221 protein-coding genes, 2 tRNA genes and 3 pseudogenes (2 of these 226 running past the window's edge) are annotated in these 222,957 nt (G+C 65.9%); 123 read left to right on the forward strand and 103 right to left on the reverse strand.

Annotated features, from left to right (window positions below; all coding sequences use genetic code 11):
* A protein-coding gene (locus BMY29_RS07875) for a thiolase C-terminal domain-containing protein (protein WP_049988633.1) crosses the window boundary here: on the reverse strand, positions 1–390 show its start. 780 nt of this gene lie to the left of the window's left edge; only the first 390 of its 1,170 coding nucleotides appear in the window; its start codon is at positions 388–390; its stop codon lies off the left edge, out of view.
* Positions 391–554: 164 nt separating this feature from the next.
* On the opposite strand from BMY29_RS07875, the gene BMY29_RS07880 reads away from it, so the two are divergent.
* Positions 555–1,634 (forward strand): M42 family metallopeptidase, encoded by a 1,080-nt coding sequence (locus BMY29_RS07880; RefSeq protein ID WP_049988634.1) that lies wholly within the window; start codon positions 555–557, stop codon positions 1,632–1,634.
* 77 nt (positions 1,635–1,711) lie between these two features.
* Here the strand turns inward: BMY29_RS07880 and BMY29_RS07885 are convergent, their stop codons facing one another.
* A complete protein-coding gene (locus tag BMY29_RS07885; protein WP_049988635.1) occupies positions 1,712–2,881 on the reverse strand; it encodes a zinc-dependent alcohol dehydrogenase in 1,170 nt (389 codons plus the stop codon).
* A gap of 332 nt (positions 2,882–3,213) precedes the next feature.
* Here BMY29_RS07885 and BMY29_RS07890 point away from each other — a divergent pair, with 332 nt between their 5' ends.
* Together BMY29_RS07890 and BMY29_RS07895 are read left to right on the forward strand one after the other, a co-directional pair.
* Positions 3,214–3,459 carry a hypothetical protein gene (locus BMY29_RS07890; protein ID WP_049988636.1) on the forward strand — a complete coding sequence of 82 codons (246 nt, stop codon included), beginning with the start codon at positions 3,214–3,216 and terminating at the stop codon, positions 3,457–3,459.
* Positions 3,460–3,525: 66 nt separating this feature from the next.
* Positions 3,526–5,151 carry an SLC13 family permease gene (locus BMY29_RS07895; RefSeq protein ID WP_049988637.1) on the forward strand — a complete coding sequence of 542 codons (1,626 nt, stop codon included), beginning with the start codon at positions 3,526–3,528 and terminating at the stop codon, positions 5,149–5,151.
* 12 nt (positions 5,152–5,163) lie between these two features.
* On the opposite strand, the gene BMY29_RS07900 is transcribed toward BMY29_RS07895, so the two are convergent.
* The gene (locus BMY29_RS07900) at positions 5,164–6,354 is read right to left on the reverse strand and encodes a M24 family metallopeptidase (RefSeq protein ID WP_049988638.1); all 1,191 of its coding nucleotides are present in this window, start codon (positions 6,352–6,354) and stop codon (positions 5,164–5,166) included.
* A gap of 97 nt (positions 6,355–6,451) precedes the next feature.
* Here BMY29_RS07900 and BMY29_RS07905 point away from each other — a divergent pair, with 97 nt between their 5' ends.
* Complete coding sequence (locus BMY29_RS07905) at positions 6,452–7,603, forward strand: LolA family protein (RefSeq protein ID WP_049988639.1); 1,152 nt, start codon at positions 6,452–6,454, stop codon at positions 7,601–7,603.
* Between the two features lie 113 nt (positions 7,604–7,716).
* The gene (aroA, locus tag BMY29_RS07910) at positions 7,717–9,012 is read left to right on the forward strand and encodes a 3-phosphoshikimate 1-carboxyvinyltransferase (protein WP_049988640.1); all 1,296 of its coding nucleotides are present in this window, start codon (positions 7,717–7,719) and stop codon (positions 9,010–9,012) included.
* Positions 9,013–9,073: 61 nt separating this feature from the next.
* Here aroA and BMY29_RS07915 read toward each other — a convergent pair whose 3' ends face one another.
* Positions 9,074–10,090, reverse strand: a complete 1,017-nt coding sequence (locus tag BMY29_RS07915) for a hypothetical protein (protein WP_049988641.1) — start codon at positions 10,088–10,090, stop codon at positions 9,074–9,076.
* Between the two features lie 305 nt (positions 10,091–10,395).
* Between BMY29_RS07915 and BMY29_RS07920 the strand changes: the two genes are divergently transcribed.
* Positions 10,396–11,538, forward strand: coding sequence for a thiolase family protein (locus tag BMY29_RS07920; protein WP_049988642.1), 1,143 nt, complete (start codon positions 10,396–10,398; stop codon positions 11,536–11,538).
* Positions 11,539–11,591: 53 nt separating this feature from the next.
* Complete coding sequence (locus tag BMY29_RS07925; protein ID WP_049988643.1) at positions 11,592–12,908, forward strand: alkaline phosphatase family protein; 1,317 nt, start codon at positions 11,592–11,594, stop codon at positions 12,906–12,908.
* A gap of 22 nt (positions 12,909–12,930) precedes the next feature.
* On the opposite strand, the gene BMY29_RS07930 is transcribed toward BMY29_RS07925, so the two are convergent.
* Both BMY29_RS07930 and BMY29_RS07935 read right to left on the reverse strand, forming a co-directional pair.
* Positions 12,931–13,662, reverse strand: a complete 732-nt coding sequence (locus tag BMY29_RS07930; RefSeq protein ID WP_049988738.1) for a DICT sensory domain-containing protein — start codon at positions 13,660–13,662, stop codon at positions 12,931–12,933.
* 5 nt (positions 13,663–13,667) lie between these two features.
* Positions 13,668–14,039, reverse strand: a complete 372-nt coding sequence (locus BMY29_RS07935) for a DUF7344 domain-containing protein (protein ID WP_049988644.1) — start codon at positions 14,037–14,039, stop codon at positions 13,668–13,670.
* Between the two features lie 178 nt (positions 14,040–14,217).
* Here BMY29_RS07935 and aroC point away from each other — a divergent pair, with 178 nt between their 5' ends.
* Together aroC and BMY29_RS07945 are read left to right on the forward strand one after the other, a co-directional pair.
* Complete coding sequence (gene aroC, locus BMY29_RS07940) at positions 14,218–15,369, forward strand: chorismate synthase (RefSeq protein ID WP_049988645.1); 1,152 nt, start codon at positions 14,218–14,220, stop codon at positions 15,367–15,369.
* 371 nt (positions 15,370–15,740) lie between these two features.
* Entirely contained in the window at positions 15,741–17,627 is a 1,887-nt protein-coding gene (locus BMY29_RS07945; RefSeq protein WP_143067670.1) for a hypothetical protein, read from the forward strand.
* Positions 17,628–17,892: 265 nt separating this feature from the next.
* Here BMY29_RS07945 and BMY29_RS21430 read toward each other — a convergent pair.
* Positions 17,893–18,074 (reverse strand): annotated as a pseudogene (locus tag BMY29_RS21430) (lactate utilization protein); the annotation flags it as partial.
* A 257-nt stretch (positions 18,075–18,331) separates the two neighbouring features.
* On the opposite strand from BMY29_RS21430, the gene BMY29_RS07955 reads away from it, so the two are divergent.
* The 5 genes from BMY29_RS07955 (at position 18,332) to BMY29_RS07975 (ending at position 22,951) form a co-directional block, all read left to right on the forward strand.
* Complete coding sequence (locus tag BMY29_RS07955) at positions 18,332–19,111, forward strand: PHP domain-containing protein (RefSeq protein WP_049988647.1); 780 nt, start codon at positions 18,332–18,334, stop codon at positions 19,109–19,111.
* A 159-nt stretch (positions 19,112–19,270) separates the two neighbouring features.
* Positions 19,271–20,317, forward strand: a complete 1,047-nt coding sequence (locus tag BMY29_RS07960; protein ID WP_049988648.1) for a thiamine pyrophosphate-dependent dehydrogenase E1 component subunit alpha — start codon at positions 19,271–19,273, stop codon at positions 20,315–20,317.
* The gene (locus BMY29_RS07965) at positions 20,314–21,321 is read left to right on the forward strand and encodes an alpha-ketoacid dehydrogenase subunit beta (RefSeq protein WP_049988649.1); all 1,008 of its coding nucleotides are present in this window, start codon (positions 20,314–20,316) and stop codon (positions 21,319–21,321) included. Before BMY29_RS07960 ends, BMY29_RS07965 begins: the two co-directional genes overlap by 4 nt.
* Before the next feature lie 11 nt (positions 21,322–21,332).
* The gene (locus BMY29_RS07970; protein WP_049988650.1) at positions 21,333–22,364 is read left to right on the forward strand and encodes an NAD(+)/NADH kinase; all 1,032 of its coding nucleotides are present in this window, start codon (positions 21,333–21,335) and stop codon (positions 22,362–22,364) included.
* A 77-nt stretch (positions 22,365–22,441) separates the two neighbouring features.
* Entirely contained in the window at positions 22,442–22,951 is a 510-nt protein-coding gene (locus BMY29_RS07975) for a VOC family protein (RefSeq protein ID WP_049988651.1), read from the forward strand.
* A gap of 72 nt (positions 22,952–23,023) precedes the next feature.
* Here BMY29_RS07975 and BMY29_RS07980 read toward each other — a convergent pair whose 3' ends face one another.
* A complete protein-coding gene (locus tag BMY29_RS07980) occupies positions 23,024–24,961 on the reverse strand; it encodes a 2-oxo acid dehydrogenase subunit E2 (protein ID WP_049988652.1) in 1,938 nt (645 codons plus the stop codon).
* Positions 24,962–25,257: 296 nt separating this feature from the next.
* Here BMY29_RS07980 and BMY29_RS07985 point away from each other — a divergent pair, with 296 nt between their 5' ends.
* From BMY29_RS07985 to BMY29_RS07995, 3 genes are all read left to right on the forward strand, one after another.
* Positions 25,258–27,162, forward strand: a complete 1,905-nt coding sequence (locus BMY29_RS07985; protein ID WP_049988653.1) for a 2-oxoacid:acceptor oxidoreductase subunit alpha — start codon at positions 25,258–25,260, stop codon at positions 27,160–27,162.
* A 3-nt stretch (positions 27,163–27,165) separates the two neighbouring features.
* A complete protein-coding gene (locus BMY29_RS07990; RefSeq protein WP_049988654.1) occupies positions 27,166–28,101 on the forward strand; it encodes a thiamine pyrophosphate-dependent enzyme in 936 nt (311 codons plus the stop codon).
* A 396-nt stretch (positions 28,102–28,497) separates the two neighbouring features.
* Positions 28,498–28,899 carry a hypothetical protein gene (locus BMY29_RS07995; protein WP_074854670.1) on the forward strand — a complete coding sequence of 134 codons (402 nt, stop codon included), beginning with the start codon at positions 28,498–28,500 and terminating at the stop codon, positions 28,897–28,899.
* A 104-nt stretch (positions 28,900–29,003) separates the two neighbouring features.
* Here BMY29_RS07995 and BMY29_RS08000 read toward each other — a convergent pair whose 3' ends face one another.
* Entirely contained in the window at positions 29,004–30,179 is a 1,176-nt protein-coding gene (locus tag BMY29_RS08000; protein WP_049988655.1) for a LolA family protein, read from the reverse strand.
* A gap of 130 nt (positions 30,180–30,309) precedes the next feature.
* Complete coding sequence (locus BMY29_RS08005) at positions 30,310–30,624, reverse strand: hypothetical protein (protein WP_049988656.1); 315 nt, start codon at positions 30,622–30,624, stop codon at positions 30,310–30,312.
* A 142-nt stretch (positions 30,625–30,766) separates the two neighbouring features.
* Between BMY29_RS08005 and lrpA1 the strand changes: the two genes are divergently transcribed.
* The 4 genes from lrpA1 to BMY29_RS08025 all read left to right on the forward strand — a co-directional run bounded on the left by lrpA1 (position 30,767) and on the right by BMY29_RS08025 (position 33,456).
* Positions 30,767–31,195: an HTH-type transcriptional regulator LrpA1 gene (gene lrpA1 / locus BMY29_RS08010; RefSeq protein WP_049988657.1), complete on the forward strand. Its 429-nt coding sequence runs from the start codon at positions 30,767–30,769 to the stop codon at positions 31,193–31,195.
* Between the two features lie 103 nt (positions 31,196–31,298).
* Entirely contained in the window at positions 31,299–31,799 is a 501-nt protein-coding gene (locus BMY29_RS08015; protein ID WP_049988658.1) for an SRPBCC family protein, read from the forward strand.
* An 80-nt stretch (positions 31,800–31,879) separates the two neighbouring features.
* Positions 31,880–32,488, forward strand: coding sequence for a nitrous oxide reductase accessory protein NosL (locus BMY29_RS08020; protein WP_049988659.1), 609 nt, complete (start codon positions 31,880–31,882; stop codon positions 32,486–32,488).
* 62 nt (positions 32,489–32,550) lie between these two features.
* On the forward strand, positions 32,551–33,456 hold the full coding sequence (locus BMY29_RS08025) for a DMT family transporter (RefSeq protein WP_049988660.1): 906 nt from the start codon (positions 32,551–32,553) through the stop codon (positions 33,454–33,456).
* Positions 33,457–33,482: 26 nt separating this feature from the next.
* Here the strand turns inward: BMY29_RS08025 and BMY29_RS08030 are convergent, their stop codons facing one another.
* Together BMY29_RS08030 and BMY29_RS08035 are read right to left on the reverse strand one after the other, a co-directional pair.
* The gene (locus BMY29_RS08030) at positions 33,483–34,325 is read right to left on the reverse strand and encodes a beta-keto acid cleavage family enzyme (RefSeq protein ID WP_049988661.1); all 843 of its coding nucleotides are present in this window, start codon (positions 34,323–34,325) and stop codon (positions 33,483–33,485) included.
* On the reverse strand, positions 34,322–34,591 hold the full coding sequence (locus BMY29_RS08035; RefSeq protein ID WP_049988662.1) for a hypothetical protein: 270 nt from the start codon (positions 34,589–34,591) through the stop codon (positions 34,322–34,324). Before BMY29_RS08035 ends, BMY29_RS08030 begins: the two co-directional genes overlap by 4 nt.
* Positions 34,592–34,725: 134 nt before the next feature.
* Between BMY29_RS08035 and BMY29_RS08040 the strand changes: the two genes are divergently transcribed.
* The 3 genes from BMY29_RS08040 to BMY29_RS08050 all read left to right on the forward strand — a co-directional run bounded on the left by BMY29_RS08040 (position 34,726) and on the right by BMY29_RS08050 (position 38,037).
* Complete coding sequence (locus BMY29_RS08040; protein ID WP_049988739.1) at positions 34,726–35,688, forward strand: ring-cleaving dioxygenase; 963 nt, start codon at positions 34,726–34,728, stop codon at positions 35,686–35,688.
* Positions 35,689–35,750: 62 nt separating this feature from the next.
* Positions 35,751–36,674: a 2-dehydropantoate 2-reductase gene (locus tag BMY29_RS08045; RefSeq protein ID WP_049988663.1), complete on the forward strand. Its 924-nt coding sequence runs from the start codon at positions 35,751–35,753 to the stop codon at positions 36,672–36,674.
* Between the two features lie 136 nt (positions 36,675–36,810).
* Positions 36,811–38,037, forward strand: coding sequence for an iron-containing alcohol dehydrogenase family protein (locus BMY29_RS08050; RefSeq protein ID WP_049988664.1), 1,227 nt, complete (start codon positions 36,811–36,813; stop codon positions 38,035–38,037).
* 48 nt (positions 38,038–38,085) lie between these two features.
* On the opposite strand, the gene BMY29_RS08055 is transcribed toward BMY29_RS08050, so the two are convergent.
* From BMY29_RS08055 to BMY29_RS08075, 5 genes are all read right to left on the reverse strand, one after another.
* Positions 38,086–40,431 (reverse strand): MEDS domain-containing protein, encoded by a 2,346-nt coding sequence (locus BMY29_RS08055; protein WP_049988665.1) that lies wholly within the window; start codon positions 40,429–40,431, stop codon positions 38,086–38,088.
* Positions 40,432–40,504: 73 nt separating this feature from the next.
* A complete protein-coding gene (gene queC, locus BMY29_RS08060; RefSeq protein WP_049988666.1) occupies positions 40,505–41,236 on the reverse strand; it encodes a 7-cyano-7-deazaguanine synthase QueC in 732 nt (243 codons plus the stop codon).
* A gap of 30 nt (positions 41,237–41,266) precedes the next feature.
* Positions 41,267–42,061: a 7-carboxy-7-deazaguanine synthase QueE gene (locus BMY29_RS08065; RefSeq protein ID WP_049988667.1), complete on the reverse strand. Its 795-nt coding sequence runs from the start codon at positions 42,059–42,061 to the stop codon at positions 41,267–41,269.
* Between the two features lies 1 nt (position 42,062).
* Positions 42,063–42,548 (reverse strand): 6-pyruvoyl trahydropterin synthase family protein, encoded by a 486-nt coding sequence (locus tag BMY29_RS08070; protein ID WP_049988668.1) that lies wholly within the window; start codon positions 42,546–42,548, stop codon positions 42,063–42,065.
* A 231-nt stretch (positions 42,549–42,779) separates the two neighbouring features.
* A complete protein-coding gene (locus BMY29_RS08075) occupies positions 42,780–43,136 on the reverse strand; it encodes a winged helix-turn-helix domain-containing protein (RefSeq protein ID WP_049988669.1) in 357 nt (118 codons plus the stop codon).
* Between the two features lie 148 nt (positions 43,137–43,284).
* Here BMY29_RS08075 and BMY29_RS08080 point away from each other — a divergent pair, with 148 nt between their 5' ends.
* Positions 43,285–43,968 carry a competence/damage-inducible protein A gene (locus BMY29_RS08080; RefSeq protein ID WP_049988740.1) on the forward strand — a complete coding sequence of 228 codons (684 nt, stop codon included), beginning with the start codon at positions 43,285–43,287 and terminating at the stop codon, positions 43,966–43,968.
* Positions 43,969–44,008: 40 nt separating this feature from the next.
* Here BMY29_RS08080 and BMY29_RS21590 read toward each other — a convergent pair whose 3' ends face one another.
* The gene (locus BMY29_RS21590) at positions 44,009–44,137 is read right to left on the reverse strand and encodes a hypothetical protein (RefSeq protein ID WP_275041243.1); all 129 of its coding nucleotides are present in this window, start codon (positions 44,135–44,137) and stop codon (positions 44,009–44,011) included.
* A gap of 127 nt (positions 44,138–44,264) precedes the next feature.
* On the opposite strand from BMY29_RS21590, the gene BMY29_RS08085 reads away from it, so the two are divergent.
* The 6 genes from BMY29_RS08085 to BMY29_RS08110 all read left to right on the forward strand — a co-directional run bounded on the left by BMY29_RS08085 (position 44,265) and on the right by BMY29_RS08110 (position 48,934).
* Positions 44,265–45,461, forward strand: coding sequence for an ATP-NAD kinase family protein (locus BMY29_RS08085; protein ID WP_049988670.1), 1,197 nt, complete (start codon positions 44,265–44,267; stop codon positions 45,459–45,461).
* A gap of 128 nt (positions 45,462–45,589) precedes the next feature.
* Complete coding sequence (locus BMY29_RS08090) at positions 45,590–46,621, forward strand: phosphate signaling complex PhoU family protein (protein ID WP_049988671.1); 1,032 nt, start codon at positions 45,590–45,592, stop codon at positions 46,619–46,621.
* Between the two features lie 139 nt (positions 46,622–46,760).
* Positions 46,761–46,946, forward strand: coding sequence for a DUF7525 family protein (locus BMY29_RS08095; protein WP_049988672.1), 186 nt, complete (start codon positions 46,761–46,763; stop codon positions 46,944–46,946).
* 196 nt (positions 46,947–47,142) lie between these two features.
* A complete protein-coding gene (locus BMY29_RS08100) occupies positions 47,143–47,367 on the forward strand; it encodes a DUF7123 family protein (protein WP_049988673.1) in 225 nt (74 codons plus the stop codon).
* Positions 47,368–47,533: 166 nt separating this feature from the next.
* Complete coding sequence (locus tag BMY29_RS08105) at positions 47,534–47,968, forward strand: SRPBCC family protein (RefSeq protein WP_049988674.1); 435 nt, start codon at positions 47,534–47,536, stop codon at positions 47,966–47,968.
* Between the two features lie 39 nt (positions 47,969–48,007).
* On the forward strand, positions 48,008–48,934 hold the full coding sequence (locus BMY29_RS08110) for a carbon-nitrogen family hydrolase (protein ID WP_081985402.1): 927 nt from the start codon (positions 48,008–48,010) through the stop codon (positions 48,932–48,934).
* 389 nt (positions 48,935–49,323) lie between these two features.
* Here BMY29_RS08110 and glmU read toward each other — a convergent pair whose 3' ends face one another.
* From glmU to BMY29_RS08135, 5 genes are all read right to left on the reverse strand, one after another.
* A complete protein-coding gene (gene glmU, locus BMY29_RS08115) occupies positions 49,324–50,505 on the reverse strand; it encodes a bifunctional sugar-1-phosphate nucleotidylyltransferase/acetyltransferase (protein ID WP_049988742.1) in 1,182 nt (393 codons plus the stop codon).
* 104 nt (positions 50,506–50,609) lie between these two features.
* Complete coding sequence (locus BMY29_RS08120; RefSeq protein ID WP_049988675.1) at positions 50,610–52,151, reverse strand: aldehyde dehydrogenase family protein; 1,542 nt, start codon at positions 52,149–52,151, stop codon at positions 50,610–50,612.
* A 76-nt stretch (positions 52,152–52,227) separates the two neighbouring features.
* Positions 52,228–53,358, reverse strand: a complete 1,131-nt coding sequence (locus BMY29_RS08125) for an acyltransferase (protein ID WP_049988676.1) — start codon at positions 53,356–53,358, stop codon at positions 52,228–52,230.
* Positions 53,359–53,765: 407 nt separating this feature from the next.
* A complete protein-coding gene (locus BMY29_RS08130) occupies positions 53,766–54,287 on the reverse strand; it encodes a hypothetical protein (RefSeq protein ID WP_049988677.1) in 522 nt (173 codons plus the stop codon).
* A gap of 119 nt (positions 54,288–54,406) precedes the next feature.
* A complete protein-coding gene (locus BMY29_RS08135; protein WP_049988678.1) occupies positions 54,407–55,213 on the reverse strand; it encodes an RIO1 family regulatory kinase/ATPase domain-containing protein in 807 nt (268 codons plus the stop codon).
* 189 nt (positions 55,214–55,402) lie between these two features.
* Here BMY29_RS08135 and BMY29_RS08140 point away from each other — a divergent pair, with 189 nt between their 5' ends.
* Positions 55,403–56,548 carry a DUF7544 domain-containing protein gene (locus tag BMY29_RS08140; RefSeq protein ID WP_049988679.1) on the forward strand — a complete coding sequence of 382 codons (1,146 nt, stop codon included), beginning with the start codon at positions 55,403–55,405 and terminating at the stop codon, positions 56,546–56,548.
* 90 nt (positions 56,549–56,638) lie between these two features.
* On the forward strand, positions 56,639–57,781 hold the full coding sequence (locus BMY29_RS08145) for an acyl-CoA dehydrogenase family protein (protein ID WP_049988680.1): 1,143 nt from the start codon (positions 56,639–56,641) through the stop codon (positions 57,779–57,781).
* Positions 57,782–57,873: 92 nt separating this feature from the next.
* On the opposite strand, the gene BMY29_RS08150 is transcribed toward BMY29_RS08145, so the two are convergent.
* From BMY29_RS08150 to BMY29_RS08160, 3 genes are all read right to left on the reverse strand, one after another.
* The gene (locus BMY29_RS08150) at positions 57,874–58,686 is read right to left on the reverse strand and encodes a DUF6517 family protein (protein ID WP_049988681.1); all 813 of its coding nucleotides are present in this window, start codon (positions 58,684–58,686) and stop codon (positions 57,874–57,876) included.
* Between the two features lie 167 nt (positions 58,687–58,853).
* Positions 58,854–60,110 carry a Glu/Leu/Phe/Val family dehydrogenase gene (locus BMY29_RS08155; protein WP_049988682.1) on the reverse strand — a complete coding sequence of 419 codons (1,257 nt, stop codon included), beginning with the start codon at positions 60,108–60,110 and terminating at the stop codon, positions 58,854–58,856.
* Positions 60,111–60,210: 100 nt separating this feature from the next.
* Complete coding sequence (locus BMY29_RS08160) at positions 60,211–61,080, reverse strand: HpcH/HpaI aldolase/citrate lyase family protein (RefSeq protein WP_049988743.1); 870 nt, start codon at positions 61,078–61,080, stop codon at positions 60,211–60,213.
* 1,116 nt (positions 61,081–62,196) lie between these two features.
* Here BMY29_RS08160 and BMY29_RS08165 point away from each other — a divergent pair.
* Positions 62,197–63,483 (forward strand): Cdc6/Cdc18 family protein, encoded by a 1,287-nt coding sequence (locus tag BMY29_RS08165; RefSeq protein ID WP_049988683.1) that lies wholly within the window; start codon positions 62,197–62,199, stop codon positions 63,481–63,483.
* Positions 63,484–63,673: 190 nt separating this feature from the next.
* On the opposite strand, the gene gdhB is transcribed toward BMY29_RS08165, so the two are convergent.
* On the reverse strand, positions 63,674–64,951 hold the full coding sequence (gene gdhB, locus BMY29_RS08170) for a glutamate dehydrogenase GdhB (RefSeq protein WP_049988684.1): 1,278 nt from the start codon (positions 64,949–64,951) through the stop codon (positions 63,674–63,676).
* A 289-nt stretch (positions 64,952–65,240) separates the two neighbouring features.
* Here gdhB and BMY29_RS08175 point away from each other — a divergent pair, with 289 nt between their 5' ends.
* Complete coding sequence (locus BMY29_RS08175) at positions 65,241–66,641, forward strand: NAD-dependent succinate-semialdehyde dehydrogenase (RefSeq protein WP_049988744.1); 1,401 nt, start codon at positions 65,241–65,243, stop codon at positions 66,639–66,641.
* Between the two features lie 17 nt (positions 66,642–66,658).
* Here BMY29_RS08175 and BMY29_RS08180 read toward each other — a convergent pair whose 3' ends face one another.
* Complete coding sequence (locus tag BMY29_RS08180) at positions 66,659–68,026, reverse strand: erythromycin esterase family protein (protein WP_241471234.1); 1,368 nt, start codon at positions 68,024–68,026, stop codon at positions 66,659–66,661.
* A gap of 122 nt (positions 68,027–68,148) precedes the next feature.
* On the opposite strand from BMY29_RS08180, the gene BMY29_RS08185 reads away from it, so the two are divergent.
* Together BMY29_RS08185 and BMY29_RS08190 are read left to right on the forward strand one after the other, a co-directional pair.
* Entirely contained in the window at positions 68,149–68,868 is a 720-nt protein-coding gene (locus tag BMY29_RS08185; protein ID WP_074854671.1) for a PH domain-containing protein, read from the forward strand.
* Positions 68,846–69,496, forward strand: coding sequence for a PH domain-containing protein (locus tag BMY29_RS08190; protein ID WP_049988685.1), 651 nt, complete (start codon positions 68,846–68,848; stop codon positions 69,494–69,496). The genes BMY29_RS08185 and BMY29_RS08190 overlap by 23 nt, the downstream gene beginning before the upstream one ends.
* A gap of 6 nt (positions 69,497–69,502) precedes the next feature.
* On the opposite strand, the gene BMY29_RS08195 is transcribed toward BMY29_RS08190, so the two are convergent.
* Positions 69,503–69,889 (reverse strand): DUF5658 family protein, encoded by a 387-nt coding sequence (locus BMY29_RS08195; protein WP_049988686.1) that lies wholly within the window; start codon positions 69,887–69,889, stop codon positions 69,503–69,505.
* A gap of 825 nt (positions 69,890–70,714) precedes the next feature.
* Between BMY29_RS08195 and BMY29_RS08200 the strand changes: the two genes are divergently transcribed.
* Both BMY29_RS08200 and BMY29_RS08205 read left to right on the forward strand, forming a co-directional pair.
* A complete protein-coding gene (locus BMY29_RS08200) occupies positions 70,715–71,905 on the forward strand; it encodes a hypothetical protein (RefSeq protein WP_049988746.1) in 1,191 nt (396 codons plus the stop codon).
* Positions 71,906–71,908: 3 nt separating this feature from the next.
* Positions 71,909–72,208 (forward strand): DUF8119 family protein, encoded by a 300-nt coding sequence (locus BMY29_RS08205; protein ID WP_049988687.1) that lies wholly within the window; start codon positions 71,909–71,911, stop codon positions 72,206–72,208.
* 34 nt (positions 72,209–72,242) lie between these two features.
* Here the strand turns inward: BMY29_RS08205 and BMY29_RS08210 are convergent, their stop codons facing one another.
* From BMY29_RS08210 to BMY29_RS08230, 5 genes are all read right to left on the reverse strand, one after another.
* The gene (locus BMY29_RS08210; RefSeq protein WP_049988688.1) at positions 72,243–73,112 is read right to left on the reverse strand and encodes a class 1 fructose-bisphosphatase; all 870 of its coding nucleotides are present in this window, start codon (positions 73,110–73,112) and stop codon (positions 72,243–72,245) included.
* A 2-nt stretch (positions 73,113–73,114) separates the two neighbouring features.
* On the reverse strand, positions 73,115–73,909 hold the full coding sequence (locus BMY29_RS08215; protein ID WP_049988689.1) for a class I fructose-bisphosphate aldolase: 795 nt from the start codon (positions 73,907–73,909) through the stop codon (positions 73,115–73,117).
* A 127-nt stretch (positions 73,910–74,036) separates the two neighbouring features.
* Positions 74,037–74,816 (reverse strand): hypothetical protein, encoded by a 780-nt coding sequence (locus BMY29_RS08220; protein ID WP_049988690.1) that lies wholly within the window; start codon positions 74,814–74,816, stop codon positions 74,037–74,039.
* Between the two features lie 110 nt (positions 74,817–74,926).
* Positions 74,927–75,955, reverse strand: a complete 1,029-nt coding sequence (locus BMY29_RS08225) for a GDSL-type esterase/lipase family protein (protein WP_049988691.1) — start codon at positions 75,953–75,955, stop codon at positions 74,927–74,929.
* 227 nt (positions 75,956–76,182) lie between these two features.
* Positions 76,183–76,611: an ester cyclase gene (locus BMY29_RS08230; protein ID WP_049988692.1), complete on the reverse strand. Its 429-nt coding sequence runs from the start codon at positions 76,609–76,611 to the stop codon at positions 76,183–76,185.
* 176 nt (positions 76,612–76,787) lie between these two features.
* On the opposite strand from BMY29_RS08230, the gene BMY29_RS08235 reads away from it, so the two are divergent.
* From BMY29_RS08235 to BMY29_RS08245, 3 genes are all read left to right on the forward strand, one after another.
* Entirely contained in the window at positions 76,788–77,642 is an 855-nt protein-coding gene (locus BMY29_RS08235) for a 3-hydroxyacyl-CoA dehydrogenase family protein (RefSeq protein WP_049988693.1), read from the forward strand.
* A 78-nt stretch (positions 77,643–77,720) separates the two neighbouring features.
* Positions 77,721–78,947: a pyridoxal phosphate-dependent aminotransferase gene (locus tag BMY29_RS08240; RefSeq protein ID WP_049988694.1), complete on the forward strand. Its 1,227-nt coding sequence runs from the start codon at positions 77,721–77,723 to the stop codon at positions 78,945–78,947.
* A 97-nt stretch (positions 78,948–79,044) separates the two neighbouring features.
* Positions 79,045–80,334 carry a hypothetical protein gene (locus BMY29_RS08245; RefSeq protein WP_049988695.1) on the forward strand — a complete coding sequence of 430 codons (1,290 nt, stop codon included), beginning with the start codon at positions 79,045–79,047 and terminating at the stop codon, positions 80,332–80,334.
* Positions 80,335–80,366: 32 nt separating this feature from the next.
* Here BMY29_RS08245 and BMY29_RS08250 read toward each other — a convergent pair whose 3' ends face one another.
* A complete protein-coding gene (locus BMY29_RS08250; protein WP_049988696.1) occupies positions 80,367–81,413 on the reverse strand; it encodes a phytoene/squalene synthase family protein in 1,047 nt (348 codons plus the stop codon).
* Between the two features lie 162 nt (positions 81,414–81,575).
* Between BMY29_RS08250 and BMY29_RS08255 the strand changes: the two genes are divergently transcribed.
* Both BMY29_RS08255 and BMY29_RS08260 read left to right on the forward strand, forming a co-directional pair.
* Positions 81,576–82,226, forward strand: a complete 651-nt coding sequence (locus tag BMY29_RS08255) for an SDR family oxidoreductase (RefSeq protein WP_049988697.1) — start codon at positions 81,576–81,578, stop codon at positions 82,224–82,226.
* Between the two features lie 77 nt (positions 82,227–82,303).
* Entirely contained in the window at positions 82,304–83,449 is a 1,146-nt protein-coding gene (locus tag BMY29_RS08260; protein WP_049988698.1) for an acyl-CoA dehydrogenase, read from the forward strand.
* A 58-nt stretch (positions 83,450–83,507) separates the two neighbouring features.
* Here the strand turns inward: BMY29_RS08260 and BMY29_RS08265 are convergent, their stop codons facing one another.
* Together BMY29_RS08265 and BMY29_RS08270 are read right to left on the reverse strand one after the other, a co-directional pair.
* A complete protein-coding gene (locus tag BMY29_RS08265) occupies positions 83,508–83,792 on the reverse strand; it encodes a PadR family transcriptional regulator (protein WP_049988699.1) in 285 nt (94 codons plus the stop codon).
* A 32-nt stretch (positions 83,793–83,824) separates the two neighbouring features.
* Positions 83,825–84,793, reverse strand: coding sequence for a DUF3267 domain-containing protein (locus BMY29_RS08270; RefSeq protein WP_081985404.1), 969 nt, complete (start codon positions 84,791–84,793; stop codon positions 83,825–83,827).
* A gap of 170 nt (positions 84,794–84,963) precedes the next feature.
* On the opposite strand from BMY29_RS08270, the gene BMY29_RS08275 reads away from it, so the two are divergent.
* Positions 84,964–85,254 carry a DUF7111 family protein gene (locus tag BMY29_RS08275; protein ID WP_049988747.1) on the forward strand — a complete coding sequence of 97 codons (291 nt, stop codon included), beginning with the start codon at positions 84,964–84,966 and terminating at the stop codon, positions 85,252–85,254.
* Positions 85,255–85,332: 78 nt separating this feature from the next.
* Here the strand turns inward: BMY29_RS08275 and BMY29_RS08280 are convergent, their stop codons facing one another.
* Positions 85,333–85,689, reverse strand: coding sequence for a DUF7410 domain-containing protein (locus BMY29_RS08280; RefSeq protein WP_394297057.1), 357 nt, complete (start codon positions 85,687–85,689; stop codon positions 85,333–85,335).
* Positions 85,690–85,851: 162 nt separating this feature from the next.
* On the opposite strand from BMY29_RS08280, the gene BMY29_RS08285 reads away from it, so the two are divergent.
* A complete protein-coding gene (locus BMY29_RS08285; RefSeq protein WP_049988701.1) occupies positions 85,852–87,282 on the forward strand; it encodes a heme o synthase in 1,431 nt (476 codons plus the stop codon).
* Positions 87,283–87,339: 57 nt separating this feature from the next.
* Here the strand turns inward: BMY29_RS08285 and BMY29_RS08290 are convergent, their stop codons facing one another.
* The gene (locus BMY29_RS08290; protein WP_049988702.1) at positions 87,340–88,356 is read right to left on the reverse strand and encodes an aldo/keto reductase; all 1,017 of its coding nucleotides are present in this window, start codon (positions 88,354–88,356) and stop codon (positions 87,340–87,342) included.
* A 140-nt stretch (positions 88,357–88,496) separates the two neighbouring features.
* Here BMY29_RS08290 and BMY29_RS08295 point away from each other — a divergent pair, with 140 nt between their 5' ends.
* Positions 88,497–90,122: a potassium channel family protein gene (locus BMY29_RS08295; protein WP_049988703.1), complete on the forward strand. Its 1,626-nt coding sequence runs from the start codon at positions 88,497–88,499 to the stop codon at positions 90,120–90,122.
* Between the two features lie 36 nt (positions 90,123–90,158).
* On the opposite strand, the gene BMY29_RS08300 is transcribed toward BMY29_RS08295, so the two are convergent.
* Entirely contained in the window at positions 90,159–91,115 is a 957-nt protein-coding gene (locus BMY29_RS08300; RefSeq protein WP_049988704.1) for a TIGR03557 family F420-dependent LLM class oxidoreductase, read from the reverse strand.
* Between the two features lie 107 nt (positions 91,116–91,222).
* On the opposite strand from BMY29_RS08300, the gene BMY29_RS08305 reads away from it, so the two are divergent.
* From BMY29_RS08305 to BMY29_RS08325, 5 genes are all read left to right on the forward strand, one after another.
* On the forward strand, positions 91,223–92,212 hold the full coding sequence (locus tag BMY29_RS08305) for an ABC transporter ATP-binding protein (protein ID WP_049988705.1): 990 nt from the start codon (positions 91,223–91,225) through the stop codon (positions 92,210–92,212).
* A complete protein-coding gene (locus BMY29_RS08310; RefSeq protein ID WP_049988706.1) occupies positions 92,209–92,982 on the forward strand; it encodes an ABC transporter permease in 774 nt (257 codons plus the stop codon). Before BMY29_RS08305 ends, BMY29_RS08310 begins: the two co-directional genes overlap by 4 nt.
* A gap of 62 nt (positions 92,983–93,044) precedes the next feature.
* A complete protein-coding gene (gene truD / locus BMY29_RS08315) occupies positions 93,045–94,439 on the forward strand; it encodes a tRNA pseudouridine(13) synthase TruD (RefSeq protein ID WP_049988707.1) in 1,395 nt (464 codons plus the stop codon).
* 99 nt (positions 94,440–94,538) lie between these two features.
* Positions 94,539–94,880, forward strand: coding sequence for a hypothetical protein (locus BMY29_RS08320; protein WP_241471235.1), 342 nt, complete (start codon positions 94,539–94,541; stop codon positions 94,878–94,880).
* Positions 94,881–94,941: 61 nt separating this feature from the next.
* Positions 94,942–95,268, forward strand: coding sequence for a hypothetical protein (locus BMY29_RS08325; protein WP_074854672.1), 327 nt, complete (start codon positions 94,942–94,944; stop codon positions 95,266–95,268).
* Between the two features lie 20 nt (positions 95,269–95,288).
* On the opposite strand, the gene BMY29_RS08330 is transcribed toward BMY29_RS08325, so the two are convergent.
* Entirely contained in the window at positions 95,289–95,798 is a 510-nt protein-coding gene (locus BMY29_RS08330; RefSeq protein WP_049988709.1) for a DUF8173 domain-containing protein, read from the reverse strand.
* An 86-nt stretch (positions 95,799–95,884) separates the two neighbouring features.
* Between BMY29_RS08330 and BMY29_RS08335 the strand changes: the two genes are divergently transcribed.
* The 4 genes from BMY29_RS08335 to BMY29_RS08350 all read left to right on the forward strand — a co-directional run bounded on the left by BMY29_RS08335 (position 95,885) and on the right by BMY29_RS08350 (position 99,740).
* Positions 95,885–96,322, forward strand: coding sequence for a zinc ribbon domain-containing protein (locus BMY29_RS08335; protein ID WP_049988710.1), 438 nt, complete (start codon positions 95,885–95,887; stop codon positions 96,320–96,322).
* 87 nt (positions 96,323–96,409) lie between these two features.
* A complete protein-coding gene (gene surE, locus BMY29_RS08340; protein WP_081985408.1) occupies positions 96,410–97,276 on the forward strand; it encodes a 5'/3'-nucleotidase SurE in 867 nt (288 codons plus the stop codon).
* A gap of 69 nt (positions 97,277–97,345) precedes the next feature.
* Positions 97,346–98,098: a DUF2103 domain-containing protein gene (locus tag BMY29_RS08345; protein WP_049988712.1), complete on the forward strand. Its 753-nt coding sequence runs from the start codon at positions 97,346–97,348 to the stop codon at positions 98,096–98,098.
* Between the two features lie 475 nt (positions 98,099–98,573).
* Positions 98,574–99,740, forward strand: coding sequence for an MFS transporter (locus tag BMY29_RS08350; RefSeq protein ID WP_143067671.1), 1,167 nt, complete (start codon positions 98,574–98,576; stop codon positions 99,738–99,740).
* Positions 99,741–99,757: 17 nt separating this feature from the next.
* Here the strand turns inward: BMY29_RS08350 and BMY29_RS08355 are convergent, their stop codons facing one another.
* Entirely contained in the window at positions 99,758–100,861 is a 1,104-nt protein-coding gene (locus tag BMY29_RS08355) for a TrmB family transcriptional regulator (RefSeq protein ID WP_049988713.1), read from the reverse strand.
* A 145-nt stretch (positions 100,862–101,006) separates the two neighbouring features.
* Between BMY29_RS08355 and BMY29_RS08360 the strand changes: the two genes are divergently transcribed.
* The 9 genes from BMY29_RS08360 (at position 101,007) to BMY29_RS08400 (ending at position 105,295) form a co-directional block, all read left to right on the forward strand.
* Positions 101,007–101,195 (forward strand): hypothetical protein, encoded by a 189-nt coding sequence (locus tag BMY29_RS08360; RefSeq protein WP_049988714.1) that lies wholly within the window; start codon positions 101,007–101,009, stop codon positions 101,193–101,195.
* Between the two features lie 2 nt (positions 101,196–101,197).
* Entirely contained in the window at positions 101,198–102,706 is a 1,509-nt protein-coding gene (locus BMY29_RS08365; RefSeq protein ID WP_049988715.1) for a right-handed parallel beta-helix repeat-containing protein, read from the forward strand.
* 149 nt (positions 102,707–102,855) lie between these two features.
* Positions 102,856–103,089, forward strand: coding sequence for a hypothetical protein (locus tag BMY29_RS08370; RefSeq protein ID WP_049988716.1), 234 nt, complete (start codon positions 102,856–102,858; stop codon positions 103,087–103,089).
* 82 nt (positions 103,090–103,171) lie between these two features.
* A complete protein-coding gene (locus tag BMY29_RS08375; RefSeq protein WP_049988717.1) occupies positions 103,172–103,435 on the forward strand; it encodes a 50S ribosomal protein L37ae in 264 nt (87 codons plus the stop codon).
* 22 nt (positions 103,436–103,457) lie between these two features.
* On the forward strand, positions 103,458–103,592 hold the full coding sequence (locus BMY29_RS08380) for a DNA-directed RNA polymerase subunit P (protein WP_006181151.1): 135 nt from the start codon (positions 103,458–103,460) through the stop codon (positions 103,590–103,592).
* Positions 103,593–103,615: 23 nt separating this feature from the next.
* Positions 103,616–103,879, forward strand: coding sequence for a KEOPS complex subunit Pcc1 (locus BMY29_RS08385; protein ID WP_049988718.1), 264 nt, complete (start codon positions 103,616–103,618; stop codon positions 103,877–103,879).
* Between the two features lie 92 nt (positions 103,880–103,971).
* The gene (locus tag BMY29_RS08390) at positions 103,972–104,532 is read left to right on the forward strand and encodes a DUF2243 domain-containing protein (RefSeq protein ID WP_049988719.1); all 561 of its coding nucleotides are present in this window, start codon (positions 103,972–103,974) and stop codon (positions 104,530–104,532) included.
* Positions 104,533–104,644: 112 nt separating this feature from the next.
* The gene (locus tag BMY29_RS08395) at positions 104,645–105,040 is read left to right on the forward strand and encodes a prefoldin subunit beta (RefSeq protein WP_049988720.1); all 396 of its coding nucleotides are present in this window, start codon (positions 104,645–104,647) and stop codon (positions 105,038–105,040) included.
* Positions 105,041–105,295, forward strand: a complete 255-nt coding sequence (locus BMY29_RS08400; RefSeq protein ID WP_049988721.1) for a DUF3194 domain-containing protein — start codon at positions 105,041–105,043, stop codon at positions 105,293–105,295.
* 318 nt (positions 105,296–105,613) lie between these two features.
* On the opposite strand, the gene BMY29_RS08410 is transcribed toward BMY29_RS08400, so the two are convergent.
* The gene (locus tag BMY29_RS08410) at positions 105,614–106,111 is read right to left on the reverse strand and encodes a YciE/YciF ferroxidase family protein (RefSeq protein ID WP_049988723.1); all 498 of its coding nucleotides are present in this window, start codon (positions 106,109–106,111) and stop codon (positions 105,614–105,616) included.
* A gap of 110 nt (positions 106,112–106,221) precedes the next feature.
* A complete protein-coding gene (locus BMY29_RS08415) occupies positions 106,222–106,776 on the reverse strand; it encodes a GMP synthase subunit A (protein ID WP_049988724.1) in 555 nt (184 codons plus the stop codon).
* Between the two features lie 137 nt (positions 106,777–106,913).
* On the opposite strand from BMY29_RS08415, the gene BMY29_RS08420 reads away from it, so the two are divergent.
* Both BMY29_RS08420 and BMY29_RS20995 read left to right on the forward strand, forming a co-directional pair.
* Positions 106,914–107,135 (forward strand): hypothetical protein, encoded by a 222-nt coding sequence (locus BMY29_RS08420; protein WP_049988725.1) that lies wholly within the window; start codon positions 106,914–106,916, stop codon positions 107,133–107,135.
* A gap of 95 nt (positions 107,136–107,230) precedes the next feature.
* A complete protein-coding gene (locus BMY29_RS20995) occupies positions 107,231–107,368 on the forward strand; it encodes a hypothetical protein (protein ID WP_173424859.1) in 138 nt (45 codons plus the stop codon).
* A gap of 141 nt (positions 107,369–107,509) precedes the next feature.
* Here BMY29_RS20995 and pan1 read toward each other — a convergent pair whose 3' ends face one another.
* On the reverse strand, positions 107,510–108,727 hold the full coding sequence (gene pan1, locus BMY29_RS08425; protein WP_074854673.1) for a proteasome-activating nucleotidase Pan1: 1,218 nt from the start codon (positions 108,725–108,727) through the stop codon (positions 107,510–107,512).
* A 126-nt stretch (positions 108,728–108,853) separates the two neighbouring features.
* On the opposite strand from pan1, the gene BMY29_RS08430 reads away from it, so the two are divergent.
* The 3 genes from BMY29_RS08430 (at position 108,854) to rad50 (ending at position 113,316) form a co-directional block, all read left to right on the forward strand.
* Positions 108,854–109,123 (forward strand): MarR family transcriptional regulator, encoded by a 270-nt coding sequence (locus tag BMY29_RS08430; RefSeq protein ID WP_049989079.1) that lies wholly within the window; start codon positions 108,854–108,856, stop codon positions 109,121–109,123.
* 114 nt (positions 109,124–109,237) lie between these two features.
* Positions 109,238–110,635, forward strand: coding sequence for a DNA double-strand break repair protein Mre11 (gene mre11 / locus BMY29_RS08435; RefSeq protein ID WP_049989078.1), 1,398 nt, complete (start codon positions 109,238–109,240; stop codon positions 110,633–110,635).
* A complete protein-coding gene (gene rad50, locus BMY29_RS08440) occupies positions 110,632–113,316 on the forward strand; it encodes a DNA double-strand break repair ATPase Rad50 (RefSeq protein WP_049989077.1) in 2,685 nt (894 codons plus the stop codon). The genes mre11 and rad50 overlap by 4 nt, the downstream gene beginning before the upstream one ends.
* A 104-nt stretch (positions 113,317–113,420) precedes the next feature.
* On the opposite strand, the gene BMY29_RS08445 is transcribed toward rad50, so the two are convergent.
* From BMY29_RS08445 to BMY29_RS08455, 3 genes are all read right to left on the reverse strand, one after another.
* Complete coding sequence (locus BMY29_RS08445; RefSeq protein WP_049989076.1) at positions 113,421–113,903, reverse strand: DUF7346 family protein; 483 nt, start codon at positions 113,901–113,903, stop codon at positions 113,421–113,423.
* Entirely contained in the window at positions 113,900–114,475 is a 576-nt protein-coding gene (locus BMY29_RS08450; RefSeq protein WP_049989075.1) for a DUF7322 domain-containing protein, read from the reverse strand. Before BMY29_RS08450 ends, BMY29_RS08445 begins: the two co-directional genes overlap by 4 nt.
* A 66-nt stretch (positions 114,476–114,541) precedes the next feature.
* A complete protein-coding gene (locus BMY29_RS08455; protein ID WP_049989074.1) occupies positions 114,542–114,727 on the reverse strand; it encodes a DUF7331 family protein in 186 nt (61 codons plus the stop codon).
* A gap of 228 nt (positions 114,728–114,955) precedes the next feature.
* Here BMY29_RS08455 and BMY29_RS08460 point away from each other — a divergent pair, with 228 nt between their 5' ends.
* From BMY29_RS08460 to BMY29_RS08485, 6 genes are all read left to right on the forward strand, one after another.
* Positions 114,956–117,709, forward strand: a complete 2,754-nt coding sequence (locus BMY29_RS08460; RefSeq protein ID WP_049989073.1) for a DNA-directed DNA polymerase — start codon at positions 114,956–114,958, stop codon at positions 117,707–117,709.
* 203 nt (positions 117,710–117,912) lie between these two features.
* Complete coding sequence (locus BMY29_RS08465) at positions 117,913–118,818, forward strand: ABC transporter ATP-binding protein (protein ID WP_049989072.1); 906 nt, start codon at positions 117,913–117,915, stop codon at positions 118,816–118,818.
* 61 nt (positions 118,819–118,879) lie between these two features.
* Positions 118,880–120,310, forward strand: a complete 1,431-nt coding sequence (sufB, locus tag BMY29_RS08470) for a Fe-S cluster assembly protein SufB (protein ID WP_049989071.1) — start codon at positions 118,880–118,882, stop codon at positions 120,308–120,310.
* A gap of 1 nt (position 120,311) precedes the next feature.
* The gene (gene sufD, locus BMY29_RS08475; RefSeq protein WP_049989070.1) at positions 120,312–121,526 is read left to right on the forward strand and encodes a Fe-S cluster assembly protein SufD; all 1,215 of its coding nucleotides are present in this window, start codon (positions 120,312–120,314) and stop codon (positions 121,524–121,526) included.
* 177 nt (positions 121,527–121,703) lie between these two features.
* Positions 121,704–122,198, forward strand: a complete 495-nt coding sequence (locus tag BMY29_RS08480; RefSeq protein ID WP_049989069.1) for a rubrerythrin — start codon at positions 121,704–121,706, stop codon at positions 122,196–122,198.
* 169 nt (positions 122,199–122,367) lie between these two features.
* Positions 122,368–122,802 (forward strand): metal-dependent transcriptional regulator, encoded by a 435-nt coding sequence (locus BMY29_RS08485; protein WP_049989068.1) that lies wholly within the window; start codon positions 122,368–122,370, stop codon positions 122,800–122,802.
* 134 nt (positions 122,803–122,936) lie between these two features.
* Here the strand turns inward: BMY29_RS08485 and BMY29_RS08490 are convergent, their stop codons facing one another.
* The 3 genes from BMY29_RS08490 to BMY29_RS08500 form a co-directional block, all read right to left on the reverse strand.
* Positions 122,937–124,742: a phospholipase D-like domain-containing protein gene (locus BMY29_RS08490; RefSeq protein WP_049989067.1), complete on the reverse strand. Its 1,806-nt coding sequence runs from the start codon at positions 124,740–124,742 to the stop codon at positions 122,937–122,939.
* A 168-nt stretch (positions 124,743–124,910) separates the two neighbouring features.
* Positions 124,911–126,266: a HEAT repeat domain-containing protein gene (locus BMY29_RS08495; protein ID WP_049989066.1), complete on the reverse strand. Its 1,356-nt coding sequence runs from the start codon at positions 126,264–126,266 to the stop codon at positions 124,911–124,913.
* 66 nt (positions 126,267–126,332) lie between these two features.
* On the reverse strand, positions 126,333–127,061 hold the full coding sequence (locus BMY29_RS08500; RefSeq protein ID WP_049989065.1) for a protein sorting system archaetidylserine synthase: 729 nt from the start codon (positions 127,059–127,061) through the stop codon (positions 126,333–126,335).
* A gap of 109 nt (positions 127,062–127,170) precedes the next feature.
* On the opposite strand from BMY29_RS08500, the gene BMY29_RS08505 reads away from it, so the two are divergent.
* Positions 127,171–127,608: a cupredoxin domain-containing protein gene (locus BMY29_RS08505; RefSeq protein WP_049989064.1), complete on the forward strand. Its 438-nt coding sequence runs from the start codon at positions 127,171–127,173 to the stop codon at positions 127,606–127,608.
* A 143-nt stretch (positions 127,609–127,751) separates the two neighbouring features.
* On the opposite strand, the gene BMY29_RS08510 is transcribed toward BMY29_RS08505, so the two are convergent.
* The 5 genes from BMY29_RS08510 to BMY29_RS08530 form a co-directional block, all read right to left on the reverse strand.
* Complete coding sequence (locus tag BMY29_RS08510; protein WP_049989063.1) at positions 127,752–128,387, reverse strand: 30S ribosomal protein S3ae; 636 nt, start codon at positions 128,385–128,387, stop codon at positions 127,752–127,754.
* Complete coding sequence (locus BMY29_RS08515) at positions 128,384–128,719, reverse strand: KEOPS complex subunit Pcc1 (RefSeq protein WP_049989062.1); 336 nt, start codon at positions 128,717–128,719, stop codon at positions 128,384–128,386. Before BMY29_RS08515 ends, BMY29_RS08510 begins: the two co-directional genes overlap by 4 nt.
* The gene (locus BMY29_RS08520; protein ID WP_049989061.1) at positions 128,716–129,894 is read right to left on the reverse strand and encodes a hypothetical protein; all 1,179 of its coding nucleotides are present in this window, start codon (positions 129,892–129,894) and stop codon (positions 128,716–128,718) included. Before BMY29_RS08520 ends, BMY29_RS08515 begins: the two co-directional genes overlap by 4 nt.
* Positions 129,895–129,910: 16 nt before the next feature.
* Positions 129,911–130,381: a 30S ribosomal protein S15 gene (locus BMY29_RS08525; RefSeq protein WP_049989060.1), complete on the reverse strand. Its 471-nt coding sequence runs from the start codon at positions 130,379–130,381 to the stop codon at positions 129,911–129,913.
* A gap of 239 nt (positions 130,382–130,620) precedes the next feature.
* Entirely contained in the window at positions 130,621–132,261 is a 1,641-nt protein-coding gene (locus BMY29_RS08530; protein ID WP_049989059.1) for a long-chain-fatty-acid--CoA ligase, read from the reverse strand.
* A gap of 288 nt (positions 132,262–132,549) precedes the next feature.
* On the opposite strand from BMY29_RS08530, the gene BMY29_RS08535 reads away from it, so the two are divergent.
* Positions 132,550–132,621: transfer RNA gene (locus BMY29_RS08535), tRNA-Ala, on the forward strand.
* Positions 132,622–132,735: 114 nt separating this feature from the next.
* Here the strand turns inward: BMY29_RS08535 and BMY29_RS08540 are convergent.
* From BMY29_RS08540 to BMY29_RS20560, 3 genes are read right to left on the reverse strand one after another with little or no spacing between them, the layout of a single operon-like run.
* Positions 132,736–133,743, reverse strand: coding sequence for a tyrosine-type recombinase/integrase (locus tag BMY29_RS08540; protein ID WP_049989058.1), 1,008 nt, complete (start codon positions 133,741–133,743; stop codon positions 132,736–132,738).
* The gene (locus tag BMY29_RS08545) at positions 133,740–133,985 is read right to left on the reverse strand and encodes a DUF7389 domain-containing protein (RefSeq protein ID WP_049989057.1); all 246 of its coding nucleotides are present in this window, start codon (positions 133,983–133,985) and stop codon (positions 133,740–133,742) included. The genes BMY29_RS08540 and BMY29_RS08545 overlap by 4 nt, the downstream gene beginning before the upstream one ends.
* Positions 133,982–134,149: a hypothetical protein gene (locus tag BMY29_RS20560; RefSeq protein WP_241471245.1), complete on the reverse strand. Its 168-nt coding sequence runs from the start codon at positions 134,147–134,149 to the stop codon at positions 133,982–133,984. Before BMY29_RS20560 ends, BMY29_RS08545 begins: the two co-directional genes overlap by 4 nt.
* A gap of 412 nt (positions 134,150–134,561) precedes the next feature.
* Here BMY29_RS20560 and BMY29_RS08555 point away from each other — a divergent pair, with 412 nt between their 5' ends.
* The 4 genes from BMY29_RS08555 to BMY29_RS20570 all read left to right on the forward strand — a co-directional run bounded on the left by BMY29_RS08555 (position 134,562) and on the right by BMY29_RS20570 (position 137,211).
* Positions 134,562–134,873, forward strand: coding sequence for a helix-turn-helix domain-containing protein (locus BMY29_RS08555; protein ID WP_049989056.1), 312 nt, complete (start codon positions 134,562–134,564; stop codon positions 134,871–134,873).
* Between the two features lie 707 nt (positions 134,874–135,580).
* Positions 135,581–135,808 (forward strand): hypothetical protein, encoded by a 228-nt coding sequence (locus tag BMY29_RS08565; RefSeq protein ID WP_049989054.1) that lies wholly within the window; start codon positions 135,581–135,583, stop codon positions 135,806–135,808.
* Between the two features lie 8 nt (positions 135,809–135,816).
* Positions 135,817–136,815 (forward strand): hypothetical protein, encoded by a 999-nt coding sequence (locus BMY29_RS20565; RefSeq protein WP_143067673.1) that lies wholly within the window; start codon positions 135,817–135,819, stop codon positions 136,813–136,815.
* A gap of 6 nt (positions 136,816–136,821) precedes the next feature.
* Positions 136,822–137,211, forward strand: coding sequence for a hypothetical protein (locus BMY29_RS20570; RefSeq protein ID WP_143067674.1), 390 nt, complete (start codon positions 136,822–136,824; stop codon positions 137,209–137,211).
* Between the two features lie 5 nt (positions 137,212–137,216).
* Here BMY29_RS20570 and BMY29_RS08575 read toward each other — a convergent pair whose 3' ends face one another.
* The gene (locus BMY29_RS08575; RefSeq protein ID WP_049989052.1) at positions 137,217–137,804 is read right to left on the reverse strand and encodes a tyrosine-type recombinase/integrase; all 588 of its coding nucleotides are present in this window, start codon (positions 137,802–137,804) and stop codon (positions 137,217–137,219) included.
* A 1,900-nt stretch (positions 137,805–139,704) separates the two neighbouring features.
* Here BMY29_RS08575 and BMY29_RS20575 point away from each other — a divergent pair.
* Positions 139,705–140,706, forward strand: coding sequence for a hypothetical protein (locus tag BMY29_RS20575; protein ID WP_143067675.1), 1,002 nt, complete (start codon positions 139,705–139,707; stop codon positions 140,704–140,706).
* 71 nt (positions 140,707–140,777) lie between these two features.
* Here the strand turns inward: BMY29_RS20575 and BMY29_RS20580 are convergent, their stop codons facing one another.
* The gene (locus BMY29_RS20580; protein ID WP_143067676.1) at positions 140,778–141,074 is read right to left on the reverse strand and encodes a hypothetical protein; all 297 of its coding nucleotides are present in this window, start codon (positions 141,072–141,074) and stop codon (positions 140,778–140,780) included.
* Positions 141,075–141,187: 113 nt separating this feature from the next.
* Positions 141,188–142,141, reverse strand: coding sequence for a hypothetical protein (locus tag BMY29_RS20585; RefSeq protein WP_143067677.1), 954 nt, complete (start codon positions 142,139–142,141; stop codon positions 141,188–141,190).
* Positions 142,142–142,287: 146 nt separating this feature from the next.
* Here BMY29_RS20585 and BMY29_RS08590 point away from each other — a divergent pair, with 146 nt between their 5' ends.
* Both BMY29_RS08590 and BMY29_RS08595 read left to right on the forward strand, forming a co-directional pair.
* On the forward strand, positions 142,288–143,175 hold the full coding sequence (locus tag BMY29_RS08590) for a GIY-YIG nuclease family protein (RefSeq protein ID WP_241471244.1): 888 nt from the start codon (positions 142,288–142,290) through the stop codon (positions 143,173–143,175).
* Positions 143,176–143,347: 172 nt separating this feature from the next.
* Positions 143,348–144,322: a S1 family peptidase gene (locus BMY29_RS08595; protein ID WP_074854676.1), complete on the forward strand. Its 975-nt coding sequence runs from the start codon at positions 143,348–143,350 to the stop codon at positions 144,320–144,322.
* Here the strand turns inward: BMY29_RS08595 and BMY29_RS08600 are convergent.
* A pseudogene (locus tag BMY29_RS08600) lies at positions 144,319–145,052 on the reverse strand (IS6 family transposase). The gene BMY29_RS08595 and the pseudogene BMY29_RS08600 sit on opposite strands and share 4 nt — an antisense overlap.
* Before the next feature lie 273 nt (positions 145,053–145,325).
* On the opposite strand from BMY29_RS08600, the gene BMY29_RS08605 reads away from it, so the two are divergent.
* Positions 145,326–145,649: a hypothetical protein gene (locus tag BMY29_RS08605; protein ID WP_049989049.1), complete on the forward strand. Its 324-nt coding sequence runs from the start codon at positions 145,326–145,328 to the stop codon at positions 145,647–145,649.
* On the forward strand, positions 145,649–146,404 hold the full coding sequence (locus BMY29_RS08610) for a hypothetical protein (protein WP_049989048.1): 756 nt from the start codon (positions 145,649–145,651) through the stop codon (positions 146,402–146,404). Before BMY29_RS08605 ends, BMY29_RS08610 begins: the two co-directional genes overlap by 1 nt.
* Positions 146,405–146,878: 474 nt before the next feature.
* Here the strand turns inward: BMY29_RS08610 and BMY29_RS08620 are convergent, their stop codons facing one another.
* Positions 146,879–147,556 carry a hypothetical protein gene (locus BMY29_RS08620; protein WP_049989047.1) on the reverse strand — a complete coding sequence of 226 codons (678 nt, stop codon included), beginning with the start codon at positions 147,554–147,556 and terminating at the stop codon, positions 146,879–146,881.
* A 479-nt stretch (positions 147,557–148,035) separates the two neighbouring features.
* Between BMY29_RS08620 and BMY29_RS08625 the strand changes: the two genes are divergently transcribed.
* The 4 genes from BMY29_RS08625 to BMY29_RS08640 all read left to right on the forward strand — a co-directional run bounded on the left by BMY29_RS08625 (position 148,036) and on the right by BMY29_RS08640 (position 153,346).
* A complete protein-coding gene (locus tag BMY29_RS08625) occupies positions 148,036–149,958 on the forward strand; it encodes a hypothetical protein (RefSeq protein ID WP_049989046.1) in 1,923 nt (640 codons plus the stop codon).
* Positions 149,959–149,970: 12 nt separating this feature from the next.
* Positions 149,971–151,278 (forward strand): DUF7405 family protein, encoded by a 1,308-nt coding sequence (locus BMY29_RS08630; RefSeq protein WP_049989045.1) that lies wholly within the window; start codon positions 149,971–149,973, stop codon positions 151,276–151,278.
* Positions 151,279–151,547: 269 nt separating this feature from the next.
* Positions 151,548–152,939: a GntP family permease gene (locus BMY29_RS08635; RefSeq protein ID WP_049989087.1), complete on the forward strand. Its 1,392-nt coding sequence runs from the start codon at positions 151,548–151,550 to the stop codon at positions 152,937–152,939.
* Positions 152,940–153,097: 158 nt separating this feature from the next.
* A complete protein-coding gene (locus BMY29_RS08640; RefSeq protein WP_049989086.1) occupies positions 153,098–153,346 on the forward strand; it encodes a PRC-barrel domain-containing protein in 249 nt (82 codons plus the stop codon).
* A gap of 91 nt (positions 153,347–153,437) precedes the next feature.
* Here the strand turns inward: BMY29_RS08640 and BMY29_RS08645 are convergent, their stop codons facing one another.
* Positions 153,438–153,629 (reverse strand): hypothetical protein, encoded by a 192-nt coding sequence (locus BMY29_RS08645; RefSeq protein WP_049989044.1) that lies wholly within the window; start codon positions 153,627–153,629, stop codon positions 153,438–153,440.
* 105 nt (positions 153,630–153,734) lie between these two features.
* Positions 153,735–153,914 (reverse strand): hypothetical protein, encoded by a 180-nt coding sequence (locus BMY29_RS08650; RefSeq protein WP_049989043.1) that lies wholly within the window; start codon positions 153,912–153,914, stop codon positions 153,735–153,737.
* A gap of 338 nt (positions 153,915–154,252) precedes the next feature.
* On the opposite strand from BMY29_RS08650, the gene BMY29_RS08660 reads away from it, so the two are divergent.
* The gene (locus BMY29_RS08660; RefSeq protein WP_049989041.1) at positions 154,253–156,580 is read left to right on the forward strand and encodes a cation:proton antiporter domain-containing protein; all 2,328 of its coding nucleotides are present in this window, start codon (positions 154,253–154,255) and stop codon (positions 156,578–156,580) included.
* 146 nt (positions 156,581–156,726) lie between these two features.
* On the opposite strand, the gene BMY29_RS08665 is transcribed toward BMY29_RS08660, so the two are convergent.
* The 5 genes from BMY29_RS08665 to BMY29_RS08685 form a co-directional block, all read right to left on the reverse strand.
* Positions 156,727–157,119: a helix-turn-helix transcriptional regulator gene (locus tag BMY29_RS08665; protein WP_049989040.1), complete on the reverse strand. Its 393-nt coding sequence runs from the start codon at positions 157,117–157,119 to the stop codon at positions 156,727–156,729.
* Positions 157,120–157,447: 328 nt separating this feature from the next.
* Positions 157,448–158,245: a 5'/3'-nucleotidase SurE gene (gene surE / locus BMY29_RS08670; protein ID WP_049989039.1), complete on the reverse strand. Its 798-nt coding sequence runs from the start codon at positions 158,243–158,245 to the stop codon at positions 157,448–157,450.
* Between the two features lie 106 nt (positions 158,246–158,351).
* Positions 158,352–159,962 (reverse strand): small ribosomal subunit Rsm22 family protein, encoded by a 1,611-nt coding sequence (locus BMY29_RS08675; RefSeq protein WP_049989038.1) that lies wholly within the window; start codon positions 159,960–159,962, stop codon positions 158,352–158,354.
* Positions 159,959–160,780, reverse strand: coding sequence for a prephenate dehydrogenase/arogenate dehydrogenase family protein (locus BMY29_RS08680; protein WP_049989037.1), 822 nt, complete (start codon positions 160,778–160,780; stop codon positions 159,959–159,961). The genes BMY29_RS08675 and BMY29_RS08680 overlap by 4 nt, the downstream gene beginning before the upstream one ends.
* 156 nt (positions 160,781–160,936) lie before the next feature.
* Complete coding sequence (locus BMY29_RS08685) at positions 160,937–161,656, reverse strand: cupredoxin domain-containing protein (protein ID WP_074854677.1); 720 nt, start codon at positions 161,654–161,656, stop codon at positions 160,937–160,939.
* A gap of 235 nt (positions 161,657–161,891) precedes the next feature.
* Between BMY29_RS08685 and BMY29_RS08690 the strand changes: the two genes are divergently transcribed.
* The gene (locus BMY29_RS08690) at positions 161,892–163,001 is read left to right on the forward strand and encodes an NAD(P)/FAD-dependent oxidoreductase (RefSeq protein ID WP_049989035.1); all 1,110 of its coding nucleotides are present in this window, start codon (positions 161,892–161,894) and stop codon (positions 162,999–163,001) included.
* Here the strand turns inward: BMY29_RS08690 and trkA are convergent.
* On the reverse strand, positions 162,975–164,312 hold the full coding sequence (trkA, locus tag BMY29_RS08695) for a Trk system potassium transporter TrkA (protein ID WP_049989034.1): 1,338 nt from the start codon (positions 164,310–164,312) through the stop codon (positions 162,975–162,977). The genes BMY29_RS08690 and trkA overlap by 27 nt on opposite strands.
* Before the next feature lie 136 nt (positions 164,313–164,448).
* Positions 164,449–164,970, reverse strand: a complete 522-nt coding sequence (locus tag BMY29_RS08700; protein WP_049989033.1) for an SRPBCC family protein — start codon at positions 164,968–164,970, stop codon at positions 164,449–164,451.
* A gap of 123 nt (positions 164,971–165,093) precedes the next feature.
* Between BMY29_RS08700 and BMY29_RS08705 the strand changes: the two genes are divergently transcribed.
* The 5 genes from BMY29_RS08705 to hpt all read left to right on the forward strand — a co-directional run bounded on the left by BMY29_RS08705 (position 165,094) and on the right by hpt (position 171,041).
* The gene (locus BMY29_RS08705; protein WP_049989032.1) at positions 165,094–165,876 is read left to right on the forward strand and encodes an NAD(P)/FAD-dependent oxidoreductase; all 783 of its coding nucleotides are present in this window, start codon (positions 165,094–165,096) and stop codon (positions 165,874–165,876) included.
* Between the two features lie 130 nt (positions 165,877–166,006).
* On the forward strand, positions 166,007–168,196 hold the full coding sequence (locus BMY29_RS08710) for an IucA/IucC family protein (protein ID WP_049989031.1): 2,190 nt from the start codon (positions 166,007–166,009) through the stop codon (positions 168,194–168,196).
* A gap of 114 nt (positions 168,197–168,310) precedes the next feature.
* The gene (gene coaBC, locus BMY29_RS08715) at positions 168,311–169,483 is read left to right on the forward strand and encodes a bifunctional phosphopantothenoylcysteine decarboxylase/phosphopantothenate--cysteine ligase CoaBC (RefSeq protein ID WP_049989030.1); all 1,173 of its coding nucleotides are present in this window, start codon (positions 168,311–168,313) and stop codon (positions 169,481–169,483) included.
* Between the two features lie 128 nt (positions 169,484–169,611).
* Positions 169,612–170,286, forward strand: coding sequence for a DUF7344 domain-containing protein (locus BMY29_RS08720; protein ID WP_449289542.1), 675 nt, complete (start codon positions 169,612–169,614; stop codon positions 170,284–170,286).
* A 185-nt stretch (positions 170,287–170,471) separates the two neighbouring features.
* Positions 170,472–171,041, forward strand: coding sequence for a hypoxanthine/guanine phosphoribosyltransferase (hpt, locus tag BMY29_RS08725; RefSeq protein ID WP_049989028.1), 570 nt, complete (start codon positions 170,472–170,474; stop codon positions 171,039–171,041).
* A gap of 174 nt (positions 171,042–171,215) precedes the next feature.
* On the opposite strand, the gene BMY29_RS08730 is transcribed toward hpt, so the two are convergent.
* The 7 genes from BMY29_RS08730 to BMY29_RS08760 form a co-directional block, all read right to left on the reverse strand.
* Positions 171,216–171,758: a DUF7529 family protein gene (locus BMY29_RS08730; protein ID WP_049989027.1), complete on the reverse strand. Its 543-nt coding sequence runs from the start codon at positions 171,756–171,758 to the stop codon at positions 171,216–171,218.
* Between the two features lie 97 nt (positions 171,759–171,855).
* The gene (locus BMY29_RS08735) at positions 171,856–172,314 is read right to left on the reverse strand and encodes a DUF7555 family protein (RefSeq protein WP_049989026.1); all 459 of its coding nucleotides are present in this window, start codon (positions 172,312–172,314) and stop codon (positions 171,856–171,858) included.
* Positions 172,315–172,341: 27 nt separating this feature from the next.
* A complete protein-coding gene (locus tag BMY29_RS08740; RefSeq protein WP_049989025.1) occupies positions 172,342–173,748 on the reverse strand; it encodes an ABC transporter ATP-binding protein in 1,407 nt (468 codons plus the stop codon).
* Entirely contained in the window at positions 173,748–175,040 is a 1,293-nt protein-coding gene (locus BMY29_RS08745; protein WP_049989024.1) for an ABC transporter ATP-binding protein, read from the reverse strand. Before BMY29_RS08745 ends, BMY29_RS08740 begins: the two co-directional genes overlap by 1 nt.
* Positions 175,040–176,764 (reverse strand): ABC transporter permease, encoded by a 1,725-nt coding sequence (locus tag BMY29_RS08750; protein WP_049989023.1) that lies wholly within the window; start codon positions 176,762–176,764, stop codon positions 175,040–175,042. The genes BMY29_RS08745 and BMY29_RS08750 overlap by 1 nt, the downstream gene beginning before the upstream one ends.
* Positions 176,761–177,828, reverse strand: a complete 1,068-nt coding sequence (locus BMY29_RS08755; protein WP_049989022.1) for an ABC transporter permease — start codon at positions 177,826–177,828, stop codon at positions 176,761–176,763. Before BMY29_RS08755 ends, BMY29_RS08750 begins: the two co-directional genes overlap by 4 nt.
* Before the next feature lie 159 nt (positions 177,829–177,987).
* Positions 177,988–179,751, reverse strand: a complete 1,764-nt coding sequence (locus BMY29_RS08760) for an ABC transporter substrate-binding protein (RefSeq protein WP_049989021.1) — start codon at positions 179,749–179,751, stop codon at positions 177,988–177,990.
* 480 nt (positions 179,752–180,231) lie between these two features.
* On the opposite strand from BMY29_RS08760, the gene BMY29_RS08765 reads away from it, so the two are divergent.
* Genes BMY29_RS08765 through BMY29_RS08790 form a run of 6 tightly spaced genes read left to right on the forward strand, consistent with a single transcriptional unit; the run spans position 180,232 to position 187,029 of the window.
* Entirely contained in the window at positions 180,232–181,881 is a 1,650-nt protein-coding gene (locus BMY29_RS08765; RefSeq protein WP_081985415.1) for an ABC transporter substrate-binding protein, read from the forward strand.
* Between the two features lie 13 nt (positions 181,882–181,894).
* The gene (locus BMY29_RS08770) at positions 181,895–182,842 is read left to right on the forward strand and encodes an ABC transporter permease (RefSeq protein ID WP_049989019.1); all 948 of its coding nucleotides are present in this window, start codon (positions 181,895–181,897) and stop codon (positions 182,840–182,842) included.
* Between the two features lie 2 nt (positions 182,843–182,844).
* Complete coding sequence (locus BMY29_RS08775; protein ID WP_081985414.1) at positions 182,845–183,969, forward strand: ABC transporter permease; 1,125 nt, start codon at positions 182,845–182,847, stop codon at positions 183,967–183,969.
* Positions 183,969–185,102 carry an ABC transporter ATP-binding protein gene (locus BMY29_RS08780; RefSeq protein ID WP_049989018.1) on the forward strand — a complete coding sequence of 378 codons (1,134 nt, stop codon included), beginning with the start codon at positions 183,969–183,971 and terminating at the stop codon, positions 185,100–185,102. Before BMY29_RS08775 ends, BMY29_RS08780 begins: the two co-directional genes overlap by 1 nt.
* Positions 185,099–186,475 carry an ABC transporter ATP-binding protein gene (locus BMY29_RS08785; protein WP_049989017.1) on the forward strand — a complete coding sequence of 459 codons (1,377 nt, stop codon included), beginning with the start codon at positions 185,099–185,101 and terminating at the stop codon, positions 186,473–186,475. The genes BMY29_RS08780 and BMY29_RS08785 overlap by 4 nt, the downstream gene beginning before the upstream one ends.
* Positions 186,472–187,029: a DUF7974 family protein gene (locus tag BMY29_RS08790; protein ID WP_049989016.1), complete on the forward strand. Its 558-nt coding sequence runs from the start codon at positions 186,472–186,474 to the stop codon at positions 187,027–187,029. The genes BMY29_RS08785 and BMY29_RS08790 overlap by 4 nt, the downstream gene beginning before the upstream one ends.
* 264 nt (positions 187,030–187,293) lie before the next feature.
* Here the strand turns inward: BMY29_RS08790 and BMY29_RS08795 are convergent.
* The 3 genes from BMY29_RS08795 to BMY29_RS08805 all read right to left on the reverse strand — a co-directional run bounded on the left by BMY29_RS08795 (position 187,294) and on the right by BMY29_RS08805 (position 188,424).
* A tRNA-Met gene (locus BMY29_RS08795) sits at positions 187,294–187,368 on the reverse strand.
* Between the two features lie 66 nt (positions 187,369–187,434).
* On the reverse strand, positions 187,435–187,881 hold the full coding sequence (locus BMY29_RS08800) for a GtrA family protein (protein ID WP_049989015.1): 447 nt from the start codon (positions 187,879–187,881) through the stop codon (positions 187,435–187,437).
* Between the two features lie 276 nt (positions 187,882–188,157).
* Positions 188,158–188,424: an HAH_0734 family protein gene (locus BMY29_RS08805; RefSeq protein ID WP_049989014.1), complete on the reverse strand. Its 267-nt coding sequence runs from the start codon at positions 188,422–188,424 to the stop codon at positions 188,158–188,160.
* Between the two features lie 203 nt (positions 188,425–188,627).
* Here BMY29_RS08805 and BMY29_RS08810 point away from each other — a divergent pair, with 203 nt between their 5' ends.
* Genes BMY29_RS08810 through BMY29_RS08830 form a run of 5 tightly spaced genes read left to right on the forward strand, consistent with a single transcriptional unit; the run spans position 188,628 to position 190,856 of the window.
* Positions 188,628–188,909, forward strand: coding sequence for a 50S ribosomal protein L44e (locus BMY29_RS08810; protein ID WP_049922962.1), 282 nt, complete (start codon positions 188,628–188,630; stop codon positions 188,907–188,909).
* A 5-nt stretch (positions 188,910–188,914) separates the two neighbouring features.
* Positions 188,915–189,088, forward strand: a complete 174-nt coding sequence (locus BMY29_RS08815) for a 30S ribosomal protein S27e (protein WP_049989013.1) — start codon at positions 188,915–188,917, stop codon at positions 189,086–189,088.
* Complete coding sequence (locus BMY29_RS08820; protein WP_049989012.1) at positions 189,085–189,882, forward strand: translation initiation factor IF-2 subunit alpha; 798 nt, start codon at positions 189,085–189,087, stop codon at positions 189,880–189,882. The genes BMY29_RS08815 and BMY29_RS08820 overlap by 4 nt, the downstream gene beginning before the upstream one ends.
* A 20-nt stretch (positions 189,883–189,902) precedes the next feature.
* A complete protein-coding gene (locus BMY29_RS08825; protein ID WP_074854678.1) occupies positions 189,903–190,082 on the forward strand; it encodes an RNA-protein complex protein Nop10 in 180 nt (59 codons plus the stop codon).
* Between the two features lie 6 nt (positions 190,083–190,088).
* The gene (locus tag BMY29_RS08830) at positions 190,089–190,856 is read left to right on the forward strand and encodes a proteasome assembly chaperone family protein (RefSeq protein WP_049989011.1); all 768 of its coding nucleotides are present in this window, start codon (positions 190,089–190,091) and stop codon (positions 190,854–190,856) included.
* A gap of 69 nt (positions 190,857–190,925) precedes the next feature.
* Here BMY29_RS08830 and BMY29_RS08835 read toward each other — a convergent pair whose 3' ends face one another.
* Positions 190,926–191,294 (reverse strand): DUF7344 domain-containing protein, encoded by a 369-nt coding sequence (locus BMY29_RS08835; RefSeq protein ID WP_338141406.1) that lies wholly within the window; start codon positions 191,292–191,294, stop codon positions 190,926–190,928.
* A 107-nt stretch (positions 191,295–191,401) separates the two neighbouring features.
* Positions 191,402–192,181: a DUF7839 domain-containing protein gene (locus tag BMY29_RS08840; RefSeq protein WP_049989010.1), complete on the reverse strand. Its 780-nt coding sequence runs from the start codon at positions 192,179–192,181 to the stop codon at positions 191,402–191,404.
* A gap of 183 nt (positions 192,182–192,364) precedes the next feature.
* On the opposite strand from BMY29_RS08840, the gene artA reads away from it, so the two are divergent.
* Positions 192,365–193,444 (forward strand): archaeosortase A, encoded by a 1,080-nt coding sequence (artA, locus tag BMY29_RS08845; RefSeq protein ID WP_049989009.1) that lies wholly within the window; start codon positions 192,365–192,367, stop codon positions 193,442–193,444.
* On the forward strand, positions 193,437–194,156 hold the full coding sequence (locus BMY29_RS08850; protein WP_049989008.1) for a metallophosphoesterase: 720 nt from the start codon (positions 193,437–193,439) through the stop codon (positions 194,154–194,156). The genes artA and BMY29_RS08850 overlap by 8 nt, the downstream gene beginning before the upstream one ends.
* 45 nt (positions 194,157–194,201) lie before the next feature.
* Here the strand turns inward: BMY29_RS08850 and BMY29_RS08855 are convergent, their stop codons facing one another.
* The 4 genes and pseudogenes from BMY29_RS08855 to BMY29_RS08870 form a co-directional block, all read right to left on the reverse strand.
* Positions 194,202–194,426, reverse strand: a complete 225-nt coding sequence (locus tag BMY29_RS08855; protein ID WP_049989007.1) for a hypothetical protein — start codon at positions 194,424–194,426, stop codon at positions 194,202–194,204.
* A 73-nt stretch (positions 194,427–194,499) separates the two neighbouring features.
* Positions 194,500–194,673: pseudogene (locus tag BMY29_RS20590) on the reverse strand (FAD-dependent oxidoreductase); the annotation flags it as partial.
* 47 nt (positions 194,674–194,720) lie between these two features.
* On the reverse strand, positions 194,721–195,701 hold the full coding sequence (locus BMY29_RS08865; RefSeq protein ID WP_049989006.1) for a nucleoside hydrolase: 981 nt from the start codon (positions 195,699–195,701) through the stop codon (positions 194,721–194,723).
* A gap of 94 nt (positions 195,702–195,795) precedes the next feature.
* Positions 195,796–195,933: a hypothetical protein gene (locus BMY29_RS08870; protein ID WP_049989005.1), complete on the reverse strand. Its 138-nt coding sequence runs from the start codon at positions 195,931–195,933 to the stop codon at positions 195,796–195,798.
* A 167-nt stretch (positions 195,934–196,100) separates the two neighbouring features.
* On the opposite strand from BMY29_RS08870, the gene BMY29_RS08875 reads away from it, so the two are divergent.
* Positions 196,101–196,574: an acyl-CoA thioesterase gene (locus tag BMY29_RS08875; protein WP_049989004.1), complete on the forward strand. Its 474-nt coding sequence runs from the start codon at positions 196,101–196,103 to the stop codon at positions 196,572–196,574.
* Between the two features lie 604 nt (positions 196,575–197,178).
* Here BMY29_RS08875 and BMY29_RS08880 read toward each other — a convergent pair.
* The 7 genes from BMY29_RS08880 to gatB all read right to left on the reverse strand — a co-directional run bounded on the left by BMY29_RS08880 (position 197,179) and on the right by gatB (position 204,774).
* Positions 197,179–197,916 carry an ABC transporter ATP-binding protein gene (locus BMY29_RS08880; protein WP_049989003.1) on the reverse strand — a complete coding sequence of 246 codons (738 nt, stop codon included), beginning with the start codon at positions 197,914–197,916 and terminating at the stop codon, positions 197,179–197,181.
* A complete protein-coding gene (locus tag BMY29_RS08885; protein ID WP_049989002.1) occupies positions 197,916–198,644 on the reverse strand; it encodes an ABC transporter ATP-binding protein in 729 nt (242 codons plus the stop codon). Before BMY29_RS08885 ends, BMY29_RS08880 begins: the two co-directional genes overlap by 1 nt.
* The gene (locus tag BMY29_RS08890) at positions 198,641–199,759 is read right to left on the reverse strand and encodes a branched-chain amino acid ABC transporter permease (RefSeq protein ID WP_049989001.1); all 1,119 of its coding nucleotides are present in this window, start codon (positions 199,757–199,759) and stop codon (positions 198,641–198,643) included. Before BMY29_RS08890 ends, BMY29_RS08885 begins: the two co-directional genes overlap by 4 nt.
* Positions 199,752–200,633: a branched-chain amino acid ABC transporter permease gene (locus tag BMY29_RS08895; RefSeq protein ID WP_049989000.1), complete on the reverse strand. Its 882-nt coding sequence runs from the start codon at positions 200,631–200,633 to the stop codon at positions 199,752–199,754. The genes BMY29_RS08890 and BMY29_RS08895 overlap by 8 nt, the downstream gene beginning before the upstream one ends.
* A 2-nt stretch (positions 200,634–200,635) precedes the next feature.
* A complete protein-coding gene (locus tag BMY29_RS08900; protein WP_049988999.1) occupies positions 200,636–201,970 on the reverse strand; it encodes an ABC transporter substrate-binding protein in 1,335 nt (444 codons plus the stop codon).
* Between the two features lie 159 nt (positions 201,971–202,129).
* Complete coding sequence (locus tag BMY29_RS08905; protein WP_049988998.1) at positions 202,130–203,092, reverse strand: MBL fold metallo-hydrolase; 963 nt, start codon at positions 203,090–203,092, stop codon at positions 202,130–202,132.
* Positions 203,093–203,277: 185 nt separating this feature from the next.
* A complete protein-coding gene (gatB, locus tag BMY29_RS08910) occupies positions 203,278–204,774 on the reverse strand; it encodes an Asp-tRNA(Asn)/Glu-tRNA(Gln) amidotransferase subunit GatB (RefSeq protein WP_049988997.1) in 1,497 nt (498 codons plus the stop codon).
* A gap of 172 nt (positions 204,775–204,946) precedes the next feature.
* Between gatB and BMY29_RS08915 the strand changes: the two genes are divergently transcribed.
* On the forward strand, positions 204,947–205,219 hold the full coding sequence (locus BMY29_RS08915) for a hypothetical protein (protein WP_049988996.1): 273 nt from the start codon (positions 204,947–204,949) through the stop codon (positions 205,217–205,219).
* A gap of 18 nt (positions 205,220–205,237) precedes the next feature.
* Here BMY29_RS08915 and BMY29_RS08920 read toward each other — a convergent pair whose 3' ends face one another.
* The 4 genes from BMY29_RS08920 to BMY29_RS08935 are packed head-to-tail and all read right to left on the reverse strand — an operon-like array spanning position 205,238 to position 209,337.
* Positions 205,238–206,251: a beta propeller repeat protein gene (locus BMY29_RS08920; protein ID WP_049988995.1), complete on the reverse strand. Its 1,014-nt coding sequence runs from the start codon at positions 206,249–206,251 to the stop codon at positions 205,238–205,240.
* Positions 206,251–207,678: a DUF7972 family membrane protein gene (locus tag BMY29_RS08925; protein WP_241471243.1), complete on the reverse strand. Its 1,428-nt coding sequence runs from the start codon at positions 207,676–207,678 to the stop codon at positions 206,251–206,253. The genes BMY29_RS08920 and BMY29_RS08925 overlap by 1 nt, the downstream gene beginning before the upstream one ends.
* Positions 207,679–207,712: 34 nt before the next feature.
* The gene (locus BMY29_RS08930) at positions 207,713–208,723 is read right to left on the reverse strand and encodes a TIGR00341 family protein (RefSeq protein WP_049989083.1); all 1,011 of its coding nucleotides are present in this window, start codon (positions 208,721–208,723) and stop codon (positions 207,713–207,715) included.
* A gap of 47 nt (positions 208,724–208,770) precedes the next feature.
* The gene (locus tag BMY29_RS08935; RefSeq protein ID WP_049988994.1) at positions 208,771–209,337 is read right to left on the reverse strand and encodes a hypothetical protein; all 567 of its coding nucleotides are present in this window, start codon (positions 209,335–209,337) and stop codon (positions 208,771–208,773) included.
* Positions 209,338–209,547: 210 nt separating this feature from the next.
* On the opposite strand from BMY29_RS08935, the gene BMY29_RS08940 reads away from it, so the two are divergent.
* The 10 genes from BMY29_RS08940 (at position 209,548) to BMY29_RS08985 (ending at position 220,768) form a co-directional block, all read left to right on the forward strand.
* Positions 209,548–209,988, forward strand: a complete 441-nt coding sequence (locus BMY29_RS08940) for a hypothetical protein (RefSeq protein ID WP_049988993.1) — start codon at positions 209,548–209,550, stop codon at positions 209,986–209,988.
* A gap of 264 nt (positions 209,989–210,252) precedes the next feature.
* Positions 210,253–211,776, forward strand: a complete 1,524-nt coding sequence (locus BMY29_RS08945; RefSeq protein WP_049988992.1) for a permease — start codon at positions 210,253–210,255, stop codon at positions 211,774–211,776.
* 67 nt (positions 211,777–211,843) lie between these two features.
* On the forward strand, positions 211,844–213,250 hold the full coding sequence (locus BMY29_RS08950; protein WP_049988991.1) for a hypothetical protein: 1,407 nt from the start codon (positions 211,844–211,846) through the stop codon (positions 213,248–213,250).
* On the forward strand, positions 213,247–214,791 hold the full coding sequence (locus tag BMY29_RS08955) for a cytochrome c oxidase subunit I (protein ID WP_049988990.1): 1,545 nt from the start codon (positions 213,247–213,249) through the stop codon (positions 214,789–214,791). The genes BMY29_RS08950 and BMY29_RS08955 overlap by 4 nt, the downstream gene beginning before the upstream one ends.
* Before the next feature lie 201 nt (positions 214,792–214,992).
* Entirely contained in the window at positions 214,993–215,319 is a 327-nt protein-coding gene (locus BMY29_RS08960) for a hypothetical protein (protein WP_049988989.1), read from the forward strand.
* A gap of 120 nt (positions 215,320–215,439) precedes the next feature.
* Positions 215,440–215,853, forward strand: coding sequence for a helix-turn-helix transcriptional regulator (locus BMY29_RS08965; protein WP_074854679.1), 414 nt, complete (start codon positions 215,440–215,442; stop codon positions 215,851–215,853).
* Positions 215,854–215,948: 95 nt separating this feature from the next.
* Positions 215,949–217,235, forward strand: a complete 1,287-nt coding sequence (locus tag BMY29_RS08970; protein ID WP_049988988.1) for a Glu/Leu/Phe/Val family dehydrogenase — start codon at positions 215,949–215,951, stop codon at positions 217,233–217,235.
* A complete protein-coding gene (locus tag BMY29_RS08975) occupies positions 217,232–218,473 on the forward strand; it encodes a hypothetical protein (RefSeq protein WP_049988987.1) in 1,242 nt (413 codons plus the stop codon). The genes BMY29_RS08970 and BMY29_RS08975 overlap by 4 nt, the downstream gene beginning before the upstream one ends.
* A 64-nt stretch (positions 218,474–218,537) precedes the next feature.
* The gene (locus BMY29_RS08980) at positions 218,538–219,356 is read left to right on the forward strand and encodes a DUF2182 domain-containing protein (protein WP_049988986.1); all 819 of its coding nucleotides are present in this window, start codon (positions 218,538–218,540) and stop codon (positions 219,354–219,356) included.
* A gap of 86 nt (positions 219,357–219,442) precedes the next feature.
* Positions 219,443–220,768 (forward strand): dicarboxylate/amino acid:cation symporter, encoded by a 1,326-nt coding sequence (locus tag BMY29_RS08985; RefSeq protein WP_049988985.1) that lies wholly within the window; start codon positions 219,443–219,445, stop codon positions 220,766–220,768.
* Positions 220,769–220,828: 60 nt separating this feature from the next.
* On the opposite strand, the gene BMY29_RS08990 is transcribed toward BMY29_RS08985, so the two are convergent.
* The 3 genes from BMY29_RS08990 to BMY29_RS09000 all read right to left on the reverse strand — a co-directional run.
* A complete protein-coding gene (locus BMY29_RS08990; RefSeq protein ID WP_049988984.1) occupies positions 220,829–222,064 on the reverse strand; it encodes a carboxylate--amine ligase in 1,236 nt (411 codons plus the stop codon).
* Positions 222,065–222,246: 182 nt separating this feature from the next.
* A complete protein-coding gene (locus BMY29_RS08995; protein ID WP_049988983.1) occupies positions 222,247–222,738 on the reverse strand; it encodes a cupin domain-containing protein in 492 nt (163 codons plus the stop codon).
* 195 nt (positions 222,739–222,933) lie between these two features.
* Positions 222,934–222,957, reverse strand: partial view of an AMP-binding protein gene (locus BMY29_RS09000; RefSeq protein ID WP_049988982.1) — the end only. It continues 2,004 nt past the right edge of the window; the window shows 24 of its 2,028 coding nt (coding positions 2,005–2,028); its start codon lies beyond the right edge, outside the window; its stop codon occupies positions 222,934–222,936.

The raw sequence follows: 222,957 nt of genomic DNA on the forward strand, positions 1-222,957 counted from the left end.
GGCGGCGATCGCGAGCGCCTCGGTCGCGCCTGCGGTACCGAGGTTGGTCATCCGCTCGGCGCCGCCGACGAGGACGACGTCGTTCTCGCCGTTGCGGATCCGCGTGACCGCCTCGCGGACCGCGGTGCCACTCGAGGCGCACGCGGACTCGAAGCGGGTCGCGGGGGCCTGCACGCCCGCAGCTTCGGCCATCAGCGGCCCCTGGTGGCCCTGGTGTTCGGAGAGTTCACCCATGAAGTTGCCGTAGAGGACGGCCTCGACGTCGTCGCGGGGAACGCCGCCGTCCTCGAAGGCCGCGATGCTCGCCTCGGCGAACAGATCCCGGCCGGTCCGCTCGGGACTGTTCCCGAACGGGGTCAACCCTGTGCCTGTGACACGTACGTCACTCATGTGCACGGGTATACTGGGCCGATCCGTTAATACTCCCCGGTTGCGACCTTGACGGTCCGCACATCGGAACGATCACGCGAAGAGACTGGTCAGTTCGACACAATTCGTAGCGATGCGGTAGAAATTTCACGGTGTTTATAACGAATCGGGAGTCACGTGTGGGTATGTCATCCGCATCCTTCGATCTGGACCTCCTGACGGAACTGACGGAGACGAGCGGGGTCCCCGGCTACGAGGATCGCGTCCGCGATATCGTCGTCCGAGAACTCGAGGACAGCGTCGACCGCGTCCGCACCGACGCGATGGGCAACGTCGTGGGGACGCTCGAGGGCGATGGCGACTATTCGGTCGCCGTGGCGGCCCACATGGACGAGATCGGCTTCATGGTGCGCCACGTCCGCGGCGACGAGGACGGCTTCGGCTTCGTCGAACTCGACGCCCTCGGCGGCTGGGACGCCCGCGTGCTCAAGGCCCAGCGCGTGACGATCCACGCCGCAGACGAGGACATCCCCGCCGTCATCGGGTCGCCGCCGCCCCACACCTTAGACGACGAGCAGCGGGAGAAGACGCCCGAGGTCGAGGACGCCATCGTCGACCCCGGCCTCCCCTACGAGGAACTTGAAGAGCGCGTCTCGACCGGCGATCTGGTCACGATGGACCAGACGACCGAGCGCGTCGGCGAGACGATCACCGGGAAGGCCCTGGACGATCGGGTCTGCCTGTTCGCGATGCTCGAAGCGGCTCGCCGGCTGTCCGAGTCCGACGACGACCCCGCGGAGACGATCCACTTCTGTGCGACCGTCCAGGAGGAGGTCGGACTGCGGGGCGCACACGCCTTGGGCGTCGACGTCGATCCGGACCTGGCGCTGGCACTGGACGTCACCGTCGCCAACGACGTGCCCGGCTTCGAAGACGGCGAGCACGTCACCGAACTGGGTGAAGGAACCGCGATCAAGCTCAAGGACTCGAGCGTCATCACGAACCCGAAACTCCACGGGCGGCTCCAGTCGATCGCCGAGGACGAGGGCATCGATCACCAGCTCGAGATTCTGCCGGCGGGCGGTACCGATACCGCCGGCTTCCAGCACTCGGCCGGCGCGAAGCCCGTCGGCGCGATCTCGGTCCCGACGCGGTACCTCCACACCGTCACCGAGGCGGCCCACGTCGACGACGTCGCGGCGACGATCGACCTGCTCGCGGCGTTCCTGGCCAGCGAGGACGGCGAGCACGATTACACGCTGTAACCGGCGCGGCTCGTCGCTCGTCGGCACCCGTCATCGATCGGAGGGACCGAGACAGTCGCGCGTACGCGTCCCTGGACTCAAGGCGTCAATATCGTCTTAATACATCCGTCGTCCTTCTCGTTGAACGTCTCGTACATCTCCGGTCCCTTCTCCAGCGGCTCCTGGTGCGTGACGACGAACGAGGGGTCGATCTCACCCTCCTCGATGGTCTCTAGGAGCGGATCGAGGTAGCGCTGGACGTGCGTCTGTCCCGTCTTGACCGTGATCGCCTTGTTCATCAGCGGTCCGAGCGGGACGTTGTCCCCGCGTCCGAGGTAGACCCCGGGCACCGAGAGCGTCCCGCCCTTCCGGCAGGACTTGATCGCCTGGCGAAGCACGTGCGGCCGGTCCTCCTGGAGATGGGCCCGCTGTTTCGCCTGATCGGCGGCGCCGACGACGCCCGTGCCGTGAGCCTCCGTGCCGACCGCGTCGATACAGCGGTCCGGCCCGCGGTCGCCGGTCAATTCCATCAGCCGCTCGTAGACGTCTTCGCTCTCGAAGTCGATGGTCTCGGCGTCGCCGTGCTCGCGGGCCATCTCGAGGCGCTCGGAGATGCGATCGATGGCGATCACGCGGTCGGCGCCGAGCAGCCGCGCGCTCTGGATGGCGAATTGACCGACCGGCCCGCAGCCCCAGACCGCGACCGTATCCTCGTCCTCGATCTCGGCGTTTTCGGCGGCCATGTAGCCCGTCGGAAAGATGTCCGAGAGGAAGAGTACCTGCTCGTCCGGCAGGTCGGACTCGATTACGATCGGGCCGACGTCGGCGTAGGGGACCCGCAGGTACTCCGCCTGGCCGCCGGCGTAGCCGCCCAGCATGTGCGAGAAGCCAAGCAGGCCGGCCGGTGAGTGACCCATGATCTTGCGGGCCATCTCGGCGTTCGGATTCGAGTTGTCACAGAGGGAGTACAGCTCGTTCTCGCAGAACCAACAGGAGCCACAGCTGACCGTAAAGGGGACGACGACCCGGTCGCCGACCTCGAGGGTCTCGACCGCCTCGCCGACCTCGACGACTTCGCCCATCGGCTCGTGGCCCAGGACGTCGCCCTCCCGCATGCCGGGCATGTAGCCGTTGTAGAGGTGCAGATCGGACCCGCAGATGGCGGTGGCCGTGATTTCGATGATCGCGTCGGTCGGGTTAACGATCTCGGGCTCGGGAACGTCGCTGACGCGGACGTCCTGCTCGCCGTGCCAGGTGAGGGCCCTCATCGGTCGACCCCGTCCCCGTTCCCGTCACCGGTTCCGTCGCGCTCGGTTCGCTTCGGTTCGATTCGCTCGCCAACGCTGGTGCCGTCCATTGTGCAGCCCTCGTAGGCATCACACGCCCAAAATCCAACTAAAGCTGGGCCCTGCTTTTGCAGCAGTCGTTTGCAGTGACGTGGCGGGTCCGAGAACCCGCCGCGCTTCGCTCCGACGACCGCACTCGCGGGATACTGCGGTCTCTGCGGCCGTCCGCGCCCTCTTGATCTCGAGAGCCGATCGACCGGTTCGCCGAAGAGACTTTGACGAGCGACTATCATTCCTCTCGTATCCGAGTAGACATGGACGCTTTCGAGGATTGGGAACCGGATCAGATCTCTCCGCTCGCCTGGCGACTCCTGCGGGTCGCGGCCGGATACGAGCAACGGGCGGTCGAACGGGAAGTCGACGACCTCATGCAGGCGCACGTCTCGATGCTCGAAAGCGGCAGTCGGTCCCTCTCCCCGTCGCGGCGCCGGGTCCTCTTGGCCCTCTACGAGGCGGAGCTCACCGACGCTCAGATGCGGGCCATCGTCGATCACTTCTAGCGTCCACCGCGGATGTGAGGACATAGCAAGAATTAAAAACAATAATGAGTATTATCGCCTGTATCAATGATACATGCCAACCTGAGTGAGTGTCACAAGCGATTGCTGCAGTTTTGCATCGCGGTTATTGGGACGGTAGCGATCGCGGCCGCCCCGACGCCGTCGGGGCTTGAGATCTCAGGTCAGTACGCGATCGCGACGATGTTCTTCGCGGGCGTCCTCTGGGTCACCGGCGCGTTCCCGCTCGCGGTCACCGCGTTGACGATCCCGGTCTTGCTGACCGGCACGGGCATCTACGACGACATGGACACCGCGCTCGCGGGCTTCGCCGATCACCTCATCTTCCTGTTTCTGGCCGGATTCATGCTCGCGAACGCGATCCAGAAGTACAACATCGACCGCCGGATCGCGCTGTACTCGATGGTCAAGATGGGGAGTTCTCCCCGTCGACTCATCCTCGCCGTGATGCTCGTGACCGCCGGCCTCTCGATGTGGGTCTCGAACACCGCGACGACCGCGATGATGACGCCCATCGCCGTCGGCGTCCTCACGCAGGTTCTCAGCCGCGACGAGCTGGCGTCGGCCGACCAGGCGGCCGAGACTACCGACGCGGCCGGGACCGCGGCGGCGTCCGACGGCGGGACCGCCGAGGTCGCGCCCGAGTTTACGAACCTCCAGATCGGGATGCTCCTCGGGACCGCCTACGCCGCGAGCATCGGGGGTGTCGGAACGATCATCGGAACGCCGCCGAACGCGATCCTCGTCGGCCAACTCAACGCCGTTCTGGACTACGAGATCGGGTTCGCGGACTGGCTGCTCATCGGATTCCCGGTCGTCGTCGTGACGCTCCCGCTCGTCTGGGTCCTCCTCACGTACGTCCTCTACCCGCCCGAGATCACCGGCGTCGACGACGCTCGCGCGGCCGCTCGGGAGCAACTCGCGGAGGAGGGCGCGCTCAGTCCGCGCGGTAAGCGGGTCGCGATGATCTTCGCCGCGACGGCCGGCCTCTGGGTCCTCGGCGGCCTCGGAGAGTTCTTCGACCCGTACCTCCCGAGCGTCTGGATGACGACGCTCTTCGGCGGTGACGGGGCGACCGTTTTCGGCGTCGCCGGTCATCAGGGACTTCTCTACTACGTGATGGTCGGCGTCGCCGCGGTGCCCGCGCTCGTGCTCGCGGACACGATGGAGTGGGACGAACTCGTCGACATCGACTGGGGAACGCTGCTGCTGTTCGGCGGCGGCATCTCACTGGCCAACGCCCTCGCCGACACGGGCGCGACCGAGTGGATCGCGGAAACCGTCTTCAGCGGACTCGTCGGCGCACCGATCCTGCTCGTCATCGCCGCGGTCGTGTTGCTCGTCGTCTTCCTAACCGAGATGACCTCCAACGCCGCGACGACCAGTATCATCGTCCCCATCCTGATCAGCCTCGGAAGCGTCTTCTCCGCGACGCTCGGCCTCTCCGACTTCTCGACGGCGCTGTTCCTCGCAGTCGCCGGGACCATCGCCGCGAGCTTCGCGTTCGCGCTCCCGGTCGCGACCCCGCCGAACGCCATCGTGTTCGGCAGCGGCTACGTCGAGCAGCGCCACATGCTCCGGACGGGACTCATCCTGAACGCCATCATGACGGCCGTCCTGACGGGCCTCATCTGGCTGCTCTTCACCTTCGTCTGGCCCCACCTCCTGTGGTAACGGGAGGCCCCGTCAGTCGGCCGTCGGCTCGAGGGCCACGCGGTAGTCGGTCAGGTTCTCGTAGCCGTTCTCGGTGACGACCACCAGGTCCTCGATGCGGACGCCGCCGACCGCGGGATCGTAGATCCCCGGCTCGATCGAGATCACGTGACCGGGCTCGAGTTCGCCGCCGGCCGGCGCGACGCTCGGTTGCTCGTGGATGTCGAGGCCGACGCCGTGGCCGGTGCTGTGGATGAATCCCGTGTCGGTGTTCGGATCGCTCCGCAGCGTCTCGTAGCCCGCTCGCTCGATCACGTCGCAGGCCACGCCGTGGACATCCGCGCCGGTAACGCCGGCTTCGACCGCGCCGAGGGCTGCCTCGTAGGCCTCCCGGGTGACCTCGTAGCGCCGCCTGGCCTCCGCGCCGGGATCGCCGCGGGCGAAGGTGCGGGTCATGTCCGCGAAGTAGCCCGTCTCCTTGTCCCGCGGGAAGATGTCGATCACGATCAGTTCGTCGGGCTCGAGCGGCCCGCTGCCGCGATCGTGGGGGTCAGCGCCGTCGGCCCCGCAGGCGACGATGGTCTCGTCGAGGGCGCAGCCGTGGCGCAACAGGGTGACTTCGATCTCCTCTTTGACCCGCTCGCTGGTCAGCGGTTCGCCGTCGCGGACGAGGATCCCATCTTCGACGTCCGCGGTCGCGATTAGCTCCTCGGCCCTGGCCATCGCGGCCTGGTTGGCCCGCTGGCTCTCCCGAATTTGCTCGATCTCCCAGTCGGTCTTCGTCGCGCGGATGTCCGCGACGATGCCCTCGCGTTCGACCGCCACGTCGATCCCGCGCTCGCGCAGTCCGTCCGCCGTTCCGGTCGGAAAGGCGTGGGGGACCGCAATCGAGTCGACGCCGCGGTCGGCGAGAAACGCCGCGATCGTCCGGACCGTCCCCTCGTACTGCCCGTGGTCGGCGACGAGTTCCTGGTAGTCGTAGGCGGCCCGCCTGGTGACCGAGTCCGCGTCGGCGTCCGTGCTCGCCCGGCCGTACTCGAGGCCGGAGACGAGCAGGTGGACGCCGCCGTCGCGGGTCACGAGCGTCTGGTAGGGGTCGGGTGCGGTGAAGCCGGAGACGTACCGCTGGTCGGCGTCCTCGGCGTCGTCGTCGATCAGGTAGCCGTCCACGCCCGCCGATGCGAGGTACTCGCGGAGGGCGGAGAGGTCCGCGTCCACGTTCATATCGGGAGTGGGACCGGCGGCCACATAATCCCGCGGGATGGGGACGAGCCACCGCGAACCCATACTCTTATCACCCGATATGACTTTCAGCTATCGTATGCGCCGCCGACGGGTTCTGACAGCGAGCGCGGCGATGGCCCTCGCCGGCTGCGTCAGCTATCCCACGTCCGACGCCGACGCGCCCGCAAGCGACGCGCTCGTTCGGGATGCGATCGAGACGCGTCGACGCATGCACGATCTCGCGGGCCGGCGAACGATGACGGTCGAGACCCCGGACGGGACCGTCGAACGGACCGAACGGGTGACCGGGCAACCGCCGGCTAAACAGCGGATCGAGGTCGTCGAGTCGACCGATCCGGACGTTCCGGTCGGCTCGGTCACCGTGACGAACCGGGCGGTCACCTGGGAGTACAATCCGGCGACGGAGACGGTGGACAAGCGGTATCACCCGAACAAGACCGACACCGACCGGACGCGCCGCGTGCTCGAGGACTTCCTCGACGAGTATCGGCTCGAGTACGCGGGGACGGCGACCGTCGACGGCCGCGACGCGCACGTCATCGAGACGCGGCCGCCGGTCGACGACATCGGACCGACGATCGACCTCGTCGTCGGGGACACGATGTTCGTCGTCCCGCTGCAGGCGACCGCTGACGCGGCGGAGATGACGGTTTCGCGGACCGTCTGGATCGACGACGAGTACCGGTATCCGGTCAAGGAGCGCAACGCGATCACCGAGGACGGCGAGACGCGCCACAGCCTGACCGTCGCGTACGAGGATCTCTCGATCGACGAGGGGGTCGACTCGGGAACGTTCACCTACGAGCCGCCGGCCGAAGCGGCCGTCGTCACCGACGGCCCCGAGCCCGAGGGCGTTTTCGAGTCCCGGGCGGACGCCGCGGCGGTCACGCCGTACGACCTGCCGGATCCGGACGTCCCAGGCAGATTCGTACTCGATCGGGTCACCGTCGTCGAGAAGGCCGAGCGGTTCGGGACGACAACGACGTTGTGGTACAACGATCCGAACGTAGTCGCGCGCGAGTGCTACGTGGCCGTCCGGGAGGTCCAACGGTTCAGCCCCGACGCGCCGACGCTCGAGGAGATCGAAATCGACGGGCACGCGGCCTACCGCCGCGACGGCCGGAAACAGAGCATCTTCTGGACCTGCGATGAGCTGACCTACGAGGTCACGAGCCTGACGGACGACACCCCGATCGTCGAAATCGCGGCTTCGATCGGCTGTCAGTGACGATCATCGGCCGAATCCGATGCTGGAACCCGGCCGAATCGCGGGCGCGATGGAGACTCGCAGTCACTGCGGGGATCGGTATCGGTAAGACCCGGCCACCCCACAGGGCGACCATGAACGTCACTATCACGCCCTCGGCCGTCGCGGGGACGGCGCGAGCACCGCCCTCGAAGAGCTACACCCACCGGGCGATCCTCGCGGCCGGATACGCCGACGGCGCGACCGTCCGCGACGCGCTCTGGAGCGCAGACACGCGAGCGACCGCCCGCGCCGTGGAACTGTTCGGCGGCGACGTCGACCGAGCCGACGACGGCACGCTCGAGATCGACGGCTTCGACGGCCGCCCCGAGGTGCCGGCGGACGTCATCGACTGCGGAAACAGCGGCACGACGATGCGGCTCGTCACGGCCGCTGCGGCCCTCGCCGACGGCACGACCGTCCTGACCGGCGACGAATCCCTCCGCTCGCGGCCCCAAGGTCCGCTGCTCGAGGCGTTGGCCGACCTCGACGCCGAGGCGTTCAGCACGCGCGGGAACGGCCAGGCGCCCCTGGTCGTCCCCGGACCGCTCGCGGGCGGCGAGGTCTCGATCCCGGGCGACGTCTCCTCGCAGTACATCACCGCCCTGCTGCTGGCCGGCGCGGTGACCGACGAGGGGATCGCGATCGATCTCGAGACGGAACTCAAGTCCGCGCCGTACGTCGACATCACGCTTGAGATGCTCGAAGACTTCGGCGTCGAGGCCCGAAAGACCGATGCCGGGTTCGAAGCCGACGGCGGCCAGTCGTACGCGCCCGCCGGCGGCGAGTACGCGGTGCCTGGCGACTTCTCCTCGATCTCGTACCCGCTTGCCGCCGGCGCGATCGCGAGCGACGAGGGCCTCCGCATCGAGGGCGCGAATCCGAGCGCGCAGGGCGACACCGCCATCGTCGAGATCGTCGAGCGCATGGGCGCCGACGTCGACTGGGACCGCGACGCGGGCGTGATCGACGTCTCGAAGGCCCCGCTCTCCGGAATCGAGGTCTCCGTCGAGGATACCCCGGACCTGCTGCCGACGATCGCGACCCTCGGGGCGGTCGCCGACGGCGACACGCGCATTACGAACGCCGAGCACGTCCGATACAAGGAGACCGACCGCGTGAGTGCGATGGCCGAAGAGTTGGGCAAGATGGGCGTCGAGACGACCGAGCGGGAGGACTCGCTGACGATCCACGGCGGCGAGTCGACCCTCGAAGGCGCGACCGTCTCCGGCCGCGACGACCACCGGATCATCATGGCGCTGGCGCTGGCCGGCCTGGTCGCCGACGGCGAGACGACCGTCGAGGGCGCCGACCACGTCGACGTCTCGTTCCCCGGGTTCTTCGACTTGCTCGCTGATCTGGGGGTCGACCTCGAGCGCGACGACGCGTAATAACGGCGGTCCGCTGACAGCGCACCTTCGACCGACTAGTTCGCGACCGGGCCGCGACGGATCACTCGGGAATCTCGTAGCGATCTAAGATGATGTAGTGCTCTTGCTCCGGCCCTCGCCAGGCGATCCCGAGATACTCACTGGGGTCGGCGCTCGGAACCGCGACGGTGAGCCGGTCGCCGGGGGTAACCTCGCCGGAGAACTGCGCTTCGGTGAGGCCGGCTTCGAACTCGACCTGAACGTGATCACCCCGGAATGCGGGGCCGTTCTCGTGGACGATCGTAATCGTCTTCGCGTCCGGATCGTACTCGAACGAGAAATCGACCACCGGAGCCGGGTCGTCCTCGTCCGCTTCGTTATAGTCCGGCTCCGTCGGGCCGACTCGAGTGGGAGCCACGGCGGCACCGAGTATCGATTCCGCTGCTTCGAGCGCCGTCTCGTCCCACTCTCTGTTCGTGAGCATCACCCGTTTCGACCGGTCGAGGCCGTTCTCGGGCGGCGTCTCGCCGTACTCGAGGGTCGCGCGATAGACGCCGTCGTGGTGCTCGGTAAACGCCACGTCGTGTCCGCGGACCGCCTGGTCCTCGTTCGGTCCCGTGAAGAATCGTCCGATCCAGAATTGGTGTGTGTCCCTGGCCTCGTAGTATGTGTCGTCGGCGTAGGCGTGGATTGTCCAGTTCTCGGCGTCGGCGTCGTAGATCGGGGCTAAAAAGAGGTTCTCCACATCGTCGGTCGTGTCGATGACCGGATCGACGGCTAACTCGGGGGTCGATTCGGCCGATCGATTGGACTCGAGAATTCGGTCGTACACCCAGACGACTTCGGGATCCCCGTCGTAGGATATTTGCATGGAGTCCTCGATCGACGCCGCTCGGTCGCTGACGGCGCCGATATCGACCCGGTAGACGCCGTCAGCCGTGGACTCGAGGTCCGACGGAAGATCCGCGTCGTTCGAGCCCGTCGACTGATCGTCGCCGTTTTCGTTTCGTTCATCGGAGGGATCGTCGCTCACGCAGCCCGCAGTACCGGCCGCTCCGGCAGCGAGCGTCGCGAGAAGGATCTGGCGGCGTCGAACCATATCGAATAATTGTTTCGTAGTATGATAAGTTTTACCGAAGAAGAGGTAGCAAAATAATGGAGGCGTGGCGGAATTGCCAGCGTTCTCTTCTCAATATCATAGCGTTCGCGGTTGCGAACCCGGTCGACGTCGGCGAATTGACGATCGAGGACGCGGACTACGTTGGCGTCTCGTTGCCATCGCGACCCGAGCCTTTCCTTCCACTGTTCGATCGAACGGAGACTCGATTGCCCCGCGCTTCTCGCCGTCGTTGTGGCTTTCCGGCAGCGGTAAGCATTTAGGCTCTCGAAAAATTGTGGTATACAATGTCAGACAAAACCCCAGTAATAGTTAGCGCTGTTAGAACTGCTCAAGGAAAAGAGGACGGTGCACTCGCGGATATCCGCAGCGAGGACCTCTCGATTCCGCTGGTCAACGAGATGCTCGCCGAGACCGGCCTGGCGGGCGAGGACGTCGACGACCTGATGTGGGGTTGCGCCCAGCAGCGCGAGGAACAGCGGGCGAACATCGCGCGACAGATCGCGCTCTTCTCGGAACTGGGCGAGGGGGTCCCGGCGACGACCGTCGACCGGCAGTGCGCCTCCTCCGCGCAGGCGATCATCGGCGCCGCGGACTCGATCGCGGCGGGCCGGCACGACGCGGTCATCGCGGGCGGCGTCGAGAGCATGAGCCGGGTCAAGATGGGGTCCGCCGGCAGCGACGACATGTACCCCGGCTTCGACGAGCGCTACGGGATGGAGAACCTCCAGATGGGGATGACCGCCGAGAAGGTCGCCGAGGAGTTCGGTATCTCCCGCGCGGAGCAAGACGAGTACGGCGCCCGCAGCCAGCGGCGCGCGGTCGAGGCCACCGAAGAGGGGCGCTTCGACGACGAGATCGTCCCCATCAAGACCGAGGACGGCGTCCACGACGAGGACGAGGGGCTCCGTCCCGGGACGACCACGGAGAAACTCGCCGACCTCCCGACGGTCTTCAAAGAGGACGGCACGGTGACGCCGGGCAACGCCTCGCAGATCGCCGACGGCGCGGCCGGCGTCATGCTCACCAGCCGTGAACTCGCCGACGAGCGCGGACTGGAGGTCCTGGCGGAAGTCGGCACCAGCTACGTCGCCGGCGTCGACCCGACGATCATGGGCGTCGGCCCAGTCCCCGCCACCGAAGGGCTGCTCGAGCGCGCCGGGCGCGACATCGACGACTACGGCCTGGTCGAGATCAACGAGGCCTTCGCCAGCCAGACGCTGTACTCCCAGCGAGAACTCGGTATTCCGGACAACCGGCTCAACGTCAACGGCGGCGCGATCGCCATCGGCCACCCGCTGGGCGCTTCGGGCGCTCGCCTGCCGGTGACGCTCGTCCACGAGATGAACCGCCGCGGCGTCGAGCGGGGCATCGCGACCGAGTGCGTCGGCTTCGGCCAGGGCGCGGCGATCGAGTTCGAACTGCCGTAATCCGCGCCGTCCGCCCCGGTGATGCTTTTTCGCTCGGCGACGTGGGACGTCGCATGCGCACCGACCTCGAGTCCGAACTCCGCGAGCGGCTGTGCGCGGACGGGTACCTCTTCCCCGACTACGACGGCTACTGCTTCGCGAACGTACCCGAGACGGTGCTGTCGGCCCTCGACGCGAACGTCGAGACGGACGACGTCCCGCCGTCCGGCGATCACCGACCGCTTCCCGCCGACGTGCTCGACGGGGTCGGGAGCGGGAACGGATACGACCGCGTTCTGGTCGTCCTCGTCGACGGCTTCGGGCTCGAATTCTGGAAGCGCCACGATCACCCGCTGCTCGATCGATTCGAGGCCGCGGGGACCGTCTCGCCGCTGACGACGATCTACCCCTCCGAGACTGCTGCGGCGCTGACCACCTTCCACACCGGGCGGTTGCCCGCCGCCCACGGCGTCCTGGGCTGGGACGTCTACGACCCGGCGGACGACGCCTCCTACGAGGCCTTCACCGTCGACGTCAAGGCCGGCGACGAGCCGGTCGACCGCGACATGCAGGACGTCTTCGAGGGCCAGGCGATCTATCCGGCCCTCACCGACGCGGGGATCGACTGCCGCCACGTCGTCCCGTTCCCGGAGACCTACGACGGCGCAACTGCACACACCTACGGCGGGGACGTCGACGCGCCGGCGTACGCCCTCGACGGGTTCGAGTCGGCGCTCCGGGAGGCGTTCACCGCGGCCGACGAACCCGCCTTCCTCTACGCGTACCTCCCGCAGATCGACGCCGCCGCGCACGCCGCCGGCACCGACAGCGACGCGTACCGGGAGGCGGTCGCGGACACCTTCGATGCGATCGAGCGCGCGCTCTCGGGGCTCCCGGGGGGCGACGCGACGGACGCGGCGGGATCGGCCCTCGACGAGACGCTCGTCCTCCTGACGGCCGATCACGGTCACGTCGACACCGACACCGCTCGCAGCGTCGACCTCGAATCGTTCGAGTCGGTAATGGACGGTCTCGACCGACACGCGAACGGCGAGCCGGTCCGCTACGCCGGCAGTCCGCGCAACGTCCACCTCCACCTGCGGGGCGGCGACGGCGTGTGCGACCGAGTTCGCTCGGACCTCGCCGACGCCCTCGACGCCCGGATCTTCTCCCGCCAGGCGGCCCGCGACCGCGACCTCTTCGGCGCCGGCCCGGAGAGCGACACCTTCCGTCGTCGGCTCGGCGACCTGGTCGTCTGTCACCGTGACCAGGCGGTCTGGTACGGCAGCGATTCCGCGAAGTTCGAGCTGGTCGGGATGCACGGCGGGCTCCACCCCGACGAGATGCTCGTGCCTGTCGCGGCGGCCGAGCTCGGTCGGCTTCGCGGCTGAATCCGGTGGCCGACGCCGGTGCCTACGAGACGTCGTAGGTCGTCTCGAGGTACGAGATCAGCTCGTCGACCGTCGCCGGATCGTACGTCCAGAATCCGTAGTACTGGCCCTCGTCGCGCTCTTCGGCGAGTAACGCGCAGGCGTCCAGTTCGTTGCCGCCGCCGTCGAACGCCACGATCCAGAACGTGCCGAGTTCACCGCCGGCCTCGGACGCGACCATCACGTCGTCGGCGAGCGAGGTGTCCCACGCGTCGTCGACGAACACCGCTACCGCGAGCGAATCGCGGCTCGCTAACTGGTCGTAGACCTCGGTCTGTTCGGCGAGCGCGGTCGCGCGCTGGAACCCCGCGTACAGCGTGCCGGCGCCGACGCGCCAGGCCCGTTCTTCGATCTCGCGGGCGGTCGCCAGCATCTGGCGCCGGCTGTAGGACGTAAACAGGGTGTTCTCGAGGAAGTCGAACAGCTCCGCCCGGTCGTAATCGTCGTCGGCGAGTTTCCACGGCGGGTGGATCTCCGGCGAGAGGATCGATTGGAACTGCTCGAGCCCCACCGCGCCGCGGAACTCGCCGTCGGCGCTCCGAACGATCACGAACCCCGACTCGCCGAGCGAGCCGAGCGAACGGCGGGTCACGTCGACGTTTCGCGTGTCGAACTGGCGGCGAAGCGCCGTGACGGCCGCGTCGTCGTCCGTGTGGACCTCGAGGGCCTTGCGCCGGCGTTCGATCGCCTCGATGAAGTCCCGAAGCGAGTTCACGGCGTTCATGGCGATGAGTCGGTCACCCCCAGGGCGTCGGTGACCGCGTCCGGAATGTCGGCGTCGGTAACGGCCTTCGCGTCGGCGTCGAACGCGGCGAACCCCAGCGTATCGAGCCGAGGAAGGATCACGTGATACAACCGGATCCGAACCCGATCGCGGTCCGCCGGGGTAGCGATCATCCCTTCGACGCTGGCCGTCTTGCCCGTGACAACGTCGGCGAGCTCCTCGAGCGTCCGCGTCGGCTCGTCGTGGAGCAAGACGATCGCGTAGCGGGCGGCGGGATCGGCGAGCAGGCGGACCACTCGGTCGACCGGAAGCTCGTCAGCGGCCGCTTGCAGGGTCACCAGGTCGGGTTCGATCCGTTTCTTGCCCATTCGTGAACCGTACGCGATCGACGCCGAAATAGCTGTGCCCAGCCCACCGACGGTATCCCGTCCGAGACGGCCGATCGCTCGATCGCGTCGCGTCGAGAGCGACCGCGTCGCGCCCGACGTCCGTGCGGTGTGCGCGAATCCTGCAGGGCTAAGTGGCCGCGTCACAGAGGACGGGGTAATGAACGGCAACCGCTTCGGTCGCCTCTTTCAGGTGACCACGTTCGGCGAGAGCCACGGGGAGGCGATGGGTTGTACCATCTCGGGCTGCCCTGCCGGCCTCGAACTCTCCGAAGAGGACATCCAGGAGGACCTCGATCGCCGGAAACCAGGCCAGTCGATGATCACGACCAGCCGCGGCGAACCCGACGCCGTCTCGATCAAGTCCGGCGTTCAGGACGGCTACACCACCGGAACGCCGATCGGCCTGGTCATCCAGAACAAGGACGCCCGATCGGGCAAGTACGAGCCATTCATCACCGCGCCCCGTCCCAGCCACGGCGACTTCACCTACTCGGCGAAGTTCGGCACGCGCAACTGGGGTGGCGGCGGCCGCTCGTCGGCCCGAGAGACCGTCAACTGGGTCGCGGCGGGCGCGATCGCAAAGCAACTCCTCGAGCGCGAGGGAATCGAACTCAAGGCCCACGTCAACCAGATCGGCGACATCGAGGCCCCCGAGGTGAGCTTCGAGGAGATCAAAGAGCACTCCGAAGAGAACGACGTGCGGTGTGCCCACCCCGAGACCGCCGACGCGATGCAGGACCTGATCGCCGACTATCAGGACGAAGGCGACTCCATCGGCGGGAGCATCTACTTCGAGGCCCAGGGCGTCCCCCGCGGGCTCGGCGCGCCGCGGTTCGACTCGCTGTCCGCGCGGCTCGGCCAGGCGATGATGGCGATCCCGGCCACGACGGCCTTCGAGTTCGGCCTCGGCCGCGAGGCGCGCGAGTGGACCGGCAAGGAGCGCAATGACGACTGGGAGTTCGACGACGAGGGCGACCCGACGCCCGTCGAGAACGACCACGGCGGCATTCAGGGCGGCATCTCCTCCGGCGAGCCGATCTACGGCGAGGTGACGCTGCACGCGCCGACGTCCATCCCGAAGCCCCAGCAGACGGCCGACTGGGAGACCGGCGAACTAAAAGAGGAGAAGGTCATCGGCCGCCACGACCCCGTGTTGCCGCCTCGCGGCGTCCCCGTCGTCGAGGCGATGCTCGCGCTGACGCTGGTCGACTTCATGCTGCTGTCGGGCCGGCTCAACCCCGACCGCGTTGACGACCAGCCCGGCGAGTATGACACGGATTACCACCCGAGCAACCCGCGGAACGAGTAGCTCGTCGATCCGTAAGCGATCTCTCAATTCTGTTTCGCAGACGTATATAGCATACTGAGCCGAGAGTAGTCAGAAGCGAAATAATCGACTCTGTCTCCCTAATCATTCAGATGATTCTCTGAAGGCGCACACTACGCGTGCGAACTGAACGGCTGAATATTGACCGTCACTAAGTGGATTTATAATCATATATGACCAATTTCTTAAACCCCCTCAGCTACGCCCCATCCACTTCGTTCAACATTTATAGCCTAACCCCACTACTATTTAAATAGTAAAGCGCATATTTTACGTGTTTCCCCATTTCTTGTACGTCTATTATAACATGTGTGTACAACCATTAAATTGCTTGAGAGGGTACAGAATAGTCCATGCCAGACGATAGCATGAGACACGGGTCGGAGTGGTATCGACGGGGGGTTATGAAGGCGGCCGGAGGGGCCACGGTACTCGGGCTCCAGACCGGCGTCGCCGGCGCACAGGAAAGCGAAACCGAATCAAGTCAGGAAGCACCAGACGCAACAGACCGAATCTCTGGAGCTGAACGCCTGTCAGTGCGGGATTTCCACGAGGAGAACTACGAAATCACCCACATCCATCGTCGGAAGGAGGCGGTTGAAACCCTTCTGAAGGATCCAGAGGCCAATAGTGTTGCACGAGAGTGGATTGCAAATTTCGTTGGGTACGAACCGCTCTCGAATCACCTTGACGCGATTAGCATTCAGGGACCAACGGATTACACCGTCGAAGGCGGACTCGACCAAGGTGGCTGGGAGATCACAGCGAGGAATCGACAGACGATATTCGGCCTCGTCGATCGCCAGCATAACGAGCTAGTTGCACTCCACATCAGCGACCCGATAGATGTGTCATGGCAGGAGGAGTATTCGCAAGAGGAACTCCAGCGGGTACGGGTTATGCGCGAGCACCCGGATGTACAAGACTTCGCACAGGATAGAGACACATGGGCGGTGTTCAAGGTCGCTGAGGAGATTTTCGCTTGGAAGGACAGACCACACGGTGAAGTTTCATCGCTTATCTTCTACGGGGTTGGTGACGACGAGGTTTCGGTAGCGGTTGGCTATCTCGACGTGACCGACTCGGAAAACCCCGAGTTGGTTGATCTGCATTTCGTCGAGGACTTCGTCCGATATCCGGTTCAGAAGATGGCCCGGCAGATCTCACCGGCTGATCAAACAGTCCTCGGGGAAGTGCCGGCTGTTCCACTCGAGCAGCGCCCGCTCAAGACGGCCGAAGATGGGTTCCATCGATTCGATCTATTGCCTGAAGAATCGTTCGAGCAGGACAACTGGCAGATCGAGTGGGAACCGCCCGAAACAATGGGGGTGACGTTCTACGGTGACTACAACGGGACGCCGGTCTTCCGGACGATGAATGCAATGGCCACTCCAACGGGCTATAACTTACCGCCGCGAGAGGGGCGAAACACGGTCGACTGGTTCTTCCCAGATCATGAACCCGTCTTCAACGGACATCACCTATACTGGGACATTCACAGTATTCCGTTCGGCGGGCCAGGTCAGCTTGGAAAGATCGACTATCCCGAACGCAGAGGGCATCCATCCGGGTTCCAGTTCCGAACCCATTACCATACCGGGGCCCAGGGACGGGGGAGTATCGACTTCCACTCAGGAGCACAGTTCGGTCCGTACAACTACAATATCTCATACGAATTTTTCAGCGACGGACGAATCGTCCCAATCTGGCGCCGACACGGACCAGGGCACGAAGTGGAGTCACTGAGGAACTATGGAGCTACAGAGAACTGGGATGGGGAAGACAATGTGACAATGCAGTACCTCCACTACACGGCGCTTGAGGTGACTCCTGGGACGACAGAAGGTGTTGAAACCCACGTCTTCGACGGAGACCAGTGGATTACCCCTGATGAAGAGTTCTACCTTGAGGGTGAACCCGGACAGAAGGTTCGATTCTCGAACCCAGACGGAAGTGAACAAATTGACATTCCGATGGATCGGAGCTTGGAACTCGTCGTAGTCCCAGTCAACTCTGACGAGATCGGGCCAGCGGACTCTCAGAAAACGCGGGTCGAAGACTTAGAGACTGAACTCGAGTTCTACCATCCGGCGCAGTATGTCGATGGAGACTCTATCCAAAATCAACGAGTGATCACCTGGCTCATCATGGAAGGCACAGTGGCTGAGGTCCCCCATCCTGCTGCTGTGAGTGGATACGTAGCTCAATCCGAATTGCAGATTAACGGCTATGACGACTGAATAGTAACTCTCCCCTCTTGTTATTTTATCTTTTCTGCCAAGGGATTCTTGCTACCGTTAGAACCATCAACGCGGAAATTCACGCTAAAAAGACTGTCTCTTTGGATTCACTCGCTTCGGCAGCGAACCACTTGCTCTGATCACGGATCCTCGTGGGATAAGTCTTCACTTGTACTGATCGTTGGGGAATTCAATAGAGAGAAAGTACCGTATCAGGTGGCGTCTCTCCACTGCGGAGCCCACTTACCCGAGCGCGACCGACTCGCTAGTATCCCAGTTGATCGCGGATCAACACGACGGTTGTGCGATCCTCCTCGAGTTCCTGTCGGAAGATGAGTTGCTTGGCGATAGCGGAATCGACGCCGTAGGCCTCTTCGCTCGTTCGTTCTCGAGGGGGTAGGCCACCGACTCGAGGCGATCGAGCGCGTCGTCGAGCGTCGCGTCGATCTCGGTGTCGCCTACGTAATCTGATTTCTACGTAATCTGATTTTTGCTGTGATATTTGCTGTATCTGTACGTTCGTTTGGAGCCGAGACGACTTAAGCGCTCGCGGATACCAGTGTTAGTGATTACACCGGTGTTATCCCGTCCGTACTAGTCGTTCCGTCACCGGAACGAAAACCAGCAACTCATCGCTCGCGAAACCCCGACGAACCGTGTTCCGCGAGCAAAACGACTAACACGTCGCTCGTGGTCGACGACGTATGCGGGATTTTCACGTCCACTCGAACTACTCGGACGGCGACTTTCTCCGGTCGATGGTTCGGGCCGCCGAGTCGGCCGGCCTCGAGGGCATCGGCTTCGCCGACCACTGTAACGTGGCCGCGCGCGAGGGTCCCGAATTGATGCGGGGTCTCTACGGGTTCAACCTGGACCGGACTTACGAGCGCCGTCGCCGGGGGATCGAGCGCCTGCGGGAGAACTTCGATATCGAGGTCTACGACGCGGTCGAGATGGACTACGACCCGCGCGACGAGGCGGCCATCGACGAATTCCTCGCGGAGGCGGGGTTCGACTACGCGATCGGAAGCGTCCACGAGGTCGACGGAAAGAACGTCCAGATCGCCTCGCACTTCGCGGAGTTGGACGAGGCCGAGCGCGACGCGGTCGTCGACGAGTACTTCGATCGGCTCGTCGCGCTCGTCGAGTCGGAACTGTTCGAGATCGCGGCCCACGCGGACCTGATCGAGCGTACGCCGCCGCTGCGGGGTCGAGCGACCACCGACCACTACCGGCGCGTGGCGCAGGCGTTCGCCGACTCACGGACGGTCCCCGAGATCAATGCCGGGCGGGCGCTGACCGACGCCGAGATCGTCCACCCGGCTTCGGAGTTCCTCCGGGTCCTGCGCGAGCACGACGTCTCGGTGACCGTGGGCACCGACTCCCACCACCCCGACGAGATCCCCGCTCGCGCCGACTTCCTTGCCGACTTCGCCGACGAGTACGGGCTCGAACCGGTTACGGCCAGCGTGCTCGACCGGTAACCGCGAGCCCGCTCGGGTGGGATCGTCCGCGTTCGACCGACGGCCGAACGCATTCGCGAACTCGCAAGATTCACGCTATATAGTTCTTTTATCGGGTGATCTCGGCTGAGCCCGGATGCTAGATATATGTGTAGTGATGTCGTACCTCACAGCTGTCTCATGGCAGAGTTTACTCTCGAGAGCGCGGACGGCCGACGGGAGGCGATGCGACGAATGGTAACAATACGGGCGTTCGACGAGGAAGCAGGGGAACGGTTCGCGGACGGCGAGATACCCGGCTTCGTCCACCTCTACATCGGCGAGGAGGCGGTCGGCGTCGGGGCCTGTGCGGCGCTCGATCCGGACGACTACATCGCGAGTACCCACCGCGGCCACGGCCACTGCATCGCGAAGGGACTGGATCCGAAGTACATGATGGCCGAACTCTACGGCAAGGCCGAGGGCTACTGCAACGGCAAGGGCGGCTCGATGCACATCGCCGACGTCGACGCCGGCATGCTCGGCGCGAACGGCATCGTGGGGGCCGGGCCACCGCTCGCGACCGGCGCGGCGCTGTCGATCGACTACCAGGACCGCGACCAGGTCGCGGTCGGCTTCCTCGGCGACGGGGCCGTGGCCCAGGGCCAGATTCACGAGGCAATCAACCTGGCTGCCACGTGGGACCTGCCGGCGATCTTCGTCGTCGAGAACAACCACTACGGCGAGGGGACGCCGGTCGAGAACCAGCACAACCTCGACAACCTGAGCGACACGGCCCAGGCCTACGATATCCCCGGCGTGACCGTCGACGGGATGGACGTCACCGCCGTCGCAGAGGCGGTCGCCGAGGCCCGGTCGCGGGCCCGCGCCGGCGACGGGCCGTCGCTGATCGAGGCGGAGACGTACCGCTACCGCGGCCACTACGAGGGCGACGAGGAGCCCTACCGCGACGAGGACGAACTCGAGCGCTGGAAGGACCGCGACCCGATCACGTCGTTCAGGGACCGACTGATCGAGCGCGGCGAACTGACCGAGGCGGAGTTCGAGGACCTCCGCGCCGAGGTCGAATCGACGATCGACGACGCCGTCGAGTACGCGCAGGCGGCGGACCCACCGGAACCCGCCGACGCCTACGAGGACGTGTTCGCCGAGCGGCCGCCCGAAATCGAGCGGTTCGCCGACATCGCGCGTGCCGACGGCGGCCCGAACGGAGGTGATCGACGATGACCGCACAGGCCGATCTCGAAGCGCAGACCGAGACCGAGACGCTGACCGTCCGCGAGGCGATCCGCCAGGCGCTCCGCGAGGAACTCGAGCGCGACGAGGACGTCTACGTTATGGGCGAGGACGTCGGCCTGTTCGGCGGCGTCCTCGAGGTGACCAGCGGCCTCTACGAGGAGTTCGGCGAGGAGCGAATCCGGGACACGCCGATCAGCGAGGCCGGGTTCATGGGGGCCGCGACCGGCGCGGCGGCGACCGGGACGCGGCCGGTCGTCGAGCTCATGTTCTCGGACTTCGCGGGCGTCTCGATGGAACAGATCATGAACCAGATGGCGAAGATGCGCTACATGTTCGGCGGGAAGGCCGACATGCCGGTCACCGTCCGGACGACCGAGGGCGGCGGCATGGGCGCCGCCAGCCAGCACTCGGGGACGATCCACTCGTGGATCGGCCACTTCCCCGGGCTGAAGGCCGTCGCGCCGGGGACCCCGGCGAGCGCGAAGGGCCTGACGAAGGCGGCCATCCGCTCGGACGACCCCGTGTTCGTCTTCGAGAACAAGATGATCTACGAGCAGTCCGGCGCGGTGCCGGCCGACGAGGACTACACGATCCCGCTCGGCGAGGCGGCCGTCGAGCGCGAGGGCGAGGACGTCACCGTCGTCGCCACCCAGCGCCTGGTCGGCGAATCGCTCGACGTCGCCGAGGACCTCGACGGCGACGTCAGCGTCGAGGTGATCGACCCCCGCTCGCTGTACCCGCTCGACACGGACACGATCGTCGAGAGCGTCGAGAAGACCGGCCGGCTCGTCGTCGCCGACGAGAGCCCGCTGTCGTACGGGACCCACGCCGAGATCATCGCGCGCGTCCAGGAGGACGCGTTCTTCAGCCTCGACGCGCCGATCCAGCGGGTCGGCACGCCCGACACCCACGTCCCGTTCAGCCCGCCCCTCGAGCAGGAGGTCCTGCCCGACGGCGACGAGGTGACGGCGGCGATCGAGCGGCTCGCGTAGCGGGGCCGCACGTGACCACCATCGGTCTGCTCGTCAACCCCGCCGCGGGACGGGATATCCGCCGGCTCACCGGCGGTGCGAGCGTCGTCGACAACTACGCGAAACGGCGGGTCGCCGAGTGCGTCGTCGACGGCCTGGCCGTCGCGGGCGACCGCCCCGAGGTTCTGGTCATGCCCGACCGGGCCGGGATCGCCGAGCACGCGGTCGCGGAGGCCCCCGCGGACGTCGAGGCCGCGACCCTCGAAATGCCCGTCGAGGAGACCGCGGCTGACACCCGGCGAGCGGCGGCCGAGTTCCGCGACGCGGTCGATGTCGCGGTCGTACTGGGCGGCGACGGCACGACCCGCGACGCCGCGCTCGAACTCGGCGACGTGCCGCTCGTGGCCGTCTCGACCGGGACGAACAACGTCGTCCCCGCGGCCGTCGACGGCACCGTCGCGGGCGCGGCCGCGGCCCTGGTCGCGACGGACGCGGCGTCCCCCGACGCGGTGACGACCCGCCACGAGATGATCGAGGCCCGCGCCGAGACCCCGACCGGCGAGCGCGGGCTGACCGGCCTGGCCGCCGTCGAAGTCTCCTCGAAGTCGTTCATCGGGACCCGAGCGCTGCTCGATCCCGACGACCTCCGCGGTGGCCTGGTCTCGCGGGCCCACCCTGGGGACGTCGGCCTGCCAGCCGTCGCGGGCGCGCTCGAGTCGGTCGCGCCGGCCGATCCGGGCGGCGTCGCGCTCCGGCTCGCCGATCCGGACGCGACGCCCCGGTCGGTTCGAGCGATCGTCGCGCCAGGCGTCACCGCGGAGATCGGTATCGGATCGGTCGAGCGAGTCGCTCCTGACGAGCCCGTCCGGTTCGACGTGCCGGACGGCGTCGTCGGCGCCGACGGCGAGCGCGAACTCGAACTCACGGACGCGATGGTCGAACTGACGACCGTCCCGGACGGGCCGCGCCTGGTCGACGTCGACGCCGCGCTCGCGGCGGGCGCGCGAAACGGCGGCTTCGACGCCGCCGAGGTCGCCGCCGTCGACGAGATGAGCGGGGAGTGAGGGCGGTAGCCCGTTCCGACCCGCCCCCGGCGCGGCCAAAGAATTACTTCGACTCTCGTGGTACCGTTCGCCCCGATATGTCAATCGGTGACGCCCCACAACTAGACGTCGAGATCCCCGAACTGTCCCAGGTCGCGTTCGTCGTCGAGGACATCGAGGACGGGATGGACCGCTTCGGCTCGATCCTCGGGATCGGTCCCTGGCAAGTCCACCGCTTCGAGCCGCCGGCCCTGTCCGATCGTACCTTCTGCGGCGAGTCCGCCGAGTACTCGATGGTGCTCGCGCTCGCCCAGCTCGGGGACACGATGATCGAACTGATCGAACCCCTCGAGGGACCGAGCCTCTACACGGAACACCTCGAGGAACACGGCGAGGGGCTCCACCACGTCGCCTGTTTCGCCTTCGACGACCCCCACGCGGTCGTCGACGCGTTCGAGGACGCGGGAATGCCGGTCGTCCAGAGCGGCGACTACGCGGGCACCGAGTTCTGGTACTTCGACACCGCCGCGGAGCTCAACGGCGCGATCTTCGAGACCGCAGCGAACGTCGACGCGATGCCGGAGCCCGACCGGACGTACCCGGAATAGCGGCCGGCAGACTGTGGGCGGGCGGCCACGACCGCTCGCACGGATTCGGGCTCCGGTCGCGGGACCGCGGGCTCAGAGCTGATCCCAGGTGAGGTTCAGGTCCAGATCCGCCCGAAGTAACTGCGAGACGTGACAGCCGCGCTCCGCGAGGTCGACGATCCGCTCGAGAGTCTCGTCGTCCTCGTCCGAATCGATCTGGATCGTCGCCTCGATGCGCTCGACCGAGCCCTCTTCGGGCGCCGCATCGACGTCGACCCGGATTTCGTCGACCGCAGCGTCGCGCTTGCTCGCCTGGTACCGCGCGCTCAGCGAGAGACACGACGCGAGCCCGCCGAGGAAGACGTCGACCGGGGTCGGACCGGTCTCGGTGCCGCCGCTTGACTCGGGTTCGTCGTAGGACCACTCGAAGGAGCCGGCTTCGATGCGACCGCGCATACCCTCGGGGTTCGCCGCGGAGACGCTGCGGCCGGGCATCTCCGTTTCCGCGTCGGCTCCGGCGGGACCGCCGTCGACCTCGGCCGCCTCGGATTCGCTCTCGGCTGCGACTCCGCCGGCCCCGTCCGCCGCGTCGGCGGCCTCGGCGACGGCGTCGGGCAGGAGCGGCCACGGCTCGGCGACGTGACCGACGAGGGTCTCGAGGAACCTGGCGGCGTCCGCGCCGTCGACGACCCGGTGGTCGAACGTAAGATCGAACGGGAGGTGGCGCCGCCACTCGACGCCGTCGTCGTCGCCGCGGGTCGGCCGCTCCGCGACGGCGTCGACGCCGAGGATGGCGACCTGCGGGGGGTTGATGATCGGATCGAACGACTCCACGCCGAGGACGCCGAGGTTCGTCACGGTGAACGTCCCGCCCTGGAGGTCGTCCATCGTGTAGTCGCCGCTGACCGCGCGGTCGACCAGGTCCCGGCGCTCGTCGGCGATTTCGGCCAGCGACTTCTCCCCGACGTCGGGGAGGACCGGTGCGATGAGCCCCTGTTCGACGTCGACGGCGATCCCGAGGTTGCGTTCCGACCAGTGCTTGTGGACGTCGTCCTCGAACGTCGCGTTGAAACCGGGATGCTCCGCGAGCGTCGCCGAGACGGCCCGAAGGAGAACGTCCTGAACCGAGACGTCCGTCTCGAGGACGTCGGACGCAACGTCGGCGGCCGCGAACAGCGCCTCGGCGTCGGCCTCGCGGTGGACCGTGACGTGGACGGCTTCGCGGTAGCTCTCGCTGAGCCGCGAGGCGATCGTCCGGCGCATCCCGTCGAACGGGCGCTCCTCGTCGAGGGTTCGGGGTGCGGCTCCGCCCGCCGTCGCGTCAACCGCTGCGGGTTCGCTCTCCGCGGCGGCTTCGACGTCCGACGCGGAGATCGCGCCCTGGTACCCCGTTCCCTCGACGGTCGAGAGATCGACGCCCAGTTCCTCCGCGCGTTTGCGCGCCCGCGGGGACGCGTCCGGCTCGCTACCGTCTTCGTCCCCGGTGTCGGCCTCTTTTGCCGCCCGCTCGACGTCCGCTTCGCTGATCGACCCCTGGTAGCCGGTCCCCTCGACGGTCGTCAGATCGACGCCCAGCGCCGCCGCCCGCTCCCGTGCGCGGGGCGAGGCCTTGATCTCGTCGGCCGACGCGCCGTCGCCGTCCGTTGTCTCCGCGTCGGCTCCGCCGGCAGCCGACGGCTCGGCGGCCTGGTCGTCCGCCGCGGGTTCGATCTCGGTTTTCGGGCCGTCCTCGAGTTCGACGTTCGCCTCGAGATCCGCCGTCGCCTCGCTCTCGAGCCCCGAGATGTCGCTCTCGGGCGGCGCGACGATGCCGATCGGCGTCCCCGGCGGGACCGACTCGCCGGCCTCGAGGTACGTCCGCCGGAGCGCGCCGTCCTCGCGCGCCTCGACGTCTGCGACGCTCTTTTCGGACTCTACCTCGGCGATCAGATCCCCCTCGGACACCGAGTCGCCCTCGTCGGCGGCCCAGTCGAGGAGCGTCCCCCGTTCCATCTCGAGACCCAGCTTCGGCATCCGGACGATGTATCCCATGGGTGAACACACCATGAAACGAGTGTAAAAGCTATCGTCCGTCGAGCTGCCGAACGGACCGCGAGCGCCGCTCGCGTCCGGAGTAGCGGGATATCGGAAAGAATTCAGATTCAGGTTCTCTGTACAAATGAGGACAATCATGAACGGGTTACTCACCTACAATAATGATTTTTAATACATATTTTTGAATGTACGTCAATTCTTCACGAAAGATCCTTGGTAATCTATAGCAAAGGCTTTAGGTTCGGTCGAACGAAAATCTTGCCACGGTTGGCCAATCGGCCACTGATCCACCTATGAGCAGCGACGAACTTATCTGGCGAATTGCGGGGGGTTCCGGCGACGGAATCGACTCGACGAGCCAGAATTTCGCAAAAGCGCTGATGCGCTCGGGGCTCGACGTATTCACCCATCGACACTATCCGTCGCGGATCCGCGGCGGCCACACCTACGTCGAGATTCGGGCCGCAGACCACGAGGTACAGTCACGTGGTGACGGCTACAACTTCCTGCTCGCGCTGGGCGACTCGTTCGCCCGCAACCCGCAAGAAGAAGCCTACTACGGCAACGAAGAGGTCAAACCCCTCTCGGAGAATCTCGATGATCTCCGCGAGGGCGGGGTCATCATCTACGACGAGGGCCTCGTCAGCGAGGAGGACGTCGAGGCGCTGGACCTCGAGGCCCGTGCCGAGGAGAACGACTGGCACGTCTACCCGATGGACCTCCGGTCGCTCGCGCGAGACCACGGCCGCGAGGTCATGCGCAACACTGCCGGCGTCGGCGCGACCGCCGCGCTGCTGGATATGGACCTCGAGCACATCGAGGACCTGATGGAAGACGCCATGGGCGGGGAGATCCTCGAGTCGAATCTCGATATCCTCCACGAGGCCTACGAGATCGTCGAGGAGGAGTACGACTTCGAGCACGACCTGCGCGTGCCCGAGGGCTCCCACGAGACCGAACAGGCGCTGCTGTCGGGCTCGAACGCGATCGCCTACGGCGCGATCGACGCCGGCTGTCGGTTCATCTCCGGCTACCCGATGACGCCGTGGACCGACGTGTTCACCATCCTCAGCCAGAACTTCCCCGACATGGGCGGGATCTCCGAGCAGGTCGAAGACGAGATCGCCGCCGCGGCGCTGGCCGTCGGCGCGAGCCACGCCGGCGTCAAGGCCATGTCCGGGTCCTCCGGCGGCGGCTTCGCACTAATGTCCGAGCCGCTCGGCCTCGCCGAGATGACCGAGACGCCGCTCGTCCTCATCGAGGCGATGCGCGCCGGTCCCTCGACCGGGATGCCGACCAAGCCCGAACAGGGCGACCTCGAACACGTCCTGTACACGAGTCAGGGCGACTCCCAGCGCGTCGTCTTCGCGCCGGGTAATATCGAGGAGGCCTACGAGCAGACCCGCCTGGCCTTCGACATCGCGTGGGACTACCAGATTCCGGTCATGCTCATCTATGACCAGAAGCTCTCCGGCGAGAACACCAACGTCGACGTCGAGTTCTTCGACCGCGAACCTTCGCCGGACCTGGGCTCGACGCTGACCGAGGAAGAGCTTCGCGAGGCCGCCCACGACAACTCCGGGAAATTCAAGCGCTTCGACTACGAGAACGCCGAGGATGGCGTCGCGCCGCGCTCGCTGCCCGGTCAGAAGGGCGGCCGGTACCTCGCGACGGGCAACGAGCACAGCCCCGTCGGCCACATCAGCGAGGACCCCGACAACCGCGTCTACCAGATGGACCGGCGCCTCGAGAAGCTCGAGTCGATCCGCGAGGAACTCGACGAGGAACGCGAGTCCAACCAGACCTACTTCGGCGACGACGACGCCGAGTACGGGATCATCACGTGGGGCTCGAGCCAGGGCGCGGTCGAAGAGGCCATCGCCCGGCTCAACGACAACGGCCACTCGGTCAAGGGGCTGAGCGTCTCCGACATGATGCCGTTCGCCGAGCAGGAGGTGACGGAGTTCTTAGAGAGCGTCGACGAGGCGATGGTCGTCGAGATGAACGCCACCGCGCAGTTCCGCGGACTCCTGCAGAAGGAACTGGGCCAGTTTGGCGAGAAGCTGACCAGCCTCCTGAAGTACAACGGCAACCCCTTCGAGCCCGCCGAGATCGTCGAGGGCTACGAGGTCAACCTCGCTGAGGAGGACCGCGAACCGACCGCACAGGTACGAATCGAACCCGCTGCAGGTGACTAACCCATGAGTGCATTCAACGCAATCGGTGAGGAACGGGAGATCGACCGGGACGAGTTCACCCCCGGCGTCGAACCGCAGCCGACCTGGTGTCCGGGATGCGGTGACTTCGGCGTCCTGAAGTCGCTCAAGCAGGCCCTGCCGGAAGTCGGCAAGACGCCCGAAGAGGTGCTGACCGTCACCGGGATCGGCTGTTCCGGCAAGCTGAACAGCTACCTGGATACCTACGGCTTCCACACGATCCACGGGCGCTCGCTGCCCGTGGCCCGCGCCGCGAAGCTCGCCAACCCCGACCTCGAAGTCATCGCCGCCGGCGGTGACGGCGACGGCTACGGGATCGGCGGCAACCACTTCATCCACACGGCCCGGGAGAACCACGATATGACCTATATCGTGTTCAACAACGAGATCTTCGGCCTGACGAAGGGCCAGACTTCGCCCACGAGCCCGAAGGGTCACAAGTCCAAGACCCAGCCCTCGGGCAGCGCGAAGACGCCGATCCGGCCGCTGTCGCAGTCGCTGACCGCCGGCGCGAGCTACATCGCTCGCACCGCCGCGGTCAACCCGAACCAGGCCAAGGAGATCATCAAGGAGGCCATCGAGCACGACGGCTTCGCACACGTCGACTTCCTGACCCAGTGTCCGACCTGGAACAAGGACGCCCGACAGTACGTCCCCTACGTCGACGTTCAGGAGTCCGACGATTACGACTTCGACGTGACCAACCGGACTGAGGCCGCCGAGATGATGCGCGAGACTGAGGACGTCCTCAACGAGGGGACCGTTCTGACCGGCCGCTACTACGTCGACGAGGACCGGCCGTCCTACACCCAGGAGAAGAAGGCCGTCGGCGAGATGCCCGACGAGCCCCTGGCCGAGCGGTACTTCGACGACGACGCCGAGTGGGAGCGTAGCTACGACCTGATCGACCGTCACAAGTAACGAGCGCCGAGTAGCGACGACGCGGCGGAAGTCGCGTCGATACAGCCACCTGCCGTCCGTTCTTTGACGCCGTCTATCGCCGTCGAGCGGTAAGTCCGGGGGCCGTCGATCGCTGCAGAGCGGCTCGCGCCTGATCCGGTCCCTACCGCCGACGGTGACGGACCGCGGATATCAGCGTCGCCGGCCAGGCGACGGAACCGATCGTCGACACCCATTCGGTTACGGCGCTCAGAGCCGGTACTAGTAGCATGGGGTGTTTTCTTCCCCCAGAATGGAAATTAAATATTCTATTTCTATAGGTGAAGGGGAGCGAGTTTGTATATAAGTATGAGAGAATTGTTAGTGATTTCTGCTGGTAGGTCGTCTATTTATACCGGATAGGGTGCGGTTTCTGGTATGGGTGAACTGGAGGTGCGGGCTGAGAATGGACAGCGGGTCATCGAGGGATGGGATACCGTTTTCAAGGCCCTTGCAGCAGAACCGCGCCGCCAACTCATCGTTTCGCTAGTAGATGCGCCAGCAGACCAACCAGTTCCATTACCGGAAAGTGCGATAAACCCTAACGTTCCTGCCGATCCCGAAAGACTTCGACAGGAGTTACGGCATCAACATCTGCCGCTGTTGGGTGATCAGGGATTCATCAACTGGGAGACTGACCCGTTGATAGCATCGCGTGGCCCACAGTTCGATCACGTTTCTGTCGTATTTAAGGCACTACACGAAACCTCGACTGACATTCCAGATTCATTAGTGATCGGTTGTCAACGGCTTGAACGGGAACGACAGGAAAATCTATAGGCGGATCCCATTTCGATCGCGGTCCATTCGCACACGTACGTACCGAACTAGCCGCTCCCGCCTCGCTACGTACTGTGAATAAGAGACCATGCTACCGACAACTGTTAACAGCCCGTCGGCAGCGACTCGCCGACCGTCACGGCCGTCTCGGTCCCGTCGTCGACGGCCCGATCGACGAACACCGAATAGTACCTATCGCCACAGGACCACTGCAGTTCCGTCCCTTCGTCGGTCTCGGCGATCGTTCCCGTCGCGGAGCCGATCGCGATCGCGTCGCCGCCGGTCGCGAACCGCCGCGGCCCGTCGCTCGTCGTGACCGCCACCGTCCCGCCGTCGTCGGTCCGGTACTGCAGGGACACCTGCGTCCGGTTCTCGTCGGGGAACTCGTAGCCCGTCACCGAGTCGAGTTCGACCCCGGCGGGCAGCACGTCCGCCGGCGGCTCGGCGACCGCGAACGGGACGGCTTCGGCGGCCTCGTCGACGGCCTCGTAGGACTCGATCGACGGGAACGAGACGTCCTCGACATCGCCCTCGTCGGCGCCCACTGCCGCCGGATCGAACGCGAACCGCTCGTCGTCGATCCCCTCGTCGATCGCGAGGTCCCGATACGTCGTCTCGAACTCGATGCCGTCGCCTTCGATCGCGTGCTTGACCGGGAACAACGTCGCCTGGTCGTACCAGACCTCGACGCGATCGGCCCCTCGCTCGACGGGAGCGCCCTCGCTGGTCGTCAGGGGCACGACGTACTCGGTGTCCTCGATCAGCACGCTGATCGAGCGGTCGATCGTCTCGTTGTCCGGGGGATCGAACGCGACGCGGTAGGTCTCCCGTCCGTCGAGGGTCGTCTCTTCGATTTCCGCGACGTCGTAGGCGTCGAAGTACCGCTCCTGCTGGGCGTAGAGGCCCTCGAGAAACGGCGTTGCCGACGGGTCGGTCTCGAGGCGGGTCGCCCAGTTGGCCGACGCGTCGTAGTGCCACCGCCGCTCACCCTCGTCGACGATGATCACCTCGGATCCGGTCGTGCCGGTTTCGATCCGGGCCGCGCCGTCGGCGCGGAGCCAGACGTCCTCGGTAGAGGCCGTCGTCTCGCCGTCGATCGTCCGCTGAACGGTGACCGTTGCGGCGACGTCGGCCGGCGGTTCGGCGGCGCTCAATTGCTCCTCGAGATCGTCCGTCGTCGGACCGTCGTTCGGCAAGGCCACGCAGCCCGCCGTCAGGAGGACGAACGTCAGCGCCAGCGCGGGGAGGGCAGCTGGAACGCCGGTATCGCCGGATAACATGTTACATTTCACGCTAGTGCGCCGTTATCAATTCATCGATCCGGTCGAGAAACGAAGGACACGGAAGAACGATTGCACGGGCAACGGCCGACGACAGCAGATGGGCGAACCTACGGCGGCCACGAGAGGCTCACTCTCCGGCACCGAACCCGCCGGCGAACAGCTTCGAGAGGTAGCTCAGGACGAGCAGAGCGACGACCAGGCCGGCGAGCAACTGGGGCTGGAAGCCGTGGCGGAGCTCGCGAATCCCGTAGGCGACGACGAGCAGCCCCATGACCAGGGCCGTTCCTCCGGCCCACCGCGCGGCGTATGCGGGGTCGACCGACTCGTCGTAGTTCGCGTGGAGATCGACGCGGCCGCGAAACGCGATGAGCGAGGCCAGGCCCAGGATCGCGAGCCCGCAGACGATCCAGACGGCGCCGCTGATGAGGTTCGGATCGACCATTCCGATGGTGACCCTGGGTGCAGCGACCGAATAAGTCCGGCGGTCGCCCCGCCGCAACCGCCGGCTCGCGGGTGCTTCCGATTGGATATCCGTCGTTTTCGTATACAAAAGATATTTTTCTGCCGGAGCAAAAGGTACGTCCATGAGTACCCAGGCGACGGAAGATCGCATCCTCGAGGTTCTCGAGGAGGACGCCCAGGCGTCCTACGCCGAGATCGCCGAGCGGGCGAACGTCTCGAAACCGACGGTGCGCAAGTACATCAACCAGCTCGAAGAGGATGGCGTCATCGTCGGCTACTCGGCCGATATCGACCCGAAGAAGCTCTCGAGCCAAACGATCGCGATGGTCGGAATCGACGTCGCGAGCGAACGCTACGTCGAGGCGACGAAGGCGCTCAAGGATCTGGATCAGGTCGAAGCGCTGTACAGCTCCAGCGGCGACCACATGCTGATGGCCGAGGTGCGCGCCGAGGACGGCGACGCACTCGGTGAGATTATCTCCGGGGACCTGCTCGAGATCGACGGCGTCACGGCGGCCCACCCGTCGTTCCTCCAGGAGCGACTGAAGTAACGCGCTCGGTGCTCAGTACCCGATCCGCCGTCGCCGGCGACCGGACTCGAACCGGAACTGGGACCCACGTTTTCACGCTGGCCGCTGTAGATACGGCCGATTCATGCCGACGTACAAACGCGAAACGACCCTTCGGGCGCCGCTCGACGACGTCTGGGCGTTTCACTCCCGCATCGCCGGTCTCGAGGCGGTGACCCCCGACTGGCTGGCGCTGCGCGTCGAACGCGTGCTCGGTCCGGACGGCGAGACCGATCCCGACGCGCTCGAACCCGGATCGGAGGTCGCGCTGTCCGTCCGGCCGTTCGGCGTCGGACCCCGCCAGCACTGGACCTCCGTGATCACGGACCGCGAGCGCGACGCCGGAACCGCGTACTTCCGCGACGAGATGGTCCACGGCCCGTTCGACCGCTGGGAGCACACCCACGCGTTCTACGCCGACGGGGACGACACGCTGCTCCGCGACCGCGTCGTCTACGAACTTCCGCTTGGCCGCCTCGGTGACGCGGCCGCACCGCTCTCCCAGCTCGGCTTCGAAGCCATGTTCCGAGAACGACATCGCTTAGCGAAATCGGAACTCGAGTCCGGAGGACGGAGCGACGGGTGAGCCGACGGCGGCCCGCACGAACCCGTCGGGGTCGATACTCGAACCACGCTGGTTTTGCTCGCTGATGCAGTAGGAGTGGTATGACCGGACGCGACGGACTCGAGCGGCGACGGCTGCTCGGGCTCCTCGGGGCGAGCGCGACCGCGGCGGTCGCGGGCTGTCTCGTCGACTACTCCGAGGGCGAAGACGGGAGCGAGGACGACGGCGACGACCAGGCTCAGGTGTACGAACCGACCCACGAGGACGTCGAAGCGGGACCGATCGAGTTCGTCGACACGCAAGGCTGTGCGGTCTGTAGCATGACCCCGACCAACTATCCCCGCCGGCAGAGCCAACTCGTCCACGAGAACGGCCAGGCGGCGGTCTTCGACTCGCCCGGCTGTCTGTTCGCGTACATCGCCTCGTCGACGCCCGACTCGCCGATCGCGGACGCCTGGACGACCGACTTCGGGACGCGGGAACTCATCGATGCGACCGAGGCGCACTTCGTGCTCATCACCGACGAGGACGCGGCCGACGACCCGATGGGGATCGATCCGCGGCCGTTCGCCGACCGCGAGGACGCCATGGCGTTTCTCGACGAGTGGGAGGCCGAGGAGCTGACGGAAGACGACGTCATGGTCGGGATAGACGACGTCGACCTCGAGACGGCGTCGATCTACCGCGGGAAGCGCCTGCCCGACGAGTAGGATCGAACTCGACGGCGGTCCCTTTCGGAATCGGTTTGGTTCTCCGAGCGAGTCCGACTGACGTGTCCGTCGATCGCGAGGTCAGCGAAGTCACGCCGGCGGCCGCCCTCGCCGTCGCGGTGTTCGCGGCGAGCACCAGCGCGATTCTGGTCCGCTGGAGCGCGGCTCCGAGTTCCGTCGCGGCCTTCTACCGGGTGTGCTTCACCACGGCGCTGGTCGCACCCCTCGCCCTGGCTCGCCACCGCAGGGCCTTCGCGCGGCTCTCGCGACGCGACCTCGCCGGGGCCGTCGTCGCCGGCGTCGCGCTGGCCGTCCACTTCGCCGCCTGGTTCGAGAGCCTCGACCACACCAGCGTCGCGGCCAGCGTCACCATCGTCCAGAGCCAACCCATCTTCGTGGCGCTCGGCGCCGCCCTCCTGCTCGGCGAACGGGTCGGGCGCGCCACGGTGGCGGGCATCGCGGTCGCGGTCGTCGGCGGCGCCGCGATGTCGCTCGGCGACGCTGGACGAGCGCCCCTCTCCGACGCGACGCTGTACGGCAACGCGCTCGCGCTGCTGGGCGCGGTGACCGTCGCCGGCTACGTGCTCGCCGGACGGTCGATCCGTCAGCGAGTTCCGCTATTTCCGTACGTGACCGTCGTCTACGGCGTCTGTACGGCCGTCTTACTGCTCGTCGTCGGCGCGCAGGGCCACGCCTACGTCGGCTACCCCGCCCGCGAGTGGCTGCTCTTCCTCGGCCTGGCCGTCGGCCCCGGCATCGTCGGCCACACGGTGAGCAACTGGGTGCTCGAACACCTCGAGTCGGTCGTCGTCAGCGTCGCCTGGCTGGGCGAGCCCGTGGGCGCGACGCTGCTCGCGCTGGCGCTGCTCGGCGAGGTGCCAGATGCGATCACCGTGGTCGGCGGGGTCGTCGTACTCGCGGGGATCGCGGTGACGACGCTGGATCGCGAGCGACGGGGCGGCGTGTGATCGCGCAGGAGCCGCTCGGTCCTCGGTCAGAGCCCGAGAATCTCCCGCGCCTGGCCGGGCGTCGCGACCTCCCGCCCCAGTTCTTCAGCGACGCGGCCGACGCGCTCGACTAGCTGCGCGTTGCTCTCGGCGAGTTCGCCTCGGCGGTAGTAGACGTTGTCCTCGAGGCCGACGCGGACGTGGCCCCCGAACAGCAGCCCCATCGTCGCGAACGGCAGCTGGTGGCGGCCGAAGCCGAGGGTATTGAACAGCGCTCCCTCGGGGAGGTTGTCGATCTGGTTCAGGAAATTTCGGGGCCGGGGCGGGGTTAACGTCCCGGGGCCGAAGATCAGCGTCGCGTAGACCGGCTCGGCCAGGTCCCGGCGCTCGAGCAGCCCGTGGACCTCGTTCAGGTGGCCGTCGTTGAACACCTCGAGTTCGGGTTTGATCCCGCGGTCGACCATCGCCGCGTGCAGCGAGTCGACCAGGCCGCGCGTGTTCTCGCTGGTGAGGTGCTCGTAGCGGTTCAGCGGGCCCATGTCGAGTGAGGCCATCTCCGGCGGCGGATCGGTGCGCAGCGGGAGGTGGCGATCGCCGTCCGGCGCGCCCGTGCCGCCGGTGGAGTGCTGGATGATTACGTCGTTGGCGTACCGGCGGATCGCGTCGTCGATCTCCTGGAACCGCTCGGTCGCGAAGGTGCGCTCGCCGTTCGGCCGACGCGCGTGGACGTGGACGACCGACGCGCCGGCGGCCTCGGCGTCGGCCGCGGCCATCCCGATCTCCTCCGGCGTCTCCGGGAGGTGCGGCGTCGTCTCCTTCCCGTGGACGCCGCCAGTCAGCGCCGCCGTAACGATGACCGGCTCGTCGGCGAGGAACTCTTGGTAGGTCACGCGTCGTCGCCCTCCGTTTCCGCCGTTCCGTTCGGTTTCACGGATGGAACGTCCGCGCCCGCCGGCGAGGCGTCGTCGGCGTGCTCGCGGTAGATCTCGCAGTCACGGTCGTGAGTCAGGTCGTAGCGGTCGTTGCAGATGTCGGCCCGCATCGGCTGGACGAACCGGTCGGCCGCCGTGCAGTAGGCCCGCGGCTCGTCGAACGAATCGTGGTCCCGGTCGGGATCGTCGGACCCGTCGCGGTACGCCAGGTATGGACAGCCCATACGCCCCGTTACGGCTGCGGGATGTTAACGGTCCTTGCCGACCGAGCGTCGCGGTCTATCGGGCGGTAACATCCGCGTCACCCGGTGACGCGGCCGCGAGCAAACGATTCAAGGCGAGAGCGACTATGGACGGTATGTCACTGAACACGCCCGGACTCCACCACGTCACGGCGATCGCCGGCGACCCGCAGCGCAACGCCGACTTCTACGTCGGCACCCTCGGCCTGCGGTTCGTCAAGAAAACGGTCAACCACGACGATACGGGAACCTACCACTTCTACTTCGGCGACGAAGAGGGCACCCCAGGCACGAACATCACCTTCTTCCCCTGGACCGATCGGGGCCGCCAGGGTCGGTTCGGCGCCGGCCAAACGCGGACGACCGCCTACGGAATCCCCGCGGACGCCGTCGACTACTGGCGCGACCGCCTGGCGTCCGCGGACGTCGAGTTCGAGGAAGCCGAGCGGTTCGACGAGACCGTCCTCCGATTCGCGGATCCGGACGGGATCGAACTGGAACTCGTCGCGACCGACGCCGAGTTCGACGCGACGCCCTGGGAGGGCGGTCCGGTTCCCGAAGAACGCCAACTGCGGGGCTTCTACAACGTCACGCTCGCCGTCGACGAGTTCGGCCCCACCGAGCAGATTCTGACCGAGGTGCTCGGTTACGAACTCGAAGCCGAGGACGAAAGCGAGGGACGGCGGTGCTACCGCAGCGCGACCGGCGGGCCGGGCTCGCTCGTCGACCTGATCGAGACCGACGCCGGCCGCGGGCGGATGGGCGTCGGAACGGTCCACCACGTCGCATTCGAGGCCGAGAGCGTCGAGGAACAGGAGCGCTGGCGCAAGGCCTTCGCCGATCAGGGGCTCGCGCCCTCGGAGGTCATCGACCGGAAGTACTTCCAGTCGATCTACGTCCGCGAGCCGGGTGGCGTCCTCTTCGAGATGGCGACGACCGGCCCGGGCTTCACCGAAGACGAGGATCGCGACGAACTGGGCTCGCGGCTCGCGCTGCCCGAGTGGCTCGAGGATGAACGCGAGCAGATCGAGGCCCAACTGCCGGCGTTCGACGGGCCGACCGTCGAGTCCGAGGACTGAGTTCGAATCGGTGCGGGAACGAGTCCCACAATCTCTTTGACCGACCCGTTCGAACGGCCGGTATGAAATTCGCTGTCTTCGGCGCCGGCGGCGTCGGCGGCTACCTCGGCGCCCGCCTGGCCGACGCAGGGCACGACGTCCACCTCGTCACGCGGGGCGAGCACCTCGATGCGCTCCAGGCCGACGGGCTTCGAGTCGAGAGCATCGCGGGCGACACAGCGGTCGAACTGCCGGCGACCGACGACCCGGCCGACATCGGCCCGTGCGACTCCGTCCTCTTCTGCGTGAAAGCGCACGATACGAAGACGGCCGCTGCAGACCTCGAGCCGCTGCTCGAGGAGGAGACGGCCGTCGTCTCCGTCCAGAACGGCGTCGACAACGAGCGCTGGCTCGCCGACGAGATCGGCGACGAGCACGTCGTCGGCGGCGTGGCCTACATCTTCTCGACGATCGGGGCGCCAGGCGTCGTCGAACACACCGGCGGGCCGGCGCGGTTCGTCTACGGCGAACTCGACGGCCGGCGGACGGACCGGATCGAGGCGCTCGACGGCGCGCTGTCGGCAAGCGAGGGGATCGACGCGGTGCTCGCGGACGACATCCGCGTCGAACTCTGGCGGAAGTTCGCGTTCATCTGCGCGCAGGCGGGGATGACGGCGACGACGCGGCTCCCGGTGGGCGAACTCCGCGAGACCGACGCGTCCTGGGAGATGTACCGCCGCATCATGGCGGAGGTCTGCGCCGTCGCGCGTGCGGAGGGCGTCGACCTCTCCGAGGACACCGTCGACGAGTGGCTCGACTTCGCGCACGACCTCGACCCGGAAATGTACTCCTCGCTGCACTACGACCTGACCCACGACAAGCGGCTGGAACTCGACGCGCTGCACGGCTCCGTCGTCCGCCACGCGAGCGACGTCGGCGTCGACGTCCCGATGAACGAAGCCGTAAACGCGATCCTGCGGCCCTGGGCCGAACGAAACGAGCGATAGCGCGGAATCGATCCCGGACCGGCGGACGCCCGCGATACCGGGGTGTCGATCGCGGACGCCGTCGCGACGCGAACCCGACGAAACGTCAGTCGCCGGCTCGCTCCCTTTTAACACCGCGTCCCTCGTACCGAACGGCATGTCGCTGTCCTACTCGAACGACCGCGTCGCGTCGTTCCGATTCGAGTACGAGCCCACGGCGATCAGGTTCGGCGCCGGTAGCGCCGATGAACTCGAGGCGGAACTCGAGCGCCAGGGCCTCAACCGCGCCCTGGTCGTCTGCGGCGAGACCGTCGGCAGCACGCCAGAAGTGATCGATCCGGTCCGCCGTGGCCTGGGCGATCGCCTGGCCGGCGTGTTCGACGAGACGACGCCCGCGAAGCGGCTCGGAACCGCGATAGAGGGCCGCGAGCGGCTGCGCGAAGCGGACGCCGACGTCCTCGTGAGCCTCGGCGGCGGCAGCAGCTTAGACGTCGCGAAGGTGACCAGCACTCTGGCGGCGAGCGACCGGTCTGCCGAGGACGTCTACGGTGAGTTCGCCGAGCGAGGAACGATCACCGTCCCCGACGACGGCCTGGTGCCGATCGTGGCGATCCCGACGACGCTGGCCGGGGCCGACCTCTCGACGGTGGCCGGCGTCACCGCCGGTCCCGATACCGGTCCGGTCGACGAGGAGATCGGCGGCGGCATCGGCGATCCGGGGCTGATGCCGGCCGCGGCGGTCTACGATCCGGAACTGGTCGCGACCACGCCCGAGTCGGTGCTCGCGGGCTCGGCCATGAACGGCTTCGACAAGGGGATCGAGACGCTGTACGCGAGCAACGCGACGCCGGTCACCGACGCGACGGCCGGACACGGACTCGAGAAGCTCGAAGACGGGCTCCGAGCGTTCGGCGAGGGGAATCGCGAACTCGAGGTCTTCGAGACGATCTTAGAGGGAATCGTCCTCGTCCAGTACGGCATCTCGCGGCCCGAGGAGACGACGCTCTCGATCATCCACGCCTTCGGCCACGGACTCACGCGCACTTACGACGTCCAGCAGGGGGCAGCCCACGCCGTCGTCGTCCCGCACGTCCTCGAGTACCTCTTCGAGCAGGCGGACGTGGACGCGCGGTCGGGGATGCTCGCGAGCGCGCTCGGCGTCGACAACGCCGCGGACCACGAGGCCGCGGTCGTCGACGCGGTCGCGGAAATTCGGGACGCGCTCGATCTCCCCTCGCGGCTGCGAGACGTCGACGGCCCCCGACCCGAGGAATTCACCGCCGTCGCGGAGGCGATCCTCGCGGATAGCTTCATGGCGAACGCGCCGCCGGGGCTCGATCCCGCCGTCGACGAGATCGAAGCCGTGCTCGAGGCGGCCTGGTAGTCCAGTTCAGGACCGCCCCGGAATAGCGATCGATAGCGAGAAATCAGCTCACGCCGACGAAGGGGGAAGCCGAACGTAGAACGTCGAGCCCTCGCCCGGTTCCGATTCGACCCGGATCTCCCCGTCGTGGCGTTCGACGATCCGCTTGCAGAGCGCCAGGCCGATGCCGGCGCCGTCGTACTCCCTGCGGCTGTGGAGGCGCCCGAACACCTCGAAGATTCGCTCTTGCTGGTCCGTCTCGATGCCGATGCCCTCGTCGCGAACGGCGACGATCCAGTCCGCGCCGTCTCGCTCGGCCGAGAGCTCCACGCGCGGCGGTTCGTCGCCGCTGTACTCGAGCGCGTTCGAGATCAGGCTCCGGAACAGTCGGTGCAGTTGGTTCGGGTCGCCGGTGACCCGCGGGAGAGCGCCGGCTTCGACGTCCGCGTCGCGCTCCTCGATTCGGAACTGGAGGTCGGTCAGAACGTCGTCGAGCACGTCGTCGAGGTCGACCGGTTCGAAGGGCTCGCCCTGCGTCTCGATCCGCGAATAGGCCAAGAGGCCGTCGATCATCTCGCGCATCCGCTCGGCGCCGTCGATCGCGTACCCGAAGAACTCCTGCCCGTCCTCGTCTAGGGCCGACTCGTACCTGCTCTCGATCAGCTGGAGGTAGCTCGAGACCATCCGCAAGGGCTCCTGGAGGTCGTGGGAGGCCGCGTACGCGAACCGCTCCAAGCGCTCGTTCGACCGTTCCAGCCGCTCGATCGCCTCCTCGAGTCGGCGCTCTCGCTGGCGTCGCTCGAGCTCGTACTGCACCCACTGGCCCATCAGGTGGTGGAACGTCCGGTCGTCGTCCGAGAATCCGTTCTCGCGGGGGTCGCTCGAGACGAAGAAGAACGTCCTGTCGAGGGCGTCCTCGATCTCGAGGCGCGTCCCGAGGTACGACTCCACGCCGAACTCCTCGTAGGCCATCGTCCCCTCGAAGCCGCTGCGTTCCGGGTCCGTGATACACGCCGTGGTCTCGTCGTCTTCGCCGGCGAACACGCGGCAGTACGTCTCCGAGAGGGCGACCTGCGCGCCCGGTCGCAGGTGCTCGTGGTCGCCGCTGACCGCCTCGACGACGAACCGATCGGTCTCGGGATCGATCCGGGCCAGGCCGCCCAGTTCGAGGTCGAACCGCTCGCAGCCGAGGTCGAAGACCGCCTGGAGCTTGTCGTCGAACGAGCGGTCGGGATCGGCCGCGATCTCGTACAGGCGGCGCTGTGCGCGCTCGCGTTCCTTCCGCTCGCTGACGTCGCGGACGATCGCGAGCATGCAAGGACGGCCGTCGACCGTGATACGGGAGGCCGATATCTCCGCCGGAATCGGGTCGCCGCGCTTGGGGCGACAGGTGAGGTCGTCGGTCCAGCCGGAGCTCTCCTCGAACACGGTGTCGACGAACTCGCGGAACTCGTCTAGCTCGTCGGGGTGGCAGTCGGAGGGACCGAGCGATAGCAGTTCCTCGCGGGTATATCCGAGCATCTCGCAGCCGGCCGGGTTGGCTTCGAGGATCTCGTCCGCGTAGGGATCGTTGATGAAGATCGCGTCTTGACTGTTCTCGAAGATCCCCTCGAAGTGGTCTTTCAGCCGCTTGAGCTCCGCCTTGCCGGTCGTTCGCTCGCGCAGCGTATGCGTCATTCGCTCGACCTCGCGGGCGGTATCCTCCGGGCCGAAGAACTCCTCGGGCGGCGTGTAGTAGACGTTCTCGGAGACGACGCCGTCGTGGACGAGGAGCGGATGCGTGCGGATCACGTCGTAGATGACCGCGTCCGGGAACCGCTCGCGGTTGTACTGACAGAGGACGGCGTAGTCCTCGTCCCGGTACACGTCGTTGAGGACCGACTCGTACTCGGTCAGCAGATCGAAATCGGCGTTGACGTCGGCGGCGGCGTCATCGTCGCCGGAAAGCGCCCACGTCATCTCCGCGGCCGCCCTGATCCCCGCGTAGTCGCCCTCGCTGGTGGCGTCTTCGAGCGACTCCTCCCAGAACCGGACCATCGCGTCCCGATCGAACTCGCCGGTCCGCCGGTACGTGTCCGACGGCGTGACCACCGAGAGCGCCCCGGAGTCGAGGGCCGCGTCCACGTCGATGCCGCGCTCGGCCATCGCGTTCAGGACCGCGTCCCTGGGGTTCTCGTCGGCGACGTACAGACACCGCTCGTCCCGTTCGAGTCCCTCCTCGATGAACGGGATCGCGGCCGCGAACTGCTCGTCGCGGTCCTCGTAGAGGAGTGCGTAGTGATCGGTCGAATGGTCCGCGTGTCCGTGGGGCGGCTCGGGCGGCCCGCGAAGCGCCGCGTTTTCGCGAACGGCGTCGAAACCGGGGTTGTGGCCGAACCCACTGTGTCGATCACCGTAGTCCACCCGCTGATTCATTACTGGCCGTTCCTCGGGCAGCCCATTAAATGTGAAGGGCGCGTGAATCAGTCGGTCCGGAGAACGATACGAACTACGCCTGGTCGACGTACGACGGCCGCTCGGCGTACTCGATCGGGTCGCGGACGCCGACGTTCTGGAACGCCTGGAGGCGGAACGCGCAGGCGTCGCAGGTACCGCAGGCGGGCTCGTTCTCGCGGTAGCAGCTCCAGGTGTGCTCGTAGGGAACGTCGAGGTCGACGCCGCGCTCGGCGATATCGGTCTTCGACCATTCGACGAACGGCGCTTCGATGGCGATCTCGGTCTCGGGTTTCGTCCCGACGTCGACCACGTTTTCGAAGGCCTCGAAGAACGCGGGTCGACAGTCGGGATACCCTGAGAAGTCCTCGCTGTGGGCGCCGATGAAGACCGCGTCGCAGTCGTTGGCCTCGGCGTAGGAGACGGCCATCGCGAGCAGGTTCGCGTTCCGGAAGGGGACGTACGACGTGGGGATCTCGTCGCTCTCCATGTCGGCGTCTTCGACAGCCATTTCGTCGTCGGTCAGGCTCGAAGCACCGATGGCCGAGAGGTGGCCGGTCTCGATCTGCAGGAAGTCGGCCGCATCGAGTTCGTCGGCGAGCCGGCGAGCGCACTCGAGTTCGCGGTCCTCGGTGCGCTGGCCGTAGGAGGTGTGCAGCGCGTAGATCTCGTAGCCCCGCTTGCGGGCCTCGTAGGCGGCCGTGGCGCTGTCCATGCCCCCGGAAAGGAGGACGACGGCGCGTTTCGAAGGCGATTCGTCGGTCGCAGTACTGACGTCGTCTGACATAGCTCGGATCGTGTGCGGTTAGTTCGGCGGTTACGTTTCGGGCGCGTCGTTCCAGAGGTCGACGTGCAGCCGCGGCGTGTACCGGAACCCGTACTCCATCGCCAGGTCGGCGACGCGCGTCCGGGTCTCCGCGAGCCGGTCTCTGGTCGCCCCTTCGGGCATCAGGAGTACGTCGTCGTCCCGGATCGGGACGTCGGCGACCGCCCGGAGGTCCGCGAGCAGGTCGCAGATCTCCGGCATATCGTCTTCGTCGGTCACGACGAACTTCAGCTGGAACTCGTAGTCCTCGACCAGGCGAGCGAGCGTCTCGAGGTCGATCCGGTCTCGCTCGTGTCGGTCTTCCCACTCGCCTTCGCCTTTCGGATCGCGCTCGGGCGTGGGCGTGCTGCTCTCGAGTTTTGGGCTGATCGAGGCGAGGTCGATCGGCGCGTCCCGGTGGATCGTCCCGTTGGTCTCGACGGTAGTGTGGTACCCCCGGTCGTCGAGCGCCGCGAGCAGTTCGACGCTCTCCTCGTGGATCAGCGGCTCGCCGCCGGTGAGGACCACGTGGTCGGCGTCGTGGGATTCGATCTCCGCGAGGATTTCCTCGAGGGGCAACCAGGCGTGGGTCGGCTCCCAGGAGGTGTGGTAGGAGTCGCAGAACCAACACCGGAGGTTGCAGCCGCTCGTGCGGACGAACACGGAGGGGACGCCGGCGAGCGTGCCCTCCCCTTGCAGCGAGTAGAACAGCTCGTTGATCGGAAGTCCGTCGCCGGACGCGTCGCGCTCGGCGTCGGTGTCGGCCTCGGCCTCGCCATCGAGGTCGACGGAGTCGGAGACCGGCATCTCAGAACTCGCCGCCCCCGCCGCCGCAGAGTTCACTCGTCTCGCTGACGTCGACGGCGACGTCGGTGATGGTTTCGGGTAGCGCCGCGGCGAGTTTCCGCTCCAAGACGACGCTCATCACCTCGGCCGTCGGCGGATGGTCGAGGACGACGACCGCGTCGTCGTCGCCGGCCGCCTCGAAGGCCTCGATAAGGGGATCGCCGGCCTCGAGCAGGAACTTGTGATCCCACTTGTATATTACGTCGGTAATATCGCCTTTGTCGGCGATCCACCCCTCCTCGGTGAGCCGGCCCGCGAGCGTAACGGTGATCTCGTAGTTGTGACCGTGGGGTCGCGAGCATTTGCCGTCGTGGTGTCGGATCCGGTGGCCCGTACTGATCCTGATCGGCCGGTCGCGGCCGACGCGAAGCACGCGGCGGCTGCCGACGAGTTCATCGTCGGTCGTCCCGTCGGCCCCGCGCTCGCGGTCGTCGACTGACTCTGTCATACTTCGGTATCCTCACGAGAATACTTAAGGATGACCGACTGTCGGTGAGCGCGGGATCGACGCCTGGCCCGCAGGACGGAAGACGAGAATCGAGGTACCAACGCGGTGATCGGATCGATCGCGTCCGATCGAACCGAAAACCCGAGATCCGAACCCAAACTTGAACTCCGCTCGAGTCTCCGCTCCCCCGGTCGGCGACGACGCAGCGAGAATCGATCGGCGACCGCGACGTCAGTCTTCGAGCTTATCCTGGAGCTTGTTTTTGGCTTCGGTGCGACGTTTCCGCGAGAACGCGGGCGCGTCGTCCGAGAAGTCGATCTCGATCTCGTCGAGCGTTCGCCGGTAGATGTTCGTCCGGCGCCCTTGTTCGGAGAGTTGTCGTCCCTCGCAGGTTAACAACCCCGCGTCGACGAGTTCCTCGATCCGGCGATAACAGGTCGCGATCGGGATCTCGATATCCTCGCTGAGTGCCTGTGCCGACTTCGGCGTCCCCGCCGCACAGAGGATCTCCGCGCTGTATTTACTCCCCAGCGCAGAGAGGACCGCAGCGGAATCCGCGTCGTCTTGTGTCGTCCGACTCCGAGACATCGTTCCCCCGTTACTAAGTATCAAAATTGAATCTTATGGTTACCGAGAATACCGCTTTATATGAGTGTTGCTGTTAGTGACCGGTCCGATCGCTGACTGTCGCGATCGCGGCGAGACGCATTTGGGCACCCGGAGCGAAGGACTCGACATGAACGTCGCGGTCGTGACGGTCGGGGACGAACTGCTCGCCGGACGAACGACGGACACGAACGCCACTTGGCTCTGCGAACGGCTCGCCGATCGCGGCGTCGACGTCGAGCGCGTCACCACCGTTCCAGACCGGGTCGCCGACATCGCCCGCGTCGTCAACGAGTACCGCGCCGAGTACGACGCCGTCATCGTCACCGGCGGCCTCGGTCCGACCCACGACGACGTCACCATGGACGGCGTCGCGGCCGCCCTCGGCCGCTCGCTCGAGGACCACGAGGAAGCCCTCGCCTGGCTCGCGGAGGACGGCTACACTCGCGACGACCTCGCGGCGGGCACTGCCGAACTGCCGCGGGGCGCTCGCGCGTTGCACAACGAGGCTGGCGTTGCCCCCGGCGTGGCCGTAGACGGCGTCTACGTGCTGCCGGGCGTCCCGTCGGAGATGAAGGCGATGTTCGAGACGATCGCCGACGAGTTCGAGGGGACGCCGACGTACCGGGAGGCGGTCGTCGCCGACGAACCCGAGAGCGCCCTCCTCGATCGGATCGCCGACCTCCGCGAACGGTTCGACGTCTCCGTCGGGAGCTATCCCGGCGAGTCCGTCCGGATCGAACTCACCGGCACCGACGAAGCGACCGTCGCGGACGCGGCCGCCTGGCTTCGCGAGCGGGTCGACTCGCCGTAATCGTCGGTTCTCTCTGTGCCGTACTCGACTCGCGGGCCCGTCAGCGGTAGAAGTACGCGACCCAGGCGATCGTGACGAGCAGGCTCAGGGCAAGCGCGCCCCAGCCGACCGCGGTCATCGGGAGCTCCGTTTCCGTCGCGAGGACGGTGGCGTCGTACAGCGTGTTCATGGGTAGCGATCGGTCCCCGCCCCTCTTAATCTTTCAGAAACCGAGCCAGTCGCCGCGACGTCGGCGATCCGGACGCCTCGTCGGCGGACGCGACACGGCTTTCAGACTGGCGTCGCCATACACCGGTATGGAGTCCATCGGCGTCGTCGTCAACCCGATCGCGGGGATGGGCGGTCGGGTCGGACTGAAGGGCACTGACGGGAAACTCGACGAGGCGCGCCGCCGCGGAGCCGAACCCCGAGCGCCCGAGCGAGCGCGCCAGGCGCTGCGATCGCTTCACCGCCGCGAACCAGCCCTCACCGTCTACACGGCCGCCGGCGTGCTGGGCGAGCGAGCGGTGCGGGACGCCGGGTACGAGCCCGTGGTGGTCTACGATCCGGCGGGCGCGGAGGCAGATGTGGATGCGGGGGCGGGGGCGGAGATCGACGGCGCGACCGATCGCGGACCGGCCGATCCGGCGCGACCGGACGACCCCGGCGACGCCGAGACGACGGCGGACGATACCCGTGCGGCCGTCCGGGCGATGCTCGATCGAGGCGTCGACCTCCTGCTCTTCGTCGGCGGCGACGGGACCGCGGTCGACGTCGCCGAGGTGCTCGAAGACGCGGACGCCGCCGAAACGCCGATGCTCGGCGTGCCGGCCGGGGTCAAGATCTACTCGTCGGCGTTCGGCGTGACGCCGGCCGACGCCGGGCGGATCGCCGCCGAGTTCGACCGCGTCGAGGACCGCGAGGTCAACGACATCGACGAGGACGCCTATCGCGACGGGGAAGTCCGAACGGAGCTGAAAGCCGTCGTCCCGGTTCCCGTCGCGCCGGACGTCCAGGCGAGCAAACAGGTTTCGAGCGGCAGCGTCGACGCCCTGGCTTCGGGAGTCGCTCGCGAGGTCGAGCCGGGTCGCACCTACGTCTTCGGCCCCGGTAGTACGGTCGGTGCGATCGAGGCGGAACTCGGGATCGACCCGTCGCCACTGGGAGTCGACGTGTGGCGCGCCGCCGAAGCCGAGTCGAACGGACGGCGAGGCGACGTCCTCGCCGCGGATGCCGCCGAATCCGAGATCCTCGCCGTCCTCGAAGACCCGGTGACGATCGTCGTTTCCCCGATCGGCGGGCAGGGCTTTCTCTTCGGCCGGGGGAACCACCAGATCTCGCCGTCGGTGATCCGCCGAGCCGACGAGATCGAGGTCGTCGCCGCGGCGGAGAAACTCGACGGGATCGACGCGCTGCGCGTCGACACCGACGACGAGGACCTCGACGAGGACCTCCGCGGCTGGACGCGGGTTCGGACCGGCCGGTTCACGACGCGCCTGGTCACCGTCGTCTGAGCGGTGCCGGCCGCCAACGTGTTTAAGGGACGTGCCGAAATGCCCTCTCGACCTAACCATATAACCATTCATCCCCAGATAATGAGCATATAGTCAAGATTAAGGTCGAGACCGGTGTATGGGATGCCATGGAAACGCGGAAAGTGCAGCGACTCGGTCCGTCGACGCTCGCGATGACCCTCCCCGCGGAGTGGGCGTCCGAACACGATGTCGAGAAGGGCGACGAGGTGTCGCTGCGGACCAGCGGCAAGGGCACCCTGACCGTGATGCCCGAATCCGCGAGCTCGGAGGAGACGGAGGCGATCATCCACACCGACGACCTCGACGCCGATGCCGTCGAACGCGCGATCGTCGCCCAGTACGTTCTCGGTCGACGCATCATCCGCATCGAGCGCGAGGACGGCGCCCTCGAGTCGGCCCACATCAACGCGGTCTACCAGGCCGAGACCCAGTTGATGGGGCTGGGCGTCATCGAGGAGACCCCCGAAAGCATCTCGATCCGTTGTTCCGTCGACCCCGAGGACTTCACGCTCGACAACCTTCTCGAACGGCTCGAGCGGACCGGCCAGACCATGCGCGGCGAGGGGATCAAGGCCCTGGCCCACGGGAACCCCGACTTAGCCCAACGAGCGCTGAACCGGGAGCGCCAGGCGAACAAGATCTTCGTCCTGCTGCTGCGATTGATTTTCACGGCCTACCAGAACCCGAACCTCGCGCGGGCGGTCGGTCTGAACAGCGGCTTCCCGCTGATCGGCTACCGGTCGATCGCGAAGAACCTCGAGCTGACCGCCGACAACGCCGAGGATATCGCCGAAATCGTCATCGAGACCGAGGGCCACGCCTTGAACGTCGAGGGATCGGTGATGCGGGACATCCGCGAGCTAAACGACATCGTCGACGAGATCATGTCCAAGGCGGTCGAGGCAGCCGTCGAGCGCGATTACGACAAGTGGACGGAAGTCCAGCGGCTGTTCCACGACATCTCCGAGCGCGAGCAGGAGATTCTCGCGGAGCTCCCGGAGATGTCAAACGAGGAACTGCTGCGGATCCGAGAGGTGCTCGTTAGCCTCCAGCAAACCGCCCAGTACGCCATGCGTAACGCCGAGATTGCGGCGAACCTGGCGCTCAACGAGGAGTCCGAGCACACGACGATCAAGTAGCGAGCGAGCAGGTCGTCGCAGCGCCCGATTACCCGTCCCCGTTCCGAGCAATTCCGTTCCGTTCGCGATTTTCGCGTCGTCGGCCGTCATTCGCTCAGGAAAGAGAGAAGTTAAGACACCCCACACACAACGCCCGGACATGGCTACGGAATCCGAGTCGACGGACAAGGGTGTTGGACTCGCGCTCGCGTTGAGTGCACTCGCAGTGATCGGCGCGCTGGTGATGGTAACCGGCGCACCGGAGCCGACGGCGGCCTGGGGCTTCGCCGCGGCCGTGCTCTTTAGTTCGCTGGCGGTCGTCGGCATCCACCTCTACTGGGACTGAGCGCACTGCGCGGCGACGGCCGCAATCGAACCGGACGATCGACGGTCGACGATCGGTTACCGACCGGATCGCGTCGCGCTCTCCACACACCGAGACAGCCGTGTCCGCGCATCGATCCACACCGATCCGCGTCGAACCGGCCCGTAACGGCCGTTAAGAGTTAAGACCGACGCCCCCCTAGCCGAACGTACGGACGATGACCGACTACTCCGACGAAGAGCAGCGGATCCTCTCGTACCTCCGCGAGAGCGCCGCCCGCGGCGAGCAGTACTTCCGGGCGAAGAATATCGCAAACGCGATCGGACTCTCGTCGAAACAGGTCGGCGCTCGGCTGCCGCATCTCGCGGAAAAGGCCGACGAAGTCGACATCGAGAAGTGGGGCCGCGCTCGCTCGACGACCTGGCGCGTCACGATCAGCTGAGCGACGGTCTCGATCGGCGGCTCCGCTTCTTCCATCGGACTCCGACGGTCCGAGCCGAGCGCCTGGCCCCAGCGACGGCGCTCGCGGCGACGTCGCACCGCCGCCCGATCGCGACTCCGTCGCGCGGTCCACGGTCTTTTTATCCGACAACCCCACACGTACGGGCATGACTGTACGGGTCGACCGGTCGTTCGACGTGTCGGCGCCGCCGGAGCGCGTCTGGGAGTTCATCGCCGATCCCGAGAACCGCGCCCGGGCGATCAGCGTCGTCGAGGAGTACTCCATCGACGATCCGGACGGGCGGCGAGTGACCTGGCAGGTGTCGCTGCCGATCCCCCTCGTCCGGAAGACGGTTCGCGTCGACACCGAAGACGTCACGCGCAGACCGCCGGAGTTCGTCAAGTTCGTCGGGAAATCGAAGGTGCTGAAGGTCACCGGCGAACACGAGATCGTCGAAACCGGGACCGGCTCCCGCCTCGAGAACCACTTCATCGTCGACGGCAAGCTCCCAGGCGTCGAGAAGTTCTTCAAGCGCAACCTCGACGCCGAACTAGCGAACCTCCGCCGAGACCTCGAACGGGACTTGGAGACGGGACAGTAACGGTCACGGTTACGTTCCTGGAGCGGCCATAGAGTGAGTATGTCGACCGATACGGACGCCGATCTCGAGTCCGAATCCGAGACCGGAGCCGGGCCTGGTGCCGAAACGGATCCCGGGGCTGGAACCCGCAGAACCCAAACGGAAACAGGGACCGGTAATGGACTCTCCCTCGCACTCGCGCAGATTCACGTCGAGGCCGGCGACGTCGAGGCGAACGTCGAGCGAGCGCTCGCGGCCGTCTCGCGAGCCGCCGACCGCGGCGCGGACCTGGTCGCGCTCCCGGAACTATTCAACGTCGGCTACTTTGCGTTCGACCGCTACGCGCGCAACGCCGAGCCGTTCGGAGGCGAGACGTTCACCCGCCTCCGGGAGGCCGCGGCCGACCGCGGGATCGCCGTCCTCGCGGGCAGCATCGTCGAGGACCTGGCAGCGACCGACTCCGTCGCGACCCCCGCCGACGAGGGCCTGGCCAACACCGCCGCGCTGTTCGACGCCGACGGCGAGTTACAACTGGTCTACCGGAAACACCACCTGTTCGGCTACGAGTCGGCGGAATCGGAGCTGCTCGTCCCCGGCGAGCGCCTCGAGACGGCCGCGATCGGCGACGTCACCGTCGGCGTGACGACCTGCTACGACCTGCGGTTTCCGGAGCTCTACCGCGAACTGATCGACGCCGGCGCAGAACTGCTCCTCGTCCCGAGCGCCTGGCCCTATCCGCGCATCGAACACTGGCAGACGCTCTCGCGGGCCCGCGCGATCGAGAACCAGGCCTACGTCGCGACGATCAACGGATCGGGCGAGTTCGACGACGCTACGCTGCTGGGTCGCTCGAGCGTCTACGATCCGTGGGGCGTCTCGCTGGCTTCGAGCGGCGACGAGCCGGCGCTGGTGACGACGGAGATCGAGCCGACGACGGTCGCGGACGTCCGCAAGGAGTTTCCGGCGCTGCGGGACCGGCGGCTGTAACGGTCGGTCGATCGCACCCCGCGTCGGCGGGCCTCGCGATCGGCGCGAACTCGTGGGTGCCGACCGCTGACTTTTTGGTGTGGCGGGCCTTTTGTTCGCGTGCCGGCAAAGGCGCTTTTCACGTCAGACCCGGCATTGCGCGTCGCTCCGGCCCGTCGCACGCTCGGTTCCCGGGAACCGAGCGCCACGCCCGCACCCGTCTCCTCGCCTTCATCCACGTCCCACCTTTCGGCGCTTTGGTTCTCGACCGAGCAGTAGGAACGCCGCCGGTAGGCAGACCGCTACCTGACAGAAGCAACGAGAGTAACGAGCAACAGCACCTGCGATCGGATTCGGACCCGAAGCGGCCGGACCGACGGTTCCGAAGTCCGGTCGACGGCCGGGTTCGGTTACCGGTCCCGATCGACTGTCTCGCCTGGTAGCGTCGTCGCGCCGGTATCGAGTTTCAGGCCGGGCGTGAGGCTCGCGTTGATCCCGGTCTTGACGCCGTCACCGGCGACGACGCCGAACTTCCGTCGCCCGGTCGAGACCCGCTCGCCCTTGACGGTGAATCGAATGTCGTCCTCGTCGTGTCGGAGGTTCGCGACGTTCGTTCCAGCCCCAAAATTCACGTCCCGACCGAGCACGCTGTCGCCGACGTACGAGAGGTGGCTGACCGACGCCCCGCGCGAGAGCACGCTGTTTTTGACCTCGGCCGCGTGGCCGACCTTCGCGTCTGGGCCGACCAGCGTCGTCCCGCGGACGTAGGCGTTCGGTCCGACGGTCGCACCCTCGCGGATCAGCGCCGGTCCCTCGATCACGACGCCTGGTTTCACCGTCGCGCCCGCCTCGACGACCACGTTGCCCTGGATCGTCGCACCGTCACTGACGTCACCGTCGATGCGGCGCTCGAGCTCGCCGAGCATCCACTCGTTGGCCTCGAGCAGTTCCCAGGGGCGGCCGACGTCCAGCCAGCGCTCGAGCGTGACGGGAGTGACGTCGTACGCGTCGATCACTTGCGAGACGACGTCGGTGATCTCGCGCTCGCCGCGCTCGCTCTCGGAGACCTCGAGCCACTCGCGGGCCTTGGCGGGAAACGCGTAGGCGCCGGCGTTGGCGAGGTTCGTCGGCGGATCCGCAGGCTTCTCGACGATTTTCGTCACCCGGCCGGCCGCGGTGCTGAGCACGCCGTAATTGCTCGGCTCGTCGACCTCGATCGCACAGACAGCCGGACACGTGTCGAACAGGTCGGCGATCGCGGCCGGATCGTAGAGGTTGTCGCCGTTCAGGACGGCGAACGGGCCCTCGAGGTGATCGCGCGCGGCGTTGACCGCGTCGGCCGTGCCCGCCTGGTCCTCCTGAACGGCGTAAGAAACGGGGACATCGCGGTACTCGTCGCCGAAGTAGTTCCGGATCATCTCGCCCTCGTAGCCGATCACGAGCACGATCTCGTCGGCCCCGGCGTCGATCGCCGCGTCGACGGTGTGAGCCGCGAGCGGTCGGTCGGCGACCGGCAGCATCGGCTTCGGAATCGATTCCGACAGCGGTCGCATCCGTGTTCCCTGACCCGCCGCGAGAACGACTGCTTTCATATCCGCCTCTTCCATGAATAATCGGATAAGGGATTCGCTCGCCGTCGCGCTCCGAAGCCGCGACGCGGGCCCCGATCGATGGCCCTCGGATCGTTTCGGCGAACTCAGTCCTCGGAGGTCTTGATGTCGGCTGACAGCCCCTGTGCCATCTCGATGTCTTTCGAGTTGTTCATCGTCCAGGCGGTGCGCTCGGTGACGGCCTCGATGGCTTCGCGCGCGCTGGGGTAGCCGTTGCCGGACTTCTTGACGCCGCCGAACGGCAGCTGGACCTCCGCGCCGATACACGGCAGGTTCGCGTACGCCAGGCCGAGGTCGGCGCGGTCGCGGAAGTAGTTGAGCTGGCGGTAGTCCTCCGAGATGATCGCGCCCGCCAGGCCGTAGGGAGTGTCGTTGTGGATCTCGACGGCGTCCTCGATGTCCCCGGAGTACTCGATGAGGGCGACGTGGGGGCCGAAACACTCCTCGTTGAGACAGCGCAGATCGGACTCGTAGTCGATCTCGTAGACGAACGGGCCGACCCAGTGGCCGTTCGCGTGACCCTCGGGAATCTCCTCGTCTTCGAGTTCGAACCGGTCGACCAGAACGTTCGCGCCCTCCTCGCGGGCGAGTTCGTTGTGCTGGCGGATCTTCTCGACGTGGTCGGCCTCGATGGCTGGACCCATGAAGGTGTCCTCGTCGAGCGGGTCGCCGACCGCGACGTCTTCCGCGATGTCGACGAATCGTTCCGTGAACTCGTCGTAGACGTCCTCGTGGACGATCAGGCGCTCGCTCGAAACGCAGCGCTGGCCGGTCGTCTTGAAGCTCGACATGACGGCCGAGTGGACGGCGACGTCCATGTCCGCCGCCTCGGTGACGACGATCCCGTTCTTGCCGCCCATCTCGCAGGCCGCGAGCTTCCCGGTCTCGCCGCCGACCTTGCCGGCGATTTCGTGGCCGACCTCCGCCGAGCCGGTGAACAGCACGGTATCGACGCGCTCGTCGTCGGTGATGGCCGCGCCGGCGTCGCCAAAGCCCTGAACCATATTGAACACGCCCTCCGGAATCCCGGCGTCCTCGAACATCTCGGCGATGACCTGGCCACACCAGGGCGTCTGCTCGGCGGGCTTCCAGACGACCGTGTTGCCCTCGACTAAGGCGATAGCCATGTGCCAGAAGGGGATCGCGACCGGGAAGTTCCACGGCGTGATACAGCCGACGACGCCCCGCGGTTTGCGTCGCATGTACGAATCCTTACCTGCAACCTCCGAGGGAACGACGTCGCCGTGGGGGTGGCGTGCGTTGCCAGCGGCCCACTCGACCATGTGCCAGGCCTCGGTGACGTCGGCCTTGCCCTCCGAGATCTCCTTGCCGCACTCCTTGGTGACGATCTCCCCGAGTTCCTCGTGGCGGTCTCGGAGTTCGTGGTAGATGTCCCAGAGGTACTCCGCGCGGTCGATGTAGGACAAGGAGCGCCACTCCTCCTGAGCGTCTTCGGCGGCCGCGAGGGCCGCATCGACGTCCGCCTCGGTTCCGCGTTGGAACGTCGCCAGCGTCTCCCCGGTGGCGGGGTTCTCGCTCTCGAAGGTATCGCCGCCGTCGCCGCCTCCGTCGGTCCACTCGCCGCCGATGTAGTGGCCGTGTACTTGTTCGGTGACTTGCTGGCTCATACTAGAACGGACGGCGAGCGCGGTGAAAGTCTTGGTGGTGGTTCACACGTACCGAATCTTCGCGCGTACGGAGTCGTCAGTCCGGCGGGTGCATTCCGGTCCCGCTTCGACCGGTGTTCCGACGCCGACGGAGCCGTGGCAGGTGAGAGCCGCCGATTTCGATGAGTCCCAGCCGATGCGCCGCGAGATAGACGAGGAGGGCCCCGAAGAACGTCGCGGGGGTCAACCCGAGGTGCCAGAGAATCGCGGACCAGGTGCCGTTTCCGAGCAGCGCTTCGCCCGTCCGCTCGAGGACGTACAAGACCGGTGGGTGTGCGACGTAAATTCCGACGGCGTATTTCCCCCACGACGGTAACGGGGTGGCTTTGCCAAGGTTCGGTCGCGAGAGGAGAAAGAGGAACAGCGAGACGGTAACCAGCGCGGTCGCGATCGTGTAACTCGCCGTGTAGACGCCCTGTACAATCGTCTCTCCCGAGAAGACGTATCCCAGCACGTATCGCTCGACGAGATGGAGCGCTCCAAAGCCGACGGTCGCACCGAGATAAAGCGTGCTTCGCTCGCTACTCGGCTGCCAGTCGGACGAGTAGATGACGTAGCCGAGGCTGGTGTAGAAGAACCCGAAGAACAGCGCGTCTCTGATCTCGAACGGAACGTCCACGAACATCGTATAACTCGCTCCCAGAAGCCCGATGAGGTGGAATCCGATCGAAACCGGCAGCAGATACGCCGTCATATTCGTGACGGTAAAGAGGTAAATAAGTGCGAGCGAGAAGCCGAGCGCCGGGAGAAACCACAGGATCTCGGAGATGGAGTTCCCGTAGTAGAGCAGTTCGAGCGGCGAACCGAATTCGGCCAGTTTGAGGACGAGTTCGCTCGCGAGAGCACGATTTTCCGACTCCGCGCGAACGACGGCCCCCGCGAGAAAAACGGGCGCAGAGAGCGCCAGTCCGAACACGTAGATCGACGCGATGGTGGTCGCTCGTTTGATGAAATACTTGGTCGGATCACGGCGGGTCGTTTTGAGGGCGAAGAAGTACCCCGCCGTCACGAAAAAGAACGGAACCGCGAACCGTGCGGACGATTCTATCAGAAAATTTACTATGTTGCCGTACGCGTTAAGATCCCGAAACGGCGTCGTATGAATCGAGACGACGAACGCCATTGCGATTATTCGCATCGCATCGATACTGTGGATTCGGTTGGTCATGATTCGTGAAAATACGTTCTGAATGCGTTATTTCGGCTCGATTGACTGTTCGTCAGCCCGCAGCGTGTCTGACGAGAACACCAACAATCTGTTTCAAGAAAGTTCCGGTTAGCACCCATAACTGTACTGTCTATAATGAGCTCCTGACAAGGAGAAATCACAACCGACGATCACGTCTCTTCGGGAGCGAGTCTGCCGAGAGACCGGTCGCCGGACTGCATTCCGACCGAGACACCGAAGATCGAACCGGTGCGCCGGCGGTGCGTGTCTCTCACCGATCACGATCGTGGCGGCGTCGCGTACCTGGGTCACGATTCCGGCGCGGTTCCGGACTCGAAGACGTCCGAACTCAGTTCCCGAATCGAGTGTACTGATCCGGTCCCACGACGGGACCAGGCTGCCCGTAGCTATCGATCCTCCTCCTCACCGCGATCCTTCGTGACGGTCCGATCTCCCTCCGGTGGCGCCTCCTCGGTGTCGGGGTGGCGCTCGTCGCCCGACTCCGTCATTCCCTCCGTCGACGGTTCGAGACCCTCGCCCGTCCGGCCCTCCTCGTCCGCGGCCGGGTCGTCGGGCGTTCCCGACGGCGGCCCCATGGTCCGTTGCTCGGCGCTGTCGTCGCGGTGGTCGGTGCGCTCGTCGCGTTCGATGACGGGATCAGCGCCTTCTTCGTCCGACTCCGCCAGCGAGGCCTGGTCGTCGGCGAGTCGAATCGCGTCCGCGGTGACCTCGCCGACGGTGGCTTCGTCTAGCGGAACGATCTCCTCGTCGGCCTCCCAGTCGAGGACGGCCCGAATCGCGCTCGTCGCACCCTCGTCGACGTCGACGTACGCGGTGTCGTCCTCGGTCATCCGGACGGTCCCGAGCGACTCGCCGTCCGCCGTCTCGACCCGCTTGCCGACGTCGTCGTCGGTAAACGTCGCACACATGTCTCGGTTTAGCGCCATCCGCCGAAAACCAGTGGTGCCTGCACTGGCCTGTCAGGTAGCGTCGCGCGACCGGCGCGCGGTGACCGTTGCCGATCTCGTCGCCTGGTCGCCGCTCGTCGCTAACCGCCGAGGTCGGCTGCCTTCTCGAGTTCGCTTCGCAGCGTCGTCGAGTCGAACTCGTGGTCAGGCCGCAGCCGAACGAAATCGAGGAACTCCCGGGCCGACAGGAGCGTTTCGGGTCCGTATGCCGTCGCGGCCGCTTTGACGGCGTCGCGCGGCCCGATTCGCGGTTCGAGGACCGCGAGAGCACAGGCCAGGTCGTACGCCGTCGTCTCGGCGACGCGGTCGTCGTGGACGCTGGTCGCGTCGATGAAGTAGAACTCGTCGTCGCACAGCAGGATGTTCTCGGCCCGCAGGTCGCCGTGGGCCAGGCCGTGGTCGTGCAGCGCCGCGAGCATGTCGAACAACTCCGGCGCGCGCTCGGTGACCAGATCGTCGGAGACATCGTCGAGCGATTCGAACTCCGGGAGGAACTCGAGGACGAGCACGCCCAGGCCGTTGACTTCGAAGGCGTCGATCGGTCTGGGCGCGTTGACGCCGATTTCGCGCATGCGTTCGGTCGCCGCGTGCTCGTGTTCGACCATCTCGCGGGGCGTATCGAACCGATCAAAGAAGCCCTCGGTGCCCGAGGAGAAGGCGCCGACGTTCCGGCCGGTCGTCAGGACCGCGTGGACCAGGGCGTTCTGCCGGGAGACGATCTTGACGAACCACTCGTCGTCGATGACGCAGGGCGTCGAGAGCCAGTTGTCGGCCTCGAGGAACTCGACGCGGACGCACTCGCGGTCGTAGCGATCCGCCAGCGTACGGACGACGCGCTCGATGCGGCTCCACTCGACGGACCCTCGTGCGAGCCGGCGGATGTCCATATGTTTCAGTCATTCCCGAGGGCGTTAAATGCGTCTCGAAGTGTTACCGGCGAAACGTATCGCCGACGGGACGCGCGATTTCGATCGATGGGACCCATCGGTGCGGGTCTGTAGAACGGTCTGTCCGGAGTCTCGACCGCGATCGAGCGAACGCTACACCTATCACCCGATACATACTACTCGTATCACATGTTCGCGATCGACGACTTGAGCGACGCCATCGACGTGACGCGGGCGTTCCTGACGCCGGTCCGCCTCGGGACCTGGCTCAAACTCGCGGTCATCGTCTTCTTTCTCGGGGGCATCGGCTTCGGGAACCCGGCCTTCTCCGGCGGATTCGGCGGCGACCCAGCGCCGGGACCGGGGACAGGACCGGAGCCCGGTCCAGGGGCGATCGACGTCGGCGAATGGCTGCCGGTGCTCGTCGTCGCCGGACTCATCCTGCTGGTCGTCTGGCTGGCCTTCGCGCTCGTGGGCTCGCTCCTCGAGTTCACGTTCCTCGAGTCCCTGCGCTCGGACGACGTGCGGCTCCGACGATACACCAGGCGAAACGTCGGTCGCGGACTGTCCCTCTTCGGGTTCCGACTCGCGCTCAGCCTGGTCCTGCTGCTCGTCCTCGGGGCGCCCCTGACGGCGATCGTGTTCGCGACGGCGGGCGATGTTTCGATGGTGCTTCTGGGGCTGTACGCCCTCGTCGCGATCCCGGTGTATCTCGTCTACGCCGTCATCAACCGATTCACGACCGTATTCGTCGCGCCGACGATGCTACAGGAGGAGGTCGGCGCGCTCGACGCCTGGCGGCGGTTCTGGGAGACGCTAACCGCCAACTGGACGGAGTATCTCGCCTATCTCCTGCTCGTCTGGCTCCTCCAACTGGTCGTCAGCTTCGCGATCGGGATCCTCATGTTCGTCCTCGCGATTCCGTTCCTCCTCGTGTTCGTTCTGTTCCTGTTTATCCCATTTCTCAATCTAATCGTCCTCCTGCTTGGGATCCCGCTGTTTGTGGTGCTCGCCTTACTGGTCCAGGTGCCGGTCGTCGCGTACCTGCGCTACTACGCGCTGTTGCTTCTGGGCGACACGGACGCGGCCCTCGATCTGATTCCCGAGCAGCGTGGGGCGGTCCGCGGCGGGGGCGGTGACAGTGGCGGTAGCGGCGGCAGCGCCGGCGGTCCCGCGCAACCCGATGGGAGGGACGACGGCCGGGACACGCACGCCGACCGCGACCGGACCGAAGACGACGAGTACGATCTCTGGGGGAATTCGAACGACACCGACCCCGGCGACTCCGACGACCCCGGCGATCGCGACGATGAAAACGACCGCGGCGGCTGGTAACGGCCGCGGCGGCCGATACCGACCGCACCGACGGCCGCGACGCTGATACTCGGCGGTGCGTTTATTCCGCGCGCCGGCGAGGAGTAGCGTATGGCCGTCGACCTGCCCGACGAACACCGGATGATCCGGGAGACCGTCAGGGACTTCTGCGAGACCGAGATCGAGCCGATCGCTCAGGAGATCGAGGACGAACACCGGTTCCCGGCGGAGATCTTCGAGCAGCTCGCCGAGCTCGATATGCTGGGCGTCCCGATCGCCGAGGAGTACGGCGGCCTGGGCGGTGACACGCTCATGTACAGCCTGGTCGCCGAGGAACTCGGCCGGATCTCCGGCTCGATCGGGCTCTCCTACGTTGCACACACGTCTCTGGCTTCGAAGCCGATCGAGCGGTTCGGCACGGACGCGCAGAAAGATCGCTGGCTCCGCCCCCTCGCCGAGGGCGAGTACCTCGGCGGCTGGGCGCTGACCGAACCCGAGAGCGGCTCCGACGCATCGGACATGACCACGACCGCCCGCAAGGACGGCGACGAGTGGGTCCTCAACGGCACCAAGCAGTTCATCACGAACGCGTCCGAGGCCGGCTCGATCCTCGTTAAAGCGGTCACCGACTCCGAGGCGGGCACCGACGGCATCTCCACGTTCATCGTCGATCCCGACTCCGACGATGGGTTCGAGGTCACGACCGTCTGGGAGAAGATGGGCCTTAACGCCTCCCCGACCTGCGAGATCGCGCTCGACGACGTGCGCCTGCCCGCGGACCGCCTGCTCGGCGCCGAGGGCGACGGCTGGGAGCAGACCAAGGAGACCGTAGACGGCGGCCGTATCTCGATCGCCGCGCTCTCGACCGGCCTCGCCCAGGGCGCCTACGAACACGCGAAATCCTACAGCAAAGAGCGCGAGCAGTTCGGGCAGCCGATCTGCGAGTTCGACGCCGTCCGGGACACGATCGTCGACATGCACCGCAAGACCGAGCGCGCCAGGCTCCTGACTCGCCAGGCGGCCCGAAAAGACGATCGGGGGGAGCCGGTGACCAAGGACGCCGCGCTCGCGAAACTCGACGCCAGCGAGGCGGCCCGCGAGGTCGCCGAGGACGCGGTGCAGGTGCTCGGCGGCTACGGGTACACGACCGATTTCGCGCCACAGCGGTTCTATCGGGACGCGAAACTCATGGAGATCGGCGAGGGAACGAGCGAGATTCAACACGTCGTCATCGGCCGCGAACTCGGCCTGTAGGCGATCGAGATCTCGGCCACGGGCGGTCCCCTCCGGCCCGCGGTGGCAACTCCTCGGCCGGAGAACGGACACGACCGCGTTTCCCGGCGGTATCAGCCGAGGACGCCGTCGTCGCTCTCGTTGCCATCGGTTTCGTTCCCGCTTCCGTCGCCGCTCTTGTCGTCGTCGCTTCCGTCCGTGTTCTCGTCGTCCTCAGTACTCTCGTCCCCGCCGTCGGATTCGGAACCGCCATCGTTGTCGGACCCGCTGCTCGAGGCGTCCTCGTCGACCTCGGTCGTCACCGCTTCCGCGAGCGTCTGGACGTTCGACTCCTCCTGCATCTGGAGTCGTTCGGGATAGACGCCGATCGTCACGAGCAGGTCCTCGCCCGCTTCGACGGCCTCGGTGACGTGGACGTCGACCTCGACGCTCTGTCCGTCGAACTCCGCGTCGGCGGTGAACCGCGACTTCGTCGTCGACTGCTCGAGGATCGTGACGTCGGTATCCTCGTCGTGGGAGACGTTATCGATGCCGTCGTAGTTGCTCCGGACGAGCTCGATGAGCTCCTCGGGAGACATCTCCTCGAGGGGATTGAGTTCCCGCCCGAAGATCTCGACCTGTGGCGACGTCACGACGTTGAAGACGGCCGCGCGACGGCTCCCGAGCGGCCCCATGTCCACCTCTTTCTCGTGTTTGGTCATGTGGTTGGTGACCGTCACGGTCTCGGTCAGCGGGCCGATATCGACGTCCCGTTCGACCGGGAGCGGCTCGATTTCGGTCTGTTCGTAGCCCGTGTCCTCGCGCGCGGCCGCCTCGACGCCCGCGGGTGCGGACTCGTGTTCGTCCATCCCGATCACGCCTAGACAGCCCGAGAGGCTCGCCAGGCCAGCGGCCCCGAGCCCTGCAATCACGTGTCGCCGTTTCATTTCCCTGCACATGGCTGTTCAGTTGGTAAGTGTTTATTGGAACGGCGACCGTCTGTCAATTCGATAGGGCGATCGAGTGTCGAACGGGTGAGACCGAACGAGTTCGTCGCTAATACGTCAATTGTCGCTGGCCGCAGTCGTCGCGGGCGACGCCTGGTGCCGTCGGCTTAGGGCCAGCTGCCGCCTTCCGCGAAGGCGTCGGCGACCCGCTGGATCGCGACGACGTAGGCCGCGGTCCGGGGGTTGTCGAGGTCGTGTTCTTCGTAGGTCTCGACGAGCGAGTCGAAGGCGTCGACGATGATGCCCTCGAGTTCCTCGTTGACGCGCTCCTCGGACCAGTAGAACCGCTGGCGGTTCTGGACCCATTCGAAGTACGAGACCGTGACGCCGCCGGCGTTCGCGAGGATGTCCGGGATGACGAAGACGTCCTTCTCCTCGAGGACCTCGTCGGCCGCGGGGGTCAGTGGGCCGTTCGCGGCCTCGGAGATGACGTCGGCTTTCACGTCCTCCGCGAGGTCGGCGTCGACGGCGTTCTCGAGGGCCGCGGGGATCAGCAGATCGACGTCGAGCGTGAGCACGTCTTCGTTCGTGATCTCCTCCTCACTCTCCTCGTAGCCGACGACGCTGCCCGTCTCGTTCTTGTGTTCCTTTGCTGCAACCGGGTCGAACCCGTCGGGGTCGTAGATGCCGCCCGACGAGTCGCTGGCGGCGACGACGTGTGCACCCATTCGGTCGATCAGCTTGGCGGCAATCCAGCCGGCGTTGCCGTAGCCCTGGACGGCGACGGTCGCGCCCTCGAGGTCCTTGTCGAGGTACTCGAAAGCCTCGCGGGCGGCGATAACCGTCGAGCGGCCGGTCGCCTCGACGCGACCCTCGCTCCCGCCGGAGTCGAGCGCCTTGCCCGTGATGACGCTCGGTTCGGTGGTGTTTTCGAGGGTCTCGTAGGTGTCCTTGATCCAGTTCATCTCCCGCTGCCCAGTGTTCACGTCGGGCGCGGGGACGTCCCGGTCCTCGCCGATCATCGGCCGGAGTTCTTTGGCGAACGCGCGGGTGAGTCGCTCGAGTTCCGCCACGGAGTAGTCGGCGGGGTCGACGACGATGCCGCCCTTGCCGCCGCCGAGCGGAATGTCGACGATCGCGGTCTTGTAGGTCATCCAGCCGGACAGCGCCTTGACCTCGTCGCGGGAAACCTGCGGGTGGTAGCGGATTCCGCCCTTGTAGGGCCCGCGGTCGCCGTTGAACTGCGATCGGAAGGCCGTGAATCGCTCGAGGGAGCCGTCGTCGAGTTCGACCGTGAGGTTGGTCTCGAGAACTCGCTCCGGGTGTTTGAGCCGCTCGATAACGTCGTCGCCGACGTCGAGGTACGTCGCGGCCTCATCGATCTGTGACTGGAGGCTCTCGAACGGATTGGTATCCTCGTTCATACCAGGGTGATTCTGCCGACCCATGGATAAGCGTAGCGAATACCCGCCGCGGAATGGGACGTCCGTTCACCTAAATTAGATTAAAGACATTATATATTGGTCAATCGTTGAATTCAGTTCCGTCGGCGGCAGCTGCCCGATCGCGGATCCGTCGGGCCTGCGCGATCAACGGCGCGTCGATCATTTCGCCGTCGATCTCGAAAACGCCCCGTCCCTCGGCGTCGGCCTCTCGTTTAGCTGCCAGGACGCGCTCGGCCCACTCGCGGTCCTCCTGCGAGGGCGTGAACGCCCGGTTTATCACGTCGACCTGCGCGGGATGGATCGCCAGTTTCCCGTCGTATCCCAGCTGAATCGAGAACTCGGTGTCCTCCCGCAGAGCCGTCTCGTCCTCGAAGTCGGTGACGAGGGTGTCGATCGCCGCGCAGTCGGTCGCCGCCGCCGCGAGCACGACCCGCTCTCGCGCGTAGAGCACTTCGGTGCCCTCGTCGGTCCTGGTCGCGCCGACGTCCGCCGCGAGGTCCTCCGCACCGAAGACCAGAGCGTCGGTCGCGGGCACGGCCGCGATCTCGTCGGCCGCGAGGATCCCGCTCGCGCTCTCGAGCAGCGCGAAAACGGGGAACTCCGCGCCGTACTTCCCGAGTTCGTCGACGAGCGCGCGGACGTCGTCCGGCGAGCCGATTTTCGGGAGCATGACGGCGTCGAGGGCGACGTCCGTCCCGCCTCCGAGCAGGGCGTCGAGGTCGTCCGCGATCGAGTCGTCGGTCGCGGTGACCCGAACGCAGACCTCGCAGTCGGGATCGAACTCGGGGTCAGACAGGACACTTCGGACCGCCTCGCGGGCCTCTCCCTTGCGCGTGGGTGCGACGGCGTCCTCGAGGTCGAAGACGATCACGTCCGCCCCAGCGCCGGGTGCCTTCCGGCACAGTTCGGGGCGGTCGCCTGGCGAGAACAGGACGCTTCTGCGAGCCATGGTCTCGTCTGTGACGGCCAGGCCCAAAGCCGTAGGTGTGGCGGCGATCCGTCGGTCGGGGTCGCCGGCCGGGGCCCGGTTTCATCCCCTCCGTCCCCGTCTTCGTCGGTCGCACCCCTTGTTCAGAGTGAAAGCGCATACGCGACGCGGGGTCGTGTCGTCCGCGGCTCGACCAGGGTGATGCGCGGCTGGACTAGGGTGATCGAAACGGCGTGTCGAGACCCCACACACCCCTCGTTCAGAGTGAAAACGTCTCGCCGTCGACCGGGGCTATTTTTCACTCTGAACGGGGAGTGTGGTTTCGATTCGACGGGAACGGATCGGCGGACAGGGGGCCCACACCCCTCGTTCAGAGTGAAAGCGCGATCGACCGGGGTCGGAGCGACGACCGGACACGGATGAGACGGACCGACGTCACGAGCGATGCGGTCGGCCGCTTACTCGATTTTCCGCCGTTCAACGAGATTTACCGGGAATATCCCGCGTCTTGCTTTCGGTTTCTCACTACCGGTTCGCTTCTCGTTTCCGGTTAGTTGGTTCGGTCTCTCTACGAACGGTTCCTAGCACGGTCCTCGTTATCTAGGAACTCATTCTCTAGCTAGTTAGTACTACTACATACAAATACTACCTATACCATAACATTTAATCTATATCTAGTAGGGGAGACTCGTGACTCGAAAAAGGTTGATTCGAGAACCAATGAACTGAGAGCGGACCAGGCGGCGACCAGAGACACCGAGCACGGATCGAGCGGCGAACGGTGGTCCGGAACTCGCGTAACGAGGTGTCGGGTCGGTTTCGTTACTATCGCTTCTAGGTTCCCTGGCATCTCATTAGCCATCTCTATCCTACCTCGCCTACCTCACTCCGTCCTGCCCCGCCCCACCACACCTCGCTCCATCCCGCCCCACCCCACCTCTCGTTCTCCCGCTTTCAGTCTGAACGAGGGGTGGGGGCCACGGTGAGGAACTAAACGGGCGATTCAGTCTGCATCCGGCCGCAGTCGTCTGTTCACCTTCGCGACCGATTCGGTGCCGTTTACCCACTTCGTACGGCTGTTTATCAGTCTGAACTACCTTCCATAGTTTTATTATGTCCGTCTCCCACGACGGAGACATGGCTGAACAGACTGGTGGGGATCCGCTCTTTCAATCTCACGATCCGATCTTTAATCGGAAAGAGCTCCTCCACGTCGGTCACGTCCCGGACGAGGACCGGATCGTCGGTCGGGACGACGAGATCCAGTCGGTCGCCGCCGAAGTCGGCGCGATCACGCGCGGTGATCCGCCGAACAACGTGATGATCTACGGCAAGACCGGCACCGGAAAGAGTCTCATCTCTCGACACGTCGCGACCCGCGCCCAGGACGCCGCCCGAAGCAACGATATCGATTGCGCCGTCCTTTACGTCGACTGTTCCGAAGCGAACACCGAGACCCGCGCGACGCGCCAGCTGGCGCTCAGTTTGAAAGACCAGACCGGGTACCAGCAGAACATCCCGCTGCGGGGCGTCGGGACGATGGAGTACTACCAGCACATTTGGGGGATCCTCGAGGACTTCTTCGACGCCGTCATCGTCATCTTGGACGAGATCGACAAACTGGATAACAGCAACATTCTGATGCAACTCTCTCGCGCCCGCGAGGCCCGGAAGACGGACGCGTACATCGGCGTCATCGGCATCAGTAACAAGGTCCAGTACCGGGAGACCTTAGACGAGCGCATCGACAGCAGCTTCGGCCACCGGGAGCTGTTCTTCCACCCCTATGACGCCTCCCAACTCCGCGAGATCATGCGCAACCGCGAGGACGCCTTCCAGCCGGAGGTCTTAGAGGACGGGACGATCGAACTCTGCGCCGCCCTGGCCGCGAAGAAACACGGCGACGCGCGCAAGGCGATCGAGATTCTGAAGGAAGCTGGCGAACTCGCCCGCCGCACGGGCAGCGAGACCGTCTCGGAGGAACACATCCAGCAGGCTCAGGAGGTCGCCGAGATCAACCGTATCGAGGAACTCACCAGCGGGGCGACCGTTCACGCGAAACTCGCCCTCTACGCGCTCGCGAGTCGCATCATCACGGGCGATCGGGAAACGTACAAGACCCGCGAGATCTACAAGCGCTACGTCGGCATCTGCGATCTGGTCGCCAACGATCCGATCACCGAGAACGGGCTCTACCGTCAACTCAAGGAACAGGCCTTCCTCGGCGTCATCGAGTCCGAGAAGACCGGCGGCGGCCGCTCCCAGGGGAGCTATCTGTTGCATCGCCTGGTCACCGATCCGAAGCACATCGTCAAGGCGGTGCGCCGCGACGCCTCGCTCGAGGAGCTACCGACGTACGACCAACTTCGAGAGAACGGACAGTCGGCGGCGGATCGCGACGTCGATCTCAGTTCGTTTTCGTGAGGCCGGTCATCGACGATGGCGGAGAGTCACAAATCGGTCCGGCGGCTGCGCTTCGTCGCCGCTCCTGCGACCGGGACCCGCCCTCGCGAGCCGATTTCACTCTGAACGAGGGGTGTGGGGGAGCGGCGGTCAAGCGGATCCGGACTTCCGGGGAGCGCGAACTCCGCCGATTTCGCGGTCGGTCGGCCGCCTACGGCCAGAGTCCCCGCGCTTCGTGGGCCGCGGCGATTCGTTCGAGCGCGACGATGTAGGTGGCGTCGCGCCAGGTGACGTCACGCGACTCGTACTCCCGTCGGACGTCGGTCCACGCCCGGCGCATCTCCGTCTCGAGTTCCTCGTTGACCCGCTCGAGGCGCCAGCTTCGCCGATTGATGTCCTGGAGCCACTCGAAGTAGCTGACCGTGACGCCGCCGGCGTTGGCGATGATGTCCGGGATCACCGGGACGTCGCGCTCCTCGAAGATCTGGTCGGCCGTCGAGGTCGTCGGGCCGTTCGCCCCTTCGACGATCATATCGGCGTCGACCCCGCGGGCGTTCTCCCCGGTTAGAACGTTGCCGATCGCGGCGGGGATGAGCACGTCGACGTCGAGTTCGAGCAGTTCCTCGTTCGTGAGCGTCTCCGGAGCGTCGTACCCCGAGACCATCCCCGGGCTCTCGTCGTGTCCTTCGACGTCGCCCGTGTCGAGCCCGTCGGGGTCGTAGATCGCGCCGTCGACGTCCGAAACGGCGACGATCGAGGCGCCCAGCTCGTCGAGATAGCGGGCGGCGTTGGCGCCGACGCTGCCGAATCCCTGGACGGCGACGGCCGTTTCCGCGGGGTCCCGGTCGTAGTACGCGAGCGCCTCGCGGGTGACGATCCCGACGCTCCGTCCCGGCGCCTCCTCGCGACCGTAGGAACCGCCGACGACCGGCGGCTTTCCGGTGACGACGCCCGGTTCGGTCTGGCCCTCCTGCATCGAGTACGCGTCCATGAACCAGGCCATCGACTGCGGACCGGTCCCCATGTCGGGTGCGGGAATGTCTCTCATCGGCCCGATCATCGGGCGAAGCTCCTCGGCGAACCGACGGGTGAGCCGCTCCTTTTCGTTGGAACTGAGGTCCTTGGGGTCGACGATGACCCCGCCCTTGGCCCCACCGAACGGGATGTCCATCACCGCGCACTTCCAGGTCATCCACATCGAGAGGCCGATACACTCGTCTTCGGTGACGCCGGGGTGGTAGCGCAGTCCGCCCTTGTAGGGCCCGCGCACGCTGTCGTGGTGCGCGCGATACCCCGTGTACATCTCTTGGGATCCGTCGTCGCGCTCGAGCGGGATCGAGACCCGGTAGACGCTCGTGGGGTGGCGCAGCCGTTCGATCACCCCCTCGTCGATGTCGAGGTGGGCGGCCGCGCGCTCGAGTTGGCGACGGGCTGTTTCGACGGCGCTCTCCGTCTCGTCCGGTTCGGTTGTGGAATCGGTCGTTGTCATCGTAGATTGAGTGAGTCAAGCGGAACGGGTGGCCGATCGGGCCGCCACGCGGCCGCGGAAACGGGCCGGCCGGTTCGCAAGCGCCCGCTGGTCGCACTGGTGCCGGCGGTACCCGATCCGCGGGCAAAACGCTTGGCGCTGCATATCGATTCCACGGCCCACCGGACCCACGATCCGTGAATCCGCGGGCTCGACACGACCGGACCGCCCGCGCTCGTAGTGCGGGCTCGAAGCGGTCCTTTCGAAGGCCACCCAATGTTCTAAGCCGCTCCCCGTGGTCCGTCACCGCGTGTCTATCGAGAGTACCAACCCGGCGACCGGCGACGTCGTCGACCGCTTCGAGGAGACCTCGGACGACGAGCGAGAGGAGCACCTCGAGCGGGCGGCGGAGACCTTCGAGGAGTGGCGCGAGACGCCGATCCAGACCCGCCAGCGGCTCCTGGCGACGGCGGCCGACGTGCTCCGTGACAACGCCGAGGAGTACGCCGAACTGATGACCGAGGAGATGGGGAAACCCATCGGCCAGGCGCGCGACGAAGTGCAGAAGTGCGCGTGGGTCTGTGACTACTACGCCGAACACGCCGCCGAACATCTCCAGGACGAGGTGATCGCGAGCGAAGAGAGCGCGCGCACGGTGGTTGCCTACCAGCCGCTGGGGCCGGTATTGGCGATCATGCCCTGGAACTTCCCGTTCTGGCAGGTGTTTCGCTTTGCCGCGCCGAACCTGGCGGCGGGCAACGTCGGGCTGTTGAAACACGCGTCGAACGTCCCCGGCTGCGCGCGAGCTATCGAGGACGTCTTCGAGCAGGCGGGGTTCCCCGAGGGCGCGTTCACGACGCTGTTGATCAGTTCGAGCGAGATCGACGCGGTGATCGAGGACGACCGCGTCTCGGCCGTCACCATCACCGGCAGCGACGGCGCGGGCCGCTCGGTCGCCGAGACCGCCGGCAGCCAGCTCAAGAAGAACGTCCTCGAGTTGGGCGGCAGCGATCCCTTCGTCGTCCTCGACGACGCGCCAATGGAGCAGACGGTCGAGACGGCGGTCCAGGCGCGACTCATCAACAACGGCCAGTCCTGTATCGCGGCCAAGCGGTTCGTCGTGGTCGACGACGTCTACGACGAGTTCGTCGACCGGTTCGTCGACGCGATGGACGACCAGGTCGTCGGCGATCCGATGGACGAGGACACCGACATCGGCCCGCAGGCCCGCGAGGACCTCATGGAGGACCTCCACGAACAGGTCGAGGAGACGGTCGATCAGGGCGGCGAGATCGAGTTAGGCGGCGAGCCGATGGACCGCGATGGCGCGTTCTACCCGCCAACGGTGCTCACGGACGTCCCCGAGAACGCACCCGCGGATCAGGAGGAACTGTTCGGTCCCGTCGCGACGGTCTTTCGGGTCCCCGACGAGGAGACCGCCATCGAGAAGGCCAACGACACCCGCTTCGGGCTCGGCGCGAGCGTCTGGACCGAGGATCTCGAGCGGGGCGAGCGGGTCGCCCGCCAGTTCGAGTCCGGCCTGGCCTTCGTGAACGAACTCGTCAAGTCCGATCCGCGATTGCCCTTCGGCGGCGTGAAGGACTCTGGATACGGGCGGGAACTCTCACGACACGGCATCCGGGAGTTCGTGAACACAAAGACGATCTGGGTCCAGCAGGACGCCGGCGAGGAGACGGAGATGGTCGAGTGAGGTAACGGAAACGCGATTCAGACGCCCCAGGGATAGGTCTCGGGCGGCGTCTCGCCGCCCTCGATGTCGAAGGGGTGTAGCGCCTCGGTCTCGTCGACGTAGACGAACGCGTCGTACCGGTCCGGGAGCACCGTCCGGACGTAGTTGCCGCCCTCATAGGACGGATCGTAGACGACGCCGATCGCGCGGTGACCGCGGGGCTCGACGAGCGGATCACCGTCGTCGGTCGCGTCGCCCGCGACGCCGTACCCCCGATCGAACTCGAGGATTCCGTCGTCGAGGTCGGCTCGGTGGAAGACGTCCTCGTAGCTGCCCGCCTTCGCTTCGGGGACGGTCATGCGTTCCATTTGCGTGCCCCATTCGTCGCCGGCGATGACGGTGCCGCGGTGGGAGCCGAAGCCGACCGCGGCGACGTCGGTATCGGTCTCGCAGACCTCCTCGCGGGCCAGTTGGCCGAGGTTGAGCTTCCCGCGGTCTTCCATGCTCGTCGCGCGGGCGTCGCCGATGTGAGTGTTGTGCGCCCAGACGATCCCGGGGCCGTCGTGGAACTCGAGCAAGCGGTCCAGGGTCTCGCTCATATGTCGGTCCCGGACGTTCCAGGACTCGCTGCCGCCGCGGGCCATCGCCCGGTAGTAGGACTCGGCGTTCTTCGCCACGAGGGCGTTCTGCTCGGCGGCGAAATCGGCGAGCAGGTCGTCGCCGTCGCGGTCGCGGTCCGCGTGGTGCTCGACCGTTTCCTCGCGGAGGCCCTGCAACACGTCGAGCACTTCCGCTTCGCAGTCCTCGGGGATGAGCCGAAGCGAGCGGGCGTACTCCCGTGCATCCTCGCCGTACGGCTCGAAGCAGTGGTAGGCGTCCTTGGCCCGGTCCGCCAACTCGGGATCGCGGTCTCGGAGGTAGTCGATCACGGCGGCCATCGACTCGTAGAGGCTGTAAACGTCGAGGCCGTAGAATCCCACCCGTTCGCCGCGGGGCCGGTCCGCGTTGTACTCGGCCAGCCAGTCGAGGAACGCCGCGACCTCCCAGTTGGCCCACATCCAGGTCGGCCACCGCTCGAACGACGCGAGCACCTCGCCGGCGTCGTCGGCCTCGGTCCGCCCCGTGACGTACTCGGTCACCTCGTAGCAGTCGGTCCAGTCGCCCTCGACCGCGACGAACTCGAAGCCGCGCTCTTCGAGCAGCCTGGCCGTCAGCCGCGCCCGCAGGCGGTAGTACTCCGAGGTGCCGTGGGTGGCCTCACCCAGCAGGACGACGTCCGCGTCCGCGATGTCGTCTACCAGGCGGTCGAACCCCTCGTCGATCGACGTCGCGCGCTCGGCGACCGCGTCCGCCGCGCGGTCGAGAGCCGCGTCGGTCTCGTCCCGCTCGAATCGCTGTGCAGTCACGTGACTCACCCGCGCGGAGGTTGCGTTCGGATCCGTTTCGGGCTGACCCTTGCGTTCGTCGGCGGCTCGAGACGGTTCGAACAGACGACGCGTTTTTGTACGCACTGTTCGACTGCGGACCTATGACCGGACGAGACGCCGATGCTAACGCCGACGCCGGTGGCGACCTCGACTGGCTGTCCCTGGACGACGACGAGGAAGTCGTCTGGGCGGGCGGTCCGGACCGACGCACGCTCGTTCCGACGTTCGCGATCGGGATCCCGCTCTCGATCGTCCTGATCGGACTCGTCGTCATCGCCAGCGAGTACCTCCGGGTGACGAACACCCACTACGTCGTGACGACCCGCGCGCTGTACCGGAAGACGGGCGTCCTCTCGCGGGACGTCAAGCGGATCGAACACGAGAAAGTCCAGGACATTTCCTACGGCCAGAGCGCCCTGGGCACTCGCTTCGGCTACGGCACCGTCGAGATCAGCACCGCCGGCGGCGCCGGCGTCGAGATGGCCTTCAAATCGGTCCCCGACCCGAAAGGCGTCCAGCAACGGATCAGTGAGCAGGTCGATCGCAACCGCAACCCCGACCGCGGTGAGCGCGCTGCCGGTCGGCCGAGCGAGGACGTGCTCGACGAGATCCTCGCCGAACTGCGGGCGATCCGCCAGGCGGTCGAAAAGAGGCCGGCCGACCGGTCCGCCCGCGAGACCTCCGAGACCTCCGAGAGCGGCCGGACCGACGGCCAGCGCACCAACGGCCAGCGAACCGACGGCCGAACCGACGGCCGAACCGACGACGCTCGACCCGCCGATCGCCGCACGTACGAGTATGACGAGGACGAATCCGTCTGAGGATGCGGCCGAGTCGGGACCGGAGCCGACGGGCGGCCCCGTCGATCTCCGGAGCGGGGACGATTTGGCGCCATCGAAGCCGGCCTGGCTCCCGCGCGGGGACGACCGGGTCCGCTGGCTGGACGGGCCGCGGATCCAGACCGTCCTCCCGTGGGTCGCGCTCGCGGTCGTCGGAACGGCGGTCTTGCTGGTCGCGATCGCCGTCGACGTCCTCCCGCCGCTCGCCGGCGTCGGCGTTCCGGTCGTCGTCGCGCCGGCGCTGTGGCAGTACGCTCGCGTCTCACGGACGGCGTTCGTCGTCACGGACGCGGTCGCTGCGACCCGTCGCGGCGTCCTCGGCGTGACCGTCCGGACCGTCTCCCTCGATCGGGTCCAGAACACGACCGTCGAACAGGATCCCGTCGGCCGGATCGTCGGCTACGGCACCGTCACGATCGAGACCGCGGGCGGCGCTGACCTCGAATTCTGGCACGTCGACGAACCGGCACGGGTCCGCCGGCGGCTCGAGGCCGAACGCGAGCGCCTGGCCGCCGACGGCGAGAACGGGGTTCCGGGTCGGCGCGAGCAGTGGGAGGCGGTGCTCGCCGAGGTGCGAGACGTGCGGCGCGCGCTCGACGACGGGCGTTGAGCCGGCTCAGAGCACCATCGAAATCGCGTACACGTTGAGCGCCGCCGCGGTCAGCCACGGCACCGCCAGGCCGGCCGGCACGATGGGCCGGTAGACCGGCTCGAGGAGGCGGCGACAGACCAGGCCGACGCCGACCGCGAACGCCTTGAGAGCGAGCATGCCGGCCAGGCCGTAGCCGTCGATCGCGCTGCGAGCGGCCGGATTGGACTCGGCCAGGCCAAGGTGGAGGCCGAGGAACGTCGTGACGACGTCGGCGAGCAGGGAGACGCCCACGACGACCCAGAGCAGTCGCTCGAGGTCGACGGGCGTGACGTCGCCGGGCAGCCGGCGGCGCAGGATCGCACCCTCGGCACCGGTTCCGGCACCGGCCCCGGTCTCGGCCTCGGAACTCATAGGCTCCCCGCCGGAATCGAACCGGCTCGTCGATCGTCCGCGCCGCGCCAGCGGAAGCACGCGCCGATTCCATCGCGGGGGGTATTGTTATGGCAGGCGTAGCGGTGTCACCGATTTCGGTAAGCGGTCGTAACCGCTCGCAACGGCCGGCGTACCCGGCGGAGACGATCGAGAACGGCGGCGGAACGAGACGGGCGGATCGACGACGACGGCCGTCGACGCCGGCGGACTGGAGCGTCGTGCGGACGTAATCGGATCGTAACCCGTCAGGCTACCTGACTCGCAGTCGTCTATCGTTACAGTCCGTCGCCGAGAGCGGAGGAAGGCGAACCGTCAGCGGCTCGCGGGCGGGACGGCACGGGGAGGGTGCAGAGGGAAAGAGGAGAGACCGGATCGCACCGCAACGATCGGTGGTGATCGTTGCGGAGCTCGCTGCGAGGGGATGAGGAGGGTGCGTTGTCGCGGCGCGACCCGATTGAGAGTGCGTTCTGCCTCCGTGGTCACCAACACGGAGACATCGTACACTGACCGGCCAGGTGACACGAACGCTCGCGTTCAGTCGTGCAGGCATTATATCCGGGCGGGATCGGCAATGGTATCCGCCGCTCTCCGTCGCCCTCGCGTCGGGTTTCGAGAGTGTAACTATCTCGTTTCATTTAAGATACCGGTACGGAACTCGTCATATGGTGGCTGTGACATCTTCGGCGGCAACTGCAGGCAGAACCGCTTTCGTCGTTTTTGTCGTTCGTTTCCACGGTTACGGATCCCGCTCCCCGATGGGACGTGACGACGGAGCGGGACGGCAGCGACCACCAGAACTGCGATATGTCGGAGGCACACACCGAGCGTCTGGTCCATCGACTGGCAACGCTTCGCGAGCGGGTCGACCGCGGCATGGACCGACGGGAGTTCCTGCGAACTCTCGTCAGCGGCGGCTACGCCGTCGGGATGGCCCAGTGGCTCGGCGTCGACGACTTCCTCGCGGCCGGCAACGACGAAGTCCCCGTCGTCACCGCCCTCGTCAGGGACGACCCCGACGACCCCTGGTCGGTCCAGGAACGGACGCGGTACGTCCCCGCGGCGTGGTACGCGGCCGTCGAGAAGGCCTTCGACGTGAACGATCGCCTGGCCCGCCTAGCCTTCACCGGCTACCTCGGTAGTGCGGTCGTCCCCGGCACCTACGACAGCGAGACGGCCACCGTCTCCATCGGCGTCTCGAGCGACGGCCACTCGGTCAGCGAGATGGTCGGGGAACTCGCCGAGGGGATCGAGATCGACGTCGAGACGTTCGTCGATGTCGAGACGTTCATCGACGTCGAAGACATCCAGGACGACCCCGGAAACCGAGAGCCCCGGCTCGCGGACGTGACGCCGGACGGCCGCGTTCCCAGCGGCGTCGCCGTCGAGACGCCGTCGAGCCTGGCGACGCTGGGGCCGGCGCTGTACCATCCCGATAGCCAACAGCGGTTCTTCGTGACGGCGGGACACGCCTTCGCGGGGGAGCAGGAGATGTCCGACGGGACGCTCCTGTTACCGCGCGAGGGCGCCGAACACGCCGAACTCGGGACCGTCGCGAGCTACCACCCCGCCGAGGATATCGCCGCCATCGAACCGAACGGGCCGATCGAACCGGCCAGCCGAATCGACGCGCCGGAACGGGCCCGCGTCAGCGGACAGCTCACCAGGTTCGGGCTCGCAGACCTCGTCGCCCGCGGCGAGGAACTCGAGAAAGTGGGGGCGCTGACCGGCCACACGACCGGAAAGATTCAGGGCGTCGACGCCGTTACCTGCTTCACCGACGACTTCTGTCGCCGCGGACAGATCCGCTGGGGCGGCGAGATGGACTTGACCGACGGCGACAGCGGCTCCGTGAGCTACCACCGCGACCCCGAGAGCGACGACGGCGACGTCCTCATCGCGGGGTTCAACAACGCCCGGACCTGGTGGCCCGGCCAGAGCTACGTCTGGGGCGTCGGTGCCTATCGACTGACCGAGACCCACGGCTATCACTTCTGACACATGAGTAACGATACCGCTCGCTCGTCACGTTCGTACCGCACGCGCAACACTATCGGCAGTACGGTCCGGACCGTCTTGCGACTCGTCGGCGACCTGCTCGTCGTCTCGCTGTGGGTCCTGTTCCTGACGCTGCTGTTCCTCGAGAACACCTGGCCCCGCTGGGCGTTCTACACCCTCCTGTTGGGCGGGGTCGCCGTCTACGTCGCCGTAACGGCGGCCTGGACGGGCGGACGGAGCGGGAGTGAGAGCGAGCGGGAACGCGGCACTGCGGACGGAGATGGAGCCGAAAACGAAAACTGATTCTGCATCGCCGCACCTTCGCCGCGGCCGTCCGCTACGCCAGCGCCGCCTCGAGCCGGTCGATCAGTTCGTCGTTGCCGACGTGCAGCGGCGACCGGTCGTGGAGCTCGTCGGGCTCGACGGCGAGCAGCGAGCGCTCGCCGTCTGAGGAGCGACCGCCGGCCTGTTCGACGACGTAGCCGATCGGGTTGCCCTCGAACTGCAGGCGGAGCTTCCCCGCCGGCCGCGACTCCAGGGCCGGGTAGCCGAAGGTGCCGCCGTAGGTGAGAACCTGGTTGACGTCGCCGATCAGCGCGCCGCCGTACCGGAGTTTGAGCTCCCGCTCGATCTCGCGGGCGTACGCCCGGAAGTCGTCGGGCCAGTCGGGGACGCGCCCGCCGAAGCCGTAGACGACCGGCTCCTCGGGGACGGTGACGTCGCGCTCGACGAGCCGCCGCTCGCCGCCGGAGAGTTCGTACTCGGCGACGGTCTCGTCGGTGGCGATCACCAGCGTCGTGATCGGCCCGTAGAGGACGTAGCCCGCGGCCACCAGGGTCTCGCCGCGGGCCGGGAGCGCGGCGTCGTAGACGCCGAAGATCGTTCCCATCGCATTGTTGGACTTGAGGTTCGACGAGCCGTCGAGCGGGTCGACCGCGACCGCGTACGCGTCCGACGTCGCCGGATCGTCGCCGCAGTCGACGACGTCGGGCCGCTCCTCGCTGGCGTACTGGCCGACGCCGTCGATCGACGCCAGGCGGTCGCCGAGCAGTTCGTCGGCCCAGACGTCGGCCTCGGCCTGGGTCTCACCGCTCGGGTTCTCCCCGTCGACCGTGCCGCGGCGGCCGATCAGCCCCTGCCGAATCTCGGTCGCCGAGCGGCTGATCGTCGCGACGACTTCTTCGACGACTGGATCGGACACCGTCATCCCTATTCGGTCGCCTCGAGGGCTGCGTCTGCAGTTTCCTCCTCGTAGATGACCTTCTCGAGCGCGTCGAGGATGCGGGTGGGATCCTCGCGCTGCCAGACGTTGCGGCCGACGGCCAGGCCCGAACAGCCGGCGTTGACGGCGGCCTCGACGGTCGAGAGGAACTCGTAGTCGTCGGTCTTCGAGCCGCCGCTCATGACGACCTTCATGTCACCAGCGGCCTTGCAGGCGTGTTCCATCGCCTCAGCGTTACCGGGATACTTGACCTTCGCGATGTCGGCGCCCAACTCGAGCCCGATGCGGGTCGCGTAGGAGATGGTGCCGGGCTTGGTGTCGTTTTTCAGCCCCTGGCCGCGCGGATAGGACCACATGACGACCGGCAGGTCGTGCTCGCGGGCCTTCTCCTGGGCGTCACGGAACTCCTCGAACATCTCGACCTCGTGGTTGGAGCCGCTGTAGACGGTAAAGCCGATCGCGTCGGCGCCGACCTCCGCGGCGTAGTCGACCGACCAGTTGACCGCCGAGTCGGGTTCGCCCATCCAGAGATTCGACGTGCCGTTGAGTTTCGCCAGCAGGTTTACGTCGTCCTCGTAGCTCGGGTAGTACCCCTCCGCGATCCCCTTCTGGACGGCCATTGCGGTGACGGCGTCGTGGGTCGCCGTCTCGAAGACCGTCGCCGGATCGAGTTTCTCCGGAACCTCCTCGAAGTCGACCGGGCCGTGCTCGAGCCCGTGGTCCATCGCGAGAATTAATGATTTACCGTCGCGGACGATCGGAGAGTCGTCGATCGAAAGCATCTGTTAGTCGGTCCAACAGGCCGCTATATATCTCTGGTGGTCCTAATTATCGAAATTACGTACAACAGTAGTAATTACGTCGCGAATACGCCGATCCTCGTCAGCTCACGTACGGGTCCATCGCCGGTCACTCCAGCAGTTCCCGAGCGTTATGGCGCCAGGATCGGACGTGCAACACGTTCAGGTCGAGCAGTCTGGCGACCGTCATCGCGTCGATCGTCGCCAGGCGCTCGGCCGAGCGAATGCCGGCCTCGGCGAGGACGTCGGCGTCGTCGGGGCCGACGCCGGTCACGGCGGTCACGGGCGTCGGTTTCGGATACGGCCGCTCGGAGGGTCGCTCCCGGCCCACCGAGACGGGCACCGAGTGCTCGTACTCGAAGGTCTGCCAGTCCTCGTCGCCGCTGACAGCGATCCACTCGCGTTCGGCGTCGCCGAGGCCCCGAACCTCGTTCGATCGCCGCTCGAGGTCGCCGTCGCCGTCGAACGACCACGGGAGGGAGAATCGGCGGCGCAGTTCGTCGGCGGTCTCCTCGTCGACGTCCGCGTCGAGCAACAGCCGGTAGGAGTGCTCTTTCCTCCGAACCGCGTCGGGATCGATGCCGGCGCCCGCGAGCGCCTCCCGTTCCTCGGGGCCGATTTTGGCCCGCTCAGGTCGTGGTCCGTCGCCGTCGTTTCGCGTCGATTCGTCGGCCGACTCGAGGACGTCGTTCTCGTCGAATTCGAGTTCGACGTGCTCGGCGTCCTCGTCGACGTCGTCGATGTCGATATCGACCGAGATGCCGATTCCGAGATCGACGGGTTCCGTCGTCTCGCCGGCGCTCTCTCCTGTCGGTTCGGCGTCAGCTTCGCTCTCGGCCTCGCTGCCGTCTTGCGTTCTCGGCTCGCCGAGGGCGTCGTTCTTGCTCACACGATTCACCAGTTGTCGGTAGCTCTCACTGTCGATCCTTGAAGATTACCCTCGGTCGATCGGCCTTCGGACCCGCCCGGGGTGGTCCGGACCGCCGCGACGAATTGTGCTCAGTCCTCGAGCAGCGCCTCGAGTTCGGCGGCGAGCGCCTCGCCCATCGTGATCATCGCGTTGTCACCGGGGTGGACCAGATCGGGCGTGAGCCCCTCGATCGTGGGGAGCAGTTCGGGCCCCTCGAGCAGGTGGACGTTGTCGTGGGGCGTTTCGGCGACGACCGCGCGCAGTTCCTCGCGAAACCGCTCGCACTCGTCCCCCTCCTCGGCGCTCCGGCAGACGTCGCGAGCGTTCGTGAAGATGGTGATCGGGACGACCGGCTTTTCGGGGTGGACGCTCGCCACCCGGTCGATCATTCGCGCGGCCCGCCCGCGGAACTCCGCGGGGTCGAAGGTGCCGACCATGTTCACCGAGATCGAGAGCGTCGCTACGTCCCAGTCGCCGCGGTTGGCGATGTAGTCGGCCATCGCGACGTCGCAGTAGGCCGTGCCACAGGAGCCGAGGTTGATGAGGTCGGCGTCGAGTCGGCGCGCCGCCTGGTCGGCGTAGGTCAGGTGCTCGGCCAGCGGCGCCTCGCCCTCGGTGATCGAGGTTCCGTACGCGAGGTAGCGCCGGTCGGGAAGTTCGTCCTCGCGCGGCGGTCGGACGTCGCCGTCGACGCCGTGGTAGACCATCGGTCCGCCGCGGTGTTCGCCGGGTAACCGGATTCGACAGACGCGAGGGTCGAAGGCGAGGTCCTCGCGGGCCGTCGGCTCGAGGTCGGTGAGCTTCTCCGGGATCGAAACTTCGATCGGCGTCGGCTCGGTCCCGACGACGACTTCCGTCGAGCCCTGAACCGGGCCCCAGAAGACGCGGACAGTGCCGGCCTCGGCGCTGCCGCCTGGCATCGTCGAGAGCGTGACCGTCGCGGCGCCGTCGGGGACGAACCGGAGTTCGACGCCGGCGGGGTGGCGCATCCGCGACTGCGCGCCGTCGTTGAGTTTGCGGCGGACCGGTTCCGGAACGCGCTGCAGCAGCCGTCCGTCGCGGCCCTCGACCGGTCGGCTGTCGCCGACGTTGTGAAACCGGATGAGATCCCGTTGCATGGTTCCACCGGCTGTCCCACCTACTTATCAGTTGTTGGTGGTCCAATTTTTACCCGTTCTACACGCGAACGCTTGTCGGGAGGGACGTTGCTGTTTTTGTGTTCACTCACGAGCGTAACTACCCCTTCCCATCTGGTTTCTGACACCGTTTCGCGAGCGAGGTCCCGAGTGAGTGTGCGACCGGTTCAGAACCCGAATCGAGAACGCCTGCTGCTCGTGGTCGGCTACTATTCGGCCAAGGGGTCCCGTCCGAGTTGCTTGAGCATGCCGAAGATGTCGACGTTCGCCCATCGCTCGGCTACCTTCCCGTCTTCGACGCGGACGACGTTGATCCCCATGATGTCGATTCGGTTTCCCGTCGGCTCGATGCCCATGAATCGACCCTCGTGGGTGCCGGTCGCACGCCCCCAGAACGAGACCAGATCGCCCTCAGCGATGTAGTCGTCCACTGCGAACTGAAGGTCCGGAAACGCCCGGTGATACCCCCTGATGAACGCCTTGAACTCCGATAGCGGTTCCTTTCCGTCACCCGTCGGGTCGTGGTACACCTGGTGCTCGGTGAGGACCTCGTCCATCTCTTCGACGTTCCCCTCGTTCCACACCGTCTCGACGTAGCGGCGAGCGACGTCCTTCGGATCCGGTTTGCCGGTTACCATACCGCGTATACGCTCCCGCTACGCATAAACGGGGCTCTCGATGCCAGATCACGTACGTACTCGGCGAGTCGTTTCGATCCTCTCCCTCGCTTCACCCCGTCGTCCGACCGGCTCACGGTTCGCAGCCGCGCGAATCGAGCCCCCACGTTTACCACCCCGTCCGTCGAACTCGGAGCATGGTACGCGACCGAATCGACCGGATCGGCGTGGTCGGCGCGGGGACGATGGGCAACGGCATCGCACAGGTCGCCGCCACCAACGGCTACGACGTCGTGATGCGCGATATCGAACAAGAATTCGTCGAGAGCGGCTTCGAGAACATCGACGACAGCCTCGAACGGCTCGCGAACCGGGACGCGCTCGCGGACGAACCCGCGACGATCCGTGACCGAATCGAGGGGACGACGGCCGTCGAGGACCTGGCCGACTGCGATCTCGTCGTCGAGGCCGCGCTCGAGGAGATGGACGTCAAACGGGAGGTGTTCGCCGACCTCGAGCGGGTCTGCGACGAGGACGTCCTGCTGGCGACGAACACGAGCACGCTCTCGATCACGTCGATCGCGTCGGACCTCGAGCACCCCGAACGCGTGATCGGGCTCCACTTCATGAACCCGGTTCCGATCATGGAGGGCGTCGAGGTTGTCGTCGGCGAGAAGACGACCGACGCGGCGACCAGCCTGGCCCACGACCTCGCCGAGGACCTCGGGAAGACGACCTGGGAGGCTGACGACAAGCCAGGCTTCGTCACCAACCGCATCCTGATGCCCTGGATCAACGAGGGGATCCGCACCTACGACGAGGGCGTCGCCACGAAGGAGGACATCGACGCGGGGATGGAACTCGGGACGAACGTCCCGATGGGACCGCTCACCCTCGCCGACCACATCGGCCTGGACGTCTGCCTGCACGCCTCCGAGACGCTCCACGAGGAGTTGGGCGACCGGTACACACCCGCCTACCTCCTCAAGCGGAAGGTCGAGGCCGGCGACCTGGGGAAGAAGTCGGGCAAGGGGTTCTACGAGTACGAATAGCTCTTTTCAGCGGGTTACCCTCGGTTCACCACTCGAGACTCCGAATCTTCTTGCCGCTCACGGTGTACGTCTCGAGCAATGGACCGCCCTTCCGCCGCCTCCGATCCGGGCGAGTCGAGTCAGACCGGGATCTCGGATCGCGTCCGCGATATCGAGGCCCAGCAGATCCGCGTGATGTTCGAACGCGCCGCCGAATACGAGAGCGAGGACGAGGTCGATCTGGTCCACCTCGAGTTCGGCGAGCCCGACTTCGACACGCCACAGCACATCGTCGATGCGGCGTACGACGCCGCCAGCGCCGGCGCGACGCGCTACACCTCGAACGCGGGAACGCCCGAACTCAGAGCGGCCCTCGCCGAGACGCTGTCGGCCGAAACGGATCGGACGGTCGACCCGGCGTCCGAGGTCGTCGTCACGAACGGCGGCGTCGAGGCGCTGCACCTCGCGATTCAGACGGCCGCCGACCCGGGCGAGGCGGTCGTCGTCCCGACGCCCGCCTGGCCGAACCCGATCTCACAGGCGAAACTCGCCGACGCCGTCCCCGTCGAGGTGCCGTTGCCGGCCGAGACAGGCTTCGAGCCCGACCCCAACCGGATCGTCGACGCGATCGGGCCGAATACGGCGGCCGTCGTGCTGACTTCCCCCTCGAACCCGACCGGCCGCGTGGTCACCGAAGACGCCGTCGAGCGCGTCGTCCGCGCCGCCGCCGAACACGGGGCCTACGTACTCGCCGACGAAGTGTACAGGGAGCTCACCTACGACGAGACGCCGCCTCGGGTCGCGAGCGTCACCGACCGCGACGAGCGGGTCCTCTCGATCGGCTCTTTCTCGAAGGCCTACGCGATGACGGGCTGGCGCGTCGGCTGGCTCTCGGGGCCGGCCGAGCTCGTCACGCAGATCGCGAAGATCCACGAGAGCACGACCTCCTGCGTCAACACGCCCGCGCAGTACGCCGCGCTCGAGGCGCTGACCGGACCGCAGGACCCGTTCCAGAAGATGGCGGACGCATTCCGCGCTCGCCGCGACTACGTCGTCGACCGCCTCGAGTCGATCCCCCACGTCTCCGCCGCCCGGCCGGAGGGGGCCTTCTACGCGTTCGTGGACGTGAGCGCGCTCGAGGGCACGAGCACGGACATCGCCGAGCGACTGCTCTACGACTACGAGGTCGTGGCGGCCCCGGGCCAGGCCTTCGGCGACGGCGGCGAGGGACACCTCCGGCTGAGCTTCGCGAACGACCGCGACCGGCTCGAACTGGGGTTGGATCGACTCGAAGCGATGGTCCGAACCGAACTGGGTCCCGAGTGACTCGAGTCGTCCCGGGGTGGCCGAGTCGCGCTCGGACCTCGGACGCCAACTCGATTCGCCCTACTGTTTTTATATCTTATATTCGAATTACGAATGAATGCGCGCTTCCCGCCCCGCTATCGTTGCCCTCCTCTGTCTCGTCAGTCTCGTCAGTCTCGTCGGCCTCGCCGGAATCGCCGTCGTCGCGGGCGCACCGCCGCCGATACAGCTCTGTGGCAGTTGCGCCTCCGACGTCCCCGGGGCGACGGGGCCGGGAACGCTCGACGTTTACGTCGACGCCGACGGCGACTCGATGTGGGTCGAACGGGTCCCCGTGACCGAGTCCGCCGCCGACCGGTATCGCGAGAACGCCATCAGCCTCGAGCGAACTGTCCGCGAGCAGCGGAGCCCTCGACGCGTTGTCGGTGACGACGCCGACCGCACGGTCGTCCTGGAAGACGGGACCGTCACGGTGACCTACACCGTCGACGACGTCGCCAGGCCAGGCGTTCGCGACGCCTGGCTCTTCGACTACTTCGCGAACGCCAGATACCGGCTGGCCGGCGAGCGAGTAACGGTCCACGCGCCCGAGGACACCGTCGTGACGAACGCGCCGCGGGACGCGAGCGTCGACGGGAACGCGGTGACGTGGACCACCGACGGCGGGTTCGGCAGCCGAACGTACGTCACGTACGGACCGAGCGACTCGCCCCTCGTCGGCACCGCGAGCGGCTACGCGACGATCGGTCTCGAGGTGGGGCCGGCGGCGCTCGACCGGGGCGTCACCGGCGGCATCGTCCCTGCGGCGCTGCTCGCGGTCGCCGGCCTGGCGGTCGGCCGCGTCGATAGGGGTCGGGACGCGTTCGATCTGCCCGATCTCGAGCGGTTACTCGCCGCCGTCGGCGCGATCGGCGCGGTCGGGCTGGTCGTCGCGAGTACGGCCGCAACTGGCCGTCCCCTAGACCCCGGGTTCGGCGCGCTGAGCGCCCTCGGTATCGGATACGCTGGGCTCAGTATCGCGGCTCGTCGCAGCGCGTCTCGACGCGGCGTCCGCGGCGCGATCGGGCTCGCGGTGCTCGCGACGCTGGGTACCGGCGTGCTACTGTGGCTCCTCGGCGGCCTCTCGTCCCTGGTCGTCCTCCCGTTCGGACTGGCCGCAGCCCTCTTCCTGCCGCTCGGATGCGCGGCCGAGCGCGGCTCGAATCCGCTCGTTGCGCCGCTTCTCACGGCGCTCGCGTCGACCGCGCTGCTCGTCGGGGCTGTGGCGCTGGCGGCGCTCCTCTCGCCGAGCGGACTCGGAATTCCGGTCTACTGGGTCCTGATAGCGTGGTGGGCCGTCACCGTCGCCGCGTTCGGGTATCCGCTCGCGCTCTTGGGACGGCGCCTGGCCGCCGAACGGAAGAACTAGCGACGCGAGCGCAACCCGAGACGACCGCAACGTTACTGGTGAAGCGGCTGTTCGGCCATCGTGGCACGAAGCTCGTCGAGCCGCGAGCGGGAGACGCCGTCTTCGAACTGCTGGAGGAGCGCGTACACCTCCGCGCGGGAGACCTTGACGTCGCCCTCGCGGACGACGTCTTCGGGGCGTTCGCGCAGTTCCCGCAGGGTGCCGACCGCCAGTAGGTAGGGAATTGCCCACGCCGAGAGCCGGTTGCCGTGGTGTTCCGGCACGACTTCGAGGTAGCGCTGGGCGTCGTCGAGGTAGCGTTCCGCGCGGCCGGTCACGCGCTTGATGACGTTCGTGACGCCGCCGTGGTTCGCCTCGTGGGTAACCTCCTCGACGCCGACGTCCTCCGCCGCGAGCCACTCGGCGGGGAGGTAGACGTTGTTCTCCTCGTGGTAGTCCGATTCGACGTCCTTCGCGATGTTGACCAACTGTAACAGGAGGGCGAACGAGCGGGCGTTCTCCCGCATCTCCTCGGCCCGGTCCTGGGACGTGCCACGGGCGACCAGGCCGGTGATCAGGGTGCCGACGGTGCCGGCAGCGTACCAGCAGTACTCCTCGAGTTCTTCGACGGTCTGGAGACGTAGTCCGCCCTCGTCGGCGTACCGGTCGGTGAACATCGCCATCCCGTCGACGAGTTCGCGGACGGGTTCGCGCATGATTTCGCGGGGCACCTCGTCGAGCGACTCGAACGTGTGCAACACGCGGGGCGTCTGGGCGACGACCTCCCAGTCCTCGCTCCGCTCGTCGGGGATCCAGGGCTCGACGTCGTTCATGAACGTCTCGATGGAGCCGTCCCCGTTCGGGTCGAGCAATCGGTCGTACTCCGCGAGCAGTTCTGTCTGGGTCTCCGGCGGAATGTGTCCGGCGTCCTCAATCGTGTCGGCGATTCGACAGAGAAGGTATCCGAGACAGATATGTCTCGCCATCGGCTCCTCGAGCCGGTCGATCGTGATCGAAAAGGTCCGCGAAACACCGTGTACGGCGTCGTAGCACCACTCGAGATCGGCGTCGGTGGAGGGTTCGGGCTGGCCCGTGGTCATCTACTCGAGTTAGTTTCGTGACCATCCCGGAAAAACGCCGCGGTCGCGGCGCGATCTTCCGATCATCGGGAGCGACACGTCACGAGCCGGGAACGACCCGCCGTTGCCCGCCCGGCGAGGGCCGACGAAACCCGTAACACAGTCCCGACCGTAGCCGCGATCGTGAGCCAGACCGTACTCATCGCCGGATCGCACGGGCAGGTCGGACAGCACGTCACGGAACTGCTCGGGGAGAGCGATCACACCGCCCGCGCGATGGTCCGCGAGGAATCCCAGGTCGACGAGATGGACGCCCTCGGGGGCGAACCGGTCGTCGCCGACCTGACCGAAGACGTCGACCACGCCGTCGAGGGCTGCGATTCGATCGTCTTCGCGGCCGGCTCCGGCGGCGAGGACGTCTACGGCGTCGACCGCGACGGCGCGATCAACCTGATCGACGCCGCGACCGAGGCGGGCGTCGACCGGTTCGTGATGCTCAGTTCGATGGGCGCCGACGACCCCGAGGCGGGTCCCGACCCGCTTCGGGACTACCTGATCGCCAAGGCCGAGGCCGACGAGTACCTCCGCAGCAGCGGTCTCACGTACACGATCGTCCGGCCAGGCGAACTGACGAACGAGCCCGGGACCGGCGAGATCCAGGTCGCCGATAGCCTCGACATGGACGCGGGCGATATCCCCCGCGAGGACGTCGCGCAGACGCTCGCGGCCGCGATCGACTTCGAGCCGGTCTACGGCGAGACGTTCGAGATCCTCTCGGGCGACGAGCCGATCGCGAACGCGCTGTCGGCGGTCGGGTCCGACGGATCGAGTTGACGAGCGATCATCGGGGACCGACCAATGGCGGAGAAAGATAATGAACTATAAAGACCCGAGGGCACGAACCCTCGGGCATGGATTTCGCACTCTCTCCGGAACAGCAGCAGATCCGCGACATGGTCTCGGAGTTCGTCGACGAAGAAGTCGTTCCCCTGGCGGAGGAGATCGACCACAGCGACGAGTTTCCCCAGGATCTGGTGAGCGAGATGGCCGACCTGGGCCTGCTGGGAATGCCCTTCCCCGAGGAGTACGGCGGGGCCGGTCTGGACTACCACTCCTACGCGATCGGGCTCGAGGAGATCTCTCGCGGGTCGGGCGGCCTGGGGACGATCGTCGCCGCCCACACCTCGCTGGCGGGGAACATGCTCTACGAGTTTGGTGACGAGTCCCAGAAGGAGGAGTACCTGACGCCGCTGGCGGAGGGCCGGGACATCGGCGCGTTCGCGCTCTCGGAGGCCGGCGCGGGCAGCGACGTGCCGGCCATGGAGACGACCGCCGAGAAGGAGGGCGACGAGTACGTCATCGACGGCGGAAAGCTCTGGATTTCGAACGGCTCCGTCGCCGACACGGTCACGCTGTTCGCGAAGACCGATCCCGAGGCGGGCAACAAGGGCATCTCGTCCTTTATCGTCCGCCCCGAGGAGGACGACGGGTTCATCGTCGAAGGGACGGAGGAGAAACTCGGCGACAAGGGGTGTCCGACGGCCGAACTGCGGTTCGACGACCTCCGGATCCCCGAAGACCGGCTGCTCGGCGAGGAGGGCGAAGGCTTCGTCCACGCGCTGAAGACCTTAAACGGCGGTCGCATCACGATCGCGGCCCGCGGCGTCGGCATCGCCCGCGCGGCCTTCGAGGAGGCCCGCGACTACGCCAACGAGCGCGAGCAGTTCGGCCACCCCATCGGCGAGTTCCAGTCGATCAAGCACAAGCTGGCGGACATGGACACGAAGATCCAAGCCGCCCGGATGCTCATGCACAAGGCCGCAGATAAGAAGATCCGCGGCGAGGACTACATCAAGGACGCCGCCCAGGCCAAGCTCTACGCTTCGGAAGTGAGCCGCGAGGTCGCCAACGAGGGCATCCAGATCCACGGCGGCTACGGCTACACGAAGGACTTCGCCGCCGAGCGGTTCTACCGCGACGCCAAGCTCAACGAGATCTACGAGGGCACCAGCGAGGTGCTGCGGAACACGATCGGCGATCAGTTGCTCGACGAGTGAGACGAGGAGGGACGCCGTTCGGCGAGCGTCGATTTTTCCGACCTGAGGCCGAACCGTCTCACTCCTCGAGACAGTCCCGAACCCACTCGTAGTGCTCGCGGACGCGCCGCTCGCCGGCGTCGGTCAGCGCGTAGACATCGTAGATCCCCTCGGTCCGTTTCTCGACGAACCCGGCCTCGACCAGCGCCGACAGCGAGCCGTAGAACGATTTCGGCTCGAGCCGGTCGTCGTAGTGCGATTCGAGCCGGGACTTCAGCCGCTGGCCGCGCAGTTCCCCGTCCTCCGCGGCCGCGAGCAGGAAACAGATGTCCCGGCGGCGACCGCTCCGGAGCCACTTAGTCATGGCTCGGCGTTCGGTGCCGCGGGCGTCGAGCGTTACGGTTCGCGCTCTTCGCCCGATGCGAGTCGGCGATGGACGGTCGCGACGGCCGACCAGGCGAGCCCGCCGAGCGCGCTCAGCCCGAGCAGGGCGTGGTCGCCGATCTCGAGCGCGGCGGTGCCGCCCGGGCGTCGGACGTGGCGGACGAGCAGCCACCCTCGGTCCGGATCGCCGAGCACGACATCGCCGGAGGCGAAGGCCAGCGAGACCAGTATCGCGAGGAGCGCGTAGGTCACGATCGCGGCGAACGTGGCGACGCCGCCGGCCAGGAACCGCGCCAGGATCGGGGTGCCGGGCAGTCGGCGGACGGCGCGGTCGGTCGCGCCGTAGATGCCGAACCCCTGGCCGCCGTCGGGCAGTTCACCAACGCGGACGTCGGCGGGGTACTGCAGGAGGACGGCGGCCATCCAGAGGTCGCCGATCGAGCCGGCCGCGTTCGCCGCTAGCGGGACGATCAGCACCGGCGACGGGACGACGGCCATCGCGGCGAGGCCGACGGCTGTGATCCCGACGAACGGCGCCAGCAGCGCGGCGAGCAGCTGGTTTCGCGTGAAGGCCGTTCCGCTGGTTTCGGCGTAGGCGTACGGCAGCACGAAGTGCGAGACGTCGACGCCGTACCGCGGTGCGCCGCCGTAACGAGTCAGGAAGAGCCCGTGGAGCAGTTCGTGGGGGACGACCACGCAGGCCAGCAGTCCCAGCGAGACGACCGACCAGGCGAGGATCGTCGGCGGGGACGACGCCGAGACGACGATCGGTTCCAGCGGGACGCCGCGGAGCCTGGCGAGGACGCGCCCGAAGCAGTAGGCGAATCCGAAAAAGCCCGCGGCGGAGACGACGAGCCACTGGAGGGCGACCGATCGCGTGAGGCGAAAGGTCGCGAGCGGGCGGCGGACCGCGGCGGCGTCCTGGGAGGGTGCGGAGGAGCGGGCGGAAGTGGGATCGGAGGCGGGGTCCGAACGGCTCACGACCCGAACCTCACAGCCGACCGAAAAATCGGTGTCGGTGTCAGTGTCCGTATCGATGTCCGCCCCGCGGTCGCGATCGAGCCATCGGTCCCGACGGCGCGGCGGTGGCGGCGCGCGACCGCTCGGCCGGAACCGATAGCTTCCCGGTGGTCGATCCGCGAGTACCGTCCATGACCGACGATCGGACGGCCGAGGCGAACGGTATCAGGGCGACCTACGACGAAACCGAATCGGAGCGACGCCTGGCGTTCGAAGCCGAGACCGGCAGCGGACGCGGGACGGCCGCGATCGCACAGAATATCGAGGGATACGCGATGCTGAAGGTGCGGCCGACCGCCGACGGCGACGAACTCGAGCGCTACTACGGGTTCGACATGGCGCTCGATCACGTCGGCGAACTGCTGGGCGTCTCGCCCCACGACCTGCCGGTGCCGGCGGCGGCCGAAGACATGGGGATGTAGCTCTCATCGCCGAAACCGAACCGCGACCGAACCCGGAGCGGATCGGAACGGTCCGCGACGAACGCGTGTCGACGGCGCTCACGTGACGAACGCGTACACGAACAGCATCCCGAAGTACACCAGGATGACCAGGCCGAGCGCGTACAGCCGGAACCGACGGACGTCCCCGTACTCCTCGTGGGCGAGCCGCTCGAACGCCGCGCGCTCGCGGTCGGCGAGCCGAGCCGGGTGGTCGAGCCCGCGGTGGAGCGTCTCGTACCGCTGCCGGCGGAACGGCCGGCCGCAGTATGGACAGCGAGCGGGCGGCTCGCCGCCGTCGACGTCGATCTCGATCTCGGGATCGGTGCCTTCCGGGTCGTCGGCGGCTCTCGCCGCTGGCGGCGCGGCCGCCTCGTCGACCGCCGGCGGCGATCGGCCGTGCGATTCTCCCGACACGGTCGCGGCTACGACGACCAGCCGGATCCCTCTTTGGTCGGCTCTTGCGTCGCGGGTAGCCGCCCGTTACATCCCGTCGGAACGAACCGTCGCGGGAAGTCGGAGCCGCCAAAAACGGGAGCCCTAAATACGCGGAGTCGAAGGGTTTAGACGAGAATAGCCGTGGCAACCGCAACCGAGTCGTTCCCGCGCCCGATCGGGACGCGACGCCGCTTTTCAGCACTGCTCGCAGCGACCGCGCTGGGCGTCTACCTGCTGTTGATCGTCGGCGCCACGACCTCGCTGACGAACGCGGCCGCGTCGTGTTCGACCTGGCCGACCTGTCACGCCCCGGTCGATCCGCTGAGCCAGACAGAACTCGCGATCGCCTGGGCCCACCGGATCGCCGCCGTCCTCGTCGGTGTCCTCGTCGCCGCGACCGCCGTCGCCGCGATCCTCGGTGACGTCACTCGCCGCGTCCGCGCGACCCTCGCCGTCGCCGCCGTCCTCTACGTCGTTCAGGTCGGCGTCGGCGCCGTCACCGCGACGATCGGCCCCGCCGCGATCCTTCCGGGACTGCACCTCGCACTCGGCCTGGTGATCTTCTCTGCCGTCGTGCTGGCGCTGGCCTGGGACCTCGAACTCGCAACCGGCAGCGAGGACGACACCATCGACTCGCCGGAACCGCTCGAGGCGGTCGAGGAGGTGTCCGCCGCGTCCGACCGAACGCTCCCCTCGAGTCGCCTGGCCCGCGCCCGGCTGACCGCCTTCGCCTACTTCCAGATGATGAAACCGCGGCTGATGTGGCTGCTCTGTCTCGTCGCCGCCGCGGGGATGGCCCTGGCCGCCGGCCCCGGGCTCGAGATTCCCACGATCGTCGCGACGCTGGGCGGCGGCGTCCTCGCGATCGGCGCCTCGGGAACGTTCAATCACGTCCTCGAGCGCGACGTCGACCAGAAGATGTCCCGCACCGCCGACCGCCCGCTGGCGGTCGACCTGATCCCGGTCCGCAACGCCCTGCTGTTCGGGGCCGCGCTGACTGCCGCCTCGCTGGCGACGTTCCTGACGATCAATCGCTTAGCCGCGGCGCTCGGCCTGGCCGCAATCCTGTTCTACAGCGTCGTCTACACGCTGTTGCTCAAGCCGAACACGGTCCAGAACACGGTCATCGGCGGCGCCGCGGGCGCGCTGCCGGCGCTAATCGGCTGGGCGGCCGTCACGAACGAGATCGGCTGGCCGGCGCTGGCGCTTTCGGGCGTCATCTTCCTGTGGACGCCGGCGCACTTCTACAACCTGGCGCTGGCCTACCGCGATGACTACGCCCGCGGCGGGTTCCCGATGATGCCGGTCGTCCGCGGCGAGACCGTCACCCGGAAGCACATCCTCTACTACATCGCCGCGACGCTGGTGAGTACGATCGCGCTGGCCTGGATCACCCAACTCGGCCCCTTGTATGCCGCGACGGTCCTGATCTTCGGCGGTATCTTCCTCTGGGCCGCCGTGCGCCTGCACTTCGAACAGACCGAGGCCGCGGCGTTCCGGTCGTTCCACGCCTCGAACGCCTTCCTCGGAGCGGTGCTAGTCGCGATTCTGGTGGACGCGCTGGCCATCTAACGGTCGGCCCGATTCGTCTGCTCGCTCGTTCTCGTCGAAAAGAGTCGTCGACAGTCCTCAGCGGTAGCCGTCGTCGTCGGCGCCGCGGGCCGACTCGATCCGCTCGAACTGCTCGTCGCTGAGTTCGACGTCGACCGCGCCGACGTTCTCCTCGAGTTGCTCGGGCGTTCGCGCGCCGATGATCGGCACGCAGGTGAACCGATCCTGCTCCATCAGCCAGCGCAGGGAGACCTGCGCGGGCGTGGCGTCGACCTGCTCGGCGACGGACCTGACTGCTTCGAGGACCTCCCAGGCGGTCTCGCTGGTGTAGCGGTCCTCGAAGAGGTCGGTGAGGCTGCCCCGGGAGCCGTCGGGCGCGACGACGGTGCCGTCCTCGTCGCGCTCGTACTTGCCGGTGAGGAAGCCGCCCGCGAGCGGTGAGTACGGACAGACGGCGACGTCCTGATCGGCACAGACGTCGAGATAGTCGCCGACGTCGTCCGTGTCGGCCGCGTTGAACATCGGCTGGGTGACGTCGAACCGTTCGAGGCCCTCGACGTCGCTCGTCCACAGCGCCTTGGTGAGCTTCCAGGCGGCCATGCTCGAGGCGCCGAGGTAGTGGACCTTCCCCTCGCGGACGAGTTCGGTGAGCGTCCGCAGGGTCTCCTCGATCGGCGTATCCTCGTCCCAGCGGTGGATATAGTAGAGGTCGAGGTAGTCGGTGCCGAGCCGCTCTAAGGTGCCCTCGATCTGGGCGCGGATATGCTTGCGGCCGAGCCCGGAGTCGTTCGGACCGGGCTCGCCCCAGCCGTCGAAGGGGAAGTAGACCTTCGAGGCGATGACGACGTCCTCGCGGTCGATATCGCGCTCGTCGAGCCACTCGCCGATCCAGCGCTCGCTCGTGCCGTTGGGATCGCCGTAGACGTTCGCGGTGTCGATGAAGTTGACGCCGCGATCCCAGGCGGCGTCGAGCAACTCGTGGGCCTCCTCGCGGTCCGTCTCGACGGTGCCGTCGCTCTCCTTGCCGAAGCGCCAGGTACCGAAGCAGAGCTGCGATACCGTCGTGCCCGTGTTTCCGAGCGTCGTGTACTCCATGGCTGCGGGTTCACCGGCGAGGGTCAAAACGAATCGGGAAGCGGCGAGATGCCGATCGCTCGGAGCACCGCTGTACCGGCACGACGGCCCGTTGGACGCTTTCCGAAGCTACATAGCGCTCGATCGGTCACGTCCCACTGATGAACCACTGGTGGCGCCGGATCGTCGGCTCGTTGGTCGGCGTCCTCGTTCTCATCTGCGTCTATGCGGGGCTCTATCAGCTGGGAATGGCCGCCTTCGAGGGCGAGACCAAATCCTACGCCCAATCGATTCAGGTCGTACTCGAGACGCTGACGACGGCCGGCTTCGGCGGCGACGCGCCCTGGCAGAGCACCGCGATGAACCTGTTCGTGGTCGCGATGAACCTCACGGGCGTCCTGCTGGTCTTTCTCGCCTTGCCGCTGATCGTCGTCCCGCTGTTTCAGGAGGCGCTCCAAGACCGCCCGCCGGAGGCGACCGACCTCACCGATCACGTCGTCATCTGTTCGTACACGCCCCGGTCGGACGTGCTCGCGGGAGAACTCGAGGCCGCGAACGTCCCGTACGTCTTCATCGACGACGATCCCGAACTGGTCGTCGACCTCAACGACGAGGGCACCAACGCCATCTACGGCGAACTCGACCAGGAGGAGACGCTGCACGCGGCCAACGCCGAGCGCGCCCGCGCGCTCGTCACCGACGTCGACGACGAGACCAATGCGATGGTGATCCTCACCGCGCGCGAGCTCTCGCGCGACCTCACGATCGTCAGCGTAGTCGAGGACGAGGACGTCGCGAGCTACCACCGCTACGCCGGGGCCGATGAGATCGTCCGCCCGCGGCGCGTGCTCGGCCAGAGCCTGGCGACGAAAGCGATGACGACGGTCTCGGCCGAACTCCGAGACACGATCGAACTCAGCGAGGAGCTCGCGGTGACCGAACTACTCGTTCAAGACCGCAGCGATCTGGTCGGCCAGACGATCCCGGAATCGGGCATCCGCGACCGGATAGGGATTACCGTCATCGGCGCCTGGTTCAACGGCGAGTTCGTCGCCGTGCCGGGCGACGAGCACCGGATCGACGGCAACACGATCCTGTTGGTCGCGGGGCGGCGCGACGACCTCTCGGAGGTGAAAGCGCGGACCGTTTCGTCCCTGCAACGTCGTCCGGATCGCGTGGTCGTGGGCGGCTACGGCGTCGTCGGCCGCGCCGCGGTCGAGACCCTGATGTCCGAGGGCGTCGCGACCTGCGTCGTCGACGACGCGGACGAGCCGGGCGTCGACGTCGTCGGGAGCGTGACCGACGAGGACGTCCTCGAGGCCGCCGAGGTGAGCGACTCGCGGTCGGTCATCCTCACGCACGACGACGACGCGACGATGATCTACGCAACCCTGGTCATCACCCAGCTTGCGCCGGAGGTCGAGATCATCGTCCGCGCGAACGAGACCGAGAACATCCCGAAGTTCTACCGCGCCGGCGCCGAGTACGTCCTCTCGCTGTCGATGGTGACCGGGCGGATGCTCGCGTCCGTTCTGATCGAGGACGAGGAGATCCTCACGCCGGAAATGCAGTTCGAACTCGTCCGGACGACCGCACCTCGGATCGTCGGCCGGAGCCTCGGCGACGTGGATCTGCGGGCTCGGACTGACTGCACCGTCGTCGCGGTCGAACGCGACGGAGAGCTGCTGACCGATCTCGGGCCGGAGTTCGTCGTCCGTGGAGACGACATGTTGATCGTCGCGGGGAGCGACGAGGCGATCAATCGGTTCGTCTCGTTCGCGTTCTGAGCCGGGTCTCCGAGCCGCGAGCCGCCTTGTCACCCGTCAGTCGAACGACGGCAGGACTTCCTCCTCGTACATATCGATCGCCTTCTCCTGTTCCTCCCCGATCTGGTGGAAGTAGACGTGGTCGTAGCCTGCGTCGAGGGCCTGCTGGATGCTGTCGATGTGGGCCTGCGGGTCGGGTTCGGTCGTCGTGCCGGCCTCGGCGATGTCCTCCTTCTCGACCATCTGGGCGGCCTGCTCGAAGTGAGCCGGCGTCGGCAGTTCCTGGCCGAGTTCGCCGGGGATCGAGCCGTTAGGCCACTTCTCGTAGATCATCTCGATCGCTTCCTCCTCGCTGTCGGCGTAGCAGCCGTGCAGCTGGGTGTACTTCGGTCCGTCGCCGCCGGCGCCCTCGTAGGCCTCGACCGGCCCCTCCTTCGGGCCGGAACACCAGAGCCCGTCGAGGGTCTCGGCGACCCACTCGGCGGTCTGCGGGCCGAACGCGCTCCCGATCGTCGTCGGCTGCTCGTCCGGACAGGTGTAGAGGCGGGCGTTCTCGACCGTGTAGTGCTTGCCGTGGTGGCTCGTCGTCTCGCCGGTCCAGAGCGACCGCATGACGTCCATCGCCTCGTCCAGCATCTCGAGGCGGACGTCGTGTTCGGGCCAGCGCTCGCCCGTGACGTGCTCGTTTAGGTTCTCGCCGGTGCCGACGCCGAAGGTGAACCGGTCGCCGAACATCTCGTCGACGGTCGCGACCGCGTGGGCGACGTTGACCGGGTGGATCCGGATCGTCGGACAGGTGACGCCGACGCCGACCTCAATTTCGTCAGTCGCCGTCGCGATCCCGCCTAGCGTCGACCAGACGAACGGCGATTCGCCCTGCTCCGAGACCCAGGGGTGGAAGTGATCCGAGATCGAGAGGAAATCGAAGCCGGCCTCCTCGGCCCGCTGGGCGATCTCGACGAGTCTCTCGGGACCGAACTCCTCGCTCGAGAGGGTGTAACCGAGCTGTGGCATTCCGGGACAGATACCACGAATCGGTGGGTAACGGTTGAGCCTGCGAGGGCAAGAGCGCGAGTCCGAGAATCGAACCCCTTACCCACGCCGCGCCGGAACCGATTCGTATGGAAGCCGTAGTCGAAGCGACGGACCTCGAGAAGACCTACGGCGAGACCGTCGCCCTGGCGGGGGCCTCGCTGGCGGTCGACCGCGGCGAGGTCTTCGCCCTGATCGGCCCGAACGGGGCCGGCAAGACGACGCTCGTCCGCGCGCTGACGGGGACGACCGAACCTGACGGGGGTCGAGCGCGACTGCTCGGCGAGCCGCCGACGGCCGTCGACCGCGGCCGGCTCGGCGTCCTGCCACAAGAGTTCTCGCCGCCAGGCCGGCTCAGCGCTCGCGAGCTACTGTCCTACTACGCCGGTCTCTACGACGACCCGCGCGATCCGGACGACGTGCTCGCGGACGTCGGCCTGGCCGACGCGGGCGACACCTGGTACGAGGACCTCTCGGGCGGCCAGCAGCGCCGGGTCTGCGTCGGCTCCGCGCTGGTCAACGACCCCGACGTCTGCTTCCTCGACGAGCCGACGACGGGCATCGACCCCGCCGGCCGCCGGACTGTCTGGCGGCTGATCGAGGACCTGGCCGATCGCGGGACGACGGTCGTGCTGACCACCCACGACATGGCCGAGGCCGAGCGCCTGGCCGACCGCGTCGGGCTGCTCGCCGACGGCTCGCTCGTTGCGCAGGGCTCCCCCGAAGCGCTCGTCCGCGAACACGGCGGCGCGAGCCGGCTCACGGTCGAGACCGCGGCCGATCCGGAGGCCTTCGACGACCTCGAGTACCCGGTCGAACGGCCGGAGCGCGGCCGCGACCGCTCGTCGACGGGCGCGGTCGTCGTCCGCGACATCGAACCCGCCGAAATCGGTGCCGTCGTCGACTTCCTCGAAGCGGAGGGAATCGAGTACACCGAACTCTCGTGGGCCGAGCCGGACCTCGAGGACGTCTACCTCGCGCTGGCCGACCGGACCGAGCGCGAGCGGACGGCCCGACTCGGCGACGCCGGCGGCGACGGAGACGGCGACGAACTCGCACGCGCGGGTGAGACCGCATGAGCCGGATGGGGCGCGTCCGGGCGGAGACCAGCGCCGGCTGGCGGTCGTTCGTCCGCCGGCGGACGGCGGTCTTCTTCACGTTCTTCTTCCCGGTGATCCTGATCGTCATCTTCGGGGCCCTGATCCGGACCGATCCGACCGGCGAGGGCCTGTTCACGGAGCCGGCGGCCTACTACGTGCCCGGTTACCTCGCCGTGGTCGTCCTCTTTACCCCCTTATCGCGGATGGGCAGCGAGGTCGCGCGCCACCGCGAGGGTAGCCGCTTCGAGAAGCTTGCGACGACGCCGCTGTCCCGCGCTGAGTGGCTGCTCGCCCAGACCGTCGTCAACGCGATCATCATCGGCCTGGCCAGCCTGCTCATCCTCGGCCTGGTCGTCGTCCTGACGGGCGCCGACATCGCGTTCTCGCCGCTGCTGGTGCCGTACATACTGGTCGGCGTCGTCTGTTTCTGCGGCGTCGGCGCGATGCTCGGCAGCTACACCGAGTCCCAGGACGGCGCGGTCGCGGCCAGCAACGCCATCGGGCTCCCGCTGCTGTTCCTCTCGGAGACGTTCATCTCGCTCTCGCAGTTGCCCGGCTGGTTCGAGCCGCTGGTGAACCTCTCGCCGCTGACCTACTTCGCGCGCGGCGTGCGGGCCGCGACGTATCCCGACGCGGGAACCGCGGCGGTCGCCGGCGTCGACCCCGCGCTCGCGAACCTCGCGATCCTCGCTGCGCTCGCACTCGTCGCGTTCGCGCTCGGCGCACGGTCGATCCCGCGGACGGATTGATCGCCGGCCGCCCGCGAGAACGAACCGATTTAGGGCCAGCACCCGAACCGCCGGCATCCAGTATGCGCCCAGCCCACCCCACCGAGCAGGCCGTCGGCATGGAGTACTACGTCAGCGACGCCGACGGCGCCGGCGGCCGCCTGCGCGAGGACGACGAGCACTTCCGGGTGCGCGAACTCGAGCGGTTCGACACCGACCCCCTCGACGCGAGCACGGACGCCTACCCGCACCTGGTCTTCCGGGCGACCCTGCGCGGGTGGGACACCAACGACTTCGCCGCGCGGCTCTCGGATGCGCTCGGCGTCTCCCGCGAGCGGGTCGCCTGGGCCGGCACGAAGGACAAGTATGCCGTCACCACCCAGCTGTTCTCGGTCTACGGCGCGGATCCCGACGACCTGCCCGAGATCGACGGCGTCGACCTCGAGGTGCTCGGCCGCGCGGGTCGATCGCTCGAGTTCGGCGACCTGGCGGGCAACGAGTTCGAACTCGTAGTCAGCGACCCCGCCGCACCCGACAACGCGGCGACGATCACCGACGAGTTACACGCGTTCGGGGGGCTCGGCGAGCAGGGCGCCAGGCGGAATCGGAGCGACGACAACGAGGGCGGCGACGACGACGGCACGTCGACCTCGATCGGCGTCCCCAACTTCTTCGGCCAGCAGCGCTTTGGCAGCCGCCGCCCGGTCACCCACAAGGTCGGCCTGGCCGTCGCTCGCGACGACTGGGAGGGCGCGGTGATGGCCTACCTCGGCAATCCGACGGACGCGGAACCGGCGGGGACCCAGGAGGCCAGAACCTTCGTGGACGAAACTCGGGACTGGCAGGAAGCCCTCGACCGGTTCCCGAACCGGCTCCGGTACGAGCGCGCGATGCTGCACGAACTCGCCGAGACCGACGGCGAGCCCGATTCCGAGACCTTCCGCGCGGCCCTCGAACGCGTTCCCTCGAACCTCCAGCGGCTGTTCGTCCACGCCGCCCAATCCTACGCGTTCAACCGGATGCTGAGCGAGCGCCTCGACCGCGGGCTGCCGTTCGACCGCCCCGTCGAGGGCGACGTGGTCTGTTTCGCCGACACCGACGCCCCCGCGGGGCTCGAACTCCCGGACACCGACCGCCTCCAGCGCGTCGACGAGCGCCGCGTCGATTCGGTGACCCGCCACTGCGAGCGCGGCCGCGCGTTCGTCACCGCGCCCCTGGTCGGCACCGAGACCGCCCTCGCCGACGGCGAACAGGGCGAGATCGAACGCGCCGTGCTCGACGACCTCGAGCTGGCGCCCGACGACTTCGACCTCCCCGGCGAGTTCCACTCGACCGGGACCAGGCGAGCGATCCTCGTCCGGACCGATCTCGACCTCGAGACCGACCCGCTCACCCTCGAGTTTGCCCTTCCAAAGGGCTCGTACGCGACGGTCGTCCTCCGGGAGTACCTGAAGGTTGATCCCGTGGATCTCGGCTGAGTCCGGCCTCCCGTCTCCAGTCGGTATCCGTTCGCGACAGCGGGCGGACGGGCGACGGAATTTTTAGGGACGTGTCACGAGTAGCCGACTGGACGAACCGTGGATCGCAACACATCGCGCGACGGAGCGAGCGCCGCCCCCGGGACGATCGGCACGGAGCGCGGTCGTGAGATCGTCGCCTGGCGAAAAACGACCGACGACGGGACACCGGTGTACGAGATCGAGTACGACGGACCAGCGCCGGAGCCGACGAGCCGATCGCCGACGCTGTTCGGCGCGAGCAGCGGCGGGACGGTGCCAGCCGAAGAGCAATCGGTTCGACTGCCGGACGGAGAGCAGATGTCGGCACGGGACGCGGCGTTCGAGACCGAAGGGACGACGCTGCGGATCCGCCACAATCCGTCGCTGGTGGACCGCGTTCGGCGGTACCTCCCGTGGTGATCGCGGTATTTTCTGTTCGAGTATGGAGGGTGTTAAATGAAATCTGACTGAATTGGTATCTATGATCGAAGTCGTATCGACGGTCATCGCGGGACTATACGTCGTTCAGGGGTCGCTGGGGATCGCAGAGCAGCGCGTCTACACCGATGCGCAGCGCGCTCGCGCCCCACTGTTGACGACGGTCAATCCCGCCGTCGCGGTACTGGCCGTCGGTATCGGCGTCGTCGGCGCGGTGTGGATTCGATTGCGCGGACTACCGTCGCCGTGGTACTTCACGGCCCTCAACTGCGGACTCGCTCTCACGCTCTTCGTCCAGATCTGGCTGTATCGCGAGATTGGCGTCTCGCACAGTCCGTTGTTCGATCGCGTGTCGGCGCACCTGAACTGACCCGCTCGGCGACGCGGCCCTCATCCGAACGTATTTCGGAGGACCGCACCGAACCCGGCGGCACCGATACAGAGCCCGAGGAGCCCGCCGATCCCGGTCAGTGCGAGCAGCCCGCTGATGCCCGCACCCACCAGCAACGGTTTCAGCCAGCCGTCGTCGCGGCCGATGAGGCGCTTGGCGATGGCGAGGTAGCCGATCGCCGAGCCGACCGCCCACACCAGGTACGCAACCAGCAGCAGAGGCGCGGCCAAGAGCAGGCCGATGACGGTGATCGCGAGGAGGAAGGAGACCAGGCCGAGCGCGAGCAGACAGGCGATTCCGTATAGGAACGTCCCGAACGGTTCCGCGAGCACGTCGGCCATCATCCGTTCAGTGAACGCGGGCGCGACGGCGACCATGATCGCGCCGACGAGCAGCGTGGTCAGGAACGCGTCGATCGCGCTCCCGACGAGGCTGCCGCCGACGTTGATTTCGGGGTCGGTCTGTGCGAGCAGCGCGACCGCCGGAGCGACGTGAGTAATTCCGATCAAATTCACTGAACGAACGCCGAGAATATAACGGGTGCAGCGCTCGCCGCCGCTGACAGGCTTTTGCTCGCGGACCGCCTACGAAACCTATGCGAAGCAAACGTTTACAGCGGGAGATCGACGACCTCGTCGCCCAGGGGTGGCGGATCGAGGAAGAGACGCCCGACCGCATCGTGCTCGTCGACCGGGAGTTCGGTTCGCTCGCCTCGCACGTTCTGGTCGCGCTCCTGACGTTCTGGTTCACGATGGGGCTCGGCAACGTCGTCTGGGCCGCGTACAACTACGTCTCGAAGTCTCGCCGGCGCGTCCTCTGGGAAGAGCGGGACGCGACGACCTGTCCGTCGTGCGGTGCGGACGTTCCGACGTCTGCAGACTACTGTCCGTCCTGCGGCGAGGACGTCGCGACCGTCACCGAACCGAACGGCGGGATCGCCTGTCCCGAGTGCGACGCGATCGTGACCGACGGCTCGCGGTACTGTCCCTCCTGCGGGACGAAACTCGCGGACGCGGTCGACGCCTCGTCGTAGCACCGCGTCGTCGCGCGGTCCACCGTCTTGGAGCCGACCCGTAGGTACTCGTAACTCGCCGCCCATCGATCGGACACGGCAATGGATCTGGATTCGGACTCCGACCCCCACATTCTCCTGACGAACGACGACGGGATCGACGCGCCTGGCATCCGAGCGCTGGCCGACGCGCTCTCGACGGTCGGCACCGTCACCGTCGTCGCGCCCGACCGCAACCGGAGCGCGGTCGGCCGGTCGCTGTCCTACGGCCGGACGAGTTCGTCGAGCGACGGCGCGGACGGCGACGGGAGCGACGACGAGCTCGCGGTGAGCCTGGCCGATAGCGCGTTTACGGTGCCGGTCCCCCACGCCGAGCACGACCTCGGCTACGCGGTCGACGGGACGCCCTGTGACTGCGCCATCGTCGGCGTCAACGCCCTCGAACCGGCGCCCGACATCGTCGTTTCGGGTTGTAACGCCGGCGCGAATTTAGGGGCCTACGTCTTCTCTCGATCGGGAACCGTCAGCGCCGCGATGGAGGCCGCGTTCCTCGGCACGCCGTCGATCGCGGTCTCGATGGACACGCTCGGATACGACACGGAACTCGAGCCGGCGGCCTTCGAGCGCGCGGGCGAGATCGTCGCTGCCCTCGTGGAGCGCGCGCCCGGTACCGGGCTGTTCGACCGCGTGGACTACCTGAACGTCAACGTGCCCCGGCCGGACCGCGAACCCGACGGGGTCGCGATCACGCGCCCGACTCGGGTCTACGAGATGGACGCCACGTTCGAGAACGGGCGGTTCCGGTTGACCAACCGGCTCTGGCAGCAGATGGCCAACCGGGACATTCCCGATCCCGACGACACCGACCGCCACGCGCTGCTCGAGGAGCAGGTGTCGATCTCCCCGCTGCGAGTTCCCTACGAGGTCGTCGACACGGAGCCGGTACGCGCCGTCGTCGAGGGCGCGCTGCAGTAGCAGCCGCCCGTCGCCGACCGGCGACCGAAAAACACGTCCGTTTTAGCCGCCCGAGCGTAAGCACCGTCCATGGAGTGTCGCCACTGCGCCTCCCCGCTCGACAAACCCGGCGACTTCTGCCTCGTCTGTCGGGAAGCCAATACCGAGGCCATCGTACTGGAGGCAGGACGTGACAGGGCGACCCTCACGATGCTCGCGGCCGAGCGAGACGACGACGCGCACGGGAGCGGTGACGACGACCCGGTCCTCGGGAAGACCGTCGTCACCACGACGCCGGAGGACGGCGAGAACGAGGTCGTCGAACTGCGGAACTTCGCCGGCCTGATCGGCGACGAGATCCGCCGCAAGCGCCCCGAGGAGGTCTACGCCGGCGGCAAGCGAGCGGTGATCCGCGCCGTCCGCGAGGACATCCACCATCCGTTCTACCGCGTCGACGACGACGAGCCCGTCCAGGCGGTCCTCGATCGACGGGGTAACCGCGCGCTCGACGTGGTCGAGACCCCGCCGGCCGAGAAGATCGGCGGCAGTCACTCGACGCTCATCGGCGGCCGAACGGGCATGCGGGCCATCCAGACCGTCGCGGGCCACCCCCACGTCAAGAAGGTCATTCCGGGACCGATCGACGCCGGGGGCAAGGGCTCCCAGTCCGGCATGCGCGCGAAGGTCACGCGCGCCGACGACGGCGGCAACGTGCGAATGCTGTTGCGGGACGGCTCGAGCGTTCAGGAAAACCGGGTGGTGACGACCGCGCCCGACCGCGAGATGGGCGAACGGATCCGCGAGGACCTAAACGACGTGCTCGCGGACGCGGAGTTCCAGTAACTGGTAGGCACTCGCGTCTTTCACTCAACTGGTCGGCGAGTGAAAGACGCGAGTCCGTCTCGTCATCGTCGATAGCCGCGTCCCCCGTCGATACAGTCGTCTTATTCCACCGTTCTGAGGAATCTGGCCTCGCCCGAAAGCGGTGCTGGCTCCGATCACCGATGTGGGAGCGCGACCGCCTCACCGACGAGGATATATATTATAAAATACACTAACGAGTGTCAAGTCAACCAGTTGGTGTGGGGCTATGTAACGTCATATTCGCCGGAATACGGGCCGATATGTCGCAGTTAACAACGGCCGTTGTTATGGATGTTGACAATTCTTATTAGCACCCGTGGCCGACTAGCGGTCGATGGATTTTCGACGCTATCTTCCTGACTCGGTGATCGACCTGTGCGATCGTCGCGGAGATACCGATCCGTCCACAACGGAGCGGGGTTCGGACTCCCGCGAATCTGACCGCACGCGGTCGATGGACGGAACTCCCCGGCAAGCCCGCATCGCAAATTCGATTATATTCAGCATTCTCGGCGCGGTTTTTGCGACGTGGGCGGTTCGCATTCCCGCTATCAGCGCCACCCTCTCCCTTTCGGAGGGCGACATCGGGCTCGCGTTGCTCGGGCTCGCGGTCGGGAGCATAATCGGACTCGTAACGAGCGGCGTGGTCGTCTCGCACTACGGTGGTCGGAAAGTGATTAGGGCCGGTCTCATCGTCTACACCCTCGCACTACTGCTTATCACCGCTGCTGGTGGATTCTTTCTGCTCGGCGGCATGCTCCTCGTGTTCGGTTTCGGAAAGGGGTTAATCGACGTTGCGGCGAACGCGCAAGGCGTTCGAATCGAGCGCTCCTATCCGGGGCAGATCATGGGTAGCTTTCACGCCCTCTTCAGCGGCGGCGGACTACTCGGTGCGGGCCTCGGCGCGATCGCTACCAGTCTCGGCCTCTCCGTTCGAACTCACTTCGCCCTTATGGGAATCGCGTTCCTTCTCATCGGGTTCACCGCGAGCGTGTGGCTACTCCCGAAGGACACAAGCGTTGACACCGGCCCGGCCGTTTCGCTTCCGTCCCGAGAGCTCGCGGGGTTTTGCGTGCTCGGGTTCTGTGCCCTGTTCATCGAGGGCGTCGGAAACGATTGGAGCGCCGTCTTCCTCGAGACGAGTGCGAGCGCATCCGCGACGGTCGCGGCGCTCGGATTCGGGGCGTTCTCCCTCATGATGATGGTCGGACGGTTCCTCGCCGACAGCGCCGTCGAGTGGATCGGCCCCAAGCGCTTCATCCGCCTGGCCGCGGTCGTCGCCGCACTCGGCATTACGCTAACGCTCCTCGCCCGACCGATCGTCTCGCTGGTCGGGTTCGGAGTCCTCGGCCTCGGGCTCGCCGGGATCATGCCGGTTTCGTTGAGCATTGCAGGGAATCACGATCCCGATTCCCCCGCGGAACCGGCGATCGCCGCCGTTTCGACGGCGGGGTACGCGGGGTTCGCCGTCGGGCCGGTAGCGATCGGTCTCATCGCGGAGGCGTCCTCGTTGCGCGCCGCGTTCGTCCCGGCGTTCGGTCTAACCGCCCTCATCATCGTCCTCACGGGACTCCTTCCGACCGTCGCCCGAACGGCCGGCGACGGTGAAACTCCTGCGTAGGTCCGAATCTGGGCAGATCAGGGCGATTGAGAGTTGTCTCCCTCGGATCCGGCGTCGATTCGATCGATCGTGAATCGTTTGGCGGCGATGTCCTCGAGATGTGCACCGCGTCCGCCCACGGTATAGACCGTCCCGTCCGTCTCGAAGCAGATCTGTGCCTTCGCGGTGAGTTCAAGCAGCGACGCACCGCCCTCGGCGGATCGAGAACCGGTGTAGTCGACGTCGACGAATCGGCCGCTGAGTTGACATTCTCGGCCGGTTTCGATCCTGGTTCCGTCGATCCGTCCCGTTACGTCCGCGCCCGACTCGAGGAACGGCTCGATGGCGCGGATACATTCGGTGATTTCGACGAACGAATACGGCGGGTCGTCGCTGCGATCACTGTAGATCGTCTCGTACACCTCCCAGAGGCGCGTCAGGTAATACCAGTGGAAGACGTACGCCGTCGTGTAGTCGTCGATGAGCACGCCGTACTCCTGCTGTAATCGATTGGGCGTCGCGTAGTACGCGCGCTCTCGGTCAACCAGCACGAGAAACGGCCCGGAGAGTTCGCGCCTGCGTACCTCGGTGCAGACACCGTCGAATTTGGTCGCGTCGAACGGCAGATCGGTGTCCGACGGCAGGTAAAGCGAGAGGTGGACGTGGACGTCGCGGTCGTAGGCATCCCGCAGCAGCGGTTGGAGGGTCGTAAACTGGCTGGGGGTGGCTGCCAGCTGAACGTGCTCGCCGGCCGCCTCGATGGCGTCGCGAGCGTGGTCGATGACGGTCCGAAACCGCTGGACGAGACTCACGTTGCCGTCGCGGACCTCCGGCTCCTGATATCGCCGTTCGATTTCGTCGATGGCCGTTTCGTACCGTCGGATGGCCGTTTTGATGCCGGTGAGACTTTCACTCGGGTTGTCTACTCGGGCGTACAACCGATCCTGGTCGTAGACCGTGACGTATCCCAGTTCGTCGAGCGAGCGAAGCACGTCGTAGATTCGAGGTTGGGGAACGTCGCTCATCGACGCGACCTCACTCGCGGATGCGGACCCGAGTTCGAGCAAGGTTGCGTAGGCAGCCGCCTGATATGGAGACAACCCGGCGTCTTCGAGGACGGTGATCAGTTCGTTGGTCTCCATCGCTGTCAGTGGCTTTTCCGGGCGCATATAAATACTCGCGGCCACGCGGCCAGCGTCGGACGGTGCGGTCGCTTCACCGGACGCCATCGCCCAAAAATGACTGTCATATGAGCATTCTTATATACTGTCGAGAGAGTCAGGCGGTATGAACGAATCGGGACTGCGACGACGGGATCTCCTCATCGCGGTGTCGGGCGGTTGTGTGACGCTTGCGGGCTGTGCGGACGGCACTCGGCCGGACGATTCCACAGCGGCGGCGACGGCCGATCAACCCGGCTACGGAACGGCGTACGGTCAGGACTACGGAACCGAAACCGAAACCGAAACCAAGTGACCATGGGCGATCGAACGCCGCGACTCGGACTCAATACGTACGAACCAGGCGAAGAGTGGAGCCACACCGACACGGTCGAGGCGGTCGACGAGCACGCGATCGTGCACGGCCCGATCGCCGACCGGCCGGCGACGGGCGACTACGACGACGAACTCTACCACGCGACCGACCAGGGGATCACCTGGCGCTGGGACGCCGCGAGCGACGACTGGGTATATTTCAGCGGTCAGGGGAGCGCCGACCGGCCGGTGCCTGGAACGAGCCACTTCGAGGCGGCGACGGTCGGTCACGCGCGGACGAAGGAGACTCCCGTGTGGAACGTCGAGGCCCACGGCATCGAGGGCGACGGCTCGACCGAGGTCGGTCAGGCCGTCCACGAACTCCTCGAGACGGTCGACCAGGCGGGCGGCGGGATCGTGTACTTCCCGCCTGGCCGGTATCTCTTCGAGCGGACGCCGCTGGTGGGCGACGATACGATCCTGCTGGGAGCGGGTCGCTCGACCGTCTTCGAGGGACCGCGTCCCGACGGCGACGAAGGACGGGCGCTGCTCTCCAACAAGGGGTACGACGCGACCGGGTACGACGGCGCGTCGAACTGGGGGGTTCGCAACGTCCGCATCGATTCGCCGTCGTCGACCGGAATCATGCCCGCGCACGCGGACAACGTTCGATTAGAGAACATCTACGGCGACCGCATCTACTACCATCATCTCGACGTCGTCTCGTCGAAAAACGTCGTCGTCAACGGTTTCTGGGCGACTCGCGGCGGCGAAGGAGGGTCGGACGCGCCGGTGCAGTTCGACAATCAGAACGCGGGAACGGGCGCGAACACCGTGTGGGACGGGACCGACTACGCGCTCGTCGCGGCCGACGACACCCCGACCCGTAACTGCACCCTCACAGATTTCGAGATCGATCCGGAAAACGGTCCCGAGTACGGCGTTCATCTCCACCGCGACGGGAACGAGTCGATCACAATCCAAGACGGGTACATCACCGGCTGTCAGTACGCGGCCATCAGGACTGATCCCGGCGAACCGATCGCTGATCTGACGATCGACGGCGTCTCGTGTATCGAAAACGCGAGGGGGATCTCGCTGGGGCACGTTGAGCGCGGCCGGCGGGCGTTGACGATCGACAACGTCACGATCAGGACCGACGACAAGGGAACGGCCGCCGGCTCGGGACTGTACGCGAGCGGCGTCGACGGCGCCGCGATCGCCAACGTTACCGTCGACGGGGCGTTCACGAACGCGATCATTTTCGACGACATGGACGACCTGAAACTGAGCAACGTGACGGCGACCGGGGCGAAACACCAGGCGTTCCGATTCCGGGAGAACGTCGACGCGACGCTCACGAACGCTCGCGCGGCGGACTGCGGGACCGTCGGCGTCTACGCGGGACCAGACAGCAGCGTCGCCTACGGCGGCGTCACGTTCGACGACGTCGGGAGCGAGGTCGTGGTCGACGGCGAGCTCCGGGAGTGGGTCACCTCCTCGTCCTCGTAACCCGTTCCGTTTTCGAACGGCCAGGCGTCGATGTCGGTTCCGCGGTCGAGACCGTCCCGAGGCAAATATTGTGTCGAGCCGATGGCAGTGACAGTTGCTGCTGGTTGTCCGAGCCTTAACGGGGTGGCTGTAATTAGATATAATTAGCCATGTTCGAGCGACCGGACGCCGTCCTGACCCTGATCCCGCTGTTGGCGGTAAGCGGTCTCGTGGTCCGCACGCTGATCACGGCCACGGGCGTCGGCACGGGGTTGCTCGCGGCCCCGCTCGCGGTGGTCGGCTACCTCGCCGCGCTCGCGCTCGTCTTCCTGGAACTGCTCGCCTGGCCGGTCGCCGAGCGCCTCGGCGGGTCCGGCGAATCCGGTGAAACCGACGGGTCGTAGCGTCGGCGGCCGCGCGGCGGACCCACGCGAACCGTCGTGACTCAACAGGTTTAAGAACACGCTGGCGATAGACAGCACTACTATGGCCAAGAAAGGACAGGTCGGTAGCGCTGGCCGCTTCGGCGCCCGCTACGGCCGCGTCGCACGGCGTCGCGTCAGCGAGATCGAGGACGACATGGAGAACGCGCAGGTCGACGGCGACAACGTCACGCGCGTTGGGACCGGTATCTGGAAGAACGAGGAGACCGGCGAGGTCTTCACCGGCGGCGCCTACCGCCCGGAGACCCCCGCGGGCCGCACCGTCCAGCGCTCCATCCGCGCTGCGCTCGCAGAGGACGACGAATAACGCCCCCCGTTTCACGTTACGTATGAGTTACAAGTGCTCCCGGTGTAAACGCGACGTCCAGCTCGACGAGTACGGCGGCGTCCGCTGTCCCTACTGCGGCCACCGCGTGCTCCTGAAAGAACGCAGCCGCGACGTCAAGGAAGTCGACGTCCAGTAACAGCGTCACCGTCCACCGTTACCGTGTCTTCTCACGACGCGACCCTCGAATTCGACTACGAGAGCGCGTCGCGTGCTCGACTCGTCGCCGACAGCGTCGCCCGCGAGATCGGCGAGATCGACGACGACCGCTCGCAGACGACCATCAACCGCGACGGCGAACGCGTTCTGATCGAGATCGACGCCGCCGACGTAGTCGCCCTGCGAGCGGCGCTGAACACCTGGTTCTCGCTGATCGACGTCGCCGAACGGACGGCCGACGCGGGCGCGGCGATTCTCGAGGAATAGGCGCGTCCGGAACCGCAGTGGCGACTCGCAGAGCGGCGGCTCCCTGTACCGGCAGGCAACGCGGTCTTGTCCGGCGCTTGCGAATCACCCGTATGGCCGACGCCGAAGCGGAGGCGACCTGGCTCGGACTCCGACGGGACGTCAAACCGCTGGTGATGGCCGGGCTCGCGCTCGGCGTGGGACTCGGCGGCTTCTTCGACGGGATCGTCTTCCACCAGATCCTGCAGCTCCACCACATGCTGTCGTCCTATCCCGACGCGAGCGTCGCGACCGATATCCGGCTCAACGTCCTCGCCGACGGGCTCTTCCACCTCGCGACGTACCTGTTTACCATCCTCGGGGTCGTGTTGCTCTCGCGCGCCTGGCGATTTCATCCCGTGCCGAAGTCCGGGCGGACGCTACTTGGCGCGACGATCATGGGCTGGGGCGCGTTCAACCTCGTCGAGGGAATCGTCAACCACCACCTGCTCGGGATCCACCACGTCTGGCCCGCGGGCCCAGGGCCGTTACTCCTGTGGGACCTGGCCTTCCTGCTGTGGGGCGCACTCTTCCTGATCGGGGGCTACCTCGTGATCCGGACCGACGGCGCCGCCAGGCCGACGGCGAGCGACGACGCGATCGCGACGGACGGGACCGGCACGGGCCCGGAGTAGCTCCACTACCGTCGCAACCGTCGACACCGCCGATTTCGGGCGGCGATCGGACGCGACGGTGAGCCGAACGACAAAGCTTGGCTTTATCAGTCCGGAGAGCGACGGTCGAGATATGCAAGGCAACCTGCCGCCCGAGGCGCAGGAAAAGATCGAACAGCTACAGGACCTCCAGGAGACGGCTCAGGAAGTCGCCGTCCAGAAACAGGAGGCCGAATCGAACCTCACCGAGGCCCAGAACGCCCTCGACGAACTCGACAACATCGACGACGGCACGACCATGTACCGTCAGGTCGGCGAACTCCTCGTCGAGACCGAGTACGACGAGGCCGAGGACTCCCTCGAAGAGAAGGTCGACTCCCTCGAGATCCGTCTCGAAACGCTCGAGAAGCAGGAAGAGCGCGTCCAGCAGCAGTTCGAGTCCCTCCAGGAGGAACTCGAGGACCTGCTCGGCGGTGGCGGCATGGGCGGTCCGGCCGGCCCAGGCGGTCCGGGTGCCGGCGGCGCATAAATGCCAGCTGACGAGCCGTCGGACGAGACCGTCGTTCAGACGGCCGCAGAAGCCGCGGAAGGCGTGATCTTCTCGCGGTACAAGCAGTCCGACGTGCGCGACTACGACGTCACCGTCACCTTCGAGGACGGCGTCCTCGAGGTCGACGTCTACCTCAACGCGCCCGAGGGCGACGACGAGGCGGATCCCGAACGCGTCGCCGACGACGCCGCGCTTACGGCGCGCCAGGCGGTCGACGAACTGTTCGGGGAATAACGAGAGACCGGACGAAGTCTCGAATCCCACTCGTCCGTCTCCTTTTTGTGCCGCTGACGAACGACACGATCAGCGACTGCTTCGGCTGCGATTATCGTCGGAAGACCTTGCAGTTACTGTCCGTGTTATCGGTTCGGAGCCTACGAGAGCTGCTCGTCCGCGAGGAGAACTGGCAGAACCATCCGCCGAGCGCGACGAATCCGACCGCGAAGAGGAGCGTAGGGTCGAGCGAATGCGACCGGTTCCGACGCCGGCGGCGATAACCGACACGTCGTCGGTCTGAAACAGAATGTGCGTGCGCCGCTCGGAGACCTGCCGTTACTCCGAGATCGTGAGTTCGCCGTAATCGAACTCTTCGCCGAGTTCCGAGAGGCTGTCGAGTTCGTCCTGCTCCTCGCGGAGGTTCTGCTCGAGGGTATCCGCGGCGTCGTCCATGCCGAGTTGGTCCGCCATCGGGATGAGGTTCCCGTAGGCGGCGATCTCGTAGTGTTCGGACTTCTGGCCGGCGGCGATGTTGAATCGGTCGATGGCCTCGTCGCTCGGGTCTTTGTCCATGAACTCCTCGTGAGCCTGGATCATCCCCTCGATGACCGGGTCCTCCTCGCCTTCGGCGGACGCGTCGAGGTCGTCGAACACCTCCTCGATGCGGTCGAGGTGGTTTCGCGTCTCCTCGCGGTGCTCGGCGAACCCCGACTTGAGCTCCTCGCTCGACGAGGAACTCTCCAGTTCGTCGAGAGCGTCGACGAGGCGCTGTTCCATGTAGTACGCGTGCTTCAGCCCGTCTACGAAGAGGTCTTCGGTGCTGTCTACGGTCATAAGCGCTCGTGGGAGTGGACAACGTTGAGTTCAATAAGCGGGTGGCTTGCATCTGAGACAGCCGATTTCGCCGCTGGCCGCCGGTCGGAAGCGGAGAGACCGGTCGGCGATTACGCCGACTCGCAGATCGCCAAGAAGTTCTCGAAAATTTCCTCGCCCTCTTCGGTGTGGGCGACTTCGGGGTGCCACTGGACGCCGTAGAGGTCGCGGTCGGCGTCGCTCATCGCCTCGACGCCGCAGACGTCGCTTTTCGCGGTCAGATCGAACCCCTCGGGGAGTTCCTTGACCTCGTCGGCGTGGCTCGCCCAGACGCGGGTTTCGGGGTGGAGCGTGCCGGTCAGCGGATCGTCGTCGTCGACGATTTCGACGGAGACGTCGGCGTAGCCGCCGTAGTCGCCGCTGTCCACGCGGCCGCCGAGTTCCTCGGCGATCAGTTGCATCCCCAGGCAGATGCCCAGAACCGGCATATCCGCGTCCAGATACTCGGCGGATTTCCCGGTGCGGTCCATGTCCGGGCCGCCCGAGAGGACGACGCCGTCCGCGTCGATCTCCGCAGGTGGCGTCTCGTTGTCGATCAACTCGGTGTCGACACCGAGGTCGCGAAGCGCTCGACGTTCCAGGTGGGTGAACTGTCCGTGGTTGTCCACCACGACGATCTTCGTCATTGCGTGCCCGTAGCGGCCCACCCGGTAAAAGCAGTCCGGAACGCGCGCTCGGGCGGACACGGAGCCACTGATAAAGGTCGAACCGGTCCAGACGCGGGTTTTTCAGGGCACGCTCTAACACCGGTGTAGACCCAACTATGAACCGTCCGAGTGTGGACGCAGGCGATCTGCGATGGGGCTGGGCCTGCCCGCGGTGCGAGACGGACGCATCGGTCGCGAGAGATCCCGGTACCGGCACGTTCCGGTGGGAGTGCGATGCCGACGACTGCGACACCGTCGGCTTCGGCTTCACCTCGCGGCGCCAGGCGCGCCTGGCGCTCAAGGAGTACCGCGAACAGTATCAGAACATCTACCGGTAGCCGATCGACTCGGGGGTCGACCAGGGGATTCGGATGTCGGCCGCGTAACTGGGGGTTCCGGTACGTTTATGCGCCAGCCCTCGGTTGGGAGACACATGGCAGTCGATCTCAGTGAGTTCGAGCATCCGTCGTGGCGTACCGCGGCCGGCACCGGTATCGGCTATCTCCTCATCCTCGCGGTGTTGACGGTGGCGCTGTTCGTCGTGCCCTGGCTCGTCTTCTCAGCAGTATAAGTGCAACTCCGGCAACGGCACGATACCCGACTGTGAGTCGCGTCGCTCCCGAGTTCGTGTCGATTCGGCGGCTCGCCGATCGGGATGCGATCGCAGTCGAACGCGAAAAAGAACGACCGTCGACCTCGAGTTCGATTCCCCTTAGGCGAAGGTCTTCGAGACGTCTTCGGTCTCGTCGGACTCGGCCTGCACCTTCTCCCAGGCGTTCTGGAAGTCCTCCATCCGGATCTCGGTCCGGTCGTCGCGGATGGCGAACATCCCGGCCTCGGTACAGACGGCCTTGATGTCGGCTCCGGAGGCCTCGTCGGCCTGAGCGGCCAGTTCGCCGAACTCGACGTCGTCCGAGACGTTCATGCCGCGGGTGTGGATCTCGAAGATGATCTCGCGGCCCTCCTGGTTCGGCTTGGGCACCTCGATGAGGCGGTCGAACCGGCCGGGACGGAGGATGGCGCGGTCGAGCATGTCGAAGCGGTTGGTCGCGGCGATGATGCGGATCTCGCCGCGGTCCTCGAAGCCGTCCATCTCGGAGAGCAACTGCATCATCGTCCGCTGGACCTCGGCGTCGCCGGAGGTCTTGGACTCGGTCCGCTTGGCGGCGATGGCGTCGATCTCGTCGATGAAGATCACGGCGGGCTCGTGCTCGCGGGCGACGTCGAAGAGGTCGCGGACGAGCTTGGCGCCTTCGCCGATGAACTTGTGGACCAGCTCCGAGCCGGCCATCTTGATGAAGGTGGCGTCGGTCTGGTTGGCGACGGCCTTCGCCAGCATCGTCTTGCCGGTGCCCGGCGGGCCATACAGCAGGACGCCGCTCGGCGGGTCGATGCCGACGTCGTCGAACATGTCGGGCTTCTCGAGGGGCATCTCGACGGTCTCGCGGACCTCCTGCATCTGCTCCTCTAAGCCGCCGATGTCCTCGTAGCTGACGTCGGGGCTCTCGGTGACTTCCATCACGCGAGCGCGGACGTCGGTCTCGTTCGAGAGCGGCTTGACGATAGACAACGAGTTGTTGACCGCCACCCGCGCGTCGGGTTCGAGCTCCTCGTGCATCTCGTCGGTGACCTCGGTCAGGGCCTCCTGGTTGTTCCCGTGCTGTTTGATGATGACGCCCTCGTCCGTGATCTCCTGGACGGTGGCGACGAACAGCGGGGACTGCTTTAGCTTCTTGTTCTCGTGCGTGAGTCGCTCGAGCTTCTGCTGGTACTTGTTGTTCTCGGCGTTGGCATCGAGGAGCTTGTCACGCATCTCCTCGTTTTGCGCCTCGAGGATCTCCAGCCGTTCCTCGAGCGCCTGGATTTTCTCCTGTTGGGACGCCTCGTCCTCGTCGTAGGGGAGGTCGACGTCGTCCACAGTGTCGCTCATCACCCGTCCTTTGGGTGTTGGTTCATAAGAGGCTTCGGGTAGGTGCACTCGGCCCAGTAATATAACCACAAGGCATTAGATAGAATAGAAAATATTATCACCCCGTATTCGGAATGGGAAGATAGGATGAGCGCCTCAGAGCCGCTTCGACAGGAGACCAGCCAGCGGGGAACGTGGGACGACGTTCGCGAGCTGCCGCCGAGCGCGAAACTCGTCGCGAAGGTCCTCGAGTACAACGATACGATGACCCAACAACAGATTGCCGACGAGACCCTTCTTCCCTCCCGAACGGTTCGCTACGCGTTAAACCGACTCGACGAGGAGAACGTCATCGACTCCCGTTTCTCGTTCTCCGACGCGCGAAAGCGCCTCTACAGCCTCGATATCGAGTCATAATCGACTCGCAGGAACGACCGTCGCCGTCGGCCGTCCCGGCTCGCCCGACGTATCTGTTTTACTTTCAGTTCGGTCACGGAATCCCTTTAGGGCGGGCTCGCCAACTGAGTGACAATGACGCGGGTTATTCATACGGGCGATACCCACATCGGGTACCAGCAGTACAACTCGCCCGAGCGACGACGGGACTTCCTCGAGGCGTTCCGCGACGTCGTCGAGGACGCCGTCGCCGACGACGTCGACGCCGTGATCCACGCCGGCGACCTCTTTCACGACCGCCGGCCGAGCCTGGTCGACCTCCAGGGAACGATCAGCGTGCTCCGGACGCTCGACGACGCCGACATCCCCTTTCTCGCCGTCGTCGGCAACCACGAGTCGAAACGCGACGCCCAGTGGCTCGACCTCTTTGCCGATCTCGATCTGGCGACCCGACTCGGCGCCGACCCGGAACTCGTCGGCGACGTCGCCGTCTACGGCCTGGACTTCGTCCCCCGGTCGCGACGGGACGACCTCGAGTACGACTTCGCACCGGTTCCAGACGAGGCCGACCAGGCGGCCCTCGTGAGCCACGGCCTCTTCGAGCCCTTCGCCCACGCCGACTGGGACACCGAGACCGTCCTCGACGAGTCGACGGTCGACTTCGACGCCGTCCTCCTGGGGGACAACCACGCGGCCGACACCGCCGAGGTCCGGGACGCCTGGGTCACCTACTGCGGCTCGACGGAACGCGCAAGCGCCAGCGAACGCGAGGACCGCGGGTACAACATCGTGGAGTTTGACGACGACGGCGGCGCGGTCGCGATCAGCCGCCGCGGCCTCACCGCGACCCGCGAGTTCGTCTTCGTCGACGTCGAACTCGAGGAAGACGAGGGGATCGACCGCGTGCAGGAACGCGTCCGCCAGCACGAGCTCGAGGACGCGGTCGTCATCGTCACCGTCGAGGGCGAGGGCCGGCCGATCACGCCCGCCGCGGTCGAGGAACTCGCGATCGACCGCGGGGCGCTAGTCGCCCGCGTGAACGACCGCCGGGAGCTCCCCGACGAGGACGACGAGGTCTCGGTGAGCTTCGCCGATCCGGACGCCGCCGTCCGCGAACGGGTCCGAGACCTCGGACTGAGCGACGCCGCACTCGAAATCGACGACACCGTCCGCGACGGCGACCTCGCCGACACGAACGTCCGCGAGACCGTCGAACGCCGCGTTCGCGACCTGCTCGAGGACGACCGGTCCGCATTCGAGCCCGCACCGGAGCGGGAGCCTGACGACGAGGACGTGACGACGGTCGCCGACCAACTCGCCGGCGAGGTCGCTTCCGAGCCCGCTTCGGAAACGGCCGAGTCGGACGGTGCGGACGAGCCCGAGCCGGCAACCGCCGATACCGAGGGCGATGATCCGGCCGGAGTCGAGGCGACCGCCGATGCCAACTCGCCAGGCGACGCCGACGACGCCGACGGCACCGGTGACGAGGGGGCCGCAGACACCGACACCGCGTCCCTGGGTGATTTCGCGTGAGGGTCGACCGCGTCCGCCTACTGAACTTCAAGTGCTACGGCGAGGCCGATCTCTCGCTCGAGCGCGGGGTCACCGTCGTCCACGGCGTCAACGGCAGCGGCAAGTCGACGCTGCTCGAGGCCGTCTTCTTCGCGCTCTACGGCTCGAAGGCGCTGGACGATCGGACCCTCGACGACGTCATCACCACCGGCGAGGAGGAGGCCGAGGTCGAACTGTGGTTCACCCACGACGGCCGCGAGTATCACGTCGAACGCCGGCTCAAGCTGCGCGGCGATCGGGCGACCACGACGAAGTGCGTCCTCGAGACGCCGACGGCGACGATCGAGGGCGCCCGCGACGTCCGCCGCGAGGTGACCGACCTCCTGCGGATGGACGCCGAGGCGTTCGTCAACTGTGCGTACGTCCGCCAGGGCGAGGTCAACAAGCTCATCCACGCCTCGCCGAGCGACCGCCAGGACATGATCGACGACCTCCTCCAGTTGGGCGCGCTCGAGGACTACCGCGAGCGGGCCAGCGAGGCGCGACTGGGCGTCAAGACCGTCCTCGACGGCCAGCGAGAGGTCCTCGAGGACGTTCGCAACCAGGTCGAACAGAAGGAGGACAAGGAACTCCACGAGCGTCTGAACGGGCTCGAATCTCGCCAGGCCGAGGTCGCCGAGGAGATCGACCACTACGAAACGCAACGCGACCAGGCACAGGAGACCCTCGACGCGGCCGCGGACGTCCTCGACCGCCACGAGGAGACCCGCGAGGAGATCGAGTCGCTCGAGGACGAGATCGAAGACCTGCGCTCGAAAATTAGCGAGACCGAGCGCGAGCGCGAGGACGCCGGCGACGAGATCCGCGACGTTCGCGAGCGACGCGAGGAACTCGCCGACGAACGCGCCGACCTGCTCGCCGAGACCGACCTCGAGACGACCGATCCCGACGCGGAGGCCGTCCGGAATCGCATCGAGGAACTCGAGGCCCGCGACGAGGCCCTCCGCGACGACCTCGAGGACGTCCGCGTGACGATCACCGAGGGGACCAACGAGATCGAGCGCCTCCGCGAGGAGGCCGCCGACCTCGAAGACCAGGCGGACCAGGCCCGCGAGGAAGCCGCCGACCTCGACGACCAGATCGCAGCCGACGAGGAGACGATCGAGGAACGCGAGTCGAAACTCGACGACCTCGACGAGCAGATCGAGGACGCACGAGCGACGTTCGACGACGCGCCGGTCGCGTTCGGCCAGGCCAAGTCACACCTCGCCGACCTCGAGACCGAGCGCGAGGCACTGACCGACGAGATCAGCGACGTCACCGCCGACATTCGCGCCGACGAGAACGCGATCGAGGAGGGCGAACGGCTCCTCGAGGAGGGCAAGTGCCCCGAGTGCGGCCAGCCGGTCGAGGACTCCCCGCACGTTGACGTCTTGGACGACAAACGCGAGGAACTCGCCGCCCTCGAGGAGCGCCGCGACGACCTCGAGGCCGAGCGCGACGCCCTCGACGAGCGGATCGAACGCGCGGAGGAGCTCCGCGAGACGGAGCGGCGGGTCGATCGACTCGAGGAGAACCGCGACAACATCGAGCAGTTGCTCGCCGAGAAACGCGAGCGTCTGGCGGACCGACGCGAGCAGCGCGACCGGCTCCGCGAGGATGCCGACGAATACGAGGCCGAGGCCGCGGAGAAGCGGACCGCGGCGGACGACCGGGAAGGCGCGGTGACCGAGGCACGGGCCGAACTCGGCGAGATCAACACCGAACGCGGCGAGCTCAAGGAGACCCTCGAAGCGCTGCGCCGCGTCGCCGAGATCGCCGACGAGCGCGCGGACCTCGAGAGCGAGATCGAGACCCTCCGCGAGCGTCGTCGGGACTGGGAGACGATGAACGACGAGCGCCGCGAGCAGCTCTCGGCGAAACGCGACCGCAAGCGCGAGCTCGAGTCCGAGTTCGACGAGGAGCGGATCGCAACCGCCCGCGAGGACAAGCGCAACGCCGAGCAGTACTTGGATCAGGTCGGCGAGAAACTCGCGGAACTCGAGGAGCGGCGCACGGAGATTCAAAACGCCATCGGCGCGGTCGAGAACGAACTCGAGGAACTCGAGCGGCTCCGGGAGCGCCTCGAGACCGTCGAAGCCCGCTGCGACCAGCTCGGATCGCTGTACGACGAGGCCGAAACGCTCCAGACGACCTACGGCGACCTGCGGACGGAACTGCGCCAGCGCAACGTCGAAACCCTCGAACGGTTGTTGAACGAGACGTTCGACCTGGTCTACCAGAACGACTCCTACGCGGCGATCGACCTGGACGGCGACTACCGGCTGACGGTCTACCAGAAGGACGGCGAGGCGCTCGAGCCCGAGCAACTATCGGGTGGCGAGCGAGCACTGTTCAACCTCAGCCTGCGGTGTGCGATCTACCGGCTGCTGGCCGAGGGCGTCGAGGGGACGGCCCCGATGCCGCCGCTGATCTTAGACGAGCCGACGGTCTTCCTGGACTCGGGCCACGTGACGCAACTGGTCTCCCTGGTCGAGTCGATGCGCGAGTTGGGCGTCGAGCAGATCGTCGTCGTCAGCCACGACGAGGAACTCGTCGGCGCGGCCGACTCGCTGGTCCGCGTCGAGAAAGACGCGACCTCGAACCGCTCGCGACTCGAGCGCGGCGAGCCGCCCGAAATGGAACTGCTCGCGTCGGACTGAGCCCCGTTCGAGTTCGCTCAGCCGACGCTCGATAGCGCTGTTTTCGACAGGTTCAACGCAGCTAAAACGGAACCGAGACGAATCGGCAGTCCGCAGCGAGCCGATCAGACCCCGGTCTCGGACCCGTCTTCGACCCGTTTCGGTGTTTCCTCGGCCCTATCCTCGAGACTCGATCTGAGCACTGCGAGTGCGCGCTCGCAGTCCTCGGTGACGCGGTAGCCGCGCTCCCCGGCGACATCGGTCTCTTCGATGAGACCTGCAGCGGAGAGCACCGTGAGCCGGCCGTGCAGGTCGCTCTCGCAGATATCGTAGGCGTCGAGCAGGGTGCGGACGCCGAGCGGCCCCCGTTCCGCGAGTTCGACGACCAGGCCCAACGTCTCCTCGTCGTGGACGTTGGTCAGCAGCGTCAGGACGGGATCGTCGACGCTGCGGGCGGCCGTCTCGAGGGGAGATTCGTCGACGTCCTCGAGCCGGTCGTTCTGGACGTAACACTCGTTGCCGTTGGTTGGATCACGGACGAGACTCGCGGTATCCGAGCGCTTGAGAAGCAGGTATCGTCTGCCGGTGTCGTCCTCGACTGTTTTCATGATCGGTCGTTCTGGTCCGGTAGATGCTGTTGGGAGACGTCCCCTGAAGTAGTTTCGCCTCCGTTCGCAGCCGGTGTGGTGGTCGGCGTGTCGGGTGCGTCGGACGCGCCAGGCGTATCGCTGCCGTCGCCGCCAGCGGCGTCGTCGGAGCCGTTGGGGGCGGAGCCGTCATCGGGCGCACGAAACTGTCGATATCGCCGGACCGCGAACCCGAGTAGGACGAGTCCGCCGCCGACGAGCAGTCCGCTGCGGCGAGTCTCGCCCTCGAAGACGAAAAACAGGATGCCCAGCGAGACGGCCAGGACGGCGGCGTTGATGACGAGCACCAGCGCCCAGAACGTCTGGAGGAGGTCGGCGGGCACGTCGGTTTCGGCGGTCGAGACGGAGGGGACGTCGATGGCGTTCGTGGGGTCGCCTGGATCGTCGTCATCCCCGCTTCCCTCACCGTCTACGGGGTCGTTTTCGTTCCCGATCGACACGCGCGGAATCGTCAGCGAGTCGCTATCGGGGTCGTTGAGGTCGGCCTCGGGGTCCCACTCCTCGGGCTCGTTCTCGGTCCGGTCGAATACCACATGCGAGGCGATGTGCAGCGGGAGGAAAAGGGTTCGCTTCGCAGTCGCCGACCGCCGATCGTCGACTCAGGCCAGGTCTTCGAGCGTGAGGGTTCGAGACGTCTCCACCCACGCGAGCGGGTTCTCGGCGTCATAGAAGACGACGCCGTCGTCGGTCTCGTAGGACTCGATCGTCGCGGTCCCGGCGGGTTCACTACTCAGTTCGCGCCGATCCGTCGCGTCGTCGGTCACATCGGTGGACACATCGATCACCTGATCATGTGCTATGTGTTACCAAGTTAAATGTCTTCTTGCTCCCGCAAGCCGCCTATCCGAGGGGCCGATTTGCGGTCCACCGCTCGACCGTATCGTCTTCGCTGTCAGTCGTCGGTTCGCGATCGATTGCTATCCCTCGTTCGGCAGTCCGCTGTCGGTTCGGCGTCGGTCGCCGCGAGCGGGGAGTACGGGGGTTTTTATCCGCCGGCTGCTAAGCCCAGTACCATGACTGAGGCGGGCCAGACCGGACTTGCGGACTTCGACGGCGATCCCGGCGACGACCCCGATACCGAGGCCGACGAGCGCCCGGCGGAGGAGGCCGTTGCCGTCGCCGGCGACGGCGGGTCCAACGCCGCGGAAGTGATCGACGTCCTCGAGGAAACGCTTCCCGAGTCACAGGGCGAACTCGAACTCGCCGTGATGCAGGTCGACTACACGATCGCCGGCTACGGCGACGACGAGCGTCCGATCATGCACGTGTTCGGGCGCACGTCCGACGGCGAATTAGAGCACGTCCAGGTCGTCGGCTTCCAGCCGTACTTCTACGCGCCGACGGACACGCTCGACCGGCCGCCGGCGGAAGCGTACGACCGGATCACCGGCAGCGAGGAGTACGACGAGGACGGCGATCCCTACGAGAGCATCCGGGGCGAGAAGCTCACCAAGATCTTCGGCCAGACGCCCCGCGACGTCGGTCAGGTCCGCGACGATTTCGAGCACTACGAGGCCGACATCCTGTTCCCGAACCGGTTCCTGATCGACAAGGACATTCGCAGCGGGCTCCGCATTCCGGAGCGACGAGCCGACGACGACACCCTCGTCGTTCCCCACGACGAGGTCGAACCGGCCGACGTCGACACCGAGCCGCGAGTCAACACGTTCGACATCGAGGTCGACGACCGCTCGGGGTTCCCCGAGGATGGCGAGGAGCCGATCGTCTGTCTCACCAGCCACGACTCCTACCGCGACGAGTACATCATGTGGCTCTACGAAGCCCCGATCGGCGACGGCGAGATTCCAACCGAGATCGACGGCTACGATCCGATCGAAGGCGAGATCGATCACGAGGTCCGGAGCTTCGAGGAGGAGGAAGCCATGCTCGCGGCCTTCCTCGACTACGTCGATAAGACCGATCCCGACATCCTCACCGGCTGGAACTTCGAGGACTTCGACGCACCGTACTTCCTCGACCGACTGGAGGAACTACAGGGACCCCACCACGAACACGACCTCGAGCCGGACCGCCTCTCGCGCGTCGACGAGGTCTGGCGCAGCAACTGGGGCGGCCCCGACGTCAAGGGCCGCGTCGTCTTCGACCTCCTCTACGGCTACCAGCGGATGGTCTTCTCCGAACTCGACTCCTACCGCTTAGACGCCGTCGGCGAGGAGGAACTCGGCGTCGGCAAGGAGCGCTACGCCGGCGACATCGGCGACCTATGGGAGGGCGACCCGACCAGGCTGCTCGAGTACAACCTGCGCGACGTCGAACTCTGTGTCGAACTCGACCGCCAGCAGGAGATCATCCCGTTCTGGGACGAGGTGCGCTCGTTCGTCGGCTGCAAGTTAGAGGACGCGCCGACGCCTGGCGACGCGGTCGACATGTACGTCCTCCACGAGGCCTACGGCCGATTCGCGCTGCCCTCGAAGGGCCAACAGGAGGCCGGCGAGGAGTACGAGGGCGGCGCCGTCTTCGAACCGATCACGGGCGTCAAGGAAAACGTCACCGTGCTCGACCTGAAGTCGCTGTACCCGATGTGTATGACGACGATCAATGCGTCGCCGGAGACGAAGGTCGATCCGGAGGAGTACGACGGCGAGACCTACGTTGCACCGACCAGCCCCGACGGGACGCACTTCCGAAAGGAACCCGACGGCGTGATGCGCGAGATGATCACGGAACTGCTCGCCGAGCGCGAGGAGAAGAAGGGACTGCGAAACGAGTACGATCCCGGAACCCCCGAATACGAGCAATACGACCGTCAGCAGGGCGCCGTGAAGGTCATCATGAACTCGCTGTACGGCGTCTCGGGCTGGGAGCAGTTCCGGCTGTACGACAAGGAGGCCGCCTCCGCGATCACCGCGACCGGCCGCGAAGTGATCGAGTTCACCGAGACTGCCGCGAACGAACTCGACTACCAGGTCACCTACGGGGACACCGACAGCGTGATGCTCGAACTCGGATCGGCGATCTCGCAGGAGGAAGCCATCGAGAAATCCTTCGAGATCGAGGAGCACATCAACGAACGGTACGACGACTTCGCGCGGGAAGACCTCAACGCCGAGGCCCACCGGTTCCAGATCGAGTTCGAGAAACTCTACCGGCGGTTCTTCCAGGCCGGTAAGAAGAAACGCTACGCCGGCCACATCACCTGGAAGGAAGGGAAGGACGTCAACGATATCGACATCGTCGGCTTCGAGTACCAGCGCTCGGACATCGCCCCGATCACGAAGGAAGTTCAACACCGCGTGATCGAGATGATCGTCCGCGAGGGCGACGTCGAGGGTGCAAAGGAGTACGTCAACGAGGTCATCGAGGACGTGCTCGCGGGCGAGATCTCGCTCGAAGACATCGCGATCCCGGGCGGAATCGGGAAGCGACTGGGCAACTACGACACGGACACGGCCCAGGTCCGGGGCGCGAAGTACGCGAACCGCTTCCTCGGGACCAATTTCCAGCGCGGGAGCAAGCCCAAGCGCCTGTATCTCGACCGTATCGATCCCTCGTTCTTCGAGCGCCTCGAGGACGAGGAAGGGTTCGACGCCCGCACCGATCCCCTCTACGGCGCGTTCAAGCGCGATCCCGACGTGATCTGCTTCGAGTACGAAGACCAGATCCCCGAGGAGTTCGAGGTCGACTACGACACGATGCTCGAGAAGACGCTGAAGGGGCCGATCGAGCGCATCCTCGAGGCGCTGGACGTCTCTTGGGAGGAAGTGAAAAGCGGGCAGGAGCAGACGGGCCTCGACAGCTTCATGTAGGACCTCGTCCATTTCCGCCCTCGGGACCCTACTTTGGTGCCGAATGTGCGGTCCGTCAGCGCCGGAATCGATGGTCGTGATCACCGGACGAGCACAACGCGAGTTTTCCTTTCGGAAAGTTATTTTTCTGATGTGGGACAGTATACAAATGGATACGAAAACGTTATCAGTCAGACGACCCACCGTTTAGGTGACAGAGTACTATGGCACGTCTCGAACTAAACAACTTGCACGCGGAAGTCGTGGAGGTCGACGAGAAAATTCTCGAGGGCGTCAATCTCGAAGTCGAATCGGGCGAGATTCACGCCCTGATGGGGCCGAACGGCTCCGGGAAGTCGACGACCGCGAAGGTCATCGCCGGCCACCCCGCCTACGAGGTCACCGAGGGTGAGGTCCTGCTCCACCTCGAGGAGGACGAGTTCGGCGAGGACATCGAGATCGACGAGGACCAGCGCACCTGGAACCTGCTGGACCTCGAGCCGAACGAGCGCGCCGCGCTCGGCATCTTCCTCGGCTTCCAGTATCCCGCCGAGATCGAGGGCGTCACGATGACGAACTTCCTCCGGACGGCGCTCAACGCCAAGATCGAAGAGCGCGAGGAACTCTTCGAGGAAGAGGAAGGCGAGGAAGAAGCGGACGACGAAGGCTTCGAATCCTCGCCGATGGAGGGCCCCGAGGACGAGGGCGAGGTCGGCGTCGCCGAGTTCCAGCAGATCCTCCAGGAGAAGATGGAGCAGCTGGACATGGACGAGAAGTTCGCCCAGCGCTACCTCAACGCCGGCTTCTCCGGCGGCGAGAAGAAGCAAAACGAAGTGCTGCAGGCCGCCATCCTCGAGCCGTCGGTCGCCGTCCTCGACGAGATCGACTCCGGGCTCGACATCGACCGCCTGCAGGACGTCTCCAGCGGGATCAACGCGCTGCGCGACGAGCAGGGCACCGGCATCCTGCAGATCACTCACTACCAGCGCATCCTCGACTACGTCGAACCCGATCACGTCCACGTGATGATCGACGGTCAGATCGCCAAGAGCGGCGGTCCCGAACTCGCCGAGGAGCTCGAGGACAAGGGGTACGACTGGGTCCGCGAAGAGGTCTACGGCACCGCGTAACCGGATTCAGCTAGAACAACCGTAATAACGCTACAGCCGTAACCACAACTACGATCAACCAATGAGTTCCGAACAAGACCACCTAAAAGAGACAGACACTGAGGCCCGGTTCGAGTTCAAGAAAGAACAGAACGCCGCGGTCAAATCCGAGAAGGGCCTGACCGAGGAGGTCATCCGCATGATCTCCGAGGACAAGGACGAGCCCGACTGGATGCTCGAGCGCCGGCTGCGCGCACTCGAGCAGTACCAGAACATGCCGATGCCGTCGGGCTGGCCCGGCATGCCCGATCTCTCCGAGCTGGACGTCGAAGAGATCATTCCCTACATCCGCCCGGACGTCGACAAGCGCGAAGGCGTCGACGACTGGACGGAGCTGCCCGACGACATCAAGGACACGTTCGACAAGCTGGGCATTCCGGAGGCCGAGAAGAACGCGCTCTCCGGCGTCGGCGCCCAGTACGAGTCTGAGGTCGTCTACCAGAACATGCAGGAGCGCTGGGAGGAGAAGGGCGTCATCTTCATGAACATGGACGAGGCCGTCCAGAAGCACCCCGACCTCGTCAAAGAGCACTTCATGACGACCTGCGTGCCGCCGAGCGACAACAAGTTCGCCGCGCTGCACGGGGCCGTCTGGTCGGGCGGCTCGTTCGTCTACGTCCCCGAGGACGTCACCGTCGAGATGCCCGTCCAGGCGTACTTCCGCATGAACTCGGAGGGGATGGGCCAGTTCGAGCACACGCTCATCATCGCCGAGGAAGGGTCCGAAGTCCACTACATCGAGGGCTGTTCCGCACCCAAGTACGGCACCCACAACCTCCACTCCGGCGGCGTCGAAGTCTTCGTCGGCGAAGACGCTCACGTCCAGTACTCGACCGTCCAGAACTGGTCGAAGAACACCTTCAACCTGAACACCAAGCGCGCCATCTGCGAAGAGAACGGCACGATGGAGTGGGTCTCGGGCAGCATGGGCTCGAAAGCGACCATGCTCTACCCGTGTACCATCCTCAAGGGCCGCGGCGCGACCGACACCCACATCACCATCGCCTTCGCCGGCGAGGGGCAGGACATCGACACCGGCGCGAAGGTCTACCACAACGCGCCCGAGACGAGCTCGACCATCGAGTCCAAGTCGATCTCCAAGGACGGCGGCCGCACCAACTACCGCGGTCTCGTCCACATCGCCGACGGCGCCGAGAACTCCTCGACCGCCGTCGAGTGCGACGCGCTGATGTTCGACAACGAGTCGACGTCGGACACCATGCCGTACATGGAGATCGAGGAGTCGAAGGTCGACGTCGCTCACGAGGCGACCGTCGGTAAGATCGGCGACGAAGACATCTTCTACCTCCAGAGCCGCGGTCTGGACGACGACGACGCCAAGAAGATGATCGTCGCCGGCTTCATCGAGCCGATCACGGAGGAACTGCCCATCGAGTACGCGGTCGAACTCAACCGCCTCATCGAACTCGAGATGGAAGGTAGCCTCGGATAATATGAGTACGCAGGTACACGCCAATCTGACGGAAGAACAGGTACGCCAAATTTCGGGCGACCTCGACGAGCCCGAGTGGCTCCTCGAGACGCGTCTCGAGGCCCTCGACGCGCTCGAGACGCTCGACATGCCCGACGTCATCCGGACGCCTGGCCGCGACTGGACGAACCTCCACGACCTGGACTTCGAGTCCTTCGTCGACCCGCTGAACGCGGCCGAGGACAAGGACCAGGTCGGTCCCGACGAGGCCGTCGTCCTCCCGTGGGCAGAGGCCGTCGACGAGCACGAAGCCCTCATCAAGGACCACTTCGGCTCTATCGTCGATCCCCAGGAGAACTACCTGACGGCGCTCTCGACCGCGCTGTTCAGTACCGGGACGGTCGTCTACGTCCCCGAGGGCGTCGACGCCGAGGACGTCACCATCCGAACCGAGCAGAACTCCCAGTCGCTGTTTAACTACACGCTCGTCGTCACCGAGGAGTCCGCGTCGGTGACGATCTTAGAGCGCCAGGCGACCGGTGAGGAGCAGGACGAACAGTACTACAGCGGTATCGTCGAGGTCGTGGCCGGCGAGAACAGCAACGTCCAGTACGGCAGCCTCCAGAACCTGTCGGAGGACGCCTACAACTTCACGCTCAAGCGCGGCGACGCCGGCACGTACGCCACGATCGACTGGATCGAGGCCAACCTCGGCACGCAGCTGACCAAGACCGAGGTCTCGACGGAACTCAACGGCGAGTCCTCCGAGAGTCAGATCGTCGGGGCCTTCTACGGCCACAACGACCAGCACTTCGACCTCGACGCGAAGGTCTGGCACCGCGCCGAGCACACGACGGCCGACCTCGTCACCCGCGGTGTCACCGACGACATCGCCCGCTCTGTCTACGAGGGCGTCCAGGACGTCGGCAAGGATGCCTGGGACACCAGCTCCTACCAGCGCGAGAACACGCTGATGCTCAGCGACGAAAGCGAGGCCGACGCCTCGCCGAAGCTGATCATCAACAACCACGACACCGAGGCCAGCCACTCCGCGACGGTCGGCCAGATCGACCAGGAGGATCTGCTATACATGACCTCCCGTGGTGTCAACCCGCGTGCGGCGCGGAACATGCTCGTCGAGGGCTTCTTCGTGCCGGTCCTCGAGGAGATCGCCGTCGACGAACTGCGCGACGATCTCGAAGAGCTGATCGCTGCGCGACTTCGCCAGCGCGACTAACTCGACCGGGAGCGGCTTCCGGTACCGGGTCCCGATTACCGACGCTCGAGGTGGGTCGGCCGCCTCGAACCGCTTCGTACTTCGTCCGTCGTCGCCAGGTAGCGTTCGACGCTCGATTCTCTCGTTTCTCGTCGCTGCTCCGAGACGACTAAGTAACAGCGGTCCTCTTGTCGAGGTATGAGTCTGGGACAGCGTGTCTCGAGCGACCACCAGCTAACCCGGTTGCTCCAGATCGGGGTCGTGCTGGAGGAAGTCGTCGAGTCACGCGCCGCCCACCACATCGAGTCTCTCCCGCCCGACGAGCGGGCGGCGTTCGACGAGGAGGTGGAGGAGCTGCTCGCGGAGGCCGCCGAGGAATCGGCTGATCACCGCGAGCGGCTCGAGGCGCTGATCGACGATCTCGAGGCCGAGACGGTCGAATACGAGGAAATCAACGCCCTGGTCGACGCGCAGTACGGGCCGCCGGAGGACACCGACGGCGTCCTCTACGACCAGCTGGCAAACGAGGAGACGGCCTACAAGTTCTACGACGACCTGATTCAGGCGATCGAGGCCTCCGACGCCGAGTTCGCGGTCGACCGCGATCGGCTGCTCGATACGCTGTCCGGCATCCGCGAGGAGGAAAAGGAGGGCGTCGAGGAAGTCACCGAGATCATGGAGCACAGAGCATGATCGCGGGGCAGACGAACGCGGCGATCGCCAGCACCAGGCGGACCGGTTCGCCGTCTCACACGCGCATTGATTCCCGGATTCGGTTTCGGTTACACCGGCGCACGACCGCACTCGCGACCACGACCGCGACGGCACGCAGCGGCATCGACGGCACTGACGGAGGGATGCAATGAACACTGCAGATCAGTATCTCAAGGCGATCTACCTGGCCCAACGCATCGAGGACGGTCCCGCATCGACCGGCATGCTCGCGGATCTGCTGGAGGTGAGTCCGGCGAGCGTCAACGAGATGGTCGGTAAACTCGAGGACCGCGAACTCGTCGAACACGAGAAGTACAAGGGTGCCAGCCTGACCGACGAGGGGCTCGAGCGCGCCCACAACGCCCTTCAGACCTACTGTATCATCGAGCGGTTCCTCGCGAACGTCCTCGAGGTCGAGGAGTTCCGGGACGAGGCCCGTGCCCTCGAAAGCGTCATCGACGATACGGTCGCCGAACGACTCGACACGATCATCGATCGTCCCGAGCAGTGTCCCGACTGTTTCGACCCCGAGGCGGACTGCTGCGAACTGCTCGAACTCGAAGCCAGCGGCCACGCGGACTGATCGCGACGTCGGTGGTACCCCGCCACTCGCGTCTCGAGTCTCGTTCTCCCGCGCTCACTTGGTAGTCAGATCTCGTCCGATCAGCCCACGACCCCAGACCACCGACCCGACACCGCCCGATCACGACCCGCGACTCACGGGTCACGATCGTCGAATCGAACGTACCGCCGTCCGACAAGCGCAGCCGCAGCGAGGGCGACGATGACCGCGACGCCGAGTCCGATCGGGAACCGCTGCTGGTCGCCCGCCCAATCGGCCTCGAAGACGTCGGCGTAGTAGCCCGCGACGTCTCGGCCGTGAAGCGCGACGAGTACCTCGCGGTTGTTCTCGAGGGAGTTCGAATTCCAGTTGGCGCTCCCGACGACCGCGATTTCCCGGTCGATCACGATCCCCTTTGCGTGAATCTTCTCGAACCGGTCGGTGTCGTCGACCAGGCGAACCGAAATCGAGAGCTCCTCGCGGTCCGCGACGCGTTCGAGGTCGGCCGCGAGCGCCTCGTTATCGTCGGCGTCGTACCAGGCTGAGCCGAGCAGGAGCCGGACGTCGACGCCGCGGCGCGCCGCGTCGAGGGTCGATTCGAGCAGCGAGACGTCGGCGGCGACGGTCGGTTGGACGATGAGAATTTCGTCGTCGGCAGCGGCCAGCAGCGCCTGCAGTCGTCGCTCGGCGTTGTCGGGTGCGACCAAGAGCTCGGCCGACTCGACGGGGACCGGGTCCGGCTCGTGAGTCGTCGGAAACTCGGTCGCCGAGAGGTCGGCCGACTCGTCGTCGACGAACGAGGTGGTCGCCCGGTAGTCGTCCCCGGCGACCGTGTCCGGGCCCTCGAAGTCGGCCCGGAAGACCCTCACGAGCTCGTCGGCCAGGCGCTCGTCCTCGAAGCGGACGCCCCAGCCGCGGCTGCTCTCGCCGCCGACGCCCGCGGGTTTCCAGTTCTCGGTGGTGACCAGCACGCGGTCGTCGGCGACGGCGTACTTGGGGTGGTGATAGCGGTACCGTGCCCCGTCGCCGCCGACGGCGCGGACGTCCACTCCGGCGGCCTCGAGCGTCTCGATGACGTCGGCGGTCGGCGCCGGCGTGCCGCCGACCGGGCTCGCTTCGAGGAGGACCGCGACGTCGACCCCGCGCTCGGCGGCGTTCGCGAGCGCCGCTGCGATCGGCTCCGAGGTGACGGTGTAGCCAGCGAGGAGGAGTCGATCGTCGGCGTCGCGGATCGTCTCGCGGGGAACCTGCGGCGAATCCGGGAGGACAAAGGCCGTCGCCTGGTCGACGTCCGCGGTCGAAACAGGGAGGCAGGTCGCGTCGCGGGGCCACCACTGCCCGCGGCCGTGGTCCGGGTCGCCAGGCGAAGCGGTTCCGGCCGGTCCGTCGGCGTCCGTAGCCGGTTCCGTCCGGTACCACCGCTCGGCGGTCGGCGCGCGGTCGTACGCGACCGCGTCGATCGTCGTCGTCCCGTTCCGGAGCCGAAGCTCGTCGCCGTCGGCGGCGAGCTTGAGGTGGCCGTCGAGTGCGAGCACGGGCGCGTCTGTCAGCGACTCGGTGACGTTCGGAGCCGTGCTCACGGCGACGCGCCCGGATGCGGTCTCGTTCGGGAGCGTCGCCGTCGTGTGGCCGTCCGTGAGCGTCCAGTTCGCGAGGGCAGTCCCCGGCGGGACCTCGAGGACGGCGAACTCGCCGACGTTGCCGTCGGTCGTCGGGTTCGGATAGAGGCCGACGATCTGTGGCCCCGCGGACGCCTCGGTTTGGCGTTCGGTCGGGACCGCCGACTCGGCCGCTCGCGGGGGACAGGCACGGTCGGTCGCAGTCGCGTTCGGGATCGGCGTCGATCGAGCGGTCACCGAGTCGCTTCGCGGTTCCGTTCCCGGCGGTCCGACGAGCGTCGCGGCGCTCCCGACGAGCGAACAGACGATGAGAGCGCCGAGAACGACCCGCCGGAGATCCATCGCTCCGTTTGGCCGCCTTCCGGTACTTAAACTATCGGCTCATCGACTGAATTCGAATCGATGGCGATCGTCAGCGGGATCGGGTTGCGAAAACGCAGCGAAACGAAAATCCGTCGAACGGTCGGCTTCGATCGACCGACTCGGAAGGAGAAGACTACCCGGCAGCCGTCAGGCCGCGGGCTCCAAGTCGACGTTCTCGGCCTCGGCCTGGACCAGGTAGGCGCGGTCGTCGTCGTACTCGGCGACAATCTCGAGGGCCTCCTGGGTGCCGATGCGGTTGAGCGCCCAGGCGGCACTGGCGCGGACGCGGTCGGACTCGTCGTCGTCGAGGACGTCAGCGAGCGGCTCGATGGCGCGGGTGTCGCCGATCAGGCCGAGCGCGCGGGCGGCCCAGCTGCGGACGTCGGCCTCGTCGGCGACCAGCTGCTGGGCGATCGGTTCGACGGCGTCCTCAGAACCGACCTCGCCGAGCGCGCGGAAGGCCGGCTGCTGGAGGGTCGGGTTGGAGTCGACGTAATCGAGCAGCGCGTCGACGACCTCGTCGTCCGCGACGCCGATCGTCCCCAGGATTCGCATCGCCGCCTGGTCGCGGCGGTTGGCCTTCTGGAGCATCGGCTCGATGGCCTCCTCGGGGCCCATCCGTTCTAAGGCCTCCATGCAGTGTTCCTCCATGAAGTCGGAGTCGAACGTCTCCAGAGCCAGGAGGATCATGTCGACGTTGCCCCGCTTCTCGTGGACCTTGAGCGCGTGCCACTCCGGCGGGAAGTCCTTGACGTGGTCGAGCACGTCGTAGTAGCCCTCGCGGCGGAGCTGTTCGCGGACCGCGAGGTCGGACCACTCGGTCGCGTCGTCGATGTCGCTTTGGAGGTCGTCGGTTGCCTCGAGCAGGCCGGCGATGGTCTCGGCGTCGTCGTCCGCGTCGAGTTCGGCGTCCTCGACCGCCGCGACCGCGTCGTCGAGGGTCGCGTCGAGTTGCTCGGGGACGTCGTCACCTTCGTCGACCAGCGAGACCGATCCGCCGAGCAGGTCGTTGAATTCGTCGAGGAAGTCGTCGACCGCCTCGATCAGTTCGGCGTTCCCCTCCTCGGTCCAGCGGGTGCCCGTGATCGTGCCGCTGGCGTCTTCGATCTCGTCGACGACGTCTTCGCCGTAGGGCCCGCGCTGGTCCTCGAGGTCGGATTCGAGATCGGAGACATCGCTCTCGATCTCGTCGTAGCGCTCCTGGAGTTCCTCTTCGGGTGCGGGCTCTTCGTCTTCCTCGTCTTCGTCCTCGTCGGTCTCCGGCGGCTCCGGAATCTCGACGGTCTCGAGGTCCTCGCGGAACGAGTCGATGTCGGCCTCGACGACGTCGAGATCGTCTTCGGTCTCGGCCGCCTCCAGGTCCGCCTGTAAGTCCTCGAGGTCGGCCGCCAGGTCCTCGAGCCGGTCGTCGATCGCCTCGAGATCGACTGACTCCTCCTCGTCCGGTTGCTCGTCCGCTTCTCCGGCGGCTGCGTCGTCACCGGTCGCCTCGTCCTCACTCATGCTCCCACCTCGGGACGACGCCGACACGTGACAGTGTGCATACCGTAGGGTCGTTCCAGCACGGCCCTAAGCGTTTCCATGCACGTCGACTTCCTCCGCCGGCTGGCCGTCCTCGCGCCAGTAGAACCAGGGACTGAGCGTCATGTAGGCCAGGCCGAGCGTCAGGAGGGCGTAGGGGAACGTCCGGCCGGCGAAATCGGGGATGAGGACGGCCAGGACGTGGACGACGCCCATGATGGCGGCGTCGCGAGCGAGCAAGTCGGGGTACCGGATCCGCGAGACCATCAGGTAACAGAACGCAGCGGTGACCGCGAGCACGAGCCACGGCTGGGTCTCGTGGGCGAGGATCGCCGCGCCGAGCACCGTCGCGGCCAGCGTCGTCTGGACGCCCTCGGTGTAACTGCCGGAGATGTCGTAGGCGGTGTACATCCCGAGGCGGGTGACGGCCATCGCGACGAACAGTGCACAGACGGCCGTCGCAACCAGGAATTCGGTCGAAATTGCGTCGGTTCCTATCGCTGGGCCGTCGGTGACGACGACAAAGGAGAGGACGGCGGGGGCGACCGCGAAGGAGGCCACGTCGGCGAGCGAGTCTAAGTACGGGCCGGCGTCAGTGCCGCCGTACCGGCGCGCGAGGATGCCGTCGAGGCCGTCCGCGACCGCCGCCAGGAGGATCAGGCGGGCGGCGAGGTCGATGTCGACGGCGGCGACGACGACCGCGACGAACCCCAGGGCGGCGTTGGCGATCGTTACCGCGTCGGCGACGCCGAGTCGACCGACGAACCGGGGGAGCATATCGCGGATTCGACGGGGAGCTACCTTACGTGTTTTCGTTTCCCGACCGCCGGCTCGATTTCGAGAACTGAACCGGGGCGGTTATACCGCGACTGTCCTAAGATCCGGTATGCACCGGCGCGCCTATCTCGCCGCCGTCGGCACCGCCGCGTCGACCGGCCTGGCGGGGTGTTCGTCCGCGCTCAACGTTCTCGGGGACGACCCCTGCACCGGCGAGAACTGCCACATCGGGATGAGCCGTACCGAGTTCCTCCCCGAGGTCTACGAGGTGACCGTCGGCGACACCGTCATCTGGAAGAACACGAGCGAGGCCGACCACACCGTCACGGCCTACGAGTCGCGCATTCCCGACGGCGCCGACTACTTCGCCACCGGCGACTTCGACGACCAGGCGAGCGCCTACGACGCCTGGCACGACGACCGCGGCGGTCGCCTGGCGCCCCGGGAGACGTTCGAGTACACCTTCGAGGTGCCCGGAACCTACGAGTACTACTGCATTCCACACGAGCGGGCCGAGATGGTCGGCGAGATCGTCGTCACCGAGTAATCCGCGGTCCGTCGTTTGTAGTCCATAATTCGTAACCCGTAATCCGTAACCGGACGCCGAGTCGCGGACTCGCCGCTCGCGGCACTCCTGTCGGCACGGGACATCTCAAAGAAAAGGCGTTGCAGCGAAATCGGCGTCTGCGATCAGGCCGCGACGTCGTCTTCGTCGACGTCGACCGCGGTCGCTTCCTCTTCGGCGACTTCCTCGGGGTGAGCCTCGAGGGTGGCCTTCTGGATCTCGACGCGGCGCAGCGGGTAGATCGTCTTGGCCTCGCCGTAGATCGCCGAGGAGAGACGGCCTTCGACGACGCTGTCGATAAGCTCCTCGAAGGTCCGCTCGGCGGCGGCCTCTTCGATCATCTCGACCATCTGCTCGCGGATGGCCTTCTCCTGGCTCGCGTCGGCCTTCTTGGTCGTGAAGGCGACGGGCTGGATCTGGACCCGGTAGTCGTCCGTCGTGAGGACGGTGACGTAGGCCTCGATCTTCGAGGCGCCACGTCGGACCAGCGAGCGCAGGTAGTCACGGGTCAGGGAGTGCTCCTTGAACTCCGTGTAGGCGCTGTCGCTGCCGACGTCGGTGATCTTGAAGGTCAGCTTCGTGTTGTTCTCGCTGGCGCTGTCGTTGAGTTCGCCAAGCGTCGTTTCGATGGTCCGGCCGTAGACCTTGTCCGGTTCGTCAGCGGGCGTCTCACCGAGTTCCTGGCGGTCGAACTGTTCGGGTGCCAGGACGGTGTACCACCGCTTTTCCTGTTTCGCGCGTGAGACTGATCGTTCACTCATTGTGTATCGTGTGCTGTGTCGCTGTCGGTGTCGGACACAGATCCCGTGTCCGTCGGGTGGCGTGCGGTTCGTGCGTTGGTCGCGACGTCGATCGCGACTTCGAGGTTGACCACGTAGTCGTCGACCGTCGATCGGAGTCCGCTGGTCGTCTCGCGCTCGATGCGCGTGACGACCGTCCCTGCACCGTCGTCGGCTCCGTCTTCGGTGTCGGCCACTTCTGGCGTCTCGCGTTCGACGGTCGTCGTCATCTCGGCGGTGTTGTCGGGACTGAGCGCCCGCGCGACGAGCACGGGGTCGTCGCAGTCCGTCCGAATCGTCGCTTTCCGGCTCATAACAGTTCCCTCACCGTCGCGATGATTGTCGACTCGTCGGTCTCGGGGTCGAATCGCAGGTAGCCGCGGCGATGGCCGACGTCGTACGCGCCGCCGAGTTCGCGGGCGACGCCCTCGACGGTCGCGCCGAGGGACTCGGCCTGGCGGGTCGCGATCGCGGCGTCTCCGTCGCCGATGGCGAGGACGGTCGGTTCCGGCGACCGGTAGGCCGCCGCGATCCGAGCGACCGCCTCGACGGGCCCGTCCTCGTCGTCGATCCCGACGACGAACAGCCCGTCGTAGCGGCCGGTCGACGCCGCGTCGAGCGCCTCGTGGGCGCGACGGCCGTACTTCCGCCAGGCGTCGAGCGCCGGCGCGCGGACGTCGTGTCCCATCGCGAGTGCGGTGCCCGTACCGGGTTCGGCCCGGGCCGTCGCATCGAGCACGTCGGCGAAGCCGCCCAGCGTCGCGAAGACGCCGTCGGGCGTCGCGTACGGCCGCAACGCCCGCGCGATCGATTCCGATGTCGCGTCGGACGACTCGTCGGCGCCGACGACGTCGAGGGCGACCAGCGAGCCGAGCTCGCGGTGGTCGTCCGCGTCGAACGCCGCGGGATCGTCGCCGACCGCGTCGCCGATGGCCTCGCGTGCCGCGTCGGGATCGCCCGACCACGGCGCACGCAGGAGCGTCGAGGACGCGAGTCCGTCGACCGGGTTCGCGGTTGGCACCGCGACTCCCGGCCGGCGCTCGACGAGGCCGCGTTCGCGCGCGGTCTCGAGGAGCCACTCGCTCTCGCCGGCGCCCGGCTGGCCGCCGCCGGCGACCAGGCCGGCGAGCGCACAGACCGGATCCGGCGTTGCGCCGAGTTCGCGGACGAGATCGACCGCTTCGAGCGTCGCGGGGCGATCGACCGCCGGGAGCTGGACGAGATTCGAAGCTGCGTCCGCGTCGGCGGTCCCGACGACGACCGTCGCGTCGCCCTCCGCCGTCGGCGCTCGGACGCGTTCGGATCGCTCCGTGACCGTCCGGCCGACCGTCACCTGAAACGGCGTGTCGCGGTCGGCCAGGGCCGTCGCGAGAAGCCCCGTTGCGGCGAGCGCGTCGCCGTCTGCGCGGGCGACGATGCGGACGAAGCCGGCGCTCTCGAGTGCGCTCGTGGCGGACGCCGGCTCGGCGGATCGACCCTCGGTGGCCATGCGAGTATAGTGTTAGTTACTCGTCCTCGAGCAGCTCCGTCGCGACCTCGTAGGAGTACGCGAAGTCCGGCTCGAGCTCGTCGCCGCGGTAGTAGTCGACCAGACGGCGCACCTTCGACTCGGTGTTCTGCAGGGCGCGCTTGTTCTGGTGGTCCTGGGGATTCTCCTGGACGTGCTCGCGCAGGCGCACGGCGCGCTCCATGAGGTTCCGAAGGTCCTCGGGGATATCGGACGTGGCGTCGTTCTCCTCGAGAATCTCGGTGATCTTCTTCCCGGTCGCCAGCTTGACGTCCGGGACGGGCGTGCCGGTGACGCCTTCGTCACGCAGCTTCATCCCGATCTGGCTGGGTTCGTAGCCCTGCTCTGCCAGTTCGACGACCCGATCTTCGATGTCTTCGGGGTCGACGTCGCTCCACTCCGGCGGTTCGTCTGCCGACGGCTTGTCCGAACCGGACGAGCCGCGGCGGCGGGTGTGCATTCGTGCCATTGTTGAGGATAGGAACCGCACTGACCGCTCCGTACGCGACAGTCGGGGCTCCGACTGTCCGTGCACTTCCGCAATCCCAAGCCGTCCGGAACAGTGGACGGCGGAGTCAGATTTGCGGCCGTGCGCTTCCCACTCATCTCTTCGTTCGGACGAACTAAAGGGTTTCTAGACCGGCACCGTGGCCGCTGCTCGGACGCCGGTCGAAGCGTCCCTCGCGGCTCGCACCGCCGATCCGGGCCTCACTGCTGTCCCACGCGGTGCTCCTCCGCGCCCCAGTACTCCTCGCGAAGCTCGTACTTCTGGACCTTGCCGGTCGCCGTCTCCGGGAGGTCCTTGACGAAGTCGACGCTCGTCGGTTTCTTGTAGCCCGCCAGGCGCTCGCCGACGAAGTCGACGATGTCGTTTTCGGCGGGATTCGCGTCCCGCCGCGGGACGACCAGCGCCTTCGGCGTTTCGCCCCATTCCTCGCTGGGAACCGGGATGACCGCGGCCTTCAGGACGTCCGGATGGTCGTAGAGGACGTCCTCGACCTCGATGCTCGAGATGTTCTCGCCACCGGAGATGATGATGTCCTTCTTGCGGTCCTGGATCGCGACCATCCCGTCCGCGTCGATCGTCGCCAGGTCGCCGGTGTGGAAGTAGCCCTCCAGCCGCTCGGAGAACGCTTTTTCCGTAGCATCGGGCTTGTCGAGATAGCGGTCCATCACCTGGTTGCCGCGGACGACAATCTCGCCGATGGTCTCCCCGTCGCGGGGGACGTCGGTGCCGTCCTCGTCGACGACCCGGACGTCGGTACAGAGCGTCTCGCTGCCCTGCTTGACCTTGAGTTCGCGGCCGCGCGCAGCGAGCCGGCGCGGCGAGTTGCTCGTCGTGATGATCGGCGCGGTCTCGGTGAGCCCGTAGATGTGGATGATCCGCCAGCCGAACTCGTCCTCGACGGTCTCGATGGTGGCCGTCGCGGGCGCCGACCCGGCGGTCGCGATGCGGACGTCGCGGTCGCCGGTCGTCTCGACGGCTCCGGCGGTTTCACCGCCTTCGCTCCGCTGCCCCGACGGCGCAGCGCTCTCCTCGTAATGGCCGATGAGGTTGTTGAGCACCGTCGGCGCGCCGCACATGAACGTCACGTCGTACTCGCGTACGCGCTCGAAGACCCCCTCGGCGTCGAATGTCCGCTGGCAGACGTGGGTCCCGCCGGTGCCCGTGATGGCGTAGGTGTGGCCCCACCCGTTGCAGTGGAACATCGGCAGCGTCCAGAGGTAGGTGTCGTCGTCCCGGATCTCCATGTGCTGGTTCAGAACTAAGGCGTGCCAGTGTTCGGTCCGGTGAGTCCGCACGACCCCCTTCGGATCGCCCGTCGTCCCCGAGGTGTAGTTGATGCTGGCGTCGTCGTCCTCGCTGATCTCGGGCCGGTCGGGCTCCTCGGTCGGCTGTCCGTCGAGGACCGTCTCGTAGTCTTCCCAATTGCCGTCGATCTCATCGGCCCGATAGCCGACAAACGTCTCCGCCGGGATCTCGTCGCGGATCGCCTCGGCCTTCCCCGCGTAGTCGTAGTCCGCGACGATCGTCCCCGCCTCGCAGTCGTCGAGGATGTATTCGTACTCGCCTGGCGTCAGCCGATAGTTCAGCGGTACGAACACCGCCCCGAGCTTGTTCGTCGCGTACAGCGCCTCGATGAAATAGTGCGTGTTCGGCGCGAGCACGGCGACGCGATCCCCCTGCTCGACGCCCCGCTCCGCGAGCGCGTGCGCGAATCGATTCACCCGCTCGTTCACCTCGGCATAGGTGTACTCCGTCCCGTCGTGGGCGACGATCCCCGTGACGTCGCCGTAGATGTCGACCGCCCGGTCAAGGAAGTCCGTGGTGCGCATCTCTTCTTTCATTATTTGTCACTCGATACCACAGACCATGTCATCGCCCTAATTTCTATCTCCGCCTTCCTCTCGTTGGGATGGTCGTCACTCGATCGGAATCGGTACTCGAGTCACATTCCGCGCGATGTGAGCGACGGTGGCCTGGTACTATGCGCTCGCTGTGCGGACTCGATTCGCCGGCCGCCAGGATCGGCGTTCCGCGGGACGAAACCGTGTCCCACGACAGCGAACCCCGCTTCCGTCGTCGAATATCGAGGGGTTTATACAGTCGTACGCGAAATGTGCTGATGCGAACGAGGGCTCGTAGATCAGAGGTAGATCACTCCCTTGGCATGGGAGAGGCCCCGGGTTCAAATCCCGGCGAGTCCACTCGAAATCTGGCACCTCAGGCCTTCTATTTGCGGAATTCCGTCCCCTAAGGGTGTTCTGACAGCTATCGATACGACAGTGCTGACAGCTGCTTGCTCGAGAGTCATGTTCCTATTATAGGTCTTCGATGAAGTCGCGTCGCTGTTCCATCTTCTCACAGTCTGTACGGCGGTCGTAGTGGCGATCGAGAACTTCCGAGGAAACGTCACACCGATCGCTGACGATCTTCTCGGGGATGTCCTCGCGGAGCTGGTATGTGATCGCGCCGCGCCGGATCGTGTGCGGCGAGAGACTGCTCGGGCAGTCGTAGTAGTGCCCGTACTCCGTGGCTTCGCAGTCATTCGGATCGCGGTCGTGGGGGCACTCTTCGATCATACAGGGCTGTGTGAGTCGGTACACCTCCGACCGAATCTGACCGGAACTCAGCCGGCCCCGATCGCTCGTGATGAGCGGCTCACGCCCGTGCTTGTCCACGACATCGTGACGGTGGAATCGGATGTACTCGTCGAGGACATCGCAGTAGTAGTCGTCGAGCGCCATCGCGCGCTCGGCCGGCTCCTGGTTCTTGAGCGGCGTGCCCGTATCGGGGCGGTGGCGAAGCCAGAAGCACTGCTCGTCGGGCTCGTAGTCCTCGAGGTCGACCGCGCGAAGACTCCCGAGGCGAATCCCTGTGTGCCAGAGGATCGCCATGATGACGTGCTCGCGGCTCGCGCGCTTGTACCGCTCGAGGTAGCCGATGATCTTGTGGGCGCGATCGGCGTCGAGTAGTTCGTCGCGGGCCTCTTCACCGCGGTCGACATCCGGCAGTTTTACCCGCTCGCGCATCCCCGGTTCGACGGCGTCGATCGACGCGCAGAACTCGAGGAACACGCGGAGCGTCGCGAGCTGCCCGCGGAGCGTGACGATGTTCACGTCCTCCTGTCGCCACACCCGGTATTGATGGAGATGCCGGCCGGTGAGATCGTTGAGGTTATCGATGCCGACCTTCTCACACCACTCGACGAAGGCGTCAAGCCGGTACTTGTGGTTCTGGAGCGTCTTCTCGCTCACCTCGAGTTCACGGTGCGAGACGTAGAGATCGACCGCCTCGCGGGGTGAGATCGGCTCGAGGTCGTCGCTCATGTCTCTACCTCTCCGAGTTCAGACTGATCGTCGGCGAGTCGACGGCGGCCTCGAGAGTTCTCCGGCTGGATGTCCCGGACCTCGTCGGCCCAATCCTCGAGTCGCCGGCGAACGCGCTCGAGTTTGGCGTCGAGTTCGTCGACGGACGCGGCGCTCACCTCGGCACGGATCTTGTCGCGATCGTCAGTCGACGTACCGCGCGTGAGTTCGGTTGTGATCGAGATCGCGTCGTCCTCGCTCATGTGTGCCTCGCGACGCCGATGTTCGTTGGCTGATTGCCCTCGTCCTCGTACTCCGCTGCGAGTTCGTCTGCGCAGTCCTCACAGAGATAGCCGTCAGGAGTAATCACTTCCTTCAGCCCGGTACACCGGGGCGTATCACAGGAATAGAGCGAGTAGCCGTTCATCGATTTACCTCCAGATCGCTACTGGGTATGAGATCGATACTCGCCGCTCGAGCAGTTGCGCACGATCGACAGGCTGATGCGTCGCGGTGAGCGTCGTAGCCGTCCGCGTCTGCGCCGCAGGTACAGCGAGCGTCAGACCTTTTGGCTGGCGATGCCTCTTGCCGTGCGTGGGGTACACGCCCCACGTGAGTTCCGCAATTCATTGTGTATTCCGGAGCTACCTTCTGGGCGGCGTGCCAGCGCCGCCCGATCTCACATACCAACAAGAGTCATCTTCAGCCGAGTTGGTAGCTCCGTGTTTCTGTGTATAGGCTCTCTTTGCATATATGCGACGGCTGACTAAAGTAGGTCAGTATTCTCCAAAGCGGAGAATATCGTAGGAATAGGTTAGTGTGTTCCGAAGTGGGCAGTAATGAGGCAGTCGGGAACCTGGATGACAATCTGGGACGATCGCATTCTCGAGACTATTCGGAAGGAAGGTGCAAAACCAGTCGGCGAACTCGCCGAAGAAGAGGGTCTTCGGATTTCCCACTCTTCTGTCTCACGGCGCTGTAAGAAGCTCGCTGAACATGGATTGCTGACCCCGCTCGGAAACGGTGTCTATACTATTACTGACAGAGGGGAGGCCTATCTTGATGAGGAGTACGACGCTGAGAATGAGGTCTTCCTCAATGGCAACGGTTCGAGAGACGGCCCCACAGTGAGTGAGACATCGGAATCGTGACGGATCGAAGACCAGCCCGATGGATGTGTACGCTCAACGAGCGGATCCTTGAGTACCTCGAAGAGGATTCTTGGTCAACTCCTCGCTATATGGAACAGGCTATGGGATTCAATGCTTCTCGAGGGAGAATCCAAGAGCGGTGCCGAATGCTTACACAGGCTGGTCTCATCACACCGGTGTTTAGCGATCATCACATGTACGAAATCACTGGTAAAGGTCAGGAGTACCTCGAGGGAGAATTAGATGTAGAGAATCTTCCTCAGCCTACGATTCACCGTCTTCTCTAATCATCGCGATAGAGCCGGCAGACCCGTCCGATAACTGGTAAAGCTGTGTTCTGAGTGTAGAAGATATATTCAACACAGAGAACGAGATGTCACATGAAATTTGAAGTACTTGACTCCTTCACATTCCACAGTTGCCACTGGGTACATCGGGTCTGAGGTAGTTGTGGGCTCGAAAACTACCGAGACACTCCTGCTCCTTCTGAATCCGCCAGAATATTAAATAAGAGACAAAGCTTATAGGTAAATAATTCCCAATAGTTCACTCTTGCAATTCTCTGCGTTGCACACAGCCGGTAAACATGTCAGAGAAGGACCGTTATTACTTTATGCTGTGGACAATGAGTTTGCGACTAAGAAGGCATGGGAAGAGACTAGCCATCTCGCACCCATCCCACTTACAGACAGGCAAGGGGAACAATAATGCCACAGGAAATCATCTTCGGAGAAGAAAAACGCGAATACGTTCTTGATGCACTCAACCGAGAGGTTGATGACGACGGATTTGTCGTCAAACCTAACGGGGAGCGCGTCCTAGCCACTGACGGGGAACCTATCAAAGCGGATGACATTGGGTATATTGGCCACGGTTCTACTGACTTTGTCCGCGACGATATCTCTGAAATTCGCAAGTATCTCCACGATTCATAGTATTCTATATGGGCGATTGGGACAATTTTCTGGGAAATCTTTTTTCGAGTAGCGATACCAGCGGCAATACTCACGACGAAAACGAGGACCAATCTCCGTTAGCCGAAGACGACCCCCATCACAAATATTCGACAGGGACAGCGCTCGAGGTCGACCAATCACCAGATAAGCCCGACGAGTTACCTGACCAATCACAATATGACGTTGTCTCCATCACAGCCCTAGACGACGGTCAAATTTATCAAGTCGATACAGTAAATGGCCGGGAGGTTTTGTTTGTAGACCCAGAGAACGCGGGAGACGCCCGTCAACCCGACGCTAAGGCTTCAATCAGAGACGGCAAAGAAAAAACAGGTGGTCTATCACCATCTAAAACACATCCTCTGATTGCTGCCTATCATGGCACAGGGAAGGAATATATGGATTCTCTTGAAGAGTTTTACGAACATAAAGTTCCTGCTCGTTTTGTAGAAATGATTAAAGATGCTGCCTTGCTACGTTATGCTGAAGCCTACGATAATCTCTCATTGTTGGATGTTCGAGAGCGGAAAGAAGAGATGACTAAATATGGAGACGAAGCCCTACACGTGGCATCATTTTGTTCGTCAGGGTTCTTTGATTACGATGGGATTTTCCAGAAGAAATACCGGGAACGGGTTCTCAATGGCTCGGATACCAAAGACAACTATCGTGACGCCTTCATCCGAATTATCCGCACGGCTCCATTCGTAGAATTTGTTAAAAGCGATCATCAGGAGGCGTATTATATAGATGGTGACCTTGAACCGTATAAACAAGTCTACGATGACGCCCTACGTAAAGCTCGACATATCGACGAATATGCCTGGAACTTCGAATATATTCAAATCCGTGGAACCGGGCACGATACACATCCCACTGTCAGAAACACTTGTCAGTATTTCAATACCCACCACGATAGCCTTGATTGCCTCCTTGAGATGGAAGAACGAGATCTCGTATTTCGATTCGATCCAGATACGCTCTAATACATAATGTCGTACCTTCGAGATGCACTAGAGATCATCAATGACGATACACCAGTCTTTGCATTCCTCCCGGTGGCTAATGTTACTTACCTCCTCATTCTTGAATATCAACCAAGGGTATTTCTCGGCGGTATTCTTGTGACACTACTTTCCTCTCTTCTATATTTACTTATTGACCAAGATCCAGCATATGATAGCCAGAAAAACTGGGTAAGGGTGATATTCGTCACTTGGTTAGTCCTCTATGCTGAAAGCATTCGTCGACTTTTTGAAGAGCTTAATCGAAATCTTGTTTTTCCAGAAATTCTCATCTTTGTCTCAACAACGTTCATTAGTCTCGTTGTCTGTGACAAGATACTAAAGAATGTACTGGACGATTATACAGGGACAATCTGATCCCCTTAGAGCCAGCTAACTTTCTGGCGTTCTCGTTGCTGTGCCTCTGGACTGTAGCTACCCCGATAATGCTCGAGGAAGGTCTCGAGGTCGTTCCATCCGCCCCAGTCACACACTAGGAGAGGGTCGACATCGTCGGAGGCGAGCGCGGTCGCCCAGGTCCGTCGGAGATCGTGGAACCCGAGGTGATCCCAGCCGGCGTCTCCAGTCTCGTCGTACAGCTGGTCGGCAGCCGATCGCACCCACCGCCGGAGCGACCGCGTACTGGTGATCTCGACGAGCGACGAGCTGGTCGGGGCGTCGCGCACGTCGTCGACTGTCCGGATTGTCGTCGCGAGATCGCGCGGAACCGGTGTCTCTCGGAACTTGTCGCCCTTCCCGTGCCAGACACGGAGCATCGTCCCGGCGTCGGTATCGACGATGTCCTCCGGCGCAACGTCGAGGACTTCGTGTGAGCGGAGCCCGCACCGCGCTCCGAGTGCGAACGCGATCCGCTGTTGGGTGTCGTCGGCCGCCTCAAGCAACTGTTCTACTTCGTTCTGGCTGAGCCAGACCTTCATGTCGTCGCGGTTCTCGTGCTGTTGGAGATTCATGCGTCCGGGTAGCCTGCATCCCGGACAAGAACCGCCGGGAATCTAGTTTTTTCGGTGGGGCTCGAGGGAGAGATCGAGCCGATTCTGTCCGACTCTGTATGAGTTCTCGGACACCGCGCTCGCGATAACTACAGATACGAACTCATCACCAGCGAGGATAGAATATCAATACTCCCAACAATTTACCTTGTTAGAACGACATAGACAGAATAAGAGTGTGGCACGAACAGGAAAACGTCGGTGGCGGTATGCAACCGACACTGATCTTGAAGACGAGATCCGGTCTAATACCCTCCCACGGGTCAAATCTGCACTCTCTGATCCCGTCAGCTCTGATTGTCCGAATAGCTGCTTGTGCCACAATGTCGATGAACGACGGATAGCAGAACTTCTGAAGGGGTTTGCCGATGGATCGCTGTGGACTGATGGTGTCTACGTTCTCGAGTGTCGCCAACGGACGGTCACTGAAAAAGTGCTTCGCGAGGAATTCCACCTTCAAACGGATCGAAGGTGGGCACATCGAGCACAGGAAAGAGACCGCCTATTGTATGTTGGCGTAACTCAGAGAGCCGCGACCCGATTGAAACAACATGCTGCAGGTCGGGGACGAGGAGCCCACTTCACTCAAATCTTCCCGGCCAGTCGGCTACTTTCGATTGACTGGTACGGATCAACTTCTGAGGCCTATCGAGCAGAACCAATTACGGCCGATGTCCTGGATGAAGTGACCAGTGATGATGTGTACGTATCGCAACCAGGGTGATACTGAACACTACTTCACGAGCGCCTGTCCGGCTCTACTCTACTTCTCGGACATGCTTCTATGGTCACTAATGACCTGTCATAACTAATATTCATCCCTAAATCTATTACAGTTTGATTCTAACACGATAGTATGGGAACATGCCCTGGTTGCGATCGAGATGTAACGCCAGTCAATAAAGGTGGTATCGGACACGGAGTGAACGAATACGTCTGCCCAAAGTGTGATATTATTCTCGGAGTTACGTCCTGACGAATCGCAGACTAAATTCACCGGAAAATCGACTCCGGAACACCCTATCCGGCACTACTACGATTCTCGGACATCAGCATCGTCCCGTATTCTTTTAAATTAGTGAATGATATCAGACGCTATGCCCGTGTTCGAGATTCTCAAGTCGCTCTTCGGCTCAGCAGTTATTGGGTTCGGTTTATTTCTCCTCGCTATGGTCTTGTTTGGGATGGTCTTAGGAGTGTTATATCTTGGCCCCCATCGACCTAATCGAAGGAGGAAACGCCATAAGAGGAGGTAGCAGTAGGCCTCGCGGTCAGTAGACTATCTGTACTCATCATCCTATTCAGGCGAATTCATCCAATCATCGGGTGTAGCTAAGGACTGAATGTCCTTCCGACTCACCAGTCCTGCAGCAACCAAAGGGAGACGAACAAAAACATCAAACCATTGGCCAGCGTGGACGAGTGGTTGCACTTCGTACCAGAATATGAGTACACCTGGCAATAGTAGAATAAGGGGTGCCCCTCCGGAGAGTCTATACACGAATGGACGCACATCTGTGCTGCTCCAGTCAACACTACATGGGAAAATCTTGAAGCAGAATACCATCTCGTGCTGGCGAGTCCAAGGGACGCCAGCGAGGTAGTGTGTTCCCTCGTGAGCCCACATCCCGATGTAGGCCGTAGTAAAGAGTACGATGAGTGGATGCCGATTTCCGAACAACATCCGTCCTCTTTGCACCGTCGAATAATAATTTTCTGGATAGAGAGAAGGAATACCACTCCACGATCGTCCGTCCGACTCTACCGCAATTCTCGGACACAAATTTGCGGTACTAGCCATGACCAGACTCGACAGACTATATACACAGTAATTATTACATATCAAGCAGACCACTCGGTAATGCGTAGCTGGTTGAGAGGTCTTGAGTGGTTTGCTGGAGAACTGTTATCGTTTCTTGGGTTTCTACTCCCCGTTTTAGCCACTTTTGCCGCTGTTTTCTTAGGTGTCTATCTCAATGGGGTTGTCGATAGGGAGCGCAAACGAGAGATGAAAATCTTCCGCCCACTTTTGGACGAGACGGGCGAAGTAAAGGACGCTTCCGCATCGAAGCCGATCCGCTCTCTGATCGAGGATGGAGAACATCGTTCGGTATTGCTCGACGTCCGTCCCGTGGAATTCCATACAATGGATCAGACAACTCGAAAAGAACTCATGGCGTATCTGAAAGCAGTGGGACGGTTGGCGGAACTAGATGACCCCACGCTCGCGGCGAGTGCAGTGCTTCACGAGAGCGGATACGGAAAGCACTTCACAGAACAACTCCCCTCAGATATGTTGCTTAAACCGGACGAAGGAATTCAATCAGAGAAATCGATCTCGGGGCCAGGCCCACATATTGTATCCGGCCGTCGAACCGTCATTTCCGGCCCGAATGCGGTCCTACCATCACGCTCCACGAAGGTCAGCAGTGATGCCCGTCAACCGTTACTACCTATTTTGGTCGAAAACGCATCACTGCTCATTGAGTTGGACTCTGGTGCAGAACTTCGAGCAGTTTTCGAGTCCCATACCGATATCGATGTCGGATATCTTGACGAGCAATGTCCGAATTGGGCTGACGAACTCTGGAAAACATTGCAGCGACCATGGAAGGGGGAGCCAATCAACTATGAGGACGGACTGGCCAGTAATGACAAAAGTTCTGATGATAAGAGCCAGCATATTGTAAAAGGGGAGGACTTTCGAGGAGTTCTCACAAGTGCAGGAATCGCGTTACAACTTCGTCGTATGAAACAACGATACCAGGTGATTAATCACGCGGAGCAGTTGCACGGACAACTTCTTGTCCGCCTATCACGACCATTGTACCATCCGAAGCGAATTCTACTTGCCAGACACTGACCACAGCCAAGACTGGCTATCCGACTCTATCAGTCTTCTCGGACACCCCCGTCAGAGATGAGAAGATGGCTTTATTCTCGAAGGCGAAGTGACCCTTCAGGAACAGTATAGGTTGTTGTTCCCGACTTGAGTTCTCCGTCGACGAGTACGAGATCGTGGATTCGATATAGGGGATCAGAATCATTCACCGCTTTGCCATAGTGTTCTGAGTACGTCAGTACAGTGCCATCAGAGCGCTTCACTTCCTCTTCACCGGCGACTTTGTCTGTCACCTTAAGAACGATGGCAGGATATGGATCTGCATCATAGCCGGGTGGCGACTCAGAGATTACTATGTCTTTCCTGCTGAATTTCGGAGCCTTCTCCATGATGCTCTACCAGATTATCTGACTGACAATATATAAAGAATATTGGTTGAGTTGATCTCGAACCGATCGAGACGACAGAAGAGTCCAATACTGGATGAATTCTCGGACACCCTTTATTGCGCTTTTTGATTGGAAACGGGCCGGATCGATTCATCATCTAATTCCCGTAAGTGAGATCTCAGCTCGTTCAACTCTTCTAATAAGTCGAGTGCGCTCATACACTGACGGAGTGCTTCATCTCTCCCAACTTGTTCATAATCGGAATGAGCTACGTTGTTCCGATATTTAATTAGAATAGCAATCTGATGATACTGGCGATCAGAAAGTACTTTCCCATGCTTTTCGGGCATATCTATTCGATTGAGTGCCTTGTTCCGGAAGTGAAATCTTGCGTCTTCCCAATCAATTTCGTCATTATATGCACGAATAGATTTAACCTTTCTATCTCTTCCCAGCTGCAGTAAGCACTTTTCAACTGCTCGCCCCAAGACCAGTAGCGCTGTTGAATAATAGCCTAAGCAATAAAGATCAGCGGCCTCTCGAATAGTGCTCTTGTATTCTTTAGGTGTATCTTTCATATGGAAGTCAACATCCATGAACTCAAAAAATTCTGTTAAGCGACCCAAGATACCTTGAGAGAAAGCCTCAGATGTATTCTCACATATTCTTCGAGCTTCGCCGCAGAGTTGCCTTCGTTCATCAGGATCAGACTCTGCGTTTTGATAGCGCATTTCTTCAATTCGCCAATATCCATGCGCAATATCCTCTTTGAACGACCCAAACCAACTTTCATGCGCTAAATGAGGGAAATTCCAAGCAATTGCTTCGACATTCCTCATTAACCTTAATATCGCGCGACGGGAGTCACTGATCAGTTTCTTTGATGGTTCTTTCTCTTCTGATCCACATTGTTCAACAAAACCCTCGAGAGTTTCTATATGATCTCTTATCTCGTCATAGAATTCCTTCAATTTGAAAATGCGATAAATGACGTTCGAGTTATGATGGTGCCATTCATCATCGATATGGCGAAAGGCAATATTTTCACGTAGATCCTCCTGTGTCATAGGAACTGTCAACCACTATAATGGCATATAACCTTCGTCTTCTCAAACATCCACCTTGGCGTATCACGACAAGTTCATTGACTGAAGAAGCATCACATCAGGATACGGGTTCCAAATGTGGGTTTAATGATAGGTGAGCGGCTTACATGGTACAACTAACAGATATGAACGAGCGAGAGTTGTATGCAGACGACTGGATGGGTGTCGACTGGAGCGAATGGCTATCTCTCGATCTGGTAGACGGTGATCTGACCGCAATTTCGACCGATCCAGGACTCTACCGCGTTCGCCATTGTGACCGTGACGGCCTCGAGTACATCGGTCAAACCGGTCGGAGTACACGCGGACGGGTGAGTGCATTGGCACGAAACGTCCACTCTAAGGAGATGCCGTTCCGCGATCCGCACACCGCTGCTCCGTGCCTCTGGGCAGTTCGTGATCGAGACGGACCGGCGTTCGAAGTGTCGACCGCGACACCGTCGCTCGCTACTCACGACCAGGACCGAAAAGGCCTCGAGGAAGCACTCATCGCGATAGCACGTCGCGAAATGGGTAAAAGTCCGACCGCGAACTTCGGTCGGATCATCCCCGGCTACTCACAGTCAGGATACCGAAGTGATGGATACGTGGGTGGCCCGCTCAAGGAGGGAGAGGCCGAATCAAACACCGAACCCGGTCGGGGGCCAGTTCCGTGGAAAAACGTCGACGACGTGACTGCATCCGATTGGATGGGTCTCGAGTGGAGTGGCCCCTATCGGCTTGAAGATCGACTTGAGCCGGATCTACCCGACGCGGGTGTCTACCGAATTTGGTACGAAGGTGACGCGCCACCACTGGCGTATATCGGCGAGACGAAAGCATTCTCACGACGACTCCGGCAACACGAGAACACGTTTGGTAGTGAGGCGCTGTTTTCAGTAGCCGTCCCAGACGGAATGGACGCAAAACACAAGCGAACCGAGGTCGAGACTGACCTGATTGGTACGCACTATCTCGTGACACAGCGATCACCGACAGCGCAGTTCGGGAATTGAGTTAGTAGCAGAGACCAGATTCGGCGCAGTCTACGAGTTTTGTCGGACTCTGTTCCCATCCTCAGACACACCACTCGTAGTTGTACTCATACAAATCCACTAGATAGCAAATTCAGTTCATGGCGGAGATCAAATATCCTTTATGTGAATCTCCCAGACTATCTCCATAGAGATGCCTCATTCAGGGAAACACCCACGCGATGACGTAAACCCGCTTTTTCGGAAGCTAACCCCAATAGGATATCACTATAACGGAAGAAACAATCAGAGGTTCGTCGGAACAGGATTTTTCTATTTTCATCAGTGGGGATTAGATGATTATGATGACCCCAGTCTTCCTTCTACTGGACCATATCTCGTCACAAATAAGCACGTAATAAATCCACCTGATAAGAGTGATCCAGATTCACTTATCATACACATCCGCCAATCCAGAGCCATAAGGGAGACAACCCGAAAAACTGTTGACCTTTATGATAGCGATGGATCGAAAAAATGGAGAGAGCATCCCGATAATGAGTGGATCGATATTGCAGTCCTGCCCTTAGACTTCGATATCAAGTCTGCACATGCATTTCATCGTGCAGACATTCCTAATTATGGAAATGCTGTATCTGGTGGGGATGTTGCTAAAGTAATTGGTTATCCAAACTTACTAACTGATTTCCATTACCTTCCAATAATGCGAGATGCTTTGATTTCCAGCCCCTATCAAGTAGCTTATCATGATTCACCGTATTTCTTCATTGATTCAAGGTTACATAATGGTATGAGTGGAAGCCCTGTTATTCACATTCCAGATTATTATGAACTAAATGATGTAGAATCGGACCTTAAAATCTCAGATGAGGAAGAAGAATTGATAGATTCTCTCCGAGTCACTGGTCCAGCAAAACGGCAGAGTCCGACATTATTGGGGATCCATTCTGATGAGGAATTTGAAACAGAAAGTCGACTCTCTCTTGATGATATTAGGGACAAGATCACAGATGACAATAGTGAACCAGGTCTAGAAGATTATCTTGAGGAACTTGATAACCGACTAATGAGTGTGGAGCAAGATTCGGGGCTAAACCGAGTTTGGCACGCAAATCTGTTGGACGATATAATACGAAACTGCGATAATGAGGATGTGGGCACTGTCTAGTTAAGCACCTCCGCTGGCGTCTGTCCGTTGAGTGACTGGTGTGGTCGTTGTATGTTATAATAGTGTCCAAATTGTTCAAGCCATTCGCGGACGCTCGCCCGACTGCCCACCCACGAGTTATGGAAGCGGTCAACTCGCATTTTGAAGGTATGAAACCACTTTTCAATCAGGTTTCGATCACCGTAGTCGAGCTGACCGCTCAACCCTAACCGAGAGAGGGCAGTCAGATATCCATAGCCATCGACGAGAAATACGGTATCGGAGAGATCGTGTTTCTTGGTCAATCGATGCAGGAACGCAGCGGCTGGATCGGTACCTCGTCGTCCAAACACTGTGACATCGAGAACGAGCCGAGAGTCTATGTCTATTGCAGCGTACACCCAAGACCAGTCGCCGTTAATCTTGACAGCGGTTTCATCAATGGCGACCCGCGACGGCTTCGCCGTCCTCAGAACGCTTCGCGTTCTGATGGGCCGCACGAGAGCTTCGCTCTCGTGGACGTCAGCGGGTCTTGTACGCTGTCAGCCAGCCGATGTACCCAGTGCCAGATTGCTTGATGAGAGCGTTTGACGCCGATCAAGCGAAGAATTGCTTGTGTCTCTCGAAGCGAACAGCCGGTCGCGTGGAGGCGGACGGCGAACACCCTGACGGGCGTCGCCGTCCGCTCACGCTCCCAAGCTTCATCAAATTCCGTCGCGTAGCACTCGCTGAGCAGGTCTGCGAGCGTCATAGCCAAACTAGCTCTACGACCTGCTCGCTTCTCAAACCGCGCTAACTAGACGGTGCCATCTCTCACATTGCCCTCTTCATCGACCAATCCAAGCGCCCGAAGCTCGCTCTTCGGGAGCACAACACCGCCCGACGTACGACCAACTTGTACCAACTGATGGATCGGCATGGCTACGTTCCTAACTGGTGCTGAATCTGTTTAATCATTAATCTCACCAGTACGAGACTATGATATTCTCGACCGCTATCACTCGCTCGAGAGTCCCATCAAAACATGGGTGCAGACAACCCGCCACCGACCAACGAAAAGCCTATCGATGAGGTCTACCACGACCGAAATCTCCTCGCGATCGCCTTTGCGAGAGCGATCCGACTCACCTGGGACCCGAACACTGCGGGCTGGTACTGGCACGACGAGTGGCCGGTCGTCTGTGTCGATATCCCGACTGGCCAGAAATCGTGGCACGTCACGCCCGACCTCAAGGATGTCCTCGAGCGCTCACCACTCGACGAGAGCGAACCGACCGGCGGCTACGATGGCCACTCGCGGACGCTCAAGAACTGCCGGCTTGCCCGCTATATCACCCGATCCTACTGATGACGGAGCGGATCGAGTTCGGATCGAAAGCGGCGGCCGACAGTTTCCGCGACGAGTACGCGGACCACCTCTGCAGTGACGACGACCGACGGCTCAAGACCGTCGCGATCTCCTCGAGCGCTCCCGACCACGTCCTCGAAACGGCGACGATCGAGGCCGCGGCCGGACGATCCGAACGTGGCGGCCGCGGCGGCCAGGCCGAGATGACCGATCACGAACGCGAGTCGATCGACTTCTCTCGAACCTCGGTGCCCCACGCCAGGAGCGTGAAGGGACTGATGATCGAGCAGGGCGTCGACGACTGGCTCGCGTACTACGACCACACACTCAGCGTCGACGAACACCGCGAAGTGGCAAAGCGAGCGACTCGCGACGAACGCGGTGACCGTCTCGACGCCGACACCAACGTCGACGATCGTCTCGCCGACCTCGAGGGTGCACAGGGCGAGCAGTGCGGCCACGCTCGCGACCACTGCGAGGACGGCGAAGACGAGGCCTGCGAGTTTCTCGTCGAGGCGTGCGGCTTCGATGAAGACGACGTCGAGGCACTCGTCGCCGAAGCCCAGGCAGACGACCCGCCAGGCGAACTGTACGGCGCAAAGAACCTCCTCTGGCGACGCTACCAGATCGCCGTTGCGGAGGCAAAGGAGGCCGCGGCGGCGATCAACGAGATGAACGACCTTCTCGGGGAGTCAGCGACGGCGTTCCGCGAGCTGGGCGATCGCAAACTGACGAAAGACGACATCGACTGGTAACCACATGACCTACTTCTGCCCCGTTGAGGGGTGCGACAAGCACGCAGACGAATGGAGCGATGAGCAACCGCCCTTTGCCTCGAGGGAGGCGGTCAGGAGCCACATCAATGCGAAGAGTGGCGACGACCACCAGCGAGCAAGGGACCAAGGGGCCTGGAAGGCGGCCCCGACCAGCAGCGAAGGCGCAGACGGCGGCGAGGTCGAGAGCAGCGACGAGCAGCAGCCCAAAGCAACCGAGAGCAGCAACGACCAGCAAACCGAGCAGACAGAAAGCGGCGACGAAGGGGGTGACAGCAGCCCCTCGAGCAACGACACGACTACAAGAGCAGCGACAAGCCGGATCTTGATCGCCAGTACCCAAGTTCAAGCAGAACGGTGAGACCGACCGCAGGGGCGCTGTCGAATTACTCAGTAATAGGTTCAACACCTCGCCAGCGGGAAGGGAGGACTCGCTAAAAATTGGATGGGCGACGGTTATTCGATCTCGATCGACCACTCGCCGTCAGATTTGATCTCTACGTAGCCGATCTCTTCGTACTCGAACTGAGACGGGTTGGTGATGCTGCCTTCGTTGAACACGAATTGGCGGGAATCACCCGTCGACGAGAGGATGTTGACGCTAATACTTTCTCCATCGAAGTCGCCGGATGGCTGGTAGGTGCCGTCGAATTCGAACGGACCGCGGACTTCGTTTCCGCTGCCGCTGATGGAGAGCGGCGGACGTTCGCCGCCCGTATCACGCGGCTGCTGGATGGTTACGTCCCAGTCACCATCGGCGACAACGCTGAGTACGTATGACCCGTCGTCGATATTTCGAGCCGTCTGCCCGGTATACGCTCCCGACGAGTCGGCAAACAGCGTGCCGGATCCGTCTTCGGGGACGAGGCGGACTCCAAACTCATCCTCGCCCTCGTGCGTAGCGTCGACGATGGTCAGGCCGCCTTCAATGGGGACATCTTCGATAACGTCGTCTCCGCTTCCGGAGAATTCTTGATCAGCAGGCTCGTCCACGGGTTCGTCTTCTTCCTCGGCTGTCTCGTCTTCATCGCCATTTGAAGCGTCCTCATCGTCAGCTGCCTCGTTCGAGCAGCCAGCGAGTGGGATAGTGAAGCCTCCCAGTGCGACTAATTGCACGACGCGTCTTCGGTTCATCCGAATACGTTCGTACAATTAGTGTCAATTTAAAAATTGAGTGTGGTTACAGGAATTGAAGAAAGTAGTGTATCAGCGATAGCGTACGGGTCGTCTCCGGCCCGAAGAGCGCGATTCACGACCGATAGCGAGACCGGGATCACCATCAGCAGAACGAGCGCCAGGCCGGCGCGGTCACGCACGTGCTGCGGGGCGTTCGAGTAGTCGTATCGATACTTCGAGCGCGGTACTCTCAGTCTGGCCACCACGTCGATTGCACGCCGTCCCTGGTCGATCGAGTCGTTTCGAAGGTCGGCTACGAGGTCGACGCAGTAATTCCGGTGGTATAGTGACCGAGAGATCCATTCAGCGGCCAGCCGACGTTCGGTCGCGACGAGCACACAATTTCGAGAGCGCTCCCTATATACGTTCTATCTCGTGTACGCATTCGACAATCACGCATAGGCTTTTCTATGCTGCCAAAATTCGTTCGGATAGAAATGGCCGGTAGCGATATCCTGAGACGGAAATATTTGAAATTAGCCGCGGTCAGCGGCGGCTCCGCGGCCGTCGCAGGCTGCGGGGGTTTTTTCGAAGATTCGACGGACGGGCCGGAGACGAACGCTGAACCGTCCGCGGGCGAGATCCCCGAACTACGGATGGAGACCGCCGACTTCGCATCCGTGCGCCAGTTCGACAACGAGAACTACGCGCAGCTACACGCCTCTCGGAAGCGACGGGCGATCGAGATCCTTCTGACGGACCCGGCGGTTAACGACCTCGTTAGCGACTGGATCGCGAGCTTCGAGGCGTACGAGGTCATGACAAACCACTTGGAGACGATCAGCCTGCAGGGGCCGACCTCGCTGTCCATCGAGGAACGGGGCTTCCCCGACGGTGACACGGCCGAATTCGAGATCACGGCGGAAAATCGGCAAACCGTCTACGGATTGATCGACCGCCACCGCGACGAAATCGTCGCTCTCGAAATCACCGAGCCCCAAGACGTTGGCTGGACGAAAACGCAAAACGCCTACGAGATGGCGATCGGACAACTGATCCACGAGACCGAGCCGGTCCGAGACGCCTTCGGGGACATGTCCGAGCGAGAGTGGTACCCCTCCTGGAAGGGTTCGGGCGGAGGATTTACCGGTCTCGGCCAGGCGGACCTGCGCCACGGCAACGGAGCGACCACGGTGATGTACGTAAAAGACGACGGGGCGGTTCGGATCATCAACGCGTTCGTCGACGGCTCCGATCCGGAGAATCCGGAGATCATCTCCGTGTCCATCCTCAATAACGCCGTGGAGTATCCGCCCACCGAGATCGCCGAAACGATCGAACCAGCCGCCAATTCGGTGGTGGACTCCCTCCCGGACGTTCCGCCCGAACACCGCCCCTACTACACGGCGAACGATGGCTATCACCGGATCGAACCGCCAGACGAGTCCTTCGATCAGGACGACTGGACCATCGAGTGGGAGCCCGCCAACTATCAGGGCGTGACCCTCTCGGCGTCGTACCGTGACAGCCCGGTCTTCGAAGCGATGAACGCGCCGATCACGCTCACGGGCTACTACTTGCCGCCGCGAGAGGGGCGGAACACGTTCGACTGGTACTTTCCGGACGGGGACACGGTGTTCAACGGCGATCTCTTCTTCTGGGACGTTCACGGACGGGCCACCGGCGGACCGGGACTGATCGGAAAGCTCGACTTCCCGGCCCGCGGCGCCACTCCGAGCGGGTTCCAGCTGAAGAGCCACTTTCACACCGGCGCGGTCGGACGAGGGAGCGTCGATTTTCACACCGGATTCCGTTTCGGTCCCTACAACTACGATATCGCCTACGAGTTCTACGAGGACGGCGTCTTCTCTCCGATCTTCCGGCGGACCGGTCCGGGCTACGTCAACCTGTTCGTCCAGAAGATTCGCGAGAACGCCGACACGTACGGGGAATCCGGCTCCTACGAGGAGCCTGTCGTCCAACACTACACCGCGACCCAGGCGATCGACGTGACGCCTGGTACCGAGGACGGTGTGGCGGTCGAACTCTTCGACGGTGACGAGTGGACGACGCCCGAGGAGGAGTTCTACCTCGAAGCCGAAGCGGGAATGATCGCCCGGTTCAGCAATCCCGACGGGCCGGAGACGGTCGACGTGCCCCTCGACGACGACATGGAACTCGTCGTGGTTCGCCGAGACGAGACGGAGATCGGGCCAGGCGAGTATCCTGCCCACCGACGCGAGGACGAGGAGACGCCGTCGAGCCTCGCTCATCCGGCGCAGTACGTCGATGGCCAGGCCGTGCAGGGAGAGCGGGTCATCGTCTGGCTGCTCATGGTCGGGGCGACGAGTCAGGTGCCCCACCCCACGGGGACGGCAAACTTCGTTACGTCGGCACAGCTGACGCTGTCCGGGTACTGAGAGCGATCGACGATGCCTCCGATCGACGACCGCGAGAACGCTCGTGTGACGGCGAAACCCTCGCGGAGAGCGTTCCTACGCGCGGCGGTTGCGAGCGGCGGAAGCGCCGCGCTCGCGGCCTGCCTCGACGATGAATCGTCGCTGGACGCTCCGTCGGGCGTGGCAGAGCCCGCCTCGCTTCCCGACCGACAGCACGCCTGGAACGACGCGTTGCCGAGGGATGGAGACGGAAACGTTAGACCGCCCGCCCACCACGTCTTCCTCGGCCTGTCGCTGACGAGCGAACCGGACGCCGCGGCTCGGGAGACCGTGGCAACGGCGCTGCGCGAGGTCGAGCAGGCCCTCGAGTGGAGCGGGGACGGGGTCCTCTTTACGATCGGCTATACCCCGGCGTACTTCGACCGATTCGACGCGTCGCTCGACGACGCCGTCGACCTTCCGGAGCCGGATCCGATCGTCGTCCTCGCCGTCGAAAGCAACGCAACGGTTGATACGAACGACGCGCTGGTACACCTTGCGAGCGACGACGCCGCCGTGGTGCTCGCCGTCGAAGCGGCCCTGTTCGGCGAGCGTGGCCGGCTCAACGGCCGATCGCTGTCGGCGACGCTCGACGCGGTCTTCGAGCGATCGACCCGTCGAACCGGCTTCGTCGGTCCGGGCCTTCCGGCCGACCGACAGGACGGTCTCGAGGGAATCCCCGAGGGCGAGCCGGTGCCCGACGCGGCCCCGTTCTTCATGGGCTTCCGGTCGGGCTTCCGAGAGAGCCAGGCGACCGAAGATCGGGTCACGATTCAGGAGGGACCCTTTGCCGGCGGAGCGACGCAACACTTCGAGACCCTCGAACTCGACCTTGACGTCTGGTTCGAAGAGAGCGACCACGAGCAGCGCGTCGCACGGCTGTTCAGTCCCGAGCACGCCGAGCGAGGGGCGGTCGGCGAGTACGGCGAACGCCTCGGGGCCGAAACCGGCGTCGACGCGGTCACCGACGCGATCCACGAACACGCCCGGAAGGACGGCGTCGTGGGGCACGCCCAAAAACTCGCTCGAGCGCGCGAGGACGGCGAGCCGGTGTTGCTCCGGCGGGACGTCAACACGACCGACGGCGACGCCGCCGGGCTCCACTTTCTCTCCCTGCAGCGGGAGATCGGTGAGTTCACCCGCGTGAGGGAGGCGATGGTCGGCGAGGAGTTCGGCCGGTACGGGCTCGGGCCGCGCCAAAGTAACGGGATCCTCCAGTATCTCCGAGTCCGACGGTGGGGAAGCTACCTCGTGCCGCCGCGGGCGCATCGGGCGCTCCCGACGCCCGCCCCCGAGCCGTGAGCGGCAGCGGACGGAATCCTCGCCGAGTCCACCTCGCTACCGAACCGTTTCTGAGGAGCGGACGGCGACCGATTTCGGTCGCGGCGCGACGACGGTCGACGAGCGTCGGAGGGACGCTTTCACTTCCGGGACGACCAGTCGAGGATCCCATCCGTCACCACCGCCATCGACGTGGCCCCTGCAATTTGTTCGGTGGAGACCGTTCGTACGGTATCGTTAGCTCGCAAACAGCCCCCTGAATTTAACTGTACTTTTGTCGCATGCCCGCCATGACATTCGGCCACATGCCGCTGCAGCTGGGGGGCCTGGCGCCGGTCGTTTCGCTCGTAATTGGCGTCGCAGCGATCGTGTTTCTCCTGATCGTCCTCGATCTGCCACCGTTCGTCGCGCTCGTCCTCTCGGGGTTTGCCGTCGGCACCGTCACGCCCGCGATCCCCTTCCCCGAGGTTCCGGGGGAGTACGCCGGCGCGTTCGGCGACGGAATGGCCGGGATCGGGATCCCGATCCTGATGGCGGCGGTCATCGGAAAGGCGATGATCGAGAGCGGCGCCGCGGACCGGATCGTCCGCGGGTTCACCGCGCTCTTCGGACAGGAGCGAACCGAATTCTCGCTGTTCGGCAGCAGCTTCGTGATCGCGATCCCGGTGTTCTTCGACAACGTGTTCTACCTGCTCGCGCCGCTCGCGCGAGCGGCCCGCTCCCGGACGGGCGCCGATTACACGCTGTTCATCGTCGCCGTGGGTGCCGCCGGGGCCGTCACCCACGGGTTCGTCCCGCCGACGCCTGGCCCGCTGCTCGCGGCGAACGAACTCGACGCCAACATCGGCACCACGATCGTTATCGGCGTCCTGACCGCCGCCCCGACCGCGATTATCGCCGGCCTAGGCTACGGCTACTGGATCAATCGGCGACTCAACATTCCCCTTCGCGACGCGATGGGGACCACGGTCGAGGAAGTCCAGGAGAAGGTCGATACCCCGACCAGCGCCCTGCCGGGGTTGTTCGAGTCCCTGCTCCCGATCCTCCTAGCGGTCCTCCTCGTCGCTTCGAACACCTTCGTCGAAACGTTCGTCGGCGAGGACTCGGCGGCGGCGGCCTTCACCGGCTACGTCGGCGATCCGAACTTCGCGCTGACGATCGCCGCGCTGTCGGCGGCATACACGTTCTACCGCGTGAGCGAGTTCGGCGACGAGGAGTTCTCCGACGAACTCACGGACGCGCTCAAAAGCGGCGGGAACATCGCGGCGATCACCGCCGCCGGCGGCGCGTTCGGCGCGATGCTCGCCGAAGCGGGCGTCGGCGAGTACATCGCGGGCGGGCTGGAAAACGTCGGGCTGGGGCTGCTCGTGACGGCGTGGGTGATCGCCGCCGGCGTCCGCGTCGTTCAGGGATCGGCGACCGTCGCGATCGTCACCACGGCCGGGATTATGGCGCCGTTTACGGGCGAATTGACGGTCAACGCGGCCTACCTCGTCATGGTGATCGGGGCGGGCGCAACCTTCTGTTCGTGGTACAACGACAGCGGCTTCTGGATCGTCAAGGAGATCGGCGGACTCACGCAGGCAGAGACGCTCAAAACGTGGACCGTGGCGACGATTCTGATCGGGATCGTCGGCCTACTCAGCACGCTCGTTCTCTCGACGGTCCTCCCGCTCGCCTGAGATCGTCCCGGCTCACCTGCTCGCCGCCGTCGATCGCATCGACACTGGCGATAGCGCACCGCCGACGACCGGTGACCCGACCTGGATTTGCCCACGTTAGAAGTCGCGAAATTCAACCGACCGGTACTATTTAATATCGGTACGTGATGGCCCGCGATATGAGCGAGCTGTTAACGCAGAGCCTCGTCGGCAAGTCGATCGTCGGCACCGACGGCACCGTGTTCGGGACGCTGTACAACATCACGATGGACGTCGAATCCGGTGCGCTCCAGTCCCTCGTCGTCGACCCCGGAAGCCGATTCTCGACGTCGAGCAGCGTCCGGACCGACGACGACGGTCGACTGCGGATCCCCGTCAATCGGGTCACGACGGTCAACGATCAGATTATCGTCCGTTACCGCGAGTAGGCGCCCGTCGCGCCCGCGAGTTTCGGTCGCCTGGCCGGTCGGCGAGAGCGAACCCGCGCCGCGATTTTACTGACGCCGACCGTCGACGCGCTTACTCGCTGGCCGCGTCTCCAGTCGAATCGCCCTCGGACTCTTCGACGAGTTCGAAATCGGTCGAGCCGCAGGAGCAGCCCTCCTGACCGATGATTCGGATCTCGCCGTCCGGCCACTGTCGCGCCGCGTAGACGGATCCACAGGCTGTACACGCTGCGAGCACTCTCGTGACATCGTCTTTATGTGCCATCCCCACCCGAGAAATCACAAAACTCGGGAATGAAACTTTCCACTTGGGAACGGTTCGCGATGCTCTGACATCGCACGAGAGGAAACAAGACTCCCTGAGAAGGGTTCATTCCGGATGAACGATATACCCCCGTGCTTCGAGTTCCTCGAGTACTTCGTCGGGAACCGCCGCTTCGGGCGCGCTCGTGTCGGCGTACGTGAGTTCGTTGTCGCCGACGACTTCGAACGCGTAGTCGGTTCCCTCGTAATCGACCACGACCCGGGCGTCCTCGATCGTGAAATCCATCGGAATCGGTCGGGGCTACGCCCACGCGTCGCATAAAATTGGGCCGGGAATGGGCCGGTATCCCGGCCCGCTGTGAGCCCCCTCTTTTCAGGGGAAAGCCGCCGTCTATTACCCTCTCGTGACGTCGGTTCGGGTATGGAAGAAACGATGTTTCTCGCCGCGTTCACTCGCCTCGTCGGTCGACGACCGTCAGCCGATCGAGGGAGATACCGACCGCACTCGTTCGAACCGAGAATCGGCTCGGCGACCGTCGACTGCGGCTTCCGGACCGCACCGAGCGCCGCCGAACCGGGCGACGGTGACTGCGATCGGGCGGTCCGTGCCGGCGGTGGGGTCGGATGACGGTCATCGAGCCGCTCGGCCACCACGAACTGTTCCTGGTCGTCGCCCAGCTCGCGGTGTTGCTGTTCGTCGCGCGAGCGCTGGGCGAAGCGTTCAGTTCGATCGGGCAACCCGCCGTCGTCGGCGAACTCCTCGCCGGCGTCGTCCTCGGGCCGTCCATTCTCGGCGTCGTCGCGCCGGGGCTCTACGCCGGTCTCTTCGAGGTCTCCCCGGCCCAGTTTCACTTGCTGGAGATCGTGTCGTGGATCGGGCTGATCATGCTCCTCGTCGTCACCGGCCTCGAGACCGATATCGATCTCATCGTCAGTAAGGGACGGACGGCGATCATCCTCTCGCTCGGAGGTATCCTCGTCCCGTTCGCGACCGGCTTCGGGTTGGGCTGGATTCTCCCGGTGGAATTCATCGCCGCGCCCGAACAGCGGCTCGTGTTCAGCCTGTTCATCGCGACGGCGATGAGCATCTCCGCGATTCCGGTGATCGCGAAGGTGCTCATCGAACTCGACGTGATCCGTCGGGACATCGGCCAGCTCATCCTCGCTGCGGGAATGGTCGACGACACGCTCGGCTGGATCCTGCTCGCGACCGTCGCCGGGCTCGCGCGAAGCGGCGTCGTCGACGTGAACGCGGCGGTGACGACGATCCTCTCGGTCGTCGTCTTCCTCGGGGTCGCGTTCACCGTCGGCCGGCGCCTCGTCAGCGAGATCGTGCGGTGGGTAGACAACGTCATCGGCGGCGAGGCGTCGATGATAACCGCGCTGATGGTCCTCGCCCTCAGCGTCGGAGCGATCACGCAGTACATGGGTCTCGAGGCGATCCTCGGCGCGTTCGTCGTCGGCATCCTCGTCGGCCAGGTCAAGCGCTTCGACTACCACCTGCGTCACACGTTCGAAGTGATGACTCTCGGCGTCTTCGCGCCGATCTTCTTCGCCATCGCCGGCCTGCGGATGGACGTCGCGAGCCTGGCGGATCCGACGGTGCTCGCGGTCGGGCTCATCGTGCTGGGAGTCGCGTGCTTCGGGAAGTTCGCCGGCATCGTGGGCGCCGCGCGCCTGGCCGGCCTCTCCCGCTGGGAGGGGATCACGATCGGCGGCGGGATGAACGCCCGCGGCGCGATGGAGATCATCGTCGCGACGATCGGGCTCGGACTGGGGATCTTGACGTCGGACATGTACAGCATCATCGTCATGGTCGCGATCGTCACGTCGCTGATGGCGCCCGCGATCATGCGCTGGTCGATCCCGAAGATCGAGATGACCGACGACGAGCGACGGCGGCTCGAACTGGAGGGCCAGCAGCGACGGAGCTTCGTCGGCGGGCTCACGACGGTCCTGTTGCCGACTCGCTGCAGTACCGATTCGCAGTTTGCCGCCCGGTTGGCCGGATCGCTGAGCCGCGGTCAGGGGATCGAGGTGACGAGCATGTACCTCGAGCGCGGCGACGGTGGCGAACGCGGTGCGCTGGCTCCACTCCGATCGCTGTTCGGGAGGCGGACGAGGGCGGCCCGCGGTGACGGCGGGACGGCGCCGAACGATAGAAACCCTGACGGGAACGGACCCGCCGGTCGAGACGGCCGGGTCGACGCCAACGGCGGCGACGACTCGCGTCGCGAGAGGGCGGATCGCTGCCGGGAGCTGATGGAACGCCGACTCGATCTCCCGCGCTCGCAGACCAGGTCCATCGTTCGGGCGGAACGAACGAGCGCGAAGGACACGGTGATTCGGGAGGCCGGAGAGGGCTACGATATGCTGGTACTCGGCGCGTCAGAGCGTGGGACCCGCGCCGACGCCCCGTTGTTCAGCGCAACCATCGACGAGATCATTCGCGACGCTCCGTGCCCGGTGCTGGTCGCGAGCACGAACCGCGACGAGGCGGGCGCGCGGAGCGGGGACGACCGCTCCGTACGGCGCATCCTCTTACCGACCGTCGGCGCCGAGTACAACCACCACGCCGCTGAGGTGGCCTACACCATCGCGCGCGATCAGGACGCGGTCGTCGATGTCGTCCACGTCGTCGCTCCCCCGCAGGTGGACGACGTGTTCGTCGATCGACCGGGCGTGGAATCGGGGGTGCGTCTCGGCGAGCGAATCGTCGAGGAAGAGGCGGCGCCCGGTCGCCAGCTCGGCGTGGCGGTCGACACGAATGTGATCGTCGGCGAGCGGGAGCCGGAGAAGGAGTTGACGGCGCTCACTCGGACGGAAGCGTACGACCTCGTCCTCCTCGGCAGTAGCCTCCGCCCGCTCACCGGTCGCGCGTTCTTCGGTCACCGCGTCGAATACGTGTTCAAACACGCCGCCTGTCCCGTCGCGGTGCTCGCGTCGATGTGAGCGGACGGTGGCGGATCGGCCGCGCGAATTACCGCCAGCTACCCGACAGCTGGCGCTCGTACGTTACGGCGGTCGTGACCCTGTCGTTCCGTCAGTCACGGCAGAGAGAACATCGTCGGTCGCCAGCTATCGAGTCGGTCGCTTGACTATTCGTTGAGATGAGATCGATATCCTTTGGGTTCGAATCCACGCCGGCAGATCACGCGCTTTCGCCCCACGGTGATCGCGCTGATCTGGTTGTCGTCCTCCATCCGATCGATGACGTCCTCGAGTCGGTCTTGGGACCAGCCAGTCTCCTCGCAGACGGTCGATTGATCGACGCGGCCGCCGCGTTTGACGAGTAGCCTGAGAACCTTGTCCTCGTCTCGCAGCTCCCGTTCGTCGACGCCGTACTCGATCTCTTCGGCGTAGCTTAACGTTTCGTCCTCGCGTTCCTCGTCCGGTTCGTCGGTCGTTGCCCCGGACTCGCCCGAGAGGGACTCGTCGGCCGAATCGCTCCAGAGAGACGAGAGGCGAGTCCAGAGTGTACTGAATACCATGTGTTGTTCACGCTCCGTTGGGACTGTCACAGCTTGAACGCCCACCTACCTTGATTTTATGCTCCATGCGTTACACGACTGCGAACCGTCAGTTATGGCGTGACTATCGTGACGGTGCCGCCATCGAATAGCGACCACCTTGCGGGTCGCAAGTCAGTTATCACTTTCGGCGACCGACAGGCTCGCCGACCAACGAACCGACGTCGGTCCGCGAGCGCCGACCGCAGACGCGAGAACGGCGGTAGACACCGATTTCCCGCGAACCCGGTTCGATCGCACTCCGCTCGGCGCTGCGACCGCAAAGCGAGCGACCGCACCGGCGGTTCCGTCAGCACCGGTCTCTCTCGAGATACGCGTCGGCGAGCGAGTCGAGCGCCTCGTGGTGGTTCGTCGAGTGGGGCGCGGTCAACGGCGAAACGCTGATCCGCCCCTCGACGACGGCTCGCCGGTCGGTTCCCGCCGGATCGGGTAGCGAGTCGGGAGTCATATCGTCCCAGACCCGGTCGTGGAGGGAGACGTGACCGCCGTCGCGCTCCGCGTCCATCTCGTAGCGTTTCGACGGACGCGTGATCTCGATCGGCGCGGGCTCGCCGTCCGGCAGCGGCACGTTGACGTTGAGGTAGGCCGCGTGCTCGAAGACGCCCGCGTCGAGCGCGCGCTCGGCGAGATACGTCGTCACGCGAGTCGCTTCGGCGTAGTCGGCCGGCGTCAGTTCGATCTCCGCGAACGGCGTGTCGTCGACTGGCACGTACAGCGACGTCGCGATCGCGGGCACGTCGAAGAAGGCCGCCTCGACGGCCGCGCTGATCGTTCCCGACCGCCCCAGCACGTACTCGCCGAGGTTCGCGCCCTTGTTACAGCCCGCGACGACCAGGTCCGGGTAGGGACCGAGTTCCGCCAGGCCGGCGACGACGCAGTCGGCGGGGGTGCCGTGGACCGCGAAGCCGAGTTCGTGCTCGTCGACCTCGACCTCGTGGGAGAGCGACCGGCCGCAGGCGCTGCGGTCGTCGGCCGGGGCGACGACGGTGACGTTGGCGTGCTCGGAGAGGGCATCGTACAACGCCCTGATACCGGTGCTGTCGATCCCGTCGTCGTTGGTCAACAGGATCTCGCGGTCGTCGCTCATGTCACGCCGGTCGGGCGGCGGCGCGAAAAGCCCACCGCTTCTGCGCGCGGCGGGGACGACCCGGCCGTGGCGGGTCTCGGACTCCGATTCCGTCGTCGATTCGCTCTCAGCCGATCCGATCGACGATCGTCTCCTCGTCGACGACCAGATTGTACGCCTCCTCGTCGTCGTTCCAGAGCGCGAGGATCTGCTCGAACGAACAGACCTCGCCGTAGTCGGCCTCGAGCAGCGGTCGGTTGAGCGACGTCTCCTTCGTGAGGACGGCGTAGTGGTCGATCGCCTCGCTGCCGTCACTGATCTTGAATAGGGGGTTCGATCGCCCGCCGCGACCGTCGTCTCCGCTCCCGTCGCCGTCGTTCAGCGACCGGCTGAGCTTCGCCGCCACCAGGTCGATCCGATTGGTGACGTGGCGTTCCATCTCGGCCATCTTCGCCCAGTCGCTGGTCTCGAGGTCGATATCGACGCGCCGACGGCCGTCGAGTCGGAGCAGCGAGTAGGAAAATTGGACGTCGACGTTGACGAACTCGCCAGGCGCGTGGTCCTCGTCGTCGGCCGGTGCGGCCTCGTCGAGTTGCCGCTGGAATCCCGGCACGGCCAGGTCCGGCCGAACGTCGAACGACCAGCCTCGGTCCGAGGGCGTTTCGCCTGGCCAGAGCCGGACGGGAGGGCCGTAGACGGTCACTTGGCCGCGCCTTCGGGCGGTCGCGTCGGGTTCGTCGTCGGTCTCCGCGCCCTCGTTTCCGTCTCCGTTTCCGTTGTCGTCGCCGCTCGCGGCAGGCACCTCGCTCGGGACCCACAGTCGGTCGTCTTCGACGTCGCGCTCGACCTCGCGCAGTTGGACACTGGTGTTCTTGTCCGCGGGCGCCATCGCCAGCAGCGTCCCGTCGGGGGCGAGCGTCTCGAGGTACGAGCGCGTGACCGCGACGGGGTCGTCGAGTTCGCTCAGCACGTTACAGGCGAGGACCAGGTCGAAGCCGTCGTCCGGGGCCGTGGGATCGAACCCGTCGGCGCCGTCGGCGCCGATCGCAGTAGCCGGATCGAACGCCTCCGCGGTCGTCCGGTGGATCGTCGTATGGACGTTCCGGCCCGTCTCCGCGAGCAACTCCTCGAGCACGTCGGCGGCCGCGCTGGGCTCGATCGCGTGGTACTCCAGCAGCGACCCGTCGGGAAGGTAATCACAGAGCCCGAGCGCGGGGCCGCCGACACCCGCGCCGACGTCGAGCACGCGGAGGTTCCGGCCCAGCAGTTCCCGCTCGGCCAGGTCGTCGAGCGCGTACTGGACCGCCGCATAGTAGGCCGGCAGGTGGTAGATCGCGTAGCCCGCCGCGACATCATCGTCGTACTCGACCGGCCGCCGCTCGAGGTAGCGCGATTTGAACCGGCGGATCGTCGACCGGAGCAGGTCCCCCGACGCCCCGTCGTACCAGGTCGGGCCGTAGCGATCGGCGAGCAGGTCCTCGAGACGGCGCTCGTAGTCGGCGGGGAACCGCTCGACCGGGCCCCGCCGAGGCCGGACCGGCTCGTCGTCGACGGGGACGAACGTGCCGTCCTCGCGCTCGACGAGCCCGAGGTCGGCGGCCTCCTCGCGGAGTATCTGTTTGACGACCGCGGGATGTGGGCTCCCCGCGACGTACTCGCAGATCTCGTCAGGATCGATCGGCCGGACGTTGCGCAGGTACTTCGCGTTCGAGCGGACGGCTTCGCGTTGATCGGTCATGGTGGGTCGCCTCCGTTCGCGTTCTCGGTTCCGTTTTCGTGTCCGTCTCTGCCTTCGCCGCTGCCGTCGCGCCGGTCGTCACCGCCGTGCCAGTTCGCCGCCGCCTCCCGGTACAGCGACTCGAGTTCCGCGGCGTCGGCGGCGGCGATGTCGGCCGCGGCGTCGGCGACCGCGTCCGCGCCGTCGAAAGTCGCCTGGATGTCGGCGTAGACCCGCGGCGTTCCCTCGGTCACCTGACGGGCGAGCCGCCGCAGGTCCGCGTAGATCGGCGTCTCGAATCCCTCGGGAACCGACTCCGCCGCGAGGGCAAAGGAGAGGAGCGCGGCGTGGGTCGCCGCCTGGATCGTCTCCATCGCCCGGTCGTGCTCCGCGGCCGTCGTCTCCAGCAGGTCGTTCCCGCGAGCTTCCAGCGCCGCCAGCAGGTCGTCGGTCGCCTGGCCCGACCGGTCGCGAACGACGGCGATCGAACCGGGTGCGCGTTCCGGTGCGAACAACGGGTGGAGGCTCACCCGTTCCAGCGCCGGCGCGTGTCGTTCCATCGCTTCGATCGCGGGTTCCATTACGCCCGAGACGTCGACGATCCCCCGCTCGGCCCGGTCGGCCTGGTCGGCGATCGCCTCGGTCACGTGGGTCATCGGGACCGCCAGGCAGACGACGTCGTACCCGGCGTCTCCCTCGAGGTCGGCGACTTCGCCCCCGATAGCGTCGGCCGCGGCGACCGCGGCGTCGTCGTCGACGTCGGCGAACGCGACCCGGGCGTCGATCGCGTCCCCGAACCAGGTCCCCATCGACCCCGCGCCGACGATCAGTACGTCCATCGCCCGCCCCTACCTGCCGACGTCGCAAAAGCCGTTCGATCCGCCGGCTCGCGCGACTCTCCGCGCGTCCGAAACGTCGGGGTCGTGGGAGCGAGGAACGAGGAATTGGAAACTGGGGCAGGGATGGGATCTGACCCACTGCGCGAGTCGCGGCCCTCAGTGGTCGTGATCGTCGTGGCCGTCGTCGCCGTGGCCGCCGTCGCCGTGATCGTCCCCCACCTGTCCGTCGGGACCCGCCTCGAGCGCGTCGCGGACCTGTTCGTTGTACCGCTCGAGTTGCTCGATGGCGGCGTCGGGGCGCTCGTCGGCGGGCGGCTCCAACCCGGGTTGACCGTCCGGCTCCGGCCAGCCGACGACGACGGTGCCGACCATTCCCTCCTTCTCGTGGGGCGTACAGGCGTAGTCGTAGACGCCTTCGACGTCGAACGTTCGCTCGAAGGTCTCGCCGTCGTCGCTCAACAACCCGCTCTCCCAGGGCTCGGCGTCCTCGGGGATCCGCTGTTGATCGCCGTAGGCATCCGGATGATATGCGATCGTGTCGTGGGTGCCGCTCTCCAGAACCCACTCGACGGTCCCGCCGACCTCGACGTGAACGACGTGGGGGATGAAGTGCCGGCCCGCGTCGTTGGACCCCATCCCGACCTGTATTTCGGAGACCGGCTGCCCGACCTCGTGGTCGGGCGAGTGGTCGTGGTCGCCGTGCTCGTCCCCGTCGGGATCGTCCGACCGGTCGCCGGCGTCGTCCGAGCCGTCGGTGCCGTTCTGTGCCTCCTCCGCCTCCGTTTCGTCCCCGCCGAGACAGCCCGCGAGTCCGAGTGCGAGGACACCGCTCCCGGCAGTCAACAGTCGGCGGCGACGAACGTCTGGTCCAATCATTTTTCACGATAGCTCCAACACCGTCGCAGAAAAGGGTTCGTACGGATCGCATGACACGATCTCGTAATTTAAATGCAGTAGCGTTCGCCTAGAATACAATCGGCCTCCTTCGCCCGAGGCACGCGGCTACTTCGATTGCTCCCCGCTCCGTTCGTCTGACCGTCGGTTCGCCGGCGGGTTCGAGACGTCGCCGGGAGGACCCGGATTCTTGAGGGTTCGGCACGGACGGACGACCATGACCCGAATCGGAGTCGTCGGCGCCGGCGCGGCCGCCGCCGCTGCGACCACCATCCTCGACGACGCGCCAGGCGGCGCGACGATCACGGTCCTCGAGCAGTCCGGCGGGCTCGGCGGTCGCGCCGCGACCCGGCGACGCGACGACGTCGTCTACGATTACGGCGCGAACTATCTCAAGACGGACGACGAGCGGGTCGTCGAACTGGTAGCCGAGACGCTGGATACGGACGGCCTGGTCGACGTCGCCGGCCCGGTCTGGACGTTCGACCGGGAGGGACGGGTCTCGGCGGGCGACGACCGCGACGAGCACAAGTGGACGTACCGCCGCGGGTTGACCCAGCTCGCAAAGCGGCTGTTCGACCGCACGGACGCGACCGTCCACCGGGAGACGCGCGTGGAGGCGGTCATCCGGGGTCGGGACGCCGACGGCGACGGTGAGAGGGGCGAGACTGAGGCCGCCTGGTGGCTCGAGGGCGCCGACGGGCAGCGGTGGGGCCCCTTCGACGTCCTCCTGCTGAACCCGCCGGCGCCGCAGACCGCCGACCTGTTGCGGTTGGCCGAGTGGGACGCCGACGTCCGCGAGGCGCTCGTCGCGGCCGCCGAGGCCGTTCCGTATCGGACGATCTGGACGGGGATCTTCCACTATCCGTTCGAACTCGAGCGACCCTACTACGCGCTGGTTAACGCAGACAAGGACCACGAGGTCGGCTGGGTCGCCCGCGAGGAGTGCAAGCCGGGTCACGTCCCCGACGGCGAGTCGCTGCTGATCGTCCAGGCCAACCACGAGTGGTCGGTCGACCGCGCCGACGAGCCGGTCGACGCGTCCCTCGGCCTGCTCGCGGGCCTGGTCGCCGACCTCGCGGGCGACGAGCGCCTGCGCGAGCCCGACTGGACGGACCACCAGGTGTGGCGGGACGCGTTGCCCGAGGACGGCGTCGCCGACGAACCCGTCCGGCGCGTGGAGCGGGCGGGACTGTACTGTCTGGGTGACTGGGTCGCCGGCGAGGGACGGCTCCACGCGGCGCTCCGGAACGGGCTCGAAACCGGCGAGCGGATCGTCGACGCCGCGGACCTCGGATCCTCACAGCGCCGCGGTGACCACGTCTAACACCCGGGTATCGACGAAGACGACCACGTGGTCGCCGCCCTCGACGACCGTCTCGCCCCGGGGCGTGATCAGCTCCCCGGCGCGGGTGATCGCGCCGACGACGACGCCGTCGGGGAGGTCCGCGATCGCGTCCTGAATGCGCGTCTCGAAGAGCACGCTATCGGAATCGATCTCGATCTCGAGGACCTCCGCGCGGTCGGACTCGAGCATCGCGACGTTCTCGGTCTGTTGCTCGCGGGTGAACCGCGTGATCTCTTCTGAGGTGACCAGGCGTGGGTTGACGCCGATGTCGATGCCCACCGTCTCGAAGAGGTCGACGTACTCGCCTGACTCGACGATGCCGATGGTTCGCTCGACGCCGAGCCGCTTGGCGAGCAGCGAGACGAGCAGGTTCCGCTCGTCGCTCTCGAGGGCGGCGACGACGATGTCGGATTCGTCGACGTGCTCGCGCACGAGAAAGTCGATGTCGGTCGCATCGCTCTCCAGCACCAGGGTCCCCGGCAGTCGCTCGGCCAGGTCTCGGGCCCGATCGCTGTCGCGTTCGATCAAGCGCGGTTCGAGACCCTGTTCCTCGAAGAGCCGGGCCGTCTGGTAGCCAATCTCGCTGCCCCCGACGATGACGACCTCGCGGGCCTCCTCGAGGGTCGGCGCGGGCGTCAGCGACCCCGCGAACGCGCGAACGCTCTCCTCGGAGCCGATGACGACGACGTCGTCGCCCGCGCGGATGACGGTGTCGCCGCGGGGGACGATGATGTCGTCGCCGCGCAGGATGGCCGCGAAGGTCAGCGACTCGTAGCGGTCGGCCTCGGAGACGGTCTCGCCGGCGATGGGGCTGGCCGATTCGACTTCGAATTCGGCCATCTGTACGAGCCCGCCCGCGAAGGTGTCGACGTCGCGAGCGCCGGGCAGGCCGGCGATCCGGACGATCGCCGCGGCGGTCTGGAGGTCGGTACAGACCATGAAGTCGACGCCGAACGCGCCCTTCGACTGCTCCCAGGTCCGGAGCAGGTTCGTCTTCTTGATGCGGGCGATCGTGAACGGAGCGCCGACGGCTTTCGCCGCCCCGCAGACGACGATGTTGGTCTCGTCGACGTCGGTGCTGGCGATGACCAGGTCCGCGTCCTCGATGCCGGCCTCCTCGAGCGTTCCAATCGAGGTGCCGTCGCCCTCGATCGCCAGCACGTCGTGGGAGTAGGTGACCGCCTCGATCCGCTCCGAGTCCGTGTCGATGATGACGACGTGGTGGTCGTCGTCGAGGCTCTCGGCGATGTTCGATCCCACTTCGCCCGCGCCGACGACGATCACGCGCACCGACGGATCACCCGCTGGACTCGCGGACTCAAATCGGCGCTACTGCCGCTCATGACAGGTGGATCGCCGTCGACGGGTAAGTGGGTTGGCCCTGATTAGGAACGGCGTGCCGTCGAGACGCCTCACCCCCGCGACCTCAGGGCATCTCGTGGATCGTCAACTCGACGTCGCGGGGCCGCCCCTCGATGTCCGCCACCAGGCGCTCGACGACCTCGCGGGCCTCGCCGAGGAGTTTGGGTTCGACCTTCGAGACGACCCAGTCCAAGGAGACGAACCGCGGCAGCGAGAGCGCGTCTTCGTTAGCCGAGTGCGGGTCGTAGACCGCTTCGAAGTAGATCCGGCTCGCCGTCTCCGCGTCCGCCGGCGCGGCGTCGGGCTCCGGTTCGACGCGCCACTCGCCGCGGGCGTCGATATCGGTGACCAGGCGCCACTGCAGGGACTCGGGCGGCGCGATGTCGGTCACTCTCGACCGGGCGGTGTAGCTGAGCTTCCACCAGGCCAACTCGAGGTCGTAGACGGAGCCGACGTCGCCGTTGCCGTCGACGCGGACCTCCTTTAGGTGGTCCGTGTACCGCGGGTAGTCGGTAAATGACCGCACGTACGGAAAGACCTCCTCGGGTGACCGATGGGCAACCGTACTGAGGAGAATTCTGTCCACGACCGTCGTACGGGGGGTTCGGAAGTAAGGATTTCCATCGCGTCACTCGCCGCCACCGACGGCACCGCAAAGCGAAGCGGGGAGACGGCAACCTTCTATACCCGCGCGGGCAACGACCCATCCATGCGAGACGTCTGCATCGTCGGCGGCGGCGTCGCCGGCCTGGCCGCCTCGATCTTCACCGCCCGCGCGGGTCTGGACACCCTCGTCGTCGACGGCGGGGAGTCCATCCTCGCGCGCAATGCCAGCCTCGAGAACTACCCCGGCTTCCCGGACGGGGTCGACGCCCGCCGGTACCTAGAATTGACGCGCGAGCAAGCCCGGAACGCCGGCGTGGAGTTCGAACTCGGCCGCGTGACGCGCGCCAAACCGGTCGACAGCGCGGTGCCGTCGGGATCGCGAGACGCCGGTGAACCCGGCGGTCAGCCGGACCTCGAGCAGGGGTTCGTCCTCGAAACCGAGGGCGGCGAGCCGCTCGATGCCCGACGGCTGATCGCCGCCTCCTGGTCCGACAGCGACTATCTGGTCCCGCTGGACGTCGGCCGGACCCAACGCGGCAGCAAACACTTCGTCTCGGTCGACGACGCCGGCCGGACGGCCGTCGCCGGCGTCTACGCCGCGGGCCGGCTCGCCGACGAGCCCCACCAGGCGATCGTCGCGGCCGGCCACGGCGCGAAGGTCGGGCTCGCGGTCATCCACGACTCCGAAATTAACTTCTATCACGACTGGGTCGCCCCGGAGGGCTACTTCACCGGCCGCGACCGCGAGGTGCCGCCTGGCTGCGAGGAGATCGACGACGAAGAGCGACGCGAGCGCGACGACCAGGCCCGCGAGACGATCCGCGAGGCGTTCGCCGAGCCGGTAGACGAGCGGCCGACGATGCATCCGAGCGTCGACCGGGACTGAGCGCCGACGCCCGTCGTCGGCATCGAATCGCCGATCGCGAGCGTCGACATCGACTCGTTTCCGCGAACCGTACCGCACCCGGTGAGTTAACATGGGGAACGTGGAAGATACGTCCTATCGCTTTCCTCCTATGACCGGGACGAACTGGCGGATCGACGGGACCGACGATCACATCGCTCTCGCCACCGCGGCGGAACGAGAAGCGTTCGGCGCCGCGACTCGATACGCTCGGACGCACGACCTCTCGACGCCGGCCGAATCGGCCTATCTCGCGGTGCTCCCCGCGGCCCGCCGCGATATTCTCCATCGATTCGTCCGCGGCCTGCTCCGCGGCGACCCGGCCGGTCTTCCGGACTCTCGGATCGTCGCGCTCGAGTCGTCTCCGTCCGCCCGGTCCGACTCGAGAGACCCGTCGATCCCGGACGATCCTGAGCCCCTTTCGGCGCTCGACGTGGCCCGACTGCGGTCGATCGCCGCGTCGCTCCCGGACACGTGTCGGCGGGTCGCGCTCGTCCCGCTTCCCGCGGCCGACGGCGTTCTGGTGGCCGAAATCGCGGCGCGCCACGGCTACGATCGATTTCGCCTGGTCGGACCGGTCTATCGCTGGTCGCCTGCTACTACTCCCGAGACCGCCGAGGCCGAGTCGGTCTCGCACCCGGTCGACCTCGTCCCGTCCCTCGAGCGCGAGGGCGCGTTCAGCGACGCCGACCAGGCCGACCGGATCCGCGCGGAGGTGGCCGAGAGCGTCGCCAATCTCGCGCTAGCGCGACTCGCCGCGGCCGTTCGGTCGCAAGCCGTCGGAGACGGGACCGAAGAGGGGACGACGGACGGGTCGCCCCTCGAAGCGATCCCGGCCGGCGTTCCGGCCGCCGACGCCGCGGCCGCCTTCGAGCGGATCGTCACCGACGGTCACCCGTTTCACCCCGGCGGCAAGATCAGACGCGGGATGACCGCCGCCGAGGGGCTCGCCTACGCGCCCGAGTTCACCGATCGGATCGACCTCCGGTTCGTCGCGATCGAACGGGAGTACGCACTCGAGACCCGGGCTCGCGCGACCGACGCCGACCGCCTCACGGACCGGCTGTTCGCGACGTTCGGAGGCCTCGAAGGCGCGGTCGAGCGCGCACTGCCGGGCTCGCGCGGGGCCGACGAGTACGCCGTCGTCCCCGTCCACCCGCTGCAGTACCACCGCACGATTCCGGACCGATACGCGGATCAGTGCGCCGACGGCCGCGTCGTCCCGATCCCCGAGTACGCGCATCCGGCGACGCCCCAGCTCAACCTTCGGACCGTCGTCCCGTACGACACCGAGCGGACCCCCGACGGGCCGCTGCCCCGCTGCAAGCTCGCGATCCCCGTCCAGACGACGAACGTCGTCCGAACGCTGTCGCCCCACGCCGTCTCGAACGGGCCGCAGGTGACCGACGTCGTGCGCGCGATCGAGCGGCGGGAGTCCCTCGAGACGCTGGGCCTACTCGCCGAGTCCGCAGCGTCCTGCTATCACCCGCCGGGCGGTCCCCACCCGAGCGGCGAGGGGTTCGACGACGCCCGCCACCTCTCGGGACTGCTTCGGTCGCCGCCCGCGGCCCATCCGCTCGTGACGGACGGGACGGTTCCGGTGGCGGCCTCGAGCCTGGTCGCCGAGTCGCCGTCGACTGGGCGGCCCCTGGTCTGCGACCTGATCGAGCGCTACGGCTCGAACACTGACGCCGCGAGCCCCGATAGCGCGGTACTCGAGTTCGTCCGGCGGTACGCGGCGGTCGTCGTCCCCGAACACCTGCTTCTGCTGTGTAAGTACGGCATCGCCCTCGAGAGCCACCTCCAGAACAGCCTGATCGTCTTCGATCGCGCGGACGCGGTTCCGACGGCTACCCTGGTTCGCGACCTCGGCGGGATCCGCGTCCACGGCGGCCGCCTGGCCGACCGCGACCTCTCGATCGACCCGTACCCGGATTCCGATTTAGACGCCGACGGCGAGGCCGACCTCCACCGGAAGCTGTACTACGCGCTCTTTCAGAACCACCTGGCGGAACTGGTCACGACGATCAGTCACGAACTGGGCGTCGACGAGCGGGCCTGCTGGGAACGGATCCGCGAGCAGTGCGACCACGCCTTCGATCGGATTCGGGCCGGCCAGGCGGTCCCCGAGGAGCGAGTCCGCCGCGACGAACGCGCCCTGTTCGACGATCCGGCGACGCACAAGGCGCTGACCGCGATGCGACTGCGGGGTAAGCGCCACGAGTACGTGACGAGCGAGGTGTCGAATCCGCTTTCGGCAGTCGGTCGGCAGCGGATCGACGCGCGCGAGACGGAGCCGTAATCCGGTTGCGGTGGCCCGCCCCGGGTCGCGGCGATCCGCAGTGACCGGCGAGCGGGACGTCGACCGGCGGTGGCTCGCTACGCTTAACATACCGCGAGAAAGAATGGCAGACGAATGCTCGAGGGAGTCAACGTCGCGCTCGGGGTGACGGGATCGATCGCGGCCGTCAAGACGGTCGAACTCGCCCACGAGTTGCGACGCCACGGGGCCGCGGTCCGCGGAGTGATGACCGACAGCGCACGGGGGATCGTCCACCCCTGGGCCGTCGAGTTCGCCACCGACAACGACGTCGTCACCGAGATCACGGGGAGCGTCGAACACGTCGATCTCTGCGGCTACGACGGCTGGGCCGACGTCTTCCTGATCGCGCCGGCGACCGCGAACACCGTCGGCAAGATCGCCGGCGCCGTCGACGACACGCCCGTAACGACGTGCGCGACGACCGCGCTCGGGGCCGACACGCCGATCGTCGTCGCGCCCGCGATGCACGAACCGATGTACGACCACCCCGGCGTCCTCGAGGCCATCGAGACCGTCGAGGAGTGGGGCGTCGAGTTCGTCGACCCGCGCATCGAGGAGGGGAAAGCCAAGATCGCCAGCGAGGAGGCCATCGTCTGCGACGTCGCCCGCGCGGCCGGCGACCGCCCGCTCGAGGGCGAGCGCGTCGTCGTGACCAGCGGCGCGACCAGCGAGTCGATCGACCCCGTCCGCGTCATCACGAACCGCTCGTCGGGTAAGATGGGTCGAGCCGTCGCGAAAGCGTGCTACGTTCGCGGAGCCGACGTCACCCTCGTCCACGACGGTCCCGACGTCCCCTACGCCGACGTCCGTCAGGTCGAGAGCGCCGCGGAGATGCTCAGTGCGACCCGTGAGGCCTGCGCCGCCGCCGACGCGCTGGTCTCGGCGGCCGCAATCGGCGACTACACCGTCGAGGAGAGCGACGAGAAGATCCGCTCGGGCCAACGGCTCACGCTCGAACTCGAACCGACGCCGAAACTCATCGACGAGATCCGCGACGAGTATCCGACCCTCCCGATCGTCGGCTTCAAGACCGAGACCTCCGGCGACGAACCGGCGATGATCGACCAGGCCAGAAAGACGCTGGACCGAGCCGACCTCGCCTTCGTCGTCGCCAACGACGCGAGCGTGATGGGAGCAGAGGCGACGACGGCGCTGCTGGTCCACGCGAGCGATGCGGCCCGCTACGAGGGGACAAAAGCCGGGCTAGGCGGCGAGGTTGCCGATTCGATCGCGGCCGTCCTCGGCGCCGACGAGACGACGGACTGATACGATCGGATCGGTCAGGAGAACTATATGGGTGGGGTTCATCCGACCGAATCGATGGGTATCCGAACGGGTCTGGCATCGAACGCGCGACCGGCAGCAGCCGCTGCTGGCCGCGCGAGGTGATCGAGGTGGCACAACAGCAGCGCCTGCAGGACACCGACGCCGATCGCGCCAGCGACACCGCTTCGGCGACGACTGATGCCGCCGACGAGGAAGCCGGCGACGCCGCGGTCGCCGATGCGGCTACCGCCGACGACCCGCTCTCCAAGGGGGAAGTCTTCGAACTGCTCCGGAACCAGCGACGGCGCTACGTCCTCCAGTTTCTCAAGCAGGACGACCGGCCCGTCGAACTGGGGGATCTCGCCCAGCAGGTTGCCGCCTGGGAGTACGAGACGACTCTCGACGGGGTCACGCCCGCACAGCGAAAGCGGGTCTACACGACGCTCCAGCAGACGCACCTGTCGAAGATGGACTCGGCCGGCATCCTTCGATTCGACTCCGACCGGGGGGTCATCGAGCCGACCGACCGCACCCGCGACATCAGCGTCTACCTCGAGATCGTCCCTGGCCGAGAGTTCGCCTGGCGGGAGCTCTATCTCTCCTTGGGCGCGACCAGTTGCGCGCTGGTCGCCGCGCTGTGGCTCGGAATCTATCCGCTGACGGAGCTGTCGAACCTGCTCTGGATGGGCGTCGTCGCGGCTACGATCACCCTCACGGCGATCGCACACGTCCACTACGAACGGAACATGCGCCTGGGACACGGCGACCAGCCGCCCGAGCTCAGCTACCGCAGCGACGAGTGACGGCGCCTGACGGCGCGGATGGAGGCGGCTGGAAGAACGGGGTACGGGTTGCTATTCGAACGGACCATCGAACGGGACCGTGCTGACTCCTATTGAGTGGTGTTCCCACGCAGCAGCCGGTCACGAGGCCGCGAACCGTACGTCTGTATCGTCAACTTTTACTCCGCTACCGTCCCACCGACGACATGGATCAGCTGAAACAGTCCCTCCTCGATGCGCCGATTATCGAGAAAAACGGTTACCACTACTTCGTACACCCGATCAGCGACGGGGTCCCCAAGCTCGATCCGACCCTCTTACGAGAGATCGTCATCCGAATCATCCGAAAGGCCGAACTCGAAGAGGTCGACCGGATCGTCACGCCCGCGGCGATGGGGATTCACATCTCGACCGCCGTCTCGCTGATGACCGACATCCCGCTGACCGTCATCCGCAAGCGACAGTACGGCCTCGAAGATGAGGTCGCCATCTCCCAGAAGACCGGGTACTCGGAGAACGAGATGTACATCAACGACGTCCGCGAGGGAGAGCGCGTGCTCGTGCTCGACGACGTGCTCTCGACCGGCGGCACGCTCGCGTCGGTGCTCGAGGCCCTAGACGGGATCGGCGCCGAGGTCATCGACACGGTCGCGGTCATCAAGAAGGTTGGCGGGGAGAACAAGATCGAAGACACCGACTACGACGTCAAGACGCTGATCAACGTCGACGTCGTCGACGGCGAAGTCGTCATCGTCGACGAAGAAGGCGACTCGTAATCGCGGCCCACTTCTCACTGTCCGGTCGTCGATCGCCAATCGTCGCTCGGATCGGCCGTCGGTCGTCAATCGTCAATCATCGCTCGGATCGGCCGTCGCTGTTTACGGCGCTAGTCCTCGCCCCGCCGTCGCGAGGTCGACTGCCGACCTCGTCGAGGCGGGACGCGGCGGCCGTCAGCCGGATTTCGACTCGGACCCGTCCGGGAGCAGTGGCTCGTACTCCTCGTGGCGGACGGACCCGAGAACTGTACCGTCCAGCGTCTCGACGTGGGTATACAGGACATTCTCCTCCTCGGCCGCCGCGATCATGCCGTCGGCGTACCGGCGCTGGTACTGCCCGGCCAGCAGGATCGCCGTCTCGGTGTTCGGATCCAGTAACTCGGTCACCAGGTAGACGTAGCCCTCCGTCTCGTTGCGGTAGGCCTCGTATCGGGAGAACTCGCCTCGTTCGTAGGCGTCGGTAAACGAGTCGGCATCGTTGTCCGGGATCACGTAGACGGTCCCGAACCGATCGTCGGGGCCAACCTCCCGGCTCATCGGCGCCGTATCGACGGCCGCGATCGAAACGACGTCCCAGCCGTCGTCGCGGCGTTGCTCGGCGATCGCGTCCGTGTCGTCGAGCGTCCGCGACCACGCCACCTTCCGGGCGTTACCCGCACCGCTACGCCGCTCGGCGTCCTCGACGGTCCCGTCGTCGCTGCGCCCAGATCCAGTCATACGTGTGTCCCGGTCCTAAACCAAGGTAATTCTTTCCACGGACGACCGCCGCGGCCGCGCAGGTCGCCTCGCACTCGATCGCTCTCCGAGGCGGGAGCTACGCGATCCCGAAGACCGCTTCCAGCAGGTACGAGACGGCCAGCACGAAGACGCTGCCGACGAACAACTTCGTCGGCGGCGCCAGGCGACGCTCGGGCGGCGGGAGTCGGAGCCAGCGCAGCGGCGGCAACGCTCGGACGTATCGCTGAAACCGAGTCTCGTCGCGCTCGGCCGGCACCGCGTCGTCGTAGCCGCCGGTGACGGTATCGGCGTCGTGGTCGAAATCGGTCGCCGACGCGGGCCAGAGCCGAAGCGTCGCGTAGCCCATCAGGAGAAACCCGGCGCCGAACAGGAGATACTTCGCGCGGAGGAGCCCGCCGCCGGTGAGGACGCCGACGACGACGGCGCCGACGGTCGTCGTCACCGCCACCGCCAGCGCGTACGTGAGCGCGTCGAGACCGACGAGTACCGCTGCGGAACGGCGGTCGTCGGCCGGTGCGTCCGTTTGATCCGTCATCGATAGTATCTGCTAGCGGGTGGTAGCTTACCGGTGTCGGTCGTCGAGGACCTCGTCGGGCTCCCGGTAGCCGCTGCCGTGGCGGTGACAGAGGCTTCGGTGCCCCGTCTCGCTGACGACGTGGTAGTCGGGCTCGACGGGGTCAACCTGGTCCCCGGGTGCGGCGTCGGCCTCGGCGTTACAGCCGTCACAGACGCTGCCGAACTCCTCGGTCAGGATCTCGAGTGCCGTTTCCTCGTCGTTCTCGCGGACGTGATCGGCGACCTCGTCGAGCGCCGTCTCGACGGCCGACGGAAGCTCGTGACCGGCGAACAGTTCGTCGTAGATCTCGTCGATCGTCCCGAAGCGGGCCTCCTTGCCGAGGAGCTCTCGGAGCCGATCGGTGATCGTGCGCTCGGTCCGCTCGCGCTCGCGGAGCACCTCACGAAGCGTGCTGAGCCGGGTCCATAACTCGTCGTCGAGGCCCTGATACTTCTCCGGTCGGATGCGAGCGGGACACCGGGTCGCGAACGGACAGCCGTCCGGCGGATGCCGGGGGCTGGGCGGCGTCCCGTGGAGCGTGATCCGGTCTCGGTCGACGGTCGGATCGGGTTCCGGAATCGCCGACAGCAGCGAGTGCGTGTAGGGGTTGGCCGGATCCGCGAACAACTCCTCGGTTGGGCCGAGTTCCATGATGTTACCGAGGTACATCACCGCAACTCGGTCACAGATGTGGCGCACGACAGAGAGGTCGTGGGCGATGAAGAGGTAGGTCAGCCCGAACTCCTCCTGGAGGTCCTCGAGCAGGTTGATCACTTCGGCCTGCACCGAGACGTCCAGCGCCGAGACCGGCTCGTCGAGGACGATGAAGTCGGGCTCGAGCGTGAGCGTCCGCGCGATCCCGATCCGCTGGCGCTGTCCCCCGGAGAACTGGTGGGGATACCGGTAGTAGTGCTCGCGCTGGAGCCCGACGGTCTCGAGCAGTTCCCGGACGCGCTGGCGGCGCTCCCGGGGCGTCTTCCAGTCGTGAACGTCCAGCGGCTCGCGGACGATCTCCCCGACGGTCATCCGATCGTTGAGACTCGACTCGGGGTCTTGGAACACCATCTGGGCGTTCCGGCGCCACTCCTTGAGGTCGGCGCCCGACAGCTCCGTGACGTCGGTGCCGTCGAACCTGATCTCGCCGTCGGTCGCGGACTCGAGCTGGACGAGCGTCCGCCCCAACGTTGTCTTCCCGCAGCCGGATTCGCCGACCAGGCCCAGCGTCTCGCCGCGTTTGATGTCGAAGGAAACGCCGTCGACGGCCTTGACCGGCGTGCCGCCGAGCAGGTTGTCGCCCTCGTAGTAGGTCCGCAGGTCGCGGACCTCGACCATCGCGTCCTCGTCGGCGTCCTCGCCGTCGGCTCCCGATACCGTCCGTTCCGTTCCCGTTCCGGTTCGAATTTCCTGACTCATCAGTCGTCACCTCGCGTCGGTCGGCCGCTGGTGTCCGGCTTCGCTCCCGGTTCGGCGTCCGTCTCGACTCCCGCCTCCAGATGGCGTTCGAGTGTCGCCTCGGTCGGAAGCTCCTCGGGATACAGCAGGCACGCGGCCGTGTGGTCGCCGTCGCCCCCGTCGATGGGGACCGCGTCCGGATGGATTTTGCTGCACTCCTCGGTCGCCTCCGGACACCGCGGTGCGAACCGGCAGTAGGTCGCCGGTTCGTTCGGCGTCGGGACCGAGCCCTCGATCGTCCGGAGGCGCTCGCCTCCGTGTCGACCCGGAATCGCCTCGAGCAGCCCCCGCGTGTAGGGGTGTTTCGGCGCCGCGAACAGCTCCTCGACGCCCGCGGTCTCGACGATCTCGCCGGCGTACATCACGTTGACGCGATCGGCGATCTCGGCGATCACGCCCATGTCGTGGGTGATGAACATGATCGCGAGGTCGCGCGTCTCCTGCAGGTCGGCGAGCAGATCCAGGATCTGCGCCTGGATGGTCACGTCCAGCGCGGTCGTCGGCTCGTCGCAGATCAAGACCTCCGGATCGCAGGCCAGGGCCATCGCGATGACGGCCCGCTGTTGCATCCCGCCGGAGAACTGGTGGGGATACTCGCTCACCCGCCGGCGGGCGTCGGGGATCCCGACGTCCTCCAGCAGGCTGATCGCTTCCCGCGTGGCCGCCTGGCCGGAGAGATCCTGGTGAAGTTCCAGCGCTTCTTCGATCTGGTTGCCGACGGTGTAGACCGGATTCAGGCTCGTCAGCGGATCCTGGAACACCATCGCGATGCGCCCGCCGCGCATCGCGCGCTGGACCTCGCCGGTACAGCGGGTGAGCTCGACGAAGCCGTCCTCGATCGTCGAGGGATCGGACGCATCGCCCTCGGTCACGAAGATGCAGTCCGACTCGTCGACGCGCGGGTGGTCGTACAGCGCAGACGGGTCGTCGCCGTCGGGGTCGGCGACCGCAGTCGATGCTGCGTCCGATCCGACGGTCACGGCCCGCTCCGGGAACCGCTCGGCGAACTCGCGGACCGTGTCGGCGTGCTCGAACCGGATGCTCGAGCCGTCGAGGATCCGACCAGGCGACTCGACTAAGCCCATGATCGACCTGGCGGTGACGCTCTTGCCCGAACCGCTCTCGCCGACGATGCCGGTCGTGGTTCCGGGCGCGAGGTCGAAGTCGACGCCGTCGACGGCGCGAATCACCTCCTTGTCGGTGAAGAACGCGGTCTGGAGGTCCCGCACCGAGAGGATGGAATCGGTCGTCATCACCCACCACCTCCGGTCGCTGCGGCGCCTTCAGCGCCCTCGCCGCTGTCGCTCTCCGGATCGATGGCGTCGCGGATCCCGTCGCCGAGGGCGTTAAACGCCGTCACGACGAGCACGACCAGGACGCCGGGGAGGGTCGCGATGTGCCAGGAGGACGTCGCGATGAACGCCTGGCCCTCGTTGACCGCGCGGCCCCATTCGGGCGTCGGCGCCTGAATGCCGTACCCGAGGAAGGACAGCGCCGCCACGCCGATAATGACGCCGCCGAGCGACAGCGACGCGTACACGAGCATGTAGCCGGCGATGTACGGCGACATGTGTTTTCGCATCGTCGCCGACGGACGCTGTCCGTAGCTCCGCGCGGCGTCGACCCATTCCTGCTGTGCGATCTGAAGCGACGGGCCGCGGACCGCTCGCCAGAGGAACGGCCAGCCCGTCGCTGCGAAAATCAAAGCCAAGAGTATGCCTCCGTCGTAGATCGTTGCGATCGGGTGGTTCGCTTCCATGAACAGCACCGAGAGTAGTAAGACGACCAAGAACCGCGGCATCGAGATCACCGAGTCGCTGACGAGGACCGTCACCATGTCGAGCAGGCCCTTGTAGTAGGCGGTCATCAGCGCCAGTCCCGTGGCGGTCGCCGCCATGAGGCCCGTCGCCAGAACGCCGATGACCAACGACGCGCGCGCGCCGTACGCGACGAAGGTAAACAGATCCTTGCCGTCCTGATTGGTCCCGAACGGCGCGAACCGATCGAACTGGTCGTAGCTCAGCGGCCCGACGTTCTGCTCGCCGCCTTGCGACCGGGTCGCCATGTTCGCATCGCCGTGGGTGATCGTCTGGACACCGTCCTCGCCGTAGTACGTGATCTCGTGTTCGTACGGCGCGTAGAGGTTCGCTTCGGCCGTCACCGGACTGAGCGCCGGCGCCCAGATCGCCATCACGATGAACATGAAGACGACGACGATGCCGAACAGCCCCCAGTAGTGGGTTCGAAGTCGGTCGACGCTGTCGTCGCGGGGCGTCCAATCGGCCTCCCGGTAGTGCTCGCGGAAGACCTGATACCCCCTCCAGAACCAGCCGAGGAGGGCGAACGCGTAGATGTAGACGACCGCGACGCGGAGCGCCCAGGCCCACGCGGGTGAGAGTCCGAGGAAAGTCCCCTCCCAACTCCCGTCGGGCGTCTGGTAGCCCTGATTCGGGATCGTCTCCCGGCTCGTCAGCGTCTGCAACTGAGTGACCGTCTCCAACCGGCGGACGAGCCAGGCGACCGCGGCGTCGAAGACGCCACCGACCGGCGTCGCGGCCAACAGGACGGTGACGACCCCGAGCACCGCGGCGACGATCGCGTACTCGAGAACCGCGTCGCGCTGGCCGCGGGCGGAAATCCCGACCCGGTCGGTCAGCGACCAGGGGACGACCAGCCACTTGAGGACGACGGCGACCAGCGCGAGGATCGCGAGCCAGGTCGCTACGTACCCGGCCGTACTGACGACCGCGCCGCCTGGTCCCGTGAGCGCACCGGCGACCGCAGCGGGGATCGTCGTGATCGACTCGATCCCGAGCCGGACGGTGTTGCCGAGCCGGAGGAGTCCGGCCGCCACCATCCGGACCTCGAGTGCGAGCAACACGAGGAGAACGGCCAGCCAGCGAAGTGCCGGCCGTGGTTGCGCAGCGATGCGTTCGCGAAGCGTCTTGTCGTCGAATTCGGCGTGACTCACACTCATCCTGAATACCCCACACGTGGATCGAGGACCGTATATAGCAGGTCCTGAACGATGTTGATCGAGACGATTAGGAGGATAAAGACGAACATCAGCGATCCCACGAGCGGGAGATCGCCCTGGGTGGCCGCCTGGAAGAACAGGTAACCGAGCCCGTTGATCCCGAAGATCGTCTCGACGATGACCGAGCCGCCGATCAGGATGAAGGCCTCGTTCGTGATGATCGGGACCAGCGGAATCAACGCGTTGCGGAACACGTGTTTCCAGACGATGGCGCGCTCGGAGACCCCTTTCGCGCGGGCGGTCTCGACGTAATTGGAGTTGATCGTCTCGAGGACGGCGGTGCGGCCGATCCGCATCTCGGTCCCCATCGACGCCGATCCGAGTACGAGCGCCGCCGGGAGGACCTGCTTGATCGACGCCAGGAGTCCGACCGGCGAGAAGTAGATGCCGACCGGGACGCTCAACAGCCCCAGCGAGACCCACTCCGTTATCGCGAGGAAGTCAAGCGGCGGCTGGCCGACGAGACTGTTGATCTCCACCCCGAACGTGTGCCAATCGAATCCGAAGAATAACCGCTCGGACTGGCGGAGCACGGCGAGCAACATCACCGCCAACCAGAAGTTCGGCATGGCTCGCCAGACGATGCCGCCGAAGGAAGCGGTGTAGTCGCTCCAGGTGTTGGGATTGAGGCCGGCGTAGAACCCCAACGGAATCCCGATGAACAGCGCGATCAACACCGACCAGAAGCCGAGCCAGAGCGTCCGGGGTGCGTAGGTCCCGATCATGGAGTAGACGCTCCGACCGTTGTTGATCACCCACGACTGCCCCAGGTTCAGCGTGATCAGGTCTCTCATGAACGAGAGGTATTGGTTCCAGAGCGGCTGGTTGAGTCCGAGCCGCTCTTCGATGCGTGCTTGTTGGGCGGGGCCCGCGTCGGGGCCCAGAATCGCGGCCACGGGATCGATCGGCCCCATCCGAACGATGATAAACGTGGCCGTCATTCCGATGAACACGACCGGAATTGCGAGGACGAGCCGTCGGAGGAAGTACCGCCAGCGGCTCACGATCGTTCACCCCACTCTTTCAGTACCGTCATGTATGCTATAGCGTGGTCAATCATGGCTGTTTCATAAATTTCACCAGTTCCGCTCGCGAATCGTCCCGCCGCGGACGAGACGGGGACGGGAGGGCGGAGGTCGATCGGACGAGCGGGTCCGCGGTGACTATTCGTCCAGCGTGACGTTGTTGAACACCTGCTGGTACTCGCCCATCGCACCGAACGGCTCGACGTCGACGTGGTCGTAGTAGAACTGCTCTTTGAGGTCGTGGAACATCGGGATCATGACCGCGTCCTCCCAGATGGCCTCCTCCATCTCGCGGTAGGCCTCGGCGCGAGTGTCCTCCGCCTCCGGATCGGGATTCGCGACGACCGTGTCCCAGGCGCTCTGGGCCTTCTGTGCGGCGTCGGAGTTCACGTCGTCCCAGTCGAGGTAGTAGCCGTTGGTCTCCTCGGGCATCCGTGCGGTGTCCGTATTCGCCGGTTCGAAGCCGAACATCCCGTAGCCGGGGTCCGGCCAGCTCCAGGTCCAGCCCAGCGTGTAGGCTTCGAGGTCGCCGTTCTCGCCGCGCTCCTGTAGCGCCGCGAACGGCGCCGATTCGAGGTCGACCTCGATGCCGGTCCCGGCGAGCTTGTCCCGGATGTTCCGGCCGATCTCCTGGTAGGTGTCACCCTCGTAGGTCGTGATGGTGAGCTCGTAGGGGTTATCCTCGGTGTAGCCGTCGGCCTCGAGCACCTCCCGAGCGGCGTCGCGATCGTTCTCGTTCGCGCTGTAGGGGTAGTCCTCGACGAACGAGTCGTAGTCACCCGGGAAGACGCCTGGCGGAAGGAACGTCCACGCCTCCTGGCCGCGGCCCTTCATGATCGTGTCGACGATTTCCGCGTGGTTGGTCACGTAGGCGACCGCCTGGCGAACGGACTGCGGCGTGTTCGCCGCGTTGAACGCGAGATAGCGGGTGCTGAGTTCGGGGACGCCGACGTAATCGACGGTCTCGCCGTTCTCGTCGAACGGCCCGTAGGTCCCGATCTGCCGGTTGCGGTCGTCGGTCTCGGCGTCGACTTTGTTCGGGTCGTATCGGGACGTCGGCAGCGTGAAGAAGTCGAGGCTCTTCTCCATCGCGGCGGTGACGCGTGCATCGTCGCCTTCGAGGATCTGCCAGTTGACGGCGTCGACGTTCGCCGTGCTCCCGTGGTAGTCGTCGTATTTGGTGACTCGCACGTCGGCGTCGGGGTCCCAGGAGTCGAACTCGAAGGGGCCGGTTCCCACCAGGCCCTCGTTTGCAAACTCGTTGTGATCGAGTTCGCCCTCGTAGCCCTCGATATCGCCGACGATACCCTCGGGGATCACCGAAAGCGCGTCGTACGCGAGGATCTGCAACGCGTCGGGTGCCGGCGTCGCGAGCGTGATCTCCAGCGTGCTGTCGTCGACGGCCTCGACGGCGAGCGAGTCGGGGACGATCCGTCCCTCGTCGTCGAACTCCGCCTCGACGTCGAGGAACGAGGGATCGCCGACGATGAAGTTCGACCGTTCGCTGTTCTCGGACTCGGCGAGCCGTCGGAACGTGTAGACGAAGTCGTCGGCCGTCAGCGAGTCGCCGTTGTGGAATTCGGCGTCTTTCAGGTGGAACGTGTACGTCAGGTTGTCGTCCGAGATCTCCACCTCCTCGGCGAGTTTGTTCTCGACCCTGGTCTCCCCGTTGGGGTAGTGGGTCAACGGCTCGCAGACCTGCTTGATGACTTGTCCCGAGGCGGTGTCCGTCGACTGGATCGGGTCCAGCGACGACATCGTCGCGTTACGGAGGTTCAGTTCGTTGTCGCTGCCTTCGTCGTCCGGCTCTCCGGTGAGACAGCCCGCCACTGTCGCCACCGCGGCACCGGAACCGGTCGCTTTGAGAAACGTTCGTCGAGAGAGACTATTTTCGTTCGACATTCCGGATGGCATGAGAATCTCTACCGGTATAAATTTTTGTTTTGTTGTTCGTTGGGTCGATACCGGCGATTCCGCCCGACAAGAGCTACGGAGACAGTTATTTCCAATATGTGAGTGCGGAATTATGTATCGGTGTTTGGAAGATTTGAGCGAGTTGGGTGAACACCTATAGCTGATACCCAGATATAGACTGCATCTATTTACTTTCTCGGTTTTCGATAGCAAATAAAAATTATATATGGTTGGTTATCCGGACGTGACCACATCCGGTGCGAGCATCGAGTCGCCGGGTCTCCAGTCATGGTCAACGGCAAAGGCTATCAGCAACCGGTCGGAATAACGTAGTATCGTCCCGGACTGACCGCCGCCATCACAGTAACGGCCCAATCCGGGAGACAGTACGAGCGTTGATCGAAGGTTCGATCGAGAGAGCGCCGCTGAGCGCAAGGAATATGTCGCGGGGATATAAACGGCGTACTTATGGCAGGGAATAGCGTCGGGCCGGGAGAAGGCGGGCGTCTGGACCGGCGTTCGCTCCTGCAACGAGCGGGGGCGGCCGTGGTCGCCGGAGCGGCAGGTTGTATCACGCCCAACACCGAAGTCGAAGCCGACGGCCCCGCCGAGGAGTTGCTTCAAAAGGGGTTCGACGCCGCGGGGATCGAACCGCCGTTCGAGACGACGATCGCGATCACCAGCGACGACGAGCGGATGCAGTTCGCCCAACTGTTCGAGACCGCGCTCGAGAACACGGGCTTTTTCGACGTCTCGATCGACCAACGGGAGTTCGGCTCGTATCTGGACCTCCTGACCGCGGCGGCCGACGAGGGCGAAAACGCCATGTTCGTCATGAGCTGGACCGGGGGCTGGGATCCCGACGACTACGTCAACATGCTGTTTCACTCGGACAATCACGCGCCCGACGGATTCAACGTCAACCACTACGCGAACGACACCGTCGACGAGTACATCGATGCGGCCCTCGAGGAGACCTCCCGCGACGAGCGCGTCGGCATCTATCGGGACCTCCAGGAAGAACTGGTTGCCGACGCCCCGGCGGCGTTCGTTCGCTTTCGCGAATCAGCCCACGTCTGGAACGACGACGTCGTCGCCGACTGGCGGACGTACCCGCTCCGGCCGGGATCGTACTACGCGGTGTACGCGCCCTGGGCCGGCGTCTCCACCGATATCGCGGACGGCGACGAATTCGTCGGCGATCTCGACAGCGACGTCACGGCCTACGACCCGGTCCGGATGAACGATACCGCGTCCAGCCAGGCGACGGCCCTCGTCTACGAGCAACTCGTCGGGATCGATTTCGACGGCGAGGTCCGTCCGATGCTCGCCGACGAGTGGGAGCGTCTCGACGCGACGACCTACCGATTCTCCCTTCGCGAGGGCGTCCGGTTTCACAACGGCGAGGAACTCACCGCCGCTCACGTCGAGGGATCACTCGAACGCTACGAGGGAACACCACGAGAGACCGACGTCTACGACTGGTACGAGAGCGCCACGATCGTCGACGACTACACCGTCGATATCGAGTGCTGGCGGGAGTACGGGCCCCTCGAACAGTCGCTGTTCAACGTCCCGATCGTCCCGATGGCGGCGATCGACGGCGACCACGACCTCGAGTCGGCGCCGATCGGAACCGGTCCCTATCGGTTCGTCGAGCATCGAAGCGCCGATCACTGGCGGCTCGAGCGGTTCGACGATCACTGGTTCCAGGGCGACGGATCGGTCCCGGAAACGCCGCCCATCGAGACCGTCACGCTCGAGATCGTTACCGAGCGGGCGTCTCGGCAGGGCGCGCTCGAGGCCGGGAACGTTCACTGTAGTCCCGACGTCCCGGCGGCGAGCCTGGCTAGCTTCGAGCGCGACGACGCGTACGGCGTCGATCGGCGCGTCGGCGGCGGGTTCGACGCGGTGATCTATCCGCTGTACTGCGACCCGTTCACCGAGCGAGCGGTCCGGCGCGGATGTACCATGTTGCTCCCGCGCGAGCAAATCCTCGAAACCGTATACGACGGCATCGGCGAAGTCGCCTATACGCCGATTTCACCGCTACTCGAGGGGTATACTGACGAATCGTTCCGAGAATCGATCGCCGAGACGTACGTTCGGCCGAACTGATACCACGACCACGATGTCGCTCGGACGATACATCTGTAGACGAGTGTTGATCGCGGTCCCGGTCCTGCTCGGGGTCACGGCGCTTTCGTTCTCGTTCGTTCACCTACTCCCCGGCGACGCCGTCGACGCGATCGTCGGGTACCAGGACGTCAGCCCCGCGGTCGAGGCGTCGGTCCGGGCCGACTACCACCTCGACCGGCCGGTCTGGCAGCAGTACCTGCTGTGGCTGCGCGACGCGCTCGCCCTCGAATTCGGTCGCTCGCCGATCACCGGACGCAGCGTCACCGGGACGATCGGGCGACGGCTCCCGGCGACGCTCGCCCTCGGCGGAGCCGCCTGGCTGTGCGCGTTCGCGATCGGGATTCCGGCGGGAGTCGTCGCCGCGGTCAGGCGGGGCGAACCTGCCGACGAACTCAGCCGACTCGCCGCGCTGGCCGGGATCGCGACGCCGAACTTCTGGCTCGGCCTGGTCCTGTTGCTGATCTTCGGCGTCCGGCTGGGCTGGGTCCGGGTCATCCCGCCGGACGCGCCGCTCGCGAGCCTCGCGATGGCGAAGTTCATGCTTCTGCCGACGATCACGCTGGGGACGGCCTCGGCGGCGCTGGTTACCCGGCTGCTCCGGTCGTCGATGCTGCGCGAACTCGAGCGGCCGTACGTCCGGGCCGCCCGCGCGAAGGGGCTGCGCGAGCGGACGGTGATCGCGAAACACGCCCTGCGAAACGCCTTGCTGCCGGTCGTCACCGTTGCCGGCCTCCAGCTGGCGTTCCTGGTCGACGGCGCCGTCGTCGTCGAGCAGGTCTTCTCCTGGCCGGGAATGGGGCGACTGCTGGTCGAATCGATCCTCCGGCGGGACTATCCGATCCTCCAGGCGAGCGTCCTGCTCGTTGCAGTCGGGATCGTCCTCGCGAACCTGCTCGTCGATATCGTCTACGCGGTGTTGGATCCACGAATTCGATACTGACTATGAACGACAGCGATCGAGACGCCGACTGCGAGCCCGCCCCCGACCGCGATCACGACGCCACCGAGCGCACCGCCGATCGCGGCCGAATTCGCATCGTCGGTTTCGAGGAAGCCGTCGCCGAGCGGCGCGACCGCGACGCGCGAGCGCAGTCGGCGGCTCCGGGGTCGGGCCCGGCCGCACCGAGGTCGGCCGACCGACCCGGCGGCCGAGCGAGTCGCCTCGCAGTCGCCTGGCGGCGGTTCCGTCGGAACCGAACGGCGATGGCCGGGCTGGGGATCATCGTCGTCATGGCGGTGCTCGCCGTCTTCGCGCGGCCGATCGAGGTGTCGACGACGGGCTACACGATCACGCTCCAGCCGGTCTCGCTGGCCCCGTACGATCCCGCCGAGCCGTTCGTCGGCTCGCCGAACGCGCCGCCCTCGCAGGCCCACCCCTTCGGCACGGACTGGGCGGGCCGCGATCAGCTCTCCCGGGTGCTCGTCGGCGGGCGCTACACCCTGAGCGTCGGCCTCCTCGCGGTCGTGCTGGCGCTTGGCGTCGGCGTGCCCCTCGGCGCGATCGCGGGCTACTTCGGCGGCTGGGTCGACGAACTCGTCATGCGCGTCGTCGACGTGCTCTACGCCTTCCCGTTTCTGGTGCTGGCGATTGCGGTCGTCGCGATCCTCGGCCAGGGGTTCTGGAAGCTCGTGGCCGCGCTGGTCGTCACCGGCTGGCTCGGCTACGCCAGGCTGTTGCGCGGCGAGGTGCTCTCTGTCCGGGAGCGCGAGTACGTCACGGCCGCGAAAGCGCTGGGCGTCCCCGATCGGACGATCATCCGCAGGCACGTCGTGCCCAACGCCGTCGCGCCCGTGATCGTCCAGGCGACGCTCAACGTCGGAACGGTCGTCCTCACGGCCGCGGCGCTTGGCTTCCTCGGTCTCGGACTCGAACCCGGCAGCGCCGAGTGGGGCGCGATGCTCTCGCGGGGCCGGGAGTCGCTCGTCCAGGGTCACTGGCACGTCACGCTCTTCCCGGGGCTCGCGATCTTCCTGTTCGTGCTGGCGATCAACCTGGTCGGCGACGGCATTAACGGCGCGCTCGATCCCCGTCGGAACGTGAACGACGAACGGAGGCGGCTGCGCTGATGGCGCTGCTCGAAGTCGAGGACCTCGTCGTCCAGTTCTACACCGACGACGGCGTCGTCCGGGCCGTCGACGGGGTCAGCTACGAGATCCGGGCCGGCGAGGCGGTCGGCCTGGTCGGCGAGAGCGGGGCTGGCAAGAGCGTCGCCAGCCTGGCGCTGTTGGACCTGATCGAGCGACCGGGCGAGATCGTCGGCGGCGAAATCCGCTTCCGGGGGCGCGATATCCTCGCGTGCTCGGCCGAGGACCTCCGCGAGCTCCGGGGCGACGAGATCGCGATGGTGTTCCAGGACGCCGCGGCGGCGCTCAACCCAGTCTACACCGTCGGCGAGCAGATCGCCGAAGCGATCCGCGCCCACGAGGTCGTCACCGACGACGAGGCCCGCGAGCGGGCGATCGACCTCATGGCCCGCGTCGACGTGCCGGATCCGGCCGCGCGGTACTCCGACTACCCCCACGAGTTCTCCGGCGGGATGCAACAGCGGGCCGTCATCGCGATGGCCCTGGCCTGCGACCCCGCCCTGCTCGTCTGCGACGAGCCGACAACCGGGCTCGACGTCACCGTCCAGGCCGGGATCCTCGAACTGCTCGACGACCTCGCGCGCGAATCCGACACCGCGATCCAACTGGTCACCCACGACCTCGGCGTCGTCGCGGAGCTGTGCGATCGCGTCCTCGTGCAGTACGCCGGCGAGATCGTCGAGCGCGCGCCGGTCGACGAGCTGTACTACGACCCCAAACACCCCTACACCGTCGGGCTGCTGGCGTCGACTCCCCGACTCGGCGACGACCGCGACCGCCTGGCGACCGTCCCCGGGACGCCGCCTTCGCTCGTCGATCCGCCGACCGGCTGCCGGTTCCACCCGCGGTGTCCGTACGCCGAAGACGTCTGCGCCAGGCGGCACCCGCCGCTGGTCGAGGCAGATGCGGGGGGCGAGCCGGAAGCGGGAGCGGGGACTCCGATTCCGGCCGACGGCGACCCCGAGACCCACGTCGCCGCCTGCCTCGAGTACACCGGCGACCTCAAGGAGGGCCTGGACTACGAGGTGCGGGTACGGGGCGGCCCCGCGACCGATCGGCGGGTCGACGACGACGGGACCGACGCCGACCACGACCAGGCGAGTGATTTCGAATGACGGGGACAGAGACTACGGCCGACGACAACGAGCCGCTGCTCCGAGCCGACGGCCTTGAGAAGCACTACACCACGGCCGACGGCCTCCTCGACCGCCTGCTCGGCCGCGGCGAGACGGTCCGGGCCGTCGACGGCGTCGACCTCGAGCTCCGGCCCGGCGAGACGCTCGGCCTGGTCGGCGAGAGCGGCTGCGGCAAGACCACGCTCGGGCGCGCGCTCGTTCGCCTGGTCGAGCCCACCGGCGGCTCGGTGACCTACCGCGGTACCGAGATCACCGACCGCTCGCGCTCGGAGCTGCGGGCGCTGCGGACCAAGCTGCAGTACGTCTTCCAGAACCCTGACGCCAGCCTGGACCCACAGCTGACGGTCGGCGAAATCGTCGGCGAAGCGCTCGCGGTCCACGACGTCGTTCCGGAAGCCCGTCGCGACGAACGCGTTCGAGAACTGCTGGAGACGGTCGGGCTGCGGGCCGCGCACGCGGACCGCTACCCGCACGCGTTCTCGGGCGGCCAGCGCCAGCGGATCGCCATCGCCCGCGCGCTCGCGGTCGAGCCCGAAGTCGTCGTCTGCGACGAACCCGTCGCCGCGCTCGACGTTTCGGTGCAGGCTCGGATCCTCAACCTCCTGTCGGATCTCCAGGACGAGTTCGACCTCTCCTATCTGTTCATCACTCACGACCTCTCGGTCGTCGAGCACGTCGCTGACCGCGTGGCCGTGATGTACCTCGGCGAACTCGTCGAGACCGGGACCGCCGCTGAGGTCTTCGACGCCCCCTCCCATCCCTACACCGAGGCGCTGCTGTCGGCGATTCCTGAACCCGATCCGCGCTGGGACGGCGACCGAATCGTCCTTGAGGGGACCGTTCCCTCGCCGACCGACCCGCCGTCGGGCTGTCGGTTCCACCCGCGCTGTCCGAAGGTCGTCCCGCCCGCCGACTACGACATCGAGACCGACGCCTTCCGCGGCGTGCTAGCGCTGCGGACCCGCCTGGCCGAAGCGGTTGCCGCCGGCGACGACGGACTCGAGGCGCTGCTGGCGCGGTCCGACGATCGCGAGACCGCGGCCGTCCCGACGGCGCTTCGGGAGACCTACGACATTCCCGACCGACTCGGCGATCCGGACGCCGACGCCGTCCTCGGGGACGCGCTCGACGCGATCGCATCTGGCGACGGAGACGGCGCGCGGCAGCGCCTGGCCGCGGAATTCGAGACTCCTTGCGAGACGATCGACCCGGAGCTGGCACCGGGAACGGCCGCCCATCCGATCGCTTGCCATCGGTTCGACGAGCGATTCGCGGGCGACGAATCGAGTGACGGACCGGATCACGGTGACGGCGACGGACGCAGTCTGCACTATCGGGAACGCCACCGATGAAACGAATTTACGACTCCGGTGCGGTCGAGCGGTCGGACGACGATCCGTTTGCACCCGGGACGCGCACGCGCGGGAACGATGTTGGTGATGGCGGCAGCGACGGCCGCGACCGGCGTGCGATCGACTGGGCGGCGTTCAGCCACGCGTTCACGCCGACGGCGCTGCGCTACCGGGCGATCGACGTCAGCGTCTCGACCGATAAGTCCCGGTACGAGCCCGGCGAACCGGTCGCGATCACCGTCGAGTTCCGTAACCGACTCCCGTTTCCGATTCGCATCCGCACCGACTCGCCGAACCGCTGGACCTGGGCCGTCGACGGCCTCCGCCAGGCGTCGCGGGTCCCGAAAGCGGTTCCGGAGCGGCCCGCCGCGTTCGACTTCGGTCGGAGCGAGCGCAAGCGCTTCCGTCGGCGGTGGCCCCAGCGGATCCGCGTCACCGACGACGAATGGGTGCCCGTCGATCCCGGCCGCTATACGATCGAGGTCGGACTCGCTCGCGACGACGCGAGCGACCGGGGGCTCGTCGACAGTACCGAGATCGAGATCATCGACTGACTACCTCCAGACTTTCGTTTATCCGTTCGAATTTTCTCTCTCCTTCCCTTTATCGCGGTGTAGCGCTTCCCGCAGCAACAATAGATTTCGATGCGACTGATAGCGAGAAACAGAGTGCCGAATTCCGCGCCCGTCGACTGATAGAGGAAGATTCGAACTACGGTCGCGCCACGCTACTCTCGGTCAGCTTTGTTCACCGTATCCTCGAAGATTCAACACACATACAGGACAACAAGCGCCGTCTGATGTTGAATTCGTGAAAAGTAGCGGGAGGTAGATTTGAACTACCGATCTGCGGGTTATGAGCCCGCCGGAATCTCCTGGCTATCCCATCCCGCTACTACCACGTAATCGAGTGCACTAGTTAAGGATTGTGATTCGGATGCCGTATGCGGATTTCTACCGCTACTCCTGATGGACCTGCCACGTGTAGAGACTCTCACAAGTGTAGTTGACGAAGAAGCCGACGGCGATTCCGACGATGTTCGCCAGGACGTAGTGGATGGCGAACTGTCGGACCAGCGCGGCCAGTACCGCAAGCGTAACGAGAAAGCCGGCGAACCGAACGACGTTCGACCGCAGGAAGCGCCGTCCCAGGGCTCGTGAGCCGACCTCACCGTACTCCGCGAACGTCCACCGTTCGTTGATCGCGAAGATGACGGCGATCCCCAGTTCCCAGGAGAGAACTTTCGCGACGACCGGCCCGAGAACCGTCGCTTCGACCAGCACCACGAGAACGGCGTTGTCGACGCTCGCGCCGACGGCCCCGACCCCGACGAACTGGCCGAACCTGGCGGTCGAGAGGAGCGCGCGAACTCGCGTCCGGACGGCATCTCCGAGGGAATCACTCATCGTCGTGGATCACTCATCTTAACTGCAAGTCTGTCCACCACTGTCGACGCCGGTAATTTCCGTCTTGCGATTATCCACAGCAGTGGCGATGAACGCGAGCAAATAGATACCGGACGTCCGTTCGAGGTCGACGACGCCCATAATGGTCGACGACGCCCATAATGTCCGTTTCCGTGGTCGAGCGCACGAGCGCACGGGCGCGGGTCGGCGGCTCGCCGTCACGGGCCGGTACGTGCCACGTCGGTTCCGTCCGAATTACGCGACGGCCAGGCGCGCCTAGAGCGCGAGATCGCTCTTCGGTCGCACGACTTCGACGTCCTCGGCGTCGACGCGGTCGACGTCCAGGAAGTGCGGCGTGAAGTTGCGCTTCTCGTAGTCCTCGTACTCGTCCTCGGAGCCGACGGTACACCAGAGTTGGACGCGGTCGGGTCCGTGGTACTCGCCGTTGCGGTTGATCCCGAAACAGACCACCTCCTCCCCCTCGTAGCGGATGATGGCCCCGTTTCGAACGCCGGGATCGCCGTGGATGATGAGCTGCTTCATGCCCGAGTCTTCAGAGGAAAGACGATTAAACGCTTCGGAGCGGTCGCCGGCGACCCCGGCCGCAGTCGGCGGCTGGCGGTGAGGAAGACACGGACACGGAGCGACCCATGTGGGAAGCAAGCAATCGACAGCCGGTCACGGCCGCCGGCGAACCAAACGGGTTTTAAACAGCGCTGCCGTAGCCCACGGCAAGTGAGATAACCATGCAGATGCCACGCCGATTCAATACGTACTGTCCGCACTGCAACGAACACCACGAACACGAAGTCGAGAAGTCCCGAACGGGCCGTTCCAGCGGGATGAAGTGGGACGCTCGCCGCACCCGACGGAACACCGCGAGCATCGGTAACTCCGGTCGCTTCTCGAAGGTTCCCGGTGGCGAAAAGCCCACCAAGAAGACCGACCTCAAGTACCGCTGCAGCGAGTGCGGCAAGGCCCACCTCCGCGAGGGATGGCGCGCCGGCCGACTCGAGTTCCAGGAGTGATTACTATGGCAGGAAACTTCTACACCGTTCGATGCAGTGACTGCGAGAACGAACAGCCCGTCTTCGGCAAGGCCGCCACGGAAGTCGCCTGTGCCGTCTGCGGCACGACGCTCGCGCACCCGACCGGCGGCAAAGCCGAGATCGAACACGAGATCGTCGAGACCGTCGAGTCACGATGAAGTACAGCGGCTGGCCCGACCCCGGCGAACTCGTCGTCGGGAAGATCGACGAGATCGAGGACTTCGGTGTCTTCGTCGATCTCGAGGAGTACGAGGACAAGCGCGGACTGATCCACATCTCGGAAGTCGCGAGCGGGTGGATCAAGAACGTCCGCGACCACGTCCGCGAGGGCCAGATCGTCGTCTGTAAGGTCCTAGACGTCGACGAGGAGTCCCAGCAGATCGACCTCTCGCTGAAAGACGTCAACGACCACCAGCGCTCGGAGAAGATCCAGCAGTGGAAAAACGAGCAGAAGGCCGACAACTGGATGGGCCTGGCCTTCGAGGAGATCGACGACGAGGCCTACACCGCGATCGCCAACGAACTGATCGGAGCCCACGGCAGCCTCTACGACGGCTTCAAGCAGGCCGCGATCCACGGCGAGGAGTCCCTCGAAGACACCGACCTCGACGACGGCGAAATCGACGCGCTCGTCGAAACCGCTCGCGAGAATGTCTCGGTACCGTACGTCAACGTCACCGGCTACGTCGACCTCGAGAACCCCTCGCCGAGCGGCGTCGACGGGATCCGCGAGGCACTCGAAGCGGCCGAGGGCAACGGCGAAGTACCCGAAGAAGTCGACCTCGAGGTCAGCTACGTCGGCGCTCCCGAGTACCGCATCGAGGTCCAGGCGCCCAACTACAAGACCGCGGAGGCCGAACTCGAGGAGAGCGCCCAGCGAGCGATCGCCGCCATCGAGGGACACGACGGCTCCGGTGAGTACCACCGCGACCGCCGCACCGACGACGAGTAACGGACGCCGACGATGACACGATGAAGTCGGATATTCGAGTCTGTTCGGCGTGGCGCGAGGTCCACGACCGTCCGGTGTATTCCCTTACTGAGACCTGCCCCGAGTGCGGCGCCGACGCGGAAAACAGCGCGCCCGCACCGTTCGATCCGGCGGATCCTCACGGGGAGTACCGACGCGCTCTTAAACGTCGCCGCCGCTGATACGGTATGGACGAACTCGAGATCGACGCAGTCGCCGAGGTCGAACTGGACGACCCCGTCCTCGTCGAGGGGTTGCCAGGAGTTGGACACGTCGGCAACCTCGCCGTCGAGCACCTGCTCGAGGAACTCGAGGGCGAAAGTACGCTCGTGCGCCGGATTTACTCCCGGGAGTTCCCGCCGCAGGTCAGCGTCGAGGACGGCGTCTCGGAACTGACCTGCGCCGAGATTCACGCCGTCGACACGGCCGAGGGTCGCGACCTCCTCTTACTGACCGGCGACCACCAGGCCCAGAGCAACGCCGGTCACTACGTGCTGACCGATGCCTTCCTCGACATCGCCGAGGAATTCGGCGCGAGCGAGGTGTACGCGCTCGGCGGCGTTCCGACGGGCGAACTCATCGAGGAGTACGCCGTCGTCGGCGCCGTCAACGACGACTCCCTGCTCGACGAACTCGAGGATGCGGGCGTCGAGTTCCGTGAGGACGAACCCGCCGGCGGCATCGTTGGCGTCTCCGGGCTCCTGCTGGGCCTCGGCGAACGGCGGGGCATCGAGGCCTCGTGTCTAATGGGCGAGACCAGCGGCTACCTCGTCGACCCGAAGAGCGCCCGCGCGGTGCTCGAGGTCCTCGAAGAGGTGCTCGAGTTCGAACTCGACTACGAATCCTTAGACGAGCGGGCCGACGAGATGGAAGAAGTCATCGGGAAGATCCAGGAGATGGAACAGCAACAGCAGATGGACGTTCCGACCGACGACGACCTGCGCTATATCGGCTGATCGAGCCGTTCTCGTTCTCGCCCGCGTTCTCGTTTCGGCCCGATATCCAATATCGGTCGCTTCCCCGATTCACCACGAGTGTCGCAGCTTCGACTCGGGTTCCGGTGGCCACTCGTCTAACTCTTCGGCCGCCTCGAAGAGCACGTCGACGTCGTCGCTCTCGGCCAGCGTGACTTCGTTGTCGGCCCAGTCGACTTCGATGACGTCCTGCTGGAGTAACTGCGGAAAGTGAATATGGACCAGGCGGACTCGGGCGCGTTCGACCTCCGCGGCGGTGACGGTGTCGGAGCTCGCGGCGGTCCGGTGGCGCCGGAGAGCAACCCTGCGCGAGAGCTCACCGACCGTGCTCTCGCCGTCTCGCTCGAGGAGCTCGTGGAGTACGTACTGTCGGTCGGCGCTGGCGAGTACCCTGAACGCATCGGTCGATTTCAGCGTCACACTACCCTCTAGTTTAGGAGAGACGCGTCACCGGGAAAGGACCACCGCCTAAAATCGTTGGAATCGTTGGAACAGAGGTTCGGTACCGTTTCCGGTTCGGCTCCGCCTCAGCCCTCAAGCACTTCGTAGGAGACGTCGCCGTCCCGAAGCGCGTCGGTGACGCGACCGACGCCGTCGGTCGTCGCGACGACGGTCACGTCGAGTCCATGATTCGCGGCGTCGGCCGCGACGTCGCCGACGGCGAACGTGACCGACGGCTCGGTGCCCGCCCCCCGGCAGGCGACGACGGCCTCCACGCCGGTGGCGACGACCAGATCGGCGTCGGCGCAGGCGTCGGTGACGGTCTCGTCGTCGATTGTCCGGCTGCCGCCGGTTCGGATCGACGGGACCTGCAGGACGGTGACGGTGCCGGGATCGAGGTCCATGACGCCCTCGAAGCTGGTGACGCCGACGTCGGTGCCGGCGTCGGCGTCGCTCGTCGCGATGCCGGTCGCGGGGCCCTCGCTGCCTGGCGTCGCGTGGAGCAGGCCGTCCTCGACCGATAGGGAGACGGTCTCGCCCTCCTCGATGTCTTCAGTGGCGATGTAGGCGTCCTCGCTCATCGCGCCTAAGATGTCTCCGGTGACGTGGTCGGCGAACCGCCGGACGTCGTCGGCCGCCCGGAAAAGCCAGTCGACGCCCTCGCGGGTGACGCGGTACCGCGACCGCCCCTCCTTCTCGACGAGGCCTTCGTCGACGAGCTCGCGGATGTACTCGCTGACGGCCTGGCTCGTCACGCCGACTTCCTCGGCGATCTCACCCTGACTGACCGCGGGCTGGCGCTCGGCGATCTGGACGAGGATCCGAAACCGCGTCGCGGCCCGCTTGTTGTCGAGGACGTCGACCATACAGCTAGCCTTTTCGTGAGGGGTGCAAAAAGGTACGCGGTCGCGCGGTCCGCGAGCGACGCTGACGGCGGTCGGCCGGATCGGGCGCTCGACGTGGGTCGCCGCGTCGGTTCCAGTCCCCGATCGCCGCAGCGACCGAGGCGTCAAGTTGATAGCCAGAGAGTCCTTCGGGTTAGCCTGAGTATGCCGGCCCTACCAGCGACGACCGCCTCGGAAACGAGTACGGCGGTCGTCGACCTCGTGTCGACGGGAGCCGCGTCCGCGTCCGTGTCTCCGTCCGCGGGTCTCCTCTCGATGAGTATCGGTTCGATCCCGCTCTCGGATTCGCTCGCCTGGATCGCGATCGGCGCGTTCGTCGTCGCGATCGTTCTCCAGTGGCGCGACGCCGCTACCCCGGCACGCTATCTCGCCGCAGGAGCCTGGGTCGTCTTCGGGGGCTTCTGGCTCACGATGTTCCCCCACTACTATTTCGAGGTCAAGAGCCCCCTCCAATCGCTGCTGACGCTAGCGGCGCTTCCGCTGTGTGCGTACACCGGCTACCTGCTCGCCAGGGGCCGCGAGTCGCTGCTCCTGCTCACGAAGGCCGTCGCGTGCATGGGCCTGATCTACCTGCCGGTCGAGACGATTCCGGTCGTCCGCACCTGGCTGATCGAGACGACCGCCGCCCAGACGCACTTCGGGATGGAGCTGCTGGGCCACAGCCCCGGTCTCACGGAGGGAGCGAACGGCTACGTGAGCAAGTTCGACTTCGATCCGAACGAGACGGTCACCGGCCGGACGACCTACATCATCACGGCCTGTACCGGCATCGGCAGCATGGCCATCTTCGGCGGGCTCATCGCCGCGGTCAAGGCCCCGCTGAAGCGGAAGGCCACCGCCTTCGCCATCGCCATCGGAGTCATCTGGTTTCTCAACCTCGTCCGGAACGTCTTCATCGGCCTGGCCTCGCCGTGGGGCTGGTTCCAGCAGGACGTCTTCGTCTACGTCGCCACGGAGTTCATGGGTGCGCCCGCCGACCGGACCTCCTACATCGTCGCCCACAACTTCATCGCGCAGTCGCTGTCGATCGTCGCCCTGCTGGGCATCACCTACCTCGTGGTCCGCATCCTCCCCGAAGTATTCGATCCCTTAGAGGAGGTCCTGTTCATCCTGACGGGGACGGAGTACGACCTGGCGGACGCGTTCGGCGCGGACGCGGCGGTCCGGCCCGACGGCGGCTCCGAGTCCGGATCCGCCCCCGATCCGGAACCGAACGATGACTGAAACCGATACCGACGTCGACGTCCCGTTCACCGTTCTCGACCGCGCCGTCTCCTTCCCCGCATCCGAGACGCTTGTCCTCGCCGACGTCCACCTCGGCAAGGCCGCCGCCTCGAACGTGGATGCCCCGATCGACGACGGGGCCAACGTCCGCGAGCGCCTGGCGACCCTCCTCGAGGCGACCGATCCGGAGACGGTCGTCGTCGCGGGGGACCTGCTACACTCGTTCTCGGATGTCCCCCGCGGCGCCGAACAGGACCTCGATCGACTCGTCGGGACCGTCGACGGGGCCGGCGCCGACCTGATCGTCACGCCCGGCAACCACGACGCGATGCTCGACGGCGTGTTTGCGGGCGAGACGTCGTCGGAGTACCGCCTGGCCGACGGCGAGACGGTGGTCTGTCACGGCCACGAACGGCCGTCGGCGACGGCCGAGCGGTACGTCGTCGGTCACGACCACCCGGCGCTGTCGATCGAGGGCCGCAAGCGCCCGTGCGTTCTCTACGGCCCCGACGTCTACGAGGGCGCGGCCGTGCTCGTGCTGCCAGCGTTCACTCGCCTGGCGGCGGGCGCGACGGTCAACGGGATGCGCGGCCGGGACTTCCAGTCGCCGCTGGTCCGGAGCGCCGACTCGTTCTATCCCGCCGTCAGGGACGCTGACCGCGGCGAGACGTTGTGGTTCCCGCCGTTAGGGGAGTGTCGGCGGTTGCTGTAGCGGCCGCTGGCGGTAAAGCGCGGGAGACGGAGAAGACGACCGCGATCAGAACGGCAGCGTCGCCACGGCGGCGAGCGCGACCGACTGGATCGGGATGTCCGGCCCGAACGACGTTCCGGTTCCCGTCCAGGCGAAGAGATTTCGGAAGAAGTCGCTGAAGATCACAAGCAACAGCGCGGCGAGGATAATCAGCGAGAGGAAGGCGAAGAAGATGATCGCTGCCTGTCGTCCGGTAAGCGAGTGGCCTTCGAGGAGCTCGTTCAGTTCCATGAGCGTCTAGTGAACATATCAGCGTGCACCGTTAGTATTTGTTCCGCTTGATCGGGCCGGAACGCTGCGTCGATCACTGCGAACGACCGTCGATCACCGCCTTCGCCGCCCGCCGACCGCTCTCCATCGCCCCCTGAATGGACGACCACCGCGTGTAGTCGCCCGCCAGGTAGATCGGCCCGTCCGGATCGCGAGCGTTGGGGAGCCGGTCGTGGACGCCAGGCGGTTGCTCGAACTGGGCGACCGGGCGAGCGCCCGTGAGTCCCGTCTTCGAGGGACAGATTCGATCGCGACTTACGCCGAGTAGTGCGGATCTCCGTGCCGGAGCATATCGAGCATCAGTCGCTCGAACCGCTCCTCGTCGACCGATTCGACGACCCGCGTCCGCGGCTCGCCGTCGGTAACGCCGAGTTCGTCGACCAGGCTGTAGCCGCGGGTCGGCCCCTCGCGGTCGTCGACCTCGACGTAGTAGGTGCCCGACTCCTCGATCAGGTCGGGTTCGAGCAGCGTCGCGACCGTCAGCGAGTCCGGCTGGGTCGTGACGTCCGCCCCGAGGGCGTCGTGCTCGGATTGGGCGTTGAACTCCCGGACGGCGTCCGTGACCGTCAGGAAGAAGTCCGCGAGCGGGGTGTCCATCGCCTCGACTTCCTCGAAGACGTCGGGTCCGAACAGCGAATCGCGGACCGTCACACCCCAGTCGACCAGCGTCGCCTCGAGCTCGCTCATCACCAGGCGAGCCGCGTCGGGGTCGACCCAGAAGTTGTACTCCGCTGCGGGCGTGACGTTGCCGAGCGTGTTGACCGCGCCGCCCATGATCCAGACGTCGTCGAGCAACTCGGGGAGGTCGGGCTCGCGCTGGAGCGCCAGCGCGACGTTGGTCAGGGGCGCGATGCAGACGAGGGTGATCTCGCCGGGGTTCTCGCGAGCAGTACGGACGATGTAGTCGACCGCGTGCTCGTCGGCCGAGGGAATCCCCGTGTCGGGGAAGAGGTCCCCGCCGAGACCACCTTCGCCGTGGATATACTCCGCGAACTCGTGGTCCGTGAGCAGCGGGGACCGCGCCCCCTCGTAGACCGGTACCTCGTCGGCGACGCCCGCCAGGTCGAGCGTGTACTTGGCGTTCTCGACCTGGTACTCGAAGGGGACGTTCCCGGCACAGATCGTCACGCCCTCGAGCGAGACGCGATCGGAGAGCGCCGCTAACAGGAGTCCCTGAGTGTCGTCGCCAGCGGTGTCGGTATCGACGATCACGCGTCGGGTGTCCGAATCTGTCATGTGGTGTTCGTTGAGAGGTGTGGCTCAAATAGCTGTGGTCGATGCCTCGGCCCCGATGAGTTCGCGGAGCCGTCGGTTCTTCGCCCGCGGCCGATCACTTGCCCGCCACCAGGCGCAACGCGATGCCGACGAGGATGACGACCAGACCGCCGAGCGCGCTCGCGACCGGCGGGATCGGGAAGACCAGCATCACGACACCAGCGAGGATCACGAGCGTCGAGAACTTGACCATACGGACGGAACGGCGGCCCGACGGATAGGATCACGGCCCGCATTCACAGCAGGAGGGCGGGTCGGTCCTGTCGGGGTCGATCCGATAGTCGCCTGGCGGAACCTAGTAGGCGCGTTACCGTTTGCCGTGGCCGGTACGACTTTGCCGGTTCCGGTGGCGGTGTCGGTATGGGAGAGCGACCCGAGAGCGCCGCGGCGGACGCCGACGGCCCCGCCTTTCGAACCGTCTTCGAGAACCGCGTTCGGTTCGCCGAGACCGACCAGCAGGGCGTCGTCTTCTACGGCGAGTACTTCACCTTTCAGGACGAGGCCGTCTCCGCGTTCCTGCGGGCGATCGACTACGACTACGACCGCATGGTCGAAAACGGCTGGCAGATCCACGTCGTCAACAGCGAACTGAACTACCGTGCCGGGGCCGAGTTCGGCGACGTCATCGACAACGAACTGCGCGTCGCCGAGATCGGCACGTCGAGTCTCGCGTTCGAGTACCGCGCCAGGCGCCGGGCCGACGACGCGGTGTTGGCCGACGGAACGGTAACTCACGTCGCGGTCGACCGCGAGACCGAGGCGCCGACTCGTATTCCCGACGCGTTTCGCCAGGCCGTCGCGGCGTTCCAAGGTAGCCTCGAGTCGAGCGAATAAGACGAGAGCACAGGCGCTCACGTTGAAAGATCCGGTTTAGTGAGTGCACGTACAAACTGAATGCCGAAACATCTGTTAGTATAAAATGATGTCCGTCAAGCCATGCTGAATACAAGGTGCGAATGCAACACGAGAATCCGACCGATCTGCGAAAGTAATGATCGCTCAATACAGGGCAAGTAGTCATCAAACAAGTATATGAGGAGTGAGTTGGAAATCCAATATAATGGACGAGAAACCGGTTATCCTACGCCTCAATCTGATTATCGCACTGCTATTTAGCAACCTTGTACTGCTGCTTATCTTTATGCTCCCTCTGGAATTGTTATCCGTCGGGGGAATTTTGGCTTTCTTCCTAATTCCTGTATTGATCCTGTTGGCAATCCGACTTCTTCGATAAGTTTGCAAGTCTACTGAGCAGTTGGTTCAGCACAAATCGCTTGGAAGAAACGATGTCGATCTGCTGCATCCATACTCTGTATTCAGCACGCTGTACTTGATAGCTGCCGGACAGATAAGTAGCGACATCGGTAGCTCCTCCGTCCGTACTTACCGCGACTTTCACGAGAAGTCCCGAATAAAGAAACCGTGCTGCTAGTTACTGTTAATGGACCCCGACGTACGCCTCGCGGACGTACTCGTTGTCGTGGAACTCCGCGGACGTGCCGGACAGTTCGATCTCGCCGGTCTCGATCAGCGAGAGCCGCTCGGCGTGGTTCAGGGCGAACGTCGAGTTCTGCTCGGCCAGCAGGATCGTCAGCCCCTCCTCTTGCTGGAGCGTCTCGAGGGCCCGTCCGATGTCCTCGATGATGACCGGCGCGAGCCCGAGCGTCGGCTCGTCGAGCATCAACAGATCGGGGTCGCTCATCAGCGCCCGGCCGACCGCGAGCATCTGTTGCTCGCCGCCGCTCATGGTCTCGGCCTCCTGCTCGCGGCGCTCGTCGAGCCGCGGGAACAGGTCGTAGACCATCGCGAGGTCGGCTTTGACCGCGTCGCGGTCGTCGCGGAACTGGGCACCCATCAGCAGGTTCTCGTGGACCGAGAAGTACGGGAACAGATCCCGGTCCTCGGTGCAGTAGACGAGGCCGTTCCGGACGATTTGCTGCGGGTTCACGGCGGCGAGGTTCGTTCCGTCGTAGCGGATCATTCCCTCGTAGTCGACGAAGCCGGCAATGGCGTTGAGCATCGTCGTCTTGCCGGCCCCGTTCGGACCGATCACGCCGTAGATCTCGCCCGGTTCGATCGACAGCGAGACGCCCTTCAGTGCGTGCGACTTGCCGTAGTAGACGTCGAGGTCATCGACGTCGAGTATCGCGTTCGTGGTTCCGTTCGTGTCAGTCATTACAGTCCCTCCCCGGCGAGGTAGGCCTCCTGGACTCGCTGGTTCTCGGCGATCTCTTCGGGGGTCCCCGCCGCGAGGAAGTCCCCGTTGTTGAGCACGACGACCCGGTCGACCAGATCCATCAGCCCGCCCATGTTGTGGTCGACCACGACCATCGTCATTCCCTCCTCGCGGAAGCGCTCGATCTGCGCCGACAGCTCGGCGATCTCCGCCTGGTTCATCCCGGCGAACGGCTCGTCGAGCAACAGCAGCTCGGGCTCGGTCGCCAGGGCCTTGGCGATCTCGAGCCGGCGGACGTCGGCGTGAGGTAACTCGCCGGGCATCTGGTCGAGTTCGTCTTCGATGTCGATGCGCGCGGCGTACTCGCGGATCTCCGCCTCGCTCGCGCCGCCGTGGAACGAGACGATGCTGTTCGGCAGCGTGAACAGCTCGATGTTGCCGGCGACCGACATCGAGTCGATCGGGTTCGACTCCTGGGAGACCCGCGAGAGGCCCTTGTTGACCACTTCGTGGGTCGCGTCGTCGGTGATGTCCTCGCCGTCGAACCGGACCGTCCCGTCGGTGACGTCGTAGAGGCCCATGATGCAGTTGAACACCGTGGACTTCCCCGACCCGTTCGGGCCGATCAGGCCGACGATCTCGCCGCGCTCGACCGACAGCGAGAAGTCGTCGACGGCGATCAGGCCGCCGAACGTCTTCGTGAGGCCGTCGACCTCGAGGAGGCTCACTTGCGATCACCCCCGATCGAGCCGACGGTGTGCCAGATCCGGCGGAAGAGCCCGTCACGGGCGAACACGAGGACGAGCAGGACCAGCAGCCAGAGCATGACCCAGCGCGTCGAGTGGCCGAACCACAGCCGGAGGATCTCGTCGCGCAACAGCACGAAGAGGAACGCGCCGCCGATCGGGCCGAGGACGGAGCTCATGCCGCCGATGACCGCCATCGCGATCATCTCGATGCTCCGATCGACGACGACGAAGGTCGCGGGGTCGACGTTCCCGCCGAAGTGGGCCAGCAGGACGCCGCCGATCCCCATCGTGATCGAGCTGAGCGCGAACGACCAAAGCTTGAACTTCGTCGGGTCGAGCCCGGCCGCCGACACGGCGCGTTCGTTCTCGCGGATCGCGACGAGTACCGTCCCGACGTTCGACCGGGCGACGAACGTGAGTGCGGCCGCGATGAACAACATCGGCACGAGCATGAGGAAGTACCGCTCGGTGAAGTCCCAGGTGAACACCTCGACCGCCTGGAACCCGTTTTCGCCGCCGAGGGTCTCACTGAACCCGATTGTCAGCCGGTAGAACAGGAGCACGGCGACGAACGTGACCAGCGAGAAGTATGGGCCCGACAGACGCAGCGAGGGCAGCCCGATGAGCAGGCCCAACACGAGCGCCGCGAGGATCGAGACCGGGATGGTGACCCAGAAGCTCGGCACCGGACTGAGGGAGACGGCCAACAGCGCCGTCGTGTAGCCGGCCGCGGCCGACAGCGCCGAGTGACCGAAGCTGATGTAGCCGGTGTAGCCGCTCTGGACGTCCCAGCCCATCGCGAAGATCGCCCAGATGCAGGCGAGCGCGAGCGTCCGCATGTAGTTGCCGACGAGCAGCGGCGCCCACGCCGGAACGGAGACGAGCGCGACGAGCGACGCGACGAGCAGCCCCAGTTGGAGCCCGGTCACCTCGCCGAAGTACGATCCGAGGTACCGATTGAAGAGGTCCGCGCCTGGCCGCAGCGCTCGATCGACCGGCGAGAGGGCGCGCGCGGCGGCCCGCCCGCTCGGGAGCAGGATCGTTTGCCGAACCGTACTGCGCAGCCGTCCGAGCCGTTGTACTCCTTCACTCATGGACGTACTCCCTCCCGTACAGTCCCTGCGGAAGCAGGAACAGCACGACGAGTAGGATGACCAGCGAGAGGATCCCGCGGAAGCTCTGCCCCAGCATCGAGACGGTCAGCGTCTCGGTGTATCCGATCAGGTACGCGGCGACGATCGACCCCTTGATCGAGCCGATGCCGCCGATCACCACGATGATGAAGGCCAGCGCGAGCGGGTCCAGCCACATCAGCGGCGTCGCGGCCTGGTCCCCGCCGAGGAAGATCCCCGCGAGGCCCGCGAGCCCGCCGGCGATCAGCCACGTGCGGGTCCGGACCGAATCCAGATCGACGCCGGTAAGCTGTGCGCCCCGCTCGCTCATCGACGCGGCGCGGATCGATCGACCGCCGTCGGTCCGGGTAATGTAGTACCACAGCAGCCCGATGGCGATCCAGGAGAGGACGAAGCCGGTCAGATCGTTGTACGAGACGGACGTGCCGACGATGTTCGCCTGGCCGCCGACGACCGTGTAGGCGTACGGTTGGTCGCCGAAGACTCCGAGCGCGATTTCGGTCGTCATCGTGGCGACGACGACCGTCGCGAGGAACGTGATCACGGGGTTGTCCTCGATGTAGCGGACCAGGCCGGCGTACAGTCCGTACGACGACAGCGCGATGCCCGCGACCGCGAGCGGGAAGACGACGAGCCGCGGTAACGCGATCGACTCCCAGACCAGGTCGCGACTGAGGATCATGAACACGTAGGCGCCGGCCATGATCAGGGCGCCGTGGGCGAGGTTCAACACGCCGCCGACGCCGAAGATCATGGTGAATCCGATGGCGATGAGCGCGTAGAGAGCGCTGATCATCGCCCCGGTGATCAGTATCGAGAGGATCGAATCGAGCATGCCTAGCTCATCCACTCGGGTTGGACGTGGTCTGCCGTCCGGTGCTGTTCGGGGTAGACGCACTCGAGGCCGCCCTCGGGTCGCCACTGGGTCATCGGGAAGTTCGTGATCGCGTCGCCCTCGCCGCGTTCTTCCTGCACGTCGTGGGGGTACTCGTCACCCTCGCCGTAGAACGAGATTTCGCCGGCGGTCCCCGTGTAGTCCAGCCCCAGCATCGCGTCGACGATGTCGTCGAGGTCGCTCTCGTAATCGGCCGTGCCGGCCTCCTCGACGGCCTCCCGGTAGAGGTAGATCGCGTCGTAGGTGTTGAATCCCATGTACATCGGGAGATCGGGCGCGCCGTCGTCGTCCTCGGTGAACGCCTGGTACTCGTCGACGAAGTCGAGGGTCTTGTCCGTGATGGCGGTCGTGCCGGCGGCGCCCGACTGCGACGTCGTCTCGAAGGTCGCGGTCCCCTCCGAGAGCTGGTAGAAGTCCGGCGTCATGGACGCGACGTGGATCCCTTCGATGCCGAACCCGGCCTGGCGCTGGTGCCAGCTCGCGAGCATGTCCGTCGCGATGATGTGGGCGAAGAATCGGAAGACGGCGTCGGGTTCTTCGGACTCGAGGTCGCTCATTACCGTGCTAAAGTCGTCGATCCCGGTCGACAGCTCCGATTCGTAAACGACGTCGTAGCCGCGTGATTCCAGCTCGTCGGGCAGGTTGTTCGTGAACGGGTCCGTCCATGCGGCGTCGTCCGCGAGGTACGCGAACGTGTTCCAGCCGTGGTGGTCCGAGAGGTAGTCGGCGTATCCGCCCATCGCCTCGGCCTGGAAGTACGAGTTGATCGGCCCGGAACGGAAGATGTTCTTGTTCGCCTCGTAGTCCGAGCCGGTCGAATTTTCGATGATCGCCGGCGACGCCGACCCGGTGACGATGTACGGGACGTCGTTCTCGGCGATCATGTCCATGATGTTGACCGAGACCTCGCTGGAGAAGGTCCCGACGAGCAGGTCGACGCGCTCCTGATTGATGAGCCGGGACGCCTCGTCCTGGGCGGTCGACGGATCCGACCGGGTGTCCGCGCTGACGATCTCGACGTCCTCGTCGCGGATTCCGCCGTCGTCGTTGATCTCCTTGGCGGCCAGTTCGGCGCTCTGCTCGGAGCCGAGCCCCTGGGTGTTCTCCAGCGGAGCGAGGTGGCCGATCGTGAACCCGTCGTCGTCGCCGCCGCCGAGACAGCCGGCGAGCGTCGTCGCCACGGCGCCGGCCCCCGCGGCGCCGAGGAACGTCCGTCGCCCGACGGACGTCTTACCAATTCTACACGTTTTCGAAGTATTGTTATCGTCGTTAGCCATTATATGCCACTCCGTTACCGATTCTCATCCACCACTTCATATTCTCCCATAATAAAGATGAGGGTAGTTAGCAAGGTCCGACCGACAATAGTGAACACGTGAAATATTGTCGTTTGACTGCGGTCGATCGTCACCGGACTCGAGACGAAAACCTCCCTCTCAGACGATCTTCGCCGGAGAAACGCACTCGTTAATCAGTCGGTACGTGCCGTCTTCGACGGCGACAATCCCCTCGTGACGGAGGTGATCGAGGTGTGCGAAGGCCTCCCCCGGGCCGTGGACGATGTGGATTCCCTCGAGATCGCCGAACAGTTCGGCGCTGACCGACCAGGCGTCGGCCGGGCCGTGGTCGCGCAGCACGTCGAGGATCGCCTCGGTCCGCTCGCGGTGGTGCTCGATGATCGTCGTCGCGCGCTCGGTGGGGTCGTCGATGGGGTCGCGGTGGCCCGGCCAGACCCGATCGTAGTCGCGGTCGGCGATCCGCCGGAGCGCGGTCAGGTACTTCTCGAGGGGACGGTCGACGCGAACGTCCGCGCCGCCCACGTTCGGCGTGTAGACCGGCAAGACGGCGTCGCCGACGAACGCTCGGTCGCCGTCTGCGAGTTCGAAACAGCACAGGCCGGCCGCGTGGCCCGGTGCGTGCAACACTTCGAGGGTTCGTCCGCCGACGTCGAGGACGTCGCCGTCGGCGATCGGCGTCGGATCGGCGGGCCGCCCCGTTATGTGCTCGAACGAGTCGAAAAACGCGAGGAGTTCGTCCTTCGCGTCCGCGGGCACGCCCCATTCGTCGAGGATCTCTTCCCGACGTCGCTCGACGGCCGCGACCGCGTCCGGATCCTGTGCGACCAGCGGCGCGTCGGCCTCGTGGACGGACACCGTCGCGCCGCTTTCGGCCTGGATCTCGCCGGCCAGGCCGGCGTGGTCGACGTGGTGGTGCGTGAGGACGACGTCGTCGACGTCCGCAAACTCGTAGCCGCGCTCGGCCAGCCCCTCGCGGAGGTCGCGCCGGACGGCGTCGGTCGCGATACCGGTGTCGACGAGCGCGAGGTCGTCGCCGTCGGCGAGGACGTACGCGTTGTTCTGCCCCTCGAACTCCGCGTTCCCGAGTCGAATGCGGTCCATGGCGACTACCCACACGCCGGTCGCTAATAATTCGTCGGCTAGCGGCACCGGCCAGGCGGGCGAGAGGAATACGGAGACGGACTGCGTGACGAGTGGAGAACGGACGTCGGCGGCCGACCGACTGACGACCGCACAGACTCCCGAACCGGCGTAGAAAGAGCGGTTTACCGGGCCGTCGACGCTGATTACCCCTCGAGTTCGGTCTGCAGGAGCTGGTTGACGTCGCCGGGGTCCGCGCTGCCGCCGGTCTTCTGCATGACCTGACCGACGAGGAAGTTGATCGCGCCGTCGTCGCCCGACTCGTAGTCGGAGACGGCGTCGGGGTTCTCGTCGATCGCCTCCTCGACGGCCTGCTGGACCTCGCTCTCGTCGGTCTTGCCCAGATCTTCCTCGTCGACGATCTCGTCCGGCCCCGTGCCGTCGTCGAGCATCGACCGGAGGACGGTCTCGCGGGCGTTCTTGGCTGTGATCTCGTCCTCGGCGACGAGTTCGACCAGGCGCGTGACTTCGTCGAGGCGGCCCTCGATCTCGGTGATTTCCATGTCGCGGTAGTTGAGTTCGCCCAGCAGGTTGTCCGCGACCCAGGTCGCCGCCAGGTCGGGATCGAACTCGCTGGCGACGTTCTCGTAGAAGTCGGCGACCTGTTTGGTCGACGTTAGTTTGGAGGCGGCCTCCTCGCTCAGGCCGTACTCCTCTTGGAACCGCTCGCGGCGAGCCGAGGGGAGTTCGGGGATCGCGATCTCTTCCTTCCAGCCGGAGACCCGCAGCGGCGGCAGGTCGGCCTCCTCGAAGTACCGGTAATCTTTCTCCTCTTCCTTCGAGCGCATCGAGACGGTGATCCCGCGTGACTCGTCCCAGTGGCGGGTCTCCTGCTCGACAGCGCGGCCGCGCTGGATGGCGTTCTTCTGGCGGGTCTCCTCGTAGGCCAGGGCTTTCTCCGCGCCCTTGTGGCTCGAGATGTTCTTGACCTCGGTGCGGTTGGCGGCCGCCAGCGCCTCTGCGCCGATCTCGTCGGTGCTCTCGCCGTCGATTTCCTCGGCGGGGATGATCGAGAGGTTGGCGTCGATCCGCAGGCTGCCGTCGCGCTCGGCGTCGAAGACGCCCAGGTACTCGAGCACTTCCTCGAGTTCGGCGAGGAAGGCCCGCACCTCGCTCGGGCTGCGGAAGTCCGGCGCGGTGACGATCTCCATCAGCGGCGTGCCCGCGCGGTTGTAGTCGACGAGGGTGTACTCCGCCGAATCGATGCCGCCACCGCCGCCGACGTGCTGGAGGCTGCCCGGGTCCTCTTCGAGGTGCGCGCGCTCGATCGTCACGGTGCGGCGCTCGCCCTCGACCGAGATCTCGAGGTCGCCGTCCTGACAGATCGGCTCGTCGTACTGGGTGATCTGAAAGTTCTTGGGCAGGTCGGGGTAGTAGTAGTTCTTCCGGTGGAACCGGGTCTCCTCGGGGATGTCGGCGTCGATCGCCTTCCCGATCTTGACGGCGGCCTCGACGGCGCCCTCGTTCAACACCGGCAGCGCTCCCGGCAGGCCGAGACAGACCGGGCAGACGTGCTCGTTGGGCTCGTCGGTCGGCTCGGTCGAACAGCCACAGAAGATCTTCGTGTCGGTCTCCAGCTGGACGTGCACCTCGAGCCCGATGACGGTCACGAGGTCCGCCTGCTGGGCGGTCTGGGCAGTCATTGCGCCTCGATTCGGGCTGGTCGGGGTAAAGCGTAACGACTCCTAGTAACCACAACGAGAACCATTCCTCAGGATGTAATATAGGATCGATGAATATATTACAGAGATATTGCACCCAATTTTAAAATTTATAACCCGAAACTACCTTAGGTAAGGTGACAAACTAGATAACATGAAACCGATCGTCCTCGTATTGCTCCTCATTGCCCTCTCTTCTATCCCGGTCGCGCTGGGGCTCATCGTACAGCAGGACGCGAAACGGAAGGGACTGGATGATCCTGACCGATGGTTCGCGATCGTCGCCCTCACGGCTGGAACGGGCGTGATTCTCTATCTGCTTGAGCGGGACGATCGGGCTTCGCGGTCGGCACCAGCGGATGCGGAATTCCCGCTGCCCGGGGCGAGCGTTCGAGACGATTCGGGGGAATCGTCGGAAAATGAATGATCAAACCGACGTCCCGGCCTACGAGTCATCGTATCGCCGTTCGTAGACGATCCCCGACTCGCCGACGACCAGTTGCGGCGTCCGGGCGGTCCCGAGCGCGACCGCGAGCAGTTCGTTGCCAGGCCGGAGTCCGGCGAGTTCGGTCCAGCCGTCGTAGCTGCGCTCGTAGATCGTTCCCGACGTCGAGACCGCCAGCGCGTCGTCGCGGTCCCGCGCGAGCGCCGCGATCGGCTGCTCGCCGACCGTCGTCCGCGACCAGGCGACCCCGTTGTAGCGGTAGACGACGCCGTTGCCCCCGGCGACCGAAACGTGGCCGGAATCGGTCGCCGCGACCGCCTCGAAGTCGACGGCCGCGCCGTCGATTCCGATCCGGGACCAGGCGACGCCGCCGTCGCGGGACTCGAAGACGCCGCCGTCGGTGTCGACGACGTACCCGTACGCGAGCGGGGTGAGGGCGACGTCGGTGACGCTCGAGCCGGTGCCGGGCTCGGTCACGTCGCCCCACGAGACGTCGGCGCCGTCGCGCCGCCCCCGGAGGAGTTCCCCGGAGCTGTTGATGACCGTCAGCCGCTCGTCGCCGGCCAGGCCGGCGGCCGCGACCGACGTCCACGACGTCGTCTTCCCGTTCGGGGCGGAGAAGTCCGCGACGTGATCGGCGACAACGTCGTAGAGGCCGAGCGCGCCGCTGTCGCCGGCGACCCACAGCGCCCGCCCGTTGCTCGTGACCGCCGCCGAGCGGAGGCCGTCGCCCGCGTCACCGACCCCGTTCTCGAGGCGGACGGTCCAGTCGCCGCCGTCGCGGGCGAGGACGACGCCGTCTTCGCCGACCGCGTAGGCGCCGTCGGCCGTCGGCACCACGTCGTACAGCGTCGCGTCGGTCGGAACGTCGGCGCGGACCCACTCGCCGTCGACGTCGTCCTCAAGACAGCCGGCGAGCGACAGCGAACCGACCGCGGCCCCGGCCGCCGCGAGGACGGCGCGTCGGGTGTGGCGGGGGCGAGAGTGGGACCGGGAGCGAGTGCGATCGAGCATCAGTCGCCCTCGCGCGCTCCGCCGTCGGCGGCGGCGTCGTCCGGCGTCGATTCTTCGGACTCGGCTCCCGTATTGGTCTCGTCCCGGCCCGGCCGAATCGCCCCTCGGGCCTCGTGCGCCTGGTGGAACTCGCCTGGCGGCGTGAACGCGCCGGGCGCGGAGGTCCGCATAAGGACGGCCGAGATGCGGACGACATACGCGAAGAGAACCGCGAGCGGACTGAACGCGACCGCGAGCGCCAGGCTCACGAGCGCGAGCAGCCACCCCTCGAAGGCGACCGGCGGGTAGCCGCTCGCGTAGATCATGATGACCAGCGACGAGAGCAGGATCGCGGCGGTGCCGCTGTAGGTGATCAACCGCGACAGCCGCGCGAGCTCGCGCTGGAGGTAGATCGTCGTGAAGTACTGACGCGTCGCGTCCGCGATGACGAACAGCTCGCGGAGCTCCGCGAGCAGCGACGCCGCGCGGTCGGACAGCTCCCCGTCGAACCGACGGCCGAGCCGCCTGGCCTCGTTGGCGGCGCCGGCGTAGTCGTGGTCGATCGTCGGTAACACGACGGCGAACACCGACTCCGTGCCGCCGGTGAGCTGCACGGAGAGGGCGTTCGTGTGCTCGCGCGTCCGTTCCGCGAAGCGACAGATCGATTCGAGGGCGCGGATCGGCGTTCCGTCGACTCCGTCCTCGCCGGGTCGGCTGCGCTCGCTCGCGTCCCCGTCGTCCGCACGCCGACCCGCGTCCTCACACTCGCTCGCGAGTTCGTCGGCACGACTGCCGAGCGTGCCGGCTAGGCGGGCGAGGAACGGCGCCGGATCGGAGGGGCTGACGCCGTCGCCCTCGGTCCGGGACTCGACGCGGCTGCGGAACTCCTGGACGCCGTCGATGCGGTCGGTGAGGCGGTCGGGCGTGCCGAACAGCCGGGAGATGATCAGCTGGTTGACCGAGACGACGATCGGGATGAACGAGAACAGTCCCGCGATCATCGTGCTGAACATCGTCGTGACGAACCGGCTCTCCCGGACGCCGATGACGTCGCTGACGCCGAGGACGAGCGCGAGGGCGAACACGCCGGCGACGAATCCGCCGACGATCACCCGCCGATCGCCCTCGAGCAGGACCCACCGCCAGCCGCGGCGACGCGACGGGGTATCGGCGAGGTAGCGTGCGGTGATTCGGCCGCCGGCCCAGACGATGCGAGCGCCGACGACCGCTGCGGCGACCAGCAGCCGGAGGACGTATCCGACGATCGAGAGCCCGATCGAGGACTCGGTATCGGCCTTCGTATCGGTCTCCGCGGCGGTATCGTCGCGGTCGCTGGTACCGTCACCGTCGCGGTCGCGGTCCTCGGTCGAGCGGCGATCGACGGTCTCCGCGCCGTCGACGCGCTCGGGCGATTCCGGATCGTCGCGGTCCGTTCGATCGTCGGTCATGTGCAGGTAGAGATCGGGGCGTCGTCGGGACGGCTCAGAGGCCGTCGGAGACGGCCCCGAGGAGTCGAATGGCGGCCAGCAACAGCGCCGTCAGCAGGGCGAGCCGGCGGAGGATCGCGCCCCGCGTCGTCCTGATTCGGGCGCGGTCCGGTGGGTGAAACCCCACGGTCCACAGCGTCGCGATCGCGCCGACGTTGATCGCGATGAGGTTGACCGCGACGACGACGAGCGAGCCGAGCACCGCCGCGGGTTCCTGCCAGGCGACGCCGACGCCGACGACGCCGATCGGGGGCATGATCGCGGCCGCGATCATCACGCCGATGAGGTCCGTGATGCCGGTCGTCGCCATCCCGAGGCCGCCGGCGATGCCGGAACAGACCGCGACGGTCACGAGCAGCGACGGCGGGAGGCCGTGGCTGCCCAGGCCGAGACTGGCCTCGAGGTCGACCGCGGCCGTGACGACCGTCGACGTCCGCGCGAACGTCGCGAACGCGAGGGCGCTGGTCATCGCCACGCCGATGCCGACGAGTTGGAGTTTGACGCCGCGGACGAACAGCCGGCGCTCGTCGAGGACGGTTGCAACGCTCGAGGCCATCGCCGGGCCCAGCAGCGGCGCGATCACCATCGCGCCGACCAGAACTGCCAGCGAGTCCAGCAGGACGCCCGTGGTGGCGACGACGCCGCTGATCGCCGTCATCGCGGCGAAGATGACCAGCGAGGGCAACTGCGAGCGAGCCTTCGACCGGAGTTCGCTCCGGGAGATGCGCTCGAACGAGAGCCACTCGCCGCGCCGGGCGGGCGAGTCGTCCCACCCGCTGCCGACGATCGCCATCGGCTCCTCGACGACGATGGCGACGTCGCCGGCGACCGACGCCAGGTCGTCCTCCAGGGTCTCGATCGCGTGGGCGGGCACGGGGACGGTGATCGTTCGGTGCTCGCCGTCGGTGTGATCCGTGAGGCTGTACTCGAGATCGTAGCGCTCGAGGACGGTCCTGACCTCGTCGGTACTCGCCTGCGAGGCGGCAAGCACCGTCAGGAGTCGCATATTCGTGGCGTTCGAGGTGCGAGCCGAGCGGTGCCCGTCGCGATCGATCACAGTAACGTGAGCGCATCGGTATCGGGGGTCGGATCGTCGGGAAAGGTTCGGGCGAGCAGCGAGCGGACCGTCTCCCGGACCGCCGCGAGCCGGTCGTCACAAGTGCCGCGACAGGAGCCGCCGCAGCGCCCGATCGGCCCGTCCGGACCCGCGACGTACTGCAGTCGGCCGTGACACTCCGGACAGCGCGGTTCGACGTGGGCGGTCATCCACGCCACGTCGAACCCGTTGCCGGCGAGTCGGTCGCCCAGCGCGTACCAGACGACGACGTCGCACTCCTCGCGGCCCGACGCCGCCCGTTTGAGGCGGTCGATCGCGAGCGCGGCGCTTCGGTAGAGGTCGTCGTTCGGGTCCGCGTGGCGGCGGTGACACCGCCGGAAGTACGTCACGAGTGCGCGCCGCGAGGAGCGGCGCTTCCCCGTTGTGAGCGGGGCGTCGCGGGTAGCGTTCGGCGAGAGATCGTCGGACTGCGGCACCCGCTCGGGGCGGCCGCGGTCGTCGTAGTGGACCTCTCGCGAGAGAGATGCACCGCTGGTCGGACAGAACGCGTGTTCACCGATCATCTGTTGAGGGCCGATCGAACCGTCGGTGCGGTCCGACCGGGTACCCCGGGGATAGCGGCGCCAGAGGCATAAACTGACATAGTGTTGAAACCTTCTAGAATAAAAATTCGGACCCCTAGACCGTTCTAGACGTATGTTTCTATTATTTTGTTCGATAATATTATGGATCTCCCAGTCTTATCAGTAAGCAGTTCCTACGGCGGCTGCACCATGTCACGTGGTGAGCTTTCGCTCGTCGATTCGACCGATCGGCCGTGGTACTGGTACGTCTTAATCGGCTATCCCGTCCTGAGTCTGCTCGGGATCGTCGCGCTCGCCCGCCTCACCGGCGGCGGCTCGGTCCTGGCCTCGGGCCTCGGGAGCGTCGCCCTCCTGATCGTCGTCACCGCTTCCGGCGCCGTCACGCTGCCCGCGCTCTGGCGCGACGTCGAGTTCGTCGCGACCGAGACCGACGCCTGGTCGCCCGACCGGCAGCTCTACGTCGGGGCGGCGATCGCCGCGCCCCTGCTGCTCGGCGTCCTCTCCGGTCTGGCGGCCGGGTTCGGCATCGCGCTGGCGATCGCGATCGTCGCGTTCCTCCTCTCGACGGTGACGGTCTGCGTCGCCTACCTGTACAACCGTCACCGCACGATCGGGTTGCTGGCTCGCTGAGATCGGTCGATCGCGCTCGCGGCCGCGGCGGAACCCGCCCGCTCCCGGCCCGCGCGCATTCGTCCGGTCACCGGTACTCTCAGTGTACATCCTCTAGGTTTCGTCCATTTTTATAGGGCTCAATCTATTGGTTATTTCTGTTGGACGGCCCGGACGACGCGCCCCGGCGCGGATGACATCCTGGCCCGACAGCGCAGCCGTTGGTATCCGCTCCGCGCGATTCTCCGACGCTCCGCTCGATTCGAATCCCGAACTTCGCCACTGATGCTCCCAGCAATACCCATCCCCACTGACGTGTCCGGCCTCGCGCTTGCCCAGGGACGACCGTTCGTCGCGCCGGCGCTGGCGGTGATCGAACACGGACAGTTCCGGTGGGCGTCGGTCGCCGGACGGCCGATCGGCACCGCAGTCGCGTTCGGCGCCCCCGTCCCGGACGCCAACGGGGGCGGCCTTGACCTCGCAGCCAGGCTGGTCGGACTGCTCGGTGCGTTCTTGCTCCGCCTGCTCGAGGCCGCGGTCATCGCGTTCGAGATGGCCTGGGAGACCTGGTGGGCGCTCGTGCTCGGCTTTACGATCACCGGCGCTGTCCAGGAGTTCGTCGCCGAGGACCGGCTCACCGACTTCCTCGGCGACGACGGCTGGCGGGAGGTCGGCTACGGTGCCCTCTTCGGCGCCTCCTCATCGAGTTGCTCGTTCTCCGCAGTGGCGACGACCCGGTCGCTGTTCACCAAGGGCGCGTCGGCCGCGGCCAGCCTGGGCGCGTTCCAGTTCGCGAGCACGGACCTGGTGCTCGAACTCGCGCTCGTGGTCCTCCTCCTGCTCGGCTGGCAGTTCGCCGTCGCGGAGATTTTCGGCGGTCTTGTCGCCATCGCCGTCCTGGCGGTGATCTACCGCCGGTTCGTCCCCCGGCCGTGGGTCGACCGGGCGCGAGAGCACGCGCAGGCGCTCGATGAGACCGAGTGTGCGACCTGCGGGATGGCCGCGGACCCAACCGACGAAGAGACGATCGACGCGACGTTCGACGGCGAGCGGCGGTACTTCTGCTGTTCCGGCTGCCGCAACGCGTACGATCCGGCGACCGATCGCGAGGCCGTCACCGCCGGCCCCGAACTCCTCTCGGGCGATCGCTGGCGGTCGGCGATCGCGAACGCGATCCGCGAGTGGGACATGCTCTGGCGGGACATCGCGATCGGCTTCGTCATCGCCGGTCTGCTGGCCGCGCTCGTCCCGACCGCCTGGTGGACCGCCGTCTTCGGCGTCGGCGCCGAGGGCAGTCTCACCCGCCTGGTCTCGAACGTCGTTCTCGGCGCCGTCGTCGGCGTCCTGACGTTCCTCTGTTCGGTGGGAAACGTCCCCTTCGCGGTCGTCCTCTGGCAGAACGGCGTCTCGTTCGGCGGCGTCCTCGCGTTCATCTTCGCGGACCTGCTGATCCTGCCGCTGGTCCGCACCTACCGGCGGTACTACGGGACCCGCATGGCCGCCGTGATCTCCGTCGCGTTCTTCCTCGCGGCGACGACGGCCGGGCTCGCCGTCGAACTCGTCTTCACTGCCCTGGGCCTCGTGCCGCCCGCGGGCGCGGTTGGCGGCACGGTCTCCGGGACCTACACCGCCCTGTTCAACGTCGTCGCCCTCCCGATCTTCGCGGGCCAGGTCTACGTGGCCCTCGACCCCCACCAGCGCGCCCGCATCGGGAAGCGACTCGCGCCCCACGTCGCCGGCGTCCTCATCCGTACCCACCAGCTCCTCGAGCGGCTCGCCTACGCGCTCGAGGACCGCGGACTGAAGTGAATCCGGCCGATCGACCGCCGACTCCGCCCCTGCACTCCCCGCCCGGTTCCAGCACCTCCCATCACCCATGACACCACCGCTAGTCACTTCCGCGACCGACCGGCTCGATCCGGTCCGGCTCGTCTGCCTCGTCGCCCTCGTGGCGAGTCACGGCCTGGTTCGCCTGGCCGAACGCTACCTCCCCGCGTTCGTGACCGCGCTGGGCCACGGACCGCTCGTCGTCGGCGCGCTGGTGACGCTCGGCCTGGGCGTCGCCGCGGCGGGGGCCGAGTACACGACCGACGCGATCGACGAGGGCGCGACGACCGATCGCGAACGGACAGCGATCGCGGTACTGGCGGCGCTGCTCGGGGCCGTCGGCCTGCTCGCCTGGGCGGGCGCGCCGACGCTCGATACGCTGCTGGGGACGCCGCTGACGTCGCTGGGCTGGCTCGCGGTCGGCGCCGTCGTCCTCCAAACGTGGCACGTCGCCGGGCCCGTCCGCCACCTGTGGCCGGTCGATATCCGGATCGCGTCATCGCCCGCGAGCGCGGCCGATGAACCCGACGGCAACCAGGCGGGCGCGGACGATGGGGACCGGGAGCGAACGCCGCGGCGAGCCCGCGCGCCCGACCGGCGAATGCGGATCGTCGTCGGCGCGCTCGGAATCGCCGCCGCGGCGGTGGTCGCGACCGCGGCCGTCGCTAGCGCCGACGGGGTCCGCGCCGGGTTCGCGCTCGTCGCCGCGACGGGAGCCGCGGTCGCAGTCGTCGGCGCGGTGACGCTCGGCACCGTCGGCGACCGATCGACGCTCTCGGTTGGCCGCCTGGCGACGGCGAGCGGCGACCGGAAGGGCGCGGGAAGCGACGCCGACGCCCCGCTGACGGTCGTCCGGCGCGCCGTCTCGCGGCTGCCCGACCGCCGGCGGTGGGCCGTCGTCGGCGACGCGCTCGTCCGCGTCGCGATCGCGGGCGCCTGGCCGTACCTGATCCTCTTGGTCGTCGACTACCGGCCGCTCGCCCGCTCGGTCGGCGGACTCTCGTTGGGCCCGGCCGCCGTCTTCGGGCTGTTCGTACTCGCGGAGGCGGTGGGGGCGATCGCCGGCGCGATCGCCGCGCCGGCGCTTGCCGCGCGCGTCGATCGGCGTGCGCTGCTGATCGCCGGGCTCGCGGGTCTCTCGCTGGTGCCGCTGGCGCTCGCGGCGGCGCCGGCCAGCGTCGGGGTCGTCGCCGTCCTGTTCGCCCTCGCGGGCTGTCGTAGCGCGATCGAACCGCTCCGGCCGACCGTCGGCGCCGGCGTCCGCGCCGCGCCGGTTCCCGGACCGCGGCTCCCCGACGCCGTCCGAACCGGGGTTCGCCTCGCCGTCGTTCCCGCGCCGCTGGTTGGCGGGCTCCTGTACGCGATCGACCCCCTCGTGGCTTTCACCGTCGCGACGACGGTCGGCCTGCTCGGCGTCCGCGAGCTTGGTCGCGCGTTCACGTTCGACCGCCGATGAGGCGCTCCTCGACGCCGCGGCGTGCGATCCGGAGCGTCGGAACCGTACTCGCGGGTCGCTCGGGCGTCGACCACCGGCGGCTCGGTCGCTGGCACCTCGCGTTCGCGCTGGCGATGGGTCTCTGGGGCGGGCTCGACGCCCTCCTCCTCCGGACGGCGCTGCTCACGCCGCGCCTGGCCCGGTGGCCGGCCGAGACCTACAACGCCTTCTTCACCACCCACGGGCTGACGATGCTGTTCCTGTTCGCGCTGCCGGCGATCTGGGGGTTCGCGTACGCCGCAGTCCCGCCGCTGATCGCGGCCGACGGCGTCGCGTCGCCGACGCTCGGCGCGCTGGCGTTCTGGCTGCAGATCCCCGCCGCGCTGTCGCTGCGTGCGGGCGCCGTCGGCGGCGTCCTCGGCGTGGCGGGATTCGAACCGGTCGCGATCGGGTGGACGCTGTACCCCCCGCTGAGCGTCCGGTCGCCGAACCCCGCGATCGACGCCGTGCTCGTCGGCCTCCTGCTGGTCGCCGTCGGAACGGCGCTGACGGCGGCGAACCTCGTCGTCACGATCCGGCGGAATCGCGAGGTTCGGTGGCTCGACGTCGACACCTTCACCTGGACGGTGGTGACGGCCGCGGCGATGGCGGTCGTCGCCTTCCCCGTCCTGGCCGCCGCCGTCGCGCTGTTGCTCGCCGATCGGGCGCTCGAGACCGTGCTGATCGGCGACGGCGGCCTACTCGGCTGGCAGCACCTGTTCTGGTTCTTCGCCCACCCGCTGGTGTACGTGCTCGTGTTACCCCCGATGGGGATCGTCAGCCATGTCCTCCCACGGTTCGCCGGCCGCCGGCTGTTCGGTCGGCGCTCGTCGGTCTACTCGACGCTCGCGATCGGCGTCGTCTCCTTCACCGTCTGGGCCCACCACATGTTCGTGACGGGTATGAGCCCCGCCGTGCGAACGGTCTTCATGCTCACCACGCTGGCGGTGGCCCTCCCGAGTTCGGCGAAACTCTGCACCTGGCTCGTCACGCTGTGGGGCGGTTCGATCCGCTATACCGCTCCGATGCTCGCCGCCCTCGCCGCGGTCGGCTTCTTCGTCGTCGGCGGCGTCACCGGCGTCTTCCTCGCCGCGCCGCCGATCAACATTCGCTACACCGGGACCTACTACGTCGTCGCGCACTTCCACCTGCTGCTGGCCGGCTTCGTCGGCCTGGCGCTCCTCGCCGGCGCCTACTACTGGTACCCCCTGCTGACCGGCCGCCGGCTCGAGCCGGGCCTGGCCCGCCTGCACGTCTGGCTCACCGTCGTCGGGATCGCCGTGACGTTCGGCGCGCTCCTGCTCGTCGGCCTCGCGGCGTTACCCCGGCGCGTCGCGACCTATCCGGCGAGGTACGCGCCGCTGCACCAGCTCGCGACCGTCGGGACCTACGTCATCGTGGCCGGCCAGGCGGCCTTCCTCTGGAACCTCGGTCGATCGGTCCGGACGGGCGAGCCGGCGTCGGCGGATCCGTGGGATCTCGAGGGCGGCCCGTCGCACACGCGCGAGTGGCGGCGTCGATAGCGCCGTCTCCGAGTCTCTCGATAGGCGTCGCCGATAGCGCCGTCACCGGGTCTCTCGATAGCTTCGCCCCGGGTTCGCTCCCGCTCGCTCTCACTGATTCCCGCCGCCGAATCGACCGCCGAGCAGTCGCATCGCTCTCCGACGACCGCACCGTCGTGCGGCCCGACAACCGTCCTAGCCGACCCAGCACACAGTCCACCCATGGCAACCACCGCAAGCACCGACGTCGCACTGATGCTCCTGCAACTGATCGCGCTGACGATTCCGCCGGCCGTCGTCCTGGTCGAGCAACTGCGCCGCTCCGAGAACCTCGAGTGGCGGCTCCGCAAGCTGAGCTTCGGGCTCGTGATCGCGAGCGTCGCGCTGTTGCTCGCGGCCGCGGTCGCCGTCCTCGGGTACTTCGTCGCGAGCGTCGCGCTGCCGACCGCCGTCTCCGCCGGGCTGTTACTCGTCATCGCCGGCCTGGGTCCCCTCGGCGCGTTCCTCGCGATTCTCTACCGAGAACACCGGCTGGAACACGGTCCCTGACCGGACCCCCGCGGCCCCGCTTCCCGCCGCGGCGTCGCTCCACGCTACGTCCGGATCGGCCGGATCGCGGGTTCGAGTCCCGCGCGTAGCCTCGGCGGCTTCGCCGCCGATGACGAACCGATGTCCGATTACACACCGACAGACCGAGACTGCGACGACAGCGAGGAATCGAGCCCCGATGACGGCGCCGGCGATACCGGCGCCGACGGCAGCGACGGCAGCGATGGCGCGGATCCGCGACCGCTGACGAACCTGACCGGCTTCAAGCGAGATCAGCTGTTCGTCATCCGGATGCTCGCGGACCGCAACCCCCACGGCCTGGTGATCAAGGATAAACTCGACTGCTACTACGACGAGGAGATCAATCAGGGCCGGCTCTACCAGAACCTCGGCGAACTCATCGAGGAGGGGTACGTCGAGAAGCGCCCGCTCGACGGCCGAACGAACGCCTATCGGCCGAGTACGCGCGCCAACGAACTCCTCGAGGCCCACCACGAATGGGAACGGCGCTGCCTCTTCTGCGAGCACCACTGAGCGCGGGACCGCGGTCCCGGTCGCTCCGCGCGGCCTGGCGACCCGACGAACGAACCGACGATCGACGATCCGGCGATCTATTGAGTTCTTCCACGATGACAGCACGCGATCACGACACCGACAGCGGCGAGTCCGGCCGAACAGCACCCGATCTCGACGCCCCGTGGACGTACGCGACGACAGCCGCGCGTCGCCTCGGGGTCCCAGACGAGATCGAGCACCGACTCCTCTATCCGCGCCAGCGCCAGCGGCTCTCGGTACCGTTCGAGCGCGACGACGGCACGCTCGGCGTCTGCGAGGGGTACCGCGTCCGCCACGACGGCGTCCGCGGCCCGTTCGTCGGCCCGCACCGATACGCCGACGCGCTAACCGGCGACGACTGCGCCGGCCTGGCCGCGGCGACGACCGTCGGCGCCGCGATCGCCGGCGTTCCCTTCGGCGGCGCGGCGGGCGGAATCGCCGTCGATCCGACGACGCTCTCGCGGGACGAACGCGTCCGGCTCATCCGCGCCTACGCGGCCCGCGTCGACGGCGTCGGCCCCGACGGCGACGTCCTCGTCCCCGACGTCGGGACCGACGAGCGCACCATGGCCCGATTCGCCGACGCCATCGCCGATCGGATCGACGGCCCGCCGCGAGCGACGGTCGCCGGAAAGCCGCCGGCCGTCGGCGGCTTCCGCGACATCCCGCGCGCGAGCGGCCACAGCGTCGCCCACGTGACACAGGACGTCCTCGAAACCGACCGCGATCGGCCGCTGTCCGAGGCGACGATCGCCGTCGCCGGCACCGGCACCGTCGGCGCGACCGCGGCCCGCCTGCTCGAGTTCTGGGGCGGCACCGTCGTCGCGATGTGCAGCGATCGGGCCGGGCTCACCGCGCCCGCTGACGAGGACGGTTTGGACGCGGATCTCGCCCCCAGCTATCTCGATCGACCGGGCGCGCTCGCGGCCTACGACGACGGAACGATGACCGGCACCGAGAACGTCCTCGAACGGGACGCCGACGTCCTCGTCCTCGCGGCCCCCGCGACGGCGGTCACCGCCGAGAACGCGGCTGCGATCCGATCCGATCTCGTCGTCGAGGGCGCCGTCGGCGGCGTGACCCCCGGCGGCCAGGCCGCCCTCGAAGAGCGCGGCGTGACGGTCGTGCCCGCCACCCTGGCGACGGCCGGGACGATGGTCGCGGCCCACCTCGAGTGGGTCCAGAGCGTCGGCCGGGACCGGCTGAGCGACGCGCGCGTGACCAACGAGTTCGGCTACGCGCTCACCGACGCGGTCGCCGACGTGCGCGACCGCCGCGAGAGCTGCGACCTGACCTGGCGCCAGGCTGCCTACAGCGTCGGCCTCTCGCGGGTCGCGGCCGCCCACGAGGTGGTGCGATGATCGACAGTCTGGACGACTCGCTGTCCGAGGCGCTCGCCTGGCTCCAGCGCGTCGGTTCCTCCGGCGCCGGCTCGGCCGGATCGAGCGCTGCGAACGGGGGCGACGAGACCGACGGGGCCGGAGCCGAGAGCGGCGACGGCCGCGACGGCGATCGCGGCGGCGGCCGGGTAACCGGTGTCGCGACCGACGACGGCGACCGGGACGACCGCGGCGGTTGGGAGGTCGTCGAATCGCCGACCTCGCGGACGCTCCACGGCGTCGTCCACGGTCAGGACGGCCCCTACGCCTGCGGCGAGGGCGGCCTCGTGCTCCACCGGACCGGCGACGCCTGGCGCGTCCTCTTAGAGCGCGGCCCCGGCGTCTCGGAGAACACCCTCCGATCGATCGCCGCGACCGACGACGGCTGTCGCCTGTGGTTCGCCGGCGATAGCGGCGCGCTCGGCTACTACGACGTGGCCGACGGCCACCTCAGCGACTACTCCGCGCCGATGGAGAAGACGAGCACCTGGGAGGCGATCGCCGTCGCCGGCGCGACCGGCGAGGAACGCGTCCGGATCGCGAACGGCTCCGGGGAGGTGCTCGACTGCACCGTCGAGGACGGCTGTCCCGTCTGGGGCGACGTGGTCGAACCGGGCGGCGGATCGACGATCCCCGGCCTGACGGCGGGTCCCGACGGGTTCTACGCCGTCGACACCAGCGGCGGGGCGTACTTCGAACCCGCAGACGGTTCGGGCACGGGCACGGACGCGGACTCGGATTCGCCTGCGACCGATTCCGGGGACGGCGACACGGAATCCGTAGACAGCGACCGGACCAACGACTGGAAACGGATCGGCGTTCGCAACGCTCAGGTCGACTTCCAGGACGTCTGGGCCGGCGCCGATTCGGTCTTCATCGCCGGCGCCGACGGCATCGCCTACCGGTACGACCCCCGCTGCGAGAACTGGACGCCGCTACACGTCGGCCAGGGCGCGCTCCAGGCGATCCGATCGGTCGGGACCGACGCGGTCGCGGTCGCGACCGGCGGCCGGATCTACGAACGCGACGCGAGCGTCCGCTGGACCGCCCTGGACGCACCGACCGAACAGTCGCTGCTCGATCTCGCGCTCGCCCGCTCGAGCGCCGACGTCGGGGACGGCCTGGCGACCGTCTCGGTCGACGTCGCCGTCGGGGCCGGCGGTGCGATCCTCGAGCGCGACCGCCGAGACCGCGAGGGTGCGGCGGACCGCCGTGACTGACCGTACCGGAATCGATCGACTCGTCTGAATCGCCCCGCCGATCGCCCCGTTTTCCCCGTACTCGATGGTACCCGACGTTCGACTCCCGTTCACGACTCGTATCGATCGCGACTCGGTCCCGGTCGCGGAAACGCTCGTCCTCTCGCTGTCCGCCCTGCTGTGGTTCGTCCTCCGCCGGGGATGGCTCCCCGGGCCGGGACCGGTCCCGGACGGCCTCGACGCGCCGATGAGCGCGCCAGGCGTTCCCGAAGCGGCGGCCACGGCAAACGGACTCGCCGGTGCCCTGGCCTACCTCCTGCTGTGGGGTGCGATGATGCTGACAATGATGCTCCCGTCGCTCCTTCCCGCCGTCCGGCGGTATCGGGACGAACTCTGCGACGCGCCGTCCGTTTTCGGCCCGTCGATCGCGGCGTTCGTCGGGGCCTACGGCCTCGTCTGGACGCTGGCCGGCGCCGTCCCGCTGGCGGTCGACTTCCTCCTCTCGATCCGCGGCCTGGTGACCGCGACGATCGGCGGGGTCGACGCCGGGGCGCTCGCGCTTGCCGGCCTGTTCGCGTTCGCGGGCGCCTACCAGTTCACGTCGCTGAAACGGGATCTGCTCGCGCGGTGTGCGCGCTGTCGATCGATCCCGCACCGCCCCGGCGTCCGCCGGATGGCGCGCGAGGGGGTCGAGTACGCCGCCAACTGCGTCGGCTGCACCTGGCCGCTGTTCGCGGCCATGGTCGCGCTGGGATCGATGAACCACCTCGTCATGGTCGGCCTGACGCTGGTCGTCGCGCTCGAGCGCCTGGCGGCCAACGGCGAGGACATCGCGGTCGCCTGGGGCGTCGTCCTCCTCGGCGCGGCCGCGGTCGCGCTCCTCTCGGGCGTGCTCGGCATCTGACGAGGCCGGCCGCTCCGCCGAACCGAAAGCCGACGCGGGATGCCGTTTTTTGATCGCCGCCCCCGAAGGACTAGATGGTGTGCTAAATGGCAACAAGTAACGTCAAATCGTACTGGGGGCGGTACCGCTCGATCCCGATCGTGTACCGAATCGGCGCGGCGTTCGTCCTGGGGTCGATCGTCGGCCTGGTCGTCGGCGATCCCGCGACGAGGCTCGAGCCGCTGGGGGACATCTTCGTCCGGCTGTTGAGCATGATCGTCATCCCGATCGTCGTCTTCACCCTGCTGATGGGGATACGACGGATCTCGCCGGCCCAACTGGGCCGGATCGGCGGTCAGGTGATCGCGCTGTACGCGATCATGTCCGCGATCGCGGTGTTCATCGGCCTGGCGGTAGCGAACCTGGTCAATCCGGGGACGGGACTGACGCTGACCGAGGATGCGGCGTTCGAGCCGGCCGAGACGCCGGACTTCGTCGATGTGCTGGTCGGGATCGTCCCGGAGAATCCGATCGGGGCGATGGCGGAGGGCGACGTCCTCGCGACGATCTTCTTCGTCATCGTCTTCGGCCTGGCGCTGTTGCTGCTCGAGGAGAGCAGCGAGGACGAGGCCGTCCTCCGGGGCGTCGAATCGATCTTCGACATCGTCGAGGCCGGCACCGAGGCGCTGTTCAAGCTCGTCTGGGGGATCATGGAGTACGGCGTCATCGGCGTCTTCGCGCTGATGGCCGCCGTCTTCGGCGAGGCCGGCGTCGACGCGCTCGTCCCGTTCGCGATGCTGATCGCCGCGCTGACCGCCGCAATCCTGCTCCACATCGCAGTCGTCTACCTCGGCGGGCTCATCGTGGCGCTCACTAGGCAGTCGCCCGTCGCGTTCCTCGCGGGCTCGAAGGACGCGATCGTGACCGCGCTCTCGATCCGCTCCTCGAGCGGCACGCTGCCGGTGACGATGGCTAACGCCGACGACAACCTGCGGATCGACGAGAGCGTCTACGGATTTTCGCTCCCGCTGGGCGCGACGATCAACATGGACGGAACGGCGATGTACCAGGGCGTCGTGGCCGTCTTCGCCGCCAACCTCGTGGGCGTGCAGCTAACGATCGTCGAGCAGGTGACGGTCGTCCTCATCGCCGTGCTCGCGAGCATCGGGGCCGGGGGCGTCCCCGGCACGGGGCTGATCATGCTGACCTTAGTGCTGACCCAACTCGGGCTCCCGCTCGAGGTGGTCGGCTTCGTCGCCGGCGTCGACCCGATCCTCGACCGACTCCGGACGATGACGAACGTGACCGGCGACCTGGCCGTCACGACGGTCGTCGCCCACTGGAACGACGCGATCGACTTCACCGGGGGCTCGTGGGCCGATCCGACGCGGGGCCTCGAAATCGGCGGCGACACAACGGCGGGTGGCGACTGAACCCGCTGCACGGGAGCTCTCACCCCGCCGTTCTCTTTTTCGCCGCCGTCGACCGACCGGTCAACAGGGACAGTAGTACTCTCTCGTCCCGAATTCCGTCGCGAGGAGCCGGTATGTCGGATCCGGATCGCTCGGCCGGTAGACGGCCGTCGTGAGATCGTCGCGCCGCTCGAATTCGCCGGCGACGATCGAGCGCCACTGCTCGCGCGAGAGGTGATCCTCGACCGCGTGGTTCGCCAGCAGCGTCGCGTAGTCCTTGAGGTAGACCCAGGTCGCGTCCCGGACCACGCCAGGCTCGTAGTCGCCGCCGGTCGCGTCGGCGTAGGCCGCCGCGGGGAGGTTCGCCCCCGCCGCGATCGGGAGCCCGATCCACTTCCACGGCCTGGTGTTGATATCGAGCAGCCGGTACTCGTCGGTCCGCGCGTCGTAGAGGAACTCCGCCTCGCTGATGCCGTGGTAGCCGGCGTCGTCGAGCACTGCGAGCGCGTCCCGTTCGATCTCGGGGACGTCGGTGCCGGAAACCAGGCAGGTCGTCCCGAAGTCGGGCGGATAGATCGCGCGGCGCCGGCCGACGAAGGTGACGGCGTCGTCGACGCCCGACTCGGGGACGTACGACGCGAGCGTGTAGAGGTCGCCCTGCTCCTTCGGAATCTTCTCTTGGGCCATCACTCGCATGTCCGCGTCGCGGGCGCGCTCGACGATCTCGTCGTACTCTTCTCGACTTTCGACTTCGACGAGGTTCGTCCCGAACGCGTCCTCGAACCGCCGCTTCAGGGCCGGTTTGACGATCAGCGGAAGGTTCAGTTCATCGGCCGCGGCGTCGGGATCGGTCTCGTCGAGCCGGTAGGTCTCGGGGGTCGGCACGTCCAATTCGTCGGCCCGCTCGTAGAGCGAGGTCTTGTCTAAGATCGCGTCGACCGTCTCGAAGTCGGCGAACGGCAGGTCGATCCTGTCGGGGTCGAGGTCGGCGACGGCGTGGACCCACTCGTCCATACACGGGAACAGCACCGGGTCGTGTTCGAGCGCGTCCGCGATCGCCGCCAGTTCCTCCCCGAACGCCTCGAGATCGTCGAGCGGATAGGTGACCAGGCCCGCCAGCTCGACCCCCTCGGAGTACGGCGCGACCCCGTCGGGCGAGCGGTCGAGCGTGACCACCGGCACGCCGTGGTCCGCGAGCGCGCGGGCAACCGCCAGGCCGGTGATGTGGGCGTTGCAGACGATCGCCGGCGGTCGGTCGAACGACCGATCTTCCAGTTCGTCGATGGCGGTTCGCGTATCGTAGACTGTGTCTGCCATGCGTGTTATTCTCATTCAGGCCGCAAAAATCGTCCGGGACCGTCCGATCGATCGGTGCGGTCCGGAGGCATACCCCCGTCTCGCGGCCGCTCCCGGCCGGCGCACCGCCGGCAACTCGCGGATCGCGGTCGGATATCGCGGAACCGCCTGGCGCGGTCGAGACGCCGGTTACCGTTTCGTGGTCACTCGCTCTCCCGGTCGGTCTTCGGCGTCTCCCCGCCGATCGTCACGTCAGTCGTTCCGAACGGTTGCATCGTCTCCTCGAACGTCGCGGTCAGTTCGGTGTCCGGGAACACCCCGATAATGCGGGCGGGTTCGTCGCCGGCGTTCGCGATCCCGTGGGGTTCCATTTCGGGGACGATGGCGCACTGTCCCGCCTCGAGGGGGATCGTCTCGTCGCCGACCGTCGCTTCGACCGTCCCTGCGATCACTACGAGGAGTTCCTCGTTGCTGTCCCGGTGGCTGGGGAGGTGGTCGCCGGGGTCGATCTCCATGCTGACGAGCATCAGATCTTCGGCGCCAGCGTCGGTCCCGTTCGGCGTTCCGGGCGTCAGCGGGAAGTAGCCGCGCAGGCGTGCGCGCTCGTCGCCCTCCTGATACACGTCGGTTCCCTCGAATTCGTAGAGATCGATCGCTCGGGTCGCTTCCGGTTGCTTCTTCGATGTTGCTGCCATGGGTGCTCACCGCTGTGATTGCGGGCCGCCTCGCGGCGACGTGAAAAGCGTCGACTCGGTCGATAGGGGCCTGAATCAGGTACTAGAACGCTCGCTCGTCTCTTAACGGTTTTTCACGGGGCTGGGAGAGACCGAATCGGAGACAGAACCACGGTCGAAATCCGGCGACTCCGGTCGGCTCGAAGCGACTACCGACTACCTGGCGTCCGCCAGTTCCTC

It is taken from the genome of Natrinema salifodinae (assembly GCF_900110455.1).
Taxonomy (GTDB): Archaea; Halobacteriota; Halobacteria; order Halobacteriales; family Natrialbaceae; genus Natrinema; species Natrinema salifodinae.

What these genes read in the sequence shown, in the direction of transcription:
- BMY29_RS08605 (WP_049989049.1), top strand. Translation starts at nt 145,326, where the DNA reads ATGGGTGCAGACAACCCGCCACCGACCAACGAAAAGCCTATCGATGAG.
- BMY29_RS07920 (WP_049988642.1), top strand. Translation starts at nt 10,396, where the DNA reads ATGTCAGACAAAACCCCAGTAATAGTTAGCGCTGTTAGAACTGCTCAA.
- BMY29_RS08815 (WP_049989013.1), top strand. Translation starts at nt 188,915, where the DNA reads ATGGCAGGAAACTTCTACACCGTTCGATGCAGTGACTGCGAGAACGAA.
- pan1 (WP_074854673.1), bottom strand. Translation starts at nt 108,727, where the DNA reads ATGAGCGACACTGTGGACGACGTCGACCTCCCCTACGACGAGGACGAG.
- BMY29_RS08800 (WP_049989015.1), bottom strand. Translation starts at nt 187,881, where the DNA reads ATGAGTGATTCCCTCGGAGATGCCGTCCGGACGCGAGTTCGCGCGCTC.
- BMY29_RS08400 (WP_049988721.1), top strand. Translation starts at nt 105,041, where the DNA reads ATGCCAGCTGACGAGCCGTCGGACGAGACCGTCGTTCAGACGGCCGCA.
- BMY29_RS08925 (WP_241471243.1), bottom strand. Translation starts at nt 207,678, where the DNA reads ATGACCGACGATCGAACGGACCGCGACGATCCGGAATCGCCCGAGCGC.
- BMY29_RS08190 (WP_049988685.1), top strand. Translation starts at nt 68,846, where the DNA reads ATGACGAGGACGAATCCGTCTGAGGATGCGGCCGAGTCGGGACCGGAG.
- BMY29_RS08515 (WP_049989062.1), bottom strand. Translation starts at nt 128,719, where the DNA reads ATGAGCCGGAAAGCGACGATTCGGACGGACTGCGACGACCCCGTGCTC.
- BMY29_RS08685 (WP_074854677.1), bottom strand. Translation starts at nt 161,656, where the DNA reads ATGATTGGACCAGACGTTCGTCGCCGCCGACTGTTGACTGCCGGGAGC.
- BMY29_RS08850 (WP_049989008.1), top strand. Translation starts at nt 193,437, where the DNA reads ATGACTGAAACCGATACCGACGTCGACGTCCCGTTCACCGTTCTCGAC.
- BMY29_RS08185 (WP_074854671.1), top strand. Translation starts at nt 68,149, where the DNA reads ATGACCGGACGAGACGCCGATGCTAACGCCGACGCCGGTGGCGACCTC.
- BMY29_RS08275 (WP_049988747.1), top strand. Translation starts at nt 84,964, where the DNA reads ATGACCGACGATCGGACGGCCGAGGCGAACGGTATCAGGGCGACCTAC.
- BMY29_RS07880 (WP_049988634.1), top strand. Translation starts at nt 555, where the DNA reads ATGTCATCCGCATCCTTCGATCTGGACCTCCTGACGGAACTGACGGAG.
- BMY29_RS08050 (WP_049988664.1), top strand. Translation starts at nt 36,811, where the DNA reads ATGTCGCTGTCCTACTCGAACGACCGCGTCGCGTCGTTCCGATTCGAG.
- BMY29_RS08460 (WP_049989073.1), top strand. Translation starts at nt 114,956, where the DNA reads ATGACTGAGGCGGGCCAGACCGGACTTGCGGACTTCGACGGCGATCCC.
- BMY29_RS08805 (WP_049989014.1), bottom strand. Translation starts at nt 188,424, where the DNA reads ATGAAGCAGCTCATCATCCACGGCGATCCCGGCGTTCGAAACGGGGCC.
- sufD (WP_049989070.1), top strand. Translation starts at nt 120,312, where the DNA reads ATGAGTACGCAGGTACACGCCAATCTGACGGAAGAACAGGTACGCCAA.
- BMY29_RS08300 (WP_049988704.1), bottom strand. Translation starts at nt 91,115, where the DNA reads ATGCCACAGCTCGGTTACACCCTCTCGAGCGAGGAGTTCGGTCCCGAG.
- BMY29_RS07990 (WP_049988654.1), top strand. Translation starts at nt 27,166, where the DNA reads ATGAGTGCATTCAACGCAATCGGTGAGGAACGGGAGATCGACCGGGAC.
- BMY29_RS08920 (WP_049988995.1), bottom strand. Translation starts at nt 206,251, where the DNA reads ATGCTCGATCGCACTCGCTCCCGGTCCCACTCTCGCCCCCGCCACACC.
- BMY29_RS08195 (WP_049988686.1), bottom strand. Translation starts at nt 69,889, where the DNA reads ATGAGTTCCGAGGCCGAGACCGGGGCCGGTGCCGGAACCGGTGCCGAG.
- BMY29_RS08785 (WP_049989017.1), top strand. Translation starts at nt 185,099, where the DNA reads ATGACGGGGACAGAGACTACGGCCGACGACAACGAGCCGCTGCTCCGA.
- BMY29_RS07955 (WP_049988647.1), top strand. Translation starts at nt 18,332, where the DNA reads ATGCGGGATTTTCACGTCCACTCGAACTACTCGGACGGCGACTTTCTC.
- BMY29_RS08410 (WP_049988723.1), bottom strand. Translation starts at nt 106,111, where the DNA reads ATGACCGTAGACAGCACCGAAGACCTCTTCGTAGACGGGCTGAAGCAC.
- BMY29_RS08965 (WP_074854679.1), top strand. Translation starts at nt 215,440, where the DNA reads ATGTCCGATTACACACCGACAGACCGAGACTGCGACGACAGCGAGGAA.
- BMY29_RS08955 (WP_049988990.1), top strand. Translation starts at nt 213,247, where the DNA reads ATGAGGCGCTCCTCGACGCCGCGGCGTGCGATCCGGAGCGTCGGAACC.
- BMY29_RS08680 (WP_049989037.1), bottom strand. Translation starts at nt 160,780, where the DNA reads ATGGACGTACTGATCGTCGGCGCGGGGTCGATGGGGACCTGGTTCGGG.
- BMY29_RS08880 (WP_049989003.1), bottom strand. Translation starts at nt 197,916, where the DNA reads ATGACTGACACGAACGGAACCACGAACGCGATACTCGACGTCGATGAC.
- BMY29_RS08235 (WP_049988693.1), top strand. Translation starts at nt 76,788, where the DNA reads ATGGTACGCGACCGAATCGACCGGATCGGCGTGGTCGGCGCGGGGACG.
- BMY29_RS08630 (WP_049989045.1), top strand. Translation starts at nt 149,971, where the DNA reads ATGCCTCCGATCGACGACCGCGAGAACGCTCGTGTGACGGCGAAACCC.
- BMY29_RS08205 (WP_049988687.1), top strand. Translation starts at nt 71,909, where the DNA reads ATGAGTAACGATACCGCTCGCTCGTCACGTTCGTACCGCACGCGCAAC.
- BMY29_RS07900 (WP_049988638.1), bottom strand. Translation starts at nt 6,354, where the DNA reads ATGAACGTGGACGCGGACCTCTCCGCCCTCCGCGAGTACCTCGCATCG.
- BMY29_RS07925 (WP_049988643.1), top strand. Translation starts at nt 11,592, where the DNA reads ATGCGCACCGACCTCGAGTCCGAACTCCGCGAGCGGCTGTGCGCGGAC.
- BMY29_RS08575 (WP_049989052.1), bottom strand. Translation starts at nt 137,804, where the DNA reads ATGAATCTCCAACAGCACGAGAACCGCGACGACATGAAGGTCTGGCTC.
- BMY29_RS08820 (WP_049989012.1), top strand. Translation starts at nt 189,085, where the DNA reads ATGAAGTACAGCGGCTGGCCCGACCCCGGCGAACTCGTCGTCGGGAAG.
- BMY29_RS08765 (WP_081985415.1), top strand. Translation starts at nt 180,232, where the DNA reads ATGGCAGGGAATAGCGTCGGGCCGGGAGAAGGCGGGCGTCTGGACCGG.
- BMY29_RS08675 (WP_049989038.1), bottom strand. Translation starts at nt 159,962, where the DNA reads ATGACCGATCAACGCGAAGCCGTCCGCTCGAACGCGAAGTACCTGCGC.
- BMY29_RS08940 (WP_049988993.1), top strand. Translation starts at nt 209,548, where the DNA reads ATGTCACGTGGTGAGCTTTCGCTCGTCGATTCGACCGATCGGCCGTGG.
- BMY29_RS08665 (WP_049989040.1), bottom strand. Translation starts at nt 157,119, where the DNA reads ATGGTATTCAGTACACTCTGGACTCGCCTCTCGTCTCTCTGGAGCGAT.
- BMY29_RS08260 (WP_049988698.1), top strand. Translation starts at nt 82,304, where the DNA reads ATGGATTTCGCACTCTCTCCGGAACAGCAGCAGATCCGCGACATGGTC.
- BMY29_RS08520 (WP_049989061.1), bottom strand. Translation starts at nt 129,894, where the DNA reads ATGGCCACCGAGGGTCGATCCGCCGAGCCGGCGTCCGCCACGAGCGCA.
- aroA (WP_049988640.1), top strand. Translation starts at nt 7,717, where the DNA reads ATGAACGTCACTATCACGCCCTCGGCCGTCGCGGGGACGGCGCGAGCA.
- BMY29_RS20585 (WP_143067677.1), bottom strand. Translation starts at nt 142,141, where the DNA reads ATGACACAGGAGGATCTACGTGAAAATATTGCCTTTCGCCATATCGAT.
- BMY29_RS07975 (WP_049988651.1), top strand. Translation starts at nt 22,442, where the DNA reads ATGTCAATCGGTGACGCCCCACAACTAGACGTCGAGATCCCCGAACTG.
- BMY29_RS08105 (WP_049988674.1), top strand. Translation starts at nt 47,534, where the DNA reads ATGACTGTACGGGTCGACCGGTCGTTCGACGTGTCGGCGCCGCCGGAG.
- BMY29_RS08840 (WP_049989010.1), bottom strand. Translation starts at nt 192,181, where the DNA reads ATGGTCGACGTCCTCGACAACAAGCGGGCCGCGACGCGGTTTCGGATC.
- BMY29_RS08810 (WP_049922962.1), top strand. Translation starts at nt 188,628, where the DNA reads ATGCAGATGCCACGCCGATTCAATACGTACTGTCCGCACTGCAACGAA.
- lrpA1 (WP_049988657.1), top strand. Translation starts at nt 30,767, where the DNA reads ATGAGTACCCAGGCGACGGAAGATCGCATCCTCGAGGTTCTCGAGGAG.
- BMY29_RS08245 (WP_049988695.1), top strand. Translation starts at nt 79,045, where the DNA reads ATGCGCGCTTCCCGCCCCGCTATCGTTGCCCTCCTCTGTCTCGTCAGT.
- BMY29_RS08215 (WP_049988689.1), bottom strand. Translation starts at nt 73,909, where the DNA reads ATGCTTTCGATCGACGACTCTCCGATCGTCCGCGACGGTAAATCATTA.
- BMY29_RS08045 (WP_049988663.1), top strand. Translation starts at nt 35,751, where the DNA reads ATGAAATTCGCTGTCTTCGGCGCCGGCGGCGTCGGCGGCTACCTCGGC.
- BMY29_RS08225 (WP_049988691.1), bottom strand. Translation starts at nt 75,955, where the DNA reads ATGCAACGGGATCTCATCCGGTTTCACAACGTCGGCGACAGCCGACCG.
- sufB (WP_049989071.1), top strand. Translation starts at nt 118,880, where the DNA reads ATGAGTTCCGAACAAGACCACCTAAAAGAGACAGACACTGAGGCCCGG.
- BMY29_RS08310 (WP_049988706.1), top strand. Translation starts at nt 92,209, where the DNA reads ATGAGCCGGATGGGGCGCGTCCGGGCGGAGACCAGCGCCGGCTGGCGG.
- BMY29_RS08740 (WP_049989025.1), bottom strand. Translation starts at nt 173,748, where the DNA reads ATGAGTCAGGAAATTCGAACCGGAACGGGAACGGAACGGACGGTATCG.
- BMY29_RS08710 (WP_049989031.1), top strand. Translation starts at nt 166,007, where the DNA reads ATGACCGGGACGAACTGGCGGATCGACGGGACCGACGATCACATCGCT.
- BMY29_RS08790 (WP_049989016.1), top strand. Translation starts at nt 186,472, where the DNA reads ATGAAACGAATTTACGACTCCGGTGCGGTCGAGCGGTCGGACGACGAT.
- BMY29_RS08690 (WP_049989035.1), top strand. Translation starts at nt 161,892, where the DNA reads ATGACCCGAATCGGAGTCGTCGGCGCCGGCGCGGCCGCCGCCGCTGCG.
- BMY29_RS08145 (WP_049988680.1), top strand. Translation starts at nt 56,639, where the DNA reads ATGGCCGTCGACCTGCCCGACGAACACCGGATGATCCGGGAGACCGTC.
- BMY29_RS08130 (WP_049988677.1), bottom strand. Translation starts at nt 54,287, where the DNA reads ATGTGTGCGACGTTTACCGACGACGACGTCGGCAAGCGGGTCGAGACG.
- BMY29_RS08480 (WP_049989069.1), top strand. Translation starts at nt 121,704, where the DNA reads ATGAGTCTGGGACAGCGTGTCTCGAGCGACCACCAGCTAACCCGGTTG.
- BMY29_RS08140 (WP_049988679.1), top strand. Translation starts at nt 55,403, where the DNA reads ATGTTCGCGATCGACGACTTGAGCGACGCCATCGACGTGACGCGGGCG.
- BMY29_RS08360 (WP_049988714.1), top strand. Translation starts at nt 101,007, where the DNA reads ATGAACGAATCGGGACTGCGACGACGGGATCTCCTCATCGCGGTGTCG.
- BMY29_RS08075 (WP_049988669.1), bottom strand. Translation starts at nt 43,136, where the DNA reads ATGTCTCGGAGTCGGACGACACAAGACGACGCGGATTCCGCTGCGGTC.
- BMY29_RS08085 (WP_049988670.1), top strand. Translation starts at nt 44,265, where the DNA reads ATGGAGTCCATCGGCGTCGTCGTCAACCCGATCGCGGGGATGGGCGGT.
- BMY29_RS07960 (WP_049988648.1), top strand. Translation starts at nt 19,271, where the DNA reads ATGGCAGAGTTTACTCTCGAGAGCGCGGACGGCCGACGGGAGGCGATG.
- gdhB (WP_049988684.1), bottom strand. Translation starts at nt 64,951, where the DNA reads ATGACAACGACCGATTCCACAACCGAACCGGACGAGACGGAGAGCGCC.
- BMY29_RS20575 (WP_143067675.1), top strand. Translation starts at nt 139,705, where the DNA reads ATGCGTAGCTGGTTGAGAGGTCTTGAGTGGTTTGCTGGAGAACTGTTA.
- BMY29_RS08150 (WP_049988681.1), bottom strand. Translation starts at nt 58,686, where the DNA reads ATGAAACGGCGACACGTGATTGCAGGGCTCGGGGCCGCTGGCCTGGCG.
- BMY29_RS07905 (WP_049988639.1), top strand. Translation starts at nt 6,452, where the DNA reads ATGCGCCGCCGACGGGTTCTGACAGCGAGCGCGGCGATGGCCCTCGCC.
- BMY29_RS08495 (WP_049989066.1), bottom strand. Translation starts at nt 126,266, where the DNA reads ATGAGTGAGGACGAGGCGACCGGTGACGACGCAGCCGCCGGAGAAGCG.
- BMY29_RS08935 (WP_049988994.1), bottom strand. Translation starts at nt 209,337, where the DNA reads ATGATCGGTGAACACGCGTTCTGTCCGACCAGCGGTGCATCTCTCTCG.
- BMY29_RS08780 (WP_049989018.1), top strand. Translation starts at nt 183,969, where the DNA reads ATGGCGCTGCTCGAAGTCGAGGACCTCGTCGTCCAGTTCTACACCGAC.
- BMY29_RS08645 (WP_049989044.1), bottom strand. Translation starts at nt 153,629, where the DNA reads ATGGCACATAAAGACGATGTCACGAGAGTGCTCGCAGCGTGTACAGCC.
- BMY29_RS08640 (WP_049989086.1), top strand. Translation starts at nt 153,098, where the DNA reads ATGAGCGAGCTGTTAACGCAGAGCCTCGTCGGCAAGTCGATCGTCGGC.
- BMY29_RS08415 (WP_049988724.1), bottom strand. Translation starts at nt 106,776, where the DNA reads ATGACGAAGATCGTCGTGGTGGACAACCACGGACAGTTCACCCACCTG.
- BMY29_RS08345 (WP_049988712.1), top strand. Translation starts at nt 97,346, where the DNA reads ATGGAGTGTCGCCACTGCGCCTCCCCGCTCGACAAACCCGGCGACTTC.
- BMY29_RS08095 (WP_049988672.1), top strand. Translation starts at nt 46,761, where the DNA reads ATGGCTACGGAATCCGAGTCGACGGACAAGGGTGTTGGACTCGCGCTC.
- BMY29_RS07935 (WP_049988644.1), bottom strand. Translation starts at nt 14,039, where the DNA reads ATGGGCAAGAAACGGATCGAACCCGACCTGGTGACCCTGCAAGCGGCC.
- BMY29_RS08915 (WP_049988996.1), top strand. Translation starts at nt 204,947, where the DNA reads ATGAAACCGATCGTCCTCGTATTGCTCCTCATTGCCCTCTCTTCTATC.
- BMY29_RS08005 (WP_049988656.1), bottom strand. Translation starts at nt 30,624, where the DNA reads ATGGTCGATCCGAACCTCATCAGCGGCGCCGTCTGGATCGTCTGCGGG.
- BMY29_RS08855 (WP_049989007.1), bottom strand. Translation starts at nt 194,426, where the DNA reads ATGGAACTGAACGAGCTCCTCGAAGGCCACTCGCTTACCGGACGACAG.
- BMY29_RS08865 (WP_049989006.1), bottom strand. Translation starts at nt 195,701, where the DNA reads ATGACAGATTCGGACACCCGACGCGTGATCGTCGATACCGACACCGCT.
- BMY29_RS08500 (WP_049989065.1), bottom strand. Translation starts at nt 127,061, where the DNA reads ATGCTCCCCCGGTTCGTCGGTCGACTCGGCGTCGCCGACGCGGTAACG.
- BMY29_RS08445 (WP_049989076.1), bottom strand. Translation starts at nt 113,903, where the DNA reads ATGAAAACAGTCGAGGACGACACCGGCAGACGATACCTGCTTCTCAAG.
- BMY29_RS08465 (WP_049989072.1), top strand. Translation starts at nt 117,913, where the DNA reads ATGGCACGTCTCGAACTAAACAACTTGCACGCGGAAGTCGTGGAGGTC.
- BMY29_RS08485 (WP_049989068.1), top strand. Translation starts at nt 122,368, where the DNA reads ATGAACACTGCAGATCAGTATCTCAAGGCGATCTACCTGGCCCAACGC.
- BMY29_RS08745 (WP_049989024.1), bottom strand. Translation starts at nt 175,040, where the DNA reads ATGACGACCGATTCCATCCTCTCGGTGCGGGACCTCCAGACCGCGTTC.
- gatB (WP_049988997.1), bottom strand. Translation starts at nt 204,774, where the DNA reads ATGACTGCCCAGACCGCCCAGCAGGCGGACCTCGTGACCGTCATCGGG.
- BMY29_RS08035 (WP_049988662.1), bottom strand. Translation starts at nt 34,591, where the DNA reads ATGGGCTGTCCATACCTGGCGTACCGCGACGGGTCCGACGATCCCGAC.
- BMY29_RS08375 (WP_049988717.1), top strand. Translation starts at nt 103,172, where the DNA reads ATGGCCAAGAAAGGACAGGTCGGTAGCGCTGGCCGCTTCGGCGCCCGC.
- BMY29_RS08505 (WP_049989064.1), top strand. Translation starts at nt 127,171, where the DNA reads ATGCACCGGCGCGCCTATCTCGCCGCCGTCGGCACCGCCGCGTCGACC.
- BMY29_RS08545 (WP_049989057.1), bottom strand. Translation starts at nt 133,985, where the DNA reads ATGAGCGAGGACGACGCGATCTCGATCACAACCGAACTCACGCGCGGT.
- BMY29_RS08090 (WP_049988671.1), top strand. Translation starts at nt 45,590, where the DNA reads ATGGAAACGCGGAAAGTGCAGCGACTCGGTCCGTCGACGCTCGCGATG.
- BMY29_RS08980 (WP_049988986.1), top strand. Translation starts at nt 218,538, where the DNA reads ATGGTACCCGACGTTCGACTCCCGTTCACGACTCGTATCGATCGCGAC.
- BMY29_RS08540 (WP_049989058.1), bottom strand. Translation starts at nt 133,743, where the DNA reads ATGAGCGACGACCTCGAGCCGATCTCACCCCGCGAGGCGGTCGATCTC.
- glmU (WP_049988742.1), bottom strand. Translation starts at nt 50,505, where the DNA reads ATGAAAGCAGTCGTTCTCGCGGCGGGTCAGGGAACACGGATGCGACCG.
- BMY29_RS08960 (WP_049988989.1), top strand. Translation starts at nt 214,993, where the DNA reads ATGGCAACCACCGCAAGCACCGACGTCGCACTGATGCTCCTGCAACTG.
- BMY29_RS08730 (WP_049989027.1), bottom strand. Translation starts at nt 171,758, where the DNA reads ATGACTGGATCTGGGCGCAGCGACGACGGGACCGTCGAGGACGCCGAG.
- BMY29_RS07995 (WP_074854670.1), top strand. Translation starts at nt 28,498, where the DNA reads ATGGGTGAACTGGAGGTGCGGGCTGAGAATGGACAGCGGGTCATCGAG.
- BMY29_RS08000 (WP_049988655.1), bottom strand. Translation starts at nt 30,179, where the DNA reads ATGTTATCCGGCGATACCGGCGTTCCAGCTGCCCTCCCCGCGCTGGCG.
- BMY29_RS08295 (WP_049988703.1), top strand. Translation starts at nt 88,497, where the DNA reads ATGAACCACTGGTGGCGCCGGATCGTCGGCTCGTTGGTCGGCGTCCTC.
- BMY29_RS08750 (WP_049989023.1), bottom strand. Translation starts at nt 176,764, where the DNA reads ATGAGTGTGAGTCACGCCGAATTCGACGACAAGACGCTTCGCGAACGC.
- BMY29_RS08250 (WP_049988696.1), bottom strand. Translation starts at nt 81,413, where the DNA reads ATGACCACGGGCCAGCCCGAACCCTCCACCGACGCCGATCTCGAGTGG.
- BMY29_RS07945 (WP_143067670.1), top strand. Translation starts at nt 15,741, where the DNA reads ATGCCAGACGATAGCATGAGACACGGGTCGGAGTGGTATCGACGGGGG.
- BMY29_RS08155 (WP_049988682.1), bottom strand. Translation starts at nt 60,110, where the DNA reads ATGAACGAGGATACCAATCCGTTCGAGAGCCTCCAGTCACAGATCGAT.
- BMY29_RS08265 (WP_049988699.1), bottom strand. Translation starts at nt 83,792, where the DNA reads ATGACTAAGTGGCTCCGGAGCGGTCGCCGCCGGGACATCTGTTTCCTG.
- BMY29_RS08125 (WP_049988676.1), bottom strand. Translation starts at nt 53,358, where the DNA reads ATGACCAACCGAATCCACAGTATCGATGCGATGCGAATAATCGCAATG.
- BMY29_RS07980 (WP_049988652.1), bottom strand. Translation starts at nt 24,961, where the DNA reads ATGGGATACATCGTCCGGATGCCGAAGCTGGGTCTCGAGATGGAACGG.
- BMY29_RS08565 (WP_049989054.1), top strand. Translation starts at nt 135,581, where the DNA reads ATGCCACAGGAAATCATCTTCGGAGAAGAAAAACGCGAATACGTTCTT.
- BMY29_RS08985 (WP_049988985.1), top strand. Translation starts at nt 219,443, where the DNA reads ATGGCAACAAGTAACGTCAAATCGTACTGGGGGCGGTACCGCTCGATC.
- BMY29_RS08380 (WP_006181151.1), top strand. Translation starts at nt 103,458, where the DNA reads ATGAGTTACAAGTGCTCCCGGTGTAAACGCGACGTCCAGCTCGACGAG.
- BMY29_RS08530 (WP_049989059.1), bottom strand. Translation starts at nt 132,261, where the DNA reads ATGAAAGAAGAGATGCGCACCACGGACTTCCTTGACCGGGCGGTCGAC.
- BMY29_RS08165 (WP_049988683.1), top strand. Translation starts at nt 62,197, where the DNA reads ATGGCTGAACAGACTGGTGGGGATCCGCTCTTTCAATCTCACGATCCG.
- BMY29_RS08895 (WP_049989000.1), bottom strand. Translation starts at nt 200,633, where the DNA reads ATGCTCGATTCGATCCTCTCGATACTGATCACCGGGGCGATGATCAGC.
- BMY29_RS08705 (WP_049989032.1), top strand. Translation starts at nt 165,094, where the DNA reads ATGCGAGACGTCTGCATCGTCGGCGGCGGCGTCGCCGGCCTGGCCGCC.
- BMY29_RS08970 (WP_049988988.1), top strand. Translation starts at nt 215,949, where the DNA reads ATGACAGCACGCGATCACGACACCGACAGCGGCGAGTCCGGCCGAACA.
- BMY29_RS08635 (WP_049989087.1), top strand. Translation starts at nt 151,548, where the DNA reads ATGACATTCGGCCACATGCCGCTGCAGCTGGGGGGCCTGGCGCCGGTC.
- coaBC (WP_049989030.1), top strand. Translation starts at nt 168,311, where the DNA reads ATGCTCGAGGGAGTCAACGTCGCGCTCGGGGTGACGGGATCGATCGCG.
- BMY29_RS08950 (WP_049988991.1), top strand. Translation starts at nt 211,844, where the DNA reads ATGACACCACCGCTAGTCACTTCCGCGACCGACCGGCTCGATCCGGTC.
- queC (WP_049988666.1), bottom strand. Translation starts at nt 41,236, where the DNA reads ATGTCAGACGACGTCAGTACTGCGACCGACGAATCGCCTTCGAAACGC.
- hpt (WP_049989028.1), top strand. Translation starts at nt 170,472, where the DNA reads ATGGATCAGCTGAAACAGTCCCTCCTCGATGCGCCGATTATCGAGAAA.
- BMY29_RS08335 (WP_049988710.1), top strand. Translation starts at nt 95,885, where the DNA reads ATGCGAAGCAAACGTTTACAGCGGGAGATCGACGACCTCGTCGCCCAG.
- BMY29_RS08735 (WP_049989026.1), bottom strand. Translation starts at nt 172,314, where the DNA reads ATGACGGATCAAACGGACGCACCGGCCGACGACCGCCGTTCCGCAGCG.
- BMY29_RS08055 (WP_049988665.1), bottom strand. Translation starts at nt 40,431, where the DNA reads ATGAATCAGCGGGTGGACTACGGTGATCGACACAGTGGGTTCGGCCAC.
- BMY29_RS08875 (WP_049989004.1), top strand. Translation starts at nt 196,101, where the DNA reads ATGGGAGAGCGACCCGAGAGCGCCGCGGCGGACGCCGACGGCCCCGCC.
- BMY29_RS08525 (WP_049989060.1), bottom strand. Translation starts at nt 130,381, where the DNA reads ATGGCACGAATGCACACCCGCCGCCGCGGCTCGTCCGGTTCGGACAAG.
- BMY29_RS08020 (WP_049988659.1), top strand. Translation starts at nt 31,880, where the DNA reads ATGACCGGACGCGACGGACTCGAGCGGCGACGGCTGCTCGGGCTCCTC.
- BMY29_RS08830 (WP_049989011.1), top strand. Translation starts at nt 190,089, where the DNA reads ATGGACGAACTCGAGATCGACGCAGTCGCCGAGGTCGAACTGGACGAC.
- BMY29_RS08200 (WP_049988746.1), top strand. Translation starts at nt 70,715, where the DNA reads ATGTCGGAGGCACACACCGAGCGTCTGGTCCATCGACTGGCAACGCTT.
- BMY29_RS08390 (WP_049988719.1), top strand. Translation starts at nt 103,972, where the DNA reads ATGGCCGACGCCGAAGCGGAGGCGACCTGGCTCGGACTCCGACGGGAC.
- aroC (WP_049988645.1), top strand. Translation starts at nt 14,218, where the DNA reads ATGAACGGCAACCGCTTCGGTCGCCTCTTTCAGGTGACCACGTTCGGC.
- BMY29_RS08135 (WP_049988678.1), bottom strand. Translation starts at nt 55,213, where the DNA reads ATGGACATCCGCCGGCTCGCACGAGGGTCCGTCGAGTGGAGCCGCATC.
- BMY29_RS07885 (WP_049988635.1), bottom strand. Translation starts at nt 2,881, where the DNA reads ATGAGGGCCCTCACCTGGCACGGCGAGCAGGACGTCCGCGTCAGCGAC.
- BMY29_RS08510 (WP_049989063.1), bottom strand. Translation starts at nt 128,387, where the DNA reads ATGAGTGAACGATCAGTCTCACGCGCGAAACAGGAAAAGCGGTGGTAC.
- BMY29_RS08760 (WP_049989021.1), bottom strand. Translation starts at nt 179,751, where the DNA reads ATGTCGAACGAAAATAGTCTCTCTCGACGAACGTTTCTCAAAGCGACC.
- BMY29_RS08775 (WP_081985414.1), top strand. Translation starts at nt 182,845, where the DNA reads ATGAACGACAGCGATCGAGACGCCGACTGCGAGCCCGCCCCCGACCGC.
- BMY29_RS08610 (WP_049989048.1), top strand. Translation starts at nt 145,649, where the DNA reads ATGACGGAGCGGATCGAGTTCGGATCGAAAGCGGCGGCCGACAGTTTC.
- BMY29_RS08325 (WP_074854672.1), top strand. Translation starts at nt 94,942, where the DNA reads ATGATCGAAGTCGTATCGACGGTCATCGCGGGACTATACGTCGTTCAG.
- BMY29_RS08905 (WP_049988998.1), bottom strand. Translation starts at nt 203,092, where the DNA reads ATGGACCGCATTCGACTCGGGAACGCGGAGTTCGAGGGGCAGAACAAC.
- BMY29_RS21590 (WP_275041243.1), bottom strand. Translation starts at nt 44,137, where the DNA reads ATGAACACGCTGTACGACGCCACCGTCCTCGCGACGGAAACGGAGCTC.
- BMY29_RS20580 (WP_143067676.1), bottom strand. Translation starts at nt 141,074, where the DNA reads ATGGAGAAGGCTCCGAAATTCAGCAGGAAAGACATAGTAATCTCTGAG.
- BMY29_RS08595 (WP_074854676.1), top strand. Translation starts at nt 143,348, where the DNA reads ATGCCTCATTCAGGGAAACACCCACGCGATGACGTAAACCCGCTTTTT.
- BMY29_RS08490 (WP_049989067.1), bottom strand. Translation starts at nt 124,742, where the DNA reads ATGGATCTCCGGCGGGTCGTTCTCGGCGCTCTCATCGTCTGTTCGCTC.
- BMY29_RS08065 (WP_049988667.1), bottom strand. Translation starts at nt 42,061, where the DNA reads ATGCCGGTCTCCGACTCCGTCGACCTCGATGGCGAGGCCGAGGCCGAC.
- BMY29_RS08370 (WP_049988716.1), top strand. Translation starts at nt 102,856, where the DNA reads ATGTTCGAGCGACCGGACGCCGTCCTGACCCTGATCCCGCTGTTGGCG.
- BMY29_RS07915 (WP_049988641.1), bottom strand. Translation starts at nt 10,090, where the DNA reads ATGGTTCGACGCCGCCAGATCCTTCTCGCGACGCTCGCTGCCGGAGCG.
- BMY29_RS07890 (WP_049988636.1), top strand. Translation starts at nt 3,214, where the DNA reads ATGGACGCTTTCGAGGATTGGGAACCGGATCAGATCTCTCCGCTCGCC.
- BMY29_RS08110 (WP_081985402.1), top strand. Translation starts at nt 48,008, where the DNA reads ATGTCGACCGATACGGACGCCGATCTCGAGTCCGAATCCGAGACCGGA.
- BMY29_RS08660 (WP_049989041.1), top strand. Translation starts at nt 154,253, where the DNA reads ATGACGGTCATCGAGCCGCTCGGCCACCACGAACTGTTCCTGGTCGTC.
- BMY29_RS20565 (WP_143067673.1), top strand. Translation starts at nt 135,817, where the DNA reads ATGGGCGATTGGGACAATTTTCTGGGAAATCTTTTTTCGAGTAGCGAT.
- BMY29_RS08365 (WP_049988715.1), top strand. Translation starts at nt 101,198, where the DNA reads ATGGGCGATCGAACGCCGCGACTCGGACTCAATACGTACGAACCAGGC.
- BMY29_RS08120 (WP_049988675.1), bottom strand. Translation starts at nt 52,151, where the DNA reads ATGAGCCAGCAAGTCACCGAACAAGTACACGGCCACTACATCGGCGGC.
- BMY29_RS08945 (WP_049988992.1), top strand. Translation starts at nt 210,253, where the DNA reads ATGCTCCCAGCAATACCCATCCCCACTGACGTGTCCGGCCTCGCGCTT.
- BMY29_RS08990 (WP_049988984.1), bottom strand. Translation starts at nt 222,064, where the DNA reads ATGGCAGACACAGTCTACGATACGCGAACCGCCATCGACGAACTGGAA.
- BMY29_RS08650 (WP_049989043.1), bottom strand. Translation starts at nt 153,914, where the DNA reads ATGGATTTCACGATCGAGGACGCCCGGGTCGTGGTCGATTACGAGGGA.
- BMY29_RS08015 (WP_049988658.1), top strand. Translation starts at nt 31,299, where the DNA reads ATGCCGACGTACAAACGCGAAACGACCCTTCGGGCGCCGCTCGACGAC.
- BMY29_RS08100 (WP_049988673.1), top strand. Translation starts at nt 47,143, where the DNA reads ATGACCGACTACTCCGACGAAGAGCAGCGGATCCTCTCGTACCTCCGC.
- truD (WP_049988707.1), top strand. Translation starts at nt 93,045, where the DNA reads ATGCGCCCAGCCCACCCCACCGAGCAGGCCGTCGGCATGGAGTACTAC.
- BMY29_RS08975 (WP_049988987.1), top strand. Translation starts at nt 217,232, where the DNA reads ATGATCGACAGTCTGGACGACTCGCTGTCCGAGGCGCTCGCCTGGCTC.
- BMY29_RS08625 (WP_049989046.1), top strand. Translation starts at nt 148,036, where the DNA reads ATGGCCGGTAGCGATATCCTGAGACGGAAATATTTGAAATTAGCCGCG.
- BMY29_RS08160 (WP_049988743.1), bottom strand. Translation starts at nt 61,080, where the DNA reads ATGGCTCGCAGAAGCGTCCTGTTCTCGCCAGGCGACCGCCCCGAACTG.
- BMY29_RS08070 (WP_049988668.1), bottom strand. Translation starts at nt 42,548, where the DNA reads ATGACAGAGTCAGTCGACGACCGCGAGCGCGGGGCCGACGGGACGACC.
- BMY29_RS08420 (WP_049988725.1), top strand. Translation starts at nt 106,914, where the DNA reads ATGAACCGTCCGAGTGTGGACGCAGGCGATCTGCGATGGGGCTGGGCC.
- BMY29_RS08900 (WP_049988999.1), bottom strand. Translation starts at nt 201,970, where the DNA reads ATGGCTAACGACGATAACAATACTTCGAAAACGTGTAGAATTGGTAAG.
- BMY29_RS07965 (WP_049988649.1), top strand. Translation starts at nt 20,314, where the DNA reads ATGACCGCACAGGCCGATCTCGAAGCGCAGACCGAGACCGAGACGCTG.
- BMY29_RS08040 (WP_049988739.1), top strand. Translation starts at nt 34,726, where the DNA reads ATGTCACTGAACACGCCCGGACTCCACCACGTCACGGCGATCGCCGGC.
- BMY29_RS08290 (WP_049988702.1), bottom strand. Translation starts at nt 88,356, where the DNA reads ATGGAGTACACGACGCTCGGAAACACGGGCACGACGGTATCGCAGCTC.
- BMY29_RS08230 (WP_049988692.1), bottom strand. Translation starts at nt 76,611, where the DNA reads ATGGTAACCGGCAAACCGGATCCGAAGGACGTCGCTCGCCGCTACGTC.
- BMY29_RS08620 (WP_049989047.1), bottom strand. Translation starts at nt 147,556, where the DNA reads ATGAACCGAAGACGCGTCGTGCAATTAGTCGCACTGGGAGGCTTCACT.
- BMY29_RS08825 (WP_074854678.1), top strand. Translation starts at nt 189,903, where the DNA reads ATGAAGTCGGATATTCGAGTCTGTTCGGCGTGGCGCGAGGTCCACGAC.
- BMY29_RS20995 (WP_173424859.1), top strand. Translation starts at nt 107,231, where the DNA reads ATGGCAGTCGATCTCAGTGAGTTCGAGCATCCGTCGTGGCGTACCGCG.
- artA (WP_049989009.1), top strand. Translation starts at nt 192,365, where the DNA reads ATGCCGGCCCTACCAGCGACGACCGCCTCGGAAACGAGTACGGCGGTC.
- BMY29_RS07985 (WP_049988653.1), top strand. Translation starts at nt 25,258, where the DNA reads ATGAGCAGCGACGAACTTATCTGGCGAATTGCGGGGGGTTCCGGCGAC.
- BMY29_RS08240 (WP_049988694.1), top strand. Translation starts at nt 77,721, where the DNA reads ATGGACCGCCCTTCCGCCGCCTCCGATCCGGGCGAGTCGAGTCAGACC.
- BMY29_RS08080 (WP_049988740.1), top strand. Translation starts at nt 43,285, where the DNA reads ATGAACGTCGCGGTCGTGACGGTCGGGGACGAACTGCTCGCCGGACGA.
- BMY29_RS08210 (WP_049988688.1), bottom strand. Translation starts at nt 73,112, where the DNA reads ATGACGGTGTCCGATCCAGTCGTCGAAGAAGTCGTCGCGACGATCAGC.
- BMY29_RS08395 (WP_049988720.1), top strand. Translation starts at nt 104,645, where the DNA reads ATGCAAGGCAACCTGCCGCCCGAGGCGCAGGAAAAGATCGAACAGCTA.
- mre11 (WP_049989078.1), top strand. Translation starts at nt 109,238, where the DNA reads ATGACGCGGGTTATTCATACGGGCGATACCCACATCGGGTACCAGCAG.
- BMY29_RS08305 (WP_049988705.1), top strand. Translation starts at nt 91,223, where the DNA reads ATGGAAGCCGTAGTCGAAGCGACGGACCTCGAGAAGACCTACGGCGAG.
- BMY29_RS08870 (WP_049989005.1), bottom strand. Translation starts at nt 195,933, where the DNA reads ATGGTCAAGTTCTCGACGCTCGTGATCCTCGCTGGTGTCGTGATGCTG.
- BMY29_RS08555 (WP_049989056.1), top strand. Translation starts at nt 134,562, where the DNA reads ATGAGGCAGTCGGGAACCTGGATGACAATCTGGGACGATCGCATTCTC.
- BMY29_RS08590 (WP_241471244.1), top strand. Translation starts at nt 142,288, where the DNA reads ATGGTACAACTAACAGATATGAACGAGCGAGAGTTGTATGCAGACGAC.
- BMY29_RS08890 (WP_049989001.1), bottom strand. Translation starts at nt 199,759, where the DNA reads ATGAGTGAAGGAGTACAACGGCTCGGACGGCTGCGCAGTACGGTTCGG.
- BMY29_RS20570 (WP_143067674.1), top strand. Translation starts at nt 136,822, where the DNA reads ATGTCGTACCTTCGAGATGCACTAGAGATCATCAATGACGATACACCA.
- BMY29_RS08995 (WP_049988983.1), bottom strand. Translation starts at nt 222,738, where the DNA reads ATGGCAGCAACATCGAAGAAGCAACCGGAAGCGACCCGAGCGATCGAT.
- BMY29_RS08355 (WP_049988713.1), bottom strand. Translation starts at nt 100,861, where the DNA reads ATGGAGACCAACGAACTGATCACCGTCCTCGAAGACGCCGGGTTGTCT.
- BMY29_RS07895 (WP_049988637.1), top strand. Translation starts at nt 3,526, where the DNA reads ATGATACATGCCAACCTGAGTGAGTGTCACAAGCGATTGCTGCAGTTT.
- BMY29_RS08770 (WP_049989019.1), top strand. Translation starts at nt 181,895, where the DNA reads ATGTCGCTCGGACGATACATCTGTAGACGAGTGTTGATCGCGGTCCCG.
- BMY29_RS20560 (WP_241471245.1), bottom strand. Translation starts at nt 134,149, where the DNA reads ATGAACGGCTACTCGCTCTATTCCTGTGATACGCCCCGGTGTACCGGG.
- BMY29_RS08930 (WP_049989083.1), bottom strand. Translation starts at nt 208,723, where the DNA reads ATGCGACTCCTGACGGTGCTTGCCGCCTCGCAGGCGAGTACCGACGAG.
- BMY29_RS08350 (WP_143067671.1), top strand. Translation starts at nt 98,574, where the DNA reads ATGGACGGAACTCCCCGGCAAGCCCGCATCGCAAATTCGATTATATTC.
- BMY29_RS08430 (WP_049989079.1), top strand. Translation starts at nt 108,854, where the DNA reads ATGAGCGCCTCAGAGCCGCTTCGACAGGAGACCAGCCAGCGGGGAACG.
- surE (WP_049989039.1), bottom strand. Translation starts at nt 158,245, where the DNA reads ATGAGCGACGACCGCGAGATCCTGTTGACCAACGACGACGGGATCGAC.